At 34.4% G+C, this 230,686-nt stretch carries 206 protein-coding genes, 3 tRNA genes and 2 pseudogenes (1 of these 211 cut by a window edge); 85 read left to right on the top strand and 126 right to left on the bottom strand.

What is annotated here, in order from left to right; all coding sequences use genetic code 11:
* Both ACFX5D_RS09230 and ACFX5D_RS09235 read right to left on the bottom strand, forming a co-directional pair.
* A partial coding sequence (locus tag ACFX5D_RS09230) for an IS256 family transposase (RefSeq protein WP_379857914.1) occupies positions 1–642 on the bottom strand: 642 nt, incomplete at its 3' end.
* Positions 643–773: 131 nt separating this feature from the next.
* Entirely contained in the window at positions 774–1,379 is a 606-nt protein-coding gene (locus ACFX5D_RS09235; protein WP_379857915.1) for a thioredoxin family protein, read from the bottom strand.
* 104 nt (positions 1,380–1,483) lie between these two features.
* Between ACFX5D_RS09235 and ACFX5D_RS09240 the strand changes: the two genes are divergently transcribed.
* The 3 genes from ACFX5D_RS09240 to frr all read left to right on the top strand — a co-directional run bounded on the left by ACFX5D_RS09240 (position 1,484) and on the right by frr (position 3,668).
* Positions 1,484–2,263: a patatin-like phospholipase family protein gene (locus tag ACFX5D_RS09240; RefSeq protein ID WP_379857916.1), complete on the top strand. Its 780-nt coding sequence runs from the start codon at positions 1,484–1,486 to the stop codon at positions 2,261–2,263.
* 68 nt (positions 2,264–2,331) lie between these two features.
* Complete coding sequence (pyrH, locus tag ACFX5D_RS09245) at positions 2,332–3,039, top strand: UMP kinase (protein WP_379857917.1); 708 nt, start codon at positions 2,332–2,334, stop codon at positions 3,037–3,039.
* 65 nt (positions 3,040–3,104) lie between these two features.
* A complete protein-coding gene (gene frr, locus ACFX5D_RS09250; protein WP_379857918.1) occupies positions 3,105–3,668 on the top strand; it encodes a ribosome recycling factor in 564 nt (187 codons plus the stop codon).
* A gap of 81 nt (positions 3,669–3,749) precedes the next feature.
* Here the strand turns inward: frr and ACFX5D_RS09255 are convergent, their stop codons facing one another.
* Positions 3,750–4,079, bottom strand: a complete 330-nt coding sequence (locus tag ACFX5D_RS09255) for a DMT family transporter (RefSeq protein WP_379857919.1) — start codon at positions 4,077–4,079, stop codon at positions 3,750–3,752.
* A 2-nt stretch (positions 4,080–4,081) separates the two neighbouring features.
* On the bottom strand, positions 4,082–6,352 hold the full coding sequence (locus tag ACFX5D_RS09260) for a cation:proton antiporter (protein WP_379857920.1): 2,271 nt from the start codon (positions 6,350–6,352) through the stop codon (positions 4,082–4,084).
* A gap of 195 nt (positions 6,353–6,547) precedes the next feature.
* Here ACFX5D_RS09260 and ACFX5D_RS09265 point away from each other — a divergent pair, with 195 nt between their 5' ends.
* The 3 genes from ACFX5D_RS09265 to rpoN all read left to right on the top strand — a co-directional run bounded on the left by ACFX5D_RS09265 (position 6,548) and on the right by rpoN (position 12,338).
* Positions 6,548–8,914 carry an efflux RND transporter permease subunit gene (locus ACFX5D_RS09265; RefSeq protein ID WP_379857921.1) on the top strand — a complete coding sequence of 789 codons (2,367 nt, stop codon included), beginning with the start codon at positions 6,548–6,550 and terminating at the stop codon, positions 8,912–8,914.
* Between the two features lie 437 nt (positions 8,915–9,351).
* On the top strand, positions 9,352–10,788 hold the full coding sequence (asnS, locus tag ACFX5D_RS09270) for an asparagine--tRNA ligase (RefSeq protein WP_379857922.1): 1,437 nt from the start codon (positions 9,352–9,354) through the stop codon (positions 10,786–10,788).
* Positions 10,789–10,871: 83 nt separating this feature from the next.
* A complete protein-coding gene (rpoN, locus tag ACFX5D_RS09275) occupies positions 10,872–12,338 on the top strand; it encodes an RNA polymerase factor sigma-54 (RefSeq protein WP_379857923.1) in 1,467 nt (488 codons plus the stop codon).
* Between the two features lie 1,602 nt (positions 12,339–13,940).
* Here rpoN and ACFX5D_RS09280 read toward each other — a convergent pair.
* On the bottom strand, positions 13,941–14,531 hold the full coding sequence (locus ACFX5D_RS09280) for a thymidine kinase (protein ID WP_379853983.1): 591 nt from the start codon (positions 14,529–14,531) through the stop codon (positions 13,941–13,943).
* A gap of 246 nt (positions 14,532–14,777) precedes the next feature.
* Between ACFX5D_RS09280 and ACFX5D_RS09285 the strand changes: the two genes are divergently transcribed.
* The 6 genes from ACFX5D_RS09285 (at position 14,778) to ACFX5D_RS09310 (ending at position 20,747) form a co-directional block, all read left to right on the top strand.
* Positions 14,778–15,839, top strand: coding sequence for a hypothetical protein (locus tag ACFX5D_RS09285; RefSeq protein WP_379857924.1), 1,062 nt, complete (start codon positions 14,778–14,780; stop codon positions 15,837–15,839).
* A 77-nt stretch (positions 15,840–15,916) separates the two neighbouring features.
* Entirely contained in the window at positions 15,917–16,630 is a 714-nt protein-coding gene (gene rsmI / locus ACFX5D_RS09290) for a 16S rRNA (cytidine(1402)-2'-O)-methyltransferase (protein ID WP_379857925.1), read from the top strand.
* A gap of 7 nt (positions 16,631–16,637) precedes the next feature.
* On the top strand, positions 16,638–16,982 hold the full coding sequence (locus ACFX5D_RS09295; protein ID WP_379857926.1) for a HopJ type III effector protein: 345 nt from the start codon (positions 16,638–16,640) through the stop codon (positions 16,980–16,982).
* 95 nt (positions 16,983–17,077) lie between these two features.
* A complete protein-coding gene (gene recJ, locus ACFX5D_RS09300; RefSeq protein ID WP_379857927.1) occupies positions 17,078–18,766 on the top strand; it encodes a single-stranded-DNA-specific exonuclease RecJ in 1,689 nt (562 codons plus the stop codon).
* A gap of 13 nt (positions 18,767–18,779) precedes the next feature.
* A complete protein-coding gene (locus tag ACFX5D_RS09305) occupies positions 18,780–20,051 on the top strand; it encodes an MFS transporter (RefSeq protein WP_379857928.1) in 1,272 nt (423 codons plus the stop codon).
* 339 nt (positions 20,052–20,390) lie between these two features.
* Positions 20,391–20,747, top strand: coding sequence for a hypothetical protein (locus tag ACFX5D_RS09310; RefSeq protein ID WP_379857929.1), 357 nt, complete (start codon positions 20,391–20,393; stop codon positions 20,745–20,747).
* On the opposite strand, the gene ACFX5D_RS09315 is transcribed toward ACFX5D_RS09310, so the two are convergent.
* The 4 genes from ACFX5D_RS09315 to ACFX5D_RS09330 are packed head-to-tail and all read right to left on the bottom strand — an operon-like array spanning position 20,744 to position 22,953.
* Entirely contained in the window at positions 20,744–21,502 is a 759-nt protein-coding gene (locus ACFX5D_RS09315) for a UDP-2,3-diacylglucosamine diphosphatase (RefSeq protein ID WP_379857930.1), read from the bottom strand. The two genes, ACFX5D_RS09310 and ACFX5D_RS09315, sit on opposite strands and share 4 nt — an antisense overlap.
* 4 nt (positions 21,503–21,506) lie before the next feature.
* Positions 21,507–21,971, bottom strand: a complete 465-nt coding sequence (locus ACFX5D_RS09320) for a 6-pyruvoyl trahydropterin synthase family protein (protein ID WP_379857931.1) — start codon at positions 21,969–21,971, stop codon at positions 21,507–21,509.
* A gap of 34 nt (positions 21,972–22,005) precedes the next feature.
* Positions 22,006–22,179 carry a hypothetical protein gene (locus tag ACFX5D_RS09325; RefSeq protein ID WP_379857932.1) on the bottom strand — a complete coding sequence of 58 codons (174 nt, stop codon included), beginning with the start codon at positions 22,177–22,179 and terminating at the stop codon, positions 22,006–22,008.
* A 6-nt stretch (positions 22,180–22,185) separates the two neighbouring features.
* On the bottom strand, positions 22,186–22,953 hold the full coding sequence (locus ACFX5D_RS09330; protein ID WP_379857933.1) for an enoyl-CoA hydratase/isomerase family protein: 768 nt from the start codon (positions 22,951–22,953) through the stop codon (positions 22,186–22,188).
* A gap of 126 nt (positions 22,954–23,079) precedes the next feature.
* Here ACFX5D_RS09330 and ACFX5D_RS09335 point away from each other — a divergent pair.
* Positions 23,080–23,153, top strand: a tRNA-Ala gene (locus ACFX5D_RS09335).
* An 85-nt stretch (positions 23,154–23,238) separates the two neighbouring features.
* Here the strand turns inward: ACFX5D_RS09335 and mtgA are convergent.
* Positions 23,239–23,979 (bottom strand): monofunctional biosynthetic peptidoglycan transglycosylase, encoded by a 741-nt coding sequence (mtgA, locus tag ACFX5D_RS09340; protein WP_379858138.1) that lies wholly within the window; start codon positions 23,977–23,979, stop codon positions 23,239–23,241.
* The gene (locus tag ACFX5D_RS09345; RefSeq protein WP_379857934.1) at positions 23,979–25,091 is read right to left on the bottom strand and encodes an NAD(P)/FAD-dependent oxidoreductase; all 1,113 of its coding nucleotides are present in this window, start codon (positions 25,089–25,091) and stop codon (positions 23,979–23,981) included. The genes mtgA and ACFX5D_RS09345 overlap by 1 nt, the downstream gene beginning before the upstream one ends.
* Before the next feature lie 257 nt (positions 25,092–25,348).
* On the opposite strand from ACFX5D_RS09345, the gene ACFX5D_RS09350 reads away from it, so the two are divergent.
* Positions 25,349–27,250, top strand: a complete 1,902-nt coding sequence (locus ACFX5D_RS09350) for a S9 family peptidase (RefSeq protein ID WP_379857935.1) — start codon at positions 25,349–25,351, stop codon at positions 27,248–27,250.
* 67 nt (positions 27,251–27,317) lie between these two features.
* On the opposite strand, the gene accC is transcribed toward ACFX5D_RS09350, so the two are convergent.
* From accC to pdxA, 6 genes are all read right to left on the bottom strand, one after another.
* Positions 27,318–28,664 (bottom strand): acetyl-CoA carboxylase biotin carboxylase subunit, encoded by a 1,347-nt coding sequence (gene accC, locus ACFX5D_RS09355; RefSeq protein ID WP_073209026.1) that lies wholly within the window; start codon positions 28,662–28,664, stop codon positions 27,318–27,320.
* A gap of 93 nt (positions 28,665–28,757) precedes the next feature.
* Positions 28,758–29,240: an acetyl-CoA carboxylase biotin carboxyl carrier protein gene (gene accB / locus ACFX5D_RS09360; RefSeq protein WP_379857936.1), complete on the bottom strand. Its 483-nt coding sequence runs from the start codon at positions 29,238–29,240 to the stop codon at positions 28,758–28,760.
* Positions 29,241–29,263: 23 nt separating this feature from the next.
* Positions 29,264–30,262, bottom strand: a complete 999-nt coding sequence (locus ACFX5D_RS09365; RefSeq protein ID WP_379857937.1) for a beta-ketoacyl-ACP synthase III — start codon at positions 30,260–30,262, stop codon at positions 29,264–29,266.
* Positions 30,263–30,435: 173 nt separating this feature from the next.
* Positions 30,436–30,630, bottom strand: coding sequence for a 50S ribosomal protein L32 (gene rpmF / locus ACFX5D_RS09370; RefSeq protein WP_007137315.1), 195 nt, complete (start codon positions 30,628–30,630; stop codon positions 30,436–30,438).
* Between the two features lie 9 nt (positions 30,631–30,639).
* Positions 30,640–31,194, bottom strand: coding sequence for a YceD family protein (locus ACFX5D_RS09375; RefSeq protein ID WP_379857938.1), 555 nt, complete (start codon positions 31,192–31,194; stop codon positions 30,640–30,642).
* Positions 31,195–31,278: 84 nt separating this feature from the next.
* Positions 31,279–32,328, bottom strand: coding sequence for a 4-hydroxythreonine-4-phosphate dehydrogenase PdxA (gene pdxA, locus ACFX5D_RS09380; RefSeq protein ID WP_379857939.1), 1,050 nt, complete (start codon positions 32,326–32,328; stop codon positions 31,279–31,281).
* Between the two features lie 58 nt (positions 32,329–32,386).
* Here pdxA and ACFX5D_RS09385 point away from each other — a divergent pair, with 58 nt between their 5' ends.
* A complete protein-coding gene (locus ACFX5D_RS09385) occupies positions 32,387–32,974 on the top strand; it encodes a riboflavin synthase (RefSeq protein WP_379857940.1) in 588 nt (195 codons plus the stop codon).
* Between the two features lie 32 nt (positions 32,975–33,006).
* Here ACFX5D_RS09385 and ACFX5D_RS09390 read toward each other — a convergent pair whose 3' ends face one another.
* From ACFX5D_RS09390 to mce, 3 genes are all read right to left on the bottom strand, one after another.
* Entirely contained in the window at positions 33,007–33,231 is a 225-nt protein-coding gene (locus ACFX5D_RS09390; protein WP_379857941.1) for a hypothetical protein, read from the bottom strand.
* Between the two features lie 235 nt (positions 33,232–33,466).
* A tRNA-Ile gene (locus tag ACFX5D_RS09395) sits at positions 33,467–33,540 on the bottom strand.
* Between the two features lie 137 nt (positions 33,541–33,677).
* On the bottom strand, positions 33,678–34,079 hold the full coding sequence (gene mce / locus ACFX5D_RS09400; RefSeq protein WP_379857942.1) for a methylmalonyl-CoA epimerase: 402 nt from the start codon (positions 34,077–34,079) through the stop codon (positions 33,678–33,680).
* 178 nt (positions 34,080–34,257) lie between these two features.
* Between mce and ACFX5D_RS09405 the strand changes: the two genes are divergently transcribed.
* A complete protein-coding gene (locus ACFX5D_RS09405) occupies positions 34,258–35,907 on the top strand; it encodes an Ig-like domain-containing domain (protein WP_379857943.1) in 1,650 nt (549 codons plus the stop codon).
* Positions 35,908–35,993: 86 nt separating this feature from the next.
* On the opposite strand, the gene ACFX5D_RS09410 is transcribed toward ACFX5D_RS09405, so the two are convergent.
* The 4 genes from ACFX5D_RS09410 to ACFX5D_RS09425 all read right to left on the bottom strand — a co-directional run bounded on the left by ACFX5D_RS09410 (position 35,994) and on the right by ACFX5D_RS09425 (position 40,350).
* A complete protein-coding gene (locus ACFX5D_RS09410) occupies positions 35,994–36,755 on the bottom strand; it encodes an amidohydrolase (protein WP_379857944.1) in 762 nt (253 codons plus the stop codon).
* Positions 36,756–36,836: 81 nt separating this feature from the next.
* Positions 36,837–37,583, bottom strand: a complete 747-nt coding sequence (locus ACFX5D_RS09415; protein WP_379857945.1) for a succinate dehydrogenase/fumarate reductase iron-sulfur subunit — start codon at positions 37,581–37,583, stop codon at positions 36,837–36,839.
* Positions 37,584–37,671: 88 nt separating this feature from the next.
* Positions 37,672–39,672 (bottom strand): fumarate reductase/succinate dehydrogenase flavoprotein subunit, encoded by a 2,001-nt coding sequence (locus ACFX5D_RS09420; RefSeq protein ID WP_379857946.1) that lies wholly within the window; start codon positions 39,670–39,672, stop codon positions 37,672–37,674.
* 12 nt (positions 39,673–39,684) lie between these two features.
* Positions 39,685–40,350: a succinate dehydrogenase cytochrome b subunit gene (locus ACFX5D_RS09425; protein ID WP_379857947.1), complete on the bottom strand. Its 666-nt coding sequence runs from the start codon at positions 40,348–40,350 to the stop codon at positions 39,685–39,687.
* Positions 40,351–40,707: 357 nt separating this feature from the next.
* On the opposite strand from ACFX5D_RS09425, the gene ACFX5D_RS09430 reads away from it, so the two are divergent.
* Positions 40,708–42,069 (top strand): hydroxymethylglutaryl-CoA synthase family protein, encoded by a 1,362-nt coding sequence (locus ACFX5D_RS09430; protein WP_379857948.1) that lies wholly within the window; start codon positions 40,708–40,710, stop codon positions 42,067–42,069.
* A gap of 75 nt (positions 42,070–42,144) precedes the next feature.
* Here the strand turns inward: ACFX5D_RS09430 and ACFX5D_RS09435 are convergent, their stop codons facing one another.
* Positions 42,145–43,626 (bottom strand): helix-turn-helix domain-containing protein, encoded by a 1,482-nt coding sequence (locus tag ACFX5D_RS09435; protein WP_379857949.1) that lies wholly within the window; start codon positions 43,624–43,626, stop codon positions 42,145–42,147.
* Positions 43,627–43,745: 119 nt separating this feature from the next.
* Between ACFX5D_RS09435 and aceB the strand changes: the two genes are divergently transcribed.
* From aceB to ACFX5D_RS09455, 4 genes and pseudogenes are all read left to right on the top strand, one after another.
* A complete protein-coding gene (aceB, locus tag ACFX5D_RS09440; protein WP_379857950.1) occupies positions 43,746–45,347 on the top strand; it encodes a malate synthase A in 1,602 nt (533 codons plus the stop codon).
* A 35-nt stretch (positions 45,348–45,382) separates the two neighbouring features.
* Positions 45,383–46,663: an isocitrate lyase gene (aceA, locus tag ACFX5D_RS09445; protein ID WP_379857951.1), complete on the top strand. Its 1,281-nt coding sequence runs from the start codon at positions 45,383–45,385 to the stop codon at positions 46,661–46,663.
* Between the two features lie 244 nt (positions 46,664–46,907).
* Positions 46,908–48,200 carry an aminopeptidase P family protein gene (locus ACFX5D_RS09450; protein WP_379857952.1) on the top strand — a complete coding sequence of 431 codons (1,293 nt, stop codon included), beginning with the start codon at positions 46,908–46,910 and terminating at the stop codon, positions 48,198–48,200.
* Positions 48,201–48,474: 274 nt separating this feature from the next.
* Positions 48,475–49,273, top strand: a pseudogene (locus ACFX5D_RS09455) (TIGR00266 family protein).
* Positions 49,274–49,350: 77 nt separating this feature from the next.
* Here the strand turns inward: ACFX5D_RS09455 and ACFX5D_RS09460 are convergent.
* Positions 49,351–50,355, bottom strand: a complete 1,005-nt coding sequence (locus tag ACFX5D_RS09460) for an ApeA N-terminal domain 1-containing protein (protein ID WP_379858139.1) — start codon at positions 50,353–50,355, stop codon at positions 49,351–49,353.
* A 357-nt stretch (positions 50,356–50,712) separates the two neighbouring features.
* Between ACFX5D_RS09460 and ACFX5D_RS09465 the strand changes: the two genes are divergently transcribed.
* The gene (locus ACFX5D_RS09465; RefSeq protein ID WP_379857953.1) at positions 50,713–51,495 is read left to right on the top strand and encodes an alpha/beta fold hydrolase; all 783 of its coding nucleotides are present in this window, start codon (positions 50,713–50,715) and stop codon (positions 51,493–51,495) included.
* On the opposite strand, the gene ACFX5D_RS09470 is transcribed toward ACFX5D_RS09465, so the two are convergent.
* From ACFX5D_RS09470 to ACFX5D_RS09485, 4 genes are all read right to left on the bottom strand, one after another.
* Positions 51,492–54,257 (bottom strand): PD-(D/E)XK nuclease family protein, encoded by a 2,766-nt coding sequence (locus tag ACFX5D_RS09470; RefSeq protein WP_379857954.1) that lies wholly within the window; start codon positions 54,255–54,257, stop codon positions 51,492–51,494. The genes ACFX5D_RS09465 and ACFX5D_RS09470 overlap by 4 nt on opposite strands.
* Before the next feature lie 64 nt (positions 54,258–54,321).
* Positions 54,322–55,755 (bottom strand): OmpA family protein, encoded by a 1,434-nt coding sequence (locus tag ACFX5D_RS09475; protein WP_379857955.1) that lies wholly within the window; start codon positions 55,753–55,755, stop codon positions 54,322–54,324.
* Positions 55,756–55,890: 135 nt separating this feature from the next.
* Positions 55,891–57,084 (bottom strand): glycine C-acetyltransferase, encoded by a 1,194-nt coding sequence (gene kbl, locus ACFX5D_RS09480; RefSeq protein ID WP_379857956.1) that lies wholly within the window; start codon positions 57,082–57,084, stop codon positions 55,891–55,893.
* Positions 57,085–57,151: 67 nt separating this feature from the next.
* Positions 57,152–60,301, bottom strand: a complete 3,150-nt coding sequence (locus tag ACFX5D_RS09485) for a UvrD-helicase domain-containing protein (protein WP_379857957.1) — start codon at positions 60,299–60,301, stop codon at positions 57,152–57,154.
* A gap of 235 nt (positions 60,302–60,536) precedes the next feature.
* On the opposite strand from ACFX5D_RS09485, the gene rbfA reads away from it, so the two are divergent.
* Both rbfA and ACFX5D_RS09495 read left to right on the top strand, forming a co-directional pair.
* Positions 60,537–60,929 carry a 30S ribosome-binding factor RbfA gene (gene rbfA, locus ACFX5D_RS09490; RefSeq protein WP_379854259.1) on the top strand — a complete coding sequence of 131 codons (393 nt, stop codon included), beginning with the start codon at positions 60,537–60,539 and terminating at the stop codon, positions 60,927–60,929.
* A gap of 3 nt (positions 60,930–60,932) precedes the next feature.
* Entirely contained in the window at positions 60,933–62,132 is a 1,200-nt protein-coding gene (locus ACFX5D_RS09495) for an ABC transporter permease (protein WP_379857958.1), read from the top strand.
* A 49-nt stretch (positions 62,133–62,181) separates the two neighbouring features.
* On the opposite strand, the gene dusB is transcribed toward ACFX5D_RS09495, so the two are convergent.
* Genes dusB through ACFX5D_RS09510 form a run of 3 tightly spaced genes read right to left on the bottom strand, consistent with a single transcriptional unit; the run spans position 62,182 to position 65,239 of the window.
* Positions 62,182–63,174, bottom strand: a complete 993-nt coding sequence (gene dusB, locus ACFX5D_RS09500; RefSeq protein ID WP_379857959.1) for a tRNA dihydrouridine synthase DusB — start codon at positions 63,172–63,174, stop codon at positions 62,182–62,184.
* 39 nt (positions 63,175–63,213) lie between these two features.
* Positions 63,214–63,981 (bottom strand): TIGR03915 family putative DNA repair protein, encoded by a 768-nt coding sequence (locus ACFX5D_RS09505; RefSeq protein ID WP_379857960.1) that lies wholly within the window; start codon positions 63,979–63,981, stop codon positions 63,214–63,216.
* The gene (locus tag ACFX5D_RS09510; RefSeq protein WP_379857961.1) at positions 63,959–65,239 is read right to left on the bottom strand and encodes a putative DNA modification/repair radical SAM protein; all 1,281 of its coding nucleotides are present in this window, start codon (positions 65,237–65,239) and stop codon (positions 63,959–63,961) included. Before ACFX5D_RS09510 ends, ACFX5D_RS09505 begins: the two co-directional genes overlap by 23 nt.
* Positions 65,240–65,481: 242 nt before the next feature.
* Between ACFX5D_RS09510 and lepA the strand changes: the two genes are divergently transcribed.
* The gene (lepA, locus tag ACFX5D_RS09515; RefSeq protein WP_379857962.1) at positions 65,482–67,278 is read left to right on the top strand and encodes a translation elongation factor 4; all 1,797 of its coding nucleotides are present in this window, start codon (positions 65,482–65,484) and stop codon (positions 67,276–67,278) included.
* A gap of 57 nt (positions 67,279–67,335) precedes the next feature.
* On the opposite strand, the gene ACFX5D_RS09520 is transcribed toward lepA, so the two are convergent.
* Positions 67,336–68,268, bottom strand: coding sequence for a 1-phosphofructokinase family hexose kinase (locus ACFX5D_RS09520; protein WP_379857963.1), 933 nt, complete (start codon positions 68,266–68,268; stop codon positions 67,336–67,338).
* A gap of 108 nt (positions 68,269–68,376) precedes the next feature.
* Between ACFX5D_RS09520 and thiL the strand changes: the two genes are divergently transcribed.
* Positions 68,377–69,426, top strand: a complete 1,050-nt coding sequence (gene thiL, locus ACFX5D_RS09525) for a thiamine-phosphate kinase (RefSeq protein ID WP_379857964.1) — start codon at positions 68,377–68,379, stop codon at positions 69,424–69,426.
* Positions 69,427–69,490: 64 nt separating this feature from the next.
* Here thiL and ACFX5D_RS09530 read toward each other — a convergent pair whose 3' ends face one another.
* The 4 genes from ACFX5D_RS09530 to ACFX5D_RS09545 form a co-directional block, all read right to left on the bottom strand.
* Entirely contained in the window at positions 69,491–70,186 is a 696-nt protein-coding gene (locus ACFX5D_RS09530) for a response regulator (RefSeq protein ID WP_379857965.1), read from the bottom strand.
* A 2-nt stretch (positions 70,187–70,188) separates the two neighbouring features.
* A complete protein-coding gene (locus tag ACFX5D_RS09535; RefSeq protein WP_379857966.1) occupies positions 70,189–72,243 on the bottom strand; it encodes a tetratricopeptide repeat-containing sensor histidine kinase in 2,055 nt (684 codons plus the stop codon).
* Positions 72,244–72,352: 109 nt separating this feature from the next.
* Positions 72,353–72,598 carry a 3-oxoacyl-ACP reductase gene (locus ACFX5D_RS09540; protein WP_379857967.1) on the bottom strand — a complete coding sequence of 82 codons (246 nt, stop codon included), beginning with the start codon at positions 72,596–72,598 and terminating at the stop codon, positions 72,353–72,355.
* 176 nt (positions 72,599–72,774) lie between these two features.
* On the bottom strand, positions 72,775–73,587 hold the full coding sequence (locus ACFX5D_RS09545) for a LytR/AlgR family response regulator transcription factor (protein ID WP_379857968.1): 813 nt from the start codon (positions 73,585–73,587) through the stop codon (positions 72,775–72,777).
* 466 nt (positions 73,588–74,053) lie between these two features.
* Here ACFX5D_RS09545 and ACFX5D_RS09550 point away from each other — a divergent pair, with 466 nt between their 5' ends.
* On the top strand, positions 74,054–74,584 hold the full coding sequence (locus tag ACFX5D_RS09550; protein ID WP_379857969.1) for a DUF3575 domain-containing protein: 531 nt from the start codon (positions 74,054–74,056) through the stop codon (positions 74,582–74,584).
* A 52-nt stretch (positions 74,585–74,636) separates the two neighbouring features.
* Here ACFX5D_RS09550 and ACFX5D_RS09555 read toward each other — a convergent pair whose 3' ends face one another.
* Entirely contained in the window at positions 74,637–76,178 is a 1,542-nt protein-coding gene (locus ACFX5D_RS09555) for a glycine--tRNA ligase (RefSeq protein WP_379857971.1), read from the bottom strand.
* A 97-nt stretch (positions 76,179–76,275) separates the two neighbouring features.
* Between ACFX5D_RS09555 and ACFX5D_RS09560 the strand changes: the two genes are divergently transcribed.
* Complete coding sequence (locus tag ACFX5D_RS09560) at positions 76,276–76,959, top strand: ComF family protein (protein ID WP_379857972.1); 684 nt, start codon at positions 76,276–76,278, stop codon at positions 76,957–76,959.
* Positions 76,960–77,385: 426 nt separating this feature from the next.
* The gene (locus tag ACFX5D_RS09565; RefSeq protein WP_103998720.1) at positions 77,386–77,994 is read left to right on the top strand and encodes a superoxide dismutase; all 609 of its coding nucleotides are present in this window, start codon (positions 77,386–77,388) and stop codon (positions 77,992–77,994) included.
* 314 nt (positions 77,995–78,308) lie between these two features.
* On the opposite strand, the gene ACFX5D_RS09570 is transcribed toward ACFX5D_RS09565, so the two are convergent.
* From ACFX5D_RS09570 to ACFX5D_RS09585, 4 genes are all read right to left on the bottom strand, one after another.
* On the bottom strand, positions 78,309–80,207 hold the full coding sequence (locus ACFX5D_RS09570; RefSeq protein ID WP_379857973.1) for an amidophosphoribosyltransferase: 1,899 nt from the start codon (positions 80,205–80,207) through the stop codon (positions 78,309–78,311).
* Positions 80,208–80,340: 133 nt separating this feature from the next.
* Positions 80,341–81,264 (bottom strand): PfkB family carbohydrate kinase, encoded by a 924-nt coding sequence (locus ACFX5D_RS09575; protein ID WP_379857974.1) that lies wholly within the window; start codon positions 81,262–81,264, stop codon positions 80,341–80,343.
* Between the two features lie 143 nt (positions 81,265–81,407).
* Complete coding sequence (locus tag ACFX5D_RS09580; protein WP_379857975.1) at positions 81,408–81,923, bottom strand: ankyrin repeat domain-containing protein; 516 nt, start codon at positions 81,921–81,923, stop codon at positions 81,408–81,410.
* Positions 81,924–81,978: 55 nt separating this feature from the next.
* Positions 81,979–83,502 (bottom strand): catalase, encoded by a 1,524-nt coding sequence (locus tag ACFX5D_RS09585; RefSeq protein ID WP_379857976.1) that lies wholly within the window; start codon positions 83,500–83,502, stop codon positions 81,979–81,981.
* 98 nt (positions 83,503–83,600) lie between these two features.
* On the opposite strand from ACFX5D_RS09585, the gene ACFX5D_RS09590 reads away from it, so the two are divergent.
* The gene (locus ACFX5D_RS09590) at positions 83,601–84,539 is read left to right on the top strand and encodes a hydrogen peroxide-inducible genes activator (protein ID WP_379857977.1); all 939 of its coding nucleotides are present in this window, start codon (positions 83,601–83,603) and stop codon (positions 84,537–84,539) included.
* Between the two features lie 3 nt (positions 84,540–84,542).
* Here the strand turns inward: ACFX5D_RS09590 and rnhA are convergent, their stop codons facing one another.
* Both rnhA and purN read right to left on the bottom strand, forming a co-directional pair.
* On the bottom strand, positions 84,543–85,013 hold the full coding sequence (rnhA, locus tag ACFX5D_RS09595) for a ribonuclease HI (protein ID WP_379857978.1): 471 nt from the start codon (positions 85,011–85,013) through the stop codon (positions 84,543–84,545).
* A 65-nt stretch (positions 85,014–85,078) separates the two neighbouring features.
* Positions 85,079–85,651: a phosphoribosylglycinamide formyltransferase gene (purN, locus tag ACFX5D_RS09600; protein WP_379857979.1), complete on the bottom strand. Its 573-nt coding sequence runs from the start codon at positions 85,649–85,651 to the stop codon at positions 85,079–85,081.
* A 175-nt stretch (positions 85,652–85,826) separates the two neighbouring features.
* Here purN and ACFX5D_RS09605 point away from each other — a divergent pair, with 175 nt between their 5' ends.
* From ACFX5D_RS09605 to ACFX5D_RS09630, 6 genes are all read left to right on the top strand, one after another.
* Complete coding sequence (locus ACFX5D_RS09605) at positions 85,827–86,063, top strand: acyl carrier protein (RefSeq protein WP_007137004.1); 237 nt, start codon at positions 85,827–85,829, stop codon at positions 86,061–86,063.
* Between the two features lie 180 nt (positions 86,064–86,243).
* Entirely contained in the window at positions 86,244–87,497 is a 1,254-nt protein-coding gene (gene fabF / locus ACFX5D_RS09610) for a beta-ketoacyl-ACP synthase II (RefSeq protein WP_379857980.1), read from the top strand.
* A 4-nt stretch (positions 87,498–87,501) separates the two neighbouring features.
* The gene (locus tag ACFX5D_RS09615; RefSeq protein ID WP_379857981.1) at positions 87,502–88,242 is read left to right on the top strand and encodes a ribonuclease III family protein; all 741 of its coding nucleotides are present in this window, start codon (positions 87,502–87,504) and stop codon (positions 88,240–88,242) included.
* 113 nt (positions 88,243–88,355) lie between these two features.
* On the top strand, positions 88,356–88,844 hold the full coding sequence (locus ACFX5D_RS09620; protein ID WP_379857982.1) for an IPExxxVDY family protein: 489 nt from the start codon (positions 88,356–88,358) through the stop codon (positions 88,842–88,844).
* Between the two features lie 5 nt (positions 88,845–88,849).
* Positions 88,850–90,280 carry a pyruvate kinase gene (pyk, locus tag ACFX5D_RS09625; protein ID WP_379857983.1) on the top strand — a complete coding sequence of 477 codons (1,431 nt, stop codon included), beginning with the start codon at positions 88,850–88,852 and terminating at the stop codon, positions 90,278–90,280.
* Positions 90,281–90,455: 175 nt separating this feature from the next.
* Positions 90,456–91,226, top strand: a complete 771-nt coding sequence (locus tag ACFX5D_RS09630) for a Bax inhibitor-1/YccA family protein (RefSeq protein ID WP_379857984.1) — start codon at positions 90,456–90,458, stop codon at positions 91,224–91,226.
* A gap of 55 nt (positions 91,227–91,281) precedes the next feature.
* Here the strand turns inward: ACFX5D_RS09630 and ACFX5D_RS09635 are convergent, their stop codons facing one another.
* The 3 genes from ACFX5D_RS09635 to ACFX5D_RS09645 all read right to left on the bottom strand — a co-directional run bounded on the left by ACFX5D_RS09635 (position 91,282) and on the right by ACFX5D_RS09645 (position 95,116).
* Positions 91,282–91,800 (bottom strand): PAS domain-containing protein, encoded by a 519-nt coding sequence (locus tag ACFX5D_RS09635; protein ID WP_379857985.1) that lies wholly within the window; start codon positions 91,798–91,800, stop codon positions 91,282–91,284.
* 97 nt (positions 91,801–91,897) lie between these two features.
* The gene (gene dinB / locus ACFX5D_RS09640; protein ID WP_379857986.1) at positions 91,898–92,980 is read right to left on the bottom strand and encodes a DNA polymerase IV; all 1,083 of its coding nucleotides are present in this window, start codon (positions 92,978–92,980) and stop codon (positions 91,898–91,900) included.
* 54 nt (positions 92,981–93,034) lie between these two features.
* Positions 93,035–95,116, bottom strand: coding sequence for a recombinase (locus ACFX5D_RS09645; protein WP_379857987.1), 2,082 nt, complete (start codon positions 95,114–95,116; stop codon positions 93,035–93,037).
* 306 nt (positions 95,117–95,422) lie between these two features.
* On the opposite strand from ACFX5D_RS09645, the gene ACFX5D_RS09650 reads away from it, so the two are divergent.
* Positions 95,423–95,890, top strand: coding sequence for a CYTH domain-containing protein (locus ACFX5D_RS09650; protein WP_379857988.1), 468 nt, complete (start codon positions 95,423–95,425; stop codon positions 95,888–95,890).
* A 1-nt stretch (position 95,891) separates the two neighbouring features.
* Here ACFX5D_RS09650 and ACFX5D_RS09655 read toward each other — a convergent pair whose 3' ends face one another.
* The 13 genes from ACFX5D_RS09655 to uvrC form a co-directional block, all read right to left on the bottom strand.
* On the bottom strand, positions 95,892–96,374 hold the full coding sequence (locus tag ACFX5D_RS09655; protein WP_379857989.1) for a septal ring lytic transglycosylase RlpA family protein: 483 nt from the start codon (positions 96,372–96,374) through the stop codon (positions 95,892–95,894).
* Positions 96,375–96,455: 81 nt separating this feature from the next.
* Positions 96,456–96,878 (bottom strand): hypothetical protein, encoded by a 423-nt coding sequence (locus ACFX5D_RS09660; RefSeq protein WP_379857990.1) that lies wholly within the window; start codon positions 96,876–96,878, stop codon positions 96,456–96,458.
* A 94-nt stretch (positions 96,879–96,972) separates the two neighbouring features.
* On the bottom strand, positions 96,973–100,320 hold the full coding sequence (locus tag ACFX5D_RS09665; RefSeq protein ID WP_379857991.1) for a TonB-dependent receptor: 3,348 nt from the start codon (positions 100,318–100,320) through the stop codon (positions 96,973–96,975).
* A gap of 320 nt (positions 100,321–100,640) precedes the next feature.
* The gene (pgi, locus tag ACFX5D_RS09670) at positions 100,641–102,284 is read right to left on the bottom strand and encodes a glucose-6-phosphate isomerase (RefSeq protein WP_379857992.1); all 1,644 of its coding nucleotides are present in this window, start codon (positions 102,282–102,284) and stop codon (positions 100,641–100,643) included.
* 173 nt (positions 102,285–102,457) lie between these two features.
* Complete coding sequence (locus tag ACFX5D_RS09675) at positions 102,458–103,678, bottom strand: M23 family metallopeptidase (protein WP_379857993.1); 1,221 nt, start codon at positions 103,676–103,678, stop codon at positions 102,458–102,460.
* Positions 103,679–103,703: 25 nt separating this feature from the next.
* Positions 103,704–104,639: a tryptophan 2,3-dioxygenase family protein gene (locus ACFX5D_RS09680; protein ID WP_379857994.1), complete on the bottom strand. Its 936-nt coding sequence runs from the start codon at positions 104,637–104,639 to the stop codon at positions 103,704–103,706.
* On the bottom strand, positions 104,639–105,409 hold the full coding sequence (locus ACFX5D_RS09685) for a DUF3108 domain-containing protein (RefSeq protein WP_379857995.1): 771 nt from the start codon (positions 105,407–105,409) through the stop codon (positions 104,639–104,641). The genes ACFX5D_RS09680 and ACFX5D_RS09685 overlap by 1 nt, the downstream gene beginning before the upstream one ends.
* Before the next feature lie 293 nt (positions 105,410–105,702).
* Positions 105,703–106,863: a 4-hydroxyphenylpyruvate dioxygenase gene (hppD, locus tag ACFX5D_RS09690; protein ID WP_379857996.1), complete on the bottom strand. Its 1,161-nt coding sequence runs from the start codon at positions 106,861–106,863 to the stop codon at positions 105,703–105,705.
* Positions 106,864–106,953: 90 nt separating this feature from the next.
* Complete coding sequence (locus ACFX5D_RS09695; protein ID WP_379857997.1) at positions 106,954–107,136, bottom strand: four helix bundle protein; 183 nt, start codon at positions 107,134–107,136, stop codon at positions 106,954–106,956.
* Between the two features lies 1 nt (position 107,137).
* Entirely contained in the window at positions 107,138–107,236 is a 99-nt protein-coding gene (locus ACFX5D_RS09700; RefSeq protein ID WP_379857998.1) for a four helix bundle protein, read from the bottom strand.
* Positions 107,237–107,404: 168 nt separating this feature from the next.
* The gene (locus tag ACFX5D_RS09705) at positions 107,405–108,562 is read right to left on the bottom strand and encodes a homogentisate 1,2-dioxygenase (RefSeq protein ID WP_379857999.1); all 1,158 of its coding nucleotides are present in this window, start codon (positions 108,560–108,562) and stop codon (positions 107,405–107,407) included.
* 218 nt (positions 108,563–108,780) lie between these two features.
* Positions 108,781–110,946, bottom strand: coding sequence for a patatin-like phospholipase family protein (locus ACFX5D_RS09710; protein ID WP_379858000.1), 2,166 nt, complete (start codon positions 110,944–110,946; stop codon positions 108,781–108,783).
* Positions 110,947–111,021: 75 nt separating this feature from the next.
* Positions 111,022–112,821: an excinuclease ABC subunit UvrC gene (gene uvrC / locus ACFX5D_RS09715; RefSeq protein ID WP_379858001.1), complete on the bottom strand. Its 1,800-nt coding sequence runs from the start codon at positions 112,819–112,821 to the stop codon at positions 111,022–111,024.
* A gap of 127 nt (positions 112,822–112,948) precedes the next feature.
* On the opposite strand from uvrC, the gene ACFX5D_RS09720 reads away from it, so the two are divergent.
* From ACFX5D_RS09720 to ACFX5D_RS09735, 4 genes are all read left to right on the top strand, one after another.
* Positions 112,949–113,935, top strand: a complete 987-nt coding sequence (locus tag ACFX5D_RS09720) for a succinylglutamate desuccinylase/aspartoacylase family protein (protein ID WP_379858002.1) — start codon at positions 112,949–112,951, stop codon at positions 113,933–113,935.
* 115 nt (positions 113,936–114,050) lie between these two features.
* A complete protein-coding gene (locus ACFX5D_RS09725; protein WP_379858003.1) occupies positions 114,051–115,337 on the top strand; it encodes a pyridoxal phosphate-dependent decarboxylase family protein in 1,287 nt (428 codons plus the stop codon).
* Positions 115,282–115,845, top strand: a complete 564-nt coding sequence (locus ACFX5D_RS09730) for a 5-formyltetrahydrofolate cyclo-ligase (protein WP_379858004.1) — start codon at positions 115,282–115,284, stop codon at positions 115,843–115,845. The genes ACFX5D_RS09725 and ACFX5D_RS09730 overlap by 56 nt, the downstream gene beginning before the upstream one ends.
* 38 nt (positions 115,846–115,883) lie before the next feature.
* Positions 115,884–116,084 (top strand): hypothetical protein, encoded by a 201-nt coding sequence (locus tag ACFX5D_RS09735; protein ID WP_379858005.1) that lies wholly within the window; start codon positions 115,884–115,886, stop codon positions 116,082–116,084.
* A gap of 60 nt (positions 116,085–116,144) precedes the next feature.
* Here ACFX5D_RS09735 and ACFX5D_RS09740 read toward each other — a convergent pair whose 3' ends face one another.
* The 9 genes from ACFX5D_RS09740 to gdhA form a co-directional block, all read right to left on the bottom strand.
* Positions 116,145–116,744 (bottom strand): lipoprotein signal peptidase, encoded by a 600-nt coding sequence (locus ACFX5D_RS09740; RefSeq protein WP_379858006.1) that lies wholly within the window; start codon positions 116,742–116,744, stop codon positions 116,145–116,147.
* A gap of 85 nt (positions 116,745–116,829) precedes the next feature.
* Positions 116,830–117,210, bottom strand: coding sequence for a TraR/DksA family transcriptional regulator (locus ACFX5D_RS09745; protein WP_073209154.1), 381 nt, complete (start codon positions 117,208–117,210; stop codon positions 116,830–116,832).
* A 7-nt stretch (positions 117,211–117,217) separates the two neighbouring features.
* Positions 117,218–120,676, bottom strand: a complete 3,459-nt coding sequence (gene ileS, locus ACFX5D_RS09750; RefSeq protein ID WP_379858007.1) for an isoleucine--tRNA ligase — start codon at positions 120,674–120,676, stop codon at positions 117,218–117,220.
* 557 nt (positions 120,677–121,233) lie between these two features.
* Positions 121,234–121,773 (bottom strand): stage II sporulation protein M, encoded by a 540-nt coding sequence (locus ACFX5D_RS09755; protein ID WP_379858008.1) that lies wholly within the window; start codon positions 121,771–121,773, stop codon positions 121,234–121,236.
* A gap of 1 nt (position 121,774) precedes the next feature.
* Entirely contained in the window at positions 121,775–122,524 is a 750-nt protein-coding gene (locus ACFX5D_RS09760) for a hypothetical protein (RefSeq protein ID WP_379858009.1), read from the bottom strand.
* Positions 122,525–122,586: 62 nt separating this feature from the next.
* Positions 122,587–122,769 carry a hypothetical protein gene (locus ACFX5D_RS09765; protein ID WP_379858010.1) on the bottom strand — a complete coding sequence of 61 codons (183 nt, stop codon included), beginning with the start codon at positions 122,767–122,769 and terminating at the stop codon, positions 122,587–122,589.
* Between the two features lie 441 nt (positions 122,770–123,210).
* A complete protein-coding gene (recO, locus tag ACFX5D_RS09770; protein WP_379858012.1) occupies positions 123,211–123,924 on the bottom strand; it encodes a DNA repair protein RecO in 714 nt (237 codons plus the stop codon).
* 53 nt (positions 123,925–123,977) lie between these two features.
* Positions 123,978–126,266, bottom strand: a complete 2,289-nt coding sequence (gene porZ, locus ACFX5D_RS09775; RefSeq protein ID WP_379858013.1) for a type IX secretion system anionic LPS delivery protein PorZ — start codon at positions 126,264–126,266, stop codon at positions 123,978–123,980.
* A 125-nt stretch (positions 126,267–126,391) separates the two neighbouring features.
* Entirely contained in the window at positions 126,392–127,735 is a 1,344-nt protein-coding gene (gene gdhA / locus ACFX5D_RS09780) for an NADP-specific glutamate dehydrogenase (protein WP_379858015.1), read from the bottom strand.
* A 277-nt stretch (positions 127,736–128,012) separates the two neighbouring features.
* Here gdhA and ACFX5D_RS09785 point away from each other — a divergent pair, with 277 nt between their 5' ends.
* Entirely contained in the window at positions 128,013–128,816 is an 804-nt protein-coding gene (locus ACFX5D_RS09785; protein WP_379858016.1) for a THC0290_0291 family protein, read from the top strand.
* Between the two features lie 113 nt (positions 128,817–128,929).
* Here the strand turns inward: ACFX5D_RS09785 and ACFX5D_RS09790 are convergent, their stop codons facing one another.
* Positions 128,930–130,075 (bottom strand): cystathionine gamma-synthase, encoded by a 1,146-nt coding sequence (locus tag ACFX5D_RS09790; RefSeq protein WP_379858017.1) that lies wholly within the window; start codon positions 130,073–130,075, stop codon positions 128,930–128,932.
* A 191-nt stretch (positions 130,076–130,266) separates the two neighbouring features.
* On the opposite strand from ACFX5D_RS09790, the gene ACFX5D_RS09795 reads away from it, so the two are divergent.
* Positions 130,267–131,010 carry a DUF3298 and DUF4163 domain-containing protein gene (locus tag ACFX5D_RS09795; RefSeq protein ID WP_379858018.1) on the top strand — a complete coding sequence of 248 codons (744 nt, stop codon included), beginning with the start codon at positions 130,267–130,269 and terminating at the stop codon, positions 131,008–131,010.
* Positions 131,011–131,179: 169 nt separating this feature from the next.
* On the opposite strand, the gene ACFX5D_RS09800 is transcribed toward ACFX5D_RS09795, so the two are convergent.
* Positions 131,180–131,638 carry a DinB family protein gene (locus ACFX5D_RS09800; RefSeq protein ID WP_379858019.1) on the bottom strand — a complete coding sequence of 153 codons (459 nt, stop codon included), beginning with the start codon at positions 131,636–131,638 and terminating at the stop codon, positions 131,180–131,182.
* Positions 131,639–131,714: 76 nt separating this feature from the next.
* Between ACFX5D_RS09800 and ACFX5D_RS09805 the strand changes: the two genes are divergently transcribed.
* The 5 genes from ACFX5D_RS09805 to nadD all read left to right on the top strand — a co-directional run bounded on the left by ACFX5D_RS09805 (position 131,715) and on the right by nadD (position 135,283).
* Positions 131,715–132,065: an arsenate reductase family protein gene (locus ACFX5D_RS09805; protein WP_073209176.1), complete on the top strand. Its 351-nt coding sequence runs from the start codon at positions 131,715–131,717 to the stop codon at positions 132,063–132,065.
* Entirely contained in the window at positions 132,065–132,952 is an 888-nt protein-coding gene (locus tag ACFX5D_RS09810) for a DMT family transporter (protein ID WP_379858020.1), read from the top strand. Before ACFX5D_RS09805 ends, ACFX5D_RS09810 begins: the two co-directional genes overlap by 1 nt.
* A gap of 140 nt (positions 132,953–133,092) precedes the next feature.
* Positions 133,093–133,953 (top strand): YicC/YloC family endoribonuclease, encoded by an 861-nt coding sequence (locus ACFX5D_RS09815; protein ID WP_379858021.1) that lies wholly within the window; start codon positions 133,093–133,095, stop codon positions 133,951–133,953.
* Positions 133,954–134,037: 84 nt separating this feature from the next.
* Positions 134,038–134,613, top strand: a complete 576-nt coding sequence (gene gmk, locus ACFX5D_RS09820; RefSeq protein WP_379858022.1) for a guanylate kinase — start codon at positions 134,038–134,040, stop codon at positions 134,611–134,613.
* An 88-nt stretch (positions 134,614–134,701) separates the two neighbouring features.
* The gene (gene nadD / locus ACFX5D_RS09825) at positions 134,702–135,283 is read left to right on the top strand and encodes a nicotinate (nicotinamide) nucleotide adenylyltransferase (RefSeq protein WP_379858023.1); all 582 of its coding nucleotides are present in this window, start codon (positions 134,702–134,704) and stop codon (positions 135,281–135,283) included.
* Here the strand turns inward: nadD and ACFX5D_RS09830 are convergent, their stop codons facing one another.
* Together ACFX5D_RS09830 and ACFX5D_RS09835 are read right to left on the bottom strand one after the other, a co-directional pair.
* Positions 135,284–135,526 carry a hypothetical protein gene (locus ACFX5D_RS09830; protein WP_379858024.1) on the bottom strand — a complete coding sequence of 81 codons (243 nt, stop codon included), beginning with the start codon at positions 135,524–135,526 and terminating at the stop codon, positions 135,284–135,286.
* A gap of 116 nt (positions 135,527–135,642) precedes the next feature.
* The gene (locus ACFX5D_RS09835) at positions 135,643–136,179 is read right to left on the bottom strand and encodes a LysR family transcriptional regulator (protein ID WP_379858025.1); all 537 of its coding nucleotides are present in this window, start codon (positions 136,177–136,179) and stop codon (positions 135,643–135,645) included.
* An 86-nt stretch (positions 136,180–136,265) separates the two neighbouring features.
* On the opposite strand from ACFX5D_RS09835, the gene ACFX5D_RS09840 reads away from it, so the two are divergent.
* The 3 genes from ACFX5D_RS09840 (at position 136,266) to ACFX5D_RS09850 (ending at position 139,518) form a co-directional block, all read left to right on the top strand.
* Positions 136,266–137,030 carry a type 1 glutamine amidotransferase domain-containing protein gene (locus ACFX5D_RS09840; protein ID WP_379858026.1) on the top strand — a complete coding sequence of 255 codons (765 nt, stop codon included), beginning with the start codon at positions 136,266–136,268 and terminating at the stop codon, positions 137,028–137,030.
* Between the two features lie 4 nt (positions 137,031–137,034).
* Positions 137,035–138,198, top strand: coding sequence for an iron-containing alcohol dehydrogenase (locus tag ACFX5D_RS09845; RefSeq protein WP_379858027.1), 1,164 nt, complete (start codon positions 137,035–137,037; stop codon positions 138,196–138,198).
* A 324-nt stretch (positions 138,199–138,522) separates the two neighbouring features.
* Entirely contained in the window at positions 138,523–139,518 is a 996-nt protein-coding gene (locus ACFX5D_RS09850) for an NAD(P)H-dependent glycerol-3-phosphate dehydrogenase (RefSeq protein WP_379858140.1), read from the top strand.
* Between the two features lie 112 nt (positions 139,519–139,630).
* Here ACFX5D_RS09850 and ACFX5D_RS09855 read toward each other — a convergent pair whose 3' ends face one another.
* The 3 genes from ACFX5D_RS09855 to ACFX5D_RS09865 all read right to left on the bottom strand — a co-directional run bounded on the left by ACFX5D_RS09855 (position 139,631) and on the right by ACFX5D_RS09865 (position 141,611).
* On the bottom strand, positions 139,631–140,038 hold the full coding sequence (locus tag ACFX5D_RS09855) for a hypothetical protein (protein WP_379858028.1): 408 nt from the start codon (positions 140,036–140,038) through the stop codon (positions 139,631–139,633).
* A gap of 95 nt (positions 140,039–140,133) precedes the next feature.
* Positions 140,134–141,153, bottom strand: a complete 1,020-nt coding sequence (pheS, locus tag ACFX5D_RS09860) for a phenylalanine--tRNA ligase subunit alpha (protein ID WP_379858029.1) — start codon at positions 141,151–141,153, stop codon at positions 140,134–140,136.
* Positions 141,154–141,254: 101 nt separating this feature from the next.
* The gene (locus ACFX5D_RS09865; RefSeq protein WP_379858030.1) at positions 141,255–141,611 is read right to left on the bottom strand and encodes a hypothetical protein; all 357 of its coding nucleotides are present in this window, start codon (positions 141,609–141,611) and stop codon (positions 141,255–141,257) included.
* Between the two features lie 151 nt (positions 141,612–141,762).
* Between ACFX5D_RS09865 and ACFX5D_RS09870 the strand changes: the two genes are divergently transcribed.
* Positions 141,763–142,266, top strand: a complete 504-nt coding sequence (locus ACFX5D_RS09870; protein ID WP_379858031.1) for a CvpA family protein — start codon at positions 141,763–141,765, stop codon at positions 142,264–142,266.
* Between the two features lie 40 nt (positions 142,267–142,306).
* Here the strand turns inward: ACFX5D_RS09870 and ACFX5D_RS09875 are convergent, their stop codons facing one another.
* The 8 genes from ACFX5D_RS09875 to ACFX5D_RS09910 form a co-directional block, all read right to left on the bottom strand.
* Positions 142,307–143,050, bottom strand: a complete 744-nt coding sequence (locus tag ACFX5D_RS09875; protein WP_379858032.1) for a tetratricopeptide repeat protein — start codon at positions 143,048–143,050, stop codon at positions 142,307–142,309.
* 79 nt (positions 143,051–143,129) lie between these two features.
* On the bottom strand, positions 143,130–144,875 hold the full coding sequence (locus ACFX5D_RS09880; RefSeq protein WP_379858033.1) for a BatD family protein: 1,746 nt from the start codon (positions 144,873–144,875) through the stop codon (positions 143,130–143,132).
* 21 nt (positions 144,876–144,896) lie between these two features.
* The gene (locus tag ACFX5D_RS09885; RefSeq protein ID WP_379858034.1) at positions 144,897–145,628 is read right to left on the bottom strand and encodes a tetratricopeptide repeat protein; all 732 of its coding nucleotides are present in this window, start codon (positions 145,626–145,628) and stop codon (positions 144,897–144,899) included.
* Positions 145,629–145,706: 78 nt separating this feature from the next.
* Entirely contained in the window at positions 145,707–146,741 is a 1,035-nt protein-coding gene (locus ACFX5D_RS09890; RefSeq protein ID WP_379858035.1) for a vWA domain-containing protein, read from the bottom strand.
* Positions 146,742–146,781: 40 nt separating this feature from the next.
* Positions 146,782–147,783, bottom strand: coding sequence for a vWA domain-containing protein (locus tag ACFX5D_RS09895; RefSeq protein WP_379858036.1), 1,002 nt, complete (start codon positions 147,781–147,783; stop codon positions 146,782–146,784).
* On the bottom strand, positions 147,783–149,414 hold the full coding sequence (locus tag ACFX5D_RS09900) for a hypothetical protein (protein WP_379858037.1): 1,632 nt from the start codon (positions 149,412–149,414) through the stop codon (positions 147,783–147,785). The genes ACFX5D_RS09895 and ACFX5D_RS09900 overlap by 1 nt, the downstream gene beginning before the upstream one ends.
* A gap of 57 nt (positions 149,415–149,471) precedes the next feature.
* The gene (locus ACFX5D_RS09905; RefSeq protein WP_379858038.1) at positions 149,472–150,335 is read right to left on the bottom strand and encodes a DUF58 domain-containing protein; all 864 of its coding nucleotides are present in this window, start codon (positions 150,333–150,335) and stop codon (positions 149,472–149,474) included.
* Positions 150,336–150,407: 72 nt separating this feature from the next.
* On the bottom strand, positions 150,408–151,412 hold the full coding sequence (locus ACFX5D_RS09910; RefSeq protein ID WP_379858039.1) for an AAA family ATPase: 1,005 nt from the start codon (positions 151,410–151,412) through the stop codon (positions 150,408–150,410).
* Positions 151,413–151,624: 212 nt separating this feature from the next.
* Between ACFX5D_RS09910 and ACFX5D_RS09915 the strand changes: the two genes are divergently transcribed.
* The 5 genes from ACFX5D_RS09915 (at position 151,625) to ACFX5D_RS09935 (ending at position 156,090) form a co-directional block, all read left to right on the top strand.
* On the top strand, positions 151,625–152,497 hold the full coding sequence (locus ACFX5D_RS09915) for an aldo/keto reductase (RefSeq protein ID WP_379858040.1): 873 nt from the start codon (positions 151,625–151,627) through the stop codon (positions 152,495–152,497).
* 177 nt (positions 152,498–152,674) lie between these two features.
* Positions 152,675–153,430, top strand: a complete 756-nt coding sequence (locus ACFX5D_RS09920; RefSeq protein ID WP_379858041.1) for an SDR family NAD(P)-dependent oxidoreductase — start codon at positions 152,675–152,677, stop codon at positions 153,428–153,430.
* 68 nt (positions 153,431–153,498) lie between these two features.
* Positions 153,499–154,638 (top strand): ATP-binding protein, encoded by a 1,140-nt coding sequence (locus tag ACFX5D_RS09925; protein WP_379858042.1) that lies wholly within the window; start codon positions 153,499–153,501, stop codon positions 154,636–154,638.
* 186 nt (positions 154,639–154,824) lie between these two features.
* The gene (locus ACFX5D_RS09930) at positions 154,825–155,550 is read left to right on the top strand and encodes a metallophosphoesterase (protein ID WP_379858043.1); all 726 of its coding nucleotides are present in this window, start codon (positions 154,825–154,827) and stop codon (positions 155,548–155,550) included.
* Positions 155,551–155,868: 318 nt separating this feature from the next.
* The gene (locus ACFX5D_RS09935; RefSeq protein WP_379858141.1) at positions 155,869–156,090 is read left to right on the top strand and encodes a DUF6646 family protein; all 222 of its coding nucleotides are present in this window, start codon (positions 155,869–155,871) and stop codon (positions 156,088–156,090) included.
* Positions 156,091–156,192: 102 nt separating this feature from the next.
* Here the strand turns inward: ACFX5D_RS09935 and amaB are convergent, their stop codons facing one another.
* The 3 genes from amaB to ACFX5D_RS09950 all read right to left on the bottom strand — a co-directional run bounded on the left by amaB (position 156,193) and on the right by ACFX5D_RS09950 (position 159,781).
* Complete coding sequence (amaB, locus tag ACFX5D_RS09940; protein ID WP_379858044.1) at positions 156,193–157,746, bottom strand: L-piperidine-6-carboxylate dehydrogenase; 1,554 nt, start codon at positions 157,744–157,746, stop codon at positions 156,193–156,195.
* Between the two features lie 312 nt (positions 157,747–158,058).
* Positions 158,059–158,598, bottom strand: a complete 540-nt coding sequence (locus tag ACFX5D_RS09945) for a 3-hydroxyanthranilate 3,4-dioxygenase (RefSeq protein ID WP_379858045.1) — start codon at positions 158,596–158,598, stop codon at positions 158,059–158,061.
* 73 nt (positions 158,599–158,671) lie between these two features.
* Positions 158,672–159,781 (bottom strand): endonuclease/exonuclease/phosphatase family protein, encoded by a 1,110-nt coding sequence (locus tag ACFX5D_RS09950; RefSeq protein ID WP_379858046.1) that lies wholly within the window; start codon positions 159,779–159,781, stop codon positions 158,672–158,674.
* A 280-nt stretch (positions 159,782–160,061) separates the two neighbouring features.
* Between ACFX5D_RS09950 and ACFX5D_RS09955 the strand changes: the two genes are divergently transcribed.
* The 3 genes from ACFX5D_RS09955 to ACFX5D_RS09965 all read left to right on the top strand — a co-directional run bounded on the left by ACFX5D_RS09955 (position 160,062) and on the right by ACFX5D_RS09965 (position 162,165).
* On the top strand, positions 160,062–160,964 hold the full coding sequence (locus ACFX5D_RS09955) for a S66 peptidase family protein (RefSeq protein ID WP_379858047.1): 903 nt from the start codon (positions 160,062–160,064) through the stop codon (positions 160,962–160,964).
* Between the two features lie 65 nt (positions 160,965–161,029).
* Positions 161,030–161,389, top strand: coding sequence for a YraN family protein (locus ACFX5D_RS09960; RefSeq protein WP_379848757.1), 360 nt, complete (start codon positions 161,030–161,032; stop codon positions 161,387–161,389).
* A gap of 119 nt (positions 161,390–161,508) precedes the next feature.
* Entirely contained in the window at positions 161,509–162,165 is a 657-nt protein-coding gene (locus ACFX5D_RS09965) for an aspartate kinase (protein WP_073209221.1), read from the top strand.
* Positions 162,166–162,251: 86 nt separating this feature from the next.
* Here the strand turns inward: ACFX5D_RS09965 and mfd are convergent, their stop codons facing one another.
* Together mfd and ACFX5D_RS09975 are read right to left on the bottom strand one after the other, a co-directional pair.
* Positions 162,252–165,572 carry a transcription-repair coupling factor gene (gene mfd / locus ACFX5D_RS09970; RefSeq protein WP_379858142.1) on the bottom strand — a complete coding sequence of 1,107 codons (3,321 nt, stop codon included), beginning with the start codon at positions 165,570–165,572 and terminating at the stop codon, positions 162,252–162,254.
* A 37-nt stretch (positions 165,573–165,609) separates the two neighbouring features.
* Entirely contained in the window at positions 165,610–166,212 is a 603-nt protein-coding gene (locus ACFX5D_RS09975) for a hypothetical protein (protein ID WP_379858048.1), read from the bottom strand.
* Positions 166,213–166,515: 303 nt separating this feature from the next.
* Between ACFX5D_RS09975 and ACFX5D_RS09980 the strand changes: the two genes are divergently transcribed.
* A complete protein-coding gene (locus tag ACFX5D_RS09980) occupies positions 166,516–167,454 on the top strand; it encodes an L-threonine 3-dehydrogenase (protein ID WP_379858049.1) in 939 nt (312 codons plus the stop codon).
* A 232-nt stretch (positions 167,455–167,686) separates the two neighbouring features.
* Here ACFX5D_RS09980 and ACFX5D_RS09985 read toward each other — a convergent pair whose 3' ends face one another.
* Positions 167,687–168,751, bottom strand: a complete 1,065-nt coding sequence (locus ACFX5D_RS09985) for a hypothetical protein (protein WP_379858050.1) — start codon at positions 168,749–168,751, stop codon at positions 167,687–167,689.
* A gap of 614 nt (positions 168,752–169,365) precedes the next feature.
* On the opposite strand from ACFX5D_RS09985, the gene ACFX5D_RS09990 reads away from it, so the two are divergent.
* Complete coding sequence (locus ACFX5D_RS09990) at positions 169,366–170,610, top strand: DUF418 domain-containing protein (protein WP_379858051.1); 1,245 nt, start codon at positions 169,366–169,368, stop codon at positions 170,608–170,610.
* Positions 170,611–170,836: 226 nt separating this feature from the next.
* Here the strand turns inward: ACFX5D_RS09990 and ACFX5D_RS09995 are convergent, their stop codons facing one another.
* The 4 genes and pseudogenes from ACFX5D_RS09995 to ACFX5D_RS10010 all read right to left on the bottom strand — a co-directional run bounded on the left by ACFX5D_RS09995 (position 170,837) and on the right by ACFX5D_RS10010 (position 177,129).
* Complete coding sequence (locus ACFX5D_RS09995; protein WP_379858143.1) at positions 170,837–172,711, bottom strand: M1 family metallopeptidase; 1,875 nt, start codon at positions 172,709–172,711, stop codon at positions 170,837–170,839.
* 62 nt (positions 172,712–172,773) lie between these two features.
* The gene (locus ACFX5D_RS10000; protein ID WP_379858052.1) at positions 172,774–174,387 is read right to left on the bottom strand and encodes a S8 family peptidase; all 1,614 of its coding nucleotides are present in this window, start codon (positions 174,385–174,387) and stop codon (positions 172,774–172,776) included.
* A 181-nt stretch (positions 174,388–174,568) separates the two neighbouring features.
* Positions 174,569–176,194, bottom strand: a pseudogene (locus ACFX5D_RS10005) (S8 family peptidase).
* Between the two features lie 77 nt (positions 176,195–176,271).
* Positions 176,272–177,129 (bottom strand): MBL fold metallo-hydrolase, encoded by an 858-nt coding sequence (locus ACFX5D_RS10010; protein ID WP_379858053.1) that lies wholly within the window; start codon positions 177,127–177,129, stop codon positions 176,272–176,274.
* 158 nt (positions 177,130–177,287) lie between these two features.
* Between ACFX5D_RS10010 and ACFX5D_RS10015 the strand changes: the two genes are divergently transcribed.
* The 8 genes from ACFX5D_RS10015 to sufD all read left to right on the top strand — a co-directional run bounded on the left by ACFX5D_RS10015 (position 177,288) and on the right by sufD (position 182,204).
* Complete coding sequence (locus tag ACFX5D_RS10015) at positions 177,288–177,617, top strand: HesB/IscA family protein (RefSeq protein ID WP_379858054.1); 330 nt, start codon at positions 177,288–177,290, stop codon at positions 177,615–177,617.
* An 18-nt stretch (positions 177,618–177,635) separates the two neighbouring features.
* Positions 177,636–179,084, top strand: a complete 1,449-nt coding sequence (gene sufB, locus ACFX5D_RS10020) for a Fe-S cluster assembly protein SufB (RefSeq protein WP_379858055.1) — start codon at positions 177,636–177,638, stop codon at positions 179,082–179,084.
* Between the two features lie 20 nt (positions 179,085–179,104).
* On the top strand, positions 179,105–179,308 hold the full coding sequence (locus ACFX5D_RS10025; protein WP_379858056.1) for a DUF2683 family protein: 204 nt from the start codon (positions 179,105–179,107) through the stop codon (positions 179,306–179,308).
* Positions 179,299–179,571, top strand: a complete 273-nt coding sequence (locus tag ACFX5D_RS10030; protein WP_379858057.1) for a Txe/YoeB family addiction module toxin — start codon at positions 179,299–179,301, stop codon at positions 179,569–179,571. The genes ACFX5D_RS10025 and ACFX5D_RS10030 overlap by 10 nt, the downstream gene beginning before the upstream one ends.
* A 12-nt stretch (positions 179,572–179,583) precedes the next feature.
* Positions 179,584–180,336 carry a Fe-S cluster assembly ATPase SufC gene (sufC, locus tag ACFX5D_RS10035; protein WP_379858058.1) on the top strand — a complete coding sequence of 251 codons (753 nt, stop codon included), beginning with the start codon at positions 179,584–179,586 and terminating at the stop codon, positions 180,334–180,336.
* A gap of 123 nt (positions 180,337–180,459) precedes the next feature.
* Positions 180,460–180,642: a four helix bundle protein gene (locus ACFX5D_RS10040; RefSeq protein WP_379858144.1), complete on the top strand. Its 183-nt coding sequence runs from the start codon at positions 180,460–180,462 to the stop codon at positions 180,640–180,642.
* On the top strand, positions 180,591–180,755 hold the full coding sequence (locus ACFX5D_RS10045; RefSeq protein WP_379858145.1) for a four helix bundle protein: 165 nt from the start codon (positions 180,591–180,593) through the stop codon (positions 180,753–180,755). The genes ACFX5D_RS10040 and ACFX5D_RS10045 overlap by 52 nt, the downstream gene beginning before the upstream one ends.
* Before the next feature lie 132 nt (positions 180,756–180,887).
* Positions 180,888–182,204: a Fe-S cluster assembly protein SufD gene (sufD, locus tag ACFX5D_RS10050; protein WP_379858059.1), complete on the top strand. Its 1,317-nt coding sequence runs from the start codon at positions 180,888–180,890 to the stop codon at positions 182,202–182,204.
* A gap of 68 nt (positions 182,205–182,272) precedes the next feature.
* On the opposite strand, the gene ACFX5D_RS10055 is transcribed toward sufD, so the two are convergent.
* Positions 182,273–183,649 (bottom strand): serine hydrolase domain-containing protein, encoded by a 1,377-nt coding sequence (locus ACFX5D_RS10055; protein ID WP_379858060.1) that lies wholly within the window; start codon positions 183,647–183,649, stop codon positions 182,273–182,275.
* Positions 183,650–184,064: 415 nt separating this feature from the next.
* Here ACFX5D_RS10055 and ACFX5D_RS10060 point away from each other — a divergent pair, with 415 nt between their 5' ends.
* The 6 genes from ACFX5D_RS10060 to ACFX5D_RS10085 all read left to right on the top strand — a co-directional run bounded on the left by ACFX5D_RS10060 (position 184,065) and on the right by ACFX5D_RS10085 (position 188,088).
* The gene (locus ACFX5D_RS10060; protein ID WP_379858061.1) at positions 184,065–185,279 is read left to right on the top strand and encodes an aminotransferase class V-fold PLP-dependent enzyme; all 1,215 of its coding nucleotides are present in this window, start codon (positions 184,065–184,067) and stop codon (positions 185,277–185,279) included.
* Between the two features lie 18 nt (positions 185,280–185,297).
* Positions 185,298–185,732, top strand: coding sequence for a hypothetical protein (locus tag ACFX5D_RS10065; RefSeq protein WP_379858062.1), 435 nt, complete (start codon positions 185,298–185,300; stop codon positions 185,730–185,732).
* A gap of 23 nt (positions 185,733–185,755) precedes the next feature.
* Positions 185,756–186,175 carry a SufE family protein gene (locus ACFX5D_RS10070; RefSeq protein ID WP_379858063.1) on the top strand — a complete coding sequence of 140 codons (420 nt, stop codon included), beginning with the start codon at positions 185,756–185,758 and terminating at the stop codon, positions 186,173–186,175.
* Between the two features lie 109 nt (positions 186,176–186,284).
* Positions 186,285–186,611 (top strand): SUF system Fe-S cluster assembly protein, encoded by a 327-nt coding sequence (locus ACFX5D_RS10075; protein ID WP_379858064.1) that lies wholly within the window; start codon positions 186,285–186,287, stop codon positions 186,609–186,611.
* Between the two features lie 80 nt (positions 186,612–186,691).
* Positions 186,692–187,201 carry a DUF2480 family protein gene (locus tag ACFX5D_RS10080; RefSeq protein WP_379858065.1) on the top strand — a complete coding sequence of 170 codons (510 nt, stop codon included), beginning with the start codon at positions 186,692–186,694 and terminating at the stop codon, positions 187,199–187,201.
* 41 nt (positions 187,202–187,242) lie between these two features.
* Entirely contained in the window at positions 187,243–188,088 is an 846-nt protein-coding gene (locus tag ACFX5D_RS10085; RefSeq protein WP_379858066.1) for a DUF3078 domain-containing protein, read from the top strand.
* 342 nt (positions 188,089–188,430) lie between these two features.
* Here ACFX5D_RS10085 and ACFX5D_RS10090 read toward each other — a convergent pair whose 3' ends face one another.
* From ACFX5D_RS10090 to hflX, 4 genes are all read right to left on the bottom strand, one after another.
* Positions 188,431–188,673, bottom strand: a complete 243-nt coding sequence (locus tag ACFX5D_RS10090; RefSeq protein ID WP_379858067.1) for a hypothetical protein — start codon at positions 188,671–188,673, stop codon at positions 188,431–188,433.
* Between the two features lie 355 nt (positions 188,674–189,028).
* The gene (locus tag ACFX5D_RS10095; RefSeq protein WP_379858068.1) at positions 189,029–189,535 is read right to left on the bottom strand and encodes a hypothetical protein; all 507 of its coding nucleotides are present in this window, start codon (positions 189,533–189,535) and stop codon (positions 189,029–189,031) included.
* A gap of 642 nt (positions 189,536–190,177) precedes the next feature.
* The gene (locus ACFX5D_RS10100; RefSeq protein WP_379858069.1) at positions 190,178–190,471 is read right to left on the bottom strand and encodes a Bor family protein; all 294 of its coding nucleotides are present in this window, start codon (positions 190,469–190,471) and stop codon (positions 190,178–190,180) included.
* A 489-nt stretch (positions 190,472–190,960) separates the two neighbouring features.
* On the bottom strand, positions 190,961–192,211 hold the full coding sequence (gene hflX, locus ACFX5D_RS10105; RefSeq protein ID WP_379858070.1) for a GTPase HflX: 1,251 nt from the start codon (positions 192,209–192,211) through the stop codon (positions 190,961–190,963).
* Positions 192,212–192,672: 461 nt separating this feature from the next.
* Between hflX and ACFX5D_RS10110 the strand changes: the two genes are divergently transcribed.
* Both ACFX5D_RS10110 and ACFX5D_RS10115 read left to right on the top strand, forming a co-directional pair.
* Complete coding sequence (locus ACFX5D_RS10110; protein ID WP_379858071.1) at positions 192,673–194,319, top strand: DUF6377 domain-containing protein; 1,647 nt, start codon at positions 192,673–192,675, stop codon at positions 194,317–194,319.
* A 305-nt stretch (positions 194,320–194,624) separates the two neighbouring features.
* Positions 194,625–196,742, top strand: coding sequence for a glycoside hydrolase family 97 protein (locus tag ACFX5D_RS10115; protein WP_379858072.1), 2,118 nt, complete (start codon positions 194,625–194,627; stop codon positions 196,740–196,742).
* 66 nt (positions 196,743–196,808) lie between these two features.
* Here ACFX5D_RS10115 and ACFX5D_RS10120 read toward each other — a convergent pair whose 3' ends face one another.
* The 6 genes from ACFX5D_RS10120 to ACFX5D_RS10145 all read right to left on the bottom strand — a co-directional run bounded on the left by ACFX5D_RS10120 (position 196,809) and on the right by ACFX5D_RS10145 (position 205,720).
* Entirely contained in the window at positions 196,809–197,270 is a 462-nt protein-coding gene (locus tag ACFX5D_RS10120) for an FKBP-type peptidyl-prolyl cis-trans isomerase (protein WP_379858073.1), read from the bottom strand.
* Positions 197,271–197,330: 60 nt separating this feature from the next.
* Positions 197,331–198,686 (bottom strand): DUF5689 domain-containing protein, encoded by a 1,356-nt coding sequence (locus ACFX5D_RS10125; RefSeq protein ID WP_379858074.1) that lies wholly within the window; start codon positions 198,684–198,686, stop codon positions 197,331–197,333.
* Positions 198,687–198,778: 92 nt separating this feature from the next.
* A complete protein-coding gene (locus ACFX5D_RS10130) occupies positions 198,779–201,616 on the bottom strand; it encodes a carboxypeptidase-like regulatory domain-containing protein (RefSeq protein WP_379858075.1) in 2,838 nt (945 codons plus the stop codon).
* A 324-nt stretch (positions 201,617–201,940) separates the two neighbouring features.
* Complete coding sequence (locus tag ACFX5D_RS10135) at positions 201,941–203,152, bottom strand: MFS transporter (protein ID WP_379858076.1); 1,212 nt, start codon at positions 203,150–203,152, stop codon at positions 201,941–201,943.
* A 340-nt stretch (positions 203,153–203,492) separates the two neighbouring features.
* Positions 203,493–204,533, bottom strand: coding sequence for a Gfo/Idh/MocA family oxidoreductase (locus ACFX5D_RS10140; RefSeq protein ID WP_379858077.1), 1,041 nt, complete (start codon positions 204,531–204,533; stop codon positions 203,493–203,495).
* Positions 204,534–204,649: 116 nt separating this feature from the next.
* Complete coding sequence (locus ACFX5D_RS10145) at positions 204,650–205,720, bottom strand: NADH:flavin oxidoreductase/NADH oxidase (protein WP_379858078.1); 1,071 nt, start codon at positions 205,718–205,720, stop codon at positions 204,650–204,652.
* 189 nt (positions 205,721–205,909) lie between these two features.
* On the opposite strand from ACFX5D_RS10145, the gene rseP reads away from it, so the two are divergent.
* Complete coding sequence (rseP, locus tag ACFX5D_RS10150) at positions 205,910–207,253, top strand: RIP metalloprotease RseP (RefSeq protein ID WP_379858079.1); 1,344 nt, start codon at positions 205,910–205,912, stop codon at positions 207,251–207,253.
* Positions 207,254–207,391: 138 nt separating this feature from the next.
* Positions 207,392–207,465, top strand: a tRNA-Asn gene (locus ACFX5D_RS10155).
* A gap of 340 nt (positions 207,466–207,805) precedes the next feature.
* On the opposite strand, the gene ACFX5D_RS10160 is transcribed toward ACFX5D_RS10155, so the two are convergent.
* Positions 207,806–208,204 (bottom strand): NUDIX hydrolase, encoded by a 399-nt coding sequence (locus tag ACFX5D_RS10160; RefSeq protein WP_379858080.1) that lies wholly within the window; start codon positions 208,202–208,204, stop codon positions 207,806–207,808.
* 379 nt (positions 208,205–208,583) lie between these two features.
* Between ACFX5D_RS10160 and ACFX5D_RS10165 the strand changes: the two genes are divergently transcribed.
* The 3 genes from ACFX5D_RS10165 (at position 208,584) to ACFX5D_RS10175 (ending at position 211,123) form a co-directional block, all read left to right on the top strand.
* A complete protein-coding gene (locus tag ACFX5D_RS10165) occupies positions 208,584–208,973 on the top strand; it encodes a Dabb family protein (protein ID WP_379858081.1) in 390 nt (129 codons plus the stop codon).
* A 579-nt stretch (positions 208,974–209,552) separates the two neighbouring features.
* A complete protein-coding gene (locus tag ACFX5D_RS10170; protein ID WP_379858082.1) occupies positions 209,553–210,677 on the top strand; it encodes a PQQ-dependent sugar dehydrogenase in 1,125 nt (374 codons plus the stop codon).
* A gap of 2 nt (positions 210,678–210,679) precedes the next feature.
* Positions 210,680–211,123 (top strand): c-type cytochrome, encoded by a 444-nt coding sequence (locus tag ACFX5D_RS10175; protein ID WP_379858083.1) that lies wholly within the window; start codon positions 210,680–210,682, stop codon positions 211,121–211,123.
* A gap of 22 nt (positions 211,124–211,145) precedes the next feature.
* Here ACFX5D_RS10175 and ACFX5D_RS10180 read toward each other — a convergent pair whose 3' ends face one another.
* Complete coding sequence (locus ACFX5D_RS10180; RefSeq protein WP_379858084.1) at positions 211,146–213,101, bottom strand: TonB-dependent receptor family protein; 1,956 nt, start codon at positions 213,099–213,101, stop codon at positions 211,146–211,148.
* A 1,221-nt stretch (positions 213,102–214,322) separates the two neighbouring features.
* Between ACFX5D_RS10180 and ACFX5D_RS10185 the strand changes: the two genes are divergently transcribed.
* Both ACFX5D_RS10185 and ACFX5D_RS10190 read left to right on the top strand, forming a co-directional pair.
* Positions 214,323–215,348, top strand: a complete 1,026-nt coding sequence (locus ACFX5D_RS10185) for a hypothetical protein (RefSeq protein WP_379858085.1) — start codon at positions 214,323–214,325, stop codon at positions 215,346–215,348.
* A 24-nt stretch (positions 215,349–215,372) separates the two neighbouring features.
* Entirely contained in the window at positions 215,373–216,215 is an 843-nt protein-coding gene (locus ACFX5D_RS10190) for a polysaccharide deacetylase family protein (protein WP_379858086.1), read from the top strand.
* Between the two features lie 256 nt (positions 216,216–216,471).
* On the opposite strand, the gene ACFX5D_RS10195 is transcribed toward ACFX5D_RS10190, so the two are convergent.
* From ACFX5D_RS10195 to porW, 18 genes are all read right to left on the bottom strand, one after another.
* Positions 216,472–217,725, bottom strand: a complete 1,254-nt coding sequence (locus ACFX5D_RS10195; RefSeq protein WP_379858087.1) for a murein hydrolase activator EnvC family protein — start codon at positions 217,723–217,725, stop codon at positions 216,472–216,474.
* A 24-nt stretch (positions 217,726–217,749) separates the two neighbouring features.
* Positions 217,750–218,520 carry a lipoprotein insertase outer membrane protein LolB1 gene (gene lolB1 / locus ACFX5D_RS10200; RefSeq protein WP_379858088.1) on the bottom strand — a complete coding sequence of 257 codons (771 nt, stop codon included), beginning with the start codon at positions 218,518–218,520 and terminating at the stop codon, positions 217,750–217,752.
* Entirely contained in the window at positions 218,520–219,869 is a 1,350-nt protein-coding gene (locus tag ACFX5D_RS10205) for a tetratricopeptide repeat protein (protein WP_379858089.1), read from the bottom strand. Before ACFX5D_RS10205 ends, lolB1 begins: the two co-directional genes overlap by 1 nt.
* Before the next feature lie 40 nt (positions 219,870–219,909).
* The gene (locus ACFX5D_RS10210; protein WP_379858090.1) at positions 219,910–220,920 is read right to left on the bottom strand and encodes a sugar phosphate nucleotidyltransferase; all 1,011 of its coding nucleotides are present in this window, start codon (positions 220,918–220,920) and stop codon (positions 219,910–219,912) included.
* A 92-nt stretch (positions 220,921–221,012) separates the two neighbouring features.
* A complete protein-coding gene (dut, locus tag ACFX5D_RS10215) occupies positions 221,013–221,447 on the bottom strand; it encodes a dUTP diphosphatase (protein ID WP_379858091.1) in 435 nt (144 codons plus the stop codon).
* A 163-nt stretch (positions 221,448–221,610) separates the two neighbouring features.
* Positions 221,611–223,077: a lipopolysaccharide biosynthesis protein gene (locus tag ACFX5D_RS10220; protein ID WP_379858092.1), complete on the bottom strand. Its 1,467-nt coding sequence runs from the start codon at positions 223,075–223,077 to the stop codon at positions 221,611–221,613.
* Between the two features lie 44 nt (positions 223,078–223,121).
* Complete coding sequence (locus ACFX5D_RS10225) at positions 223,122–223,619, bottom strand: hypothetical protein (protein WP_379858093.1); 498 nt, start codon at positions 223,617–223,619, stop codon at positions 223,122–223,124.
* 11 nt (positions 223,620–223,630) lie between these two features.
* Positions 223,631–224,074, bottom strand: coding sequence for a GNAT family N-acetyltransferase (locus ACFX5D_RS10230; RefSeq protein ID WP_379858094.1), 444 nt, complete (start codon positions 224,072–224,074; stop codon positions 223,631–223,633).
* 188 nt (positions 224,075–224,262) lie between these two features.
* Positions 224,263–225,123 (bottom strand): ATP synthase F1 subunit gamma, encoded by an 861-nt coding sequence (atpG, locus tag ACFX5D_RS10235; RefSeq protein WP_379858095.1) that lies wholly within the window; start codon positions 225,121–225,123, stop codon positions 224,263–224,265.
* A gap of 73 nt (positions 225,124–225,196) precedes the next feature.
* Positions 225,197–226,771, bottom strand: a complete 1,575-nt coding sequence (gene atpA, locus ACFX5D_RS10240; protein WP_379858096.1) for a F0F1 ATP synthase subunit alpha — start codon at positions 226,769–226,771, stop codon at positions 225,197–225,199.
* Positions 226,772–226,809: 38 nt separating this feature from the next.
* Complete coding sequence (atpH, locus tag ACFX5D_RS10245; protein WP_379858097.1) at positions 226,810–227,343, bottom strand: ATP synthase F1 subunit delta; 534 nt, start codon at positions 227,341–227,343, stop codon at positions 226,810–226,812.
* Positions 227,344–227,345: 2 nt separating this feature from the next.
* Positions 227,346–227,846, bottom strand: coding sequence for a F0F1 ATP synthase subunit B (locus ACFX5D_RS10250; RefSeq protein ID WP_379858098.1), 501 nt, complete (start codon positions 227,844–227,846; stop codon positions 227,346–227,348).
* Positions 227,847–227,972: 126 nt separating this feature from the next.
* Positions 227,973–228,164 (bottom strand): ATP synthase F0 subunit C, encoded by a 192-nt coding sequence (gene atpE / locus ACFX5D_RS10255; protein ID WP_007136870.1) that lies wholly within the window; start codon positions 228,162–228,164, stop codon positions 227,973–227,975.
* A gap of 33 nt (positions 228,165–228,197) precedes the next feature.
* Entirely contained in the window at positions 228,198–229,352 is a 1,155-nt protein-coding gene (gene atpB / locus ACFX5D_RS10260; protein ID WP_379858099.1) for a F0F1 ATP synthase subunit A, read from the bottom strand.
* Between the two features lie 122 nt (positions 229,353–229,474).
* Positions 229,475–229,867, bottom strand: coding sequence for a hypothetical protein (locus ACFX5D_RS10265; protein ID WP_379858100.1), 393 nt, complete (start codon positions 229,865–229,867; stop codon positions 229,475–229,477).
* A 113-nt stretch (positions 229,868–229,980) separates the two neighbouring features.
* Complete coding sequence (locus ACFX5D_RS10270) at positions 229,981–230,208, bottom strand: AtpZ/AtpI family protein (RefSeq protein ID WP_379858101.1); 228 nt, start codon at positions 230,206–230,208, stop codon at positions 229,981–229,983.
* Positions 230,174–230,584, bottom strand: a complete 411-nt coding sequence (locus ACFX5D_RS10275; RefSeq protein WP_379858102.1) for a bactofilin family protein — start codon at positions 230,582–230,584, stop codon at positions 230,174–230,176. Before ACFX5D_RS10275 ends, ACFX5D_RS10270 begins: the two co-directional genes overlap by 35 nt.
* Before the next feature lie 2 nt (positions 230,585–230,586).
* Positions 230,587–230,686: the 3' portion of a type IX secretion system periplasmic lipoprotein PorW/SprE gene (porW, locus tag ACFX5D_RS10280; RefSeq protein WP_379858103.1), read on the bottom strand. Its footprint extends 2,525 nt past the window's final position; 100 of the gene's 2,625 nt are visible here — the last part of the coding sequence; its start codon lies off the right edge, out of view — the gene reads right to left on this strand; its stop codon occupies positions 230,587–230,589.

Raw genomic sequence — 230,686 nt, forward strand, 5'->3', positions numbered from 1 at the left:
GGTTAAAACTCCAAGCCAAAAACTAGCACTTTCATTCTTGCCTAACCACATTCCGAGCACTTCTTTCTTGCCGTCTCTATTAAGTCCAACGGCTAAATAAATGGTTTTATTGACAACTTTTGAGTTTTCTCTAACTTTAAAAACGATACCATCCATCCAAACGATTAGATAAACTGGTTCTAATGGTCTGTTCTGCCAAGCAATAATATCACTTGAAACACTGTCTGTAATTCGAGATATGGTACTGGTGGAAACATCAAAATTATAAACTTCTCTTATTTGTTCTTCGATGTCACTATTGCTCATTCCTTTGGCGTAGAGCGATACAATTACATTCTCTAAACCATCTAGCATATTTTGCCTTTTGGGAACAATTATTGGATTAAACGATGCATCACGATCTCTTGGAACTTGAATTTCTGATTCTCCAAAAGAAGTTTTAACTTTTTTGGATGAAAAACCATTACGAGCATTGGTTTTCACTGATTTATCGTGCTTATCATAACCTAAATGAGCATCTAATTCGCCTTCGAGCATCTTTTCAATGCCTCTTTTTTGTAGTTGGGCTAAAAAGCCATACAGTTCTTCTCCTGTTTTGAACTGCTTTAAAAAATCATCGGATAATAATTCTTCTTTTCTCATATTAAAGTGTGTTTATAAATATACGTTAAAAAGTTATTTCCGAAAATTTTTGAGCTTTTGAATTAGCTCAAATTTTCAGAATAACTTTTTAACTTACACACTTTATGAGACGGTACCCTTTTTAAGTCTAATTAGCGTTCCAAATCAAGCATCAAATTAATCAATTCTTCCTGAGTACTCATTCCTTTATCGTGCAAATACCATAATTGCAACTCATTTTTTGCAGTTTCATCAATAGCACCAAATTCCTTTTTATAGTTTGTGATTAACTCAGCTGCTCCTTTTGGTCTTGAACCCCAGCTTCCGATCACATCTCCCGTTGCTTTATCAATTACTATTACTATTGGAATCGATTTTGCTTTTTTAGTTAAAAATAGATTCATCAAATCTTCATTCTCATCTCTCAAAACGACTTTTAATTCTATTTTCCCAGATTCTTCACCCATTTTATGAATAATAGGCAATATTTGAGCGGCATCACCGCACCATCCTTCCGAAAGAACTAACCAAATGTATTCTCCTTTCAGAGACTTCAATTGAAGATTGTTTTCATCCGTTATTTTCATCGTTTTATCCAAACGATTCATGCGGGTTTCGTTTAACTTGCTATAAAGTGTCAGGTTATCTGATTGCTCACTACCGGTAGATTTACCCTCCAATAATAAATCAGAAACTAGTTTTCTATATTCAGCATAAGAATGGCTATTAAATAATGCTTTAGCTACAGAAGTTTTCATATTGAATAGTTTATTTATACAAAGTTACCATAAAAACGGGGTTTAAATATGACATATATCACCTTCAATTCGACAAAAAGAGTAATTTTATAATAAATATTAATATGGATTTAAAAACAAAATCGATAGGGTTAGTACTTTCCGGCGGCGGATCAAAAGGGATTGCCCACGCTGGAGTCATTAAATTTTTGGAAGAAAAAAAAATTCATCCCTCTAGAATAGCCGGTACAAGTGCCGGATCCATTGTTGGCGCCATGTATGCCTGGGGTAAAACACCCGCCGAAATTCTTGAGTTTTTTAAGTCTATTTATCTTTTTCACTGGAAACACATAACTTTCAAAAAAGCGGGTTTAATTGATTCGGAGTCCTTCAAAAGCTATTTTCATTCTATTTTTAATGATGCAGTGCTAGGTGATCTAAAAATCCCGATTCAGATTACAGCAACAGATATGATTAGAGGAAAACTAAAAGTTTTTGGCCCCGAAACAAAAATAACCGATGCCATTTTAGCATCATCAGCATTTCCGGGAATTTTGTCCCCTTATGAAATTCATCAAAAAATCTATAGCGATGGTGGTATATTAAACCATTTCCCAACTGATATTTTACAAGGTCAATGTGAAACCGTAATTGGGGTTTATGTTAGTCCAATTCAAAAAATTGAAGCTAAAGATTTAAGTTCTATAAAAGCAGTAACTACCAGAGCTTTTGATATTCTTTCGGCAAATTCAAATATGCATAAATTTAATATTTGCGATTGGGTCATAGAACCAAAGGATTTGTGTCTTTACAGTACTTTTGAAACTAATAAAGTCAAGATGGATGCCATATTCAACATTGGTTATGAAGCCGCAAAAAAATCCTACGAAAAACTAAATTTATAAAATTTAAGCAACACTTTTTTTAAAAAACAGAATATGTCTATATTTGCACCAATCAACGCAACACAAAAATGAAATACAAAAGAATTCTTCTAAAACTAAGTGGGGAAGCTTTAATGGGCGACTTGCAATACGGAATTGACCCAAAAAGACTAGCTGAATATGCAGATGAAATAAAGCAAATCCACGAAAAAGGTATAGAAATAGCCATTGTAATAGGCGGTGGAAATATTTTTAGAGGAGTAGCCGGAGCGAGCGCAGGAATGGATAGAGTGCAAGGAGATTACATGGGAATGCTGGCTACTGTCATTAACGGAATGGCTTTACAAGGCGCATTAGAAGATAAAGGTATGAAAACCCGTTTGCAAACCGCCTTAAAAATGGAATCAATTGCGGAACCCTATATTAAAAGAAGAGCCGTTCGCCATCTTGAAAAAGGCAGAATTGTAATTTTTGGAGCAGGAACAGGAAACCCCTATTTCACGACGGATACTGCCGCAGTTTTACGCGGTGTCGAAATTGATGCTGATGTAATCTTAAAAGGAACGCGTGTCGACGGAGTTTACGATTGTGATCCAGAGAAAAATGAATCAGCTGTAAAATTTGATTTCATCTCATTTGATGATGTCCTTAAAAAAGGATTAAATGTTATGGATACCACTGCATTCACATTAAGCCAGGAAAATAAACTACCAATTGTAGTTTTTGACATGAACAAATTAGGGAATCTATTGAAAATCTGCGAAGGAAAAAACATAGGAACCGTAGTAAATATATAAATTAGATTGTTAGACTTTAAGATTGTCCGAAAGTCTAAAAATCTAATAATCCAAAGATTTAAATTATGACTGAAGAAATTGAATTTATATTAGATAGCACCAAAGAATCAATGATAGGTTCTATTGCGCATTTAGAAAAAGAATTTTTGAACATTCGCGCAGGAAAAGCATCTCCAGCCATGCTAGGAAGTGTTTTTGTTGATTATTACGGATCGGCGACACCACTTTCTCAAGTATCAAAAATTAGTGTTCCTGATGCCAGAACGATTACGTTACAACCTTTTGAAAAAAACATGTTGCATCCTATCGAGAAAGCGATTATGATTGCCAATATCGGTTTTAATCCAATGAATAATGGCGATGTAATTATCATAAGCGTTCCTGCATTAACGGAGGAAAGAAGACGCGATCTTGCTAAACAAGCTAAAGTGGAATCCGAAGATGCTAAAGTTGGTATTAGAAATGCTCGTAAAGATGCTAATACCGAAATTAAAAAATTAGAAAAAGAAGGAACATCCGAAGACATTTGTAAAAGCGCCGAGGAAGAAGTTCAAAACTTAACTAATAGTTACATCAAAAAAATAGATGAACTTCTTGTTCAAAAAGAATCTGAAATCATGAAGATTTAAGTTGCTATAAATCCATAAAAAATCCGTCTCGTTACTTAAAAACAAGACGGATTTTTTTATTTCTAAATTGAAAAAGCCCTTTTAATGACTCGACACGAATTTCAATCCAATAATTGAGGCAATTAAAGTCGTGATAAAGAAAACCCTCCAAAAATCAGCCGGTTCTTTAAAAATAAAAATTCCTACTAAAACAGTTCCCACCGCTCCTATTCCAGTCCAAACCGCGTAAGCAGTTCCTATGGGCAAGGTTTGTGTTGCTTTATAAAGCAATACCATGCTGATGGTCAAACAAACTAAAAAACCACCCATCCATATTGTCGCAGTAACGCCTGAACTTTCTTTGGCTTTGCCTAAACAAGTTGCAAAACCCACTTCAAAAAGACCGCCAATAATCAATAAAATCCAGTTCATTTTTAATGTTTTATAATCAAAACCGATGGAACTTCACTTAACCAGTCACTTCTCGAATCTACTAAAACTTTCCAACTTTCGAGACTGATTAGCATTAAATTCTGTTTGTCTAAAAATTCTTTTTTGACACTCTCGTCCTGTATTAAACCTATATTATTAGGGTATTTTTGTTGTAAAGAATTTATAGCACTCTCCATAACAAAATTTGTGTCGACATGTCCGTTTACATCCAAAATCATTATTTTAGAATCGTTATTGTAAATTAATTTTTGTGCATAATCAATCAGGAATGAATCTTCCGGGCTAAAAATGGGAATAAAAACTTGGTTTACATTTTGCAATTCTTTATCAATCAAAATCCCTAAAGGCATTTTAGTTTTGGCTATAATCTGTCTTGTTCTTTCGTCGAATGGCGAATTCTCAAAAAGTCCTTCTTTTCCGGTAAACTTATCAATCAATCGATCGGGATTAATAATTCTTGTGGTAAACCCAATTACTTTACCAAGAATAGTACCTTCAAAAATTGATTTCCCTAAACCTACCAGCAATAAGTCATAATCTCCTTGATTGGCTATATCAGCAATCTCCGTTTCTATGTCCATGGTAACTTTAAAAATAGTCGTGATATCCTGATTCAATAATTGTGATTCTTCAACAACAGGATAAAAACTATTTTTTTCTTTGTCTTCCATATTAAATTGATGCATTTCATCACTCAACGATAAATGCATGGCAGTAATGCTTGACGAATCTTTTTGTTTTTTTATTAAACTATGCGCCAATCTCAAAAGTGACCTTCCCTTCTCGTTGTTTCCAAACGAAAGTAAGATTCTGTACTTGTTGTGATTCAGCATTACTTCTAAATCATTTACATCCTTAGTCTTAAAAATATAGTTTATCAAGTCCAAAGCCGGACCCGTCATAAAAGTGGTGACTAAAGCCATAATAACCATCATCGTGAAAACTTCGGGTGTTAAAACTTTAAGCTCTAATCCAATATTTAATACAATAAGTTCCATTAGCCCTCTGGTATTCATCAAAGCACCAATGGTCAAACTATCACGCCAGTTCTGGCCTACAAATTTGGCTGCCAAAGCGCTTCCTAAAAACTTACCAACTACCGCAACCAGAATAATAAAACCGGTTACTTTCCATAAATAAGGATCATTAATGAGGCCAATTTCAGTTTTTAAACCAGTGAACACAAAAAACAAGGGCAGTAAAAGTATCACCGACACGTCTTCTACTTTATCGATAAATATGGTTCGGAACTTAGGAACATCCGGCATAATAGCACCCGCCATAAAAGCTCCAAACAGTGCATGAATCCCGATAACTTCAGTGGCATAAGACGAAAGTATAAGCACCAGAAAAAAGATTGCCACCACAGGTTTTATAATACTGTCTTTTGAACCGTACAAATCCCCAATTCTCTTCAAAAAGGGTTTTACAATAAACAGCATGGCAACAACATAAATTAATGCCAACGAAATAATGTATAATGAACTAACGAAAGTTCCCGCTTTTACAATCGCAATTACCACAGCAAGGATACACCAAGCGGTAATATCGTCGGCGGCGGCACATGTAATGACAATAGCGCCCAATCTAGTTTTATGAATACCTCTTTCCTGAACTATTCGTGCCAAAACAGGAAAAGCGGTTATACTCATGGCGATTCCCATAAACAGACTAAAAGAAAGGAATTTTACACCCTCGGGAGCAAATCTATTGTAAACAAAATACGCTAACCCAATACCCAGAGCAAAAGGGATAACAATACTGGCATGACTTATAACTACAGCTTCGTTAGCCTTATTCTTCAGTACTTTTAAATCGAGCTCCATACCTATTACAAACATAAACAGTATCAATCCTATCTGACTCAAAAATTTTAAATTCCCTAAAGATTCCACAGGAAATAAAGCGGCTGAAAAATCAGGGAAATACATCCCCAACAGGGAGGGTCCCAAGACAATCCCTGCAATAATTTCTCCTATAACGGAGGGCTGTCCTATTTTTTTAAAAACCCAGCCAAAAAAACGCGCTACCAGAATTATCGTCACAATTTGTGCTAGCAAAATCGCTAATGGATCTTGAAAATTATGTTGCATAGAAGCTACAAAATCATTCCACGAACCATTCTCAACCCCAGAAACTGCAATTTTTTTACTCACTTCTAAGTGCTTTCCTTTTTTAATAATCCAATAGATTAAAGCGGTGAAACCTCCAGTTACGCCAAAATAAAATAATAGATTTTTATAATTTTTCATATATGTATTTAAATAGATATTCTCTTCTTTATAAAGCAAAGGTGAGAAAACCAAATGTATAATTTATATCCCACAATATTATGGTATTGTAAAATAAAAAATACTCCTTTTTTCCTGCCAATAGTCCCAAAAACATCTTTTAATCTTTATAATTCATGTCAGTTTGATTACATTTGCACCCATTTTAATTCATATATGAAAAAGAAAATAAACGTAGGATTTTGGGAAGCAATCGCTCGAATTGTACTTAAAAACAGAATAGTAATACTAGGATTTATACTTGCAATAACCGTTTTTCTGGCACTGCAATGGAAAAACCTGGGTATGACGTATACTGAAGCCAATCTACTTCCTAAAAAACACGTTGTAAATCAACAATACGAAGGTTTTTTAAACAAGTTTGGCGAAGAGGGCAATTTGATTGTTATAGGTTTCAAGGACCAAGCCTTTTTTACTCCTAAAGCTTTTGCTGCTTGGAATGAATTGATGACTGGTTTAAAAAGTTCCAAAGAAGTGGAACTGGTTGTTTCTTTAAATGATTTAAAAAAATTAGAGAAAAATGAAACCGAAGAAAGATTTGAGTTAGTCCCTCTTATCGATCAAAAGCAGACTGTAAATCTAGCTTATTTACAAAAAATAAAAAACGAACTATTTAATAACCTGCCATTTTACGAAGGATTATTATTTAATAAACAATCAGGAAGCATTCGCTCAGCGATTTATTTAAATAAGAAAATTGTCAATACTGCTGCTCGAAAAACCTTCATCATTGAAAACCTTGTTCCAAAAATCGAGAAATTTGAGAAAACTACCGGAATCGATCTTCGCGTTTCGGGAATGCCTTACATCAGAACCATAAATGCCGAGAATATGAAAGGTGAGATTGGACTGTTTATTGGCGCAGCTTTATTTATCACTTCTCTAATTTTCTTTCTATTCTTCCGCTCGTTTAGAGCGACATTTATATCCATTTGTATTTTACTTTTTGGAGTAATGTGGTCTTTTGGAACGCTTGGTTTATTCCATTATAAAATCACCATTTTAACCGCTATAATTCCTCCACTGATTATTGTAATTGGCATTACAAACTGCATTTTCCTTATAAATAAATACCAGCAGGAAATAAAAATTCATCATAATCAAGCCAAAGCTTTGCAACGTGTGATTTCTAAAATCGGAGTTTCTACGCTGATGACGAACTTAACAACAGCTGCAGGTTTTGCAACTTTTATGATTACTGGAAATGATTTGCTTTTCGAATTTGGACTAGTTACTTCCATAAACGTCATCTCAGTTTACCTACTTACCTTAGCCGTTGTGCCCATTTTTTACAGTTTCATGCCTTTACCAAAAGAAAAACACCTGTATCACTTGAGTAAAACCTACATTTCAACGTTATTGGATTGGGTGGAGAATATTGTAAAATACAAACGAAAAACCATCTATATCATTTATGCTATGCTATTGGTTTTTAGCGTAATTGGAGTTTCCCAAATGAAAGTCTCGGGAAGTTTAATTGGTGAAATGCCAAAAAGCGCTTCCTTTTTTAAAGACATTGTCTTTTTTGAAAAAGAATTCAACGGCGTAATGCCACTGGAGATTATGATTAACACCAAACGCAAAAAAGGGGTTATGAAATTATCCACTATGAAAAAAATGGACGAATTGCAAAAGACCATTTCTGAGATTCCAGAATTGTCAAAACCTATTTCCATTGTGAATTTAGTTAAATATTCCAAGCAAGCCTATTACAACGGCAATCCGGAATATTACGAGTTACCTACCTCGCAAGAGCAGGCATTCATCCTTTCGTATGCTAAAAACGCCACCAAAAATAGTAAAGAAAACTTGATGAAAAGCTATGTTGATTCTACAGGACAGTACGCCCGAATCACTACTTTCATGAAAGACATTGGAACGAAAGAAATGGCAAAAGTAGAAAGTAAACTGCATCAAAAAATTGACGAAATTTTTCCAAAAGACCGTTATGAAGTAGTACTTACCGGAAAAGCTTTGGTTTTCCAAAAAGGAACTTCCTACCTAATAGACAACCTTATTGAGTCGCTTATTTTTGCTATTTTATTGATTGCAGGATTAATGACATACTTATTTAGATCGGGAAAAATGGTACTTGCATCAGTAATCACCAATATCTTACCGCTTTGCATCACTTCCGGATTGATGGGTTATTTTGGGATTCCGTTGAAACCTTCAACCATTTTGGTTTTTAGTATTGCTTTTGGGATTTCGGTGGATAATGCCATTCAGTTTATGGCAAAATACCGTCTGGACTTATTGCAAAACAAAGGAAAGGTCAAAAAATCAGTATTCAGTGCATTACGAGAAACGGGAATCAGTACGTTCTATACTTCGGTGGTATTGATTCTTGGATTTGCGACTTTTACGCTTTCCAGCTTTAGCGGAACCATTGCGCTTGGCGGCTTAATTTCCTGTACTTTATTGTTCGCTATGTTTGCTAATTTATTGGTTTTACCCGCATTAGTATTGACATTTGAGAAAAAAAGAGCTAAAAAAGAAGATCTTATTGAAGATCTTAATTAAGTTTTTCCGGAGCTAATTCCCGCTATTCATTTCAATCTTTTTCAATCCTGTCAGGGTTTAAAACCCTGACAGGATTGAAAAAGGATTTCCATTACTATCGGGGCTAGGGAATTGTGGTGAAAAGAACACATGTATTCAAAAAAACTGACCCACAAAATTTTCTAACAAAGGCAACCGAATCAACGTGATGAGATTCCTCCTTCGTCGGAATGAATATAGGAATGAAAAAATAAATCCAAAAATTCTAAATGTTTCCATTCGCGTAGCCCCGATAGCAGCGGCATCCTTTTACTTTTTTCCTTTAAAAAGTAAAAGATATAGCGAATAGCGGGAAATAGCTCCTCACTTCGACACGCTCAGTGCGACAATTACAAACAAATGATTTATATTTGCATTTCATTCATAAGACAATTTTTAATATCAATTATATAATTAAAATGAGACATACAAAAGTTAAAGACTTACTAAACAGTACCACGATACTTCATGAAGTAAATGCAAAAGGATGGGTGAGAACTTTTAGAAACAATCAATTTATTGCCTTAAACGATGGTTCGACCATTGATAATATACAATGTGTTGTCGATTTTGAGAACACACCTGACGAAACTTTAAAGAGAATTACAACTGGAGCAGCAATATCTGTAACCGGAACTTTGGTAGAAAGTAAAGGTGCAGGACAAAAATTTGAGATTCAGGTGGCAAAACTGGAAATTTTGGGAGATTCGGATGCAGAGAAATTCCCGATACAGCCTAAAAATAAACCGAGCTTGGATTTCTTACGTGAAAATGCGCATTTAAGAGTCCGTACCAATATGTTTGGAGCCATCATGAGAGTACGTTCGGTATTGTCGTATGCGGTTCACAGTTATTTTCAGGAGAAAGGTTTTGTCTATGTGAATACACCAATCATCACCGGATCGGATGCTGAAGGTGCTGGTGAAATGTTTAAAGTTACCGCTTTGCCATTTGACGGAACGCCAAGAACCGAAGACGGAAAAGTAAATTACAAGGAAGATTTCTTCGGAAAAGAAACGAACCTAACGGTTTCGGGACAACTGGAAGGAGAAACTTTTGCCATGGCTTTGGGTCAAATTTATACTTTTGGACCAACATTTAGAGCCGAAAACTCGAATACTTCGCGTCACCTTGCGGAATTTTGGATGATTGAGCCGGAAGTGGCGTTCAATGATTTGAATGACAACATGGATCTAGCCGAAGATTTTATTCAGTATGTAATCAAATATACTTTAGAAAAATGTCCGGAGGACTTAAAATTCCTGGAAGGAAGATTATTGGATGAAGAGAAATCAAAACCAGTTGCCGAGAGAAGCGAAATGCCGCTTTTGGAAAAATTAAACTTTGTTTTGGAAAACAATTTCAAACGTGTTTCATACACGGAAGCAATTGATATTTTAAGAGATTGTACGCCAAATAAAAAGAAAAAATTCAACTATATCATCAACGAGTGGGGCGCTGATTTACAGTCAGAACACGAGCGTTACTTGGTGGAAAAACACTTTAAATGTCCGGTAATCTTGTTTGATTATCCGGCAAATATCAAAGCATTTTACATGCGTTTGAACGAGGACGGAAAAACAGTTCGCGCCATGGATATCCTTTTCCCTGGAATTGGAGAAATCGTAGGTGGTTCTCAAAGAGAAGAACGTTTTGACGTTTTGGTTGAAAAAATGAAAGCATTAGGAATTGACGAAGAAGAATTATGGTGGTATCTTGACACCCGAAGATTTGGATCAGCTGTTCACTCCGGTTTTGGACTTGGATTTGAAAGATTGGTGCTGTTTGTAACTGGAATGACAAATATTCGTGACGTAATTCCTTTTCCTAGAACGCCTATGAATGCGGAGTTCTAAAAATTTGTTTCCGGTTTAAAGTTTAAAGTTGTCGATAGTTCTACAACGGTGAACGGTAAACGGTAAACTTTTAAACAATAAAAATGCTAAAGCAATTCTTAAATTTAAAATTATCCCAGAAATTATCTCCTCAACAAATACAGTTGATGAAGTTAATTCAATTGCCAACGCAAGCTTTCGAACAACGTTTATTGGAAGAAATGAACGAAAATCCAGCACTGGAAGCTGGAAAAGAAGAAGATGAATATGAAAAGGACGAGTTCGATAACGAAGAGTATGACGATTATGACGATGCGGAATCGGAAAGAATTGACGCCGAAGACATCAATATTGACGAATATTTAAGCAACGACGAAACACCGGATTATAAAACGCAGGCCAACAATTACAGTGACGATGACGATGACCGCGAAACGCCTTTTGCTGCTCCTGTAAGTTTTCACCAAGACTTAATCAATCAGTTGAATACGTTCATTCTGAATGATGAAGAGCGTGAAATTGCTGAATTTCTGGTAGGAAGTATTGATGATATGGGTTACATCCGTCGCAGCGTTCCTGATATGGTGGACGATATGGCGTTTACTCAAGGTATATATACCGATGAGAAAATGGTGGAGAAAATGTTGCAGGTTATTCATGAATTAGAACCTTCGGGAGTGGGAGCTCGAGATTTACAGGAATGTTTATTGTTGCAATTGAAGCATAAAACACCTACGGAATATGTAGAATTAGCCACTGATATCATCGAAAATCAGTTTGATGCGTTTACCAAAAAACATTACGATAAGCTAATTCAAAAATATAATGTTTCTAATGAGCAACTTAAAAAAGCAATTCACGAAATAGAAAAACTGAATCCAAAACCAGGTGGATCTTTTACTGGAAACAACAAAGTTACTGAAAATGTGGTTCCTGATTTTGCGATTAGAATTGTAGATGGTGAACTGGAACTGACCTTAAACGGACGAAATGCTCCTTCCCTGCACGTATCCAAAGATTATCAGGAAATGATGCAAACTTACAAGAGTTCTAGAGATAAATCAGCACAGCAAAAAGATGCGGTGCAGTTTATCAAGCAAAAACTGGATTCGGCTAAATGGTTTATCGATGCGATACGCCAACGCCAGGAAACGCTTTTTGTAACCATGAATGCGATTATGCATTATCAGGAAGAATTTTTCCTCGACGGTGATGAAACCAAGTTGAAACCGATGATACTAAAAGACATTGCTGACATGGTAGGTCTAGACATTTCGACGATTTCACGCGTGGCCAACAGCAAATATGTGGAAACGCCATATGGAACCAAACTGATCAAAGAATTCTTTTCGGAATCGATGAAAAATGATCAGGGCGAAGATGTTTCTACACTTGAAATCAAGAAAATCCTTCAGAATACGATTGAAGAAGAAGACAAGAAAAAACCACTTCCGGACGATCAACTGGCTGAAATTCTTAAAGAAAAAGGCTATCCAATCGCCAGAAGAACAATTGCAAAATACAGAGAACAACTTGATATTCCGGTAGCGAGAATGAGGAAGAAAATGTAAATTGGAATTTAAAAATACTAAAAAGGGGGAAGCTGTTCAAAAAAAACAACTTCCTCCTTTTTTATGGAATATATTACTGATTTATAAAATGATAAATATCACTAAAAGTGCGTATTGTGGGTAGGTTAAAAAAATCCGAAATTGCACTTAAATCTTTAAGAAGATATAAATAAAGGGAATGTAAAAAAGCCAAGTATACATTCCCATTTGGTTGATTGGTAATAGCTAAATACATTTTGCGATACGTATAATTGTATAAATTTATTAATATCAAAAAATTTAAGACGACATCAGACTAAAACTTCACGCATCGCAACGTAAAAGCTAAAAAAAAAGAAGTAAGTACCCGATGTTAAACTAAATCAAGTATCATTGGTCGGAATAGCAGAAACAGCGACCTAAAGAAACCTGAAAGTAGGCAAATTTAAATTATAGATATGTTAAAAAAATCATGTTATTCAGTTTATTATTTACATAGTTAATTTCTTGTACAAATGACAATCAAGTAGAATTTGAGGAAAACACGACTGCTAAAGAAATTAGTCCAAAAAAAATAAGCTTAAAAGTATTTAATAGTGAAAAATATTCCAAGCTAAAAGTAATCAATTTCGAAACAAAAGAGATAGGCGTTATTTACATCTTAAATGATAAAACTGCAAAAGCAGTGGGAGGCTTTTTTTACTCTGGAGGAGATTGTGCAACTTACGGAACGTGGTATACAGATGATCAATCTGGAGATTCAATTTTTGTGTCTGCAAGTGCTCAAAAACAATTCTTAATGACTGTGTATGGTTTAAGTAACGTAGCTAAAACTAAAAGTTAAAAAAAATGAAACCATTTTTGTTGTTCATTCAGTTAATATTGTTAGTAGGATGCTCTGAAAAAAAATATCATAGATAAATCAAATTTAAACACCTTAATTTTAGGTGCTTATTCAGCAGGAGCTGAAGAACAAAATTTAATTAAATCTTTGTTAAAGGAAGGAGAATACAACAACATTAAAATTGAGTTAGATGGAATTGAGTACAGTACATCTCATTTTAAGCCAATAACTTAAACTATTAAAGGAGAATATAATATTGGAATTAAAAAAAATGAAAATAAAAAAATTATTAAAATTATCAGAAAAAAATGACAATAAAAAAAATTATCTTATTTCAAAAATCACTCAATTGTGAAGTAATGGCTTTAAGTTTACATTGAAACTGTTACCTCATTTTTTATACTTTAATAATCCCTTCAGTTTGCAAGTGAGTTGCACTAGAATTAAATCTCATACCACAACTAACAGTTGAACACTTAACGTAAACCGAACTTGCAGAACTTCTTGATAAAAAAGAGAATGTAGTTCCAAAATCGAGAATAACGGAAGTAATCCCACGCTAAAAACCTTGCATGATATTGTAGAAAAAGAATTTGGTGGAAAAGTAAAAATTCAAATTGAACTATAACCATTTTACTAAAAAATTAAAAAAACCTTTCTGAGTTCTAAACTTAGAAAGGTTTTTTTAATTTTCATAACTTTATATTTCAAATCCAGTTTCGACTCCCACTCCTTTGGATTGCTTCACTCTTAGTAATGACTGAGTTGGGAAGAAGATTTCACTTCTCCTGATCTTTCCGCATCGCATGATAATAGGCGGCACGGCTCAACGGTTCGTATTCTTCGATTTCGCCCAACATAACGAGTTTGTCATTGTCGGTTTTACGGAAACTGTAATTGGCAAGATTTCCAGTTCGAGTACACACGGCATGCACTTTGGTCACATATTCGGCAGTGGCCATTAATGCAGGCATTGGACCAAAAGGATTTCCTTTGAAATCCATATCCAATCCGGCAACAATTACTCGGATTCCTTGGTTTGCCAAATCGTTACAAATTTTAACGATTTCGTCATCAAAAAACTGTGCTTCGTCAATTCCCACCACATCACAACCTTGCGCCAAAATAGCAATATTTGCGGCAGCGGGAACAGGCGTAGAACGAATTTCATTGGCATCATGAGACACTACCATATTGTCGTGATAGCGCGTATCAATTTCCGGTTTGAAAATTTCAACTTTTTGCTTGGCAAATTGCGCTCTTTTTAAACGACGGATGAGTTCTTCGGTTTTACCCGAAAACATAGAGCCGCAAATGACTTCGATCCAACCAAATTGTTCTTTATGATTTACTGTATTTTCGAGAAACATTTTGTATTTTTCTGACTTAAAAAATGAATAGTTTTTATTACTTTGTAACAGATAAAATCGAGTTGAAAATTTTATACTTTTACGTCGTTTCAAAAGTATAACATTTTTATTAAATCGAAGATTCACTAACACTTATTTGCAAAATAATAATATTGTGAGTAGAAGTTACTTCTTCCTTAGGTCAAATAAAACTCTGGAAGAAATTTATTAAAAAACACCCGCCAAAAACATTATAATTTCAAAGTCATGAAAAAAAAATTGGAAGCCGATTTAATCAGCATTGCACACAGAATATTACAGCTAAAAAATAAATCTGATATCAATAAATTATATTTGGAAACACAGAAATTATACGAAAAACTTTCTGTCTTGCGATTTGTAGAAGAGCATTTTGGTGACGCAAAACCTACTATTGGCGCTACTGATATTGAAAAACAAATAGAACAGGCTTACGCCAAAGAGGAATTGACAGAACCCGAACCAATCAAAATAATTGATGAAGTAAAGGAAGAAGCTACAGTTGAAACCCCTTTGAAACAAAACACAGAGACTAGCATATTGCAACCTGCAACAAATATAGTTGTTGCTGAAGTAATTTCGGAAGAAGAAGTTATTGAAACTACGGATGCAACTGAACATGAAACGAGCATTGAAGAAGAAGAAACTATTAAAGTTCCTTTGGAAGAAACAATCTCTAATGAAGAAATAACCGCGGAAGAAGAAAAAGAAGAAAAAGAAGAAAAACCTATTGTTGAGGAAGAAATAGTTGCGACGGAAAAAGAAATTTTAGAACCTGAAACAACACCATTCATACCAGCTTTTGAATTATTCCAAGAAGAGGAGGTAGAAACGGGAATGGAGATACCAAAGAAAATGGAACCAGTACAAATTTCTTTCGAAGATTTATTGGGCGGAAATTACCGTGACACACAGTTCGTAAAAGTGCAACAAATTGAAAATATTCCTACTGCAGTAGTAATCGAAACTCCAAAAGAAATCTTTACGGAAAAAGAAAAAGTAATGCCTGTCAAAGAAGACACTGTTGAACCAAAAACAGTTTCGTTGAACGAAAAATTAGCTAAAGGAATCAATATCGATTTGAATGATCGAATTGCCTTTATAAAACACCTTTTTGGAAACAGCAGCGAAGATTACAACCGCGTTTTAAATCAATTAATCACGTTTGATACGTTCTACGAAACTAGAGATTTCATTCAAGAAATGGTAAAGCCGGACTACAACAACTGGGAAGGAAAACAGGATTATGAGGAACGCTTTATGGATATTATAGAGAAAAAATTCTTGTAACTTTCCTTGAATTTTTCTGAATATACATTTGAACAAATACAGATTTTTCACAAAATTTGTATTTAATTATTTTATCTATGTCAAAATTATACATCGTTCCTACGCCAATTGGCAATCTCGAAGACATGACTTTTCGAGCCATACGAATTCTTAAGGAAGTCGATTTGATTCTTGCCGAAGACACTCGGACGAGCGGTAAATTACTAAAGCATTTCGAAATTGGCACACACATGTACAGCCATCACATGCACAACGAACACAAAACCGTCGAAAATTTAATTTCGAGATTGAAATCCGGCGAAAATATCGCTTTGATTTCAGATGCAGGAACACCTGCCATATCTGATCCTGGGTTTCTATTGACCCGTGCTTGTGTTGAAAACGGAGTTGAAGTAGAATGTTTGCCTGGCGCAACAGCATTTGTACCTGCATTAGTAAACAGCGGTTTACCCAATGATAAATTTGTTTTCGAAGGTTTTTTACCGGATAAAAAAGGGAAACAAACTCGTTATTTGGCATTAGCCGAAGAAACCCGAACGATGATTTTATATGTTTCGCCGCATAAATTACTAAAAACTTTAACGGAGTTTATTACTTATTTTGGAGAAGACAGACCAGTTTGTGTTTGTAGAGAATTATCAAAATTACATGAAGAAAATATCCGAGGAACGGTACGAGAAGTAATGACTCATTTTGAAAAAACAGCCCCAAGAGGAGAAATTGTTGTGGTTGTAGGCGGAAGACCAGTAACAAAAGAACCTAAAAAATCTAAATTCTCACCTGAAGAATAATATAAATATGAGTACAACATCTTTCTTAGAAAAATTAAAACAATCTCCAGAAGCCATCACCTTTGCAGAAACCATCGCGGTTATTGAAGCAAACTATGATTTCACACCAACGGCATTTGAAAACGGGCTGCAACATAATGCCGCTGGAGAAAATTCGGGTTCTTGTAAATTATTGGCTTTCGCCGAAATTCAAAATCTAACCCAAGCAGAAACATTATCTTGTTTTGGAGCGTATTACTACGAAGATGTTTTAAAAAATCCAAACGGAACCGATCATCAAAATATTCGTAATTTCATAAAAACCGGTTGGGATGGGATTGCATTTTACGGAAGTACTTTAGTATTAAAATAAAATACCTGAGCTAATAATTCGAAAATTAAAATGTCAGACATAAATTAGCGAATAGTACATTTCCGAATTCATAAAATCTAAAATCCTAAACTGATATGCGTTGGACTCTAAAACCAAAACCTTCCGAAGATACCGTTCAACATTTGACGAAAGTTTTGAATGTAGAAGATTTTGTAGCTACTTTATTAGTGCAGCGCGGTATTGAAAGTTTTGAGGATGCCAAACGTTTTTTTCGCCCGAGTTTAGATGATTTACATGATCCATACTTGATGAAAGATATGGAAAAAGCAGTGGAACGGATAGAAAAAGCGATAGCCAATCAAGAAAACATTCTCGTTTTTGGTGATTATGATGTCGATGGAACAACAGCGGTTTCATTAGTTTCTTCGTATTTGAGAACCTATTATTCAAATGTGGCGACTTATATTCCGGATCGTTATGACGAAGGGTACGGGATTTCTTTTAAAGGAATTGACTTTGCCGATGACAATGAGTTTTCTCTTATCATCGCTTTAGATTGCGGTATAAAATCCATCGATCACGTGGCTTACGCCAAAGAGAGAAACATTGATTTCATCATTTGTGACCACCACAGACCCGGTCAATTTTTACCCGAAGCAGTTGCCGTTCTCGATCCAAAACGAGACGATTGTAATTATCCTTACGATGAATTGTGCGGTTGCGGAATTGGTTTTAAATTGATTCAGGCTTTAGGCCAAAATAGAAATCAGACGATTGATGATTTAATTCCCTATTTAGATTTAGTGGCGGCCGCGATTGCCGCCGACATCGTTCCAATGACCGGTGAAAACAGGGTTTTGGCTTATTTCGGTTTACAAGTAATCAACTCCGAACCAAGACCAGGAATCAAAGCGTTAATCCATCAAGTAAAAAAACAAACGTTAGATATTACCGATGTAGTTTTTATCATCGCACCAAGAATTAATGCTGCCGGCAGAATAAAACATGGGAATCATGCGGTGGAATTATTAACCGAATTTGATTTTGAGCAAGCGCAACAATTTGCTTCCGAAATTGAAAAGTACAATTCAGATCGGAAAGAATTAGACAAACAAATCACTAAAGAAGCGCTCTCGCAGATTGAAGACAACCAAGAAAAAGAGCGGTTTACTTCCGTTGTTTTTCAAGAAGATTGGCACAAAGGCGTAATAGGAATTGTAGCTTCGAGATTGATAGAAACCTATTATCGTCCAACACTTGTTTTTACTAAAAGTGGCGATAAATACGCAGCTTCGGCACGTTCTGTAAAAGGATTTGATGTCTATAATGCACTCGAAGCCTGTTCTGAACATTTAGAGCAATTTGGCGGTCACATGTATGCTGCCGGAATGACTTTGAAGGAAGAAAACTACCAGCGGTTCAAAGATGCTTTTGAAAAAGAGGTCGAAAAAACCATTCATCCCGATATGCTGACTCCAGAAATATCAGTAGATGCCCAAATTAATTTTGCCGATATTACTCCAAAATTAACACGGATTCTAAAACAATTCGAGCCTTTTGGACCACAAAATATGACACCCATTTTCCTGACCAAAAACGTAAAAGATACCGGTTACGGAAAACCGATGGGGCAAGAAGAAGAACATTTAAGACTTTTTGTAAAACAAAATAACTCTGAAGGTATTGCTGCCATTGGTTTTGGCTTAGGTGATAAATTCGATTTGACTACTAACCAAAAAACATTTGATGCCGTGTACTGCATTGATGAAAATGAATGGAACGGAAAAGTAAGTTTACAATTACGATTGAGAGACATTAAATAATTAGGTTACTGAAATGAAGAAAGCACACGATCCTTACGCAGCCTTGCGTTATAAAGAATTCAACACCTTTTTATTATTGCGTTTTGCGATGGTTTTTGCCTGGTCTATGCAATTTATTGTTATTGAATGGCAAGTGTACAGTTTGACCAAAAATCCACTTTCATTAGGAATCATTGGATTAATGGAAGTAATCCCTGCCATTGCAATGGCTTTATTTGCAGGACATATTGTAGATCAAAAGGAAAAAAAAGGACTTCTTTTCAAATGTATTTTAGGGTTTTCTGTAATCAGTTTCGGCTTGTTTTTATTAACATGGCCGCCAATTGTTAGCGGATATTCTACAAAATCGATTTTGTACGGTATCTATTTTATGGTTTTTCTGGGAGGAATTGTACGTTCCTTTCTTGGTCCAACCATATTTTCGCTTTTATCCTTAATTGTTCCTAAAAAAGTATATCCAAATGCTGCTACATGGAGCAGTTCGGTTTGGCAAATAGGTTCGGTTTTAGGACCTGCGGTAGCGGGATTTTCTATTACTTTGATTGGCGTTCATTGGTCGATGTGTTCTGTTTTTGCCTGTTCTGTATTTTCATTAATCGCTTTATCTCAAATATCTACTAAGCCTATTTTGAATCCTAAAATAGGAGAACCCATTACGGATAGTTTGAAAGAAGGTGTGAAGTTTGTTTTCCAAAATAAAACCATTTTGGGTGCATTATCATTGGATATGGTGGCGGTTCTTTTTGGTGGAGCCGTTGCGCTGTTACCCATTTTCGCACAAGATATTTTGAAAGTTGGCCCTGAAGGTTTTGGAGTGTTGAGAGCGGCTCCAGCGGTTGGTTCTTTTTTAATACTGATTGTTTCAGCGTATGTTCCTATGAATAAAAATGCAGGAATGAAACTATTATCCGCCATTTTTGCCTTTGGACTTTGTATAATTGTTTTTGGACTTTCTACTATTTTTTGGTTATCTGTATTGGCATTATTTTTTAGTGGAGTTGTCGATGGAATTTCGGTGGTGATACGTCAGACTATTTTGCAATTGAAAACACCGGATCATATGCGAGGCCGAGTTTCGGCAGTGAATTCAATATTTGTAGGTTCTTCCAATGAGCTGGGTGCTTTTGAAAGTGGACTAACCGCAAAACTAATGGGCACGGTAACTTCCGTTGTTTTTGGCGGAAGCATGACGCTACTAATTGTACTTGGAACAGGAATATTCTCGCCAGGCTTTAGAAAACTGGACTTGCAAAAGGATATTGAAGAGCATGAAAAGGGAGAATAATTAGCTACCGTCTGGACACAAATATTAGAAAGAATATTTAAACACAAATTTCATTAATTTACACGAATTAATTGGTGTAAATTAATGAAATTTGCTTTTTTTTTTACATATTGACCTATAAAGTCAATGAAAATCGGCTTAATCTGTGTCTTCTATTTTCTTATTTGCACTGGTAGCCAAACGGTAGGAATAATTAGTGTTTTGTTCTTAAAAAATACAAACCACATAAATTGTTGGTAAATAATCCGAATTACGTACCGACTTTTTTGTGACTTTTTTATATTTTTTAATTTAGAATAAATCTAAATAATTATTATATTTGTTCCAAAGAATTTTTGAATGAAAGAAATAAAGCAAATATATTACAATGATTCAGGAACTTCTTTCTACTGGAGAAAAGAGGATGGATTGGTAATGGATAAAGTGCAATTGATTTTTAGAGAAACGGGGTTTTATTTTACCAAACAGGAACTTTATCTATTTAAGAATTGCATTGAAGATAGTTATATCCAAAACAAATGTTGCGAAGATTGTGAACTAAAAAATCAATGCCACAAATTCTTATTAAAAACACCTTGTTCCCAAATCGATTTAGCCGTTTCCATGGAAGAATTAAATGCCGTAAAAGATTTGGTAGAGGGCACTTTGTTTAAAATAACTTTGGATGATTATTTGTATGGGGAGGGAATGAATTAATTACTATATTTTTTGATTTCGAAAGTTTCACCATCAAAAACACCATAGGTAAAATACGTAATCCAGTCTCCCAGATTCACATATTCGGCATTTTCTCCAACGGTTACTTTCATAGGCAAGTGACGGTGGCCAAAAATAAGGTAATTGTAGTGTTTAGTTTCCAATTTTCTTTTGGAATAGAGAATCAGCCATTCGTTGTCTTCGCCAAGAAAAGTGACATCTTCATCGCCAGAAATCAGTTTGTTTTTTACCGAAAGGTATTGCGCCAATTTCACGCCAATATCTGGATGAAGCCATCTGAACAGCAATTTTGAAAATGGATTTGTAAATACTTTTTTCATTCGTTTATAACCCATGTCGCCAGGACCTTTTCCGTCACCGTGGCCAATAAGGAATGTTTTATCTCCAAAAGTATATTCTTGATTGTCGTGATACACCGGAATATTCAATTCTTTCTGAAAATAGTCTTCCATCCATAAATCGTGATTTCCTACGAAGAAATAAATAGGAATTCCGCTGTCTCTAATTTCGGCGAGCTTCCCCAGAACTCGAACAAACCCTTTTGGGACTACTGTTTTGTATTCGAACCAAAAATCAAATAAATCGCCTAATAAAAAAATAGCTTCTGCATCTTTTTTTACCTCATCAAGCCAAGCCACAAATTTTTTTTCTCTTGGAAAACTCAATTCAGGAGTCGGGGCTCCAAAATGTTGATCAGAGGCGAAATATATTTTTTTGTTGTTCGTTAATTGCATCAAGTTAAAGTATGAATTTGAAATTATCACTTGCATACCATTCGGCAAAAGATGAATCTGTTTCTTGCAGTTTCAAGGAAAAAAGTTTAATTCCTTCTGGCAGTCTTCCAATGATTCTTTGAGAAAAATCGACAACCATATTCTCGCTTGTCGGCTGATAATTTACCAAAATAACATGATGACCGCGGCTTATTAATTCGTTTGCTAACTCAATGTGAGGTGTCGTTTCATTAAAAACCGTTGCATGGTCAAATTGATCCACAATTTCCTCTTTAACAATTTTTTTCAAATCTGTAAAATCGATTACCATTCCAAACTTGACATTATTTCTATCCGTGATTGGGGTCCCGATTACGGTTACTGATAATTTATAACTGTGCCCATGAACATTTTTACATTTCCCATCATAGCCATATAACGCATGGCCGGTTTCGAAACTAAATTGTTTTGTAATTCTTATATTGCTCATCAGATTTTATTTTGATTGCAAATTTAGTGAATAATTAACCGTTTTTGTCTCTTTTTTTTGCAGTGGAATACATCCAATACGCCAATCCGATTAAAATTACAAAGGGCACAAAAGACCCGATTATTACGCCGGTCTGATAACTGCTATCAGTTGCGTTTTTTAATTTTTCTGCAATATTTACCTGTTGAACAAGTGTTATGATTGTCATTTTACTTTATTTTTTAAATTGTGTTAATGCTTTTTTCGAATACTCTGAAAGCACTAATTTACCGGTGATTGTGGCACGTTCTAACAATAACGTTCCCCAATGATCAGTTCCTTCCCATAGCACTTTTTTCATCTCGATTAAAGCTTCCGGATTGTAACTGGCTAATTTGGAGCAGAATTTTTCTAATGCAACATCAAGATCATCTGTGTTTTCAAAAGTATCGGCATACAATCCTTTGTCTTTTGCCCAATCTGCAGATTTCCATTCGTGAGCTGCCAAAGTCATTTCGGTCAATGCCGTTTTTCCAATTTTTCTTGAAACAGATGGTTCTATAACAAACGGACCGATACCAATCGCCAATTCCGATAATTTTACAGAAGCATCATTCGTAGCAAATACATAATCACAAGCCGAAACAATTCCTACACCACCACCTACTGTTTTACCGTGAACACGACCTACAATTAATTTCTTACAACTTCGCATGGCATTGATTATATGCGCAAATCCGGAAAAAAATTTTATTCCTTCTTCCAGATTTGAAACCGCCAAGAGTTCATCAAATGAAGCACCTGCACAAAAAGCACCGACACCTTCACTTCGCATAATAATAAGGGAAACATCCGAATTATCGCTTAAACTATTGATCGCATTTGTTACCCTATCCAATAATTCCCGTGGAAAGGAATTGCTGGCAGGATGCCCAAATGAAACGGTTGCGATATTATTTTTAATTGTTGTGAAGAGGGAACCTATTGGATTTTCTGATATCATAGTGGAGATTTTGATGTAAAGTTAAAAAAAAGTAAACGAGGATTTTACTTTTTTTCAAATAGAGCGGATTTGTATTTTGAAATTTGCTTTATGGAAAATTTAAATGTTATATTTGCCAAGTAGTTTGGGGGATTAGCTCATTTGGCTAGAGTGCTTGCCTGGCAGGCAAGAGGTGACCGGTTCGAATCCGGTATTCTCCACAAACAAAAACCGTAAATCCTTTTAATTAAGTATTTACGGTTTTTTGTTTTTTACAATATTAAGAAAGATTGGAACGAAACTGATTTAATATTCCAGTTTTCCCACATGTCGCATGATACGGGCAATTTTAGTTTTTCTATTATTGATATAAGATGAAGAACTTGTAGCCGAATATTTTCTTGGATTTGGTAATATAGCTGCAATTCCTGCTGCTTGTTGTGGCGTTAAACTTGAAACATCTTTTCTATACCAGTGTTGCGCTGCAGCTTCGGCACCATAAACCCCATCGCCCATTTCGATACTATTCAAATAGACTTCCATGATACGTTTTTTCCCCCAAATGGTTTCAATTAAAACGGTGAAATAAGCTTCCAGTCCTTTTCTTAAATAGCTTCGACCTTGCCATAGAAATACATTTTTGGCAGTTTGTTGTGATATCGTACTGCCACCTTTTATCCTACGTCCTCTTTCATTGCTTTTGTACGCTTTTTGCATCGCTGTAAAATCAAAACCATTGTGTTTGAGAAAAGTACCGTCTTCACTGGCAATTACAGCCTTTTGTAGATTAATTGAAATATTTTCAAGAGGTTCCCAATCGTGACTGAAATAAAGTTCTTTCCCTGCAGCTTTATTCTCAATGGCCCGAATAACCATCAACGGAGTAAACGGCACAGGCAAAAATTTAAAAAGAACGACGAAGAAAATGGAAAGCCCAATGAACCATAATAAAATTTTGAATAGAAATCTGCTTACTTTACTCATAAAAGGAGTTGTGTCTTTTTTTACTGCTTGTTTTGATTTTTTGAGTGTTATTTTCGTCGCCATCATACTAAATCTGCTAATTCTGTTCCTATTAAACTTCCTATTGCCACTCCCATTCCTCCTAACCGTACCCCGCAATATACATTTTCAGTCAATTGGGAAACAATAGGATTCTTGCTGTTGCCAATACCCATTATCCCGCTCCAACGATGGGCTACTTCAAATTTTTGGTTTGGCAAAATTACTTCTTTTAATAGTTGTTCCAATCTATTTTGAACAATTTCTGTTTGCCCAAATTCGGTTGTAGTTTCCGTATCAAAATCAAGATTTCTGCCACCTCCCAATAAAATTCGATTCCCAATATTTCTAAAATAATAATAACCTCTATCCAAGTGGAAAGTACCTTTGATATCTAAATTTTCTATCGGTTCCGTAATTAGAACTTGAGCCCTTGCCGGCTTTACTGCTCCATTAGTTAATGCATTTGCAAAACCGTTGGTCGCGAATAATAATTTTTTTGTGATGAAACTAAAATCCCCAAGCGCTACCTCAACTCTATTTCCCTTATCCAAATACGAAGTTACCGTTTGCTGATTTAAAATCAAAATATTCTCCGAGACCGCTTCTTTAATCAAAGCCTGCATCATATTCCCGGTGTCAATCTGTGCTTCAAATGGATTAAAAATAAGGTATTCATGAATGCCACCGAATCCGAAACGATCAACTTCTTTAGCAAAAACATCGGATTTAAACATCGGTTTTAGGATTTCATTTATAAATGACAGTTTTACAACACATTCGGAATAAGCGCTTTCATTGTCTGCTAAAAACAACTCATAACCACCGTGAGGTTTAAAATCTATCGCCGCATCACCAAGCCTTTTCCTTAATAATTGTAAACCACTCCAGCGTTTTTTGACAAGATTAACAACTTCCTCTTCCGAATGGGATTTTAAATCATCTATGATTTCTGACAAACTTCCAAAACAGGCGAAGCCAGCATTTTTTGTACTGGCGCCATGTGGCAACATTCCCTTCTCTAAAACCAGAATTTTGCCGTCAGGGAATTTTTCGCGCAAGCGTAATGCAGCATGGAGTCCCACAATACCACTTCCTACTATAGTGTAATCTACATTTGTAAACCAATTTTTTAATTCCCAATAGCTTAAATCCATCTCGCAATATTTTTTATAAAAATAATATTTTTTTGGATTTATTTTGAATTTATTTCAGAAGCTAATCCCGCTATGTGTCGTAATCTTTTAATTCTTTCAAGAAATAAAACAAAAGGATTTCCGTTACAAATAAAATGTACTGAACTCCAATAAAATAAATGTACAGTAAAGTAATCAGGGTGAAATAGCCACCGTGAAAGCGCCGAACATCGAAATAAATTAGCTATTTTTATAGTTCGAAAAAATTAATTATTCATATGAAAAAAGCACTGCTTATACCCCTAATAATGATGAGTCTGAATGCTATGGCACAAAATGTAATGACCCCGGAATTACTTTGGAAATTAGGACGAGTAACTGCATTAGGCCTTTCGAAAGACGGAAAAAATGTAGTTTACAAAGTTTCTACTCCTTCTATTGAAGAAAATAAATCAAATTCTAAATTTTACATTCTACCTGTTAACGGAGGAAATCCGACGGAAGTAAAAGATACGAAAGAAGTATTAAAAGACAAAAATATATCTCGGGATGGAAAGTATATTGTTTACAATGAAGAAGTGAAAATCGATAAAGTTCTTGGAAAAGATTATTATCCTGAATTGGAAAAATCTCAAGTTCAAATCTACAACGGGCTCGATTATCGCCATTGGGATACCTGGAACGAAGGTAAATTCAACCATGTTTTTTACAAAGAAAACAAAGAAGGTGCTGTAGGGATTGATATTCTTAAAGGCGAGAGTTTTGATAGCCCACAAAAACCTTTTGGAGGTGACGAAGATTATATTTGGTCGCCTGACAGCAAAAGTATTCTTTACGTAAGCAAGAAAAAAGAAGGTACACAGTATGCTATTTCAACAAATACCAATATTTTCGAGTACAACTTGGAAACTGGAAAAACCATAAACAGAACCGAAGATAATCTTGGTTACGACATGGCACACCAATTTTCACCAACCGGAAATTTAACATGGTTACAAATGAAACGTGACGGTTATGAAGCCGATAAAAATGACCTTGTAGTGAACTTCAACGGAATGAAGTTGAACCTAACTACTAGTTGGGATGGCACCGTTGATCATTTTATGTGGAGTAAAGATGGTAAAAAGATCTATTTTGTTGCGCCAATCGATGGAACGAAACAATTATTCGAAGTAAATTTTCCAGGTTTGACTAAAATCACGATTAATGTCCATCAAATTACTAACGGCGATTTCGACGTAAATGATTTAGTTGGATTTTCTGAAGACAACATTATTGTAACCAGAACCGACATGAATCATGCCGCTGAAATTTTTTCTTATAATCTAAAGAAAAATAGTTGGAAACAATTATCAAATGTAAATACGACAACTTATAAATCCTTGGCGTTAAGCAAAACCGAAAGAAGATATATTACGACAACCGACGGTAAAAAAATGCTGGTTTGGGTAATTCTTCCACCAAATTTTGATGCTTCAAAAAAATATCCAACGCTTTTATATTGCCAAGGCGGGCCACAATCTCCGTTAACCCAAAGCTATTCTTTTCGTTGGAATTTCCAGTTAATGGCCGCAAATGGTTATGTTATTGTAGCACCAAACCGTCGCGGAATGCAAGGTCATGGCGTAGCTTGGAACGAACAAATAAGTAAAGACTGGGGTGGACAAGTCATCAATGATTACCTATCTGCGATTGATGATGTCGCTAAAGAAAACTATGTAGACAAAACAAGATTAGGATGCGTAGGCGCTAGTTATGGTGGTTACTCCGTATTTTATTTAGCAGGGATTCACAACAATAGATTCAAAACTTTCATTGCTCATGATGGCGTTTACAATACGCAAAGTATGTTTGGGACTACGGAAGAAGTATTCTTCAACAACTGGGATTTTGGCGGTGCGTATTGGGAAAAAGATAATGCAGTTGCCCAAAAAACCTATACGACTTTTAATCCGATGACTATGGTCGAAAAATGGAATACACCTATCTTAATCATACAAGGAGGAAAAGATTTTCGTGTGCCAATAGGACAAGGACAAGAAGCTTTTCAGGCGGCACAACTAAGAGGAATAAAAAGTAGATTTTTATATTTCCCTGAAGAAAACCATTGGGTACTAAAACCACAAAATGCCCAAGTGTGGCAAAAAGAGTTCTACAAATGGTTGAACGAAACATTGTAAATTTACAAATGGTTTGGAAACAAAAAACCTCACTTTTCAGTGAGGTTTTCTTATAAATAATTTTTATTTATTCTGGATCATTCATTTTGAAGGTGTCCATAAAAGCAGTTGTATAATTACCTGCTATATATCGAGGATCATCCATCAACTGTCTGTGGAATGGAATAGTTGTTTTTATCCCTTCAATTACAAACTCGTCTAAGGCTCTTCTCATTTTTGAAATTGCTTCTTCTCTTGATTGTGCCGTTGTAATTAACTTAGCAATCATAGAATCATAATTTGGCGGAATAGTATACCCTGAATACACATGAGTATCTAAACGAACACCGTGTCCTCCTGGCATATGAAGTGTCGTAATTTTCCCTGGAGAAGGACGGAAATCATTGTAAGGATCTTCCGCATTAATTCTACATTCTATGGCATGCAATTGTGGTAAATAGTTTTTACCTGAAATAGGTATTCCTGCTGCGACCATAATTTGTTCCCTAATCAAGTCATAATCGATAACTTGCTCCGTAATAGGATGTTCCACTTGAATACGTGTATTCATTTCCATGAAGTAAAAATTACGATTTTTATCAACCAAAAATTCTACGGTTCCAGCACCTTCATATTTGATATATTCAGCAGCTTTAACAGCAGCCTCTCCCATTTTTTGACGTAATTCGTCAGTCATGAATGGAGAAGGAGTTTCTTCAGTTAATTTCTGATGACGTCTTTGAACAGAACAATCTCTTTCAGAAAGGTGGCACGCTTTTCCATAAGAATCACCAACAACCTGAATTTCAATATGACGAGGTTCTTCGATTAATTTTTCCAGATACATCCCATCATTCCCAAAAGCGGCAGCCGATTCCTGACGGGCATCTTCCCAAGCTTTCAATAGATCTTCTTCTTTCCAAACAGCTCGCATTCCTTTTCCACCACCACCAGCAGTGGCTTTCAACATTACTGGAAAACCAAAATCTCTTGACAGCTGTAAAGCCTGCTCATATGATTCTAAAATTCCTACTGAACCTGGAACACAAGGAACACCAGCTTCAATCATGGTCGATTTTGCGGAAGCTTTATCCCCCATTCTATCAATCATTTCAGGAGATGCTCCAATGAATTTGATACCATGTTCCTGACAAATTTTAGAAAACTTTGAATTTTCAGAAAGGAAACCGTAACCTGGATGTATTGCATCTGCATTGGTAATTTCGGCAGCTGCAATAATATTTGACATTTTTAAATAAGACAAGTTACTTGGAGGCGGTCCTATACAAACTGCTTCGTCTGCAAACTTTACATGAAGACTTTCAGCATCGGCAGTAGAATAAACAGCTACTGTTTTGATACCCATTTCCTTGCATGTTCTAATTACGCGAAGCGCAATTTCTCCCCTATTTGCAATTAATATTTTTTTAAACATCTTTTTTTAAATTAAAAATTAAAAATTACGAATTAAGAATTAGAAAGCTACTTTTATGAGATTTTTAATTCTTAATTTTTAATTCTTAATTGATTATGATGGATCTACTAAGAATAAAGGTTGGTCAAATTCTACTGGCGACATATCATCAACCAATATTTTTACAATTTTACCAGACACTTCAGATTCAATTTCATTAAACAATTTCATAGCTTCAATAACACAAAGCACATCTCCTTTAGCTATGGTTTTACCCACTTCAACAAACATTGGTTTGTCTGGCGATGGTCTTCTATAGAAAGTTCCAATAATTGGAGATTTTATAGTGATGTAATGAGAATTTTCTACCACTGGAGCAACTTCTGCAACTGGAGCAGTGGCAACAATTTGTTGCGGTGCTACTGCTTGTTGAAGCGGAGTATGATTTGGCATTTGTTGTACATACGTAGTCTCGGTTACATTTCCTTCTAAAGTTGTTCTAATAGTGATTTTAACATCATCCATTTCCAATTTAACTTCTGCAACACCTGAATTAGCCACAAACTTGATTAAATTTTGAATTTCTTTTAAATCCATAATTGTTTATTTTTAGTTTAAATTTATTTTTTGTCGTAAGCCCATTTTAGATAAATGGATCCCCAAGTAAATCCTCCTCCAAAAGCTGCTAAAATAATTGTATCTCCCTTTTTGAATAAATGTTCAAAATCGCTGAGTACTAATGGCAAAGTTGCAGAAGTGGTGTTCCCGTATTTTTCAATATTCATTAAAACTTTTGAGTCATCCAAATTCATTCTATTTGCCGTAGCGTCAATGATACGTTTATTAGCTTGATGAGGAACTAGCCAATCTACATCTTCATTAGTAAGATTATTTTTTTTCAAAATAATCTCACTCGCATCGGCCATATTAGTAACCGCATATTTAAAAACCGTTTTACCGTCTTGAATAATATTGTGTCTGTTCTCGGTTATGGTTTCAAAAGAGGTAGGATGAAGAGATCCTCCAGCATCAATTTTCAAAAAATCACGTCCCACTCCATCACTCCTTAAGTACTCATCTTGCAGTCCTAATCCTTCGTAATTAGGTTCAAATAATACTGCACCAGCACCATCCCCAAAAATAATACAGGTAGACCTATCCGTATAATCAACTATTGAAGACATCTTATCTGCTCCAATTAAAAGTACTTTTTTATAACGTCCTGATTCTATGTAAGCCGCAGCAGTAGACATTCCGAATAAAAAGCTGGAACATGCCGCTTGTAGATCATATGCAAATGCATTAGTTGCGCCTATTTGTGTTGCCACATATACTCCGGTTGCTGCTACAGGCATATCAGGTGTTGCAGTTGCCATTATCACTAAATCTATTTCTAAAGGATCTATATTTGCCCTAGCTAATAAATCTTGTGCTGCTTTTATAGCAAGATAGGAAGTTCCTTTATCTTTATCTTTAAGAATTCTTCTTTCTTTTATTCCTGTACGAGAAGTAATCCACTCGTCATTTGTGTCAACCATTGTTTCTAGCACTTTGTTTGAAAGGACAAAGTCTGGCACATAGGCTCCAACAGCGGTAATTGCGGCCGTAATTGTATTCATTGTATTCAATTATTTCTTATCAAATGTTGCCACTTGAAAATTTTTTAAAAGACTTGAAAATTACAAAAAAAAAATTCATTTGCATTGATTTGTAACCTCTTATTTAACGAAAATTATAAACAACAAAAAAACTCTCACATCGTGAGAGTTCTAATATCATTTACAAAAACATATTAAGCAACAGCTACAGATTTATCTATAACAACTTGCCCTCTGTAATACATTTTTCCTTCATGCCAGTAAGCTCTGTGATACAAGTGTGCTTCCCCAGTTATTGGGCAAGTAGCGATTTGTGCTACAGTAGCTTTGTAATGTGTTCTTCTCTTATCTCTTCTTGTTTTGGAGATTTTTCTCTTAGGATGTGCCATTTTACTATATTATTTATCCGTTAATAGTTGCTTTAATTTGTCCCAACGCGGGTCAATATTTTCTTCTTTTTGTATTTCTTTTTTATGCTCTTTTTTCTGTTCTTTTATTGTCAATTCCTTCAGTTTTGTCAAGGCTTCCGTATTTAAACTTCCATCTTTCACTCCTGGATGAACCCGTCTTAGAGGAACTGAGAGCACTACCATTTCATAAATAGACTGAGAAACATCTATTTCAAATTCGCCAAACGGTAAAATGAGCAAATCTTCATTGTCATTATTATAGGTTTCACCAAAACGAACTATCAATTTCATCTTGCCTTTTATTGGCAAATCAAAATCTTCGCTGGTAAGATCACAAGGCACATATACAGTACCCGAGTGCTTGAAACTTAACTCCAGCATGTTGCTTTTCTTCTCTAAAACTACATTAACTTTGATATTTGAATTTTGAAATTCATCATACTCAAAGATTTCAAAGAACGCATTATTAATTTGAAATTCAAATTGGTGTTTGCCTAGCTTTAATCCTACGAAAGGAATTAAATATTCTTTTGTCTTGCTCATTTCAACAACAATTTACCCTAAACTTCGGGAGTGCAAAGATATAAAATTATTGCAAATCTAATAATCTTATTCACCTTTTTTTGTTTATAACTGTTTTTCTTTTGTTTTTAGCGGATTCTCACTGATTTCCTTATATTGATTTCTAGCATTATAAATATCAATAGCCAGATAAACTGCTTCTTTAAATGAATTATAATCTGCTATGCCTTTTCCTGCAATATCATAGGCTGTCCCATGATCAGGAGACGTTCTAATTTTATTTAATCCAGCAGTATAATTCACTCCTTTACCAAAAGACAATGTTTTAAAGGGGATTAATCCTTGATCATGATACGCAGCAATAATTGCATCATATTTTTCATATTGGCTACTACCAAAAAAACCATCTGCAGCAAAAGGACCGAATACCAATGTTCCCTTTTCAAATAATTTTTTCAATGCTGGCTTGATCACCAAATCATCTTCTTTACCAATTACTCCGCCATCACCGCAGTGTGGATTCAAACCTAAAACGGCAATTTTAGGTTTATTTATACTAAAATCTTGAATTAACGATTGCCTTACTGTTTCAATTTTCTTAATAATCAACTCTTCGGTTAGTTTTGATGCCACTTCGCTTACGGGAATGTGGTCGGTCAACAGTCCGACTCTTAAATTATCCTGAACCATTAACATCAGCGCATTCCCCTCTAGCTCTTGATCTAAATAATCGGTATGGCCCGGAAACTTAAATGTTTCCGACTGGATGTTATATTTATTTATAGGCGCAGTGACTAACACATCAACAACACCTTCTTTTAAAGCATTAGTAGCCGCAACAAATGATTTTATAGCATATTGCCCAATTTTTTCATCGTTTGTTCCTGGATTCAAATCAACTCCTTCTTTCCAAAGATTAAAAACATTAATTTTCCCTGTAACAATTTGATCCAATTTATCAATTCCATGCAGCATTGAAGTTGATTCAAAACTCTTTTTTACAAATGACATTATTTTCACATTCGCAAAAATAACCGGCGTACAAAGCTCTAACATTCGTGAATCTTCGAATGTTTTTAAAACAACTTCGCTTCCAATACCGTTTAAATCTCCAATTGAAATCCCAACGATTATATTTTCTGCTTTTTTCATCATGATCTAACGTTATTTATTGCTAATTTTGAAGTGCAAATTTAGTAAAATAAAACAAGAAATGTTTACAGGAATAATAGAAACCCTTGGCGTAATCCAAGAAATAAAAAAAGAGAAAGACAATATTCACATTACAATAGACTCTTCTATAACAAGCGAACTTAAAATTGACCAGAGTGTTGCCCATAATGGAATCTGTCTGACTGTCGTAGCTCTAAAAGACACCCTTTACACCGTAACTGCTATTGACGAAACAATTAAAAAAACGAATTTATCGTCTTGGAAAACAGGAGACAGTATGAATCTTGAAAGAGCTATGAAACTTGGAGACCGACTTGACGGTCATATCGTACAAGGTCATGTCGATCAAATAGGAATTTGCATAGTAGCGCAAGAAACTAACGGAAGTTGGCTTTATACCTTTGAATACGATGAAAAACTAAACAATATCACAATCGAAAAAGGCTCAATCACTGTAAACGGTGTTAGCCTAACGGTCGTAAACTCAAAGAAGAATCAATTTAGCGTGGCCATTATTCCATACACTCATGAACATACTAATTTTAAATCATTTGAAGTTGGCACAAAAATAAATCTTGAATTTGATGTAATAGGCAAGTATGTCTCCCGATTATATCTAAATAAATAACAAAACAATCTTATAAAAACAAAAGCTCCAATTTAAATTGGAGCTTTTGTTTTTAAACGATGACTGTAAATGATATAAAATCCAAAAAGCAATGCAATTATTAGTAGTACAGAAATATTTTCATCGATAGAAAGCCCTGGTGGTGGAGGTGGCTTGCGCTTACCTGCAATACCCGGAGTAGGAGGGCCGCCATTACCTGCAATAGCACACAAGGTCCCAAGCAGGAAAGCAATTAAAAGATAAAATTTGTTTGGCAAAATATTCATAATTTCCAAAAATAGTAAATCAATCGTTTAAAAAAAGTAATTTCAACTATTTATTATCAATCTCTGTTGTCAATCCTTATTAAATCAACCAAAACAGCAAACAAAAACTCATTTTTTTACAAAAATCACTTCTTACAATACAAAGATATGAATTTTAATGAATTCTTATTTTAATACACCCCAAAAAACAAATCCCCTCAAAATATATATTTTGAGGGGATTATCGTGGTCCCACCTGGGCTCGAACCAGGGACCACCTGATTATGAGTCAGGTGCTCTAACCAGCTGAGCTATAGGACCGGTTTAGAGTTTGCAATATTACTACTATTTTTCGTTTGCTCCAAATATTTTTTGCTTAGATTTTCAATTACCCCCAATATTTAGAACCATCTGACAGAAAACCATTGATTATTAGATTTCTAAACTTTACGATTGAATTATTTAATTTCTTGACACAACTCAATCAAAACTCCATTTGTACTTTTAGGATGTAAAAAGACAACTAATTTATTGTCGGCTCCCTTTTTTGGTACTTCATTCAAAACAACAAAACCCTCACATTTCAGACGTTCTATTTCCGATACGATATCCTCCACGTCAAAAGCAATATGATGTATTCCTTCCCCTTTTTTTTCTATAAATTTAGCTATAGGACTATCCGGATTAGTAGCCGCCAGAAGTTCTACTTTATTCGGCCCAACAGCAAAGAAAGAAGTACTCACCCCTTCACTTTCGACGTCTTCAAATTTATAAGCGGGAGCACCCAATAGCTTTTCAAAAATTAAATTTGAAACTTCTAAATTTTTAACCGCAATTCCTATGTGTTCAATTTTTTTCATTTCTTATTTATTATCTAAAATTACAAACTTTACATCGAGGTAAATTTACACATTAAAAGACAAAAAGAAAATATAGAAACTTAAAAGTAAGCCTAGTCAAATACCTGTAATAAAACAGTAAAAAGTTTCAATTCCATTAATTATAATTGTTATTTTGTAATTCTAATCCAAATTTGATATGTTGAAAAACAATTTAAGATATATTTCCCTGCTATTGCTTTTAATAATGATAGGATGCGCAAAAAGAGGAACCATAACCGGAGGTTCAAAAGATACGCTTGCGCCCGTTTTAAAAATGAGTTTTCCTAAGAATTTCAGCATCAACTTTAAAGGAAATGAAATAAAATTGGTCTTCGACGAAAATATCATATTAAAGAATTTAAACAAACAATTGATCATTTCTCCGCCAATGAAACAGGAGCCTTTGATTTTACCAACTACTGCCAGTAAGTTTATTACCATTCAAATAAAAGATACCCTTAAGCCCAATACCACATACAGTTTCAACTTTGGTCAAAGTATCTCTGACAATAATGAAGGAAATCCTTACAACCAGTTCAAATATGTATTCTCAACTGGCGACCACATCGATTCACTTTCTCTCAATGGAAAAGTGAAGGATGCATATAACAAAGAAACAGAATCATTTGTATCTATAATGCTTTACGAGATAAATAACACTTTTAAAGACTCTGTAATTTACTCTGATAACCCTAGATACATCATCAACACACTTGATAGCTTGAAAACTTTTAAATTAGATAATTTAAAAGCAGGTAAATATCTTCTTGTGGCTATGAAAGATTACAACAACAACAACAAATTCAACCCAAAAAACGACAAAATTGGGTTTAACAAACAATATATAACTATACCAAATGACACGGTTTACGAACTGGAAGTATTCAAAGAAGTTTTACCATTTAAAGCTTACAAGCCAAGTCAAGTATCCGGCAACAGATTAATCATCGGTTATGAAGGAAAAGCAAATTCAGTAAATGAAAGACCTAAAATAATCTTAAAAAACAAAAATGACGTACTTCCTTCTATCGTTACTCGGTTGCCAAAGAAGGATTCGCTGCAAATATGGTTTAAACCTTTAAAGACCGATTCATTAGCTGTAACGGTTAACAGGGACAAGTACCTAGAGCATTTTACAATTAAAATTAAAGAACAGAAAAAAGACACTTTAAACATTATTGCTATGCAAAATGGCGTTTTAAATTTTAGAGATCGTTTGGCTTTCGAAACCGCTACACCATTAGTCAAATTTGATAATACAAAAATTAAATTAGTCAATAAAGCGGGAACAGCAGTTCCTTTCACTTCTGAATACGACGAATTTAATCAAAAATTATACTTCGACTTCAAGAAGGAACCTTCTGAAGAATATGCTTTTACAATTAATCCTGGTGCATTAACTGATTTTTTCGAAAAATCAAATGACACCTTGACATATAAGGCTATAACTAAAACTACTGCAGAGTATGGGAATCTTAGCATTTCTTTACAAAATGTAAAACAATTTCCCGTCATTATTGAATTGACAAATCAAAAAGGAGAGCTTTTAGCCGCTGAATACGCAGAAAAAAACGCCACAATAGACTTTAATTTAATTGAACCCGCTTTATATTCTCTGCGAGCCATTTATGATGTGAATAAAAATAAGGAATGGGATACAGGAAATTATTTAGAAAAACGCCAAGCCGAAGAAGTTATTTATTTCTCAAAAGAAATTGACGTTCGTGCAAATTGGGATGTAAACCAGATTTTTGATTTAAGTGTTCCATATAGTCCCGAACCGAAAAAGAAAGTGGTGAAGAAGTAGGGATTTAAGAATGATAATTAACGTTTTTGATTTCAGATTTCTTCATCCGCTGGAATCAAAAATCGATAATCCTAAATATTTTATTCTTATATTTTAAAATCATCTCTATCATTAAGGAATCCTAATTTTTGTCTTGTCAACATCATTTTCAGTTTATCTAATTCAACCGGAAAAATAACTTCAGACTCATTCGGTTCAAGTAAATATTCCCCAAGATAATCGACAACTTGCGAATGTCCCGTATACTGATATCCATTATCGTCCTCGCCTATTCTATTAACACCAATAGCATAACTCATGTTTTCTATAGCACGCGCTTTGAGTAACGTATCCCAAGCATTTATTCTTGTTTTTGGCCAACTTGCAACATAAATTAGCAAATCATAATCTTCCGAATTTCGAGAAAATACAGGAAATCGCAAATCATAACATACTTGGAGGCAAATTTTCCAATTTAAATAATTGACGATAACTTTTTGCGTTCCACTGGTGTAGACTTTGTTTTCCCCAGCCAAAGTAAATAAATGTTTTTTATCATAAAACTGAATTTCTCCTGATGGAAAAACAAATAACATCCTATTATAGAAATTACTTTTTTCTTTAATAACAATACTTCCCGTAATGGCGCTTTTTTTAGCTTTTGCCAATACTTTAAGCCACCCTACCGTTTCCCCTTGCATAGTTTCCGCTACGAGCTCTGGATTCATTGTAAAACCCGATGTAAACATTTCAGGTAGCACAATCAATTCTGTACTTCCGAAAATTGAATTAATTTTGGCTTCGAAATAGTTTCGGTTTTCTTTTGGACTTTCCCAGACTAAAGGCGATTGGATAAGCGTTACTTTCATTTTAAATCATTTTTATAAAGATAAAAAAAAACGCATTCAACTTTTACATTGAATGCGTTTTTTAATTTCACATATTAAGTCTTATCCTTTCAAGCTTGCTGACAAATATTCTCTGTTCATACGAGCAATATTTTCAAGAGAAATTCCTTTTGGACATTCTACTTCACAAGCTCCAGTATTAGTACAGTTTCCAAAACCTTCAGCATCCATTTGGCTCACCATATTCAATACACGGTCAGTAGCTTCAATTCTTCCTTGTGGCAACAACGCATATTGAGATACTTTTGCAGCGACAAAAAGCATCGCCGATGAGTTTTTACAACTCGCCACACAAGCTCCACAACCAATACAAGTAGCCGCATCAAAAGCATTATCCGCATCTTCCTTATTAATAGGGATCGTATTAGCATCAATAGTATTTCCTGAGGTGTTTACGGATATAAATCCTCCCGCATGTTGAATCCTGTCAAAAGAACTTCTGTCAACCACTAAATCTTTAATTACTGGAAAAGCTTTGGCTCTAAACGGCTCAATAAAAATGGTATCACCATCCTTGAACATTCTCATGTGCAATTGACAAGTGGTAACACCTCGGTCTGGTCCGTGCGCTTCCCCATTGATATATAAAGAACACATCCCGCAAATTCCTTCGCGACAATCGTGATCAAATGCAACTGGCTCATCCCCTTTCATGATCAATTCGTCATTCAAAATGTCAAGCATTTCAAGAAATGACATATCTGGCTCAATATGATCTATAGGATACTCAACTATTTTACCTTCTGCAGCGGCATTTTTCTGACGCCATATTTTTAATGTAAGTTTCATATTTTTAGTTTGAAAGTCATAAAGTCGAAAGTCGAAAGTCGATTGACATTGAGCCACTTGACTTTAAAACGTTAGACATTAGACTAAATTATTTATAACTTCTTTGAACTAATTTCACGTTATCAAATACCAACGGCTCTTTGTGTAAAATTGCTTCGCTTGGTTTCCCAGTGTATTCCCATGCTGCTACGTAAGCAAAATTCTCATCGTCACGCTGGGCTTCTCCTTCTTCTGTTTGGTATTCTTCACGGAAATGTCCTCCACAAGATTCATTACGATGTAACGCATCTTTAGCAAATAATTCCCCCAATTCAAGGAAATCGGCAACACGAGTTGCTTTCTCCAATTCTTGATTCAAACCATTCGCATCACCAGGAACTTTTACTTCTTTGTAAAACTCTTCGCGCAAAGCAGCAATTTCTACAATTGCTTCGTTTAATCCTTTTTCATTACGAGCCATTCCCACTTTGTCCCACATAATTTTCCCTAATTTCTTATGAAAATAGTCAACAGAATGTGTTCCTTTATTGTTCATGAATCTTTCGATTTGATCTTTTACCGCTTTTTCAGCAGCAACAAATTCAGGTAAATCTGTAGATATGGCACCCATTTTAATATCTGGAGCTAGATAATCTCCAATAGTATATGGCAATACGAAATACCCATCTGCTAAACCTTGCATCAAAGCCGAAGCCCCAAGTCTGTTGGCTCCATGATCTGAGAAGTTCGATTCCCCAATGGAAAAACAACCCGGAATTGTAGTTTGCAAGTTATAATCAACCCAAGTACCTCCCATTGTATAATGTACCGCAGGGTAAATCATCATTGGAGCAGTGTAAGGATCTTCATCTACAATTTTATAATACATTTGGAACAAGTTCCCGTATTTACTTTTTACAAGTTCAGTACCTAATTTAGTTACTAATTTAGTATCATTAGTATCCAATCCTTTTACATACGCTTGCTCATTTCCGTACCGTTGAATAGCTGCCGCAAAATCCAAATAAACTGCTTCACCTGTTTTGTTTACTCCAAAACCTGCATCACATCTTTCTTTGGCAGCACGGGAAGCTACATCACGAGGCACTAAGTTACCAAAAGCCGGATACCTTCTTTCTAAGAAATAATCTCTTTCACTTTCTGATAAATCGGTTGCTTTTTTCTTTCCTTCTCGAATCGCTTGCGCATCTTCTAATTTTGCAGGAACCCAAATACGTCCATCATTTCGCAATGATTCTGACATTAATGTCAATTTTGATTGGTGATCTCCTGAAACCGGAATACAAGTAGGATGAATTTGTGTATAACAAGGATTGGCGAAGAAAGCCCCTTTTTTGTGGATTTTCCAAGCAGCAGTAGCGTTACTTCCCATTGCATTGGTAGAAAGGAAAAACACATTTCCATACCCACCAGAAGCAATAACAACCGCATGAGCCGAGTGTCTTTCTATTTCACCGGTAACTAAGTTACGAGCGATAATTCCTCTTGCTTTTCCGTTTACGATTACTAAATCCAGCATTTCGTGACGGTGATGCATTTTTACTTTACCACGACCTATCTGGCGATTCATTGCTGAGTAAGCGCCCAAAAGTAATTGTTGACCTGTTTGCCCTTGTGCATAAAAAGTACGAGAAACCAAAGTTCCTCCAAAAGAACGGTTATCTAATAACCCTCCATATTCACGAGCCAATGGAACGCCTTGTGCCACACATTGGTCAATAATATTACCGGAAACTTCCGCCAAACGGTGTACGTTAGCCTCGCGAGCACGATAATCACCACCTTTTACGGTGTCGTAAAACAATCTGTGAACTGAATCACCGTCTCCTTTATAATTTTTTGCAGCGTTGATTCCTCCTTGTGCAGCAATGGAGTGCGCACGACGGGGTGAATCTTGAAAACAAAATGCTTTTACGTTATATCCTAATTCTGCTAATGTTGCAGCAGCAGAACCTCCAGCAAGACCTGTACCCACTATAATTATATCTAAATTACGTTTGTTAGCAGGGTTTACTAAATTAATATGATCTTTATAATTTGTCCATTTGTCCGCAATTGGACCGGTAGGAATTTTTGAATCTAATGCCATTATAATTTAATATTAATGATTAAAATGATGAAATAATGCAATGAAAATGAAACCAAAAGGAACTACAATTGCAAAAGCATATCCTAATGTATGCAAAGATTTTGAATATTTATTATTAAAACCTACTGACTGAAAGGAAGAATTGAAACCATGCCACAAGTGCAAAGACAACAATAAAAAAGACAAACTGTACAATCCTGTTCTAACGGGGCTTTCAAATTTTTCTGCTAATTCATGAAAATATCTTGTTTCATTCAATGGATTAGATTCTACATATTTATATACCATTTCAGGAACCCAAAAATCGTAAAAATGCAAAGCTAAAAAGGCTAGAACAACTGACCCAGTAACTATCATATTTCTGGAAGCCCACGAAGAATTAGCAGCTCCGTTATTTTTCGCATACCCAATTGGCCTGGCTTTTCTGTTTTTAAAATCCAAAACAAAACCCATGATGAAGTGAAAAACTACCCCAACAATTAATATAGGCTGAATTACATATTGAACTAAAGGATTATTTCCCATAAAATGAGAAATCGAGTTGAATGTATCGGCACTAAAGACCGATGTCATATTGATAAAAAAATGCTGTGCTAGAAACAACATCAAAAAAAGTCCTGAAAGTGCCATAGCTACTTTTTTTGCTATTGACGATTTCAATAATGCAGATTTTGCCATAAGATTTATATAATTTGTTTTGAAAAATTCTACAAAAATAAAGCAATTAGACAGTAACTACAACCTTTTCGCTGTTATTTATAATGAATTTAAAGTGTTTTACACAAAACACCAAGAAATCTCTAAAAATCAAACAAAATTCAAAAAATGGTTAAACAAAAAAGAAAGAAATCTTAAATAAGAGGTAGCGGTAAATATCAAAAATCACGCTACAAAAAGACTAAAATTACCGATTCAATAATTTTAATTATTGTTTATTTACAAATTAATAAAAACATCTCCTCCTTTGAATTTATATCCGTAAAACGATTGCATCAAGACAATGCGTTTTTAACTTTACAAGTTAAAAACTGAATAATGAAAACAGGAATTGACTCCATCTCTTTTGATGTTGCTAAAATACATTTACCTATTAAAACATTGGCAAAAGCCAGACATATTGAACCTGAAAAATTAGAAAAAGGGTTGGGCTTAATAAAAATGACATTACCGGATACACATCAAGATACGGTTGTTTTTGCCGCAAACGCTTTGACCAAACTGATTCAAGAAAACAATCTTAATCTTAGTGAAATTGCAAGAATTTATGTTGGAACCGAAAGTTCGATTGATAGTTCAAAACCGATAAGTTCTTTTCTAATCGCATTGATGGAACAAAAATTTGGGGAAAACATTTTATCAGAATGTGATGTGGTTGATTTTACATTTGCTTGCATTGGTGGTGTTGACGCCTTGCAAAACTGCTTGGATTTTATTCAATTAAACCCTACCAAGAAAGCAATTGTTGTCACAACTGATTTTGCTAAATACGATTTAAACTCTACCGGTGAATATACCCAAGGTGCCGGCGCAGTAGCAATGTTAATTGTTTCAGACCCCAGAATTATTGCATTTGACAACAATTGGGCAACAAGTACAAAAGGGGTTTTTGACTTTTTTAAACCGTACCGCACTATTTCAAAAAAAGCAATTACAGGAAATTCAACTAACGAGCCTTGGTTTGACAACCTTGAAGACGAAATAGAAATCCACAAAGACCAACCGGTTTTTGATGGACAATATTCCAACCAATGTTATATGGATCGCACCAGAAATGCTTATTTTTCATTAAAAAAATTAAAAAACACAAACGAAACAATCTACAAATCATGGAAAAGCATCATTATGCATTTGCCTTACGCGTTTCAAGGACGTCGCATGCTATTTGAGATTTACGCTTTGGATGCCGAAAATAAAATCATCACTGGAGATGAAGACGCAACCGAATATCAAAATAAATTGAAAGGAATCAGTAAATCCGAAGACTACCAAAATTTTGTACATAATAAATTGATGCCTGCCGAACTCGCTTCTTCATTAATCGGTAATTTATACACCGGCTCCATTTTTATGGGACTGCTATCGACTTTGGCTCATTTTTATGATACTGCAAAAGAAATAAGCGATAGTAAATTTGGGTTTCTTGCTTACGGAAGCGGCTCTAAATCGAAAGTTTTTGAAGGAACGATCCAACCAGATTGGAGAACGGCAATAGCTGGTATTAAACTATTTGAAACATTAGATGAAAGTTTTGAAATTGATTTTCTAACATACGAAAAACTGCATAAAAAAGAACAAAAACAAAGCATTCAGCTCCCTAAAAAAGAATGGGTTTTAGACCGAATAGAGAATGAAATTCCTAATCTATTAGGAGCTCGTTACTACAAATGGATAGACTAATTTTTCAAGCGAGTAAAAAAAGCACCGAGAATTCTTAATCGAACTTTAGGTGCTTTTCGTCGATAAAATACACGTCTAACTAAATTTAGCCATATACTGCTGTACAATTAAATCTGTATTTTCATTTCGAATTTTCTGCTGCAATTGAATTGGAGGAGAAGCTCTTTCCAGACAATTTTTAACGGCGCAAGTCTCGCAAGTTACACCTACAATTTGTTTTTGGATGGATTTATTATCGATGAATTTGAATTTTTTCTTTACACTTGGCGTAATTAATATTCCCACAGAAATACTCCTTAAACAATCTTTTTTGAATGGATCCAATGTTGCTGACGAGAAAACCAAATACTCATTACTGCTATTATCGTAACGAGAAATTTGCGCATCAAAAAAGTGATTCTTGTTTTGTTTCATAGCATTCTCTATCGTCTTGATCGACACCCATCTTCGACAGTAATGCTCATTCATTTCGTTGGCGTGCGGCTCTTGTTGATTTGTAATGTGTAATTCTTTCTTTATTTGATAGGTGTCTGCGCCAATTTTATGCGACAATCGCAAGAAGAAGAGATTCTTTAACTGAAAATCCTTAGGTAAAATATTAGTCAGCCTTTGATAAAAAGATTCGGGCGAAACATTGAATTTTCCCATCAATTGAATCATCTCTTGTGGCTTTGGATCTGTTTTTAACAGAAACAAATTCAATTCATCAATCAGTTGTTGTCTGGGTATAAGCAATGCTCCGGCAAAATACGAAGCATAGAAATTATTAAGAACCTGATCAAAATTATCAAATTTTATCCAACTAAAAGTGAACAACCTTTCTGTAATTTCCAGGTAATTATAAGCGATTTCTTTGGCCAAAATAAATGCTTTTTGCGGCTCATCAATATCCAACGAAAGTAACAAAGTTCTACTTTTAGGAACAAATATCGACCTTAAATCACCTAATTCTTCTTGCTCCGAAAAAACAATTTCTTGAATAGTATAACCATATTCCTCTATTAAGATGGCAGACAATTCCTCAATAGAAATTTCAGCATCAACCTTAATATGAAATGCTTTAGAGAATTGCAATACTTTCAATTCTAAATCTTCAAAATAATTATTATGGGCTTCTTGATACGAACGCAATGCTGCCAAGAAAAAACTTTCGCGTGTTAAATTATAGTGTTGGGCAATTTCAATAATAGTACTTATAAAGGCATTTACCTTTGCAGGAGCATTAGCAATGATGTCGATAAGATCATTTTCCTGAATTCCGAAAATATCCAAAGGAATCTCTTTTAAAATACCCGATTTTAAAATTTCCCCAATAGGTGCCAAATTATTATCCAGTTTTAAAGAAACCATATGATCATAAGAAACATCCAGCTTTTCCGAAAGGAGAATAATCTTATCTGTTTTTGGATATTTTTTTCCTTTCTCTATTTCGTTTAAGTACGATTTTGAAAGGTCTGTAATTTTAGCCAAACCAAATAAAGATAAGTTCTTATTGGTACGGGCCTGCTTGAGTTTCAACCCAAAAATCAACTTTATATAATCCTTTTCTATATTCATAAAATCAAAGATACGCTAAAAAACAAAAACGACAAAAAAATATTTTTTTAATTTTTAGCGTACGTTCGCTTGTTTTGTAAAAAACTTTTTGTACTATTGTCATGTAAAACGAATTAGCCATGATACACCAAAACGAAACAACCGAAAGATTACTTCAGTTATTAACTGAAACGAATCACCATTATCCAGAAATATTGACGGATGAGGCCATCGATTTTTTAACTGACTTACATCAAAAATTTAATAACAAAAGACTTGCGTTATTGGAAGACCGAAAAAACCAACAGGTCTTATTTGATAATGGAGCTCTACCAACCTTTCCAGTTGAGACAAAGAGCATCAGAGAAAGCAATTGGCAAGCCGGAAAAACGCCAAAAGACTTATTAGACAGAAGAGTGGAAATAACCGGTCCCGTTGACAGAAAAATGGTCATCAATGCACTTAATTCGGGAGCAAAAACTTTCATGGCCGATTTCGAAGACAGCACTTCACCAACCTGGAGTAATTTGATGAGCGGGCAACAAAACTTGAAAGATGCAGTAAACAAGACTATCACTTTAGAAGACACTAAAAAAATTAAAAAATACAGTTTAAATGAAAAAACGGCTGTATTAATAGTTCGCCCAAGAGGATTGCATTTGACGGAAAAAAATATTTTGATTGATGGCGAGCAAGCCTCAGGATCTCTTATTGATTTTGGATTGTATGCGTTCCATAATTACAAACAGCTTATCGAAGATGGATCCGCCCCCTATTTTTACATCCCAAAATTGGAACATTATTTAGAAGCAAGATGGTGGAATGAAGTTTTCGAATTTACACAGGAATATTTGGGGGTTCCAAACGGAACATTCAAAACAACGGTTTTAATCGAAACCATAACGGCCAGTTTTCAATTGGACGAAATCATTTTTGAACTAAAGGATCACATTGTTGGTCTTAATTGCGGAAGATGGGATTACATTTTTTCTTACATCAAAAAATTAAGAAATAATCTAGCTTTTATTGTTCCAAATAGAGATCAAGTAACAATGACGTCTCCATTTATGAGCGCATACTCGCAGTTGGTTATTCAAAGATGCCACAAACGTAATATTCATGCAATAGGAGGAATGGCCGCTCAAATTCCGATAAAAAACGACGATGAAGCAAATGCAATTGCTTTCAATAAAGTAATCACCGACAAAGAACGTGAGGTAAAAAACGGACACGACGGAACTTGGGTTGCGCATCCGGATTTGGTTTCATTAGCCATGAAAGTTTTCGACAAATACATGCCAACAGCAAACCAAATTCATGTAAAAAGAGAAGACGTACATGTAACCGAGAAAGATTTATTAGAAATTCCAAAAGGAACAATCACCGAAGAAGGAGTTCGAAAAAATATCAGCATTTCTGTTTTGTATATCGCATCCTGGTTAAACGGACAAGGTGCCGCAGCTTTACACCATTTAATGGAAGACGCTGCAACTGCCGAAATATCAAGATCACAATTGTGGCAGTGGCTTAAAAACGAAGTGGTTTTAGACAATCAAAAAGTATTAAACGAAAAATACTACCATCGAATGGCAATGGAAGAATTTGAAAAAATCAGAAAAAGTGTTGGAGACGAAAATCATGAAAAGCAAAAATACAGATTGGCAGAGCAACTATTAGACATCTTAGTAGTAAACGATAATTTCATCGAATTTTTGACCATCTTAGGGTACAAATACATTTAAAAAACTATTAACAAACAACCATAAAAACGCAGAAAATGAAAACAACAGAAACAAGAATTCAGGAATTAGTTGCAGATTGGATTACAAACCCAAGATGGAAAGGAGTTGAACGCCCATACACAGCGGAAGAAGTAGTAAAACTGCAAGGGTCTTACATCATAGAACACAGCGTCGCAAAAATTGGAGCTAACAACCTATGGAATAAACTTAATTCTCAAGATTTTGTAGCTGGACTTGGTGCACTAACAGGCAATCAAGCAATTCAAGAAGTTGAAGCAGGTCTTGACGCAATCTATTTAAGCGGATGGCAAGTTGCCGCTGACGCAAATGTTGCAGGCGAAATGTACCCTGACCAATCTTTATATCCTGCAAACAGCGTTCCATTGGTAGTAAAACGAATCAATAATGCACTTTTACGCGCCGATCAGATACAAGTTGTAAACGGAACGACTGATAAAAAACAATATTTAGTTCCTATAGTTGCTGATGCCGAAGCTGGTTTTGGTGGCAATCTAAATGCTTTCGAATTAATGAAATCAATGATCGAAGCAGGCGCTGCCGGAGTTCACTTTGAAGATCAATTAAGTTCTGCAAAAAAATGCGGACACTTAGGGGGAAAAGTATTGGTTCCTACTCAAGAAGCGATTAACAAACTGATCGCAGCAAGATTAGCAGCTGACGTTATGGGAACTCCAACTTTAATCGTGGCCCGCACTGATGCTGATGCTGCCAATTTATTGACAAGCGACATCGATCCTAGAGATGCCAAATTCATTACAGGTGAGAAAACAGGAGAAGGATTTTTCTATGTAAATTGTGGAGTTGAACAAGGAATTGACAGAGGATTGAGCTACGCACCTTATGCTGATTTAATTTGGATGGAAACCAGCAACCCTGATTTGGCTTACGCCAAACAATTTGCAGATGCGATTCACAAAGAATTTCCAGGCAAAATGTTAGCGTATAACTGCTCGCCTTCATTCAACTGGGCTGCAAAATTATCCGTAGCTGAGATGGAAACCTTCAGAGAAGACCTTGCTGCAATGGGATACAAATTTCAATTCATCACATTAGCTGGATTTCATGCGCTAAACACCAGTATGTTCGAATTATCAAAAGCGTACAAAGAAAGAGGAATGGCCGGTTATTCTGAATTACAGGAAAGAGAATTTGCCTTGCAAAAACACGGTTTCAAAGCCGTAAAACATCAAGGTTTCGTAGGAACATCTTACTTTGATGCCGTTCAAAATACGGTTACCACAGGAAAATCTTCTACAATAGCCATGAAAGATTCTACTGAAGTAGCGCAGTTTTAAGAAAACAAAGTAATTAAGAACACAAAATGTATTTGGTCTGAAAAACAAATTTCAACCTACTACGTTTTGTGTTTTTTTACGAATTTTGCCAAATTCGTAACTAAAATGATTTAAACTTACTATTTTTGAGTAATCAAAAGTTTAAACACAATTGTTATGAAATAAGCATAAAGAGAAATGGCGTAAATACCAATAGTACCTCTATGCGAATTACATTTGACAAAAAAAATATAAAATTCAACAAATGAAATACCATCAAATCGACCGTGACTTATTTATAAAAAATCGTGCTAAATTCACAGCTCAAATGAAGCCAAAAAGTGTAGCAGTATTTAATTCCAACGATATTTACCCCGTTTCTGCTGACAGTACTTTGCCTTTTGCACAACACCGAGATATTTTTTATTTAAGCGGAGTCGATCAGGAAGAAAGTATTTTGTTACTTTTTCCTGATGCGCCTTACGAACACCAAAGAGAGATGTTATTCCTGAAAGAAACCAGCGAACACATTGCCATTTGGGAAGGTGAAAAACTGACTAAAGAACGTGCTCTAGAAGTTTCTGGAATCCGAACTGTATATTGGTTACCCGAATTTGAAAAAATTCTGTTCGAAATGATGACGCACTCTGATACAATTTATATCAATACGAATGAGCATTATCGTGCAAAAGTGGAAACTGAAACCCGCGAAGCCCGTTTTGTAAAATGGTGGAAAGAGAAATATCCAGCTCATGCGGTCGCAAAAAGCAATCCGATATTGCAACGTCTTCGTTCTGTAAAGGAAAGCGAAGAATTGGATTTAATCCAAAAAGCATGTAACATTACTGAACTTGGTTTTAGACGATTATTGCCTTTCGTGAAACCCAACGTCACCGAATATGAAATTGAAGCCGAATTGATTCACGAATTTGTTCGCAACCGTTCCAAAGGATTTGCTTACACACCTATTATCGCTTCAGGAAACAATGCCAATGTCTTGCATTATATCGAAAACAACCAACAATGTAAAGCCGGTGATTTGATTTTACTAGATGTGGCAGCTGAATATGCTAATTATTCCAGCGATATGACGCGTACCATTCCAGTTTCGGGAAAATTTACCGGCAGACAAAAAGACGTTTACAATGCTGTTTTGCGTGTAAAAAATGAAGCGACCAAAATGCTTGCTCCGGGAACGCTTTGGAAACAATACCATATCGAAGTAGGGAAAATCATGACTTCTGAGTTGCTAGGTTTAGGATTAATCGATAAAGCCGATGTGCAAAACGAAAACCCAGACTGGCCAGCCTATAAAAAATATTTCATGCATGGAACCTCTCACCACATGGGATTGGACACGCACGATTACGGAATTCTAACGGAACCTATGCAAGCTAATATGGTTTTCACGGTAGAACCGGGAATTTACATTCCTGCTGAAGGTTTCGGAATCCGTCTGGAAGACAACATCATCGTTCAGGAAAGTGGCGAACCCTTCAACATGATGCGCAACATCCCAATTGAAGTGGACGAAATCGAAGAATTAATGAACAGTTAATTCCTTAAATACATACAACTAAATCGGTTTACAGCAATGTGAACCGATTTTTTTTTGGGCGCAACCCAGCTTCCGTAAACTCCAGCTGCGTCGGGCTATCCGCTAGAAGTCCTCGTGCCGCAAAAGCGCGGCACTATGGGCTTTCCGCTGCTATCCCTTGCGCGCTTCAACGAGAAAATCTATAACTGAACAACATCAATTCCAAAATTCATCTTAAAGCTCTAACTTCATAATCAAGCTTCCGACTTATTTAAAAACTTAAATTACAGAAATCATGCAAGTACACGAAATAGATTACCACATATATGGCGAGGAAATGCAATATGTAGAAATAGAATTAGATCCACAGGAAATCGTAATTGCCAAAGCCGGAAGCTTTGTGATGATGGACAACAATATCCAAATGGAAACCATTTTTGGAGTGGTTCAAAACAACAATCTGGATTGTTTGGCAAACTTCTGAATGCCGGAAAAAGAGTTCTTACAGGTGAAAGTCTGTTTATGACAGCGTTCATCAATCAAAACAATACTAAAAGCAACGTTTCCTTTGCCGCTCCCTATCCAGGAAAAATAATTCCAATAGACTTGACCCAATTTGGTGGAAAATTCATTTGCCAGAAAGGTTCCTTTCTTTGTGCCGCCAAAGGCGTTTCTATAGGAATTGAATTCTCTAAAAGACTAGGACGCAAACTTTTTAGCGGCGAAGGTTTCATCATGCAAAAAATTGAAGGCGACGGTCTGGCGTTTGTACATATCGGAGGAAAATTGGCCAAAAAGAATTAGCAGCTGGCGAAATTCTAAAAGTGGATACTGGCTGTATTGTAGGTTTCACCAAAGATGTCGATTATAACATTGAATTCATTGGCGGTATCAAGAATTCTATTTTTGGTGGAGAAGGATTATTTTACGCCACACTTCGCGGTCTGGGAACGGTTTACGTACAATCCTTACCTTTCAGCAGACTTGCCGATAGAATTATTGCATCCGCACCAAAAGCTGGCGGAAATAGTCGCGACGAAGGACGTTTATTGGGCGGATTAGGAAGTTTGCTTGATGGAGATAGACGATTTTAAATTTAAATAACCCTACAAGGTTCAAAAGCTTTGTATGTGTTAATTTACTTGTAAATCAATATTTTAAAAAATTTGATTTATAATATATTTTTGTCTAATATCCGATTTGTTGATTGCATTAAAACATAAACTGATGTTGCTTTATTTATAATATCTTTTATATTTTCACTTGAAAAGCCGAGTTGTTTTGATAATTCAACTCCAATTACAAAATCTATCAGAAAAGATATATAAAGCAAGTCAAATTTTGAAAAAATATTTACTTGTGTCTTATTTCCGTGTACATAATAGTCACGAGTTCTTATAACCTTCTTTACAAAACTTTTATACAACTCTTCTTCAATGATCATTATTTCAATAAATATATATTTTAAATCATTAAAATACTTTTCAACTGTTGGGTTCTTATGATTAGCTCCAAATCTTTTATTAAAAGCTTCAAATGAAGCTAGGGAATTTGTAAATCTTCTACTATGGCTTACTTTTATAGATAATATATTTCCTAAAATAATATCGCTACAAAACTGAATATCTTCATTTAAATACCATTCTTGCAAAATTTTATTTAAGTCTTTTTTTATATCGATATAATCGAAACTAATATAATCACTATTATTTTCATTAACGAAATCTTTATTATAATATAAAGAAAACCATTCGCCACAGCTTAAACATTTTATTCTAAATGCTTTAAAATGATTTGATTTGCCATAGAAAAGAATTAAAAATTTTTGAAACGTTTTATATATATCGATCATTTCTATCACGCTTAATTTATTTTGCGAGCTAAATGAAACATATCCAACATTGATAATATTTAGAGAATTTAAATTAGATGTATGTCTGATTGTTTTTATAATTTCAATTTCTAAAAATTTTTCTTTTATAATTATTTTATGCCTAACGTCATCCTCCTTTTCTAACTTCTTGTTTTCGTTATCATACCAATGAAAACTTCTTATCCATTCATTAAAAGCTGAGTTATCAATTTTAAATTCCTTTATTTTTAGATTATATGGATCTATTTTGTGATGTGATGAAACAAAAACATATTCAGGAGAATATTTCTTAAAACTTATTATTCCAACAGAGCTTTATATAATCGAGTTATTGACAAAAGTTAAATATCCAAGATTATTAAAAACACCATAAATAAGTTCTTTTTTGTATTCTGGATATTTGCTAGAAAGATTTGTCTCCAAATAAACAACCCCATCTAAAAACTTTAAAACACAAAAATATTTTATATTGTCATACTCTGGTATCCAAATTTCACCGTAATATTTTCGTTCATCAAACATAATCGTACAAATCTATAAATTGCTCTTCTCAAATATACTATTTTTAATACAAGCGCATTCATGAATTACTTACATGACCTTATATTTCTTAAATGGTTAAATAAATAAAATGCTACTTTTGTAGACTAAATTTCCATTTTGAAACAAATACTCTTTAAAAACACCAACATCTCCTATTCCGATACCGGGAAAGGCATCGCTATTGTCTTGCTTCATGGCTTCTTGGAAAACAAAGGCATGTGGGATTTTTATATTTCGGAGTTTGCTAAAAAAAATCGCGTTATCACGATTGATTTATTGGGACATGGCGAAACGGAATGTTTGAGTTACGTGCAAACGATGGAAGATAATGCCGATGCTGTTCACGCAGTTTTATCGGAATTGCGCATCCGTAAGGCCATTTTTGTTGGACATTCTATGGGCGGTTATGTCGCTCTGGCTTTCGCAGAATTGTATCCTGAAAAGATAAAAGGATTAATTTTATTGAATTCAACTGCAAAAGCAGATAGCGAAGAACGAAAAATAAATCGCGATCGCGCTATTAAAGCGGTGAAACAATCTTTTATAAATTTTGTATCGTTGTCCATTGCTAACTTATTTAGCGAAGACAACAGAGAAAGACTTTCATCAGAAATAGAAAGTGTAAAAATCAAAGCTTTAAAAACACCCCTTCAAGGAATTGTAGCTTCATTGGAAGGAATGAAAATCAGAAAAGACCGAGAAGTTTTATTGCACCTTACTCCCTATCCTAAACTGCTAATTTTAGGAGAAAAAGATCCTGTTTTAAATTACTCAGAAACCAAAGGACAAACAGAAAACACCGAAGTTAAACTCGTTACTTTTCCAGACGGACACATGAGTCACATTGAAAACCAAGAAGAATTATTAAACGTGTTATTGTTGTTTTTTAAAAGAATTTAAATTATTTTCTCCTTAAAAGGAATCTTTACATCTAAAATCTCCATCAACAAAACGACTATTTGTTCTAAATAATTGGATAAAACTTCCTCGTTGATAATTGAATTCATTTCTTTTTCTTCTTTGAAAGCAAATGGAAGAAATCCTCCTTTTAGATTCTTAAAGGAAATAATCCCTGCTTCTATCGGCTTTCCTTTCGCCTCCTCCTCATACATATACGCATAGGACAAAACCTGTATAATTTTATCGCTTTTGATGTCTTCTGTTAAACCTTTCCAGGTTTTAAGAATAACATTTGCTTTATCAACTTTACCCGTCTTATAATCGATAATTCGAATCGTTCCGTTTCGTTCTTCAATTCTATCAACATTTCCTTTTATTAATACCGGAAAAGGCAAGCTAGGGTGATTTAATGATCTCTCGAAAGTTTTTTCTAAAGCCAAGATTTTAATTGCATCCCCATTTTTAATACTTTCTAATTCCACTTTTAAGAAATTCGAAACATTGCGTTTCGCTACTTCAAAAGCCAAAAGATTGCGCCCTTTTTTAATTTCGCCTTCTTTGTAAACTAATTTGAATTGTTTCAACACCTCAACATCAATTTGCTTGAAACAGTTTAATATATCACTTCCCGAAATAAATTTACCAATAAAAGGTTCATATAAAACCTTTAAAGTTTCATGAATAATGGTTCCTAAAGTATTCAAAGCTATGTTTTCTTCGACTTCTTCGACTTCGCTGATGCGCAATATCTTTTGGAAATAAAACTGAATCGGATTCCTGATATAACTCGTCAACGCTGATGGAGAAAACCCTTTTTCTGCAATTTCTTTCAATCGCACCATCACACTTTCTGACTTTGGAATTACCATTGGCTGATATGCCGTTTCGGGTAAAACAGCATTATAAATTTCGTGCGTTAACGTATGATTTTTTTGCTTTTCTACTTCCAGTTGGGTAATGAATCGACTTTTCTCACCCGCGTCTAATCCTTCACTTTCGGTATTATAAAGCAAATAAATGTTTTTGGCCCGTTGTAACAAATGATAAAAATGATACGTATAAATCGCATCTTTCTCTTTGAAAGTTGGTAAACCCAATTCGCGTTTTACATCATACGGGATAAACGAATTCTGGGATTTCCCGGCAGGAAATTTTCCTTCATTCATTGAAGTAACGATTACGGTATCAAAATCCAATACGCGACTTTCCAATACACCCATAATTTGCAAACCATTCAAAGGTTCTCCTTCAAAAGAAACCTCAGCCAAATCAATTACTTGTTTATAAATCGCGTAAAGTGTTTCAATTTCATCTATGTGCTTGTGTTGCGAATAGTAATTAATCAGTTTATTAATTGTTTTAAAAATAGCAAAGACAAAAGCTTTGGTTATTTTCTCCTCTTCGCTATCATTACTAAGATTGTTTTTAATTGTCTGCAGTAAATTAGTAATAGATTCTAAAACTGCAATCGAACCATTTTCCCATTTTTTAAATAGTACCAAAAACAAATCACTCACATCCAAATTGAGTTCAAGCAGCTTTTTATGAGTAATAAATGTATAATTATTTTTATTAATTGTATTGACTAATACGCTGGTTTTCGCATAAGGCTCTACTAAAGGATGCGTCAAAATATCCAGTACATCCTTATAATACAAAACATAATCTTTTGCATTTCTGGACAAAGCATTTGTATGCATCTTGAATAATTTAGCAATCAAAATCTGAGCTGGATTATTTTTACTCGAATAGCCCATTGTTATATTCAAGGCTCCTACACTTGATGGCAAAGAATACAAAAGTGGAACCAATAAATTTTCCTCGCCGAGAACAACCGCCACTTTATCTAATGGCGCGTCTGGATTATTATTGATAATATTTTTTATTACACTCCCTGTAATTTTGGCTTGACCAATAGATTTTGGCGTACCTATAACATGAATATTTTTTGTTTGCGAAAAATCATTTACAATCCATTCAAAAGGATTGGTTTTGTAATGTTTCCAACTTTCTTTAAAACGTCTTACAAACAATCCTGCATCATGATATGGATCATTGAGAAAAGTTTGATCTACATCCCAATATATCTTGGCAAGATCAGAAGCGATTAGATGTTGAATAATTTTTTCTTCAGCGGCATTCAACGCATTGAATCCTGCAAAAACAAACTGTTTGTCTGAAATTGAATTTGAAAAATGATTTAAATTATTTACTGCTTCGCGATAAATTAAACCTTGATAACCAATTCCTTTATTTAATAAATGACTGTAAAGTGATTGATAATAATTAGGGAGTAATTTCCAAAAATCAATATATTTCTCCAGCAATGCCGTTTTATTTTCAACTTCGATTCCCCATTTTTTTATGTCTTCTATATCTTTCAGATAAGACAAAACGTAGGAAGGATCAAGTAAATACCGGTCGATTTCATTAAAATCCTGCAACAATGTTTTTGCCCAATTTGCAAAAAGCTCAAACGACTGTTGATTTGATTTTTCAGTTATAGACAAATAAACTTCATAAAACTCAAACAACAATTCGATTGGATCTATGGATCGAATACCTGAAATATCCTGAATAAAATCTTCAACACTAATAATTTCAGGTGAAAGTATGTTAATTGAAACTTTATTCTTTAAAGCTTCTATCAAAAATATTTTGGCTCGTTTGTTTGGCAAAACAACTATTACATCTGAAAGTTTATCAGCATAATTTTCAATTAAAACGGCGGCTATTTTATCTAAAAAAGAAGTATTTGTCATTTTATAAAAATAAAAAAAACGCCCCGATAAATCGAGGCGTTTTCTATAAATATTTTAGAAAAATTTATTCTTTGATTAAAGAAATTTCAGTTCTTCTATTGTGTGCTTTTCCTTTAGCAGTTTTATTAGTATCAATTGGTTTAGTTTCACCAAAACCTGTAGATTTTAATCTATCAGCAGCAATACCATTCTCAATTAAGTAATTTTTAACTGCAGCAGCTCTGTTTTCAGATAATGTTTGGTTCATTTCGTTAGAACCATCGCTATCAGTATGACCTTCAACTAAGAATCTTGAATACGGATATTCTTTTAAGATTGCAGTAATTGATTGTAAAGTTGGGTAAGTTTGTTTTTTGAATGTAGATTTTCCAGAATCAAACAAGATTGTTCTACTGTACTCATTTAATTTCATCATAACTTCTTCAGAAACTTCAGGACAACCTTGATTTGCAACTGTACCTTTAACATCGATACATTTATCATCTTTGTCTAAAACACCATCTCCGTCAGTATCTGGCCAAGGACAACCTGCGTTTTCTTTAGGACCTGCAACTGTAGGACATTTGTCATCTTTGTCAGCAACACCATCTCCATCAGCATCTGGACAACCATTCAATGCAGCTAAACCAGCAACTTCTGGACAAGCATCATCTTTGTCAGCTATACCATCTCCGTCAGTATCAGGACAACCTTTTAATGCAGCTAAACCAGCAACATCAGGACAAGCATCTTCACTATCTTGAATACCATCTCCATCAGTGTCAGGACATCCGTTGAATTGTTTTAAACCAGCAACTTCTGGACAAGCATCATCTTTGTCATAAATTCCATCACCGTCTGTGTCTTTACCACCAAATTTGAAAGTAAGTCCAGCAGTATGTTGGAAATGTGATGGAGCATCAGGTTTTCCAGCAGCATCTTCTCTATCACCAAATGATTTTTTGTATGCTGTAGCAAAAGATAAACCTATGTTATCAGTAAACCAAAAAGTTAAACCAGCACCTGGGTTAACAGTTCCGTAGCTACTGTCTCCAAAGAACGTATATCCACCACCAACAGACAGGGAAGGATCAATTACTTTAGATTTAAGTAAATTCATAAAACTATATCTAATAGCTCCATCAATACCATAATACATTAAGTCACCAGGGTTAGTTATGATGTAACCACGAGAATCATGACCAACAGCATTTGGAGCAAATTGAACATATTTAGTAATTTTGTTTACAGAACCTTGAACTCCAAAAGTGAAACCATCTCCTACATATCTTGATACAGAAAGATATGATACTGAAGGAAGAATGTTCCAGTTGTCTTTTACAGCAAATGGTTGAGAAAAATGACGATCTGCCCAATTTTTTCCGCCACCAGCACTTGTTCTGGTGTCAACAGCATTAACTCCAAAAGAGATTGCCCATGGATTGTTACTGTCTTGTGCGTGAGAGCTTAATCCCATCACCACCATTACAGCAAATAAAAGTTTGTTAAGATGTTTCATACTTATTTTTTTTTAATTAAATAATTAGTTAATTACAAACAAAAGTAATGCGTAATTTTATAAATACAAAATGAAATGTTAAAATAAACCTACAAATTAGGTCAAAAGTGGAAATTATATAACTTCAAATGAAAATTATATAACTTTTAGCATCTTACCCACTTCAATAAAAGCATTAATTGCTTTATCTAAGTGATCTTTAGTGTGAGCCGCTGATAATTGGACTCTAATTCTAGCCTTATCTTTTGGAACCACCGGAAAAAAGAAGCCAATTACGTAAATTCCTTTTTTCAACAGCTCGTTTGCCATATTCTGTGACAATTTGGCATCATATAACATTACCGGAACGATCGCTGAATCGCCATCAATGATATCAAAACCGGCTTTTTTCATTCCTTCTTTAAAATAATTAGTATTCCACTCTAATTTATCCCGTAAAACAGTGTCCCTTTCTAATATTTCAAAGACTTTTATGGAAGCTCCAACAATGGCAGGAGCCAAAGAATTTGAAAATAAATAAGGTCTGGATCGTTGACGCAGTATTTCAATAATTTCTTTTTTTGCTGTCGTATAACCACCCATGGCGCCTCCAAGTGCTTTTCCTAAAGTTCCTGTAATGATATCTGCACGACCCATCACCCCTTTTGCCTCGAGCGTTCCTTTTCCAGTTGCGCCAATAAATCCGGCAGCGTGACATTCGTCAACCATAACCATAGCATCATATTTATCAGCTAAATCACAAATTTTATCCAGAGGCGCTACTACTCCGTCCATAGAGAAAACACCGTCCGTAACAATCAATTTAAAACGACTTCCATCTTCCGTAGCTTTTATCAGTTGTTGTTCCAAATCTTCCATATTGCTATTTTCATAGCGATAGCGTGCCGCTTTACACAAACGAACCCCATCGATAATAGAAGCATGATTTAAACTATCCGAGATAATGCAGTCTTGTTCTCCTAAAAGTGGCTCAAAAACCCCACCATTAGCATCAAAAGCAGCTGCATAAAGAATAGTATCTTCGGTTCCGTAAAATTCAGAAATCTTTTTTTCCAATGTCTTGTGGATATCCTGAGTTCCACAAATAAAACGCACGGATGACATTCCGAAGCCATGCGTATCCAAGGCATCTTTTGCAGCTTGTACAACCTCAGGGTGTGATGACAATCCAAGATAATTATTGGCACAAAAATTTAAAACTGTTTCTCCTGTTGAAATCGTGATTTCGGCTCCTTGTGGTGAAGTGATTATTCTTTCTGATTTAAAAATCCCGTTATCTACAATAGTTTTAAGTTCTGATTGCAGGTGTTGTTGTATTTTTCCGTACATGATATTTTTAAAGTTTAATATTTAAAGCCTTGTCTGATGCTATAAAAGCCTAAGTTTATAAATTAGATTACAAATGTACTACATCGATTGCTGAACCTATATACACAAGCGCTTTTTTTACCACTTTATACCCCATTAATTCTATTGCATGTTGATAATTTTCCAATTGTAATTGGTATTTTGGATTGTGAGTTCCTGTTTTATAATCCAACAAAAACACTTCTTTATCTTTGTTAATGGCCATTCGGTCAGGCTTAATGGCTTTCCCTTGCTTTTGGATTATCGTTTGTTCGTTTAAAACCTCATTTTCTTCAGAAAAATAAGTTGAAAGTTCACTATGATTAACAATTTCCTGAATACTATTGTAAACCGTTTCTTTTTGTCCAAAAGTAATTAATCCACTCTCGATAGATTTTGTAATCGCTAAATCCACATCGGCTTTTGTTTTTACGAAAGATAAAATCTCATGAACTAAATTACCGTACTCTATCGCTTCCTGCTGATACGTTCCCCACATAAGAGCTTCGCGTTGTGCAATTTTTATGTTTTTGGGATTGAGAATTTCTGTCACCACGGGAATCGTTTTAGAAGTATCGACATGCTTCTTTTCATCTGATAATTTGGTTGAATTCCCAAATTCATATTCCAATTTACTTTCGTCAAATTCTCCTTTACTCATCAAATAATTTATAAAAAAAGCACACGTGTTATTTTTTGGAATTTCTTCTTTTCGGGACAAATTCATATTGGAAATAACATATAATTGTTCTTCGGCACGAGTTAAAGCCACATACAAAACGTTGATATTATCCAACACTTCTTCCTGCTTTTTTAGGTTATAAACCAATGATGCTTCCTCGCCAAATCCTTTTACCGCACTACTATTATCAATTAAAACTTTAGGCAAACCTATAGTTTCCTCTTCGGCGTTGAGCCATAGTTTATCTTTGGGCTTTCTATTGTAATCTTCTTCAGCAAAAGGAAAAATAACCACCGGAAATTCCAAACCTTTCGATTTATGAATGGTCATAATCCGAACGGCATTATTTCCTTCTGGCGAAGGAATACTGAATTTCTCGGCATTTTTATCCCAAAAATTTATAAAATCAGAAATTCCTGCTTGGTTTCGAATGTCTCGTTCCAAAACAATATCCAGAAAATATTGGACGTAGGCGTTGCTTACTTTTGGATTTAGGAATTTTGAAATAATAACCTCGACAGCCTCATACAATGATTTTTTTCTAATATTTTGGAACGAAAGTGAGATATCGAAACTCTTCAGCCAATTTTCGAAGTCGGTTTCTTGAAATAAAGCCATTCCTTGCGCAATGAAATCATGAACTGGCATTTTATCCTGAATATGCTCTCCAATATAATGCAAGAAATAAGCCTTCGCTTCCAAATCGGCGTTGTTTTTTAAGTATTTTAATAAATGAATTATTAAACGAACTTCAGTGGCGTTTTGTATCATCAAGGTTTCTGATGACAAAAGCGGAATTTTTTGTTCTGTCAAATAATTAGCAATCGCAATTCCCTGGCTTCTTTTTCTGGTCAGAATCACGATATCCTTGTATTCAAAACCTTTCTTAATTACTTTTTGAATCATGTTTAATGTCGCTAAAACATATAATTCGGTTTTATCCAAGGCTTCTTCTTCGTCTTCTGAAGTTTCCACTTTTGGAATAAACGAAATATTTACATAACCGCCCTTTTTATCATTTGTCTTTTGATGACTGTGATTTTCGTATAAATCTTTATAATCTAAATGTTCAAATTCATTTGATAATAATTGAAAAAGATCATTATTGAATTCAATTACCTGAGAATAACTTCTATAATTTTTATCTAAATGTTCCAGAACTTTCTCTGGATTATTGAACGGATTTTGGTCTTTGCTTAAGTCGATAAATTGCTCCGCTTTTCCGCCACGCCATCTGTAAATAGATTGTTTTGGATCTCCTACAATCATCAAAGTTCCTTTTTCGCCATCAATTTCACTGGAAGTCGCATTATCAATAAGCGGAATTAAATTCTGCCATTGCATTTCGGACGTATCCTGAAATTCGTCAATAAAAAAATGACGATAGCGCTCTCCCAATCTTTCATATATAAAAGGCGCTGGCTGGTTTTGAATTTCCCTATGAATAATTGCATTAAATTCTGAAATGGAAAGTACATTTTGCTCGCTTTGAATTTTTGCTAATTCATTGCTCACCGTATTCAGTAATGATAGTGGCGTAATATTTTTTAGAAAAGCTTTGTAAAAATCTCTTTTTTCGAAAGTTTTATAAATACGATCCAAAATCTGCAATAAATCCGGGATTATGTTTTCAATAATCGCTCTGTCTTTTGCCGTTTTATTGATTTTTATATCATCAAACTCGTGATAGGTTTTGTTTTTTGGATTGAATTTTCCTTCTTGAATACTCAACAAATGTTTTGGAAAATGCCCCGCCGAAAATGATTTAGTATCAATTCCGTTTTTATCTATTAATGACAATGCTTCTTCAGCAAAAACAACGCTTTCTTTTTCTAAAACTTTGCAGGCTTCGGATAATTTGTTTTTTATTTCAACAAATTCAGCGATGGATTTATCTTGAAAATGCGTGATTTCGTTTCTGTTATTTTCATTAAGAACTAAACGACCAGTATCGAGGATCTCGCGTGAAATATCCCAAGATTTATCATCGTCGGTTTTCTCCATCGTGAAATCTATTAACAGTTTTGTTAATGTTTCATCTTCTCCGGCTTGGGCAATAATGGCATCAACGGCTTCAATCAATAAATTTTCAGTGTCCAAAGTGACTTCAAAAGTCATGGGTAAATTCAAATCGTGTGCAAAAGCCCGAATCACTTTATGCGTAAATTTATCAATGGTAGAAATATCGAAAGCAGCATAATTGTGAATGATATGCTTGATGATTTGTTGCGATTTAATTTTGATTTCAATAATGGAAAGTTCCGTGTCTACAGCCAAATCCTGCATTAAATCCTGTGCTTTTGAACTTGGTTCGTCTTTGGCAAATTCAGATAAACTGCCTACGATTCGGCTTTTCATTTCGTGTACCGCTTTGTTGGTAAACGTAATGGCGAGAATGTTGCGATAAGCATCATTTTTTTTGGCAACAAGGATGATTTTTAGGTATTCTTTGACAAGCGCATAAGTTTTTCCGGAACCTGCTGATGCATCGTATATGGAGAAGGAAGGTCTTTGCATTTAAATTTTTGATTTCTGATTTACGATTTTGGATTTAGAAGTAGCGTTATAATTCCCCAAATCCCCTAGCCCTGATGGAAACGACATCCTTTCTTGCTGTCCCGAAGCTTCGGGGTGGCAGGAAAGATATAGTGAACAGCAGGAAATAGCTCCTAAAAATACAACTATTGCTAGGTTGTTTTTAAAAATTGTCCCGAAACTTCGGGATAAAATTTAAAAGTAGTATTTTTGCAGCATGGAAACAAATAGACAGAAAAAAATAGGTGGGGTGATCCAAAAAGATTTGGTTGATATTCTGCAAGGTGAAGTGAGAAAAAACGGACTGGCTAATTTAATCATTTCGGTATCCAAGGTTACGGTAACTACAGACTTATCAGTAGCGACAGTGCATTTAAGCGTTTTCCCTCAGGATAAAGCCAAAGAAATTTTAGAGGCGGTAAAGTCCAATGCTAAAACAATAAAACATGATTTATCACAAAGAGTTCGTTTACAATTAAGAAAAGTTCCAAATTTGGTTTTCTTTATTGACGACTCTTTAGATTACATTGAAAAAATTGATAATGCCTTAGCGAATAGAGATAATCCTATAGAAAACAGAGACCTTCTGGACAAACGCAGATTCCAATAAAACTTGAATTTCCCTCTTTACATAGCCGAACGCTATATTCGTAGCAACAGTAAAAACAATGCGATCAACATCATCAATCGAATTGCCAGCATGGGAATTATTGTTGGCGCGATGGCTTTGTTTGTGGTTTTATCTGTTTTTAGCGGGCTGAAAGTTTTTAGTCTTTCGTTTACCAATGACATTGATCCCGATTTAAAAATAAGCAGTACTTTAGGGAAATCATTTCTTGTTTCTCCTGATCAGGAAAGCCAAATCAAGAAAATTGACGGTCTTGCTTCATATACCAAAATAATTGAAGAACGGGTCTTATTTACTTTTGATGGGAAACAAGAAGTTACCTATCTCAAAGGTGTTGATGCTAATTTCAGCAAAGTTAACGCTATTAAAAAAAAGCTTTTTAACGGTCAATGGTTGAAACCAAATACGTATCAAGTGGTCGTTGGTTATGGCATTGCCCAGAAGTTTTCGATGGGTTTACTTGATTTTAATAATCAACTGGAAGTAATGGTGCCAAAGGCTGGTAAAGGCAGTATTGAAAATGAAGAACAAGCCTTTAACAAAACAGATATCATTCCTGTAGGGATTTATGCCATCAGCGAAGATTTAGATTCGAAATATGTTTTTGCCGATTTAGGTTTAGCACAAGAATTATTGGAATATAAAACCAATCAGGTTTCAGGAATTGAAATCAAAACGAAAACTGGTGCTGCTGACAGTTCCATCATCAAGCAACTTCAAACCATTTTCAACAATAAAATCACCGTAAAAAATAGGGCTCAACTTAACGAGTCGCTCTACAAAATGTTGAATACCGAAAATATTGCGGTTTATTTAATATTTACATTGGTAATCGTCGTAGCCCTTTTTAACTTGATTGGCGCTTTGATTATGATGATTTTAGACAAAAAAGGGAATCTAAAAACCCTTTTTAATTTGGGAACCGAAATCAAAGATTTGCGAAAAATATTTCTGCTTCAAGGTACTTTATTGAGTGTTTTTGGCGGAATTATCGGGTTGGTTTTAGGGATTGTAATTGTGTTGCTGCAACAACATTTTCAACTGGTTATGATCACACCTACACTGGCGTATCCCGTGATTTTCTCTCTCGAAAATGTATTGATTGTTATGGGAACAATTGTTGCCTTAGGCTTTATTGCTTCGCTGATTGCGAGTAGCCGCGTGAGCAAGAAGCTGTTGGAATAAAACCTAAACTAACTCTTTTAGGATTTTAAACCCTAAAAAGGTTGAACGACTAAACAACCTCATAACCCGCATACGCTTCTTCGATTTCATTCAAAGCGGCGAACAATTCTTCAGGTCGGTCTAAGGTTACCAATTGTTGTTTGAATGGTTTAAAAGAATGGATTCCTTTGAAATAATTGGTATAATGTGGTCTTGTTTCCACAATTCCCAATCGTTCGCCTTTCCATTCCATGGCCCAAGTGAGGTGATTTCGAACTGCTTCGACTCTATCAATAACGGTAGGTTTAGCTAAATGTTCTCCAGTTTTAAAGTAATGTTTGATTTCGTCAAAAATCCAAGGATAACCAATCGCAGCACGACCAATCATGATGCCATCAATCCCGTATTCGTTTTTGTACTGTAATGCTTTTTCGGGTGAATCAATGTCGCCATTACCAAAAATAGGCATGGTAATTCTTGGATTATTTTTTACACGGGCAATATGCGACCAGTCAGAATGGCCTTTGTACATTTGCGCACGAGTTCTGGCGTGGATGCTTAAAGCGGCAACACCAATGTCTTGCAGACGCTCCGCAACTTCATCAATATTAATAGAATTATCGTCCCAACCCAAACGCGTTTTTACAGTTACTGGCAAATGCGTGCTGGCAATAACGGCTTTAGTCAGACGAATCATCAAATCTACATCTTTGAGAACTCCGGCTCCTGCACCTTTACAAACCACTTTTTTGACGGGGCAACCAAAATTGATATCTATTAAATCCGGGTTTACAGTAGACACAATCTTTGAGGACATTGCCATCGCTTCCTCGTCACCACCAAAAATCTGGATTCCAACAGGACGCTCGTAATCAAAAATATCTAATTTCATTCGGCTTTTGATCGCGTCACGAATCAATCCTTCGGAAGAAATAAATTCGGAGTACATCATATCGGCACCATGCATTTTACACAATCTACGAAACGGCGGATCGCTGACATCTTCCATAGGTGCAAGAAGTAACGGGAAATCTGGTAATTCTATGTTGCCAATTTTTATCAAGGTAATTTTTTTTGCAAAAATACGGAAATGTTTGTAAGTCTAAAACATTTTCTTTTCGGTTAGGTATTTCCAATAGCGTTTTGGAACATGCTGTACGTGTAGCTTGGTGTTTTTTCGTTCTTTTATATTAGTATGGTCAAAATATTCCCACCACAGTTTCTGATAATTGATTTCTGTGTCCGAAAAAACTTGATTGTTTTTATCATCTAATGATTTAATATCTAAATCCATCATCACAATTTCGGCGTCTTTTAAATCGTAATAGACACCATATTTACGTCGTAAATCATATATAATCCACTTCTGATCTTGGTACCGGTTTTTAAAATGCTTAATAATCAATGTTAAAACATCAAAATCAGGATCAATTTTGGCAAAATAAATACCGTCTTTCAATTGTTCGAACCTAATAAAGGCTTCCATTCGGTGCTTTTCGCGCCCCACATTTTTGGTTAGTTGAGAAATTTGCAATACACTTTCATTTGCAAAATCCTTCATAATATTTATGGTAGGATTTTGAACCGCATAATTTATCATATCAAAAATCACATCTTCAACACCTATTTTTTCCGACAGAAAAGCGTAAATGATACAGCGAACACCATCACTTCCAATTTGTGCGTTGAGCTTTTTAATAACCCGATCGGATTTAGAAATATCGGTACTAATTTCTATTTTTTCAGCAAATAAATTGTGCTGTAAATCGTCTTTTTTACTGATTTTTGGGTTTGAATATTTGAATTCATAGATTTCAAAAACTGCAGTTAATAAACCCTCAAAAGTATTATCGTAGGAAAGTTGTGTCATTGAGTAATGATAATTGATTATCAAACGGTTTCTCAAATTTTGATTTCATATCACTGAGAATAATTTCCTTTAAATTCAAAGCGTTCAAAAATTTTAAATGGGTATTTTCGTTGCTTACGGATATGAAATATTTTGCTCGGTTAATCGATACACCTATTTTTTTTAAATGTTCCATGGAAAGATTTTGGAATCGTCTGGCATGAACAATTTTATGTGCCGATTTTACTCCTATACCCGGAACACGAAGAATCATTTCAAGCTGAGCATTTTGAATAATTACTGGAAACTGCGTGATGTTCCGAAGAGCCCATCCCATTTTTGGATCAACTTCTAAATCGAGAAATGGGTTATTTTTTTCCAGAATTTCATTGGCTTTAAACCCGTAAAAACGCATCAGCCAATCGGCTTGATACAATCTGTTTTCACGTACCAACGGAACTTGAGCACCGATGGCTGGCAATCGTGCATCATTGGAAACTGGCACATAACCAGAATAATAGACACGTTTTAAATTAAAATTATTATAAAAATGATCGGCAACCTGAATGATTTGAAAATCGTTTTCTTGAGTTGCCCCAACAATTACTTGTGTGCTTTGTCCAGCTGGTGCAAATTTAGGTGTGCTTTTGAATTTTTTCTTTTCTTCCTTGTATTGAATCAATTCGTTTTTTACAAAACGCATCGGCTTAATCATGTCTTGATGATTTTTATCTGGCGCCAATAATTTCAATCCAGATTCAGTAGGAATTTCTAAATTCATACTCAACCTATCTGCGTATAATCCGGCTTCTCGCATTATTTCATCAGAAGCTCCAGGAATACTTTTAAGGTGAATGTACCCATTGAAATTATGTTCTAACCTTAATTTTTTGGCTACTCGAACTAAACGTTCCATCGTATAATCGGCATTTTTAAAAATTCCTGAACTTAAAAAAAGACCTTCAATATAATTTCTTCTGTAAAAATTGATGGTCAAATCAACCACTTCTTCTACGGTAAAAGCGGCTCGCTGAATGTCATTACTTTTTCGAGTGACACAATACGCGCAATCATAAATACAAAAATTGGTAAGTAATATTTTTAGCAAGGAAACACATCGTCCATCTTCGGTGTAGGTATGACAAATTCCAGAAGCCGATGAATCGCCGAGTCCTTTATTGATGTTTTTTCGGTTCCCGCCACTTGAGGAACAGGATACATCATATTTTGCTGCGTCTGCCAGAATTTCTAATTTTTCTTTGATTTTATCGTAATCCACTATACCGTTTCCTTTCTTTTATTCAAACAAAAGTAAGGTTAATAATAATTGTAAAACAGCTATTTAACATTTTTGTGTTCTAGTGAAAACCTTCTTTTGGACGGCAAAATATTTAAAGAAATTGTGAAAAGTTTGCTTTATATTTGCAAACTCAAAGTAGGGCATAGAAAGCCTTGGACAGATAGAAAAAAGAAGATGATATGTTATGCATTTCATGTTTTCAAAAAACAATACCATAAAATATGAAACATATACGTAATTTTTGCATTATTGCACATATTGATCACGGAAAAAGTACGCTCGCTGACCGATTATTAGGTGCCACACAAACCGTTACTGCTCGTGAGGAAAAGGCGCAATTGCTAGACAATATGGACTTGGAGCGCGAACGTGGGATTACCATAAAAAGTCACGCGATTCAAATGGAATACACGTACAAAGGACAAGAATATATCTTGAATTTGATTGATACTCCAGGACACGTAGATTTTTCGTACGAAGTTTCACGATCAATTGCAGCTTGTGAAGGCGCACTTTTGATTGTAGATGCAGCGCAAAGTATTCAGGCACAAACGATTTCGAATTTATATTTGGCTTTGGAGAATGACTTGGAAATTATTCCGGTTTTGAACAAAGTGGATTTACCAAGTGCTAATCCTGAGGAAGTAAGTGACGACATTATTGATTTACTTGGCTGTAAATTGGAAGATATTATTCACGCTTCGGGTAAAACTGGTTTTGGTGTCGAAAATATATTGGCAGCGATTATCGAAAAAATTCCTCCTCCATCAGGAAATATTGACGAGCCTTTACAGGCGTTAATTTTTGACTCGCATTACAATCCGTTTAGAGGAATTGAAGTTATTTTCCGTGTAAAAAACGGTCAAATTAAAAAAGGTCAGAAGATAAAATTCATGGCTACCGGAAACGAATATTTTGCAGATGAAATTGGGACTTTAAAACTGAATCAAGTTCCAAAACAAGTAATTTCAGCAGGTGATGTTGGCTATTTAATTTCTGGAATTAAAGAAGCGAAAGAAGTGAAAGTAGGAGATACGTTGACGGATGCAAAAACACCAACAACAAATATTATCAAAGGGTTTGAAAATGTAAAACCAATGGTTTTTGCGGGAATTTATCCTGTGGATACTGAAGATTATGAAGAGTTGAGAAACTCTATGGAAAAACTGCAGTTGAACGATGCCTCGTTGGTGTTTTTACCGGAGAGTTCAGCAGCTTTAGGATTTGGTTTCCGTTGCGGATTCTTAGGAATGTTGCACATGGAGATTATCCAAGAGCGTTTGGAAAGAGAGTTTAACATGACTGTAATTACTACCGTTCCCAACGTTTCGTATTTGGCTTATACCAAAAAAGATCCTACTACACCACTTATCGTAAATAATCCTTCAGACTTACCGGAGCCTTCTCGTTTAGACCATGTTGAAGAACCTTTTATAAAAGCAACTATTATTACCAAATCCGATTACGTTGGAAATGTGATGAGTTTGTGTATCGAAAAACGTGGATTAATCACCAATCAAACATACTTGACGACGGAACGGGTTGAATTGACTTTTGACATGCCATTAGCAGAGATTGTATTTGACTTTTACGACCGTTTGAAAACCGTTTCTAAAGGATATGCCTCGTTTGATTATACGCCAATTGGGATGCGAACTTCTAATTTGGTTAAAGTGGATATTTTATTAAACGCCACCATTGTGGATGCTTTATCATCCTTGATGCATGCAGACAATGCATATCACATTGGTAAAAAAATGTGTGAAAAACTGAAAGAATTAATCCCACGTCAGCAATTTGATATTCCTGTTCAAGCGGCCATTGGGGTAAAAGTGATTTCTCGTGAAACAATAAAAGCGTTGCGTAAAGACGTTACCGCCAAATGTTATGGTGGAGATATATCCCGTAAACGTAAATTATTGGAAAAACAGAAAAAAGGTAAAAAACGAATGAGATTGGTTGGAAATGTTGAAATTCCACAAGAAGCTTTTATGGCTGTTTTGAAGTTGAATGATTAGATTTCTAAGTATTAAGGTATAAACCTGATGATATAACAATTATCAGGTTTTCTATTTTTATTTATTCTTCAACCATTCAAACAATCGGTTGGCATCTTCGAATTTAAACAATTGAGTTCCTTCATTCATCGTTGCTGCCGAGCCACAAGCCACTCCCCACCGAATAACTTCTTTCAGGCTTTTGTTTTGCGAAAGTGCCCAAACCATTCCGCCCACCATGCTGTCTCCGGCACCTACAGTACTTTTTTTGGCTACATTGGGAGCTGGGGCAAACTCATAAGAATCTTTTGTAACCAGCACTGCACCTTGTGGACCAAGAGAAACGACTACTATTTCAGCGCCGCCTTTAGCAATGATTTGTTTGGCGGCTTCGTTTACTTCTTCCAGCTCCAATCGTTCTACGCCAATCAGTTTTGCGAGTTCGCCAACATTAGGTTTTATCATATAAACACCAATTTCTAATGCTTTTTTTAATGCTTCACCTGAGGTGTCCACAATTAATTTAGCAGCTGATTTTTTGGCGATTTCTGCAATTTTCGAATAAAAATCAACGGACAAACCTTCATTAAAACTGCCGCTGGCAACTAAGAATTTTGGCTTTAAAGCTGCTATGGTTTCTAATATTCTTTTGCTTTCTTCTTCGGAAATTTTTCCACCTGTAAATCCAAAACGGTATTGAGAATTAGTATTATCATCCACGGCTACAAAACTTTCTCTGGTCCAACTCTCAACGGCAATACTTTCAAAGGCAATTCCTTCCTTAGCGACCAATTCTTCAAGCATTTTACCTGTAGGACCCCCAGAAGTAAAGACAGCAAAAGAAGTTCCGCCTAGACGGGAGATTGCCTTAGATACATTGATTCCTCCTCCACCAGCATCAAACTGCGGTTCATCACATCGTATTTTCTGTTCTGGTATTAGGCCTTTAAAGTGAGTACTTTTGTCCAAAGCAGGATTAACTGTTATCGTAAAGATTTCAAATGATTTCATTTTTTATGAATTTAATAACTTAAAGGTGCGAAAAAAAATGGCAAAAATAGATGTAATTCAAGGCGAAAATTTCTTTGTATATTTGCAACCTCAAAACAATAAAAAATAATGATCGAAGATAAAACCCCACAACGTACAAGTATCGCCCAATTAGGAGAATTTGGACTGATTGACCATTTGACAAAAAACTTTGAAATCAATCAGCCTTCAACTCTAAAAGGGATTGGCGACGACGCTGCAGTTTTAGATTTCAAAGATAAAAAGGTAGTTATCTCTACTGATTTGTTGATTGAAGGCGTGCATTTTGATTTGGCTTATATGCCCTTAAAACATTTAGGGTACAAAGCAGTGGTCGTTAATATCTCTGACATCTGTGCCATGAATGCTAAAGCAACTCAAATTACCGTTTCTGTTGCAGTTTCCAATCGTTTCCCATTAGAAGCATTAGACGAATTATTTGCAGGAATTACGCATGCGGCCAACGAATACAAAGTAGACGTTATTGGTGGTGATACTACCTCATCACAAAAAGGATTAATACTTAGCATCACTGCTATTGGTGAAGCAGACGAAGAGGAAATCGTTTATAGAAACGGCGCAAAACAAACGGATTTATTAGTTGTAACAGGTGATCTTGGTGCTGCATATATGGGTTTACAGGTTTTAGAAAGAGAAAAGCAAGTTTTTCAGGTTAATCCGAATTCACAACCTGATTTAGACGCTTATACGTATCTTATAGAACGTCAATTAAAACCAGAAGCCCGAAAAGATGTGCGCACTTTGTTGCATGCCTTAGAGATAAAACCAACTTCAATGATTGATATTTCGGATGGATTATCCTCGGAAATTATGCATTTATGCAAGCAGTCTAAAGTGGGATGTAATTTATATGAAGACAAATTACCTATCGACCCTCAGTTTATAAATGTTTGCGAAGAATTCAATATCGATAGCACCACCGTTGCAATAAATGGAGGTGAAGATTATGAATTGCTTTTCACTATTGCTATGGAGGATTTTGAAAAAATAAAAGGAAATCCAAATTTCACGATCATTGGACACATGACACAAGAAAGTGAAGGGATTCACTTAGTAACTCGAGCCAATACAAGAATTGCTTTAAAAGCTCGTGGTTGGGATGCAATCCGAGAAGAATAAATTTTTTTATTAAACAAAAAAGACACTTATTCAGTGTCTTTTTTGTTTAATAATTTTTTAAATGTTAAAAAAGTAATCCTCTATTTTTAGCTTCTCGAACTAATTCAAGATCGCTTCCTTCTTCTACCTTCAATAATTCTTTCAAATTTATTTTCCTTCGTTCAATTGCACCTAACGATATTGGGATGTACTGCGGTATGTCATTCAACTTTGTCCCTTTCGATAAATGAAACAAAATTTGTTTGTCAAATTGGTCAATTTCTATAGTATCTTCTTCAGACAAGCTCAACATTTTCAAAACTGATTCACTATAATATGTTTTGCCTTTTATTACCTTATCAAAAGCAAAAATCAATTCATCAAATGTCAAATCATTTTTTATAACCAAACCACTTGGGTTAATTGTTTTGATGATGGTCTTTATTTTTAGTAATTCGGTATACATGGTAAGTAAAATAATTTTACAGCTAGGCATATATTCCGAAATCAATTTTGCTAAATCCTCGCCATTATAAATCCCTTTTTCTTCGTAAGGAGGCATACTAATGTCTAAAAAAGCAATATCAAAAACAGTAGTATCGGGGTCGGTAATTATATTATATGCCGATTCGCAATCTTTTGCTTGGCTAATCAAAAACTCAAAGTCTTTAGGATTGTACCTTGTAATCGCATTTTTGTATCCCTCAATAATAAAAGGATGATCATCAACGATTAGTATATTGTTTTTTATTGTAGTCTTTAGATTTGAGACGATTGTCATTTCTATGTGAGTATTTGTTTGTTTTCAAAAGGAACTGCAATCGTTATGATTGTCCCATTTCCATTTTTTGATTGTATATCAACAGTTCCATTGCATTCTGTGGTTCGGGATTGTATATTTTGCAAACCTATCCCTTTTTTTGATTTTTTTACATCAAATCCCTTCCCGTCATCAGTTATGGTTAAAAATAAATCCCCATCCCTTTTTTTGATTTCTATTTTAATACTATTCGCTTCAGCATACTTATTAATATTTTGAAGTGATTCTTGGATAATCCGATACAAATTTATTTTAACGGAATTGCTAATTAATTCCCATTTGATCGTTCTGTCAATCGTTGCTAATAATTTTGGCTTGAATGTCTTTTTTTGATCTTCGAGCAAATTATCTACAATGGCAACGAAGTTATTAATTAATTCTGATTTTTCTCTATTCAAATCATGCGAAATTTCACGAATATCTTGTTCTATATTTTTTAATTCAGACAAATAACTAATTCGCTGTTTAATGGCTGGCTCATCATTGAATTTATTCAAGCCATCTAGATTCATCCGTACGCCAAACATTCTCCCCAAAACCCCATCATGCAATTCTTGCGCAACTCTTTTTTTCTCTTGCACCCTACTGGTTTCAATGGTGCTTTGCTGCGAAATCATAAGATTATATATTTCTTCATTAACCTTTTGTTGTTCCTGTTTGAAGAGTAATTCTCTGTTTTTAGTTTTTTGAGCTTTTAGGATATATATAAATAATCCCAAGACAGCAAAGGCGCTAAACCCAAATAATAAATTCCTGTTTTTAGTTTCCAGATCAGTGTTCTCGTCTTTTATCTGATCCGTTTCATATTCTATACGAGAGAACTTGTCTCCCATTTTACGCTCTTCTTTTTGTAAGCTTTCATTTATCCGAATGTATTCCTTGGTATAAAAGGATGCTTTTTCCGGCTCAATAATGGCCAACTGTTTCAAAGCAACTAAAATATCTCTTGAATTTTTAGTATTTCGAGCTAATAAAAGTGCTTCTTTGGAATACTGGAAAGCTTTGACTCTATTTTTTTTTGAAAAAAAATATTCTGACAAATGAATTTTATTGATAAATATTCCAGAATTCAGTTTTAAACTATCTCTCAGCTTCAACGACTGGTAAAATAGTTGCGGCAAGCCATCCGTTTCTTTTAATTTGAATTTTGCATAAGCCAAATTATCCAACAACATCGCATAAATGGATGGTTTTTGAATAGCTAGTTTTTTTTGTTCCAATCCTTTTTGAAAATACCTTTTTGCGAGCAAATAATTTTGAGTATTGAGATAAAGAAATCCGATATTATTATAAGAAGTGGCTCTAGACTGGAATTCCTTAGGTATTATTTCATCATCACTAATTAATAATGCTTTATTGTGATATGTAATTGCATTTTCATCCTCACCAAGTTCACTATATATGATCCCCAAAAGATTATATGCATCATATAAAATATTATTGGCTTGCTTCTCATTTTTAATTATTCGCAATACGATGAAAACCGCTTTTTCACTCCCTAAAAAATCCCCCGCCATATACTGTAGGGTAGCTTTATTAATCAGTGTTTTACCTACATTAAAATTATCTCCCAATTTAACATACATCTTTTCCGCTTTATAATAAAACAAAAAAGCACTGTCTGAAACCGATTGAGATACATAATAATCTCCCAAATAGGTATAGGCTTTTATTATATTTATAGTATCCTTAGCATTTTCTGACTTGTCTAAAACAAGGTGAACTGTTTTATTAAAGTCTTTCCAATCGTTTATGTTATAATACCGATTGGCAACTTTAAAGATATTTATTCGGTTGAGTGAATCATTTTCCTGATTTACAACTATATCAAACGCTTTACGAGTAAATGCTTGCCTTTTTTCTCGAGCTAGACTGAAATCATTTGCCAATGAAAAATAGGTTGAAAGGCTATCTTGAGATGAATTAACAAGAATGCCCCCTTCATTTTTTTTGATACATGCAAAAAAAAGAAACAACAGAAACAATAATAATAGAGGTATGTAATATTTATTTTTCAATAGTTGCTAATTAGATTTATCAAAAATAGCAAAATATACCTATTAACATAAAAAAAAGCTATCAAAAATTGATAGCCCTAATATTATTAGAAAAGTTTACTTAAAATTATTAGTCCACTTTCACATTACCTTGTGATGTCCCAGTTCCTCCAACAATATCTACTTTCACATTGCCTTGTGAAGTCCCAGTTCCTCCAACAATATCTACTTTCACATTGCCTTGTGAAGTCCCAGTTCCTCCAACGATATTAATATTAGTATCAGACTTTGTAGTAGTATTTGATTCTTGTGTAGTAAATGATGTTAATACCATTACTAAAGAGAATAAACCGATTGTTAAGATTGCTTTTTTCATAATAGGGGATTTTTATGTTTTTATTTGATTTTACGTTAATTACCATTCTTTTAGCAAGAATTTCTTTCGTAAAACTACATAAGGAACTTTAATTTTTCCTACAAAAAAAGGAGCATATGGTAGAATATGGCCATCTGATAGTAAATGACATTCAAATTAGGGTAAATGACTATTTTTTAAATTTCAAGATAATTCCCGTTAGAGAAATCAGAGATAATCTGGTCTACATTTGTCTTATAGGATTTAGAAAAAGGTAGTTTAACTGTAGTGTTTTTAATATAACATACTGTATTTCCGGTATGAATTCTGGAAATATAATTGCGATTTACGATATAACTGTTGTGAATTCTAATAAAAGGAAAGGATAAAATTCCTTCAAAATGCTTCAATGTTTTGAACGCAGTGATCATTTCACCATTATTAAGATGTATATCTGTTGAATTATTATCTGCCTGAAGATAACAAATATCTTTGGCATCAATATATCTATAGTCACCATAGGATTTTATACATAATATCAGTGGTTTTTCCTCAACTATAGGCAGCTGTTGTGTATTAGAAACCGGTTTTTCATCAAGGATAATTGTTTGCTCTTTTGGTGGCTGAAATGAAGCATGGGATTTATTCAATTTCGAAATCAATTTTACCAAATCAATATTTACCAAAGGCTTCAACAAGTAATCCGTCACTTCATATTGTATTGCGTCAAAAGCTAAATCCTTACTTGTAGTTGTTACAATGATTTTCGGCACTACATTCAAGAACCTATATAATTCATTGATAAGCGCTAATGATAAGTTGCTTTCTTTATTAATTGGATCAATTTCGAGAAAAATTAAATCCGGCTTACATTCTAATATGAGATTTAAACCATCATTATAATTGTTTGCTGCTGCCACAAAAACGAGCTCCGAAAAACCATCTGCAACGGCTTTCGTATTCAAAAAACTTTCCTGATTATCGTCAATAATAATGTACGAATAATTCATCAATTGTTTTTCCTGCTATGGTTAGGCATTTTATCAGTGGTCCAAAGTAAATTACACTTCAAATTATCAAATTATTATGAGTAGTTTAGTTACACTAATTAAACTAAAAAAGAAATTTTCCACTTCAAGATTCTTGTTAACATTCTAAAAATAAACATTTAACCATTTTTCAATAGATCTTGTTAATATGTTTTAAACAAATGTTAATACATTAAGATGAACTGCAAATAAATCCGATAAAGTACATGATTCTATTTCAGAAAGAAACTCGAAATTAAATTCATCGCAATCATTCCTTAAAAAACATTTCGGGGCCCAACAAGAAACTCTCCGCTTAGGAATACTTAAGATGAAAACAAGAGTAAAGTATTTGAGAGGCATTTTATCTCAACGACCAACATTAAATTAAATGTGAAAAGTATCATTTTTACCAATTTATCTTACTTTTATACAAAAAACTAATTCTATGAAAAAACTATTTATTATAATGTGCTTATCTTCTTTTTTATCCGGTTTTGCTCAAGAGAAAGAAACAACCGATTTCAAAAGAAATGAGATTAAAGGAAATGCGCTATTTTTAGTATTAGGAGCTGCTGAAATTACTTACGAAAGATTAATAAATGAAGATTCTGGATTAGGCGTTTCATTATTTTTTGTTAAAGAGGAAGATTTTGACACACAATTTAGTTTAACACCATACTACCGATCTTATTTTGGCAAAAAAATAGCAGCTGGTTTTTTTGTAGAAGGGTTCGGAATGATTAATTCGGGAAATGCTGGACGTTATTCAGAATACGATTCCGTAAATCAAAACTATTATACTGTAGAAGGAAAAAATTTCACAGATGTTGCTCTGGGTTTTGGTTTAGGTGCAAAATGGGTACAAAAGAGAGGATTTGTTTTTGAAATAAACGCAGGTATTGGCAGGAATTTATTCAACAGCAATAGCCCTGAAGTTGTAGGTCGGGGTGGAATAACACTTGGCTATCGATTTTAAACAAAAAATGCTTCTCGATCGAGAAGCATTTTTTTATAAACACAATGTTTGATTACATTTTCATCAACCAGTTTTTAATCGAAACTTCATTTTCTATAATTGCTTTCAAGTCGGCAATGTTAACACGATCCTGTTTCATTGTATCTCTGTGACGAATGGTTACCGTTTCGTCCTCAATAGTTTGATGATCTACAGTAATACAAAATGGAGTTCCAAGAGCATCTTGTCTTCTATAACGTCGTCCTACAGCATCTTTTTCATCATATGCTACATTGAAATCCCATCTTAAATCGTCAACAATTTTATGTGCGATATCTGGCAATCCATCTTTTTTAACTAACGGCAAAACCGCCGCTTTGGTAGGAGCCAGAACTGAAGGTAATTTCAGCACTGTTCTCGTAGAACCATCTTCTAATGTTTCTTCTTTTAAAGAAGTTGCAAATACTGCCAAGAACATTCTGTCTAATCCTACTGAAGTTTCTACTACATAAGGAACATAATTCTGATTCAATTCGGCATCAAAATATTGTAATTTTCTACCAGAGAACTGTTCGTGTGCCTTCAAATCAAAATCAGTACGCGAGTGAATTCCTTCTAATTCTTTGAATCCAAAAGGAAAATTAAACTCAATATCAGCAGCTGCATTAGCATAGTGTGCCAATTTTTCATGATCGTGAAAACGGTAATTTTCTTTACCAAGTCCTAATGACAAATGCCAATTCAGTCTAGCTGTTTTCCAATGTTCGTACCATCTGATTTCATCGCCTGGACGTACAAAAAATTGCATTTCCATTTGTTCAAATTCCCGCATACGGAAAATAAACTGTCTTGCTACAATCTCATTTCTAAACGCTTTCCCGGTTTGTGCAATTCCAAAAGGAACTTTCATTCTTCCTGATTTTTGTACATTCAGGAAATTTACAAAAATACCTTGAGCGGTTTCTGGACGTAAGTACAAATCCATCGCAGTATCAGCTGAAGCACCTAATTTTGTACCAAACATCAAGTTAAATTGACGCACTTCGGTCCAGTTTCTAGAACCCGTTTCCGGATCGGCAATTTCTAATTCTTCGATTAATGCTTTCACATCTTCAAGATCTTCGTTACCAAGCGAACGCGCCATTCTTTCCAGAATTTCTCTTTCTTTGGCTTTGTATTCAATTACTCGAGCATTTGTAGTTACAAATTCCTGCTCGTTGAAAGCATCACCAAAACGAGCTCTTGCTTTTTCGATTTCTTTGATTGCTTTCTGATTCAGCTTTTCGGCATAATCTTCAATCAAAACATCGGCTCTATATCTTCTTTTCGAATCTTTGTTGTCAATTAATGGATCGTTGAAGGCATCTACGTGACCTGAAGCTTTCCAAGTGGTTGGATGCATCAATATAGACGCGTCAAGACCTACGATGTTATCGTTCATTTGAACCATCGCTTTCCACCAATATTCGCGTATATTCTTCTTTAATTCTACTCCATTTTGTGCATAATCATAGACTGCACTTAAACCATCGTAAATTTCGCTTGACGGAAAAATAAATCCGTATTCTTTTGCGTGCGAAATTACATTCTTAAATAAATCTTCTTGTTTTGCCATAATAGTGCAAAAATATAAAAAGTGAACTTAAAAAAAAGAAAATTGTTAAAGATTGAAGCAATGATTTGTCTATTTTTATAAATAAATCATTGATTACATGTTTGAAAGCATTATAAATCTCTTTTTTCCAAAAGTCTGTTCCGGTTGCAGCTCCTTTTTATTATCCAATGAAAATGTGATTTGTACCGTTTGCAGGCACAATATTCCCTTGACGAATCATCACTTGAATCCAGAGAATGACGCCTTCAAAAAGTTTTATGGAAGAATTCCTGTAATTCATACTTCGGCTTTGTTTTATTTTCATAAAAAAGGGATTGTACAAGAACTCATCCATAATCTGAAATACAAAGGACATGAGGAAATAGGAACTGTTTTGGGCGAATGGTATGCCGAAGATTTAAAGAATATAAAGTTATTACAATCTGTTGATGAAATTATTCCGGTTCCATTGCATCCAAAAAAATTAAAAGAAAGAGGATACAATCAAGTAACGGCTTTTGGGACTGCACTTTCTGCTAGTTTAAATTTAGATTATAATGATTCCCTACTAATTAGAAATGTATATTCAAAAACACAATCTAAGAAAAGCCTTTTGGGAAGAACGGAAGGAATTGAAACTATTTTTGATGTTTCTTTTACGGAAAAAAAACACAATAAACATTTCCTTTTAATCGATGATGTTATTACAACCGGAGCAACCTTAGAAGCTTGTTCTCGTGCATTATTGAAAATTCCAGGGGCTAAAATCAGTATAATTTGCATGGCGATGGCACAATCTTAAAATAGCTTTTTTAATCTTCATATTGACATCAAAAAAGTAATTTAAACTTCTACTATATTTTAAAAATGAAATAGCATTGTGGAAAATAGTGTTTTTTTTAGCGCTGATTACTTCACCTAACTTTCATTTCCACAGGAGTTCAATGAACTTTGCTTGCAACGAAAATCCTTTTTATTCGCCTTTTCGGCGAATAAAAAGATTGCTTCACTATACTTTTATTTTAATTGGTGTTCAGTGAATTTCATTTGCAGTGGAAAGCAGGAAATTGCTCCTAAAAACGAGCCTGTTACAATTACATAACAAATTAAAAAGGGCACACTATCAGTTAATTTAATGAAATTATAACTAAATAGAATTTCCGATTATAAAGTTAAATGTATAAATTTGAATAAAATATTATTATAAATTAATTTAAACAATCATATTATGGCATTTGAATTACCACAATTACCTTATGCGTATGACGCATTAGAACCTTATATTGATGCACGCACGATGGAAATTCATCATACAAAACATCATAACGCTTACATTACCAATGTTAATGCAGCGATTGCCGGAACAGATTTAGAAGGTAAAACGATTGAAAATATCTTGATTAATCTTGACATGAAAAACATGGTGGTTCGTAACAATGGTGGTGGATTTTACAACCACAATTTGTATTGGACTGTAATGACTCCGAACGGTGGTGGTCTTCCGACCGGTGATTTATTGGCAGCAATTGAAGCTGCTTTTGGAACTTTTGAAGAGTTTAAAGCAAAATTCAGTAAAGCTGGTGTTACACAATTTGGTTCTGGTTGGGCTTGGTTATGTGTTCATAAAGGGGGAAAACTAGACGTATGCGGCACTCCAAACCAAGACAATCCATTAATGCCTGGTGTAGGTTGCGGAGGAACTCCAATTTTAGGAATGGACGTTTGGGAACATGCTTATTATTTGCATTACCAAAACAGAAGACCTGATTATATTGAAGCGTTTTTCAATGTAATTAACTGGACGGAAGTTTCAAGAAGATATGCTTTAGAAAAATAATTTTTTATTAGATGAAAGAGACAATATAAAAGATTTAGTAGAATATTTCTATAAATCTTGCCTCTTCTTTGTTTTCTCTTGTAAAAAAGCGCCGATTTCAAATTTTGAAATCGGCGCTTTTATTTATGTCATTTTTTGACTTTATTTCAATAAAAAAGGTGGAATTGCTTCCACCCTTTTTGCCCCAAATCTACCATAAACATAACCTACTAATGTTATATGGTGGAGTAAATTTATAGTAGTTATATGTTCTAAGCAAATAAATTAGATGAATAACAAATAAAAACGTTTAATTACTGAATTACAGTCATTTATCAGTAAGCTCTGGCATCTTTTCCTTCGTAAAAGTTCATAAACGCACGATTCACCACTCGATTACCTCCCGGTGTTGGATAGTCACCCGTAAAATACCAGTCCCCTAAGTTTTTTGGGCAAGCAATATGCAAATCTTCTACCGTTTGGAATATTATTTTTACTTCAGCATTTATTTCAGGAGAACTTAACATTTCAGCAATTTTGTTTGAAACTTCTTGCGGTTGAAAAGGCTCATAAATTGCGGTTACATAATTGACAATATCACTGTCTATATAATTTTCCTGAGCTTTACATTTTAAATACACTTCATCAACAATGTGATACAAGTTTCTTTCTTTTAACAATTCTAATGCCGCCTTAAATGCTACTAAACCTTCTAGTTTAGCCATATCAATTCCATAACAATCCGGATATCTAATTTGAGGAGCTGATGAAACGATTACAATTCGTTTTGGATTCAAACGATCCATCATTTTGATGATACTCATTTTAAGGGTAGTTCCACGAACGATACTATCATCAATAATCACCAAATTGTCTGTTGGTTTGATAACGCCATACGTTACATCATAAACGTGGGCAACCAAGTCATCCCGGCTGCTGTCCTCCGTAATAAATGTTCTTAGTTTTGCATCTTTAATCGCTACTTTCTCTGTACGGATTTTTACCGAAAGTAATTCTTGTAAGGAATCCTTAGTTAATGTATTTCTGTTTTCTAAAATGTAATTGTTCTTTCTTTGATTTAAAAAATCCTGAGCCGCTTCAACCAATCCGTAGAATGATGTTTCAGCAGTATTAGGAATATAAGAGAAAACCGTATTATCCGTATCTTCATCAATAGCTTCCAAAACAGCAGGCAAAATCAATTTTCCTAATTTTTTTCTTTCTTGATAAATTTCAGCATCGCTTCCTCTCGAGAAATAAATACGTTCAAAAGAACATGCTTTTTTAACTGTTGGAGGAAGAATCTCTTCCATTGAAACAGTTCCGTTTTTCTTAATTATTAATGCCGTTCCAGGTTCTATTTCTTGTACTTTTTCGAAAGGTACATTGAAAACGGTTTGTATAACCGGTCTTTCAGAAGCAACAACAACAACTTCGTCATCCTGATAAAAATAAGCCGGACGTATCCCTGCAGGATCTCTAAACACAAATGAATCACCGTGTCCTAAAAGCCCCGCCATAGCATAACCTCCATCTAAATTTTTAGAAGAACGTCTCAAAATTTTAGCAATATCTAAGCGCTCTGCAATTACAGGAGAAGCTTCTCTTTTAGACAAACCTTCTTCCTTACAATCTTGATACAACTGCATCACTTCTTTGTCTAGAAAATGACCGATTTTTTCCATAACCGTAACCGTATCTGCCATTTCCTTTGGATGCTGGCCCAGTTCTACTAAATTTTGAAAAAGTTCTTTTACATTGGTCATATTGAAATTTCCGGCCAATATCAAATTTCGATGCATCCAATTGCTTTGACGCAAAAAGGGATGAACGCTTTCGATGCTATTTTTCCCAAAAGTTCCGTAACGCACATGACCCAAAAATAACTCCCCTAAGTACGGAATATTCTCTTTTTGAAGCGCAACATCATCCGCATATTCAGGATGAGCTGCCATTTCTTCATTTATTCTTTCATTTATTTGTTTAAATACATCTTGAATGGGTTGCGAATGATTGGATCGCACGCGACTTATATAGCGCTCCCCAGGTTCAACATCCATTTTAATACTTGCAAAACCAGCTCCGTCTTGTCCGCGATTGTGTTGCTTTTCCATAAGGAGATACATTTTTTGTATTCCGTAGAAAGCCGTTCCGTATTTCTCTTTGTAAAATTCAAGCGGTTTGAGTAGTCTAACTAGTGCTATTCCACATTCGTGTTGTAAAGCGTCGCTCATTGTGTTGTTGTTTGTTGTTGTGTTATTCTAAAATTGAATTTGACTAATTTATGTGTGTGACAATAATCAAACCAGAAGGTATCCCTTATATTTTTTTTAACAAAAAAAACCCCGTTTCCGAGGTTTTCATGCATTATAATTCTATGTCAAACTGTGTCAATGATTTGAATTGTTGCAATCTAGACACAACTTCCTTTTTATCTAAAGTAACCATCCTTTCTGTTCCAAATTTCTCCACACTAAAGGAAGCTAAATTAGAACCGTATATTACCGCATTTTTCATATTCTCAAAAGAAATGTTTTCACTCTGTGTTAAATATCCTGCAAAACCTCCTGCAAAAGTATCGCCTGCTCCTGTTGGATCAAAAACTTCTTCTAAAGGTAGTGCTGGCGCAAAGAAAACTTCTTTATTATGAAACAAAAGTGCTCCGTGCTCTCCTTTTTTAATTACTACGTATTTAGGCCCCATCTTCTGGATCTTAGCAGCCGCTTTCACTAAAGAATATTCTCCCGAAAGTTGTCTTGCTTCTTCATCATTGATTGTAATTACGTCAACACGCTTCATCACATCCAATAATTCTGGTAAAGCACAATCCATCCAAAAATTCATAGTGTCGAGCACTACCAACTTTGGTTTCGTTTCCATTTGGTCAATTACACTACTTTGTACCAATGGATGCAAATTTCCTAACATCACTATATCGGCATTTTTAAAATCCTGAGGAACCTTTGGTTGAAAATCACCCAAAACATTAAGTTCCGTTGCCAATGTATCTCTTGAATTCAAATCATTATGGTAAAGACCGCTCCAAAAAAACGTTTTCCCACCTTTAACCACTTCAAGTCCCGAAATGTCAATATTTCTGGCTGTTAATAAATCTAAATATTTTTGTGGAAAATCATCGCCAACTACAGAAACTATGGCTGATTGTAAATTAAAAAAAGAAGCCGAAATTCCTATATAAGGCGCCGCTCCACCTAAAATTTTATCAGTCTTGCCAAAAGGCGTTTCTATGGCATCAAAAGCAACACTTCCAACAATTAATAATTTATTCATTTTATGAGTTTCGAATTAAGGCGCAAAGATAGTTTATAAGTTGTAAAATTGCAACGGGTCTCAGTCGTAAAGTTTTGCTAATTTAAATCTTAAATAATAAAAAATCTCGTTTTTTACAATCTACAGATTTAATCAAAATGTCTTTATTTTAACAAGGAAATAATAGCCTCATTTTCTTGATTCACTGCATAGTCCAATGCCGTTTTTCCAAAAACATCCTTTTGTTGCGTATTAATTTTATATTTCAACAAAATTTCCGCACATTTTACCTGTCCAAAAGTTGCAGCAAAAAATAACGCATTGGCATTATTATAATTTATCAAGTCTGGACTTGCTTGGTGTATCAATAATAATTCTGCTAAGGAAGAATACCCTTTGAAACAAGCGCCCATCAAAGCGGAATTACCCGAAGAATCCTGAATATCTAAATTCGCTTTTTGCGAAATCAAATACACTGCAACCTCATAATTATTATTGTAAACGGACAGAATAAGCAAACTGTAACCGGAGGAATTTAATACGTTTATATCATTCCCTTCCTTTATAAACTTTTCAATCGTTTTTAAATCATTCGTTCTTGCCGCTTCAAAAACAGCTGTGTTTTGTGCATTCAAAATACCAGAAATTAAAATCAATAGAGTGAAAATTATTTTTTTCATATTTTTAAATAATAAATAAAGGAGCGTTAAAAACGCTCCTTTATTAAATCCTGCTTTATTGCATCATCAAAGATTCTAATTCTTTACGATCCATTTTAAGCTCTTTTGCTAATCGCATTCCGTATTCTCTATCCGCTTGGTAAAAATGGGCAATCATTTTAGCAACAATTACTTTATTTTTCACCTGTTTCAATGCTCCAGATAAATTATAAATTAATGCATCTTGATCTTTCTTAGAAAAAGAACGGTACAAATCGCCCGCTTGAGCAAAATCATTTGGTTTCGAAATTTTTGACTGTGCTGTTGTTACGTTTGCAAATTCTGATTTTGAATATTTGAATTTTGCATCATCCTTTACCTCCGGCTTATTTGTTGAAGGCTGATAATTCACATCACCTGTTTGAGGGCGCAACGACATATATCCATTTTCATTGTAGGTATTTACTCCGTTTTTAGGCATGTTTACTGGAATTTGTTGAAAATTACCTCCTAAACGATGGCGTTGTGTATCAGAATAAGAAAACAATCTCCCTTGTAATAATTTATCTTCCGAAGGCTCAATTCCCGGAACTAAAATTGCAGGAGAAAAAGCGGCTTGCTCTATTTGCTGAAAATAATTGGAAGGATTTTGATTCAAAGTCATCGTCCCTACTTTTATCAATTTAGCAATTTTTTCAGGCCAAATTTTAGTAGGATCAACGGCATTAAAATCTAAAGCCAAAAAATCTTCTTTTTTCAACATTTGAACATACAAATCCCATTTTGGGAAATTCCCTTTTTCTATTTCATTACGCAAATCCAAAGTAGCATGTTCAATTTGTGTGGATTGAATTGCATTGGCTTCTGATTGCGATAAATTACGCACTTCTTGTTGCGGAACCCATTTGTATTTTACATAGGTAACTTCGCCTTTCGTATTTACCCATTTGTAAGCATGTACTCCATTACCTTCCATTTGGCGAAAATTCGCTGGAATTCCATAATCAGAAAATACCCACGTTAACATGTGCGTTGATTCTGGCACATTTGAAAAGAAATCAAATACTCGATTCGGATCTGATGCGCCATTTGTTATTGGAGAAGGTTTAAATGCATGAACCATATCCGGAAACTTCATCGCATCACGGATGAAGAAAACTGGCAAGTTGTTTCCTACTAAATCATAATTTCCTTGTTCTGTATAAAATTTAACTGCAAAACCTCGAGGATCACGATACGTTTCAGGAGAACCGGCTTGATGCGTTACCGTTGAAAAGCGAACCAATAAAGGTGTTTTTTTACCCGCTTTGTTTAAAAAATCTGCCATGGTAACATCCGAAAAATCAGAGGCTGCAACAAATTCTCCAAAAGCACCAGTTCCGCGAGCATGAACCACTCTTTCCGGGATACGTTCACGGTCAAAGGCAGCTAATTTTTCAATCAAATGTATATCTTCCAGCAGGACTTGTCCATCTTGCCCTATTGTTTTTGAATTTTGATTGTCTCCTACTGGAGCTCCAGAATTTGTTGTTAATGTTTGACCAAATGTTAGCTGAGTTATCAACATTGCTATTGATAAGACTAATGCTTTTTGTTTCATAAGACTATTTTATTTATTTATTAATGCAAAAATATCGACAAAAAACATATTGACATAACTGAAAGTTTATATCTTTGTCATTGACAACATCTATATACATGAATATCCAACAATTAGAATATATAATCGCCGTAGATCGATTAAAAAACTTTACAAAAGCTGCTGAGTATTGCAATGTCACACAAGCAACATTAAGCACGATGGTCAAAAAATTAGAGCAAGAGCTTGAAATAATTATTTTTGACCGAAAGAAAAATCCAACGGAGACTACCGAAATTGGGATGGAAACTGTTGAAAATGCAAAAAAAGTAGTTCTTCACAGCCAGCTTTTAAAAGACAATGCCAAAAAGACTAATGGGAAAATTGAGGGGAAGATTAGAATTGGAATCATCCCGACAATAGCAAACTCTTTACTGCCAAAAATCATAAAACCTATTTTAGAAAACTTCCCTGACTTAAAATTAGAAATTTCAGAACAAACAACTAAATCTATTACAAAACAGCTGAAAGAAGGGCAACTTGACATGGGAATTGTTGCTACCCCATTAAATGACACCGAAATTGAAGATATCGTTTTATTTTATGAAACTTTAATGGTGTATGGTGATATTGATCCGGTACAAAACTACATTTTACCCGATGAAATTAGAAATCATAAAATCTGGCTTTTGGAAGAAGGTCATTGCCTTAGAGAACAATTTATTAAATTATGCTCTTTAAAGAAAAAAGAAAAAATGGTTGAAAATTTAAAATTGGAAGCAAGTTCGTTTGATACTTTATTGAATATGATTGACGAATTTGGCGGATTAACTTTAATTCCTGAATTATATTACAATACCCTTTCCTGCGAAAGAAAAAAACAAGTCAGTTTTTTTAATACACCCATTCCGGTTCGCGAAATGAGCATTATTTATCATCGCCCTTATGCAAAAATTAGAACAATTGAAGCGCTCGCCAACATTATCCACAGTACAATAAATAAAGATTTGATCTCAAATAAATACAAAAAAAACGAATTAGCAATTACTCAAATATAAAAATTACTCACTCTTACTTTCATAAAAAGCATCTATCGAAAGTTGCTTTTGCATCGAAGCCATAACTGCCAACTGGTCACATCTTTCATTCTGAACATGATTATTATGTCCTTTTATCCATTTGAAATTGACTTTATGTTTTCTATAAATAATCAGAAAACGTTTCCACAAATCAGAATTTTTCCTATCAACAAACCCTTTTTTTTCCCAACCTAAAACCCACTTTTTCTCAACGGAATCAACCACATATTTAGAATCTGAAATCACTAAAACTCGGGTATTTAAATTTTTAAGCTTTTCTAACCCTACAATTACAGCTAATAATTCCATTCTATTGTTGGTCGTTAGACGAAAACCTTCGTAGAATTCCTTCTTATAAGGCTTGCCTACCCATTCCATAACAACACCATAACCACCGGGACCCGGATTTCCTTTGGCGGCACCATCAGTATATATATGTACGTCGTGTTCCATTTTAGATTTTTAGACTTGAACCCTATTTAGATTGTTAAATTTTTTCTTGTGCTATCGTAACTATTCTAAAAAGTCAACTTTTCTAACAATCTCTCAATAACTTGTGGAAAATGCTCTCGTTCTAATTCATGTATTTTATTAGCCACTTCCTCAGCAGTTTCATTGCCAGCCAAGATTATAATTTTTTGAAAAAGAATATTTCCCTCATCATAATTTTCATTGACAAAATGAATCGTAATACCCGTTTCTTTTTCTTTGTTTTCGACTATTGTTCTGTGAATATTCATCCCATACATTCCTTTACCACCATATTTAGGCAATAATGCCGGATGTATATTTATTATTTTATCCGGGTAAGCTTCAATGATATCCTGTGGGAATTTTAATAAAAAACCAGCTAAAACTATGAGATCAGGACGGAATGCATTTAATTTTTGCAGTATTTTACTTTCAATTAAGTCGAATTTCGAAAAAACCACGACTGGAACTTGATGGTTTTGGGCCCTTTCAATTACTTTGGCATCTGGACGATTTGTGAAAACGGCAACGACCGTTCCATTTTTTGTTTCAGCAAAATATTTTATAATATTTTCAGCATTAGTCCCCGATCCCGAAGCAAAAATGACAATTTTTTTCATAATTCAACTCATTTATATTATGCAAAAAAAGGAATAAAAAATGAAATTAAATAACATTCAGAAAGCTTTGTCAAATATATTTTATAAATTAGTTGTCACATTTATTAACTTATTAGTTGTTTTAAAATAAAGTTTTTTATTTTTGCCAACAAATTAAATTCTAAAATTAAAGATTATGTCAGACATTGCATCAAGAGTAAAAGCGATTATCGTAGACAAATTAGGTGTTGACGAAAACGAAGTTGTAACAGAAGCAAGCTTCACTAATGATTTAGGAGCTGACTCATTAGACACTGTTGAGCTTATTATGGAATTCGAAAAAGAATTTGACATTCAAATTCCAGACGATCAAGCAGAAAACATCGCTACTGTAGGTCAAGCAATCTCTTACATAGAGGAAGCTAAAAAATAATAAAGTACACACCCGTTTGCAATCTTGTATACGGGTGTTATTATTTTTTTTAAAATTAAATTCGCGATTGAAATTCAATCAAAAAAGATATTTATTGTAATACCCATGGCTCTTTTGTAATAATAATACAGTGAAGAAAGCGTGGGTTTTATTTGTTTAAAGATAACAAAATAAAAAATTATGGTATTAAGAAGAGTTGTTGTTACAGGTTTAGGTGCGCTTACTCCTATTGGAAATAACATTCAAGAATATTGGAATGGGCTTATAAACGGTGTTAGCGGTGCTGCACCAATAACTTATTTTGACGCTTCAAAGTTTAAAACTCAATTTGCATGCGAATTGAAAAATTTTAACGCTGAAGATTTCTTAGATAGAAAAGAAGCTAGAAAAATGGACCGCTACGCACAATATGCCATGGTTTCATCTGATGAAGCGGTACTTGATGCTGGTTTTAATTTCGAAAAATTAGACAAAGACAGAGTTGGAGTTATTTGGGGATCGGGAATAGGTGGATTAGAAACGTTTCAAATTGAAATGTTGAACTTTGCCGCTGGCGATGGAACACCAAAATTTAATCCTTTCTTTATACCAAAAATGATTTCCGATATTGCCGGTGGCCATATTTCTATAAAATACGGATTCAGAGGTCCAAATTTTACAACTGTTTCAGCTTGTGCTTCTTCTACAAATGCTATTATCGACGCTTTCAATTATATCAGATTAGGTCATGCTGATGCAATGGTAACCGGTGGCTCTGAGGCTGCAGTGACAATAGCGGGTATGGGCGGTTTCAATGCAATGCATGCTTTATCTACCCGAAATGACGACCCTAAAACTGCTTCCAGACCAATGGACAAAGACCGAGATGGCTTTATTTTAGGTGAAGGAGCTGGCGCATTGGTACTTGAAGAGTATGAGCACGCCATCGCACGTGGAGCCAAAATTTATTGTGAAATAGGCGGTGGCGGAATGTCTGCTGATGCTTACCACATTACCGCTCCGCATCCGGAAGGACTGGGCGCTAAAAATGTTATGTTAAACTGTTTGAGAGACGCAGGTCTTCAAGCAACTGATGTAGATGGTGTAAATATGCACGGAACTTCCACACCACTTGGCGACCTTGCAGAATCTAAGGCTATATTGCATGTTTTTGGTGAACATGCTTATACAATGAATTTAAATTCGACTAAATCCATGACTGGTCATTTACTTGGAGCAGCTGGAGCAGTAGAAACAATTTCTTCCATTCTTTCGTTGAAACACGGAATAGTACCGCCTACAATCAATCATTTTACTGACGATGAAAATATCGATTCAAAATTAAACTTCACCTTTAACAAAGCGCAGAAGAGAGATATGGATGTTGTCATGAGTAATACTTTTGGTTTTGGAGGTCATAATGCTTGTGTATTAGTAAAAAAATTAGAGATCTAATTATATGCGCATAATTAGAAAAATATTTTCAAAATCCCGTTCTCTAGAAGACGGGATTTTTTTTGATTCTATCCAGAAAATCCTAGGTTTTGCTCCTATAAATTTAGATTATTATAAAAAGGCATTCACCCACCGTTCCTCTAATCGCTTGGATGTTTTAGGAAATCCAATCAATTACGAACGGTTAGAATTCTTAGGCGATGCCATGCTAAGCTCCGTAATCGCTGCCCACCTATTCAGCAAAGCTCCTGCCGGTGACGAAGGTTACTTAACCAAAATGCGCTCCAAAATTGTAAGCAGAGAACACCTTAACGAATTAGGAAAAGATCTAAATTTAGTCCAGTACATAGAAAGCAAAGTGCCTTTACAGCATTTTGGTGAAAACATACACGGAAACATATTTGAATCATTAGTCGGAGCAATCTACCTAGACCAGGGCTATGTTTATTGCGAAAAATTTATTCAAAAAAGAGTTATCGTTCCTTATGTTGATATTGCCAGATTGGAAGGAAAAGTGATCAGCTACAAAAGTTTAGTTATAGAATGGTGTCAAAAAGAGAAAAAAATATTTCATTTTGATATTTTTGAGGACAATGCAATTGACGGACAACGTTTGTTTGGGGTTAAACTCAGCATTGATGATAAAGTAATTGCGAAAGCCAGAGCCACTTCTAAAAAGAAAGCAGAAGAAAAAGCTTCTCAACGTGCCTATTTTGCATTTCAAGAAAAAATGGATAGAAAATAATATCAATTTTCTTAAAACTATAACGTTTTCGTTTATAAATTAACGCAAACATCTCATTTGAAGAAGATAAAACTTCAATAGAAATACTATATTTACATCATATTTTGCACAAAATGGGCATTCATAAATTGGATCTTGGCGAATTTGACGAAATAGATTATTATCTTATTGCTATTCACACTTCATTAGAAGACTATCGTCTGGCTTATTTTATTAATCAAAGTCTTCCGATTAATCTAAGTAAAAACGAAACCGAAATTCAAATTAATATAAAGGAAGGAGAGACTAATTTCTCAAGATTTTATTACTATGATATTGAAAATGTAATATCTTGGAATTTGATTCAAAATAAAAGTGAGGTCATCCAACAGAAAGAAGGAAATAATCAAAATTTATTTTCAAATATAATCATGGAAGTGGCAACAAAAGTTTTTTTACTTCCGGAGTTTAAAAAAGTTGATTATTTCCTAAAAATTGAAAATACTGACAATATCATAAACGTATCTAAAATACAAACAATACTAAACAAAATTGATAGTATCTCAGCCATTTATACGGTTGAAACGAATCAAATAAAATCAAAAAACAATTTAATTTTTTAATACAAATGCTTACAAACAAAAAAACGAAAATTGTAGCCACACTTGGGCCTGCATGTAGTACAAGAGAAATCATAAAAGACATGATTGACGCAGGTGTAAATGTTTTTAGAGTGAATTTTTCACATGCTGACTACGAAGATGTAAAAGAAAAAATAAATCTGATACGCGGTCTAAATGAAGAGTTTGGTTACACAACTGCAATCCTTGGTGATTTACAAGGTCCAAAACTTCGCGTAGGGGTTATGGAAGAAGGAGTTGTAGTGCGTGATGGCGACCTAATTACCTTTACTACTGCCGAAGACATTCTTGGTACAGCCAAAAAAGTATTTATGAAATACCAAAACTTTCCAAATGATGTAAATCCGGGGGAAAGGATTTTACTTGATGATGGTAAACTAATTTTTGAAATTGTTGAGACTGATAAAAAATCAGAGGTTATTGCTAGAGTAATTCAAGGTGGTGAATTGAAATCTAAAAAAGGAGTTAATCTTCCTAACACAAAAATATCTTTACCTGCAATGACAGAGAAAGATATTGCAGACGCTATTTTTGCCATTGGGCAGAACGTAGATTGGATTGCATTATCATTTGTAAAAACACCTAGAGATTTACAAGACTTACAAGAATTAATTGCCGAACATTCAGAATATAAAATTCCAATTATTGCCAAAATCGAAATGCCGGAAGCATTAGAAAATATTGACAAAATTGTTGCTTACTGCGATGCTTTGATGGTTGCACGTGGAGATTTGGGAGTTGAACTTCCTGCACATGAAGTCCCTTTAGTTCAAAAAGAATTAATTCGTAGAGCTAAAACAGCTCGTATTCCGGTTATTGTTGCTACGCAAATGATGGAAACAATGATCACCTCTCTTACACCAACACGTGCGGAGGTAAATGACGTTGCGAACTCCGTTATGGATGGTGCAGATGCCGTAATGCTATCTGGCGAAACCGCTACAGGGAACTATCCAGTTCAGGTAATCCAAAAAATGACTCAAATCATAGAAGCCGTTGAAGATTCTCCATTAATTCACGTTCCACAAGATACGCCACAGATAAAAACGAAACGTTTCATTACAAAAACCATTTGTCATCATGCTGCAACGATGGCTAATGTAATCAAAGCAAAAGCGATTTGTACTTTGACGAACAGTGGCTATACCGCATTTCAAATCTCAGCTTGGAGACCAAATGCACATATTTTAGTTTTTACATCTAATAAAAGAATCCTTACACAATTGAATTTATTATGGGGTGTAAAATCTTTCTTTTATGAAAAAACAGTAAGTACGGATGACACTGTAACGGACATAAACGAAATTGTGAAACAAAAAGGTTTTGTACAAAAAGGAGATTTTCTAATCAATTTAGCAGCAATGCCTATAAAAGAGAAAGGAATGGTAAATACTTTGAGAGTTTCTGAAATAGAATAGATTTAAGCTCTTTGAATTCTTATAAAAACCGTCTTGTTAAATAACGAGACGGTTTTTTTTTGAATTAATTTTTTATAATAATTTGCCCTCATTTTTCTTCAAAAAAAATTAAGAATAATTAAACATTCTTCTGTAAAATAAAATTTATATTTGATGCATAAAAATCTTATCAACTATGAGTTTCAATTCGAAAAATCCATTTTTAAATAATAAATCTTTTTCATCAGCAGTATCAAGAAAAGACGAAGTTCACAACGCCACATTAATTGATAACAATCAAGAGATGACTTTGGCAGGAACAATCAACAAAAGTATCATCCTATTTTTACTTCTTACTGCCTCCGCAATGGTGATTTGGTGGATGGCTTTTAATGGCCTGAATCCAATAGTTCCCGCAATAGGTGGAGCTATTGTAGGTCTTGTTTTGGTTCTTATATCTGCTTTCAAGCCAGAATATTCCCCTTATTTGGCTCCCGGTTACGCCTTGTTTGAAGGATTATTCATTGGCGGAATTTCAGCAATTTTCGAGGCTATGTATCCCGGAATTGTTATACAGGCAGTTGGAGCAACTTTTGTAACTTTCATGATTTGCCTTGGATTATATAAATATAAAATTGTAAAAGTAACAGAGCAGTTCAAATCAGTTGTTGTAGCTGCGACACTTGCCATTGCGACTTACTACCTAATATCTTGGTTATTTTCTATGTTTTCCAGCTATGTACCCGTTCATTATGGTAATTCAATGATGAGTATTGGTATCAGTGTTTTTGTGATTGTAATCGCAGCTTTAAATTTGTTTTTAGATTTTGACCGTATTGAAAAAGGAACGGAACAAAAAATGCCAAAATACATGGAATGGTATGGTGCAATGGGCTTGATGATAACCTTAGTATGGTTATATATTGAGTTTTTAAGATTACTATCAAAACTGAACAGCAAAAACTAATTGTAACACCATTATCAAAATACTAAAAAAACCTTTCTCTCCAGAAAGGTTTTTTTTATGCTGCTTTCTCAAAAGCGATATAATGGCTGAGTTGTCCTTTCAAATTAAAAACAGGATATCCTTTAATCAGACAAGCGTATATTTCTCCATTCTTTTTATAGTTTAACACCGTTTTCTCGAAAGGCTGCTGTGACTGAATTGCAGTATTTATCTCATTTGATACAATTGTATCGGTGACTTGACCTTGAAACATTTTCGGGCTTTTACCCAAAACTTCTGCTTGTAAGTAGCCATTCATTTTGATCATGTTGTGTGAAGCAAAAACAATAGTTAATTTGGAATCTGTAACGATTATTACTTCTTCTTTTATTGGAGAAGAAATATCCCAATCCGGCGAAAGTTTCCACCTATTTTGGTACGCCATTTTTTTGAGGTTTTTTAAGTCGAGAAACGATTGTTTTACTTCTTTTAAAAACTCATAATGAAAATCTACACAAACAATAGGAAGCGATTTAATCCGCAAATCATTGTGATAGTTTACAATAGCTCCTTCATATTGATTTAAATTGCTCATAACTTTTTTGATTACATTAGTCAAATATAATTTTATTTCTAAAAATAAAATAGTAAATATTTAATTTTAACCATTGTTGAACGATTCTTTTATCAAATTAGAAAGCAAATTTTAACTGCACTCCGAGGATTTTTTTTTCTTCGGTATTCAAATTACTCAAAGAAATTCCCAATAATCGTACAGAATCTTTCATTCGTTCTTGAAACAATAGTTCTTTGACGATTTCTAAAATTAATCTTTTATCCGAAATAAAACAGGGCACCGTTTTACTACGAGTTTGTTGCGTAAAATCGCTAAACTTTATTTTTAACGTGACCGTTTTACCAGCGATATTGTATTTCTTCAGTCTTTTCTCCAGAGAAATAGCAATACTTTCCAATTTTTCCATCATAAATATTTCTGACGAAAGATTATTATAAAAAGTGTGCTCGGCTGCAACTGATTTAGAAATCCGATCTGATTTTACCTCACTATTATGAATCCCCCGCACCACATCAAAGTAAAAATTTCCCGATTTCCCAAAATGTTTCTCCAAAAAATCCAATTTTTTACTTTTTAAATCTACACCGGTAAAAATCCCTAACTGATACATTTTTTCGGTAGTAACTTTCCCTACTCCATAAAATTTCCTAATGGGCAATTCCTCCAAAAAAGGAATAACTTCATCTGAATTAACTGTCTTTTGACCGTTAGGTTTATTATAATCACTGGCTATTTTTGCTACAAACTTATTAATTGATATTCCTGCCGAAGCAGTTAACCCTGTTTCATTAAGTATCCGCAATCTTATTTCTTGTGCCAATAAAGAAGCACTTGGATTCCCTTTCTTGTTTTTAGTAACGTCTAAATAGGCTTCGTCAAGAGACAGCGGCTCCACCAAATCCGTATATTCATAAAAAATCTTCCTAATTTTATTTGAAATTTCCCTATACCTGTCAAATCGCGGTTGGACAAAAATAAGTTCCGGGCAGTACTTTTTTGCCAATGCACCACTTATAGCACTGCGAACGCCAAATTTTCTGGCTTCGTAACTTGCCGCAGCTACCACCCCTCTATTTTCAGAACCACCAACAGCGACAGGTTTGCCTCTCAATAAAGGATTATCCATTTGCTCTACTGAAGCATAGAAAGCATCCATATCGATGTGTATGATTTTCCTATTTGGATTTAAAGCTTGCATAGTATAACAATTATTGCTGTAGTCCTACGGCATTATTTACAAATTACATAAAAATTATTCCTTTTTCTCTGTATTTAAGTAGTTTTCAACCGTTACTGATTTAATTTTCTTTTCTGTCGGAAAAAAGAAACTGATTGGCCTTGCTTTAAAATGTTTCCAAATAGAAGCGGTAACGAATTTTAACTCGAATACAGAAATAGCTCTTGAACGGAATGCTAAACCCAAAGAAAGACTGAAACTTACCATAAAATTGACCAATCCAATAATACCAATTCCAAAAATTCCCCAAAATAGCATTGAATTACTGACAGCGTAATTTGCTCCATACAATCCTAAAGCCAAATTCCCGCTAGCAAAAGTAATATGTCTAATATCCAGATTTAGCCCTAAAAATAAGCCAATTGAACCAATACTACCCATAAAAATACCAAACCAGAAATTAGATATAATCCCTGCCCATCTTTTTTCGTACAGCTTTGCCAGTTTCAGCGTGCGTAATTTCCCAAAACTTCGCTTTAACCCAGGATGTTCCGCTATTCGAAAATAAACCTGATTGTGTTTATCTCTGTTGGCTACACTTCCAGAAATGATTCCGGACAAAAATAAAAATACACCAGCAACAGCAGAATGAAGAATAGCTAAGGAATGAGCAGGACTTAGGTCAATGAGTAAATTCTCCCATTTAGTCGCTGCAATATTATAATCAAAAGTATAATCTATTAACCATATTCCAAGTAATGAAATAGGAAAAGCCATAATCACATTCCCCACAAAAGCGATAAACTGAGAGCGAAAAACACGTGCAAAAAGAATCGCAAAGGCTTGATATTTTTCAGAATCTTTTCCTTGTTTTACTTCGCCTTCTTCCAATGCTTTTATTAAAGCAGCAGCAGTCATGGCGGGCTGCTTAGTTGCCAAAGTAAATCCCAACAGATAAATAACAATAAATCCAAAAGCATAGTTCATACTATAAATAAAGGCATGCCCAAAAAAACTTGCATCCACTTTAGAAAGCAGTATTTTAATTATACACATTATGCCCACAATAAATCCTCCGCCCAATGCTGTTCGAAACATTTTAAAATATTCGCCTCGCGTTTCTGTAATGTAATGTTCTCCTGTTTTAGCTGTATGTTGCGTTATTTCATAAGAAATCAACTGTGTGCTTTCTCCAATAAATTTCCTAACATTATTTTTATAACAATTGTATCTTATTAATTGCAAAGCCAAAGCAATTCCGTTCGCTTTGATATCCTGCTGTTTACCGACTATTAAAAATGGAATTAAATGTTTTAATCTATCTAATTGTTGTCTAATTTTTAACAAATTCTGATTTACTCTCAGCGAAATTCCATATTTAGAACTATTATGAAATGCCTTATCAACAAAAGCCTCGCACTGTTTATGTAGTACCAGTACCTGTGCATAGGACAAATCATCCGGTTTTATATAATGCAAATCAAAATTTCTAATTTTATCCCCAATCTGAAGTAATTCTTTTTCAAAAGCGCCAAACGGACTTTCAAAATCATCAAACTCCGGCACCATCTTAAGTACATCGGTTTCCATAGCACGTCCACTAATTCGTTGTGTTATTAAAGACATAGCAATCAACAGCTCTGACAAATTTGTATGAGCAGCTGCGGTTTCATAAATTGATTTAAATTCTAAAAGGGTATACAATTCACCTAATTGATTGGATTGTAATCTATTAATCCAAAGCGCGTCATTTTGATTATAAAACACTTGGTTCAGAACATATTCTAAAGTGTTTTTTTGTGGCTGATAGGGCAAAAATTTAGAGAAAATCCTTTTTTTTACTTCAAAAATAAAATCAACATCTTGCAGTATAGCAGCATCAGAAAGGATCTTATTAAATTTTTTACCTTTTAAAATTTCTTTTATATAAATAGAAAACTGCGTACGGCAAGAATCATTTTCTTTTAAAAAAGAAATAATTTCCTGTAAGTCGACTGTTTGTAATTTCTTGATTTTTAACGGCCGAATGAGTTCAACTAAGGTTACTAGGACCTCTAAATCATCCTCTCTATTACGCCAAGATTGACTGTCATCAAAACAAGAAGTTAACAATTCCGAGAAAGTAGGTTTGGGTTTCGTTTTGAAAAATAATTTCATTTTAGTAGTCTCCTTTTTTGTAAAAGTACAATTTGGTCTATTAACTTTCATTAACTTCATCATAAAAAGCAGTTCTTGAAGTTAAAATAAGGAATTATAAAAATCAGTAAGACGAAAGTAATTGCAGATTTAATAGGGACATGATTATTAATCATCCGGAGAATAGTTATATCTTTGAAATATAATATTAGCCCATGCTGCAATGGAAATCTCGGATTAAATTATTTTTTATTTGAATCCAAATTATTAGCCCTGAAATGAAAAATAGAACAATTTAAAATATTAAAATAACTTTAAAGCATGAAAATGATAGAAATAGAGAAGAAATTCCTGGTTTTAAACGATTCATTTAAGGTTGCGGCTTTTAATAAAAATCGTATTACGCAAGGCTATTTGAGCTCAGTCCCTGAACGCACGGTAAGAGTGCGCATTAAAGGAGACAAAGGCTATTTAACCATAAAAGGCTTGTCTAACGATGCCGGCATGTCTCGTTTTGAATGGGAAAAAGAAATTCCTGTTAATGAAGCCAAAAAACTACTGCTTTTGTGTGAAGAAGGAGTTATTGACAAAACGCGCTTTGAAATAAAAATAGACAATCATATTTTTGAAGTCGACGAATTTTATGCAGAAAACGAAGGCTTAATTATCGCCGAAATCGAACTTAATTTTGAAACTGAAACCTTCAATAAACCAAATTGGTTAGGAGAAGAAGTCACAAAAGACAAACGTTATTACAATTCTTATCTAAGTAATCATCCCTACAAAAAATGGTAATTTAATTATTCAAAACTGCAATTGTAACTTTCATTCCTCCATCGTCTTTACGTGAAGCAATATCTTTAAAAGCTCTTTTTGATAAATCAATTTCTCTTGACTTTACAAACGGACCTCTATCTGTGATTTCTACAATAACTGATTTACCATTAGCTTCGTTAGTCACTTTTACTTTTGTTCCGAAAGGCAATTTTTTATGGGCTGCAGTATATTTATTATTATCGAATTTCCTGCCGCTTGTTGTTCTTTTTCCGTTAAATTTATCCGCATAATACGAAGCATGAGCCTCTGTCTTATAGATTTTAAATTTGCCGTTTTCTAGTACTAAAGTATCTGAAATAATTTCCTGACGTCCAAACACCATTTTACTTTTCTTAATAGTATCCTTTTGAACAGAAGCTTTTTGTTTATTTAAACCGCTGCTTTGACTGCTGACTAAACCTATAATTGCTAGTAAAAAAAATAATGTAATTAATTTTCTCATTTATTCTTATTTTAGTTAACCCTATTTGCAAAAACCATACCTAGATAAAAAAAGCTCTATTTCTAGAGCTTTAACAGATTTTTAAAACCACATATACCATGGGATTCTACTCAAAATAAGAAGCAGTCCTAAACCGTAAAAAATAGAAAAAGTTTTAAATTTTGATTCACTTGTCACCAACTTTTTATGCTTAGACCATCCAATTGTGATTAAAGCAATCCCAACAATATTGATTAAAGGGTGTTCTAACGAAGTTAGCCGTAATGCCTTATCTGACATTTGCCCAAAAGATGCAAAACCTAAAGGAGAAACAAAATATAAAATCAAGCCTATCAATAATTGTATATGTATCCCTATTAATCCAAACAAAGCAATTTTTCTATCTTTTGCAGTAAATTCTTTTTTGGAAAACATTCCAATAAGGGAATTAACCACTGCAACAACTAATACTAAAAGTGCTAAATAAGCCCAACCAGAATGAAATTTTTGAATAAATTCGTACATATAACTTGTTTTTGTTTTAACAAATATAAGAAAAAAAGGCATAAAAAAACCACGCTTTAAAGCGTGGTTTTAATTTTAAATATTTCTTTTGATATTATTTACCAAAAATATATCTAAGTGTTAATTGTGCTTGCCAAACATCGAAAGTTGAAGCATTTTTTTGGAAGGTATCTTTAATTAAAGTTTTTGTTCCTGCAACATCTGTTTGAGTTGTTAATTGGTAAAAAGGCACATTTGCAGTTGTAGTTACGTAGCTCAAAACATTTGAATTTGTAACTCTTTGTGTAACACCCCAATCTTTATTTAACATATTGGTAAAGTTTAAGATATCAGCTCTGAATTGGAAAGCATTCTTTTTTCCAGATATTTTCAAGAAAAAATCCTGAGTAACTGATAAATCTAATCTATGCAACATAGGGATGACAGCTCCATTTCTCTGAGCATACTGGCCTCGTCTTGTAGAAAGATATTTATCTTGATAAATGTATGAATCAAAAGCTTGTTGTTGTTGTGCTTCAGTATATACTGTTACTACATTTGCTCCATTTACTACATTTGTAACTGATAATGGTTGAAAACGAATTTGATTCGCATTATTTGGTACAAATAATAAATCATTTCCATTTACTCTATCACCATTCATATCGCCATTATAAGCATAAGAAATCCCTCCTGATTGTTCTCCAATGTAACCTAGGTTAATCGAAGTAGCAGCTCCAAGTTTATCACCGTACTCAATTTTATATCCTAATATACCAACAATTCTATGCGGCGTATTATTACTAGATAAAGATAAAGGTAAGTCATTATTCCCGTTTACTGATCTAGCACCAGTCCAAGAACCAGAGGCAATAGAACCTGCTGATAATAAATCATTAGCACTTGAATGCGTGTACGCTACTGAACCCCAAAGACCTCTTTTGTATGGATACTCTAATTTAAATGTTGTAGAGTAAAAATATCCTTTATTCGTATTTGTTAATACAACTGCGCTTGAAACATTGTCATTAATTCTAACTCCATTGTCATTACGAGCATATCTTGGTCTAGTATCAGGACCACTGAAGTTTCCAAGTGGAGTTTCAAAATTTGCATTGTAGTAATGGATCGCATTAATGTTTGATTGGAAAATACCTTCTATAGTTCCTACAAAACCTAAAGGAAGTTTTTGATCAACTGCTATATTTGTTTTCCAAACTTGTGGAAACTTAAATTTTTTGTCTGTAAACGCTAATTCAAATGTAGAAGGAAGCGTAGGTGTAGCAGGAATGAAATAATTGTTTGGATTTGGTGTAAAACCGTATCCACCTGCAGCAATCGCAGCACCACTAACATCAACAAAACCGGTAAGAACGCCGTTATTACCAATCGCATTAGATAAGAAAACCGATGGCGCTCTTCCTGTAAATACACCACTACCTCCACGAACCTGTGTTGTAGCATCTCCAGTTACATCTAAATTAAAACCGATTCTAGGTTCAAACAAATACTGAGTATTTGGCATATCACCAGTATTGAATTTTTCTCCGTTAGCAAAAGTCATTGCTGTAACTTTAGGATTCTCAAGTGCTGTATCAGAAAACCAAACAGCTGAAGCACGAAGTCCTAAAGTAACTCTAAGTTGATCCGAAACTTTAATTTCATCTTGAGTATACAAGTCAAATTTATTTGACTTCAAAATTTGCAAAGGCTCTTCAGCACCAGCCAAAGCTGAATATCTAAACTGAACACGATCAATACCGGAAACAATTGTAGATGGCGCACCACCATTAAGAGCTGATTGTTCAGCCGCTTTATAAAATTGATCCAACGAATTAAAAACATAGACTCCATTAGAACCAGAGAAAAACAAATTACTTGATTTAAAGTGCTCAAAGTTAGCACCAAATAATAAAGAGTGTTTACCTATTGTTTTAGTTAAATTGTCAGTAAAGTGTAAAGTCGAATACGATAATTTATTCCCTTGAGTAAAAGGATCTAAACCTGCAGAAATCAGATTAGATGTTCCTGCTGTAACAACTCCAGTAATAGGATTAACTGATCCGTTTTTTATATCAATGGTAGGAAACAAACCTCCACCTTGTAAGGCTCTATCTTCAATTTGTTTGTCATAACCGCCGATAAAATTATTGTACCATGAATTACTTAATTTACTGTTCAATTCAACGACTATCGATCTCGTATTATCTTGAATAACATAACCGCTATTTTGAAAAGACATTGCAAGTGCACTAGTTCTTCTATTACCAAATCCTAAAGAGGCAGAGTTTGAAGTTAACTCATCTGATGAAGAGTTATGAAACACGTAACGAGCCGTAAGTTTATGATTGTCGTTGATATTCCAATCTAATCTTGTAAGGAATTTTTTCGAAACTTTTGCTGCATCATAGTTTTCCCAAGGACCTGTTGTATAATTAAATTTGTCTTTCAAAAAAGTTGAAAGTGTTTGCATTTGAGCAAATGTAGGCGCAGAAACTTGAGCACTTGGCTGTGGTGAACCTGTAGAGGTCCAAGTTGTAGCCGGGCTTGTATTTTCTATTGTCTCAAAATTTCCAAAAAAGAATAATTTGTCTTTAATGATTGGAGCTCCAATTCTAGCTCCCCAAATTTTTTCATTAAATTTACCAGGCACTATTACAGTATTTCCTGCTTTAGTCCCTATAAAATCCTTCTTGTTACTTCTAAATGAATTATAAACTGAACCTTCAATTTCATTTGTTCCACTTTTTGTAACTGCATTTATTCCAGAACCTAGAAAACCTGATTGACGTACATCATAAGGAGCAATATTAACTTGTAACTGTTCAATTGCATCTAAAGAAATCGCAGTAGAACCCGTTCTTCCTCCAGCTTGTGAATCATTTCCAAGACCGAAACCATTATTAAATACAGATCCATCAATCGTAAAGTTGTTTAATCTTGAATCTTGACCTCCAAAACTACCATTAGCTCCTGCATTTGCATTGTACTTAGTGATTGCATTAATCGATCTTGCACCTGTAACAGGAACAGCTGTTAATTCTCTATTTGAAAATTGTTGTGACGCTCCGGTTCTTCCTTTATTGAAAGTTCCTTTTGATTTTGTAGAAACAACTACCACTTCTTTTAAAGCATTAGATTCCTCATCTACAACAATATTCACTATTATATTATTTCCTAAAGGTGCATTGATCTCTGTAATCTCTGTTGTTTTGTAACCAACATAAGTAACTTTTACAGTGTAAGGACCTCCTGGTCTGATTCCTTGAACGGCATATCCTCCGTTAGAACCAGTAGTTGAAAAATATTTTGTTCCTGTAGGCGTATGAACAACCTGCACTGAAGCGCCTGGTAAAGTTTCGCCAGTGCTCGATTTAACAGTCCCGGACATTGCAGAACTAGTAACCTGCGCATGACCAACAACTGATAAAAAAATAATCAAAATAAAAATAATTCTTCTCATTTCTGCTTTTTTGTTTAGTTTATTAATTATTGGCAAAAATATAACATTTTTACTTTGAAAAGTTAATATAACGTTAAGAAAGCATGTTTTAAATATTGCTATATTACTATTAAATACATTAATTACATAAATAGTTAAAAATATACACTTACGTAAAGTATGTTTTAATTCTATTGATAATTTCACAAAAAAATAACATTCAAAAAAAACAAAATTCCAAAATTTAATTAATCAAAAAACTATCATCTAGACACTTATAAAGAGAAAACCCCAATTTCATATAATAAAATTGAGGTTTTTCAATAAATTGTTCTGATAATCTATTTATTCTTCAAAAAATGATTCAATAAAAATGCAGTGGAACTATCGTGATTTTTTACTTCTTTTGTATTAATTCCTTCTAAAATAGAATTTGCTAATTGTTTTCCAAGTTCAACTCCCCATTGATCAAAACTAAAAATATTCCAAATAATTCCTTGCGCAAAGATTTTATGTTCGTATAATGCGATTAAAGAACCTAAGGTTTTTGGCGTCAATTTTTGTATTAATATAGTATTCGTGGGTTTGTTTCCCGTAAAAACTTTAAAAGGCAAAAGAAATTTTGCTTTATCAGCTGATAGCTCTTGCTTATCAAATTCTGCTTGAACCTGCTCTTTTGATTTTCCTTGCATTAACGCTTCAGTTTGCGCAAAAAAGTTAGACATCAATTTATCATGATGCTCTTCATTTCCATATAATGGTTTTACATATCCAATAAAATCAGTCGGAATCAACTTAGTTCCCTGATGAATTAATTGAAAAAAGGCATGCTGAGAATTAGTTCCCGGCTCACCCCAGATAATAGTTCCCGTTTGATAGTTTACCGGAGTACCGTCTCTACCCACGCTTTTTCCATTGCTTTCCATTGTTCCTTGCTGTAAGTAAGGCGCTAATTTTTGTAAATATTGAGTGTATGGAATCAACGCTTCGCTTTCGGCTCCAAAAAAGTTATTGTACCAAATACTTAATAAAGCCAAAATGACTGGCGCATTTTGATCGAAATCAGCCGATTTGAAATGTTCATCCATTTCATTTGCACCACTCAATAATTCGTCAAAATTTTCAAATCCTACCGCTAAGCTAATTGTAAGACCAACCGCACTCCACAAAGAAAAACGTCCGCCAACCCAATCCCACATAGGAAATACATTGTTCGGATTTATTCCAAATTCAGTTACTTTTTCAATATTGGTAGAAACCGCTACAAAATGTTTAGCAATATCTTCTTGTTTTGCTAATTCTAAAAACCATTTTCTGATCGTTTCTGAATTAGTCAATGTTTCTTGTGTTGTAAATGTTTTAGAAACAATAACAAAAAGAGTCGTCTCTGGATTTAATTTTTTGATAATTTCATTTACATGATCCCCATCAACATTCGATACGAAATGTACGTTTAAATGGTTTTTATAAAATTGCAATGCTTCAACTGCCATAGCTGGACCTAAGTCTGATCCACCAATACCTATGTTTACAATATCCGTAAAAGATTTCCCCGTAAATCCGGTTCTTTTACCAGAAGTAACTTCATTTGTAAATGCTTTTATTTTATTTTTTACATCATAAATTTCAGGAACTACATTTATACCTTCAACATTTACAACAGCTGATTCTTTGGCTCTTAAAGCCGTATGAAGCACAGCTCTATTTTCTGTTTGGTTGATAATCTCTCCATCAAAATAATCTTTGATCGCGCTTTTAAGTCCAACTTCATCTGCCAATTCCAGCAACAATGCAATCGTTTCCTGAGTTATGATGTTTTTTGAATAATCAATTAAAAAATCATTCCATTTCAAATTGAATTTTTCTGTTCTTGAGGTATCGGATAGAAACATTTCATGCATCGAAGCTTTTCGCATTTCTTCATAATGCAATTCAAGTTTCTTCCAAGCTATTGTTTCTGTAGGGTTTATCTTATTTAATGCCATTTCTATTTGGATTGTAGTTCTATTTAGTTTTTGGCAAAAATACTGAAATTAGTTTTAATGAAAAATGCGTTTACAATTATATAACAATATATTATAAAAACGCTGAATACATAAAGTCTGTATTGCAATCCAAGATTTTTCATAAAATACTGTAATCAATAGATTTAACTAAACTACAAGTTAGATGCACTATCTAATTCCCATTTTAGGGGAGCAATCGTCTTTAAAAAACGACTTTTATCCCTGCCACTCATAGGTTCGCCATTAGGTAATTTAAGTCGTAAAGCATCAACCTGAACCCCATTTTTCCAAAATCGATAACACACATGCGGACCTGTTGCTAAGCCGGTACTTCCGACGCGACCTATGACTTGTCCTTGATTGACATGTTGACCACGACGCACCAAAATTCTCGACATGTGCAAATATTGGGTTGAATAGGTTCCATTGTGTTTTACTTTAACAAAATTTCCGTTACCGGCAGTAAAACCCGTTTGTTCAACAGTCCCAGCGGCAGTGGCTGTAATCGGTGTTCCGTATGGAGCAGCATAATCTGTTCCTTTATGCGCTTTCCACGTATGTTGCACAGGATGAAATCGATTAGAAGAAAATCGGGATGATATTCTGCTGAATTTTATTGGTGTTTTGAGAAAGAAATTTTTAAGCGTTTTTCCCTCCTCATCATAATATTCGATTTTACCCGATGAAGGATTTTGGGCATAAGGGAAGGCATAAATAATTTTTCCTTTATATTCAAAAAATGCTGCCTCAAGATCTTCTACACCGTCATAAACAGTGTCGTTTATAAATCGCTCTTTGAAAGTAATTCCAAATCGGTCCCCTTTTTTTAGTTTAAAAAAATCTATTGACCACGAATAAATTTTCGATATTTTACTCGCTAAGGAACCTTCGACTTTAGCATTTTCCAAAGTTTCTGACAATGAACCTTTCAACAAGCCACCAATTGTTCTACTCTTAAAAGTTAGAGGATAGGTTTTTTCATAAGCAACTATAGTTGTATCTCGTAAATCAACAACATAATAGTGTAATGCATCTGGCTGGTAAATAAAAACCTGTAATTTGTTGGTTTTATTTTTGGATCTAAGCAAAGTATAAGGCTTGTTTAATCTAATAGTTCTTACATCAAATGAGTCCTTTACTTTTTTAACAATTTCGAATACCTCTCTATTGCCAATATTTTGCTTTTGTATAATTGTACCAAAAGTATCTCCCTTTTTTATAGTGTCTTTTATAACATTAAAATCAGAATATTTAAATCCAAATTCAACTTTTTTGAACACTGGTCTTATAATTTCATCCTCAAATGTAATCTCGGATTTCTTGCACGATATTAATGAAAATAAAACTATGATACTAATTAATACTTTCTTCAAACTATAATTCATTTTGTACTTTAAATTATTTTTCTTCTCCCCAATTCGCCAACTCAACAGCTGACCATAATTCAGGGAAAAATATTCTTCGTTGGTATTTTGGATGCATGTATTTTTTCCAGTCGCTTCCACCAGTTGCTTCTCCGCTTCCTTTCCCACTTTGATCAATATATTTCTTTGCCGTATTAAGGTGTTGCATCACCCAAGTAATATTTACGGTGTGATCATAATGACGCATCGCTTTAATTAATTCTGGGTTTCTTTGATCTATAGCCGGAAGTTGCTTAAATTTTTGCCAAATATTTACGGTGTTGTATTCTTGCATGTGGCCTAAGAACATTTTTTTGTATTTTTTTTCAAACTCCTCCAACAAAAATGATTTTTTGCCAGTTTGGTAATCTTTACCGGCAGCTTGCCAATACAAATGTTCAAATGCAAATTCAAAAGGAGTGCCCCTGTCAATCGTATCTCTAAAACGGTGATCTATCAGATTTATTAAATCTGTCGAAGAAAATTCTATTAAACGATATTGTGCACTTTGAAAACCACTTGCCGGTGTAAGAGTATTTCTAAATTTCATGTATTGCTCGACATCCATTCCGTCCCCCATAATACTGAAAGAAGTAGTCAGCATATCAAAATATCGACTAATTCTCATTAACCTTTCGGTAAAAAAATCGGTTTCAATGTTTTTTGCGTATGAAATTTGGTTCATTTCCCAAAGTATCATTTTAAAGATCAGTTCGTTTACCTGATGATACATGATGAAAACCATTTCGTCCGGAAGAGTTGTTCTTTGAGTTTGAAGATTTAATAATGCATCTGTTTGGATATAATCCCAATAAGTGATTGGTTTGGACCAAAGTAATCCTTCAAGTTGCGTCTCCGTTTTTTGGTTTATTGCTTGGTATTTAAGTTCAATTTCTTTTAAAATTTCTTCCGTATTATTATTACTAGTCATTATTTTTTTATTTTAAACGGACTCTTCAATCCTTTAAATGCATCCAAATCTGCTTTGATCGATCCTACAGCCAGACTTGCTTTAATTCGCAATGGTAATTTATTATCGTCGTCTGAAACCCAAACCGTTAGACTTTCCTGCTCCTTAAAAACGCGTCCGGACTGAACCAAAGGTCTAAAAATCATAGCTGGAACAGCGCCAAATTTAGTTGTAATATCCTCACGTCCAATAAATTTTAACTTAAACTTTGTAGTTTCATCATCAAAAAACATATCAATTGCTATTGACTCCCCCACCTTTAATTTATCAATACCTTGGTAATTTCTTAAATAATAAAAAGCCGACAATATATCCTGCGTGTTTTTTGGAATCATAAGCGTTTTTTCCTCTTTGTGCTTATAATCCTTAACAAGAACTCTGTTTGTAATTTGATTAAAAAATCCTTCTTGATTTTTAGTGTAGCCTCCTTCGTTTATATTTCTTACAAATTGATGCGGGTTTCCGGTTTCTTTATCAATGTAGCTTTCATATAAATCATCTACTTTGAAAAAAAATCGGGACATTCCGGTCGTATACCCTTTCCCGATTACATGAAATGATTTTTTGCTGTTTACAGTCGCGTCCTTAACTTCTAAAGTTGCGTAACCTGCATTCACTATACCGTAATGGATTCTGAATTTAAACCATTCACCCACATCGTACGCATCTTCCTTCTTAGAATCAAAACTTACAGCTGTAACAAATATTAGGAGTAGTAGTATTTTTCTCATTGCTTTTTTCGTCAGATTATTGACCGTAACTGCAAATTTTGTTCCAAATATATTAAAACAAAAAAACTCAGTCAAATAATGACTGAGTTTTTATGCTATTAACTAACCAAAAAACTATAAATTATGAAATTTATATCAATTTCGGAAGGAAACCACCCCTTCCTGTTTTGCGAGTGCAAAGGTAATTAACAAACCCAGTTTTTTTTACTAAAAAATACACTTTAACACAAATTACTCAAAAATACAGGTACTTCGTCGGTTAAAATTTCACATTATATAAAAAAATTATGTTTCTATAGTGTTCCTCGTAATGCCTGTTCTCTTTCAATTGATTCAAAAAGCGCTTTAAAATTACCCGCACCAAAACCTTTGGCTCCCATGCGCTGAATAATTTCGAAAAATAACGTTGGTCGATCTTGTACGGGTTTTGTAAAAATTTGTAATAGGTACCCTTCTTCATCGGCGTCGACCATTATCGCAAGTTTCTCTATTTCATTCAAATCTTCTTTCATCATTTTCATATGCTCTCCCAAACGTTCCGGAATAGCCTCGTAATAAGTATGCGGGGGAGCGGATAAGAATTCGATTCCTCTTGCTTTCAATTGCGATACGGTTTTAATAATATCATCCGTTGCGATGGCGATATGCTGAATTCCTGGTCCACCATAAAAATCTAAATATTCTTCTATTTGCGATTTTTTCTTTCCTTCAGCGGGTTCGTTGATTGGAAATTTGATTCTTCCGTTTCCATTCGACATTACTTTACTCATCAAGGCCGAATATTCGGTATTAATTTGTTTGTCATCAAAAGAAAGAAAATTCACAAATCCCATTACCTCTTCATAGAACTTAACCCAAGTGTTCATTTCGTTCCAGCCTACATTACCCACCATATGGTCAATGTATTTTAACCCTGTTGGTTCCGGATTGTAATCTGATTTCCATTCCTTATATCCAGGCAAGAAAACACCGTTGTAATTTTTGCGTTCTACAAAAATATGAACGGTTTCTCCGTAGGTATAAATTCCGGAGCGCACTACTTCTCCAAATTCATCTTTCTCGACTGTTGGCTCCATAAAAGAGCGGGCGCCGCGTTTCATGGTTTCTTCGTAAGCACTAGTAGCATCTTCTACCCACAACGCAGCTACTTTTACTCCGTCTCCATGCTTTCTTAAATGTTCATGTATAGGAGAATCTTGTGTTAATGGCGTGGTTAATACGATTCGAATCTTATCTTGTTTTAGCACATAAGACGTTCTGTCTCTTACCCCGGTTTCTAATCCTGCATAAGCCAATGATTGGTAACCAAAAGCAGTTTTGTAATAATGCGCTGATTGTTTTGCATTTCCCACGTAGAATTCTACATAATCGGTTCCTAATAAAGGAAGAAAATCTTGTGCTCCTTCAAATATTTTTTCTAGTCCGTATTCTACTGATTTTACTTCTTTTGACATGATATATAATTTAGAAAATTTGTCAATGAGAAAATTAGAAAATGCAAGTGACAAATAAATCATCAATTGAAACATTTTCTAATTTTCTCATTATTTTAGTTTTGATGTTGAAATTATTTTATTTAGTATTCTTAGAATTTCTGACAAATCATTTAATAATTCTTTACAATCTGGGTATGATTTGTGGGCATCACAAAGAAATAACCAATATTCAGTTTCATCAGCTTCTTTTACTGCAATTTTTAATTTATGAATAAAGTTTGCTTTCAGCATTTTAAGCTTCTTTTGAATTAGCGCCAACTGAAGTCCCACTTTTCAACAATTGATTTCCAATTACAAATTTTTTTTTCTTGTAAATCTTCTGTATAATCAATTATTTTTAGTGCGAAACTGAAAGTTTTAACCAAAAGCGCATTGTCTTTGTATTTTTCGTTGAAAGTCATGTTTTTAAATTAGATAATTTGTTAATGTGAGAATTAGATAATTATTCATCGTTAAGTAATTTTCTTATTATCTAAATTATTGCATTATCTAATTAGTTTTACTCTACCCAGGATTTATAATATTGTCCATCGTCCAATCCCATAGCTTCTTCAGTCACCATTAATGGACGAAATGTATCTACCATTACCGCTAATTCATGTGTTTCAGTATGACCAATACTACGTTCCATAGCGCCTGGCGCAGGTCCGTGAGGAATTCCTTTGGGATGCAACGTGATATGACCTTGCTCAATATTATTACGCGACATGAAATCGCCATCTACATAATACAAAACCTCATCACTGTCTATATTACTGTGATTATAAGGTGCAGGAATGGCTTTTGGATGGTAATCGTACAGCCTTGGAACGAAAGAACAAACCACAAAAGTCGAAGTTTCGAAAGTTTGGTGTACTGGTGGCGGCTGATGAACGCGGCCTGTTATAGGTTCGAAATTGTGAATGCTAAATCCATAAGGAAAATTATAACCGTCCCAACCCACAACGTCAAAAGGATGCGTGGCATAAATTATTTCGTGCATCATTCCCTCTTTTTTGAGTTTGATCAGGAAATCGCCTTTTTCGTCATGCGTTTCTAACTCTGTTGGCAAAATAAAATCACGCTCGCAAAATGGCGAATGTTCTAAATGTTGGCCTGAATCATTTTTATACCTTTTTGGCGTATAAAATGGAGCGAAAGATTCGACGTAGAAAAGTCTATTGTCTGATGTTTCAAAATCAATTTGATAAATTATTCCACGAGGAATAATAAGGTAATCCCCGTATTTAAAAGGAATATTTCCCATCATGGTGCGCAATTTTCCTTTTCCTTTGTGAATGAAAATCATTTCATCAGCATCGGCATTTTTATAAAAATAATTACGCAAAGACTGTCTTGGCGCAGCTAATCCTATAGTACAGTCTTTGTTAACAAGCATCGATTTGCGACTGTCTAGAAAATCATCTTCGGGTTTTAACTCAAAACCTTTTAATAATAACGATTTGATGTTTTTTCCAATGGCGATTTTTGGTTCAACCGAATACGATTTTGTAATTTCTTTTATTTGAGTTGGTCTATGAACATGGTAAAGCAAAGAAGAATTACCATGAAAACCCTCTGTTCCAAATAGTTGCTCGTAATACAAACCTCCATTTGGTTTTTCGAATTGCGTGTGTCTTTTTTGAGGAAAATTTCCCAATTTATGGTATAAAGGCATGATTTTTTAAATTAGATAATTATACAATGAAATAATAAAGTATTTAGTTAATGATAGAATTAGATTGATTCGAGAGAATCTCTAACTTAAATTTCTGTTATCTAATTGCTTTCTTATTCAGGATTTCTCTTAATAAGAAATTACAGATATCCTAATAAACCGGTCCAAATTGTTTTCATAATAACAAATGTCGGAATTATTATTGAAATAAATTACAATTAAAACATAAACCCAACACTAAACCATGTATATCCTTTTCCCGTTTCAGGCGACCAGGAATGTTTAATTTCTATAGGTCCAATTATCGTTTCTAATCCATATCCTACTGCGTAGCCTGTGTATTTGGGTATTGAAATCCAGTCTACCGTTTCAAAAAGCTTGTCCCCAATGTTAGCGACATTTACCGAAAAATTAAAATGATTGTTTTTATAAAACTCATAATCTATGGTTCCTGTGGATTTAATATAGCTATTTCCCGCAATACTTAAGAAATCATATCCATAAAAATGCCGGAAATTATTTATCATATTGTAACCATATCCTCCTAAAATAAAATCAAAAAAAGCAATACTTTCAGGACCAATAGCAAAACCAGCTTCCGTTTGAAATTTAACTGTAGTATTTTTGAAAAGGGTTGCTGCTATTCCAAAATCACCTTTTGCAATAGAAAAAGGCTTAAAATTCCCGGTATAATTTGACGAAAATAAGTAGGATTGGATGTCACCTGAAAAATACCACCCTTTTCTAGGGAAATATTTGTTGTCAAAAGAATCATATTTCATGTATCCAAAAATACTGGCATAGGTACTCTTGTCAATTAAAGGATTTATATTTGATAAAGTTTCAGAATTTATTTTCAAAAATTTATATTCGATTCCACCTCCTATTAAAAACTTTTGCACAAACAAGGATTGAAAATAGACCTGATTTGTAACATCTGAAAAATCGACATTTATAGAGCTGATTCCCAACGGAGATAAATCTATACTGCTGATATCACTGGTAACATTTCTGTTGAACTGATTAAATTGTGATTTAAAACCTAAACTTAAATTAAATCCATTTTCAATATAATAATCAAAATTATATCTAAAGTTATCCCCCAAAACTAAATCTAAAGATGCAATATCATTTTTAAATAACGTTTTTTTACGGCTCAGGTTTATTAATACGGCACTTTTAAATAATCCGTCATAATGCAATCCAAATTTCAAATAGGATTTTGTAGCATTCTCTTTTAAACTAAGATTCAACTCATCCCCATTCTTGTTGGGGTCTAAACTATATGATATTGTACTGAAGTTCTGCGTGGCATTAATGTTATTTATTCCCATTAGCAAACCCTTATAATCCGTTTTGACACCTGGCTTAAATCTTAATTTCCCTATGACATACGCTTTTGTATAATTATCCAACTCATTACAATTGATATCGTTAATTTGTAAACTGTCGGATTCAATTTTTAATTTCGGCTTCTTATATGGATTTGACTCATCAACAAGCATCTTTATCTTTTCGTAAACAGAGAATGTTGCGTCTTCACCTGTTCTAATAATATCTTTCCCTTTATCAAAAGAGATCACTCCGAATCCCTTAATATCTGGTTTTACGTAAATATCCGTTTCTTTTATATTTTGCTTCATTCGTTCTATTGAATGAAGGTTTGTAATTTGAACTAAAATTCTTGTTGCGTTTTTAAGCTGCGTCCTGTCTAGTAAATCATCTTGAACATCTACACCAATTATAATATCAGCCCCCAATTCCTTTACGTGCTCAATTGGATAATTATTGGAAACCCCTCCATCAACTAGTAATTTTCCATCAATTTCAACCGGAGAAAACAGAGATGGAAATGCGGAACTAGCCATCATTGCTTGTGCCAAATTACCTTTATTTAAGAGCACCTCACGTCCTGTTTCTATATCAGTAGCAATACATAAAAAAGGAATTGGAAGCTGACTGAAGTCTCTCACATGCCTAACGTGCTTTGTCAGTCTGCTCATTAAATTATAATTGTACATCCCCTTTGATAACGCTTCCGGGATTCCAATTTTAAATTTATTAAATGGCAACACCAATGCATATAATTCATCATTACGCTTTTCATAGAAATTTTTTGATGTCCTTGGAATGAAATCGTTTAATAATTCATCGAAATTTGTTGCCTGAAAAATAGAATCAATCTGACTTGCATTGTATCCCGAAGCATACAATCCTCCGACAACCGCTCCCATACTGGTACCGCCTATATAATCAATCTTGATTCCTGATTCTTCTAAAACTTTCAAAACACCAATATGTGCAAATCCTTTGGCGCCACCGCCACTCAGAACCAAACCGACTTTAGGTCTTTTTTGCTCTTGTGAAAACAAAGTGAGACTCATAGAAAAAAAAATGAAAAATAGAGCAATCTTCTTCATAAGCAGCAATTTGGTATTATAAGAATTGGGTAATGTTAATTAATCATTTGTTGCCTTGTAAAATTCGACAATTTTTTTGGCTTTTGATATACCTATAACGTCAGAAATTTCTTTTTCTGCAGCCAACTTTAATCTTTTAACACTCTTAAAATGTTGAATTAGTGCGAGCATTGTTTTTTCTCCAATGCCAGGAATGCTTTCTATCGAAGAATTTAGTGCCGCTTTACTCCTTTTATCTCTATGATGTGTAATCCCAAAACGATGCGCCTCATTACGCAATTGCTGGATTACTTTCAGGGTTTCTGATTTTTTATCCAAATACAAAGGGATGGAATCACCGGGATAAAACAACTCTTCCAATCTTTTTGCAATACCAATTATGGCAATCTTTCCTCTCAAACCCAATTCATCGATACTTTTCAACGCTGATGACAATTGTCCTTTTCCACCGTCAATAATAATTAAATTCGGAAGCGGTTCATTTTCATCCAGCAATCGTTTGTATCTTCTATAAACCACTTCGGTCATCGAAGCAAAATCATCCGGCCCATCGACTGTTTTAATATTAAAATGGCGATAGTCTTTCTTACTTGGTTTTCCATCCTTAAAAACCACACAAGCCGCCACAGGATTCGTTCCTTGAATATTCGAGTTATCAAAACATTCAATATGTCGTGGCTCCACTGGCAATCGCAAGTCTTTTTGCATTTGAACCATAATCCTTTTCGTATGGCGATCCGGATCTACAATTTGAAGTTGTTTCAATTGTTCAATTCGGTAAAATTTAGCATTACGAATCGATAAATCCAGAATTTGCTTTTTATCTCCCAATTGCGGAACGGTGATTTTTATGTTTTCTCCCAAATCAACGTGAAACGGAACAATTACCTCTCTGGACAACAAATGAAAACGCTCTCTCAATTCTATAATAGCCAATTCTAATAATTCTTCATCGGTTTCATCCAGTTTTTTTTTGATTTCCATCGTGTGCGAACGAATAATCGAACCATGAGAAATTTGGAGAAAATTCACATAGGCGGCACTTTCATCTGAAACTATCGAAAACACATCGATATTGGTGATTTTTGGATTTACAATCGTAGAGCGTGATTGGTAATTTTCCAGTATTTCTATTTTTTCTTTGATTTTTTGAGCTTCTTCAAAATGCATGTCAGCGGCAAGATTCGTCATGACCCGTTTGAAATCTTTCATACTTTCCTTGAAATTTCCTTTTAAGATTTCGCGAATAGCATCAACTTGCTTTTGATAATTTTCTAAAGTTTCAAAACCTTCACAAGGCCCCATGCAATTACCAATATGATATTCGAGACAAACTTTGAATTTCCCGCTTTCGATATTGCTTTTACTTAAATCATAATTGCAGGTTCTAAGCGGATACAATTCTTTGATCAGTTCCAGAATAGTGCTCACCGTTTTAAAACTCGTATAAGGTCCAAAATATTCCGACCCGTCTTTGACCATCCGTCTGGTGGCAAAAATGCGCGAAAAAGGTTCTTTCTTAATACACAACCAAGGGTAGCTTTTATCATCGCGCAACAACACATTGTATCGTGGCTGCAAGGTTTTTATAAGGTTATTTTCCAATAAAAGTGCATCCGTTTCTGTAGGAACAACAATGTGTTTTATGGTTACAATCTTCTTTACTAGCACATTAGTTTTGGCTGTATCATGAATTTTATTAAAATAAGAAGACACCCTTTTTTTTAAATTTTTGGCTTTGCCAACATACAAAATTTTCCCTTCCTTGTCGTAATATTGATAAACACCAGGACTATCAGGCAAGGTTTGGATTTGAAGGGTTAAAGTTGCTAAATTCATGTAACAAAGTTAATCTCAAAAATCACGAAATACAAATCAATACTCTTGAAATCTTTCTGTTGATAGTTTTACCAGAATTTTAGTTTCTAATTCGTTATTATCCTTATTTTTATGGTTTCAAGAACTTATGATAAAAAATAATTCCGCACCAATAATAATTTTTGGCGAAAGCATTATCCCAGGCGAAAGCAAAACCATCAATGTGGAAATCGCCCGATTGCATACCACAACAAAATTAAATATCCCCGTAATTGTTCGTCGTTCTAAAATTGACGGACCGGTTGTACTGTTTTCAGCAGGAATTCATGGTGACGAAATTAATGGTGTAGAAATCGTTCGGCAACTTATCAGTAAAAAAATAAACAAACCAAAAAAAGGAACTATCATCTGTATTCCTATTATAAACGTATATGGATTTGTCAATAAGTCAAGAGAATTTCCTGATGGACGAGATTTAAACAGAGTGTTTCCAGGAAGTAAAACCGGTTCTTTAGCCAGCAGATTTGCTTTTCATATTTTGACTGAAATCATGCCGGTTGTAAATTACGCCGTAGATTTTCATGCCGGTGGAGCCAGCCGATTCAATGCTCCACAAATTCGTCTCGCACAACATAATGAAGAATTAAAAATATTGGCGGATATTTTCAACGCTCCATTTACTTTATATTCAAAAAATATTGCGGGTTCCTTTAGGAGCGCAAGTGAAAAATTAGATGTGAAAATGCTTCTTTTTGAAGGTGGAAAATCCCTAGACATCAATAATCATATCGCCGATGAAGGCGTAAATGGAGTGAAACGATTGCTTTCCCATCTTGACATGTTAGATCCAAAACACAATGTAATGCAGCAAAAAATGCCAACTATCTATATTGAAAAATCCGGTTGGGTCAGAGCCAAATGTTCCGGCTTACTGCACGACTACAACACCATTGGAACCTTTTTGAAAAAAGGTTCCGTCCTGGCAACCATAACGGATCCTTATGGAAAATTTGAACGAAAAGTAAAAGCCCCAAATGATGGTTACGTAATAAATGCTAATCTTTCGCCTATTGTATATGAAGGCGATGCTATTTATCACATGTCGAATACTGCTGAAAATGGAGAAGAACAATAGTTCTTTTGGGTAAATATTTATTTTAATAATCAACACTATTTCAGGGAAACCAAAACCTAACAATTATCATGTTTTTTATCGTTTTATACCAATACTTTTAGTCAAAACTATTGGTATGCAATTCTGGAAAAAATTACCCCAAAATGAAAGACAAGAACGCATTCAAAAAGCGTTGAACGAAAACGTGAATTTTGCCCATGATGCTTCTTTGGGTTATCCTGCATCTAAATTAGATGGAAAAGTATTCAATAGTGATGCGCCTTTCCTAAAAGACGCTCCTACTCTTCAAACGTATGTTGCCAATCCCAACCATATTGGATGCCATACCCTTGGCACCTCCGAAAAAGCATTCAAAGGAACTCAGGAAATGGAACGTGAAGTATTAAATGTTCTTGCTGTGGATATTTTTAAAGCGCAACCCAGTTCTTTTGATGGTTACATTGCTCCCGGCGGAACAGAGGCAAACATTCAAGCTATATGGATGTATCGCAATTATTTTATGTGTAAACAGAATGCAAAACCTGCTGAAATAGCAATTATTGCTTCAGAAGATACGCATTATTCCATTCCCAAAGCGGCAAATTTATTGATGCTTGATTGGTTAAAAATCCCTGTTGATTTCAAAACCCGTGTCATAGATATTTTTTCTCTCGAAAATATCATTATAAATGCAAAAGAACGAGGTAAAAAATATTTCATCATAATTTCAAATATGGGAACTACCATGTTTGGCGCCGTAGACAATCCAGACGATTATATCCAGATACTAGAAAAACATCAGCTGACATATAAACTGCACATTGATGGAGCCTATGGCGGATTTGTTTATCCTTTTAGCAATAACAATTGCAACATCAATTTTGAGAATACAAAAATAAGCTCTATAACCATTGACGCACACAAAATGCTTCAGGCCCCATACGGAACCGGGGTGTTTATCTGCCGAAAAGGTTTAATCGAAAACGTATTAACCAAAGAAGCCGAATATGTTGAAGGAATGGATTTGACGCTTTGCGGAAGCCGCTCGGGGGCAAATGCCATAGCAGTCTGGATGATATTATTTACCTATGGTCCTTTTGGGTGGTGCGAAAAAATACGCGTTTTACAAATGCGAACCGAGTGGCTATGTGCACAGTTAGACGAATTAAATCTGACTTATTTCAGGGAATCGTATATGAACATTGTAACAATTCCGTCAGAACACATCACTAAAATATTGGAAGAAAAATACGATTTGGTTCCCCAAAAACACGGTAATGGCAATCAATGGTATAAAATTGTGATTATGGACCACGTTGAAGTAGATCATTTGATTACTTTTATAGCCGATTTAAAAGCTACTATTCATGCTAAAAAAGGAATTACGACAAAAATACAAAACATTACGGAAACAACTCTCTGAAAATGAATTGGAGGAAATGAGTTTGGCCATTGCCAATAAACTACTGAAACTTCCTATTTGGGAGAAAAGCTATTTTCATATTTTCTTGCCCATAACTGAACATCTGGAAGTAAATACCGAATTTATTCTGCATCTGCTTTCCGGTAAAGACAAGGAAATCATTATTTCTAAAAGCAATTTTGAAAGTAGAAAAATGACCCATTTCTTACTTACGGACAATACCAAAATTAAAAAAAACGAATACAACATACCGGAACCACTTGATGGAATTGAAGTTCCTCCCAATAAAATTGAGGTTGTTTTTGTTCCGCTTTTAGCTTTCGACAAAAAAGGAAATCGCGTGGGGTACGGCAAAGGATTCTATGACCATTTTTTGTCTGAATGCAAACCGGTAACCATTAAAATTGGACTATCTTTTTTTGAAGCCGAAGAATCAATTACAGATATCTTCGAAAGTGACATACAATTGGATTTCTGCGTTACGCCAAATTCAATTTATTCTTTTTAATTTTTAATCCGTACTTTCGCAGTAGATAAAGCTAAACTATGAAAATATTTAAAAATTCTGGATTCGCAGTAACTGTTCTAGTTGCTGTATTTACAATTTCATTATCAAATTGTTCCATTCAGACAAGAACGGGCACTAACAGATCTTCTTATAAGGCCAAAAAACTTCCACCAGGACAAGCAAAAAAAATATATGGTGGAAAAAGCGCTAAACGCTACGCCCCAGGACAAAACAAATAAAAAAAAGACCTGTTTCAAATTATGAAATAGGTCTTTTTTATTTTTATCAAAAAGTTGAATCTATTTATGATGAAATGCTTTTTTATTGAAAAATATCAAAATTCCGACACCTGTTGAAATCGCCATATCGGCAATATTGAAAATAGCATTAAAAAAAGTAAAATTTCTTCCGCCCCATATTGGCACCCAAGAAGGTAAGTCTCCCTGCCAAAAAGGAAAATAAAACATATCGACTACTTTACCGTGAAACCATGTTCCATATGGTCTGTCTGTAAACAAAGTGGCCAATTGCTGGTGACTGTCATCAAATATAACTCCGTAAAAAACAGAATCAATTATATTTCCAAAAGCTCCTGCAAGGATCAATGCAATAGCCACAATTAAGTAATTAGAGCTGTGTTTTCTTTCCACAGAATCCCACAACCAATAACCAATTCCACCTACGGCTACTAATCTAAAAAGCGTCAGAAATAATTTTCCATAAGGTCCCGGAATTACAGTTCCCCAAGCCATTCCTTCATTTTCAATGAAAAGAATTTTAAACCATTTGAATACTTCAACTTCTTCTCCTAAAATAAAATTAGTTTTGATGTATATTTTTGAAACTTGATCGACAAGTAATATAATAAAAATAAGGAGATACGCTTTTCGTAATGACATTTTATAAATTTTAATGGCGTAAAAATAACAATTTAATCAAAAAAAACGCTCCTTTAGGAGCGTTAAATATTACACAACAACTGGTTTATCTTTGCAAATTTTTTGCTTCGATACTCATTGTAGCGTGAGGAACGATTTTTAATCTTTCTTTCCCAATTAATTTGCCGGTAACTTTACATACACCGTATGTTTTATTTTCTACACGAAATAGCGCATTCTTTAAGTCACGAATAAACTTCTCCTGACGAATCGCCAGTTGCGAGTTTGCTTCTTTAGACATCGTTTCGCTTCCTTCTTCGAATGCTTTAAATGTTGGAGACGTATCATCAGTACCATTATTCAAATCATTCATATACGCACTTTTGATCAAATCTAGATCTGCTTGTGCTTTCTGTATTTTGTTAAGTATTATCTCTTTAAACTCTGCTAAATCTGCGTCAGAGTATCTTGTAGCTTCATCTACCATTTTTAAGTTATTTTGAAATTAATAGCATTGTTTTTATTTCATCAAATTCAATTTCCGTACCGTTTGCTATTTCGTCCACAAAAACCAGCTCACTAGTTAATGTTTCCGATTTAATATAGTCTACATTTTTAAGAATCGCTTGTTCCAAAAGTCCATTTTTTTTCAATTGAACCTTAATTTTATCAGTAACTTCAAATCCTAAATCTTTACGGATATTCTGAATTCTGTTTACCAATTCTCTTGCAATCCCCTCTTGTTTCAACTCCTCAGAAATTGTAATATCAAGCGCAACCGTTATTCCGTTAGCATTGGCAACCAGCCAACCTTCAATATCTTGTGATGTTATTTCTACATCTTCTAAAGTTAAAATTACGTCATTTCCTGCAATAACAATATTCAGACTTCCTTCTTTATCCAATTTACTGATTTGCTCTTTTGAAAACCCTTGTATTTCCTTAGAAATCAAGCCCATATCCTTTCCAAAACGGGGTCCGAGTGCCTTAAAATTAGGCTTGATTTGTTTCACCAAAACACCGGAAGCATCATCCAAAAGTACGATTTCTTTTACATTTACTTCTGCTTTTATAAGGTCGGAAACGGCCTCAATTTCAGCTCTTTGATTCTCGTCAAGTACTGGTATCATTACCTTTTGCAACGGTTGGCGCACCTTTATCATTTCCTTCTTTCGGAGTGATAAAACCAACGATGAAATGGTTTGTGCTTTCTGCATTTTGCTCTCTAACATTTTATTAACATAGTTTTCAACCGAAATTGGAAACTCCGCCAAATGTACACTGTCATATTTTTCCGACTGTGTTGCTAACGTTAAATCTCTATAAAGTTTGTCCATAAAGAACGGAGCAATAGGTGCACCCAGCTTACTTATGGTTAACAAACAGGTATATAAGGTCTGATAAGCCGCGATTTTGTCTTGTGCATATTCCCCTTTCCAGAAGCGTCTCCTGCACAAACGAACGTACCAGTTACTTAAGTTTTCTTGTACAAATTCGGAAATTGCACGAGCCGCTTTCGTTGGTTCATAATCCGCATAAAAACCATCCACTTCTTTTATCAAAGTGTGCAATTCTGACATGATCCATTGATCAATTTCCGGTCTTTCTTTTAACGGAATTTCTGCTTCTTCAAATTTGAAACCATCAATATTGGCATACAAACTAAAAAATGAGTACGTGTTGTATAATGTTCCAAAGAATTTTCTGCGAACCTCAGCGATTCCTTCTAAGTCAAATTTCAAGTTGTCCCAAGGATTCGCATTCGCTATCATGTACCAACGCGTTGCATCTGGACCGTATTCTTTTAATGTTTCGAATGGATCTGCGGCATTTCCTAAACGTTTAGACATTTTTTGTCCGTTTTTGTCTAAAACCAATCCGTTAGAAACCACATTTTTATACGCTACTTTATCAAAAACTAAGGTTCCAATGGCATGCAAGGTATAAAACCAACCGCGTGTTTGATCCACTCCTTCGGCAATGAAATCCGCTGGAAAATCTTTATTCTCGTCAATTTTATCTTTGTTTTCAAAAGGATAATGCCATTGTGCATAAGGCATCGAACCTGAATCAAACCAAACATCAATCAAGTCAGCTTCTCGCGTCATCGGTTTTCCAGAGGCAGAAACTAAAGTAATTTCGTCAACTACATTTTTATGCAAATCCACTAAATCGTAATTTTCTTCTGCCATATTTCCTATTTCAAACCCTTTGAAAGGGTTTTGATTTTGAAAACCAGCTGCTATTGATTTTTCGATTTCGTTGTATAATTCTTCAACAGAACCGATTAAGATTTCTTCTTGTTTGTCCTCCGTTCTCCAGATTGGCAATGGAATTCCCCAGAATCTGGATCGTGACAAATTCCAGTCATTGGCGTTTTTTAACCAATTTCCAAAACGTCCTTCTCCGGTTGCTTTTGGCTTCCAGTTGATGGTTTCGTTCAAGTCAAACATTCTGTCTTTAACTTCAGAGATTTTAATAAACCATGAATCCAAAGGATAATATAAAATAGGTTTGTCCGTTCTCCAGCAATGTGGATAACTGTGAAGATATTTTTCTACCTTAAATGCTCTGTTTTCTTCTTTTAATCGAATGGCGATTTCAACATCTACTGAACGCTCTGGCGCTTCACCGTCGTTATAATATTCGTTTTTTACATATTTACCAGCATATTCCCCCACATGTGAAGTAAATTTTCCTTGTAAATCCACTAAAGGAACCGGAGTTCCATTTACGTCCAGAACTAACATTGGAGGAATCTCTGGCGTAGCTTCTTTCGCTACCTTGGCATCATCAGCACCAAAAGTAGGCGATGTGTGCACAATTCCTGTTCCATCTTCGGTAGTTACAAAATCTCCTGAAATTACTCTAAAAGCATTTTCAGCATTCTGATACGGAAGCACTAATGGCATTAATTGTTCGTACCGAATGTCAACTAAATCAGCCCCCTTGCATTCCGCCAAAACCTGATACGGAATTTTCTTATCGCCTTCCTTGAAGTTTTCAAAATCCGCAGGATCAGCACTTTCGAAGAAGCCTTTCCCAAATTGTTTTCCAACTAAATTCTTAGCCAAAATCAATGTTGCCGGACGAAACGTATATTGATTGAATGTTTTTACTAAAGCATATTCAATTCTCGGACCTACAGTCAAAGCGGTATTACTTGGCAAAGTCCAAGGTGTAGTAGTCCAAGCCAAGATAAAGATTTCCTCTAAATCCAAAGCTTCTAACTTGTAATGCCGTAAATTATTAGAACTTATATAATCGTAAAACTTAGAGAACAACAATTCCTTGTGCGCATCGATCACCTTAAATTGCGCCACAACAGTCGTATCTGTTACATCTCTATAACTTCCCGGTTGGTTTACTTCGTGTGAACTCAACCCGGTTCCTGCTTTTGGAGAATACGGCTGGATGGTGTAGCCTTTGTACATCAAATCCTTGTTGTAGATTTGTTTCAAAATCCACCAAACCGTTTCCATATATTTGGATTTATAGGTCACATACGGATCTTCCATATCAACCCAATATCCCATTTTTTCGGTCAAATCATTCCATACGTCTGTATAACGCATCACGGTTTTTTTACACGCTTCGTTGTATTCTTCGATGGAAATGGTTTTTCCAATATCTTCTTTGGTAATTCCTAATTCTTTTTCAGTACCTAATTCCACAGGCAAACCGTGGGTGTCCCAGCCTGCTTTACGCTTTACTTGAAACCCTTTTTGAGTTTTATATCTGCAAAAAATATCTTTAATGGCGCGTGCCATTACGTGGTGAATTCCCGGTAATCCATTTGCCGAAGGCGGCCCTTCAAAAAACACGAATGGTGGGTTTCCTTCACGAGTGGTTACGCTTTTCTCGAATATGTTTTCCTTCTTCCAAAAATCCAGAACTTCTGACGCTACAGTTGGTAAGTCAAGTCCTTTGTATTCAGTAAATTTTGTGCTCATTTTATCCTTTTCTAAATCAAGGTGCGAAAGTAATAAATTAAAGTCGAAAGTCGAAAGTCGAAAGTCGAAAGTTACGTACTGAGGCAAAATCACAGTGTAGAATTTTGATGGTATTTACACTAAAATTACTCGTTTCCCTCTAATTCAAAGAAATTATTAACTGGTTTGCCAAACAACTTTGATAATTTAAGAGCCAAAACTGAATCTCGACTGCGCTCGATTAGACAAAAAATAATGCAAGTTTAAGGTGGCTCACTGTCAGTTAGGGCGCAGTTTATAACTAATTCGCCATCTCGAATCCGCTCGATTGGACAAAGTTGCTAATTTTTGTGGGCACGGATTGCAAATCCGCGCTATCGGGTGCTATTCTTTTTTGCAGTATTATTTATTAGTACTAATTTTTTTTTCAATTACATATTCTCTTATCAAAAATATAACGGGTGTGTTTAAAAAGGTAAACATAATCCCTAATGGAAAGCCCCATAATTTTGTTACTGCTAAATCAGCTGTACAGAAAAATCCAAATATAATAATGAATGATAAAAATTTTTTGATTTTCATAATAATTTAAAAATTAAAGGTGATATAAAAATTTCAACAAAACAACCAAAAATAACTAAGCAGTAACCGTAAAGTGATAATTTTATTTTACTTCTAATTGATTTTACGAATGCTTCTTCATTTATATGATTATTAAAAAATGATAATAAAAGTAAAGATATTTTAAAACTTATTAAAAACGAGCAAATAATCCATAATATTTCTATAGTAATATGTGGACCGATTAAAAGGAATGATTTGAAAAATCCAATTTGTGAAATAGTCATTTTTGCAGAATACCCCCAAGCATAACTATTGTAGCATATTAGCATTATTGATGATATATTGAAAAATAGTGAACCTAAAATTATCAAAAAGTAGAATGTACTATTTTGAACAAGTATTTTTACAAACAAATCAAAATTTGTTAAATAATTTCCTTGGTTAAATAATTCAATTTGTTTAAAAGTTGATGAATAGTAACCGAGTTGAAGAAAAAGCGTTATTAAAATTAATATTGCAATTGCAATATATTTAGATTTTATGTTTAGGTTCATACTATAATATTAATTCAAATATATATTTGAAGGTGAGTAATAAACAGCTTGGTAAAAAACAAATGAATAACGAAGTCGTAGGCTTAAAATGTTCATTTGCAGAAATTCCGCATGCAATAATTGATAATACAAAAAATTCTGAAACTTTTCCACTTATAGAGTAAACTAAAGAATTTTTCACCAAGTCGTTAAAGTTTTCAATTGAAATGTTTTGTGGCAAACTTATAAGATTATATAGCAATGTAAAAACAGAAAGTAATAAAAAGCCGATGTAAGCAATTCCAACGATTTTTAAATATGTATTAAATAATAATTTGGAACCAATAATATTTGACAATGTATAAATAAGAACAGATTGAAAAAACCATCCTCCAAATTGAGTGATTCCTAATGATGTGTAACTGATTATTTTTAAAAAATTATTTGTATTTTGATCGATTTCAAGCCTATTAACAATTAAATACGCATTTACTAGTCCAAAGACAATTGTAAAAACTAATATAAGTATAACATATATGTTAATGTTTTTTAAATTTATATGTTTTACAATTAAATAGGGATTGATTGAGTTTAGCGATAAATTTTTATTATGAAGTTTTGGTGTTTTAGTGTCGTAGAATGCACCAATAACACAAATTGAAAATAATTGACTACAAATTGAAAAAATATTTAAATATTCATTCCCGCATAAATAGATAGTTATAGTGAATGATACTGCCGATATGATTAAAAAGTAAATGAAATTTTTCATTAATTAAATATTATATTTTTAGATTTTAAAAAGGGTCTTAAAAATTTTAAGACCCTCTGAAATTAAGCAGCTACAACAATTCCAACTACTAATTGAACACCGCAAAGCGCGCCTAACGCCCACCCAATGTTTACAGCGGCTCCAAGTACAATTGCACCATCTACACTAGTGTTCTCTACACCATGATTTGCTGCAATTGCCCAAGCATCAGAATGTTGCGTAGCAACTTCTGACAATAGTGGCATTGTTACTACCGCAACACTAAACAAAATCAAACTGATTTTTTATTTTAACGACATTTTCATAAAAATTAATTTATATTTTTCTATACGTTTGTAAGGGTAGTATAGAAGTAGACCCTTTTCATTAATTATTTCAATACTTTGTACTGTAAAATTTTTAAATTCTCCTCATTTTTTACAGTTTCCACCAACTCACAAATACACGCCACTCTATTGCGCATTTACACCCAAAACAAGGTGCTTTATCTTGCAAACAGCAGCATTTATTTCAGCTAATATACATACAATTAGTACAAAATAAGCTACAAGTCTATTGTTTTTGTACAATTTATCTTGAGGTTTTGCGTGAAGGATGGAAGCGGCATCCTTTTATGGAGTTTACGGAATAAAAGATACAGCGGACAGCCTGACCCGGAGTTTTTACGCAAGGGCACGCCCAAGAATTTAGGAGAAAACCTCTTTTAAAACATCCAGTGATTTTGGTTTTTTAAAACCATCCAAGTGAAAACTGTAGTAATCGATAAGTATTCTCAAAACGATTTGTCTTTCAATGACGTGGAATATTTTTTGATTGGTATCGAATTTTAAATCAATCAGTTTTTTGAACAAATTACTTTCATGTTCCGTGAGTGAACTGATAGCATGAAAGGGTGTGAAAACGCCTTCGTTCATTTCGAAAAAAGGCATATCCATATCAGAAATATCAGGATAAAAACCCAAATATTTTGTAGTTTCCAATAATAAAATCAGATGAAAATTGGCAATTTCGTCATGATTATCGAGCCAATGCAAAGCGGTTTCCAGAAAAGTAAACAGATGCTCGTTAGTTTCTTCTTCGTGAATCGAATGATGCAGCATTTCGGAAATAAACATTACAATCGTGCTTTTATAAATATCCGAATGTATCGAATGAAAAGGAGCCTCAATTTTTATTTCTTTAAAATTTTCTAACGTGCCTTTGTTTTTATGAACAGCTTCTATTTCAAGAATGGTCATCGGTTGAAAATAAGCAATCTTTTGATTGGATTTTCGGCTCGAAAAAGCATCCCGAACAAAATAGGATTTCAAACCATGAGAAAGTGTAAAGCACTTTACAATCAAGCTTTTCTCTTGGAATTTTAAAGACGAAATGACGATAGCTTTGGTTTTAACTAACACAAATTTAATTTAAAGATTGAAAAATTAAAGATTGAAAAATTCATTCTTTTAAATTACCTGATTATCATTACTTTTTTGACTTTGGTTTCTACTCCGTCTTGCGCCGAAATAAATATCATGTACACCCCTGAGGCCACTTTGTATTTTCCAAAAGCAGTTGTATCCCACTCTGTTGTTCCTCCTTCTGATATCTTTTCGAAAACAAGATTTCCTTCAATATCCGTGATTTTTATATTAGCTTTGTCAAGTAATCCGGCAATTTTGATGGTTCCTTCATATTCTGGCCGTACCGGATTTGGATACACAAATACATTGTTTAGATCATTACTCGCTGCTGTCGCAACACCTTTGAATGAAACTAAACCTTTTGCAGTAGCAATAAAAACTTCTCCTGTTGTACTATTAATATCAATGTCATTTATAACATTACTAGGCAAAGGCGAATTGCTGGTCGTAAAATGATATTTGGTTTCCTGACCGTTTGGCGAGACTAAAAACACACCGGAATCGGCGGTTCCAATCCATTTATTATTGGCTCCGTCAACAACAATATCAGTAATAAATTGTTCATAAAGTAATTCTTGCGCCAGATTATCTTCTAAAATAATTATGGGATTACTAGTTAATTTATCATCGGATAAGAAACTACCAACATTAGGCAAAATTCGCAAACCTTTTGTGGTTCCTATCCAAAGTTGGTTTCTGGTGTCAATTGCAACAATCCTTGCATCCGAAATAGGCAAATTACCCATATCAGGGCCCACTGTTATTTTTTTGAATTTATTGATACTTTCGTTAAAACCGACAACGCCATCTCTGTTCGTAGTAAGCCATTTAGTTCCATTTTTATCGATTGCCATTTTTCCAAAACTATTGTCAATCGCTGAATTCAGAATATTATCCATAGCGTAACTTTGCCATTGACCGCTGGATTTCAAAACCTTTAGTCCATTTTTTATTCTGCTGTTGGTAACCCAAAGATTTCCCGATTTATCAAATGCTGCTCCATTTATCCTAACATCAATATAATTTGGTCCAAGAAAGGTCAATGATTCAAGACCGCTATTGGTTTGGTTGTACAAAATTTTGGGTTCATCATTTACAATTTTTAGTAACCCTGAGAAAAAAGAACTGGCATACACTTCATTTTCATTTGCGGGATTAACCGTAATTCTGGTTAATGATTTTGTTCCTAAAACTTTTTCGTAAGGGATATTTAACCATCCCTTCTTGCTAAATTTACTCACACCGTAACTATCTAAATCATACGGATTGTAATCCACAGTATAATCGCCATAGACGGTCCAAAGCGCATCCGAAGTTGTTTGAAGCGCAAATATATTATTCCGTAAAGGCCCCATAGGAGTACTGTTATCAAAAACTGAAGTTGAAGAAAGAGAAGTCGTAATCATTCCGTCTTCTCTGGTTCCAATAAAAATGATGTTACCAATAATTGTTGCGCAAGTAAAACTGGGATTGCTTTCGGTAATTTGGTTGGTATTTATTTGGCGAATGAGCGTCATTTCTTTGTTGTAAATATAAATGTTATTTACAGTTGTTACTATCAAATAATTAGCCGTAGCTCTTATATCTAATAAAGGTTGCGCTAGAGCTGTATATCCTATAAAAGTATTCGCGTTAGCATCATATTTATGAATATCCCCTGCAGCGTTCACCGCAAATAAATCGGTACCAAAAGTTGTTATACCCGACCAACTCCCTGCGGCAATCAACTCCCATTGTTTATAATCCACTAAGTTTTTATTGGAAATAGCAGCTCTTCGTATTCCTGTATTTGAAGCGGCGTATATAAATCCATTGTAGTTTGTAGTTTGTGATATGCTTATTTCTGCACCATTTGCACCAATAAAATAAGTGTCACCAAACTGCAAAGTGGCCAAGTTGAACTGAACAATTCCAAAATCACAAGAGACATAAACAATCCCTTTAAATTCTAAGAAATGATTGATTTTTTTTGTGTTTGGAGGAAGTGTTTTATTAATAATGTCAACTACATTCAGCATGCTCCCATCAGCTTCATTTATGACTATCATCAAACCATTTTCATACCCAACCAATGTTTTATTGAAGGTCTCACTATAATATAACGATGAAATTGTTTGCCCGGAAAGCCCGTCAATGGTATTGGTAGTTTTAATTTGGCTTGTCGCAGTATTTTTAGAAAATAATGCGTTTTCAGAAGCAGCATAAATTGTGGTGGAAGATTCAGAAAGATCTGTGATTTCATTATAAGAAAAATAGCCTTGCCACAAGAAATTGCTTTGGGCAAAACCCAACTGTACTGTAATTAACACTACAAAATGTAAAAGCCTATTTTTCATTATTTGCCTAAATATTGGTATACAAATATAGAACAAACAAAAGTATTAGAATTTTGTTACACAAAAAAAATGCCTTCCATCCTTACTATAGGTAGAAGGCATTTTAAATTATAATAAAAACTGATTTACACTACTCCTTGAGCTAGCATAGCATCAGCTACTTTTACAAATCCTGCAATGTTTGCTCCTTTTACGTAGTCAACATATCCAGTTGCATCAGAACCATATTTCACACAAGAAGCGTGAATATTCAACATAATTCCTTTCAATCTTTCGTCTACTTCTTCAGAACTCCAGCTCAATCTTAAGGAGTTTTGAGACATTTCTAAACCTGAAGTTGCAACTCCACCAGCATTAGATGCTTTTCCTGGAGCAAATAATAATTTTGCTTTTTGAAAAACAATTACTGCATCAGGCACAGTTGGCATGTTTGCTCCTTCAGCAACACAGATACATCCGTGAGCTACTAAAGCTTTTGCCTCCTCTTCATTCAATTCGTTTTGAGTAGCACATGGTAATGCAATATCACATTTCACATCCCATGGACGTTTCCCTGCAACATATTTTGCATTTGGATATTTAGTTACATAATCACTGATCCTACCTCTTAACTCATTTTTAATCACCATTATATGCGCTAGTTTTTCAGCATCAATTCCATCAGCATCATAAATATATCCTGCAGAATCTGACATTGTAACTACTTTTCCACCTAATTGAGTTGCTTTTTCAGTAGCATATTGCGCCACATTTCCTGAACCGGAAACTACAACAGTTTTTCCTGTAAAGCTATCTCCTTTTGTAGCTAACATGCTTTGAGCAAAATATACCGCTCCGTAACCTGTTGCTTCTGGTCTGATTAATGAACCGCCAAAAGAAATTCCTTTTCCAGTTAAAACACCTGTAAATTCATTTCTGATTCTTTTGTATTGACCAAACATATAGCCTACTTCTCTTCCACCAACACCAATGTCTCCAGCAGGCACATCTGTTTCAGCACCAATGTGTTTACACAGTTCAGTCATGAAACTTTGGCAAAAACGCATTACTTCATTATCTGATTTTCCTTTTGGATCAAAATCAGCTCCACCTTTTCCCCCACCCATTGGTAATGTGGTCAAACTATTCTTGAAAGTTTGTTCGAAAGCTAAAAACTTCAAAATACTTAAATTCACGGAGGGGTGAAAACGAAGCCCTCCTTTATATGGACCAATAGCCGAATTCATCTGAATACGATACCCTCTATTTACTTGAGTTTCACCTTTATCATCAATCCAAGTTACACGAAACATAATGATACGATCTGACTCGACCATTCTTTCCAAAAGCATTTTGTTTTGGTATTTTTTATTTTCTTCTATAAAAGGAATTACAGTTTCAGCAACTTCTAAAACTGCCTGCATAAATTCCGGCTCGTTCGGATTCTTTTTAGCAACCGATTCGATAAAAGTAGTAATACTTTGTGACATGATTAATAGATTATTAACGTTTAAGAAAACGTTTTCGTTAGTGATTACAAATATACATCTTCTAGGAATATCGCCCTCTTTTTTTTTGTTTTATCAATAGAATTATCTTTTTATTAAGCAAATACAAAGAAATCCTCTTCTTAACCGTCATTTATCCCGAAATCGTTCTATTTTTCGTAATCAAATAAGAATATGTTCACTTATTTTAAATTTTTATTTTTTTAATTAATGAGTGATGTTTTTATATATTTGTGAAGATTTGAAAATTTAACTTATAATGATCAAACGCAAACTACTAACTTTATTTATCCTGTTGAGTTTTTCACATCATTCAAATGCACAGTTTGGATTTTCTCATGAAATAGGAGTTATTGCTGGGCCCATAGCCTTTCAATCTGACTATGGGGAGCGCCACGATTTAAAAACCAATTCTGGAAATACTGGAATAGGAATTGGTATTATTCATTATTTAAATTTTTCTTACAAAGCTGATTGTAATTGTTATACTCCTGAAACTTATTTCAATGATCATTTCAAATTAAGAAGCGAGCTTTCTTATAACAAAACAGAATTGAAACATTTTGGAGAATGGGTTGAACCAAATAAAACTTCACTTGGAGCAGATCAGCTAAGAGCAATGAGAGGAAATACTGCCATCACCAATGTAGGAATGCAATTAGAATATTTCCCTTTAAGCATTCGCGATTTCACCGCCTCAATTGGAAAGATAGGCCCTTTTGTAAGTCTTGGAGCTCAATTCAGTTATTACAATGCCAAAGCATACTCAACCATGGGACCTTTAGGAACACCTTTGACTACTTTCCCTAAATATTTAACGCCAACCGATGGCCGCCCTTACGGTTTTTCTACTGAAGGAGGCTCTGTATGGTCAGTGGTTTCAAGTGTAGGAACCCGTTATAAATTAAGCCCTCTAAGGGATTTGATGGTCGATTTAAGATTTCAGTATTTTTTCTCTAATTGGGTGGATGGTTTAAATCCTAATCCGGCTATTTACAAAGAGAATAAAGCAAACGACTGGTTAGTTTGGTTTAATTTTGGTTACATTTATTATTTACAATAGGAGAAATCCAATCTTATTAAAAAGAATAATCCCCCATCTCTGAAAAATTTCACAGTCGAGGGTTTTTTATTACCTCCAAAATATCGCTAAAGTAGAGAGAACTAATTTATAAATTACGCTAAAGATTGTTTTAAATCTTCAATTAAATCTTCGGCATCTTCAATCCCTACACTCAATCGAACAAGGTCATCTGTAATTCCAATTTCTTTTCGTTTATCTTCTGGAATCGATGCGTGCGTCATTAAAGCGGGGTGATTCGCTAATGATTCTACTCCGCCTAAAGATTCTGCTAAAGTGAATACTTTTAATTTTTCAAGAAAGTCAATTGCATCCTCTTTTTTACCGGAAACGAAAGTAAAGGAAACCATTCCTCCAAAACCACTCATCTGCTTTTTCGCAATTTCATGATAGGGATGACTTACTAATCCTGGATAGTACACTCTTTTAATCTTTGGATGATTGTCTAGAAATTCAACCACTTTTTCTCCATTTTCGCAATGTCTCTGCACGCGTAAATGCAATGTTTTAATGCCTCTCAGCACTAAGAAACTATCCATTGGTCCTAGTGTAGCTCCCGTTGCAAATTGTTGAAAATGCAATTGTTCTCCCAGTGCTTCGTCTTTTACAATCAAAGCCCCTGCAATAACATCAGAATGTCCGCCAAGATATTTCGTCGCAGAATGCATCACAATATCAGCTCCTAAGTCTAAAGGTTTTTGCAAATATGGAGTAGCAAAGGTGTTATCTACCGCAAAAAGAATTTTCTTTGCTTTGGTGATTTTAGCAATTTCTTGAATATCCGCCAATTTCATTAGCGGGTTTGTTGGTGTTTCTACCCAAACTAATTTTGTTTTTTCACTGATTAATGAAGTGAATTTCTCCATATCATTCATATCAACAAAATGAAATTTTATTCCCGAATCTTTATAAATACGGGTAAACATTCTATAGGTGCCACCATATAAATCATCCATTGCAATGATTTCATCACCAGATTTAAAAGAACGTAAAAGACAATCTGTAGCTGCTAATCCAGATGAAAAAGCTAAACCTCTTGTTCCGTTTTCAATACTTGCCAATGCATTTTCCAATGCCGTTCTGGTAGGATTTGCGGCTCTACTATATTCATAATCTGGATTTACTGGTTTGCCGGGACTGGTTTGCACAAATGTTGAAGTCTGGTAAACCGGAGGCATAACGGCTCCTGTACTTGGATCATGGTGTTGACCACCGTGAATGGCTTTAGTATTGAATTTCATAAGTAGATACTATTTATTTTTTAATTGGATATGGAATTTGCATATCTTCATCCGGGTTTAAATCCAGATTATGTAGTGCTCCTCTCATCTGTTTTAATTTTAAAGTGCGAAATTGTTTCACAAATTTACCCTTTAATTCATTCTATCCAAGCCACAAGTTGATACCTTTGTATTTAATTAACAATTTTGAGATGAAACATATTATAATTTTTGCCGTATTGCTTTTTTCAATGAACCGTTGCTCTAAAGAATTAGTTTTTGAAGACCAATCCTTTCAAAAAAAAACGACATTGCCATGCAAAAAAAATTGTCCTCATATCAATGTACGAATTCCCATTGCGAAAGACGTCCCGGTTGTAGCTGACAGCATCAATAAAAAAGTGTTTTCTGTTTTGAAAGAGATTATTTATTTTGGAGAAAAACCATATACATCCGCCAATTACAATGGTTTATTATCCTCATTTATTGGCTCCTACGAAAAACTGCAAAAAGAATATCCAAGAGACGTTTTTGGCTGGGAAGCTGAAATTGAAGGCAGCATAAAATACCAATCAGATAGTATATTGAATATAGAGATCAAGCATTATACCTATACTGGTGGCGCTCACGGATATCAAGGTTTACGTTCCTTAATTTTTGATCCGGAAACCGGAAAATCAATTCCAAACAATAAATTATTTAAAGACAGAAATGCTTTCAAGGCTTTTGCCGAAAAAAAATTCAGAGTCAAATATAAAATCCCTGAAAACCAGCCCATAAACGCAACGGGATATCAATTTGAAGAGGAAAAATTTGAACTTCCGCAAAACATTTTTTACACAGACAAAGGCCTGCTTTTATATTACAACCCTTACGAAGCGGCCTCTTATTCTGATGGACCTAAGGAATTATTGTTATCATACAAAGAAGTGAACGAATATTTGTCCATTAAATAGAAAAATGGTCTTTAAAAATCAAAACTTTTTTAAAGACCAAATAGTGTTTTTTAGGGATTGCCTAAACCCGATAATAATGAAAACTCTTTTACTTTTTTTCTTTAGAAAGTAAAAAATTGTAACGAATCGCGGGACACGAGTAAAGCGAACTGATGAAGTAAAATAGCTTCTAAATAAATTTTCTAATACCCATCATAATCCCAATGTGAAGCCCTTCGTGGAAATTACTGAAAGACATTGCATCCTCAGCATTTCTTAAAACATGATCGCCAGTTGAAGTTGTATATTCCATATAGTCTTTGAAAATTTTATTGTCATAATCAACTTTAGTTTGATTGATGCTTTCAAACAACAACGATTTGATTTCGTCTACTTCGGCTTGCGTAGCAATGTGTTCCGGCTTGGTTCCCTTTTTGTATTTCTCAACTAAATCATCAGAAATCATCATAGGCAAACCAGAAAGCTTATACACCAATAGTTGTTGCGACACGATTATATGACCGATATTCCAAATCAAATTATTGCTGAATCCTTCCGGAATCGTGTTGAGTTGATCAAGAGTATATCCTGATAGAAATTTTGAAACCATATTTCTGCTTGTAGTGCTAACGTCGAATAATTGATTCATTTTTTTATTTTTTTGATAAAAATAATCATTTTCCGTGTCAAATGAATTTTCTTTGCATAAAGAAATCGCTATTTACATGGACATAATATACTACCTCGCTTCTTGCGACACCTGCAGAAAAATAATAAAATCATTACCTAAAGAACATGATTTTAAATTTCATGATATCAAACAAGATCCAATTACTGTTGCCGAAATAGAAAAAATGCGTGAGCTTTCCGGCAGTTACGAGGCGCTTTTCAGCAAAAAAGCGCAATTGTACAAATCAATGGATTTAAAGAATAAATCATTAACCGAAGACGATTACAAAAAATACATTTTGGAACATTACACGTTTTTGAGTCGTCCCGTTTTTATCATCAAGGATAAAATTTACATCGGCAATACCCAGCAAAATATGTTGCAGGTAATGAAAGCGTTGGTATAATGTCCAAAAGAAATCTTGCACTAATTGGTGCCACAATTGTCTCCATAATTTACGGTGTCACGTTTACCATTGCCAAAGATGTCATGCCTTTCTACATTGACGCCTATGGTTTCATCTTGTTGCGCGTGGGCGGTTCCGTGATTTTATTTTGGCTGGCATGGCTTTTTATGCCAAAAGAAAAAATCGCGCGCAATGATTTCCCTAGAATTATTGCTGCCGCATTCTTTGGTGTGGCTTTTAATATGCTTACTTTTTTCAAAGGATTGAGCCTTACTTCTCCTATTAGTGCTGCTGTAATCATGGTTTCGACGCCTATGATTGTCCTGACACTTTCGGCCATTATCATAAAAGAACGCATGCAAAAACGAATGGTTTTGGGAATTATTCTTGGCTTAATAGGAACTGCTTTTCTTATTCTTTACGGAAAATCTATTGGCAGTGCGACAAATGCCGGTTTGGGAAATTTCCTGGTTTTGGTCAACGCCATTTCCTATGGATTTTACCTGATTATCGTCAAGAAGTTAATGGATAAATACAATGCGTTTACCTTTGTAAAATGGATTTATTTATTCGGTTTTATTATGGTTTTGCCTTTTGGCTGGAGTCAATTTAAAACTGTGAACTGGGCTTTGGTTCCAATGGATATTTGCTGGAAAATAGGGTTTGTCGTGGTTTTTTCGACTTTCTTGACGTATTTGTTGAATTTGCTTTCGATGAAAGAATTAAAACCAACAACTGTTGCCGTTTTTATTTATTTACAACCTGTATTCGCTACTATTTTCGCAATTGGCTTAGGAAAAGACGAATTGAGTCTGGTCAAAATAGTTTCGGCTATTTTGATATTTGTTGGTGTTTATTTGGTGACGCAAAAAAAGAGTGTTCAGTAATAAGTATTCAGTTGTTAATTTAGAACCTTCTAATTTCAATCCATTTATAAGTCCAAACCTATTTATAAAAAAAGCACTGCACACTAAAAAATGACCACTGACCACTTTTTTATTATCTTTGACCTCTTTTAGAAAATTATATGATACAATCAATGACGGGTTTCGGTAAAGCCACTTTGCAATTACCAACCAAAAAAATCACGGTAGAAGTAAAATCCTTAAACAGTAAAGGTTTGGATTTGAATGTGAGAATGCCTTCGCTGTACCGAGAAATGGAATTGGGTTTACGCAACCAAATTGCACTTAAGCTGGAAAGAGGAAAAGTAGATTTTTCTATTTTTATCGAAAGTACCGCGGAACAAACTTCTACGAAAGTGAATGTGCCGATTGTAAAAGCATACATCAACCAATTGAGAGAAGTGTATGCCGATGCTGATGAAACGGAACTGATGAAAATGGCTATTCGCATGCCGGATACCATGAAAATAGAACGTGATGAAATCGATGAAAACGACTGGGTACAAATCCAAACCGTTATCGAAGAAGCGTTACAAAACATCTTGACCTTTAGAAGAGATGAAGGAATGTCGCTGGAAAAAGAATTTCAATTGCGAATTGGCAATATTCGTCAGTATATGACTGAAGCTTTGGTACTTGATCCAGAACGCGTTCAAGCTATAAAAGACCGTTTGCAAACTGCAATTGCCGAATTAAAAGTAAATGTTGATGAAAATCGTTTCGAGCAGGAATTGATTTATTATTTAGAGAAATTAGACATCACCGAGGAAAAAGTGCGTTTGACGAATCACTTGGATTACTTCTTGGAAACCATCAACGGAACGGAAGCTAACGGTAGAAAATTAGGTTTTATTACCCAAGAAATGGGACGTGAAATTAACACTATGGGATCTAAATCCAATCACGCACAAATGCAAAAATTAGTCGTTCAGATGAAAGACGAATTGGAAAAAATCAAAGAACAGGTTCTAAACGTGTTATAAAAAACAGTAAGTAAAGTCGCAATTGATCGCGACTTTTTGCATAAAAATTAGAAGTGATTTCTCACGTCTAAAAAAACAATAACAATGAACACAGGAGGAAAATTAATAGTTTTTTCGGCACCTTCGGGATCTGGAAAGACGACCATCGTTAGACATTTATTATCAAAAGAAGATCTGAATCTGGAATTTTCTATTTCGGCAGCTTCTCGTGAGCCAAGGGGGGAAGAAGTAACTGGAAAAGATTATTATTTCATGTCTACCGAGGAATTTAAAAAACACATCAAAAACGAAGATTTTCTGGAATGGGAAGAAGTGTATCGCGATAATTTTTACGGAACGCTAAAAAGTGAAGTGGAACGCATCTGGGCCAAAGGAAAAAATGTAATTTTTGATATTGACGTTTCTGGCGGTTTACGAATTAAACATAAATTCCCAAAAGAAACCTTGGCTGTTTTTGTAAAACCACCAAGTATCGATGAATTGAAAATCCGTTTAAAAAAACGTTCTACCGAAAGTGAGGACAAAATCAATATGCGTATTGCCAAAGCCTCTGTTGAATTGGCAACAGCGCCTCAGTTTGATGTTGTTATTAAAAACTACGATTTAGACATTGCTTTGGAAGAAGCCTATCAATTGGTAAAGAATTTTGTGAAGGATTAAAAGATTGAAAAATTAAAGAATTGAAAAATTCTAAAGCATTATATCTAATCTTTAAAATCATTTAATTTTAAATCTTTAAATTAAATTAATGAAAATAGGATTGTATTTCGGAACATTTAATCCCATTCATATTGGGCATCTCATTATTGCCAATCACATGGCGGAGCATGCGGATTTAGACCAGGTATGGATGGTGGTTACGCCACATAATCCTTTGAAGAAAAAAAGCACTTTGCTTGATGATTACCACCGTTTACAAATGGTGCATCTTGCCACTGAGGATTTCCCCAAAATCAAACCTTCGGATATTGAATTTAAGTTGTCGCAGCCCAATTATACGGTGAACACTTTGGTTCATCTACAAGAAAAATATCCAAATTACGAATTTTCCTTGATTATGGGAGAAGACAATCTCAAGTCTTTACACAAATGGAAAAATCACGAAGTGATTCTTGAAAATTATGAAATTTACGTTTACCCACGAATTTCTTTGGAAGCCGAAAATGAAACTTTCAAGAATCACCCAAAAATCCACATGATTGATGCTCCAGTTGTAGAAATAGCGGCTACATTTATCCGGGATAATATTAAGAAAGGCAAAAATGTACAACCTTTGCTACCCAATAAAGTTTGGGAATACATTGACCATAATAACTTCTATAAAAAGTAATTACCCCAAAACGTTTTTCAATTCCAATTCAATTTTCTCAAAAATAGCACTCAAATTGTCATTTTTACCAGACAACAGAAAAACATCTGTACTAGGCATTTGTTCGCTATTCCATAACAATTGTATCTTTTTTTCCTGAATCAAATTCTTTGCGTTTATGTTCCATACAACAGCAATTCCGCTATTTTTAGAAAGCATCGCTATCATTTCATATTCAGAAGGAATAATGTAGTTAGGAACCATGGACGGTCTTTTTTTATTAAAAACATGCAACCAAAATAATTTGATATGTGGAATTTGGGCATTATGACTGAACCATTTTTGGTCATTTAACCAATGTTCAATTACTGAGTGATCCTTTATTTTATATTGGTTTTTAATTCGGAAGCATCTATAGTATTTGAACCCACAATCACTTGTTTAATTTCTCCAACCTTTTTTTGAATCGTGTCAAACGTATCGTATTTTTTGGTGACAATAGCAAAATCCAGCTTTTTAGAATCAACCAATTCAAAAAGCGTGTCATTTTCATGAAAGCTAAAATCGATAAAATCAAATTTTGAAATCAAACAACTTCCCAGACAGCTCATCAAATGTTTCGAAATTCCAATTGCTATTAGTCGGTTCGCATTGAATGCTTTGGCACGAAAACCATTCTCTACATTTTCCAATCGATCTAAAGCCTCAATGATTAGATTATTAAGTAACTTAGCATATTCCGTTGGCTCTACACCTTTTGACTTTCGATTAAAAAGTTTGTAACCTACATGCGCTTCCAACATTAATATTTGCTGACTTACAGCAGGTTGACTAATAAACAACTCTTTGGCAGCTAAAGAAAAATTTCCGTTTTTATAAACCGATTTAAAGGTTCTGTACCATTCCAGATTTACCATGATATAAATATATTTATCACAAACATAATTTAAATTATTTTTACTAATAACATAATCGGACTATATTTGTACATAGTAAATTAGAAATGAAAAAAATAACATTATTTACCATTATAGCATTAACCGCAACTTGCATCTCTGCAACAGCACAAAATAAAAAAGGTATGAAAAAAGTATTATTTGTTGTTACCAGTCACGATAAATTAGGTAACACGGGAGAGAAAACAGGATTTTGGACAGAAGAATTAGCCGCACCTTATTACGAATTATTAGATAAAGGTGTAATCATTGACATTGCCACACCACTAGGTGGGCAGCCACCAATTGATCCAAAAAGTGAAGATCCATCTGCTGCAACGGAGGATACTAAAAGATTTGATGCCGATACGGAACTATTAGCTAAACTAAAAAACACACATAAATTAGCGGATGTAAAAGAGGCTGATTATGATGCCGTTTTTTATCCAGGAGGTCATGGTCCGTTATGGGATTTAGCCATAGATAAAAACTCAAGCACATTAATTGAAGCATTTTACACCAATAACAAACCAGTTGCTTTTGTTTGTCATTCACCAGCAGTATTGAAAAACGTAAAAGTGAATGGAGAATTTTTAGTTAAAGGTAAAAATGTAACCGGATTTTCTAATACAGAAGAAGCTGCTGTTGGCTTAACTGATGTAGTCCCTTTTTTACTGGAAGACGCTTTGCAAGCGAATGGCGCGACATATTCAAAAGTAGGCGACTGGCAGCCTTATGCAGTTGAAGATGGTTTATTGATTACAGGTCAAAACCCAGCTTCCTCTAAATTAGTTGCAGAAAAATTATTAAACCAATTGAATTCAAAAAAATAAAAACATGTTAAATTTCGAATTATACAATCCTACACATTTAATTTTTGGAAAAGGACAAATTGAAAAATTACCAACTTTAGTACCACAAGGAGCAAAAATCCTTTTAGCGTATGGTGGCGGAAGTATTTTCAAAAATGGCATTCACGAGCAAGCAATCAACAATCTAAAAGGGTTTGATATTGTTGAATTTGGCGGAATAGAACCGAATCCGCGTTTTGAAACATTAATGAAAGCCGTTGCGATTATTAAGGAACAAAACATCGATTTTATTCTTGCTGTAGGGGGCGGATCGGTAATTGACGGAGTGAAATTTATATCGGCAGCCGTACATTTTGAAGGAAATCCAATTGATATTCTTAAAAAGAGAATCATGTTTACAGAAGGTGCAAAAGTAGTTCCTTTTGGAACCATTTTAACTTTACCCGCAACGGGAACCGAAATGAATTCGGGTGCTGTAATTACGATTGAAGCTACTCAGGAAAAATTAGATTTTGGTGGTTCTGCCATGTATCCAAAATTCTCTATTTGTGATCCAACCGTAATCGCTTCTTTACCAAAAAGACAAATACAAAATGGTGTTGTAGACGCTTACATTCACGTTTTAGAGCAATATCTTACCTACCCGCATGACGGATATCTTCAAGACCGAATTGCAGAAAGTATCCTGCAAACTTTAATACAAGTTGGTCCCGAAGTTGTTGAAAGACCTACGGATTATGCCTTGGCTTCTAACTTTATGTGGAGTTGTACAATGGCATTGAACGGATTAATTCAAAAAGGAGTTCCCTCTGATTGGGCCACACACATGATAGGGCATGAATTAACCGCTTTATACGAAATTGATCATGCCAGAACTTTGGCAGTTGTAGGTCCAAATTTATTCCGAGTAATGTTTGAAACTAAAAAAGGAAAATTAGCCCAATACGGGAAACGTATTTTTAATTTAACCGGAAGTGAAGATGAGATTGCTAATGAAGCCATCAATAAAACGGTTGAATTTTATCATACTATGGGAATGCAAACCAAATTATCCGATTATACCAATAAGTTTGATCATACAGCTGATTTTATTGTCAATCGCTTTGAAGAAAGAGGTTGGGTAGCATTGGGAGAAAAACAAAACATTACTTTAGAAAAATTGAAGGCAATTGTTGAAATGAGTTATTAATTTAATCGGCAAAAGGCTAATTTACTAGCCCGAATCCAAAATTAAAAAAAGGCGTTCTCATACTTGTTATAGGAGCGCCTTTTAAAATACTAAACAAAACTAACTAATTCAATTCTCATTATATTTATTAAACAACCGATTTATAATCAGTTATAACGCAAATAGCATATACATATTGTGTTAAATAATAAAAATAAAATAAATAACTGTAATTGTTCATAATTCTCTATTCTAAAAACTTCCGAAAATAGCGGTTTCTTGTTTCGATTTTATTTGTTTAATTAATAGATTTTTAAGTACTTTTGATTAAATTTAATGAAAAAGATGGCCGAAAGTATAAAATTCGCAGTGATTGGTGGTGGAAGTTGGGCGACAGCTATTGCAAAAATGTTATGTGTAAATCTTTCTGAGATTTCTTGGTACATGCGTAATGACGCTGCTATTGAACACATTAAAACCTACAAACACAATCCAAATTACTTAAGTTCGGTTGAATTTGACACTAAAAAACTTAAGCTTACCAATGATATAAATGAGGCTGTAGCGTACGCAGATTATATTATTTTTGCAATTCCATCTGCGTTCCTAGATGCTGAATTGGAAAAACTGACTGTTTCCCTGGAGGACAAAATCATTTTTTCAGCAATTAAAGGAATTGTGCCCGAAACGAGTTTGATTGTGGGCGAACATTTTCATATAAAATATGATATTCCTTATTATAATATTGGTGTAATTACAGGACCTTGCCATGCAGAAGAAGTAGCGATGGAACGGTTGTCTTATCTAACTATTGCTTGTGGTGATGAAGAAAAAGCAAAAGTTGTAGCTAAAAAATTATCCGGAAACTACATAAAAACTAAAATCACCGATGACATTATAGGAACTGAATATGCAGCCATGCTAAAGAATATTTACGCTATTGCAGCAGGAATGGCGCATGGACTGGGTTATGGAGATAACTTTCAGTCAGTTTTGATGAGTAATGGGATTCGGGAGATGAAAAAATTCATCAAGAAAGTCCACAAAATGAAACGTAACATCAATGATTCCGCTTATTTAGGAGATTTATTGGTAACCGGTTATTCTGTATTTTCCAGAAATAGAATGTTTGGGAACATGATTGGCAAAGGCTACACCGTGAAAGCGGCGATGATGGAAATGAGCATGGTTGCCGAAGGATATTATGCCGTAAAAAGTGCTTATAAGCTAAATCAGGGTTATGGTGCAAAAACGCCAATTATAGATGCCGTTTACAACATTCTTTATGACGGACAAGATGCGAAGACTGTATTCAAAAAACTAACAGACAAACTGGATTAACATATTTAAATCATACATATCCAATAACAAAAAAAAAACATAAAAAAGGCACTAATCTAAATAAAGATAGTGCCTTTGTTTTATAATAATTTCGATTTAAAATCGAATAAATCTACCTCACAATAACTCCGTCAATAAATAAAATCGGCACTTCTTCTACGAAGTCCTCACTGATGGAATGTGATTTGAAAATGAATTTTTTATCGTACAATTTGTCTCCAATGAAGAAAGTCAACATGAATTCATTGTTGAGTGCCAAGACACTTTTTTCTATCATTTCGATTTTCATTACGGAAACGGAAGGTACTGATACAAAAGCGTGACGTAAAAGTGATGTTTTTTTCATTTCACCATCGATAGTACCAAAAGCTTTTGAAACTACCATGACACTTTCGATGAGAAAATCACTGTCATTTACCAAATAGGCATACCATACTTTTTCCATGAAATCGTCGCTCCATTCTTGAACAGCGGCTAGGAAAACATTTTCTACTTCTGGAATGATGATGTCTTTTTTCATAAGTTAGTCTTAATGTCTAAGGTCATAAAGTCATAAAGTCGAGTGAAAAACTATAACAGGTATTTCTTTCGACTTTACGACTTTATAACTTTTGACTAAATTGAGGATTTGAATTGCTCTAAGAAACGAACGTCATTCTCATAGAACATGCGGATATCGCCAATCTGATATAACAACATCGCAATTCTTTCGATTCCCATCCCGAAGGCAAAACCGTTATATTCGTCTGGATTGATGCCACAGTTTTTCAAAACATTTGGATCTACCATTCCGCAACCCATGATTTCTAACCAACCGGTTCCTTTGGTGATTCTGTAATCGGTTTCTGTTTTTAGACCCCAATAAATATCGACCTCCGCGCTTGGTTCCGTGAATGGAAAATATGACGGACGCAAACGGATTTTTGATTTCCCGAACATCTCTTTGGTGAAATATAAAAGCGTTTGCTTTAAATCAGCAAAAGAAACGTCTTTATCGATGTATAATCCTTCCACTTGGTGAAAAATACAGTGAGAACGGGACGAAACAGCCTCGTTACGAAATACTCTTCCCGGAGAAATTGTTCTAATCGGCGGTTTATTGTTTTCCATGTAACGCACCTGTACCGATGACGTATGGGTACGCAACAAAATATCAGGATTGGTTTGTATGAAAAATGTGTCTTGCATATCACGTGCCGGGTGATATTCCGGAAGGTTCAACGCAGTAAAATTATGCCAGTCGTCTTCGATTTCTGGTCCTTCAGAAACATTGAAACCAATGTTTGAAAAGATATCTATAATTTGGTTTTTTACCAATGAAATAGGATGACGGGAACCAATAATCATAGGCTCAGCTGAACGAGTCAAATCACCGTAAAATCCTTTACTTTCTTCTTTACTTTCTAAAGACTCCTGTATGGCTTTTACTTTTTCTTCGGCAGAAGTTTTCAACAGATTAATTACCTGTCCAAATTCCTTTTTCTGGTCGTTAGGAACATTCTTGAACTCCGCAAAAAGCTCTTTCAAAAGTCCTTTACTTCCTAAGAATTTAATTCTAAATGTTTCTAATTCTGCTGCATTTTGCGTTGAAAAAGCTTGTGCTTGGCCGATATATTCTTTTATCTTATCTATCATTTTCATTCCATAATTGAGAGTGCAAATTTAGGGAAAAGTTTTCAGTTTTCAGTCTCAGTTTTCAGTAGATTCGTTCTGAAAACTGAGACTGAGACTGCAAACTACGAAATTACTTCTCTTTCGAGGAAATAATTAACAATTGCTTCTTTCATCAAAACTGATTGCTCACCAGCTTTTAGTGGTGGCAATTCTTCTTTTACTTTATAGTGTGGCCAACCTTCCTCGTCAAAAAATTCGAATTCATAGAATCCATAAGGCTCCAATAATCTGCAAATTGCGATGTGCATCAGGTTAAGTTTCTCGTCTTTTTTAAATTCTTTATGCACTTTCCCGAGTTCTTGCACGCCGACTAAGTAAATAATGGCGTCTAAATCTAAATCTTCTCCTTGAGAAAATTGATCGGAAAGTATGGTTACAAGCTGTTCCCAGCGTTCTTTAAGTTGTGTGTCTCTTGACATATTGATTGCTAATAGTAGATTAAGGATTTTAATTGTAGATTTTCGAAAATTGTAATCGAATTATTTTTTTGTAAAGATAAGAATTTGAAAATTGGCAATTGATAATCAACAATTCTTTTATATTTGTTCTTTTTATTAATATTGAATTATTATGGGACTTTTGGATATTATTTTGGGTGTTATATTGGCATTTGCTTTCTATAAAGGAATTAAAAACGGACTTTTCATCGAATTAGCATCATTGATTTCACTAATCGTTGGCATTTACGTTGCAATAAAATTCTCTTCATTTATGAAGGGCGTGCTCTCCGGATTTGTTCATTGGAATCCCAATACGATTCAGGTTGTTGCTTTTGTCCTTACTTTTATGTTAGTCGTGATTGGAATATCGATATTTGCAAAAATCCTTACACAAGTAAATGATTTGGCTTTCCTAGGATGGCTCAACAAATTGGGAGGTGGATTGTTTCGAGTACTGAAAACAGTTTTGATAGTGAGTATCGTTTTTACTGTTTTCGAAAAAATAAACTACCATAATTTTTTAGCCAAGAAAGAAACCTTAGATAATTCCTTGTTTTATAATCCGATTCAAAAAACAGCCGGTTACATTTTCCCGTCAATTAAGAATTGGTATCAGGAATGGAAGAAGAATTAAGCATTATTTAATCACAGTAGGCAGTTTTCAGATACCTGAACTACTTCACTTCCTGAATAGCGCTACTCTCCATCCAGCCTTCAGTACCGTCTGTTAACTGTACTTTTTTCCAATTGTCTACTTTTTCCTGCACATAGACTTTTGTCCCTTCATGCAGCACAATAACCGCAGCACTCGCCCTTTGTGGCTCAGCTCTTACGTCGGTCATTTCAGCAAAAACAATGGCTGGCTTTTCATTATCAAAATGGCTCTTTTCAAAAATACCTGATGAAACGCTGATAAGAATTAGAAAGATAAGTACAAACATTCCAAAAAAGAAAATCCTTTTTGACACCGTAGTTTCTGAAAAATAATAGCCAATAAAAAACAATAAAAAAGAAGTAGCCAATAGTACTGAAATCCATCCCCAAGTGTTATAATGGTAGATTCCTGTGAAATCGCGAAGTAACTTTCCAAAACCTACTTTTGGTACTACTTTGATTTCATCGATAGTTCTTTTTTGAGCAAATTTTAAGTTGTTTGCGCTTTCGCTATCCTTTGGATTAAGTACCAATGCTTTTTCATAATTATAAATTGATGGCGCCACTTTATTCAATTTATAATAGCTATTCCCAAGATTAAAATACAATTCTGCTGAATGCTTATTCTCTTTCAATACATTTTCATACGCTTCCACCGCCTGTTCGTATTTCCCATTTTTATACAATTCATTTCCCTTTTCAAAACCGCTTTGGGCATAGAAAACTTGGGTTGTCAACAATACTATATACAGTATATTTTTCATTTTAATTTTATAAGTTTTCGATTAGCCATTCTCGCAAATCTACGTGAGATTGCTTCGTTCCTCACAATGACATCGATAGTTAAAAGATCTGTTTTTCTAAGTCTGAAATAATCAAAACGGCTTTATCAAAATCCTGCTGTATAGCAACACTTGACGATGGCGCATATCTTGCCACTTCACAGTTTTCAGTTAGCGCAATAAAATCATTTACTGCTTCCGAATTAGCATTTTTAGACAACAAAAGCTCCTGAATATTATCTTTACTCATTTCTGATGTTTCAATATGTAATTTGGCTTTCAGGAAATTATGCATCGCTTTTTCCAGCGCGATGTAAAACAATTCCTTATTATTGATTTGTTTTTTAGCTTCAGATAAATATTTCTTGGCCAATTTATTATTCATTTTTATCCTTTTCCCGGTAACATCTCCGTCAATTGCTTCCTTCTTCTTTTTAATTAATACAATCACAGGAAGTATTAAAAATGGTAAAAACACTAGCCCTAAATATAAATCAGACGCAAAAAAATCTTCCTTATCGATAGTCAAAAGCTTTGTTTTTAACTTAATATACTTGAATTGTTCAACATTCAATATTTTATTTTTATCTGAAGAATTCGCTGTTGCGGCAGCAGTTGGTCCGTCGAGAATGTTAATCATTATTTCCGGAGAACTTAGTGTTTTATATTTTCCTGAGCCCAGATCAAAATAAGAAAAACGCAATGGCTTTATGGGATAATTCCCTTTAAACTGGGGAATAATAGTATAATTGTCTGAAATTTTACCAACCATTCCTGTAAGCGGTGTATCTACTTGTTCCTTATGGACAGCCTCATACATTTCCAGTGCATTGGGCACAATTGGTTTTGGTAAGCTGAATAATTTCATATTCCCTTTTCCAGTTACACTAACTACGAGATCGAGGCTCTCACCATTTTTTAAATCCTTTTTTGAAGGCGTTACTTTAAAATCAAAATTTCCAACAGCACCGGAGAAATCTTCTGGTTTTCCCAACTCGGGAAGTGCTTTGACAGTAATTATTTTTGATCCTGCCGAAACTCTTTTACTGCCTTCTTTTACTACAACCTGCCCATACATATTTCTTTGATTAGTAGGCAACTGCACATCAATGTCTAACGACAAAGGTTCAATTGCTAACTTCCCCGATTTTTGAGGATACAATACAGTTTTTCTCAGCACTACATAGCGGTATTTTTCGCCCTTAAACATGCCTTCCTGCGCAACCAATTGTTTTATATCAATATTTTGACTCCAGAAATCATTGTATTTAGGTTTGTTTAATTCTCGCCAATTGGTAATCCCAATATTATAACTAAAATACAATTTATAAACTACCGTAATGGGTTCATTAATGTACGGATTTGTTTTGGAAACATCGGCTACAAGATAGAGGTTATCATCCGCAGAAATCTGAGTATCATTCGGATCTCTTGGTTGCTCTGTTGCCGCAGTAACGTTTATTTTAACAGGCGATGTTTTATAAACTTGTCCATTGTATTCAATGGCTGCCTGCTTGATTGTTAAAACTCCTTTTTTATTTGGCAGAAGAAAATAAGAATACACTTTCTCAAAAGAACTCCTTCCGTTTACCCAGGATTGACTCACTTGCTGGCTTGGTCCGGCAATAATTCTAAAACCGTCAAAAGAAGGTTGGCTAAAATTATCCCCATCCACATTCATCATAAAATCGATACGAAGTCTTTCGTTTAGGCCTAGCGTGGTTTTACTTACTTTCGCTTCAAATTGTACTTGAGCGCTAAGTGAGCTACACACCATTAAAATAATCGCTACTGTAAATCTTTTCATTGTCAAATTATCTTAATTGAATTACCAATCCTTCTCGGTTTTTATTGGTTTTCCTTTTACTTTTTGGGCATTTACTTTATCTTGAACTTTCTTCTCTTCCTTATTTACTGCGTCCAAAAGATTTTCTAACCGTTCTTTAGACATTCCTCCTGGCATTGGTTTTGGCTCACCATTTTCATTTGGTTTCGGATCTTTTTTGTCTTTGTCCTTGTCTCCTTTATCGTCTTTCTTCTCTTTGTCTTTATCTTTTTTATCGTCCTTCTTGTCTTTATCTTTCTTGTCGTCCTTCTTATCTTTCTTATCGTCTTTCTTGTCATCCTTTGGAGGATTTTCTTTTAGCATTTTTTTAGCTAACGCATAATTATAACGTGTTTCTTCATCCGAAGGATTGTTTCGCAGTGCATTTTTATAGGCTTCCACTGCTTGGGTATAATCCTTTTCTTTCATGAAAACATTTCCTAAATTATGATATGCTTGGTGTTTTTCAGGTCTTGATTTGGCAAATTTTAATGCTTTGGCGTAAGCAAATTTTGCTTCTGATACCTGGTTTTGCTTATAAATAGCATTTCCTAAATTGTAGGTCGCAACAGTTTTATTCGGAAATTTCGAATTAGAAATTCTATAATCCGCTTCTGCATCAACAAAATTATTTTCGGCATATTCCGCGTTTGCTTTAGGCAAAATTTTATCCTTTTGTTGTGCGTTTGCAACAAAAGTAATAAGCAATAAAAGATGTAAGATTAAGTTCTTCATTTTATTTTTTAAATGTAAAAGTCAAATATTTTTTTATTCCAATAATGGAAAATGTTCCAATACTTTACTCTTTATATTTTATTTATTCTCGTTAAATAAATTCAATTTGTTTACCCAACTTGTTTTTCTTTCCAAAAGAAAAATATCCACGAATAACAAAATAAAAGCAAACCCTAAAAACCATTGAAATTGTGATTGAAAATCAGCCATTTCTGTAGCTTCAAATTCTGTTTTTTGAATTTTATCCAAAGTATTCTTAATATATTCCAGTACTTCCTTGGTATTATTACCATTTACGTAACCTCCTTTTGTTGCTTTTGCGATGGCGATCAAACCAGCCTGATTCAATTTAGTTATCACAACCTGATTGTTGTTGTCTCTCTGAAAGCTTTCCACTATCCCATTTTTTTTCAATGGAATTGTACCTCCTTTTTCAGTTCCAATACCTACTGTAATAATTTTCATTCCCAACTTATTTGCCTCTTCCGCTGCTGATTCCGCTCCTTCAGAATGATCTTCCCCGTCCGAAATCAAAATCAGCAGCTTGCTGGTTTTGCTTTTATCGTCAAAATAAGTCGAAGATAATTTTATAGCCTCATCGAGCGATGTTCCTTGTGAAGAAACCATTTCGGTATTCATACTTTGCAAAAACATTTTGGCAACGCTGTAATCTGTTGTGATAGGCAATACGGGGAAAGCACTTCCGGCATAAGCCACAATTCCTATTCTATCACTTCCTAATTGGTTGATTATCTGGGAAACGATCTGCTTACTTTTTTCCAATCTGTTAGGCGCAACATCCTCAGCCAGCATACTTTTGGAGACATCCATAGCAAAAACGATATCAATTCCTTCTCGTTTTACGGTTTCCATTTTAGTTCCTATTTTTGGATTCACTAATCCAAAAATAATTCCAACTAGCGCCAGTAGCAGCAATACTAACTTCAAAACAGGTTTAAAAACAGAACTTTCAGGGCTTAATTTTTTAACCAATTCCAAATCTCCAAATTCGCGTTGTTTTCTTCGTTTCCAATATAAATTAATTAGAAAAACCAACACCACAATGGGCAGTATAAACAGTAAGTATAAATATTTTTTTTCGTCTAATTCCATTTTTTATCTTTTAGTCACAGTTTTTAGTTTGCAACTCTCATTATATAAAGCCCCTAAAAACTGTTTTTCTTAATCCTATTTCAAGCAATAACAAAGAAAAGGCAAACCATGCAAATGGTCTAAATTTTTCATCATAATCATAAAATTTTAGCTCTTCAATTTCTGTAGTTTCTAACTTGTTTATTGTTTCATAAATTTCAGCCAACTTGCTATTACTGGTTGCTCTAAAATATTTCCCTCCTGTATTGATTGCAATCTTTTTCATCATTTGCTCGTCAATTTCCACTTTCATCATTTGAAAAAGAAATTGTCCATTTGGTGCAACTGCGTACGGAAACATTGCCATTCCGTTTGTTCCTATTCCTATGGTATATACCTTTATTCCGTATTGTTTGGCGATATCCGATGCCGTGTCTGGCTCAATAAAACCCGCATTATTTACCCCATCAGTCATTAAAATAATCACTTTACTTTTTGCTTTACTGCTTTTTAATCTGTTTACTGCAGTCGCCAATCCCATTCCTATTCCTGTTCCATCCACTAAAACATTATCGTATTTTATGCTTCTAATAGCATCTAGAACAACGGCTTTATCACTGGTTACCGGAGTTTTAGTATATGCTTCTGATGCATAAACTACTAGCCCAATTCTGTCGTTTGGTCTTTCTTCAACAAAATCTGCGGCTAATCTTTTGAGTGCTTGCATTCGATCCGGTTTCAAATCCCTTGCAAGCATACTTCCTGAAACGTCTATCGCCATAACAATATCAATTCCTTTCGTGGTTTTTGTTTTATTGCTTACATCAACCGTTCTTGGTCTGGCCATCGCGACGATTAAGGAAGATAAGGCCACTACGCGAAACACATTCAAAATTGGCTTCAGCTTTACTAATAAAGAATTGGAATTCTTAAATCCTTGAATAGAACTAATCTTTAGCGTTGCCGATTGCTGGTTTTTTTTCCAAAATAACCAAACAACAGCAACTGGAATCAGAAGAAACAACCAAAAAAATTCTGGGTTTAAAAAAGTTATCTTATCCATTATTTACTTAATTGTTTTAATTCAACTGAGCTCAAAACTCGTTCTGATATTTGATTTGCATAACCATCGCCTTCTTCATGAAAAAATATAATTTGCTGTAATCCTCCTTCTTGGCTAAACAACAACGTTTCATAATATAACTTTGCACTGCTTTGAGTAGCACTGTTTATTTTCGAAAATGTTCCGTATGCTTTGAGTCCTTTAATTCCTTCTTTTGTTTCAAAATCTTCTTGTTTGACAATCATGTTTTGAGCTCCTTGAGATTCTAACGATTGCAAAGCACCATCCATCGATTTTGCCAAATCAATTTCACCTTCTTTTTTGTATTTTAAGGTAGAAATCATAATGTAGAAATTGTCATGAATATTTCCATAAGCAAAAGATTGCATTTCTTTAATCAAAGCCATCCCATCTTTAGGCAATGTCTTGGTCAAATCTACCCTCTTCAGCACTTTAGGCGTTTCTATAATAATTCCCGGATTTCCGTACTCACTTTTTATCCACTCCCCTTCCAGTAATTCTTTTGTAGGATTTCCAATAATATTGTCTTTTACATAATCAAATCCCTTGAGAACGATAAAAAAAGTGGTTATAGCTACTACTATAAAAGCAACCGATGAAACCGTAATGACGATACGTTTCTTTTTCTTTTTTCGCAATTGAATTTGTATCTGCTTTTGCCTTTGTGCTTCATTTAGCAAAGTATCTTCTTCTACAGGAACTTCAATAGGAATAGAACTGTCTAACGTTAAAATTGCTTTTTGAATCTTATTGCGATCTTCGGTGATTTCAAAATCCAACGGTTTTGATTTAGCAAATTTTACCAAATCGGCTTGTTTCAACACCCGTTCCAGATTTTCGATTGTTTCCTGCGAAACCGTCATTTTCTTTTTGACAGAAGCCGCTTTAAGTCCTTGAATCAATTCAGAAGTCGTGCTCTCCATGGCGGGAATTTCAATTGCTTCCTCGATATAATTTCTGGCAATATCCGTCAATTCGCTATAATAGGCTTTGACTTCTCCTTTTTGCCAAAGTTCTTTCTTTTCCAGATTATTCAGCAAACTGGTCGCTTTCTCAATTGGCGTTTTGAAAATTTCTTCCTCTATTTTTTTCTTTTGATGTTTTTTTAAATACCAATAAATCAATGCTCCAATTCCAATAATTAATGCTACAATCAGCAGGTATTTCCACCAATTTCCTATTGAATTGTCCGCAGGAGCGATGTCTTTGATATCGAACATTTTTTGTTTTAAAGTATCGACTTTCACATTCGCAACTTCAACCAAAAGCGAATCCGTCATAAACGGTTCACTGTCGATAAAAATCTTTATGCTCGGAATAACATATCTACCGGAATCAAATTGGGTTAAACCATATTTTTTTATTAATTCATAACGGCCGTCCGTTTTAACAGTATCAATAGGATACGATTGAATTACTTCCAGGGCTCCAAAGTTTTTTAATTTTGGAAAAACCACTTTAGACGAACTGTCAACAGTCGTCTTTATGGATAATTTAAATTCGGCACCAATTTTATTTTTAATTGTGTCAATACTTGTAACCACTTGTTTTTGCTGTGCAAAAACAAAGCTTGTAGCCAGTAAAAAAAGTAGGTAAAGTCTAATTTTCATTTTTTATCTAGTTAACCCTATCAGGGTTTTAAACCCTGATAGGGTTACGTTTTGTTTTTATCTCGATTTAAAATAGCTTAATAATTTAGTGACATAACTTTCGTCAACTCTAGTATTTACAACACCCGAACCTGATTTACTGAATGTTTCCTTAAAATAGTTCACTTTTTCCTGATACAGTTTTTCATAATTCATTCGCACTGATTTAGAACCTGTGTTCACCACTTGTATTTCACCGGTTTCGGCATCGAGCATCGAAACCATTCCTAAATCTGGCATTTTTTCTTCTCGAATGTCATAGACGCGAATACCCGTTATATCGTGTTTCTTGGAAGCAATTTTTAAAGTTTGTTCGTACTCTTCTGACATGAAATCAGAAATCATAAATACGATGGCTTTCTTTTTTTGTGTTCCTGATAAAAACTTCAAGGCTTGAGCAACATCTGTTTTTTGACTTTTTGGCTGAAATTCAATCAATTCTCGAATGATACGCAACACATGTGATCTTCCTTTTTTAGGCGGAATATATAATTCGATTTCATCTGAAAACAAAATCAGTCCTATTTTATCATTATTCTGAGTAGCTGAAAATGCCATCGTCGCTGCGATCTCCGTAACAATGTTTTTCTTGAATTGGTTTTTAGAACCAAAACTTTCCGAGCCTGAAATATCCACCATTAACATCATGGTCAATTCACGCTCTTCTTCAAAAACTTTTACATGGGCTTCGTTATATCTTGCGGTCACATTCCAGTCAATAGCACGAATATCATCACCGTACTGATATTGCCGCACTTCGCTGAATGTCATTCCGCGTCCTTTGAAAGAGGTATGATATTCCCCTGAAAAGATATGATCGCTCAATCTTCGGGTTTTAATTTCTATTTTCCGTACTTTTTTTAAAAGCTCTTTTGTATCCATAAGTTCAGTGTTCAGTGTTTAGTGTTCAGTGTTCAGTTACTGAAAACTGAATTCTGTTTACTGCATACTGTTTTAAGGTACTTCGATCTCGTTTATGATTTTGTTTATAATATCAACTGAAGTAATATTTTCTGCTTCCGCTTCATACGTAATTCCAATTCTGTGACGCAATACATCATGTACCACAGCACGAACATCTTCCGGAATTACATACCCACGACGTTTGATAAAAGCGTAACATTTTGCGGCATTCGCTAAATTGATACTTCCACGTGGTGAGGCTCCAAAACTGATTAACGGCTTCAAGTCGGCTAATTTATATTTCTCCGGGTAACGAGTCGCAAAAACAATATCAAGAATATATTTCTCGATTTTTTCATCCATATACACTTCGCGAACTGCTTCTTGCGCTCGCAAAATTTGTTCTACTGAAACTACAGGATTTACTTTTTCATAACTTCCTTTTAGATTTTGACGAATTACTAGACGTTCATCTTCCATTTTTGGATAGTCAATAACCGTTTTCAACATAAAACGATCGACTTGTGCTTCAGGCAATTGGTATGTTCCTTCTTGTTCAATTGGATTTTGGGTTGCCAAAACTAAAAAGGGTCGGTCTAGTTTAAAAGTTGTGTCACCAATAGTAACTTGCTTTTCCTGCATCGCTTCTAAAAGTGCTGATTGTACCTTGGCTGGTGCACGATTAATCTCATCCGCCAAAACGAAATTGGCAAAAATTGGTCCTTTTTTTATCGAAAATTCATTTTGTTTAATGTTGTAAATCATAGTACCCACAACATCGGCAGGCAATAAATCTGGTGTAAACTGTATTCTACTGAAAGATCCATGAACAGCTTGCGAAAGCGTATTTATAGCCAATGTTTTTGCTAATCCGGGTACTCCTTCTAACAAAATATGCCCTTGGCCTAAAAGTCCGATTAATAAACGCTCTACCATGTGCTTTTGACCCACAATAACTTTGTTCATTTCCATGGTGAGAAGGTCTATAAAAGCACTTTCTCTTTCAATTTTTTCATTGATTGCTCTAATGTCTAAAGTCGCTGTATTTTCTTCCATTTTCCTATTTTTAAAACCTTGAATTTAATGCCGTCGTTTTGATGGTGCAAATTGAATTTTTTTTTAGAAGTAAGATGTTAAAAAATGGTTAAAACTTCGATCAACACCTTAATTTTAAGGACGAATTATGATAGAATTTACCTATTTTTAAGAACTTTGAAAAATATACTTTGAAATCGAAGATTTAAGAATTTCAATTAAAAATAAAAACCATGAGCAAAACAAAATTATCACCTATTATGGCCGGTGTCATGAATTGGGGAATTTGGGATAAAAATCTCAATACCAAAGAAATGGAAAACATGATTAATATCTGTTTAGAAAACAAAATCACTACCTTCGATCATGCCGATATATATGGTGATTATACCACCGAATCTGATTTTGGAAAAGCTTTTGCTTCCAGCAAAATAGCCAGAGAAAAAATGCAGCTGATTTCTAAATGCGGTATTCAAATGGTTACGGAAAACCGTGAAAACACCATTAAACATTACGAATATTCAAAAAATTATATTATTTGGTCCGTTGAAAACTCCCTGAAGAACTTACAGACAGATTATTTGGATGTTTTTTTATTGCACAGACCAAGTCCTTTGATGCAAGCAGATGAAATTGCCGAAGCAGTTTTAAAATTAAAATCCGAGGGGAAAATTATTGATTTTGGTCTCTCTAACTTTACTGCTACTCAAACAGAATTAATTCGTCAAAAAACAGCCATTAGCTACAATCAGGTGCAATTTTCGGCAACCAATTTCCAACCTATGCTTGATGGAAGTTTTGATTACATGCAAATGCACAATATTAGGCCCATGTCATGGAATCCGTTAGGATCTGTTTTCAGAGAAGATATTCCACAGACGCACCGACTAAAAAAGTTATTGGCAACATTGGTATCCAAATATCATTTGGGTTCTGACACCATTTTACTCTCTTGGGTTCTGAAACATCCTGCTAAAGTTATTCCTATCGCCGGAACAGTAAATGTAGCCAGAATACAATCGTTGATGAAAGCAGTCGAATTAGAACTGGAAAACGAAGATTGGTTTGCCATTTGGTCAGAAAGCATCGGAAAAAATGTACCTTAACAATAGTATTTAGAACTGGTTTAGTCCACAGATTTAAGATTTAGACAATAGAAAATAAGTTTATTAATTGTATTGCTCTAAATCTTTTTAATCTGTGGCAAAATTAAAAGAAGTAAATCCATTTTATTTTGATGTTTTAACCGGACATTAATTTAAAATATAACACAAATAAAATTGATGTATAAAATAGCCTTAGTTACTGGCGCAACCAGTGGAATTGGTAAAGCGACAGCACAAATATTAGCTAAAAACAATTATAAAATTATTCTTTGCGGACGCCGTGAAGACCGATTGGCAGAACTAAAAAAAGAATTATCTGAATTTACGGAAGTTTGTACTTTGTCCTTTGATGTTCGCGATAAAAAGGCCGTTTTTGAAAGTATCAATTCATTGCCTGAAGCATTTTCTAAAATTGACGTTTTGATTAATAATGCCGGAAATGCTCATGGTTTAGACTCGATACAAAATGGAGATTTAGACGATTGGGATGCGATGATTGATATCAATGTAAAAGGACTTTTATATGTTTCGAAAGCAATAATTCCAAAAATGATTGAACAAAAATCGGGTCATATTATTAACATTGGTTCCATTGCCGGAAAAGAAGTCTATCCAAACGGAAACGTATATTGTGCTTCAAAACATGCTGTCGATGCCCTAAACCAAGCTATGAGAATGGACCTGAATCCATTTGGAATTCGGGTGGGCGCCATTAATCCAGGAATGGTGGAAACGGAATTTAGTGCCGTTCGTTTCAAAGGCGACACTGAGAGAGCTGCCAATGCCTATAAAGGTTTTAAAGCCTTACAACCAGAAGACATCGCTGATATCATTCACTTTGTAGTGTCGCGACCGTATCATGTAAATATTGCTGATTTGATTGTATATCCCACCGCGCAGGCATCGGCGACTATTTTAAAAAGAGATCTTTAAATTGATTTTTAGATTGTCTAAATAATCTAAAAACCCAACCGTCTAAGAAGTCTAAAAATCTAATAGTAATGATCAACAAACGTATTCTTATCAAAAATCTTCTCGCTCACAATGATGAGAGCAGTTTTTATGATAAAAAACGTCAGTTGAATTTGCATACCCGAGAAGGAAAAGCCAAGTTTCTGAAACATATTTGTGCCTTGTCAAATTCGAATCCAGCGAATAATTCCTATATTGTTGTCGGGGTAGAAGATCAAGACAATGCCATTGTAGGCGACGATTTTTTTGACGACAGTCGGATTCAGAATCTAGTGAATGCATTTCTGGAAAATCCTCCCACAATTCAATACGAAAATGTGCCTTTCCCAAACCTGCCTAAAGACAAAGTCATAGGACTCGTAACGATAAAACCCAAAAGTAAAACCTCTTATTTCAAAAAAGGAATCCATACTATTTCTGCCAAATCCGTTTTTATGCGACGAGGCAGCAATACAATGCCGGTAGAAGGAGAGATCGAAAAGAATTACCAAAACACGGAAACCGTTATTGGCATCGAAAACAATTCCAGAAACAGCATCGAATATACGCTTGATAGCGTTATTGATTTTATGAATTTCCGGCACAAAGACATGGCACCGAAATACAAAGTGTTCAAGGAATTGTTCGTGATTTGCTGGGCGGGAATTGCGAAAAAATACCGTGACAAAACCTATTTGTCCCGTGTTGACATTGAATTGATAAACGAGCAAATCAAGCTATTTTATTCGGCTCAGGACGTGGTCGAAATTATTTATAACGAAGATACTTTCACGATTATTGAATATGTTCCTTTGGGTTTGAATGACAAAACAAGCTATTATCCTTTAGAGAAACAAACCATTCATTTTCATGATAATGGTTATTACAAAATTGAGAGAGAAATGCTTTTTCAGCCACCGGAATTCAACAAAAAAATGTTATTCCATATTTACAATTCTAATATTGCTTTGCTGAAAAAACTTCAAAAAGAACTTTCATTATCCGAGCGGGAACAGAAAGATTTAGAGAACTTACCTTCAACATTTATGATTTGTTACCTCAACGGTTTTGAAGATGCCAGACAAAAACTAATTGATGCCAAACCGCTTTTGAAGCCGTTCAACCCAATCTATTTGTCGTTTAAAGAAGCGTTGCGAATTTTAAGAAAGATGAAATATGATGTGCAATAATTCTTCCTTTTTAATACGCTTGTGAATAGCTTCATTTAGATACAACTTCTTATTGCAATTTAAGTCGACTGCATTTTGACAAAATTTAACAATTACTTTTTTTGAATAGCCAGGACATTGAAATAAATACAACACAATACTTATTTTCTGCTATTTTTGTAAAAGAACAAATTGAGACTACCAGAAATGAGAACACTCGTAATAGGAGATATACACGGTGGTTTACACGCATTACACCAAATAATGGAAAGAGCAGCCGTTACCAAAAAAGACAACTTGATTTTTTTGGGAGATTATGTAGATGGCTGGAGCCAATCCCCTCAAGTCATTGATTTTTTGATTAAATTAAATAAAACACATAATTGCGTTTTCATTCGAGGGAATCATGATGAACTTTTGCGCACCTGGCTTGATGAAAGCAAAGACAATTTGTTATGGTACAAACATGGAGGCGAAGCTACTGTTCTTGCTTATGCTAATGTAAGCGCGACAACCAAACTAAAACATATTGAATTCCTGCATGCTTTAGAGGATTTTCATTTGGATGACGACAACCGTTTGTTTATCCATGCTGGTTTTACCAATATGAACGGAATTGACTTTGAATATTTTCCAAAACTTTTTTATTGGGACAGAACCCTCTGGGAAACTGCTTTGGCTTTAGATAAAAGCATGAAAATTGATGATTTGCTATATCCCAAACGATTTACATTATACAAAGAGATTTATATAGGTCACACTCCAGTTACCAGAATTGCCAAAACTACTCCGGTTCAAATGGCTTGCGTTTGGAATATGGATACGGGCGCTGCTTTTAAAGGACCATTAACGATAATGGATGTGGAAACAAAAGAATTCTGGCAGAGTGAACCTTTGCCATCTTTATACCCCAATGAAAAAGGTAGGAATTAATTTATTTAAAAAAATTTTGCCTAAAGCTATAAAAGTTCAATAGTATGGAAAAGTTTATTCCATTGTCATTATTTTTGGCAGTTGGTTTCGTAAATTCCCAAGCTTTCAAAGGAAAAGGAGACGTTAAATTTGATGTTGGTGCACATATTCAAAATGGCGGGTGAAAGATTGGTATCTCTCCTGATTTTGGACTTGGAGAAAACATGTCCTATGGTTTTGCTGTTTCTTACCTATTATCTGCGAGTTCAGATGATTTAGAAACAAACCCGAATTTGGAGACGAATCGATCCTAAATTTAGATTCAATGGTAATTTAGGAATTTTTTTTCAACTTGATAAAAAAATGGACATTTATTCAGGTCTTGATTTAGGGTTAAGAAATTTTAGTGCACATGTAGGATTTCGTTATTTCTTCACAGAAGTTCTTGGTGTTTTCACAGAAGCTGGAATTCCTATTGCAAGTTATAAAACGAACTCGGTAGGTTTTGATAAACTAAATAACCAATTTGCGTTTAATGTTGGAGCTTCTTTCAATTTGTAACATTCGCTTAAATAGTCAGAACTATTCTCAATAGAATCTTTTACAACTAAAAAAAGGCAATTTAGAAATTTAAATTGCCTTTTTAATTATGCTTATTAGTATTTACAAATCAAATTTGATTCCTTGTGCCAATGGCAAACTCGTCGTATAATTGATTGTATTGGTTTGTCTTCTCATGTAGATTTTCCAAGCATCAGAACCGGATTCTCTTCCTCCTCCAGTTTCTTTTTCTCCACCAAAAGCACCACCAATCTCAGCTCCAGAAGTTCCAATGTTCACGTTTGCAATTCCACAGTCAGAACCTACAACAGATAAGAAATGTTCTGCTTCTCTTAAATTGTTAGTCATAATAGCTGAAGATAATCCTTGAGCCACTCCGTTTTGAACATCAACAGCATTTTCAACAGTACCTGAATATTTTATTAAATATAAAACAGGCGCAAAAGTTTCGTGTTGTACTATTTCGAATGAGTTATCCGCTTCCGCAATAGCAGGTTTTACATAACAACCACTTTCGTACCCTTCACCATAAAGAACGCCACCTTCAACAAGGATTTTTCCACCTTCGGCAATGACTTTTGTCAACGCATTATTATACATATCAACAGCATGAGTATCAATTAGCGGTCCAACATGGTTATTTTCGTCCAATGGATTTCCAATACGTAATTGTCCGTAAGCGGATACAACTGCATCTTTTACTTTATCATAAATACTTTCGTGAATAATCAAACGACGCGTTGAAGTACAACGTTGTCCTGCTGTTCCTACGGCACCAAAAACGGCTCCGATAACAGTCATTTTAATATCAGCATCCGGAGTCACAATGATTGCATTGTTTCCGCCTAATTCCAATAACGATCTTCCCAAACGTCCTGCAACTGCTTGCGCAACTATTTTCCCCATACGAGTTGATCCTGTAGCAGAAATCAATGGTACACGTCTATCGTTAGTCAACATTTCTCCTACTTTATAATCACCGTTGATTAGACAAGAAATTCCTTCTGGAAGATTATTTTCTTTGATTACTTCGGCAATTATGTTTTGACAGGCAATTCCACAAAGTGGTGTTTTTTCAGAAGGTTTCCAAACGCAAACATCTCCACAAATCCAAGCTAATGCTGTATTCCACGCCCAAACTGCCACTGGAAAGTTGAATGCTGAAATAATTCCAACAATTCCCAACGGGTGATATTGCTCATACATTCTATGTCCTGGACGTTCTGAATGCATCGTTAATCCATGTAATTGACGGGAAAGGCCTACTGCAAAATCACAGATATCAATCATTTCCTGAACTTCTCCGTATCCTTCCTGCAAAGATTTTCCCATTTCGTAGGAAACCAATTTGCCTAAAGCTTCTTTGTTTTTACGTAATTTATCTCCAAACTGACGCACGATTTCACCACGTTGTGGTGCTGGCATCAATCTGAATGTTTTAAAAGCTTCGGTAGCGGTTTGCATTACCTTTTCGTAATCGGCAGGAGTAGTTGTTTTTACTGATGCGATTAATTGTCCGTCCACTGGCGAATGACTTTCAAGAATTTCTCCGTTTGAAAAATGGTTTACACCTGTTGAAGTTCCTTCGTTTATGGCTTTTACACCTAATTGCGCCAATGCTTCTTTCATTCCAAATTGATCTGTCATTGTTATCATTGTAACTTTTTTAATGAAATTTGTTATATTTTTTTGTAAAGATATTATATAAACCTTAAAAAATAACTATTGAATACAATTTTTTATTTTTTGCAGGATTTCATAAACATCTCTGCAGGGTAACCAAAAGTTTTTTAGTACATCTCCTGTTTGATCCTCGATGGAAGCGGAAAGCCCAGAGTCATGTTGGCTTACATTTAATATAGCTACAAAGCGACCAAAGGAAGCTCTTGCAGCTATATTAAATGTTTACTTTTTCGTGAGTTCCGAAGTCACGGGATTGTAACGTAAAGCAGGAATAGCTCCTAAATATTATTTTTTGGTTACAAATTTAGGATCAGCTTCCATTACGGTTCCGCAATTTTCGCAACTTCGTAATTTCTCTGAATTGTAAAAATGTTCAAAATGAGGCAGAAAATCTTTTTCGATATCATGAAGTTCAAAATAAACTTCGTGTAATTTATAGTTGCATTTATCGCAAAACCACAATAAACCGTCCGTATAACCTTGTCCGGCACGTTTTCGCTCGATTACCAAACCTATTGAACCTTGTGAACGAACCGGAGAATGTGGCACTTTAGCGGGATGAAGGTACATGTCCCCAGCGTGAAGGTACATTTCTTTTCGCTGGCCATCTTCTTGTACAATTACTTTTATAGAACCTTCGAGTTGGTAAAACAATTCTTCGGTTTCGTTATAATGATAGTCTTTTCGGGCATTAGGACCGGCAACAATCATGACGATATAATCCCCTGATTCTGTATATAAATTTTTGTTTCCTACCGGTGGTTTAAGAAGATGACGGTTTTCGTCTACCCATTTATTTAGGTTGAAAGGTTTTGCTATTGCCATGTTTTATAATTTTAAATGTAAAGTTATGAAATAAAAAATAGGTAGAGATATACCGTAGTGCATCTCAACAGAATCATTTTTTTTCTTTGATTAAATAAATATAGACTGGAAAATGATCACTGAATCCTATTTCAGTCGATGAATGCCTCAAAGGATATCCTTTGTATTGTCCGCTGGTTTGAATTAAAAAAGCTTTGTTATAAATTCCAGCTTTCCAATAAGAAAAGGAAGATTTATCCAATTTTAACAGCGATTCTGAAACCATTATTTGATCAAAAATATCCCAAGCATCCCGAAAAGCAATTGTCCCCATGCCTTTTTTGGCCATCTCTTCAAATGGATTGTATATTCCTAGTGGAAGTACCTCTCCCTTTTTTGCTTTTGCGCCAAGCCCTATTTTAACACTCCTATTATACGGACCGTCATTTAGGTCTCCCAGAATAATCACTTTTGCATTTGGATTAATTCTTTGAATAGAATCGATAATTTTCCTGTTTAAAGCTCCAGCAGCTTCTCTAAAAGGACTAGTTTTTTTTTCTCCGCCAGAACGGGACGGCCAGTGATTAACAATGATATTGATTTCTTCTCCATCCAAAAAACCGGTTACCAAAAGCTGATCTCTGGTGTAAATGCGATGGCTTTGAGAGCTTACTTGCAAAACATCATCTGTTTTCTCATCCGATTCTATTTTTGTAACTTCCTTTGATTTGGTGTCATTCCTATATACATACAAAGGAATATTAGAAAAACTTGTAGGTCGAAACTGTTTCTTTTGATACAACAAAGCCACGTCTATTCCTCTTTTATCAGGGGAGTCAAAATGTATGATTCCGTAGTCTTTGTTAATCAATTTGCGTTGTTTGATTAAATCTTCCAGAACACCCCTGTTTTCTATTTCGGAACCGCCTATAAATGTAGGAGAATCCGAATTTTCAGAAGATCCAATTTCAGATAATACTCTTGCTAAGTTTTCAAGTTTATGATGGTACTTTTTGGATGTCCAACGCTGCAATCCTGTGGGTGTCCATTCATCATCATTAGTAACTGGATCATTTATAGTGTCAAATAAATTTTCAAAATTATAAAATGCCACGGTATGAATAATATAATTTTTTTGCTGTGCAGTTGAAGTTGCATCGGAGAAGAATAAAATTAACAGAAGAATCAAAGATGTTATTCTCATAATTTTTAATTGTGCTATTTGAAATTATTCGCTCGTTTTAGGTCGGCTATCTGTAAAAATACTTCATTTTAAGATGGAAGTCTTAATTATTTTCTAATTGCTTATCTTTGTTTTAGTAATTAATAGACTTCTATTTCTTAGAATTTGATATATTTATAAAAAATAAATAAAAATGCATGTGACCCGATTTACTTTTATAAACAGCAATTTTGTTTTATATAAATTTCTATTTCTTGTTTTTATTTTACAAGCCTTCAACTGTCAAGCCAACAATACCCCAATGATAACACCACCCATTTTACAAAAAGGAGACACAATAGCCATTTTGGCAACAGCCAGAAAAAATGTAGATGACAATCTGAAACCCGCTGTAGACTTATTGCACAGTTGGGGTCTTGAAGTGATTATAGGTAATACAATTGGTTTAGACGATAATCAATTAGCGGGCACTGATGCACAGCGCGCTGCCGATTTCCAGCAACAATTGGACAATCCGAATATTAAAGCCATTTGGTGCGTCAAAGGAGGATATGGAACAGTGCGAATGATTGACTTATTGGATTTTACCAAATTCAAACAAAATCCAAAATGGATTATAGGTTTTAGCGACGTTACCGTTTTGCACAACCATTTGAGTACTTTGGGCTTTAAATCCATTCACGGAATTATGCCAATAAGCATTCCTCATGCATCTAAGGAAGCTATAGAATCTTTGCGGATTGCTATGTTTGGAGAAACACTATCGTATAAAGTTAGCCCATTCGCGATGAATAAATCAGGAAAAGCATCTGGCGAATTAGTAGGCGGTAATTTATCCATTTTATACAGTTTATTTGGATCAAAATCCGCTATTGATTGTACCGATAAAATTTTATTCATCGAAGATCTAGACGAATATTTATATCATATTGACCGCATGATGATGAACTTAAAACGCAATGGTTGTCTGGAAAGCATAAAAGGAATTATTGTGGGTTCGATGACAAAAATGAAAGACAATGATATTCCATGGGGAAAAAATGCTGTTGAAATCATAGATGATGTGACAAAAACATACAACATTCCCGTTTTGTATAATTTCCCTGCCGGTCATATTCAGGATAATAGAGCCTTAGTTTTAGGCAGCAAAGTAACGATGGATGTTAATGCTACTTTAAGCACTGTTGCTTTTGCAACTCCCTAATCTCAAAAAAGCTTTCTTGATTGCAGAAGTTTTCAAACTGCGATTGAACACTGAATACTATTCTTATGGCTGAACATAACGAACTTGGAAAAATTGGAGAAGAATTAGCCGTTGAATACCTGAAAAAAGATGGTTATACTATACTGGAAACCAACTGGACTTTTCAAAAAGCGGAAATCGATATCCTTGCCAAGAAAGAAAACACGCTTGCAGTTGTTGAAGTAAAAACCCGTTCGTCCCTCGAATTTGGTTTACCACAAGATTTTGTAAAACCAAAAAAAATTCAACTTTTACTAAAAGCAGTTAACGCCTATGTAAACGAACGAAATTTAGACATTGACGTCCGTTTTGACATCATTGCCATCCATAAAGAAGGTAAATCTTTTGTAATTGAGCACCTTATCGACGCTTTTTATCATTTTTAATGATAAATTTTTAATGTTGTATTTGTAACAAATTGTTTTTTTATTATATTTGCATTGGTTTTTAACACAACTATTTACTAACTACAACTATTTACCAAAAAAACTAAACCCGTACAACTATGAAAACTGTTTCTTCTATTGTAGAAAACTACATCAAAACTAAGCCTTTCTTACTTAATGCTTTATCACTTGGAATTATCAATCTGACTTCATTATCCAGAAATATAATGACCGAATTGGAAAGTGAATTTGGCAAAGAGGTTAAGCAAGGCGCGGTCGTTATGGCACTAAAAAGATTAACCGAAGAACTAGATTTTAGACTGAATCATAAAATCAATAAAGTAATAAAAAATATTGGAGAAATCACTGTTCGCTCCGCATTGACCGACTTTACTTTTGCAGCATCTGAAACTGTTTTAAATAAACAAGCTGATTTAATTACGGATATCAACTCTTTTCCAGATATTTTTTATACCTCATCACGAGGTGTTAACGAAACTAATATTGTGGTAAGCAATAGTGTAACTCATTTAGTTGACAAGCATTTTGCAACGGAGAAATTAATTCAAAAACTAGACAATCTTGCTTCAATAACAGTAAAATTACCAAAAGAAAACATCGTTGTTCCAGGCATTTATTATTTTATTTTTCAGCGATTGGCTTGGGAAGGAATTATAATTAATGAGGTGATTTCGACTTCAAATGAATTTACCATACTAGTAAGTGAAGACCAAGTGGATGTTGCTTTTAAAGTAATTAAAGACTTGAAGAATTAGAAAAGTCTATTTAGATAAAGAAAAGAGGGATTGATTTTCAGTAAATCAATCCCTCTTTTTGTATAATAAAACTGCTATTTCAATTTCTATTTCCCCAACATCTCCATTAATTCCAAAGCTGTTCTGGTATTTTTCACATTGTCAAAAGTCAACAGCAATCGCAAACCAGCTGGCGTTTGTTTTTCTTTCATTTTACAAATAGAACTGTGTTTTTGCACAAACTGCAAAACATCCTGAAAACGATTCGATTGGTAATAATCCGATTGTTGATCCGATACAAAATAGCCAATCATCTTACCCTGTTTCATCACTAGTTTCTCGATTCCAATACGAGTGGCAATCCATTTAATACGAATACTATTCATTAACGCATTGGCTCGTGGAGGCAAAGGACCAAAACGGTCAATCAATTTATTTTGAAAAACAATAAGCTCTTCTTCATTTTTCACTGCGCCTAATTCATTGTACAAACTTAAACGTTCCGATACATTATTGATATACTCATCAGAAAATAACAACTCAAAATCAGTGTCTATTTGTAGGTCTTTTACGTATTCTTTGGTTTCAATGTTATTTTCGGTTGGATATAACTCTTTAAATTCATTTTCTTTCAATTCATCGATGGCCTCATTCATGATTTTTTGATAGGTATCAAAACCAATTTCGTTGATAAAACCACTTTGTTCTCCTCCCAATAAATCTCCGGCACCACGAATCTCTAAATCTTTCATCGCAATATTAAAACCACTTCCCAATTCACTGAACTGTTCCAATGCCTGAATTCGTTTTCTAGCATCATCCGTCATGGCTGAATATGGCGGGCAAATAAAATAACAAAATGCTTTTTTATTGCTACGTCCTACGCGACCGCGCATTTGATGCAAATCAGACAAGCCGAAATTATTCGCATTATTGATAAAAATAGTGTTCGCGTTTGGAACATCTAGTCCGCTTTCGATAATTGTGGTGGCAACCAAAACATCAAATTCTCCGTTCATGAAAGCCAACATCAACTCTTCGAGTTTTCTTCCTTCCATTTGTCCGTGACCGATTCCCACTCTGGCATTTGGGACCAAACGCTGAATCATTCCGGCCACTTCCTTGATATTTTCTATGCGATTATTGATAAAGAAAACCTGACCGTTGCGCTGAATTTCATACGAAATTGCATCCCTAATCATCTCTTCACTAAAACCAACGACATTCGTCTCAATAGGATAGCGATTAGGTGGCGGTGTGGTTATTACGGATAAATCTCTCGCTGCCATTAAGGAAAACTGCAAGGTTCTCGGAATTGGCGTTGCAGTTAATGTCAGCGTATCCACATTGGCAGCAATGGTTTTGAGTTTGTCTTTTACGTTGACACCAAATTTTTGCTCCTCATCCACAATCAACAATCCAAGGTCTTTGAAAACAACATTTTTATTGACCAATTGGTGTGTTCCAATCACAATATCGAGTTTTCCTTCGGCCAATAATTTTAGCGTTTCCGCTTTTTGTTTGGCCGTCCTAAAACGATTTAAATACCCCACAGAAACTGGCATATCTTTCAATCGTTCCGTAAAAGTTCTGTAATGTTGGTACGCTAAAATTGTTGTAGGAACCAATATCGCAACTTGTTTGCTGTTGTCGACTGCTTTGAAAGCCGCACGTATAGCCACTTCGGTTTTACCAAAACCCACATCCCCACAAACCAACCGATCCATCGGGCGGTCACTTTCCATATCCGCTTTTACTTCTGCCGTTGATTTGGTTTGGTCCGGTGTATCTTCATAAATAAATGAACTTTCCAGTTCATTTTGTAAATAACTGTCGGGTGCAAACTGGAATCCTTTTTCCAATCTTCGCTTGGCATACAACTGAATCAAATTAAATGCAATATGTTTGACGCGTGCCTTGGTTTTTTGTTTTAAAATCTTCCAGGCATTCGAACCCAATTTGTAAATTTTGGGCGGCGTGCCGTCTTTTCCGTTGTATTTTGAAATTTTGTGCAGCGAATGAATGCTTACATATACAATATCATTATCGGCATAAACAAGTTTGATTGCTTCTTGAGTTTTACCTTCTACTTGTATTTTTTGTAATCCTCCAAATCGCCCGATTCCGTGGTCAATGTGCGTCACATAATCCCCAACGGATAAAGTAGTCAGTTCTTTTAAAGTGATGTTTTGCTTTTTTGAATAGCCACTTTTTATATTAAATTTATGGTAGCGTTCAAAAATTTGATGATCCGTGTAACAGGCTATTTGGTTTTCCGCGTCGATAAATCCTTGGTACAAAGGCAAAACAACGGTATGATATTGTTTCCTTATATTCTCAGAATTCGCTTCATCCAAGGTTTCAAAAATATCATGAAATCGCTTGGCTTGGGCTTCACTGGAACAAAACAAATAATTTTTATAACCATTGAAATGATTTTCATTCAGATTATTCAATAATAAATCAAACTGTTTGTTGAAAGACGGTTGTGGCTGAATGTGGTATTCGAATTTTTTGGTGGTTCTAAAAATAGGTTTTGAACTCAATTCCACAATCGAAAAATCCACGGCTCTTTTAATAAAAGCGGCTTGATTCAAGAATAATTGTTCCGGTGTCGAACGTTTTATTTCCTGCGATAATTTTTCAAAAGCTTCTTCGGCCTTCGCAAATTGTTTGTCTAATTGTGATAAAAGATATTCCGTGTTTTGAATAAAAATGACCGTTTTCTCCGAAATATAATCCAAGAAGCTTTCTCTATTTTCCTGAAAAAATTTATTTTCTACATTAGGAATTATCGTAATTTTCTTTTGCTGTAAAATCGACAATTGCGTCGCTACATCAAAACTTCGGATACTTTCGACTTCGTCGCCAAAAAACTCAATTCGATACGGATTATCATTCGAAAACGAAAAAACATCGACAATTCCTCCACGAACGGAAAATTCTCCCGGTTCCGTAATAAAATCAACTCTTTTGAATTCATATTCGAACAAAACTTCATTGATAAAATCGATAGAAATCTTGTCGCCAACAGCAACTTTCAACGTGTTTTTATCCAATTCTTTTCGGGTTACCACTTTCTCGAATAATGCTTCGGGATAGGTGACAATAACTGCCGGTTTTTTGCGGGAATTGATTCTGTTCAGGACTTCGGCGCGAAGTAAAACACTCGCATTATCGGTTTCTTCAATTTGGTACGGACGACGGTAGGAACCGGGATAAAACAAAACATCCTGGTCGCCAATCATTTGTTCCAAATCGTTCAAATAGTACGCGGCTTCTTCTTTATCATTAAAAACAATTAAAAAAGGAAGTTCTGCTTTCTTGAAAACAGAACGAATGACAAAAGAAATCGCAGATCCCAATAATCCATCAAGATGCATTTTTACTTGATTATTCTCTCGCAAACGAACAACAATCTGTTGCATTTTTGGAGAATCATCGTAGGTGTTATATAAAGCTTTTTTACTCAACGCGTGGTAGATTTGGATCGGTTGGTGTATTCGGAATTGCTCTGGAAGTATCCATCATTTTCATTAATTCCGATTCTCCTTCTTCGACAGGAATTTTACTTTTTTCTACAATTTTGTCCATTTGTCTTTGCAAGGAAACGAGCTCCGCATTGATTTCTGAAACCAAAACAATTACTTTTTGATCCGGAATTTTATCCAGATTAAGGAATAAATCCAACAATCTAACCTTGGTAATTAAAGTGGAAACCCTACTTTTTATCTGAGGTTTGTTGAACTGTGAAGGAATATTTTCATTTAAAGCCATTACTTTTTTCGACAATGCTTTTGATTTTTTTTGAAACGCTCCGATTGTTTTTTTAGGTTTAACGACTAATTCCGCAAAAAATATTCGCAATTCGTTCCAGCTGGCTACTGTAGCCTCAGACGTTGAATTAATAGGCGTGTCATAAAAAACCCAGCCTTTGTTTATATTTGAAAAAATGAGTTCGTTTTTTTTAGCCTGTTTTTCATTTTCTGCTAATCGTTTTTGATTGTCATTTTTGCACGCAGACAAAATGAAAATCAGAAAAAAGAAGCATGATAATTTATATTTCATAAGTGAATACATTAAAGGACAAAGTTACAAAGTAAATTCACAATAATGAATTACCAAATTAGGAATAACTTAGTAAACTACTGGAGATTTGCATCTCTCAAAAAAGCTTTGAATTTAATTTATATCTCATTTGCGCTTTTCAAATAACAATCTACTATTTCAGATGATTTTTTCATGTTTTAAATTATAAATATTAATAATTTAATTACGATTATGAATATCATTTTAAGAATTTGATACTATTTTTATCCAAAATTATGTTATTTACGAAAACGTTATCTTTGAATTTCTAAAACAGACAAAATGAGTACTAAAATATTGATTATAGGCGCTTGCGGACAAATTGGAACGGAGCTTACCCATAAACTAAGAAAGATATATGGAATCGATAATGTAATTGCTTCTGACATCCGAAAACTGAATATTGACGTGGTAAATTCAGGTCCTTTTGAAGTAGTGAATGCATTAGATTTTAATCAGATTGAGCATCTTGTCGAAGTTCATCAAATTGATGAAATTTATTTAATGGCCGCCTTATTATCGGCAACAGCCGAGAAAAACCCTGCTTTTGCCTGGGATTTGAATATGAATTCATTGTTTCACGTTTTGAATTTGGCGAAAGCCAAAAAAATAAAAAAGATATTCTGGCCTTCCAGCATTGCTGTTTTTGGCCCTACAACACCGAAAGAAAATACCCCACAATATACCATCATGGAACCTTCAACGGTTTACGGAATCAGTAAACAAGCTGGCGAAAGATGGTGCGAATATTACCATAATATATTTGGTGTAGATGTTCGCAGTGTACGTTATCCTGGATTAGTCAGCTGGTCATCGCCTCCGGGCGGCGGAACGACAGATTATGCGGTAGATATTTATTACAAGGCTTTAAGTGACGGAAAATACGAATGTTTTTTATCCTCAGAAACAAAAATGCCAATGATGTATATGGACGATGCCATTGCCGCAACGATACAAATTATGCAAGCGCCAGCCGAACAAATAAAAATTCGTTCTGCTTATAATCTCGCCGCAATGAGTTTTACTCCGACAGAAATTGCTGCTGAAATCAAAAAACACATTCCTGATTTTACTATTTCTTACGAACCTGACTTCCGTCAAAAAATAGCCGACAGCTGGCCAGCGAGCATCGATGATGCTGAAGCCAGAAAAGATTGGAACTGGAAACATAAATTTGATTTGGAAAGTATGACCGTGGATATGTTAGAGCATTTGAGTTAACTCCTTTAAAATACATCCGTAACTATGAATTTCATTAAAATCAATTGATAAAAAAACGTTTTGGTTGAACCAAAACGTTTTTTTATCAATTATTGTTTTAAGGACGATTTTTAAGGTATTTATATACTTTATAAAGTAAATAAATCACAAATAATAAAACAACAATATTTATAATTTGAAAAATAAATAAAGTAACGTCGTAATCTTTGAAAGTTGTTTCCATAATTTTATTTTAAGGTAGTCTTATTCCTGAGATGATATGTCCGTTTGTATTGTTAATTTTTATTTGAAATATAATTGGGCTTGAATAAACATTGCCAATACCCTGTGCAAACATAGTATAATTTAAAGTCCCATAGACATTTACTGTTGTTATATTTCCAACCGTACTTTGATTATATGTGTTTTGAGTCCATGAGTAACCTAAAGTTAAACCAAACGTGTCACTAGTAACATTTTGAATCGTAAATATGTTAGCTGCATTTTGATCAACCATAATTTTGACACCTGCCCATGGAAGAAAAAGAAATGTAGCTTTAGCCGTCACTGTATTTTGATTTGTAATAAATTCAAAATCCCAACCATCGGGAGTAGCGGAATTAATTTTTGCTTTAAATTCATCTTCACTCAGGGGAATTCCTTCAGAATTATGTTCATAACTTGGTGTTCTATAAACTATAGTGCTAGAATCTCCGTTAGAACCACAATCATATGGATAACTTGCGTAATAATAACTTGTACTAACTAAAGTGGAGGAATTTAAATAAGTGCCAATATATGAACCTGAAGTACTTGTCCAAACACTGAAATGGTCAATATATACTTCTTCTTTCACTAGAACCGTCATAACTTGATTACATTCAGGTAATCTACTAGTTATTTTATTTGGATTATAAAACAAATTAATTGCTTCATTCAAGGGTTTTAAATATTCCTTTTTTGACGGATTTTTACAATCTCCATCAAAAACAACAAGTTGGTCAATTTTCTCACCTCCTAATTCATAAATATTTAATGTTCCTGTAAAATTTTTTAATTTTTGTAAAGAATTAGTGAATAATTCACGATTTTTTTTTGAATAAACCTCAATTAGATAGGAATAAACTTTATTGTCTTTTTTAATTGCAATTAATTCATATTTTAATTCACTTTGAAATAGATTAGATTCAATTTTGCTGGGTTTATTTTCGCTAACTTCAATTTCAAAAATTTCAAAACCATCTTTTTCAATTTTTTTTACATCATGCCAATTTACAAATATATTCTCTGCAATGTTTTTGTTTTTGAATTGATTCAATTTCAAGTCATTTTTTAATTGATTTGCAATTGTGGCGATTGTATTGATTTGTAAATCCTCGTCTTTAGAACAGGAAACTATGAGTAGCAATAAGAAACACAAAAGAGCAGGGCGCGATAATCGTATACTCATAAGTATTTGATTTAAGTTACTTTTATAAATAAGTTTTTCAAAAAATATAGAAAATAAATTATTAATAAAATACCCACTTTTAGTGATATTTCAAAAAAATAAAAATAGCCGACAGCTGGCCAGCGAGCATCGATGATGCTGAAGCCAGAAAAGATTGGAACTGGAAACACAAATTTGATTTGGAAAGTATGACCGTGGATATGTTGGAGCATTTGAAATAGACTTTTGTATTTGACTTAAAATGTCTGATTTTAAAATTAAGGTGATGAACCCGATTTTAAAATCAGACATTTTTCGTTTATAGAATAGTACTTCTTAATGTTATTGCTATACTGATAAAAGTACAACCATTCACTTTAACCTCTTTCAAAAAGTCAATATTTGAGGCCTAATAAAACTAGAATTTAAAAAATTATTTATTGTTATTTTTCTTACTTTTGATTCGAATTCATAAAACTTAGACTTAAATCAAAAGTAATTATATGTCAAATTCCTTTCAGCCAATTGAAGAAAATAAGAGAACTGCTATTGTCGATATCCTAAGAGGCTGGGCGCTGTTAGGGGTTGTCCTTGGTAATTATTCAGATTTTTTCCATATTGGATTACCTACTTCTGCAAATGACAACAGTAGTTTATCTCCTATTCTTGGGGCTATAAATGAAATCTTTTTCTCTGCAAAATCGTGGACATTATTGACAATTTTGTTTGGCTATGGTTTTGCTGTTCTCATAAACAATGTGGCCAGTAAAGGCAAAAATCCTGTTTACTTCTTTTCTTGGAGAATGATTTTGCTTTTTATGTTTGCATTTATTGACTCTGCTTTTTGGTTGGGTGATATTTTGAAAGATTATGCCTTTTTGGGCCTTATACTACTGCTCTTTTATAAAAGTTCAGCAAAAACAATACTTATAATTTGCTCAATTCTTTTTTTAATGGTTCCATTTATTGCTGCCTTCATCAACAATATACATAGGGTTTATCCTGAAATTTCTACTAGTCCTGAGTTCCTAAAATTGTATCACTCTGGTAACTGGCTGGATTTTTTTAAATTTAATTTATTAGCTAGTTATTATGAACAAATGATTGTTCTGGGATATGCAGTTACAGCACATATCGTGATGTTTGCCTGTATGCTTTTAGGATTTTATGCTCAAAAAATTGATTTTTTTAATCGTTTACCCGAATTGAAAAAACAATTAAAGACCACGCTTTTTATAAGTCTGTTTTCTGCGCTGTCTTTAGGTGTTTTTTTAAAAATTGCAATGACAAACAAACTTACTTTTTTTGCCTATTTCAACCCTTTTTACTGGCTAATCCTAAGCACGATGCTTTTTATCGCAACTGGAATTTGCCTATTGTATTGCAACAATAAACTAAAAACAATTTTCAATTATTTCAGAGTTTCCGGAAAAATGACCTTAACGAATTATATGGCGCAAAATATACTTGCTGCATTTATTTTTTCGGGCATTGGTTTGAATATATCCAATAGTATGCCTTATTGGTTTTATTTTTCTTTAGCCATTTCAGTATTCATAATTCAGCTATTTATAAGCAAATGGTGGCTTTCTAAATACAACTATGGTCCTGTTGAATGGTTGTGGAGGGTGTTGAGTTACAGAAAAATGTTTCCGTTTAAAAAGACAGAAAAAAGCAACCTTCCTGTTGAAGCAATTTCAAATGACGATCTAAAAAAAGAAAACGCTTTAGAAACAGTAAAATATTAATTTTCTTAGCATCTATCAAAGTTTTGATATCCTTCAAAAAATAGCGAACAGCTGGCCCGCGAGTATCGATGATGCAGACGCCAGAAAAGATTGGAACTGGAAACATAAATTTGATTTGGAAAGTATGACGGTGGATATGTTAGAGCATTTGAAATAGTTTCCAAAAAAATAAGCACAAAAAAAGTCTAGTTTCACAACTAGACTTTTTTTTATGTTTAATCGCACCTTACTTTATTTCGTAAACGTTATTGGCTTGTTTCACATCGGCCATTAATCCACTTGGGTCAATGGTGATCTTCTTAATCGTTGTTTTAGGTTTAGAAATAGCAAATTCATACGTAGGATGCGCCCAAGCCCAATCATTCAGAACCGTTCTTTTTACAGCCAAATTAGGATTTTCTTTTTCGAAACTCATCATGCGCAACGGAACGTAAAAACTTTCTGTTGTTCCATCCGTATATTCAACAGTCAAATCGATTGGCATTGGCATTCTGCCTATTCTTTCTAGTGTAACAATCGTTTTATCCCCATTATCTTTTACATCTCTGATTCCGTAGTCTATCGTGTTTGCCGTTTCAGTCCAATCTAAAAGATACCAATCTAAATTTGCTCCAGAAACTCTTTCAGCCGTTCTTTTGATGTCATTTGGCGTAGGATGTTTGAACTTGAAATCGTGGTAATATCTCTTTATCGTTTTGGCTAAGTTATCCTGTCCAATCATGTACCCTAATTGCGATAAGAAAATACTTCCTTTTACGTAGGACGAAATACTATAAGGTCTGTTTTCATCGTAACGATCGCCATGTGTAGTTTGCGGTTGCTCTTTCCCGGATTCTACTAACTTATAATAGGCGGCATAATTCCCTTTAAAAGGATTTTCTTCCTTTTTAACTGCCATTTCGTTCAGCACAAAATCTTCTACATACGTAGTGAATCCTTCATCCATCCAAGGATGTTTTGATTCATTTGAAGCTAAAATATGTTGAAACCAAGAATGCCCTAACTCATGCGTTGCAGTTCCTAAAATTCCGTCCAAAGTTCCATTTCCTAGCATCAAAGTACACATGGCATATTCCATTCCGCCATCACCACCTTGAATAAAGGAGTATTGCTTGTACGGATAATCCCCGATTTTCTTATTGTAAAAATCCATCACATTAACCATCAAAGGCTCTAGCTTTTTCCAGTTTTCTGCAGTCTTTGGATTGTTTTTATACAAGAAATGCAAATCAACACTATTAGGTCCTTTTACCACATCATGCATGTAATTTTTATCGGCAGCCCAAGTAAAATCATGTACCATTGGCGCTATAAAATGCCAAGTCAATGTTTTCGTTTTCTTTGGATAAACCACCGTAACTCCTGGATCTTGATATCCTTTCCCAATTTCATTTTGGTTTTGCAAATAACCGGAACCACCTAAAGTATATTCCTTATCAATGGTAATATTAACGTCAAAATTTCCCCAAACACCATGAAATTCTCTCGCGATATAAGGATCCGCATGCCAGCCTTCGAAATCAAATTCGGCGATTTTTGGATACCATTGTGACATTGATAATTCAACTCCTTCTACATTGTTTCTTCCCGAACGACGGATTTGTACTGGAACCTGGCCGTCAAAATCTAAAGTGAAAGTAGTTTTTGAGTTGGGTAATATTGGCTTTGCCAGCGTAACTTCGAGAATCGTTCCTACCGCTTTTGCAGCAGCAACAACTCCATCTTGTTTGAAATTAGTGATATTCAAAAACCCAATTTCGTTAGGCTTCAAATTTTTGATTCGGCTTTCTTTTACGTCTTTGCCATCCACTTTTATTTTGTTGACCATTCTGGCGTCCGGATCTTTAATCGTCTGGATTCTGGCATCCATCTCACTTCCGGGTTGGAACGCATTTGGATACAAATGATAAAATACTTTTTTCAATGTATCGGTGGAATTATTGGTGTAGACCAATTCCTGCTTTCCTTTGTATTGGTAATTTTTGACGTTCATAGTCACGTCCATTTTATAATCAACATGTTGTTGCCAATACCCAGTGCTTTGGGCCGATGCAGCGCAAAAATTAAGTGTAAAAAAAGATAGTAAAAAAAGTTTTCTCATCATTTTTGTAATAAAAAATGGAAGAACAGCTGTCCTTCCACTGGATTAGTAAATTTATTATTTTAAATATTTTTAGATAATGCATCTGCAAGAATCAGCGCATTATAAGCATTGATCATTTTTCCTGATTTTGAAGTATCGGCTGCTGATTTTTTATCATTATTTTCTCCTAATTCTACTGATGCTGGCAATGGTGTTCCAGAATCCATAAGGATTTGTTTCACTTGCTTCGCTGATAATTTAGGATAATACGAACGAACCAATGCTGCAACTCCGGCCGCATTTGGTGACGCCATTGAAGTTCCCTGTTCGTATTTATATTTATTATTTGGAACCGAAGCGTATATTTCCATTCCCGGAGCATACACATCTACATTGATGGTGCCATAATTAGAAAATGGTGCCACTACAGTCGGTCCATAAACATTATTTAACGCTCCAACCGTAAGAACATTACTGGCAAACTCGATTTTGTTGTCTTCAGAATCATTTGGAAAATTGATGTTTTTTTCTAAATCAATATCATTCCCATCATTTCCTGATGCGTGTACGAATAAAACATCTTTCTTCTCCGCGTATTTTATAGCGTCAAAAACCCATTGCTTGTGTGGAGAATAGCTTTTCCCAAAACTTCCATTGATGACTTTTGCTCCGTTATCTACCGCATAACGAATCGCCAAAGCAATGTCTTTATCGTATTCGTCACCATTAGGAACAGCTCTTACGGCCATGATTTCAACATTGTTAGCAATTCCGTCACCGCCAATACTGTTATTTCTAACCTGAGCAATAATTCCTGCAACATGGGTTCCGTGCGAGGCTTCTTCCTTATCTGGCCCGTAAACTATATTGTTACCGTATTTCGTATCGTTTATATCATCCGGATTATCACCAACTGATTTTCTGCCATTAAATTCTTTATTTAAATTGTAATTTAATTGGTCGTAAATGTACTTTCTGTATTCTTCAATGTCAGCGGTGAATCTTGGGCCTGACTGCCCAATAACGCGAGTCATAATCATTTTACTTTTATTCAAAACTTCATCAGTAGTGACAATTGCTTTCAATTCTTCAAGTGTGTAGTCGTCTTTCTTTAAATACGTTTGAATTGTTTTATTGGTATTCAAAAGAAAATCTACTTGCTGTTTTCCTTCCAATGCTTCTTTGTACTTCTTTTCATAATCCGCTTTAGCATTTTTATACGTCACTGAACCATCATCTGCTTTTTTCAGAATACGGGTCATCTCTAAATTTTCAAATCCTGAATCACCAAGGAAATTCCAACCGTGAATATCATCGATAAAACCATTTTTATCATCGTCAATTCCGTTACCTGCAATTTCTTTGGCATTGGTCCAAATCACTGATTTTAAATCTTCATGATCAATATCAACCCCTGAATCCACAATTCCTACAATAACTTTCACTCCTTTTTTATTTTTTAACAATTCGGAATATGCTTTATCAACGCTCATTCCGGGAATCGTATCTTTCGCTAAATCTAAATGACTCCAGCGTTTTAAATCAACATCACTTATAGGGGCAACTTTCTTAATAATTAAAGGAGAACTTACTGTTATGGGCGCAGTGGTTTTAGAAACTTGTTTTTGAGCGCTACATGCCGCTAATGCAAAAAAAGCAATGGCAGAAAAATATATTGGTTTAATCGTATTCATTTATAAATTTTTAAATTAAATGTGGCGCCTAAATTATGTCTTTTTACAACAGAATACAGATGGATTAACACTCTGTTAAGATTTGACGAATGTAAAAAAATAAATGAAAGCGTTTTACAAATTGGTTAAAATATAAATGGAAGGAAAAAATTGCCCTTCCATTTATAAAAATTTGTAACAATTATTTCGACATTTTCTCTGCCATCAGTAAAGCATTGTAAGCATTTACTATTTTTCCTGATTTAGACAAAGTAGTAAAAGAACGTGTGTCAACAGGTTTTCCTCCAACAATCACATCTATTGTAATTGCTACACCTGAATCCATCAAAATATGTTTTACTTGTTTTGCAGATAATTTTGGATAATACGAACGAATTAATGCTGCAACGCCGGCAACATTTGGCGAAGCCATCGATGTACCTTGAAGGTATTTGTAAGTATCATTTGGTGTTGTAGCATAAATTTTTACTCCTGGTGCAAAAACGTCTACATTAACTTTTCCGATATTAGAAAATCGTGCAACGACTTTATTTCCGTATTCAAAGTTTAATGCTCCAATGGTAATTACATTATCAGCAAACTCCGTTTTTTTATCATCAGAATCGTTAGGAAAATTATTTTCAATATCGATATCTTTTGCGTCATTACCGGCTGCATGAACAATTAACACATCTTTTTTCTCAGCGTATTTGATAGCATCATAAACCCATTGTTTATGTGGTGAAAAGCTTTTTCCAAAACTTCCGTTGATTACTTTGGCACCATTATCAACTGCATAACGTATTCCAAGTGCTATATCTTTATCATACTCATCTCCGTCTGGTACAGCCCGAACAGTTAAGATTTCAACATTGTTCGCTATTCCGTCTCCACCTAATGTGTTATTTCTAGTTTGAGCGACAATTCCGGCAACGTGTGTTCCATGAAGAATTTCATTCTTGTCTGGTCCCATAACATTGTTGTTTCCGTATTTTGTGTCGGTTATATCTTCCGGATTATCACCCAAAACTTTTCTATAATCAGTTTTTAAGTTATCTCCGTTTAGAAGCGCATTAAAACCATCCAATTGTTTTTGTACGGCAACTTTCAGGTCAACAATAGGTAAATTATAAGAAAGCATTTGTTGCATCGCAGTTTTGCTTTTTTGCATTTCTGGCTCTTGTGAAACAATTGCTTTTACCTCATCAATTGTGTAAATTGGCTTTCCAAAATGTTTTACCAAAGTAGCATCACTTTCATTTAAGGTTGCAATCATTTGTTCCGTACGAGCTTTCCCTGTTGTAGCATCAGCAATTTTTTTATCATTTCACGCTTTTGCCGCTTGATACGTTACTTCGTCAACTAGATTCTTATTCTTAATGATTCTTTCGTATTCCAAATTCTCTTTGGTGATATCTCCAAGGAAGTTCCAACCGTGAATATCATCGATATATCCGTTTTTGTCATCATCAATTCCGTTTCCTGCAATTTCTTTTTTGTTGGTCCAAACCACTGATTTTAAATCTTGATGTTCGATATCTACTCCTGAATCTACAATTCCCACGATAACTTTTACCCCATTTTTATTTTTCAATAATTCGGCATACGCTTTATCTACACTCATTCCCGGAATGGTATCTTTTACGATATCTAAATGACTCCAACGTTTCATGTCGGTTTCATTTATGGGGGCAGCTTTTTTAACGTTTAAAGGTGCGCTGATGGCAATAAGTCCCGCATTAGAACTTGAAACTTGTTTTGAAACGCCGCATCCTGCCAGAACTAATAGTGCAAATGCAGACAAATAAATTGGTTTAATGCTATTCATTGATTGTTATATTAAATTTTAAATATTTGTCTAAAATAAATTATTTTGTTACAAAAATATTTAGGTTTAACACAATTTTAAAGAATGGCATCACAGGTAAATCGCTCTTTTAATCGAACGCCTTTTTCGGTTTTCTCTACGGTTATAATTTCGTTGTGAGCATCGTGTTCCAAAAACAAATAGTGATTATTATCAGCAGCTGCATTTAGAAATTTTGCTTTTTCTGGCATTGTCAATAAAGGTCTCGTATCATAACCCATTACATAGGGAATAGGAACGTGACCGGCTGTTGCCAATAAATCCGCGCAAAAAACAATGGTTTTATCCTGATATTGAATTTGAGGAATCATTTGCTTTTCGGTATGACCATCGGCAAAGAAAATACCAAAACCCAGTTCTGATTTTTCAAGAAAATCGCCTTCCGGTCTTTTGATAAAATGCAACTGGCCGCTTTCCTGCATCGGCAAAATATTCTCTGATAAAAAGGATGCTTTTTCCCTTGCATTTGGTTTTGTAGCCCACTCCCAGTGGCTGTCATTACTCCAGAACTTCGCGTTTTTAAATGCCGGTTCGTAGCCCGTTTTATCCTTGTTCCACTGTATGCTTCCGCCGCAATGATCAAAATGCAAATGCGTCAAAAAAACATCCGTAATATCATCGCGATGAAAGCCAAATTTAGCCAATGATTTATCCATAGAATGGGTTCCCCAAAGCGTGTAATACCCATAAAACTTTTCGGATTGCTTGTTTCCCATTCCGGTGTCAATCAAAATTAATTTATCACCATCTTCAATTAATAAACAACGCGCAGCAATATCAATTAAATTATTTTCATCTGCTGGATTGGTTTTATTCCAAATGGTTTTTGGCACAACACCAAACATAGCACCTCCATCAAGTTTAAAATTTCCGGTTTCAATAGAATATAGTTTCATTTTTTACTTTTTTTCAAGATATAACAAAATTAGGAAATAGAGTGAATCAAAATAGGTTTTTTCTATTTTATGATTAGTTATATAAATGTTATCAATTATGGAAAAAGGTTTTTATATAGTATCTTTGTTGTTAATTTAGACAAAATCAAAATAACGACATGATAAAAGTTTCTGATACTGCAAAAAAGAAAATCATCGATCTAATGAAAGATGATGGTTTTGATGCTGCAATCGATTATGTAAGAGTTGGTGTAAAAAGCGGCGGATGTTCTGGATTATCTTATGATTTAAAATTTGATAAAACAAAAAGCGAAGATGATAAAATATTCGTTGACAACGATATAACGATTGCTGTAGAAAAAAAATCTTTCCTTTATTTAGCTGGGACAATTTTAGAATTCTCAGGAGGAATTAATGGTAAAGGGTTTGTTTTTAATAATCCAAACGCGAATAGAACTTGTGGATGCGGAGAATCATTTTCTCTGTAAAATATTAAATAAAAAAATATGTCAAAATATACCGAAGACGACTTAAAAATCGAACTCGAAACTAAAGAATACGAATACGGATTTTACACCGAATTAGAATCAGAAACGTTTCCTATTGGTTTGAATGAAGGTATTGTTCGCGCTATTTCGCAAAAAAAAGGAGAACCGCAATGGATGACCGATTGGCGCCTTGAGGCTTTTAGTGCTTGGGAGCAAATGACGGAGCCTGACTGGGCTAATGTACATTACACCAAACCAGATTTTCAGGCTATTTCCTACTATTCAGCACCAAAAGCGGTAGACCCCAATAAAACATTGGACGATGTAGATCCTGAACTTTTAGAAATGTACAAAAAATTAGGTATCTCTGTCGATGAGCAAAAGATGATGAATAATGTAGCTATGGATATTGTAGTCGATTCGGTTTCTGTAGCGACTACATTCAAGAAAACATTAGGCGAAAAAGGAATTATTTTCATGAGTATTTCTGAAGCGATCAAAGAGCATCCAGAATTAGTTCGTAAATATTTAGGAACAGTTGTACCGCAAAAAGATAATTTTTATGCAGCTTTGAATTCGGCAGTTTTCTCTGATGGTTCTTTCTGTTATATTCCAAAAGGCGTGCGTTGCCCAATGGAACTTTCTACTTATTTTAGAATCAATCAAGCAGGAACAGGACAATTCGAAAGAACATTATTAATTGCTGACGAAGGTAGTTATGTAAGTTATCTTGAAGGTTGTACGGCACCAAGTCGTGATGAAAACCAATTGCACGCTGCTGTAGTGGAACTAATCGCATTAGACGATGCCGAAATAAAATATTCAACCGTACAAAACTGGTATCCTGGAAACAAAGAAGGTAAAGGTGGGGTTTTCAATTTTGTAACCAAAAGAGGAATTTGTGAAAAAAACGCAAAAATTTCTTGGACTCAAGTAGAAACCGGTTCTGCCATAACCTGGAAATATCCCTCCGTTATTTTAAAAGGAGATAATTCAACAGGAGAATTTTATTCGATTGCTGTAACCAATAATTTCCAACAAGCCGATACAGGAACAAAAATGATCCATTTAGGTAAGAACTCTAAATCGACCATTATTTCTAAAGGAATTTCTGCCGGAAAATCACAAAACAGTTACCGTGGTTTGGTTAAAATTGGACCAAATGCAGATAACGCCAGAAACTTTTCGCAATGTGATTCTTTATTAATGGGGAACAATTGTGGAGCACATACTTTTCCTTATATCGAAAGCAAAAATCCAACGGCAAAAATCGAACATGAGGCTACGACAAGTAAAATTGGTGAAGACCAGGTTTTCTATTGCAACCAACGTGGAATTCCAACTGAAAAAGCTATTGCTTTAATTGTAAACGGTTTTAGTAAAGATGTGCTGAATAAGTTACCAATGGAATTTGCAGTAGAAGCACAAAAATTATTAGAAATTTCATTAGAAGGTTCGGTGGGATAACCCTTTAAATCTAAATAGTTATGGATCTGGTTTTAAAAAATGTAAAGAAAAAAGATTTTCCAGTGCTTAAATCATTGGCAAAATCGCTTGGTTTTGAAATTGTAAAAGAAGAAAAACCATATAATCCCGAATTTGTAAAAGAAATTTTGGAAGCCGAACAAAGTATTAAAGACGGCAAAGGGATAAAAATGACGATGGAAGAAATACGTGCTTTGTGCAAATAGTATTTACTCCGAAAGCCAGAAAAGATCTGGATTTTTGGATTAAATCTGGAAACAAGAATGTTTTAAAAAAAATCGCCGATTTAATTGAAGACATTCAGCTACATCCTTTTGAAGGAATCGGAAAACCGGAGCAATTAAAACATCATTTGACTGGTCGATGGTCAAGAAGAATAAATCAAGAACATCGCATCATCTATAAAATTACAGAAGAAAATACAATTGAAATATTAGACATTTTATCATTAAAAGGTCATTACGAATAAACAAAGAAACAAATGTTATCAATAAAAAATTTACACGCCTCGATAGGTGACAAAGAAATATTAAAAGGAATCAATCTTGAAGTAAAAGCAGGAGAAATTCACGCAATAATGGGGCCAAACGGTGCTGGAAAAAGCACCCTTGCTTCCATCATTGCAGGAAATGAAAACTACGAAGTAACAGCAGGTGAGATCGCTTTAGATGGAGAAGATCTTTCTGAATTGGCACCCGAAGAAAGAGCGCATAAAGGAGTTTTTCTTTCGTTCCAATATCCAGTGGAAATTCCGGGAGTTTCAGTAACGAACTTCATGAGAACAGCCATCAACGAGACGCGTAAAGCAAACGGTCTGGAAGAAATGCCGGCTAAAGATATGCTAAAAGTGATTCGTGAAAAATCAGAGTTATTAGAAATCGACAGAAAATTTTTATCTCGTTCTCTAAACGAAGGTTTTTCTGGTGGGGAGAAAAAACGTAATGAAATTTTCCAAATGGCAATGTTGGAACCAAAATTAGCAATTCTTGATGAAACTGATTCTGGACTTGATATTGATGCGTTACGTATTGTTGCAAATGGGGTTAACAAACTAAAAAGCGACAAAAATGCAATTGTAGTGATTACACACTACCAAAGATTATTAGATTATATCGTTCCTGATTTCGTTCACGTGTTATACAACGGAAAAATTGTAAAATCCGGTGGAAAAGAATTAGCACACGAACTGGAAGAAAAAGGATACGACTGGATTAAACAAGAACAAGAAGCTTAATATTAAAATAGTCAAAAGTCTAAGGTCATAAAGTCAAAAGAAAAAAGTAATGGGAAATTTAGTTCTTTTGAAGAAATTAATTCTTGGCAAAAAGCAAGAGTTTTTAATAAAAGAATTTACCTAATTACTGAAAATACAAATTTCAAGAAAGACTTTGATTTCATTAGACAAATTAGACGAGCTTCAATCTCTATATCATCAAATATCGCTGAAGGGTTTGAGAGAAATACTGACAAAGAGTTTACTTACTTTTTATATGTTTTGCGAAAGCGTCAGCTGGAGAAGTTCGTTCTCAATTATATTTAGCATTTGATTTGGATTATATTACTAAAGAAGAATTTAAAAAACTTTTAGAATCAGTAACCGAAATATCAAAATTGTTAAGTGGTTTTATTAAATATCTGAGTCCAAAGTCATAATGTCTAAAGTCGTAATGAGGTTGCCTCAATATAACTTTAAATACTTTCAGATTAAAGACTCATAAATAACGTTAAGTTGACAATCCAAAGTCTTTCGACTTTCGACTTTCGACTTTAAGACTTAAATAAAAAATGGATTTAAAAGAAAAATTACTGTCGTCTTTCATGGCTTTTGAAGAGCGTATCGATGTTCTCTCTGAACTTCATGATGTGAGAACTTCAGCCATCAAAAACTTCGAAAATAAAGGTTTCCCAACCAAAAAAGACGAAGCTTGGAAATACACTTCGCTAAACGCTATCTTAAAAAATGACTTTACCGTTTTTTCAAAAGAAGAAAATGCAGTTGAATTCAACCACGTAAAAAAATATTTTTTACACGAAGTAGACACTTACAAAGTGGTGTTTATTGACGGTGTTTTCAGTTCGCATTTATCGTCAACAACACACGACGGAATTGATGTTTGTTTAATGTCATCAGCATTAAACAAACCAAAATACAAAATGATTATTGATACGTACTTTAATCAAATAGCAAGCAAAGACGAAAGTCTGACTTCGTTAAATACGGCTTTCGCCAATGAAGGAGCGTATATCCACATTCCAAAAAGTAAAGTGGCAGATAAACCTATTGAGATTATGTATTTCTCAACTGGAAACGAAGCAGCGCTTTTGGTTCAACCAAGAAACTTGGTGATTGTTGGCGAGAATTCTCATGTTCAAATCATTGAGCGTCATCAAAGTTTAACCGAAAATCCGGTGTTAACTAATTCCGTTACCGAAATCTACGCTCAAAAACGTGCAATCGTTGATTATTACAAAATTCAGAACGATACCCTTGAAGCAAATTTAATCGACAATACTTACGTTTCTCAGAAACAAGAAAGTCATGTTTCTGTTCATACGTTCTCTTTTGGAGGAAACTTAACGAGAAACAATTTGAATTTTTACCACTTTGGGGAACACTTGACAAGCACGTTGAACGGAATCACAATTATTGGTGAAAAGCAACACGTAGATCATTATACTCTAGTAAAACATTCGACTCCCAATTGCGAAAGTTTTCAGGACTACAAAGGAATTTATTCTGATCGTTCCACAGGCGTTTTCAACGGAAAAGTCTATGTGGAAAAAGAGGCACAAAAAACGAATGCATTCCAAAAAAGCAACAATATTTTACTGAGCGACAAAGCGACTATAAACGCAAAACCGCAATTGGAAATTTTTGCTGATGACGTAAAATGTTCTCACGGTTGCACTATTGGACAGTTGGACGAAACAGCAATGTTTTACATGCAAGCGCGTGGAATTCCTAAAAAAGAAGCCAAAGCGTTATTGATGTATGCATTCTCGAATGCCGTTATAGAAAGCATCAAAATACCGGAATTGAAACAACGAATCACCAAAATTATCGCTACGAAATTAGGTGTAAAAATAGGCTTTGATTTATAATCCACATTAAGAAGTTGCCATAGCAACCCTTTCAAAGTTTAAAACTTTGAAAGGGTTTTTTGATACCATTATTTCTTCAAACTCTCCACAATCCCTTTCAACATTTCATTAAAATCAAATTCAGGTTCTTCGGTCAATCCCATTCGGACAATCACTAAATCAAGTGACGGAATGATCGCTACCATCTGCCCTTGAAAACCGCTACAGTAATACATATCTTTTGGAATATCGGGAAAGTGCCCGCTGGCATTAAGCCAAAAATGTCCGCCATATCTTCCATTGGAAGTATTCGTTGGGGTTGCGGTATATTTTACCCAATTTTCATCCAAAATTTGTTCGCTATTCCAGTTGCCCTTGTGCAAATACAACAACCCAAATTTTGACCAATCGCGTGTTGTGGCCCAACCATACGAAGAACCCACATAAGTACCCGCCATGTCCGTTTCTACAATCATTGAGTTCATTCCTATTTTATCAATTAAAGCACTGTACCAGAAATCTAAATATTCCTGATGCGTTTTGAACTGCTTTCGTAAAATTCCGGAAAGTAAATTCGTCGTCCCTGAAGAATAATTCCAATGTGTATTTGGCTTGAATACTGCTGGTTTTTCCAGTTGTATGCGTGACATATCTTTGGCCTCAAAAAGCATTTTGGTAGCATCGCAAATTTTATCGTATTTCTCTTCCCATTCCAAACCGGAATTCATGTGAAGCAAATCATTTGTAGTAATCAACTTGCGTTCATCATTTTGCCATTCCTTAATCGGCGCGGGTTTATAAATATCGTATTTACCTTGTTTTTGAAGAATTCCAAAGATGGCGCTGGTAATACTTTTGGTCATCGACCAACCTAATATTTTACTATTTTTATCAAAACCGGCATCGTACTTTTCGGCAATGATTTTGTCTTTATAAATTACCAAAAGAGAACGTGTTCTTTTTTGGATTTGCTTCGCTGGTTCGCCTTTTAGGCTCGAGTCACCGTTTTTATCAAAAGCATTGTCGACAGCCGCATTCAATTTAGTATAATCAACGTTACTAAAAATGGTGTCTTTGGGTTGCTTATTTCCATACGGAAAAGGTAAATTATTGTTTAATTTTGTTCTTTTGGGCACCTCATACGGTTTTGTTACATCAAAATCATTGCTGATTAAAGTGGCACCCAAACCTTCGCGGTAAATTGCTTTTCGTTCTTTCAACCCGTAAACCGAAGCGACTGCAAATTTTCCCATGTCTTCAATTTTGTTTTTGGCCAAATCAATCATATTGATGTCATTGTCACCTTTCTCAACCATTTCCTGCGAACGATTATCAATAAAATGTCCCGAGGCAATACTTTTGGCTGAAAAGCCAGAAATTAAATCCAATTTTGGATAGTTCGTGAATCCAAAATAAAAGATTCCGATAAAAGAGGCCAAACCAACGAACTTATAGATTTTTTTCATATTGAATTAATTTGAAGCAATTTAATAAAAAAGAACCATATTTTTGAAACAGTATGGAAACCCGTAAAATGCTTTACCGTGAAAAAAAAGTTTACAAACCATTAAGAAATCGAGAATTACAGCTTACTTTTTCTTAATTTTTTAATGGTTAAATTTAGAAAGACCTGTTGTTTTACGAAATATCCCATTTAAACGAAGAAATTAAGTGTGGTAGTTGTCCTAGATATTTCTCAATACCCCGATAGTAATTCATTTTATTAACAACTGTTTGCCAAAATTTAATTCCAATTTCACTACTTTTGTATTTAGAAAAATTCTAAATAATGAAACGCCAATAGCAAATTGGATTATCAAAAAAATGTTAATTATTGGCGTTCTATCTGACCAATAAAAAACAATAAAAACAAGCAGACACATGTTAGACATTAATAAAATCAGAGCCGACTTCCCAATTCTTTCCCAGAAAGTAAACGGAAAACAGTTGGTTTATTTCGATAATGGAGCTACTTCGCAAAAACCACAAGTTGTGATTGATGCCATTTCACGATATTATCAGGAGATTAATGCGAATATTCATCGCGGCGTTCATACGCTAAGTCAATTGGCAACGGATGCTTATGAAACTTCCCGTGGAAAAATTCAAAATCATATTAATGCCAAATTCGCTCACGAAGTACTTTTCACTTCGGGAACAACGCATGGAATTAATTTAGTTACTAATGGATTTGCTTCGATTTTAAAACCAAGCGATGAAGTTTTAGTTTCTGCATTGGAACACCACAGCAATATTGTGCCTTGGCAAATGTTATGCGAGAAAACGGGAGCGACTTTACGCGTAATTCCAATGAACGAGGCAGGCGAATTAATTATGTCAGCGTATGACAAATTACTTTCAGATAAAACTAAAGTGGTAACCGTAAATCACATTTCGAATGCCCTTGGAACTGTCAATCCGATTAAATATATGATTGATAAAGCGCATGAAGTTGGCGCGGCGATTTTGATTGATGGAGCGCAAGCCGTTCCACATTTGAAACCAGATGTTCAGGAATTGGATTGTGATTTTTATGTTTTTTCGGGACACAAAATGTGTGGTCCAACGGGAACTGGGATTTTATACGGAAAAGAAGTATGGTTGAATAAATTACCTCCGTATCAAGGTGGGGGCGAAATGATTAAAGAAGTAACTTTCGAGAAAACAACTTATGCGGAACTGCCTCATAAATTTGAAGCCGGAACCCCAAATATAGCGGGAGGAATAGTTCTGGGAACTGCTGTTGATTATATGAATGAAGTTGGCTTTGAAAACATTCAACAGCAAGAGAAGCAATTATTAGAATATGGTACGAAACGACTATTAGAAATTGAAGGTTTGAAGATTTTTGGTACCGCCAAAGAAAAAACTTCCGTAATTTCGTTTAATATTGAAGGAATTCATCCCTATGATATTGGTACGATAATTGACAAACTAGGAATAGCCGTAAGAACGGGTCACCATTGCGCCCAACCCATTATGAATTTCTTTTGCATTCCGGGAACAATAAGAGCATCGTTTGCCTTTTATAACACCAAAGAAGAAATTGATATAATGGTTGAAGCTATTAAAAAAGCGCAACTCATGTTATCTTAAAATTAAAATCATCAATACATGAAAATCTTATCATTATTATTTCTGACTATTTTTCTGGGAAACGGTTGCAGTAGTGTCAAAGCGCAAGATATTGAAACCGCCGTTATTGAATACACGGCTAATACTAGAGGCTTCTATCAAAAGATAACGGTAAAAAATCAGGTGCTGACGGTTTCGAAAGACAGAAATGGAAACGACAAACCGGTCGCTACCAAAATATCAAATGCCGATTGGAATGAATTACTGAGTTGTCTTAAAACAGTGGAATTAGATAGTTTGGCAAAATTAAAAGCACCGACTCAAAAACGTTTTTATGATGGCGCGGCAATTGCCAACGTGAAAATCACTTATAAAGATAAAACGTATGAATCTGCTAGTTTTGATGATGGTTTCCCACCAAAAGAAATTAAGAAATTTGTAAAGAAAATAACGGCATTAGCTAAAAAAGAATAATACTGAAATAAATTCAGCACGGTATGAAAATTAAAGATATACAAGAAGAAATAGTTGATGAATTTTCGATGTTTGATGACTGGATGGAACGCTATGAATACATCATCGAATTAGGAAAAAACCTTCCTTTGATCAAAGAAGAATTCAAAACGGAAAACAATCTGATAAAGGGCTGCCAATCGAAAGTATGGTTGCAGGGCGAACAAAATAACGATACAATTGTTTTCACTGCTGATAGCGATGCCATTTTGACCAAAGGAATTATCGCTATATTAATTCGCACTTTTTCGAATCAAAGTGCCAAAGATATTTTGGATGCCGATATGGATTTTATTGACAAAATTGGTCTAAAAGAACATTTATCGCCTACACGCGCCAATGGATTGGTATCCATGATAAAAAACATAAAAATGTATGCTTTGGCATTCAACTCGCAGAATTAATTAAGAGCTTTAAACCATATAAGTAATTTAAGAAAATATAAAAGCTCTAATGATTAACAAATTTTGAAGTTCATTCGCAACTTTAAACCTTAAACTTTAAACTAAAATAATGGAAGAAACAATTATAGACACTGCCGAATTAGGAGAATCAATCGTAAAAATATTAAAGACTATTTACGATCCGGAGATTCCTGTAGATATTTACGAATTAGGACTGATTTATGACGTGATGGTCAATACCGATTATGAAGTAAAAATCCTGATGACACTTACCTCCCCAAACTGCCCTGTTGCGGAAAGTTTGCCAAGAGAAGTAGAAGAAAAAGTAAAATCATTGGAGAATGTAAAAGATGCTGAAGTAGAGATTACTTTTGATCCGCCTTGGAGCAAAGATTTAATGAGCGAAGAAGCAAAATTAGAACTGGGAATGCTTTAAATTAGTCTTAATGTCTAAAGTCATAAAGGCTCAAAGTAGTTGACCTTATGACTTTAGACATTCGACTTTAAGACATAAAAATGGAAATAATAAATAAAGTAGCGAATAGTGTTTTGGAAGTTTTTGATCTCGAAGATTATTATCCAAAAGGAATTCGCGCACAAATTGATATCTCACAATGGCTTTTAGAAGGGTTTTTATTAAAAGAAAAAGACTTTAGAGAGCACTTAAAAAATCACGACTGGTCACAATATCAAGAACAATATGTTGCCATTAATTGCAGTACCGATGCTATTGTTCCGGCTTGGGCTTCTATTTTGGTAGCGATTCAATTAGCACCATTTGCTAAAAAAATCATCAACGGAAATTTAGAAGATTTGGATGCTTCTCTTTACGAGGAATTATTGCCTAAAATTGATTATTCCGTTTATGAAAACAAGCCTGTAATTATAAAAGGATGTTCCAGAAAACCAGTTCCGATGCGTGCTTATGTATTGGCTGCTCATTATTTACAGCCCTTTGCCAAAAGCATCATGTACGGAGAGGCTTGTTCCGCCGTTCCTTTATACAAAGCACCTAAAAAAGAGTAACGTATCTTATTATTTCTTACTTTTAATTAAAAATAAAAGTCATGAAAAAAACTGTACTTTCATTCGTTTTTCTTTTGATTATTGTTTCTGTAAATGCACAGGAAACTTCAAATGACACTATAAAACTTTGGACAAAAAAAGGGAATATTTCTTTGCTTTTTAATCAGACTGCTTTCAACAGTAAATGGTTGGGTGGAGGAACGTCAAACCTTGCCGGGAATTTTGGTCTGAATTATGATTTCAATTATAAAAAAGACGATTTAATTTGGGACAATAAATTCATAGTTGCTTATGGATTAACCAAAGTAAAAGGTTCAAAAACCTCAAAAACAGACGACCGCTTAGAACTGAATTCTCTTTGGGGCAAAAAAGCCAAAGGAGATTGGTATTACTCCCTCTTTTTCAATTTCAAAACACAAATGGATGTTGGTAATGATAAAGATGGGAATAGCATTTCTCATTTCTTTTCGCCTGTTTATTTTCAGTTAGGCCCAGGAATGTTATGGAAAAAAAGCAATAACTTAAGTGTTAATTTTTCTCCAGCGACCGCAAAATTAATTATTGTTCATCCTCATTTTACTGATTTCGGTTCCTCTTTTGGCGTGTTGCAAGGCGACAGCTCCCGTTTTGAATTTGGCGCCAGTATTTCAGGTTATTATAAAATGAATATTATGGCAAATATTTCCATTGAAAACCGTTTGAATTTATATTCTAATTATGTAGACCAACCGCAAAACGTTGATATCGATTACCAAATGAACATTCTGATGAGAATCAACAAATACGTTTCTGCAAATTTAGCGTTACAGGGAATATATGATGACAATACAATCAAAGCGCTGCAAGTACGAGAAGTTTTTGGTTTAAGTGCTAATTACGGTTTCTAGAAAAATGCAATTTATGGTGTTATCACGTTATGAAATAGCCCTGTAATAAGTGTTTACATTACAAAAAACAGTATTGTCTTCTTCATAATTTCTATAACTCCTCTTCTTTTTCTACGTACTCTGGTGCTCGTTTGCAACGAGTACCTACTTACTTGCTTGAACAAAATAAAGCGTTTGCAACGCGGCTATTGCAAAAAGATTACCACAATGGCTCCACATTTACATTACAAAAAATAGTATTGTCTTTTTCATAATTTCTTTAACTACTGTTTACATAATCTCTTTCATGAAAAACGATTTCGCCTTCAACAGGATTATAATGTATGTAGTTTACACGTTGTTCTATTTTTCTACGGTATCCAATATAACCGGATGAAAATCATCTTGCCATACTTTATAATTTTTAGCCCTTCCAGTTTTTTGAGCTTCAAAACTAAATTTCCGTAACAGCCATTCTCGCCTACTCTCCGGATATTCTTTGATCACTTCTATCAATTTTTTAGATGTGAATTTTTTAAAATCACGAATAACATTTTGTAACTCCCCATCAAATGCTGTTACAATTAAATGAATATGACTAGTCATATATACATAAGTATAAACACTTAATCCTTTTTCCTTGATACAATAATTTAAGGATTCATCTAAAATAGCACAATAATTAGGTCGTACTAATTAATCTACCCAATCTACAGCTGTTATAGTAATAAAAGTAGGAACGGTACTATCGATAACTTTGTATTTCTCAGACATTTTTTTTAGAATATTGATTTTAAGAAAACCGTACTATAAGAAACAGCAGTATACTTTTTTTAAAGGTATTTCTTTTAGTCAACCGCGTCGCAAACGCTATAATTTGTCTTTCAATTTAAGTAGGTACTCGTTGCAAACGAGCACAAGAGAATGGGGAAAACGAACGCCATTTGGGTTGTTAGTATATTTAATCCTTAATTTCATTTGAAACACTTTCAATTAAATTTGCACAGTTTAAAACAAAATTATCATCCACTTCTATTAATGTATTAATTTCAGAAACGTCACCTTCGTCACAGAAATTTTCACCGTGCAATTTTATTTTAAATGGGAGGAATCGAAATTTTGATACTAAAGCGTCATAACTTCTTCCTTCACCATGCTTTAAAACATTGATAGCACATATAAAATCATCAAAACGATTGTGAAGTTCTAAATTTTGTTTCTCTTTAAGAATATTTTTGGCTCCTTCAAATCCATTTCTACATTGTAATTGGTCCTGTAATATTGCATCAAATATCGAAAACATTCCAATCGCAAATATTGTTTTTTGAAGTTGTATCATTTGAAGATTTTTTACATGAATTGTTGATCCACTTGTTTGGAATGCTTCAATAATTTTTGAGTTAGCTTCTTCTAATGTTGTCAATGTAAAAGATGTACTTCGGTATATTAAGTCCTCAAATGCGTGCATATTTTCGTTTCGCTTTTTGTTAATAACCCGTACGTTCTGTTACTACATCAGTTGGAAAATAGTTGTTTAAAGACACTGCTATTTTAGCGATTAGCATTGCAAACGCTCCATTTTATCTTTCAATTTACGTAGGTACTCGTCGCAGACGAGCACCAGATAACGTGGTCAAACGACCGCCAGTTGTGGGTGAACACAGAACATAGGCAAACGAGTGTCAATGGGACTTTTTGTGTTATTATATTATTAGTTCACTGTTGTGGGCACAGTTTGCAAAACTGCGCTAACGATTACTTCATATCAGCGCGGTCGGGTTCAACACTGGCTCCATTGTTCGTGCTACGCACGCAACGAAACCCTAGATGTTGTGGGCTGGTTATTTGCGTTGTCTTAATTTCTCTTTTCACTTATTTGTTTAAATGGATTTGTCTTGTAAACTACAAAACCGAAAATTAATAACAATAATATTTTTCCAATTAAGAATCCATTTCCATAATTGTTTAGTTTTTCGTAATGATAAACAAAAATGTTTGTTATGATGTAAATCAAATACAATATGGTAATTATCGATGCATAAAATATTGTTTTTCTCATTTTATTTTAAAGTTAGGCGATAATATTTTACTATTACCGCCTTAAGTTCTGTTATTTTGTTACAGTTGTTGTTGTTGGAGTATAAATACTGAAAGTGATTGCAGCAATTAAACCGTTTACAAAACTCTGTCTTGTAAATACTGTGTAATCTGTTGCTTCTCCAGCCATTTCTTTAGAGTCTGAAACTCCAACTGGTGCTAACCCACCAATTACATAATGATTCCATTTAGTAACTTGAGAGTTACCTTGTGCACCTTTACCAACTACGCTTGTGTATGAAAAACAAGACGTTAACATAATTGACATTGCGAAAGCAATTGACAAAACTTTGAATGTTCTTTTCATTCTAATCATTTTAAAAATTATTATTGTTTACTCACTTTGAGCTTTTTTTAGACATTATTTTACTTCGGTTTATATGCTTTTCCGATTTAAGAACTTAACAAGCAAGTTTTTCAAACTTCATTTCAAAGTTTTTTTAACCACAATGCTTGGTTTAACTAGCGTATATACACCCATAAATGGGTAGATTGTCGCCATTGGCTTCAGCTTTGTGTTTCAAATATAGTATTTTTTTTCTTACAAATAATCAAATAGATTTTTTGTTTATTTTAAACTTTTTTAATTTACATAGAGACTATTTTAGTTGTCGCTATCATTTATTGAATGAAGGATGGCAGCGGAAATCCTCCCGATTTTTCTTAGGAAGATTACAGCGTCCCGAACCCTCGGGATCCTGACGCAGCTGCAACGCAGAGAAAGCTGGGGCATGCCAAAAAAAAATCCCTTTTGAGATTTCAAAAGGGATTGGTATATTTTATGTTTCAGAGAAAATTATTTGGTTTCTTCCTCGTCTTTGTCTTCTTTCTCCACCGCATCTTTATAATCCGGGTACAAGAACTTATTGTAAGGGAAACGGGTGATATGAATGTGTCGTACCGCTTCATAAACGCGTTCTCTGAATTCCTCGAAATTTTCTTTTTGTGTTGCCGAAATAAATAACGCATTTTGTTCTCCAACCTTATTCATCCAAGTCGCTTTCCATTCTTCCAGTGTAAAATGTCTTGGCGTTTTTTCGGTCATTAAATCATCTTCGTCAATAGTCAGCGGTTTGTAAGCGTCTATTTTATTAAAAACCATAATGACTGGTTTGTCATTACATTTAATATCCAACAAGGTCTTATTTACTGACTCAATCTGATCTTCAAATTCCGGATGTGAAATATCAACTACGTGCAATAACAAATCGGCTTCACGAACTTCATCAAGCGTACTTTTAAAAGAATCTACCAATTGCGTCGGCAATTTTCGGATAAATCCTACGGTATCCGAAAGCAAGAAAGGTAAGTTTTTGATTACTACTTTTCGAACGGTGGTGTCCAAAGTGGCAAAAAGTTTGTTCTCAACAAAAACATCACTTTTACCAACAGCATTCATCAAGGTTGATTTCCCAACATTAGTATATCCTACTAGAGCCACACGAACCATAGCGCCACGATTGCCACGCTGTGTTCCCATTTGCTTGTCGATACTCTTTATTTTTTCTTTCAATAATGCAATTCTATCGCGAACAATACGCCTGTCGGTTTCAATCTCGGTTTCTCCTGGCCCACGCATTCCAATTCCTCCTTTTTGACGTTCAAGGTGGGTCCACATTCCGGAAAGTCTTGGTAGTAAATATTGACATTGTGCTAATTCTACTTGCGTTCTTGCATACGAAGTTTCGGCACGTTGCGCAAAAATGTCAAGGATAAGGTGTGTTCTGTCCAGGATTTTACATTCTTCAATTATTTTAGAAATATTTTTTTGCTGTGAAGGCGATAACTCATCATCAAATATTAAGGTAGAAATATCATTTTCTTTTACAAATTGATGAATCTCTTCAATTTTTCCAGTTCCCACAAAAGTCTTCGGATTTGGGCGCTCCATTTTTTGCGAAAAGCGTTTCACCACTTTGCCCCCAGCGGTAAAAGTCAAAAACTCTAATTCGTCAAGATATTCCCGTAGTTTCTCTTCACTTTGATTTTGAGTTACAATACCAACTATAGCTGTTTTTTCGAAATTTATTACTTCTTTTTCTAACATGTCTTTGTATTAGCTACAAATTTAATGATTTGTGAGGGACTTATGTAATTATGGGTTTATAAAAAAGTCAGAAGGTGTGAATAATGATAGTTTTTTGGTCGATCCGGAAATTATATTAAAGAAAAAAGCATTGTTAACCGCAAGTAGATGAAATAAGTTCGATAAAGCAAAATACTGATAAAAACAGATTTTCCACAACACTAATCTGCTGAATTTGCAAAACCTGCCTGAAAATTTTTAGCAGGCAGATTTTATAGTGCTGCAGTACTATTTCGAATTCTTAATACCAACCATTTGAAAAGAGTTAGATAGGATTACACAAATCACTATGAATTACTCTTTAATTTTAAAAAAATTAGTGTATTTCGTGGCTAAAAAACAACTCTCCTAGGTTTGCCTAGCATACTTTACGAATTAATTTGGATTTTTAATTATTTTTACATGAATTTAATCCCATTTGAATGAATCGATTTCTGACAATACTTATTGCATCGCTATTTCCCGTCTTTCTTTTTGGGCAAAATAATTTTGATTCCTTATTGGATGAGTTAGACAAGACGGTAACTGATTACCAATTGTATTCGAATAAAAAAGAGAATGAAATAAACAAACTAAAAGGACTGCTGCCATACACTGCTACTGATCTTCAAAAATATGCTATTTACGGAAAATTGTATTCAGAATATAAATTGTATCAGTCCGATTCAGCATTGATTTACGCCAGAAAGAGTTTTCAAATAGCAAAAAAATTAAAGGATGTCCGAAAGCTGAATGATGCCCAATTAAATCTGGCTTCAATAATGGGAACATTAGGAATGTATAAGGAAGCGACCGATATACTTAACACCATTGACATCAACACTTCACCCGACTTAAAAGGCTATTATTTTACTGTAAATAGTGTCGTTTATGGGTATATGTCTGATTATGCGGCTTCGCTTCAGGAAAAAGAAAAGTATGTTTTATTGACAAAAAAATACCGTGATTCCTCCTTAAATTTTTATCCAACGCAATCAAGCGCCTACATTATGGCGAAGTCCAGTACACTTCTTGAAGTGGGAAAACACAACGAAACGCTGCATTTATTACTAAATTATTTTCCGAATATTGCTTCTAATAGTCCGGACAAAGCGGTTATCGCCTATATTATTTCGCAGGCATATCGCGCAAAAAAAGATACTAGAAAGGAGCAAAAATGGTTGACCATTTCTGCTATTTCTGATTTGCAGTTGGCCAAAAAGGAATATATTTCGTTGCGTTCTTTGGCTTTTCTAATGTATGAAAACGGAGATATAGACCGCGCTTATAAATATATAAAACGTTCCCTCGAAGACGCCCTTTTTTGTAATGCCCGTTTACGAACGTATGAAATATCTAAGATGCTGCCCATCATCAACGAGGCGTATCAAAAACAAAATGAGACCAACCGGCTCCAATTAATGCTGTTTTTGATAAGCGCCAGTATCTTATCGGTGTTTTTGTTGGTGCTTCTTTTTTTACTTTTTAAGCAAATGAAGAAATTGTCCAAAGCGAAACAGGATTTAAGTTTAGCTAACGGCAAACTTTCGGAATTAAACACCGAATTAAATACATTTAATGAGAAATTGAATGAGACCAATTATACGCTGACCGAAGCCAATCTTTTGAAGGAAATATACATTGGGCGTTACATGGACCAGTGTTCCGATTACATCGGCAAATTAGACGAATACCGCCGAAAATTGAATGTTATGGTGACTACAGGAAAGATGAATGATCTTATCCGTGCCGTAAAATCGAAACAGTTTATCGAAAATGAACTCAAGGAATTTTATACCAATTTCGACAAAACGTTCTTGCAGTTGTTTCCTAATTTTATCGAAGAGTTTAAAGTTTTATTGGTTGATGATGAAGCAACACAATTGAAGGAAGGAGAACTGCTGAATACGGAACTAAGAATCTTTGCTCTGATCCGTTTGGGCATAAAGGATAGCGCAAAAATTTCAATATTCCTTCGGTATTCGGTATCCACAATTTACAATTACCGTTCACAACTCAAAAACAAAGCAGCGGGTCCCCGGGAGGAATTTGAAGCAAAAGTTATGCGAATAGGAACTAATTTAAAATAGAAAAAATCTATTTTAAGGGAGGTCTTCGGGATTAAAATAATCTGGAAGACCTATTTGTTATTGTAAATTCACCACTTTTTTTAAACAATAAATAAACATAACAAACTTTTAAACAGCACATTAGACGTTTAAAATAAAAATTTAATCTACTATTTTATAAAGATAAAAATATGTAGCTTGAAAAGCATTTACTTTTACTTTCTCGAAATCTGGAAAACTTTGCGTTTTGCAATAAATCGATTTCGTGAAAATCGCATTCTATTACCAAACCTGAAAAAATTATTTATTAAATTCTATTTTAAAAAATGAAACATTTCCTTTTTACAGCCCTTGTGTGGCTCGCTTTTTTTAACACTGCAAATGCACAGCAGTTAAAATCCCCAAATGGAAAATTTGTAATGGAGTTCTCCTTACAAAATGACGGAACTCCAACTTACAGTTTAAATTACAAAGGCAAAGCAGTTGTAAAATCAAGTAAATTAGGTCTTGAGCTAAAAAATGATAAAAAGTCATTGTTAAATGATTTTACTGTTATTGAAAGTAAGACAGCCACTTTTGATGAAAACTGGAAACCTGTATGGGGAGAAGTTGCTTCAATTCGCAATCATTATAACGAATTAGCAGTAACCTTAAATCAAAAAGAAACGGACAGACATATTGTTATTCGTTTTCGTTTGTTTGACGATGGTCTTGGATTCCGTTATGAATTCCCTTCGCAAAAAAACCTTACTTATTTTGTAATAAAAGAAGAAAGAACCCAATTTGCAATGACAGGAGATCATACTGCTTTTTGGATTCCGGGTGATTATGACACTCAAGAATATGATTATACTACCTCAAAATTGTCAGAAATCAGAGGTTTATCAGAAAAAGCAACTACCGCAAATGTTTCTCAAAAGTCTTTTTCTACAACTGGAGTTCAAACTTCGCTAATGCTAAAAACAGCGGATGGATTGTATATCAATTTACACGAAGCGGCATTAATCAATTATTCTTGCATGCATTTGAATTTGGATGATAAAAACATGATTTTTGAATCTTGGTTGACACCCGATGCGAAAGGCGATAAAGGATACATGCAAGCCCCAAATCATTCGCCTTGGCGCACCATCATTGTTAGTGATGATGCAAGAGAAATTCTGGCTTCAAAAATGACATTAAACTTGAATGAACCCTCTAAAATTGAAGATACTTCATGGATAAAACCTATTAAATATGTGGGTGTCTGGTGGGAAATGATTACCGGAAAAAGTTCTTGGGCATACACGGATGAGTTTCCTACGGTACAACTTGGCGTTTCTAATTTTTCAAAAGCAAAACCAAATGGAAAGCATGGTGCGAACAACGCCAATGTCAAAAAGTACATTGACTTTGCAGCTAAACACGGTTTTGATGCGGTTTTAGTCGAAGGCTGGAATGAAGGTTGGGAAGATTGGTTTGGACACTCCAAAGATTATGTTTTTGATTTCCTGACGCCGTATCCGGATTTTGATGTCAAAGACTTACACGAATACGCCAAATCAAAAGGCATTAAAATGATTATGCATCACGAGACTTCGGGTTCTGTGCGTAATTACGAACGCCACATGGATAAAGCGTATCAGTTTATGAAAGACAATGGGTATGATGCCGTAAAAAGTGGTTATGTTGGTTCTATTATTGAAAACGGTGGAAATCACTACAATCAATTTATGAATAACCACTTTCAATACGCAATAGAAAAAGCAGCCGATTATAAAATTATGGTAAATGCTCACGAGGCGGTTCGTCCAACTGGTATTTCCAGAACGTATCCCAATTTAATTGGTAATGAAGCCGCTAGAGGAACTGAATACCAGGCTTTTGGGGGTTCTAAACCAAATCACGTAACGGTATTGCCTTTTACCCGTTTAGTGGGTGGACCGATGGATTATACTCCGGGTATTTTCGAAATGGATTTAAACAAATTGAATCCGGATAATAATTCTCATGTGAACAGTACGATTGCGAATCAATTGGCATTGTACGTAACAATGTACAGCCCATTACAAATGGCAGCTGATACACCGGAAAATTACGATCGCTTTCCTGATGCTTTTCAGTTTATCAAAGATGTAGCAGTAGATTGGTCAGACAGCAAATACCTTGAAGCAGAACCAGGGCAATATGTGACTGTTGCGCGTAAAGCAAAAGTGACTAACAACTGGTTTATCGGTAATGTAAATGGCGATACTTCCCGTACCTCAACGGTCAAATTTGATTTCTTGGAAAAAGGAAAAAAATATGTAGCCACGATTTATGCAGATGCAAAAGATGCACATTATAAAACCAATCCGCAAGCGTATACCATTCGCAAAATGAATGTGACTAACAAATCAAAACTAGCACATTTAAGTGCTCCAGGCGGAGGTTATGCCATCAGTATAGTTGAAACCAAAAAATAATTAATTACAAAAGGCTGTCTTTTCAGACAGCCTTTTTATTTTGGTTTTATAAAGAAAAACAAATGCCTAATTCACGGAAATAAGTTTAACCTCAAAAACAAGTACGGAACCTGCAGGAATAGAACCACTATCATTGCTTTCATAACCTAAGTGAGCCGGAATTAAAAGAATACCACTTCCTCCCGCTTTAAAGTGAGGAATTCCCTCAGTCCAACCTTTTATCACTTGATTCAATCCAAATGAAATTCCTTCCGGTTTGCTTTGATCAAAAACATTTCCGTTAGTAAAATAACCTTTGTAAGCCACGGTTACATTAGACGTTGCGGTAGGTTGCGCTCCAGTACCGGCTTCGTTAACCACATAATACAATCCTGTATCACTTTTTTGAGCAGTTAATTTGTTTTTGGCAATATAATCAACAATTTCTTTTTCATTTTGAACGGCATAATCAACTGGTTTAGATGCTCCACCATCTGATAAGCAAGAAACAAATAGTATAGAAACTAATGCTAATAAAATAGATTTCATAATTTAATTTAAATGTTAAGGCTGCAAATATAGTAATTCAAGCAAAGCCTTTTATAAAAACTATTTATCTCCAAAAACCTGAACATCATCTACTTGAAAAGCGCCATCCAAAGCCAGGTTTTTCCCAGAACCTGAATATTTGAAAGCAATATTAATTTCACCTTTATAAGAAGATAAATCTAGTGCGCCACTACCGATAAATTGATACCAAGGCGTGGCTTGTTTGGGTAATTTTGCCAAAATCGGAATCCAATTCGCCGTAGCCACATTTAACCCGTCAAAATTAGTGGAAACATAAACTTCCAAAGAATTTAATGGGGAGTCCACATCTAAATGATGTTGGGCAGCTCTGAAAGTCAAAATTTCATTGGTATGTTTATCCATATCTATTTTTGGCGAAATCAGCCAAGCCACATTCGAAACTACCCTTGTGCCTGAAATATTAAATTCGGCATACCCGTTTCCGGAATATACTGTTCCCTTCCAGAAAAGCGCTCCCTTTTGAACACTATTTACCCAGCCCGGAAGATTTATATTTGATTTATCTATCACCGTTTCAAAATCTTGAGAGAAAAAAGGAGCTACTCTGTTTCCTGTCATAACAACATCTCTTTCAGAGCGTGGTAATATTTGGTAATCAGTTCCATACTTTGTTAAAATCCCTCTTACTTTTCCACTCCCGTCCGGAACTAAATTACTGGAAAAATCAGCGAAACTGCTGGTTCTAAAATACACCTGATTCCCTAATTTATCCATCAAACCCCAATTGGTTGCGCCGCCCACATTATTGGTTTCTTCAAAATAATGGCGACCAATAGCATCCGCCGTAAACTGAACATCCGATAATTCAATCAAAGTATTCAGATTAGAATCATTCAATAAATCTTCCATTGAAATTGTCTTTACAAGAACTTCCTCCTTTAGCGTTGTACAAGAAGCATTCAGCACTTTTTTATAGTCATTTTGAGAAAGTCGCCCCACTCCGCCTTCATTGTATGAATTGACAAAAATGCTGCCTATTCGCATCCCGCCAAATGAAATATCAGTGTATTGGTCTTTTAGTTTTACATATACTTTATTACCCAGTCTATAATCAATATACAAATTACTGGCATCCACAGGAACACTAAAACCTATGGCTGGCTTGGTGGCTGTTGCCAAAGTTTGCAAGGAAATCGATTTAAAAAAATTACCTGATTCATCGCTGGAAACGACATACGCTTCAATAATATCGTCATACTTATATTGATTTACAATTGCATTGGCGTTTTCCCGAACTTCAGCAACGGTTCGGTTTACGGTTAAATCCGTTTGCGTACAACTTAGTTTCGGAATTTCAACGGCATCGTTCCCACAACTTGCAAAAAGAATGGCGATTGCTATAGCAAAAAACAGGGAATTGAAAATTGGTTTCATAGATGACTATTGTTAAAAATGATTTGTCTAAAATTTGTTATTTGAATAAAATTATATTAATTGTTTGCGTTCATCTTGTAATGCCTTTTTATTTAAAAATTGATTGCAAGATTGACGAAATAGGATCTTCCATATCCGTAAAAATATTTATTTCCAAACGATGGTGTTCCGCTGGAAACATCCTGATTGCGTTGTCTGAAATTGGCATTTCTCGCTTGTTCGTAACCACCTGTTTTGTAAGTCGTACTAAGCACATTATTAATACTCGCAAAAAGACCGACATTCTTCCCATAGATTCTCCACGATTTCCCACCCGTAAGATTTAACAAAGTCGTGGGATCGAATTTTTCCTGCTGTAATAATTCCCTGGCTCTTTCTTCTGTAGCTTCAGGAAAGGGAAATCCACTTGCTGGGTTGGTGTAAAAATGATTCGTTCTTGCTATTGGAGAAACATCAATATAACTATTTGCTAAATAATTGATATTCGCTCCAATCCACCAAAATTTAGGATCTCGATATTCAATTCCCAATGAATACGCTTGTTGCGGCATTCCAGGTTGTTTGTAATTTTTTAATAGCGCCGTCCCAAAATCAAAAACAGGATTCGTATTTTCTATTGAAGCTTCGGCGTCATTGGTGACCGTTACGTCTGGATTACTATCATAAGTATATTTGCCGTAAGCAGCCGAAAAAGTAGTTTTTAGGGTTGGGTTTACCTGATATTCCAGACTAAGCTCCACGCCTAAATTCTTCTTGCTCAAATGCGTGAGTGTTTGACTCACAAATGCACTAGTATTTTTATACCCGGCACCATCATCAAAAATTCCTTCGGCGTAAAAGAAAGAAGTTTGCGTAGCATTTTTTATCAATGTGTAATAAGCCGTAATTCGTACTTTTAAAATGGGAGAACGAAAGAGGTAGCTCGCATCTAGACTGCTGATATTCTCACTTTCCAATCCATCTATGATTGAGTTATTCAATCTTGAATTAGGAAAAGTATTTCTGATTGTTGGGGCTTTTGTCAGATGCGCTCCATTAAAAACCAATAATTTTTTCCCTGATATTTTAAATGTAATTCCTCCTTTGAATCCAAAATTTTCAAACAGCACTTTTTCACTTTTACCAAGAGAATTGGTTCCGTAAATTCCATTTTTATACAAGCCTTCTCTTTGGTAATTGGTACTAGAAAAATTTTGTGAAAGATAAAATTCTACTCTGTTGTAGGAGAATTTGAATTGTGTAAACGCATCAAGTGTATTGGCCACATAATTATAGTTATAACCGTATTCGTCCCCAACAACAACTTGCCTACTGGGATTATTTAAATCCGACTGAGATTGGGCTCCAGTATAAAACCCATCAATATCATCCAAGTACAAACCTCCCAATAAATCCAAAAGTTTCTGGAAATTGTGTGATTTCAAATTTTTAAAAGACGCTCCTGCATTCAAGAAAACAGTCTCATTCAATTGCGTGTTGAATATAGAAGTCGCCACAATAGTTTTATCATCGGCGCGGTCTTCGTACAAAACATACTTGCTTTTTGCAGGTTCGTATCCTGAAATATGGCCGTTACTATCCATAATTGGATCTTGATTGGCTTGGTACATCGCATACCAATCGATTTGTTGATTGGCTAAAAACTGTTCTTTGCTTTTCTCCGCATTCTCTAAATCTGGTGTAAATACTCCTGAAAATTCCCCGTTGTCTGAATCGAAATGCGAACTGTAATAACTCGGCATTTTTCCATAATATGTTGGATCCGGACTATTGGCATTTTGGTAATCCAAGTTTGTGTTTCCTATTTTTCCAAATTGATACATTAAACTGGAGTTCAAATTAGTATAATCATTTATTTTAAAATAATGATTCAACATAACAATCGGTTCTTCGATGGTTTTCATTCTTGCATTTCTCTTTTTTCCGTCTTGGAAACCCCAATAGGAATTATATTTTTCGTTAGTTAATTTAGTGACTTCGGCAGTATTTGGAGAATTTTTTCCTCTTGAATTCGGCGTATAAAAAGCAGTGACATTCAAGGAATGATAATCGTTTACTTTTTTTTCGACACTTAAAAAAAGAGAATTAGCATCGTAATTTGTTCCTTCGAAATAGCCTTCAAACGCCAGACGTTTTCCTGCGGAAATAGCAAATGCCCAACCTTTATCATTCATTCCCGAAGCATAGGTTCCCATCATACGCCAACTGTAATTAGTATTCGTTCCGGAAAATGAAATACGGGTGCCGGGTCTGTAAATGGAAGCGCGTGTATTGATTTCCTGAGTACCTAAAATCCCTCCAAAAGTATAATCAGAAGGAGCAGTTCCTATGGAGAATTCCTGATTTCGTGTTGCGTCGTTAAGTCCGCCCCAATTACCCCATTGTGGTCTTCCGTCATACAATTTATTCATCACAACTCCATTAATTATCATTGTAGAATACTCACTGTCTAATCCGCGAATCCGGAATCGAGCCTGACCCCAATTGAAAGCGGCCGCTTGTTGAAAAGCATCTTTGGAGGATTGCAAAAGTCCTGACGTATTTTCGGAACCGCTATTGTCATCACTAAAATCACTTTCAGTAAGTGCAATTAAACTCCCCTGTTGTTCCATGGATTGATCTTCCTCTAAAGTTATTGTTCCCAGATCCACCATTTGTCCCTCAAGTATATCTACCGGATATAAAGCATCTTTAAAACCTTGGCTGTGAATCAGGATTAAAAAATTGCCAGCGGGGACTGAATAAAATCTGAAAGTCCCTTCCGGCTTTGTGAGTTCCGTCAAATTGGTGTTTTGAATAGAAACAACAACTGAAGCTATTGGGCTTTGCGTTTTAGCATCGATAATCTTACCTGAAATTCCTGTTTCCTGCTGCGCAAAAGCAAATTTCATCTGTATTATAAAGAAAAGCGTCAAGTAAAATTTATTCATAAATAGTCACTGGTTATATAAATATATTTGGAAGTTCTTTTTCAAAGAAAATAGTTTTTGACTTTTTGCGTTCAATAAAAACCACGACAATAGTGTTCCAAATAGGAAAAATAGGTCGAAAATTAACGGGAAATGATTTTTGGAAAAGTGTGGTATTTTAAAATTCTAAACAAAATCAAATAGTGGACTGTTTGGAATATAAGGTTAAAAATAAGAAAAAAACTATAAGTATGTTTATTTTAGTAAAATAATTCGCATAAAGAATCCGAATCGCTTAAAAACGATTCGGATTCTTTAAAATATATTCTAAAAAACAGGTTTAATTTATTGAATGGCCTTGATTCTGGAAACCATAAATGCAATCAAAACTCCAAAAACACCTATGAAAGCAAATGAAAATCGCAGACCAAATAATTCAGCAATATATCCAATTACAGGTGGTCCCATCAAAAAACCGAGAAAACTCACGCTCGACACTATTGTTAATGCCTCTCCGGGGGGAACTGTAGGGTTTTTGCCCGCAATACTGTAAATGGTAGGAACAATTGTGGAAACTCCAAGTCCTACAAACATGAATGCAATTGTAGACGGAATTAAATACGGGAAAAATACGGCCGTAAAAAGTCCCGCCGAAATAATAACTCCACTGATTTGCATCACCGGCTTTCTTCCAAATCTATGAATCAAACCATCCCCAAAAAATCGTCCTCCAGCCATCATAATCATAAACGATGTGTATCCCAAAATCACTAATGGCCCAGGTGCTTTGATAACATCTTTGAAATAAACGCCACTCCAATCAAACATCACGCCCTCGCTTGCCATGCAGCAAAAACCAATTATACCCAACCAAATTAAAGCACTATCTGGTTTTGAGAACAATTTTTTCTTTTCGGTTTTGATCGTTTCCTTGGCTTTTATCAAAAATTTATAATTGAAAACCATTAATAAAAGAACGATTCCGCCAACAATCATAAAATGAATTAGAGGGGTCAGATTTAATGCCAACATTCCTATTCCTACCAAAGCACCTATGAAACCAGCTAAACTCCACATCCCGTGAAATGAAGACATTATGGTTTTTTTAAAAAGCTCTTCGGTGTAAACGCCCTGTGTATTTACGGCAATATTGGCCAAGTTACCAAAGATTCCAAAGAATAATAACCCAAGGGAAAGCTGCCAAGAAGCGTTAGCTAAACCCAAATTTGTTAAACTAAAAACATAAAAAAGCAAGGAGAAAATAAGGATGCGGTGGCTTCCAAAACGGGTAACTAATTTCCCTGAAAAAGGCATAATAATCAATTGGCCCAGCGGAATAGCAAATAAAATAGTTCCTAATTCACCTGATCCTAAATCCAGTTGGGTTTTAATATCCGGAATTCTGCTGGCCCAAGTGGCAAAACACAATCCCATACCAAAATAAAACATGGATACAGCCCAACGAATTCTATTCAAATAAGAAAGTTTCGCGTTTTTATACGTTTTCTTGTATTTTGCCTTGGTTTTTAACCGAGATATAAAATTTAAATCAATCAAGTGAAGTCCGTTTTGAAATTAATTTTTCAAAATTACAAAAAGTAACCGTTCCTCGTGTCTAAACAAAATAATTGTCCATAATTACATCGTTATTGTTTATAAAAATTACAAATTCTGGTTAAAAAAGTAATCCCCGCGAATTCTCCAATTTTACGAGTATTACTATAAATATGACTAGCCGCTACTAATACCAAACGGCATTTTAAGAATAATATTTAGCTGTTTTATCATTTCGAACAGCGGCAGACCAATTAAGTAACCTATACTGAAAGGACATAATTAAACACAGCGGTACAAGTTGCGGATAGTCATAAAAAAATTAGTGAATTTGCGGTTAACTTTACAAATCAATCACTTTTTTTTGGGAACTGCTTTGAATCGCGGCTTCAATAATTTGCATAACATGAAGTCCATCTTGTGCTGTAACAGGTTCCGGCTGATTATTTGAAATGGAATTATAAACGCCATCAAAAAAGTCATAATAATTACCTTGAAGTGTTTCAACATTAGCAATAAAAACATCATTATTAACCGCTGTATGAATAAGCCCATCTTTACTCTTCGCTTCTGTTCCCCAATCCGCTAAATTTGGTTTTTTTCCAAGTTTTAAATCATCTTCCTGCACATCGCCACGCGATTTCAGGAAAGACCCTTTTTTGCCATGAATCACATAAGCAGGATTCGCTTCTCTGACAAAAAATCCCGCTTTTAAGCGGACTCTAAAATCAGAATAGTAAAGCAAAATATCAATGTAGTCATCAACTAAAGAATATTCTCTAGTAATGCGGATATCAGCAAAAACAGCGTTAGGTAAACCAAATAGACACAGCGCCTGATCAATTAAATGAGGGCCCAAATCTTTCAGGATTCCGGCGCCGGAATTAGCAGATTCTTTGTGTTGCTTCGGACTCAGAAACGGATTATAGCGGTCAAAATGAAATTCGGCTTCCACGATTTCGCCAAGCACTTCATCTGAAATAATTTTTTGAACGGTTTTAAAATCACTATCCCATCTCCTGTTTTGGAAAACGGCCAATTTCACTCCTCGTTCTTTTGCCAATGCCGCTAATTCTAGCGCTTGGGCAACGGTTGTGGTAAATGCTTTTTCGACTATGGCATGTTTTCCCGCAAGCAATACTTTTTTAGCATATTCATAATGGGTTTCCACTGGCGTATTAACAATGACCAGATCTACGTCATCCTCGAGCAGTGCCTCCATTGCGAAATAACTTTTAACCAACGGGTAATCCTCTCGTATTAGTTTTTTACTTCTTTCCCAGGAACCAGTCAGTTCAAATCCTGGGTGAAATTCTAAAAAAGGAGCATGGAATACTTTTCCGGACATACCGTAGGAAAGTAAAGCCGTTCTTATTTTTTGCATATTAGTGTTTTATAAAATACGAATTTATACCTTTATATCTTAAGCCTTATAGGAACTTATCTGTTTTCAAAGTTTAACCAGATAAGGAATATAAGTTCGTATAAGAATGGGTTTATTTAATTAATTTTAGCTCTTTCGTATTGTTTTGGCCATTGAATTTCTGCTTCTAAATCATGGGCAAATGTCAACCCTAAATTCGGATTTCTTAGCGATTCTCTGGCAAACAAAACCAAATCCGCCTTTCCTGAAGCAACGATTTCTTCTGCTTGACTGGCTTCGATGATTAAACCTACGGCGCCAGTTCTGATACCAACTTCCTTTTTGATTTGGTCTGCAAAAGGCACTTGATAATTTGAACCCAATTGAATTTGCTGATGCGATACCGCGCCACCCGAGGAAACATCTATTAAATCCACGCCTTTTTCCTTTAGTATTTTCGAAAGCTGTACTGATTCTTCAATATTCCATCCGCCTTCAGCCCAGTCTGCTGCTGATATTCTGATAAATAAAGGCAACTCTTTCGTCCACTCCGATTGTACGGCTTCCACAACTTCCAGAGTAAATCGGATTCGGTTCTCAAAACTTCCTCCATATTCATCGGTTCTAAAATTGGACAAAGGCGAAAGAAACTGATGTAATAAATAACCGTGTGCGGCATGAATTTCCAGTACTTGAAAACCCGCTTCCACCGCTCTTTTGGTCGCGGATGCAAAATCTGAAACTACTTTTTGAATTCCTAATTTATCAAGTGCTATTGGTGGTTTTTCATTTTCATGATACTCTACAGCACTTGGAGCCACGGTGTCCCATCCCCCTCGGCTTATATCAATTTTTCTTCCACCTTCCCATGGCGACGCAGCACTCGCTTTTCTTCCGGCATGCGCCAATTGAATTCCTGGAACGGCATTTTGACTGAGAATAAACTGGTTGATAATTTTCATCTTGTCCATCTGCTCGTCTTTCCAAAGCCCTAAATCTCCGGGAGAAATTCTGCCTTCTGGAGAAACTGAAGTGGCTTCCTGAATAATCAATCCCGCTCCACCGCTAGCGCGACTGCCTAAGTGCACGAGATGCCAATCATTGGCAAAACCATCTGTTGCTGAATATTGGCACATGGGGGAAATAACAATTCTATTTTTAAACGTAATACTTTTTATTTGAAGAGGAGAAAATAATTTTGAAGACATAAAGTAAATTTTAAAGTGAAGATAACGAGAAATATCGTTTGAAAAAAGTAAAGTTAAGGTACATAGACGAAAGTAAAAATTGAAATTCTATTAATTAACAAACATTTAAAACGCTATGGAACAATTATTGTAAATTAAACAAATAGAAAACCTTACTTTTGTACGTTGTAAAAGAACTAAAATTAAAAAATGGACATATTTATAAAGCTTTCTCAATTTTTATTGAGCTTATCATTACTTATTATACTTCACGAATTAGGACATTTTATTCCTGCTAAATTATTCAAAACCAGAGTCGAAAAATTTTACTTGTTTTTTGATGTTAAATATTCCCTTCTAAAAAAGAAAATTGGCGAAACCGAATACGGTATTGGTTGGTTGCCTCTAGGTGGCTATGTGAAAATATCTGGGATGATCGACGAAAGCATGGACAAAGAACAAATGGCTTTGCCTCCACAACCTTGGGAATTTCGTTCTAAACCGGCTTGGCAGCGTTTAATCATTATGCTTGGTGGCGTTACCGTGAATTTTATTTTAGCCTTCATTATTTATATCGGAATGGCATTTGCTTATGGCGATACTTATATTGCTAATTCAGATTTGAAAGACGGTCTTTTGATTGAGAATAAAGCCATGCAAAATGCAGGTTTCAAGACGGGAGATAAAATCTTGGCAGTAGATGGTGAAAAAATAGCCAAATTCGACAATGATATTAATGCAAAAATTGTGATGGGCAAACTGGCTCTTATCGAAAGAAATGGAATCCAACAAGAAATAAAAATGCCGAATGATTTTGTAGACCAGTTGTCAAAAGTTGAAAAAGCACCAATCGTAGGTATTAGAATACCATTTGTTATTGGAGCTGTTGACACACAATCTAAAAATACAACATTATTACCAAAGGATATTTTTCTTTCCCTTAACGGTGAAAAAACAAAATACCTTGATGAGGCAAAAATTGTTTTACAAAAAAACAAAAACAAAACAATTCCGGCTACCATTATCAGAAATCGAAAGGAAGAGCATATCAACGTTGTCGTTTCAAAAGAAGGAACGCTAGGAGTGCAATTAGGTGGATTAGGTTTGGATTCTCTGGAAAAATTAGGGTACTATAAAATCAGTAAACAAGAATTTAGTTTATTCGAGTCTATTCCGTTTGGAATTACAAAAGGTAAAAACCAATTAGTAGGATACGGAAAACAATTAAAAATGATTTTCAGTCCAAGTACGGGTGCTTACAAACAAGTGGGTGGTTTTAAAGCCATATTTGATATTTTTCCCAGTAATTGGAGTTGGGAAACTTTTTGGTCAATTACGGCAATCTTATCAATAATGCTCGGTGTAATGAACTTATTGCCTATCCCGGCACTTGATGGTGGACATGTAATGTTTTTATTATATGAAATCATCAGCGGCAAAAAACCAAGTGACAAATTCCTAGAGAATGCGCAAATGGTTGGTTTCGTATTACTTATAACACTGTTACTATTTGCTAACGGAAACGACATTTACAAGGCAATTGTAGGGAAGTAAAAAAAAATGAAAAAAGTTTTATTTTTGCTTGCAGAAATCAAATTAAGCCCTATCTTTGCACCGCTTTACAAGTGAAACAAACTGCACTAATAAGCACACAAAAACGTTCATTCATTACCAGAATAAAAATATACAGTTTCCTTCTTAGCTCAGTTGGTTAGAGCATCTGACTGTTAATCAGAGGGTCCTTGGTTCGAGCCCAAGAGAGGGAGCTTTTTAAAAAGACTTTACAGTGATGTAAGGTCTTTTTTGTTTTAAAGCTGTAATGAAAGCTAGACTTCCTAATGTTTTGTCAAAAACTGTGGATTTTGTCATTTCACAACTTAGACCCATTTTTTGATAAAAAAGGTATCCATTACGGTACACTATCCTTTTACCTATATAATTTTTCAAAAGTACTGTTGAGGTTTTTTTGATAATCCATCGTTTCCGTTAAACCAGTTTGTAAATGCAACCTGGTCAGGAGGGTCTCTCTAAGATGCCTTATGCTAAAATTATCAAATAAATACGGCTCTTGTGTAAAATTTGAAAGAAGGATTTCCACAACATAGCTTATTCAAACAGGTTTCTTTCTTTTAAAAAATCAAAAATTAACTTATCCACCTCTGATATTTTATCTTTATCGGAATAATTTAGCCATATCATTTCTTCGATTTCTGAATCTGCTTTTAGTAAACCGGTATAACTTGCGGAGTAACAAGTCATTTTAACAAACGTGTCTGCAGTATGCCCATGAGCTTGAGCTTGAAAAATCCCCATAAATTTTAGCGTATTAGGAATTAATTCTACATTAAGTTCTTCTTTAATTTCACGACATAACGCCTGCTCGTCCGCCTCATCATTTTCTCTTTTACCCCCTGGGATATAATATTTATTTTTACCAAAAGATTTTGTACATAGAATTTTATTATTTTTAATTTCAATCCAAGCTAGCTTATCAATTATTTTCATTTGTTGTGTTTTTAATATTATCTTGGTTTTAGTTTGCAAAGTAACTAAATATCCTCCTATTCACTTCTTTTACCACTGCCGTTTTATCAATGTAATTTTTTTCAATCGAATACTTGATGATTTTTGAGTCTTTTTTGTTTTAAAGCTGTAGTGACATCAGTACTTCAAGTTGTTCTTAAAAAATGGCGATCTATCTTCCGATTTACTATTATAGATTACCAATTGTTCTTATAGTCTTTATTACGGAACAATTGTGCGATTTTTAATAATACGCGGTGCAGGAAATGGAACATTCACGCTCAACTATTAGAAAAAAATAATGGAGCTATTTTTCTTTTTTGTTTTTTAAATTTCGATATTTACCTAAAAAAAAAAATTGATGATACGAAGAAGATTTATTGGTTCAGCAGCTTTATTTGGAATTGCAGGTATTATGGGATTTACAATGCGCCCAAAGAAAAAACCTTTACTGCACCATGTGTTTTTTTGGTTAAAAAACCCACAATCAGAGTCAGATAAACAACAATTGATTACTGGTTTAAAAACTTTAGCAGCAATTCCAACGATTCGTCAAATTAATGTTGGCGTTTTAGCTTCCACTGAGAAACGGGAAGTTGTAGACACCTCCTGGGACGTTTCAGAACTGATGTTTTTTGATGATGAAGCTGGGCAAAAAATATACCAGGAGCATCCACTTCATCAGATTTTTATAAAGAACTGTTCTCATTTATGGGAAAAGGTAGTTGTTTATGATTCGATAGATGTATAAAAGCGGAAGGAGTTGCGCTACTGCCAATTCAAGTGACAATACTATTTTACTGCGCGTTTCGCAATTTATTTCTTGAATTCTTTTATATATACAAACTGTTATTTTAATTCCACTTGATTAAATTGCTGTTATTTTTAAAAGAAAAAATTAAAACTACTTTTGAAAGATTACAAAAGAATAAGTCAAAACTATAATTTCATATACTGCATAAAGTAGATGAATCCCAAAGCCAAATCATTAGTAACTCAAAAGATCTAATTATACAAAATTCTTATTTATAGAGAAATGGATAATAAGAGCTTACCCTAAAACAGGCAGATTAGCCTTCCTTGCCACATAAAAAAGTATATCGACATAGACAATGAATATCTTTATGGCCCATTTAAGTAAAGGATTAAGTAATGATTTCTATCAATTAAATACAATTTGTTTTACAATCACAATTCCCTCCAACAGACTTAAAATTTTTTTGTGTTTGTTAATTAAAAGCAAATTAAAAATACTTCCTTATCTTTTTTATTCCTCTTTTAGTATCTTTCAAAAAGATTTTTACCCAATCGGAACAAAAAAATATTGCTTATGAAAAAAATCACACTAGTTTCTCTTTCGATTATATCATTTCTTTCATTTACTTGCGATGCGCAAGTCAAACCAAACGATATTGTCATTAAAGATGAGATAAAAACATATACTTTAGAAAGCGTAGCCTCAGATATTGCTATTCCTTGGGGAATGACTTGGTTACCAGACGGTGCCATGTTAGTTACTGAAAAAAGTGGTATTCTGTATCATATCAAAAACGGCACAAAAACCGAAATCAAAAATGTTCCCAAAGTGTATTCTCGAGGACAAGGTGGATTGTTAGATATCGTCCTGCATCCTGACTATGCTAAGAATGGTTGGATTTATATGACCTACGCTTCAGATGAGGGCGAAGGGTCCGGTGGTAACACTAAACTAATTCGAGCAAAATTATTAGACGGAAGTCTGACACAAATTGAATCGCTTTACAAAGCCACTCCAAATACTACAAAAGGACAGCATTTTGGTTCCCGAATTGTATTTGACAACGACGGCTATTTATATTTCTCGGTGGGAGAACGTGGGGAGCATTTCGTAAATCCGCAAGACATTACACGCGATGGTGGAAAAATATACCGATTAAATGATGACGGAAGCATCCCTAAAGACAATCCATTTGTAGGCCAGACCGGAGCCAAAGAAGCAATTTACACTTATGGGAATCGCAATCCGCAGGGAATGGCAAAAAATCCCGTAACGGGAGCCATTTGGGCACATGAACACGGGCCTCAAGGTGGAGATGAAATCAATATTATCAAGAAAGCGGCTAATTATGGATGGCCGGTGGTTACTTATGGCATCGATTACGATGGAACAACCATCAGTAAAGAAAACGAAAAACCAGGCATTGAAAAACCTATTTATTATTGGCTGCCTTCCATCGCTCCAAGCGGAATGACTTTTGTAACTAGTGACAAATATCCGGACTGGAAAGGACATTTGTTGGTTGGTTCTTTAAAATTTCAATATCTTGAATTGCTAAAGTTGAAAGGTAATGAAGTTATAGGCAGACAAAAAATCGCAACCGATATTGGTCGTGTGCGTAATGTGGCGCAAGGCCCGGATGGCTATATTTATATGGGCGTTGAAGGAAAAGGAATTATTAAAATCATACCGAATTAAATATGTTGACAACGAAAATATTTTTAGGATTTGGAGTGTTAGTATTAGGAAGCTTCTCTTTCGAAAAACCATTTCCCCCAGACAATTACAGTGACATCAATACCGAAACTCCGGTTGTTTCAAAACTTCAGTCACCCGGAAAAGAAATTTATGCTGATTTTTGCATGCAATGTCATGGTGCAAATGGTAAAGGAGATGGTAAGAACTTCCCGCCTCTTGCCGGTTCTGACTGGCTGAAAACCAAGAGAAATCAAAGTATCGCTGCCGTAAAATTTGGACAAAGTGGCGAAATTATTGTCAATAAAATCAAGTTCAATAGCAGCATGCCAGCCATGGGACTTACGGATCAGGAAGTCGCTGATGTGATGAATTACATCATGACATCCTGGAGTAATAAACAAACTAAAATCGTTACCGAGAAAGAAGTCGCGGCCATTAAAAAATAAAATTCAGACTCAGGATTTCGATCTAAAAAACATACGATACCGAAAAACCACCATAAAAATTAATGGGATTTCCCGGATAAAAATAACGCGGAGCAGCAGTACCAAAACCAACTGCATTAGGCAGAATGTTGGCTGCATATTTAGTGTCTAAAGCATTATTAATTCCAGCATTAAGCTCTATTTTTAAAATTTTAAGAATCGTAAAAACATACGTCGTTTTAATATCAAGCAACGAATACCGCTCACTGTATTTTGTATTGGAATCGTTTAACGGAATTTTTCCTATCGTCCGGAAAGAAGTGTTGACACTAAATCCGTTTTTAGTATTTAAATCCACTCCAAAATTGAATTGTTTTTCGGGAACTCCCGTAAGTTGGTTTCCCGAATAATTCGCATCACCATCCAAAAATTCTTTGAATTTAAAAGTATTGAACGCGCCTGAAAAATAAGGTTTGATTTGAAGTTGGGTCAGTTCTAGAATTTTGTAATTAACCAAGAATTCCAAACCCGTATGCGAACTGCTGCCCGCATTAATTCCTACAAATTGATCCTCAGCGGTGCGTCGTGCCACCAATAAATTTTCAATTTGTGTGGAATAAAAAGTTACCTCTGTATATACTTTATTTGTAAGCCAATTTCCTTTGAAACCCAATTCGTAATTCCAACCAATTTCCGGTTTTAAATTGGTGTTTATTTGACCTTCGGGAGTCAATGTTTCGGCAACCGAAGGAACAGAAAATCCTTTGCTGACGGACGTAAATATATTTTTCCCATTGCTTACTTTATACGACAAACCAACTCTTGGCGACCAAACATTTCCAAAAGTAAATGGCATTTTTTGACCGCCAGAATTATTTTCGAAAACATCTTTTAGCGAATATTTCGTTGTGTTTAATGCCAAACCGGTTTCCAGATGCAGTTTTTCTGAAATCCAAAGTTCCATCTGTAAAAAGTAGTTGGTGTAATTCCGATTTTGTTTGATGGCACTAAACTCCTTTCCTTGAATACTGCCTTGACCCGGTTGCGATAGGTACAAATTTTCAGAAAGAGAATACCCGTATTTTTCGGTTAATAATTCGGTGCCAAAACTCAATTCAAAGGGCAAAGAAAACAATCGGTTCTTATAATTTACATTAGAACGAAGACCTAGCGAAATTATTTTTTCGTCCAAAATATTAAACGGCCTGGGTTCATAAGCATCTTTATAATTAGAAAAAATACTGGTTTGAATGGACCATTTCTGCGAAAATTGATGATCGTATCCCAATCCAAGCATGAATTTATCATACGACTCAAAACCTTGTGCCGCTGCCCAAGTAGCGGCTGCCTTCTCCGGATTGTTTTTTAAATCCGTCTCATTAATAGAACTTGGAATAAAAGCTTTCAATTGGGTGAACGTTCCCAAAAATGACAAACTGCCATTGGAACTAACTTTTTGTTTGGCGTGTAAATTAAATGATTTTCTGTTATACGAACTATTGGCCCTAAATCCTACACTTTGTAAATCCGAATAGCTTATTAATACATTCCTTTTGGAATCACTGTATCCTGCCGAAAGTCGTTGCTGCAGCAGCCCAAAACTTCCAAAAGTGACCGTTGATTTCCCAAAAGATTCTAATAATGGTGTCTCCCTTGAAAACAACTGAATCACTCCACCCAAACCGGAACCAAAACTGGTAGAATTGGGCCCTTTAATAATTTCTATTTTTTCAATTGAAGCCAAATCAATATCATCAATCGTAGTTTCGCCTTCACCGGAAGTCAATGGGATTCCATCAAAATAGGCTTTTATTCTATTGGTTCCGTATTGAGATCGGGCGCCAATACCACGAATAGTGATCCTGTTGGTATTCAAAGTGCCTTGTTGCATCGTAACGCCAGAAATTTTGTTTAAAACCGGCGTCAGTATAACTCCATCACTTTTATTGATGTCTACGCTAGTAATCACAGAAACGGACGCTGCAACATTTTGAAGCATATTTTTGATAGGAGAACCCTTCAATGTAATTTCTGAAAGGGCGACTGTATCTTTTTTTATTTGACTAAAAATCGATGTAAGGTAAAATAGAAACAAAAAATGAATGAAAAATGAAAGTCTATAGTTTTCCAAGTTTTTTGATGAATTGATTTATAAAAAAGTTTCTAAATTTTTATAAAGTTACTGTTTTCTTTTATCTTATAAAAAGCTGAAAGTTTGGAATTTGGTTTGCAGATGCAATGTCTTTATTCCTTTACACTCCCAAAACAAAAAATACGGTATCACAATCTGTTTAAGACTAAAGATCGAGTACTATTTGCTTTCAATTAATTAGTGAAGGAAACTGTTTTACTAATCCCTAGTCGTATTTAATTTAAAAAAAAGCATCCTTTTACGGGAAACCGTAAAATAACTAATCTAGAGTGACTTATGTTTGCACTACCTAATGGCCTATAATTCAAAAAACTAATGTTCTAAACTTTGGAAACAGCATGCTGAAATAGGGAAGTTTCAATAGTGGTTTGATTTGTAATTTGTTCTTTATTGAAACACTTTGCTAATCGACTTCTAAGAAGTTTCCCTCCAAAGTTTGTTCTAAAAATATTGTATTGCTTTACGACTTCCTTGTTATAATGGGGTTTTGGTTAATCAGTGTTGTGAAGTGAAAAGAAGACTGTCGGTAACGATAGTCTTTTTTGTTTATCACTATTGGAAAAGGCAAAAAAGGAAATGTAACCTACAGAAAATAATAGAATTCTTAACAAAAAGAATTCGATTTGAGAAATATCACTAAAAGTGGGTATTGCATAAATAAAATATTACTCGTTTTTTTGTATAAATTATATACGGTAACAACTATAAACTTAAATATTATGATAAAAATTCTATACTTATTAATTGTTGGTATGGTTTGCTTTATATTCAAAATAATCCAATAAGAATCTTTTCTCACCGCAATAATTTTCAATAACTATTGTTTTAAGGAATGGTAAATAATTTACAAGGCTTCCAAAAAGGAGGCCTTTTCTAATTAACAAGGCTACTAGTATTAACCCGACCTGATTATTTATTAGACATAAAAAGTACGCTGTTAAAACCAGCACTTATAGCTTGACTAATCCGTGAATTATATAAAAATTATACCCCACTAATACTATTTTAATGGACGAGCCGTTCTTAAAATACTTTATATTTGCAATGAAAAATAAATAGACTTAATTTATGAAAAAGCCACTTTTTGCCTTCCTAATCCTTCCAATATTGTTTTTAGTATCCAGTTGCAATCGTGGAAAAGCTGCTGACATAGAAACTGGAAAAGAAAAAACTAAAATTGTTCAAACTGATTCCGTAAAAGAACCAATTATTCAAACCATTGACACTGTTGATTACAACAAAAGAATGGTGGCTTTGAGCAATAATGACACCACAGGAAGATGGCCGGTAAAGACACCTTATCCTTTGGCTGGAGCATTATTACCATACAATAGAATCATTGCTTATTATGGAAATCTATATTCGACAAGAATGGGGATTTTAGGAGAAATACCAAGAGCTCAAATGCTTAAGAAATTACAAGGTGAAGTGGCTAAATGGCAAGCTGCCGACCCTTCTGTAAAGGCAATCCCGGCCTTGCATTATATTGCTGTTACGGCCCAAGGTGCCCCGGGTAAAGACAACAAACACCGTATGAGAATGCCCTTCAAGCAAATCGATACCATTCTAAGTTGGGCAAAACCTATTAATGCTTTAGTGTTTGTAGATATTCAAGTGGGACACAGTAATGTAAAAGATGAAGTTACTAATCTGGTACAATACCTTTCAATGCCTAATGTTCATTTAGGAATTGATCCTGAATTTTCATTAAAAAACGGCGAGATTCCTGGATCAAAAATCGGGACTTTTACTGCTGATGACATCAATGATGCTATTGATATTTTGGCCAACCTTGTACGCAAAAACAAATTAACTCCAAAAGTGCTTATCGTACACCGTTTTACACAAGGTATGGTAACCAACTATAAAAAAATAAAAACAGTTCCCGAAGTTCAAGTAGTAATGGATATGGACGGTTTTGGTGACAAAGTGCTAAAAAAGGATTCTTACCGAAGCTATATTTATAAAGAACCTGTTCAGTTTACCGGATTTAAATTATTTTATAAAAATGATATTAGAAAAAATTGGGTGATGTATACCCCGGAAGAATTAGTGAAATTTACACCTAAACCTAGCTACATTCAATACCAATAATTTTTTTAAACAAACTTTCGATTTATGAAAAATAGTGCTTTTTTAGTTTTTGCAGGTCTTTTTTTATTGGTAGGTTGTCACTCTGAAACCGCTAAAACCAAAAATGAGGTTGTTTTATCTGCTGCACCAATTGTAAAAAAAATAGCTTCAAAAAAAACAATGGCTGACGCCGCGACCATTCTTTCCAAAAAAGAAGTGCCAGTTTTGTGCTATCATAATATTAAAGAATTGAAAGCAGGTGATGGTGAAATGACAAAAACGTATACGGTTTCACCAACCAATTTTGCGCAGCAAATGAAAGCCTTATCGGATGCCGGTTATCATAGTATTTTACCCAATCAATTGTATGACTATCTCGTATATGACGTACCGTTGCCTTCAAATCCTGTAATGATCACATTTGATGATACGCGGGGCGAGCAACTTAGCATTGGCGCTACAGTGATGAAAAAATACGGATTTAAAGGGGTGTTCTTTATAATGACCGTTTCTATTAATCGTCCGGGCTATTTGACTAAAGAGCAAATTAAAAGTTTATCTGATAGTGGAAATATTGTTGCAGCACATACTTGGGATCATCATATGGTGACTAAATATGCGGGTGACGACTGGAATACCCAATTAATAAAACCAAAAGCTAAACTTGAGGAAATCATTGGTAAACCGGTGACTTATTTTGCATATCCATTCGGTTTATGGAATAAAGCAGCGATTCCTGAGTTAAAAAAGAGCGGATACCAAATGGCTTATATTTTAGCGACAAAAAGAGATTCTGTTAATCCTTTGTACACTATAAGACGTATTATTGTTGCTGGCCAATGGTCTACCCCCAGTACAATGGAAGCGATAAAATCTTCTTTTCACTAACAGTTATGCTATAAAGAAGACACAAGTTGGTTTCATTCTAGCTTATAAAATAGAAACGCCCTATTCTTGTAATGAGAATAGGGCGTTTTTTATTCGTTTAACTTCTAAAATGAAACCTAGTAATCAATATTGAATATCCATTTAGTACAGGTAAAAAAAAATAGCATCTTTAATTGTATAATCCTGAAATACTGTTTTTTATTTAAAAATATAAAGGAAATGGATTCAATAAATCTACTTTCCTTTAATGATCTATTTACCTCGGTGACAACCAACTCTGCGGGTTGTTATAGGTCGTGTTTTGAAGGATTAAAAATTTGATAACCGTTTTGCCTGTTTCATTATTGGTTCTTACCCTTCCTAAACTTTGTTTGATGCTCACCTTATCTCCTTTGCTTACCGAAACCGAACTTAAATTTTGATAAACGGTAAAGAAATCTCCATGCTGAATCATTACGGCTTTATTTAATGGAGATAAAACAATAACACTTGTTACTTCGCCACCAAATACTGCTCTAGCATTAGAACCCTGCTCGGTCGTGATTTCTACACCACTGTTATGAATTGTCAACGTACTAAATACAGGATGAGGTTGATCTCCATAACCCAATGAAATAAATCCTTTTTCTACCGGGTAAGGCAATCTTCCTCTATTGGCTCTGAAATTATCTGCAATCAATTTGGATTCCGGTGTCAATTCAATTTTTGATGAAGATACGGCAACTTTAGAAACCGGAGCACTTGGATTCGCTTTGGCTCTTTCTAACGCTGCTTTCCTATTGGCAGCAGCAATGGCTTCACGAACTATTCTATTAATTTGTTTGTCGATCGAACGGGACTCTTGCTGTTTTTTTCTAATTTCCGACTGAATTTTATTCTTGTCTTTTTTAATAGTACTTACTAATCTTTCCTGCTCTTTTTTCTCTTTTTCCAAAGATGAACGCTCTTTTTCTTTTTCGACGATAAGTTTTTGTTTGGCCGTTTTTTGAACATTTAATCTACCGTTGTAATCCAGGAGTTGGTTTGATTTTGAACTTATTTCCTCTCCTTGCATTTTTCGATAATTGGTGTACTGCTTCATGTATTGCGCTCTTTTATAAGCCTGCAAAAAATTCTCTGAAGACAACAAGAACATGGCTCTACTCTCCTCAGAACGACTTTTATAGGATTTCACAATCATCTCCGCATAATCTGCTTTGAGGATTTCTAATTCTTTTTTAAGCTTATTGATTTTTACTTGGTTAACATACATGTCATTCCCCAAAAGCTTGGTTTGCTTTTCGGTAGTGGTTATTAATTTTTCTTTCAGCTTAATCTTATTGCTTTGAATTACAATTACATTGATCGCACTTTTTTCTTTTTTCTTTACGCTCTGCAAAAGTTTCTCGTTTTCGCGAATTTCTTTTTGGATTTGAGCTTTTCGTGCTTCTAATTTTTCTTGTTGTGATTCCTGGCTCCACAGCAGTGAAGTCGTACATATAAAAATTAGGCTAAGGAGAAATTTTGGCATACTAAAAAAATATTTTTTACAAATTTACTTAATTATAATTCTTTTATACCCATTCGGAACACTATAAGGAAAAGAAAGTTCTTCATTGAAGGATACCGTATTGTAATCTAAATTTATTTCGGCCTTCCCTTTTGTCTGTAATGTGTTTATTAAAACATTCGAAGGCAATGTAGCCTCGTTGTACACTTTATTGTCTGAATAGGCTACTTTTATCGTTCTATTTTGAGCGGTTTGTGTTATTTCCTGCCTTTTTACCAAAAATTTATCGGCATCAAAGAAAAACGATTTTTTCGTATTGTTATTCGAAATGTCGTCTAATCTGTAGGTTTGTTCCGCCAGTGACTCCGTATATTTTCCTTTATTTAGATCATCTATTGCATCTCCTAACAACATATTTTGGATTTTATTGAAATCTAAATCGGTTCCTAACCATTGACTCAAACCTCTAAAATCTCCTTCAAAATAACTGCCGTTGATTTTCTCGTAATAGCTCACTGATGTTGGGGTAATCAATGCTTTTGCCATTGTAATTCCCAAAAAACGTATGCTTACCAAAATCTGTTCGTCTTTCTTGATTTTTATTTCTGCCGTAACATTTTGGGTCTGCTTGTCATCTACATAGCGGGCATTCGATTTAATATATAATGTAGAAAAATTGTTTTTATTGTTGTAATGATTTTCTATAATTTTATTTGCCGTCAAATGGGTGGCTTTCACACTAGCCTCAGCCACAATTGCTTTGGATTTACAGGACATCATTAAAACGAGTATTGCTAGTATTGCTATTTTTTTCATTATTTTTTTTCTTTTAATAATTGATTCGCTTTGGAAAAATACATTTCTTTTTTGTTGTCATCTCCCAAACCATTGTATGCTTCACCAAGTTGGATATTGAAATTTATTTCCATTGTTTTGTCGTCTACCAAATAATCCAAACCCATTTCCAGTATATCCTTCGCTTTTTTAAATTGCTTTAATTGGTTATTTGCCAAACCCGAATAATAATAAAATTGAGGTTGCGATGGAAAAGACGCTATCATTGACATCGCTTTTTTACCTATCAATTCAAATTGTTTCACTTCAGTATACGCTTGAAGCAAAAGCAAATTAGTTTCAATATCTTCGGAATTTCCGTTTTTTAGCGCCCATTCATAAAATTTAATGGCGTTATCCCATTGTTTTTTATTATGATAAAACTTCCCTACTTCTTTGGCCACATTAATTTCTTTGTCCGAATCAAAATAAGCAATTGCTTTTTCTAAATCCGCCGAATACTGCGGGTTTTTATCGGTAAAAATCAAAAACTCATTCAGCATTCTGTGCTTTATTTTTAAATCTATTTTGGCACTTGCCAAAGAAATATTCATAGCATTTATTGCTTTTTGAGCCTCATTATTCTCCAAATAATTTTTGAATAGACTTACCTGTGCCCATTCCGATGTTGGGATCGCTTCCGCTAATTTTTTGGCAGTCTCAAATGCTTTTTCTTCTTCATTATTTCTAGAATATAAATTGATCAACGCGATATAATTCGACTCTTCTTTTGGATCTTTGTCGATTTGGGTTATCAAATTTGATATTTCCGTATTTTGATATTTTCCTTCAGACAAAATCTGTATTTTGTATAATTCCCGTCTTTCCGTTTTTCCAGAGGTCGCGTTCAATTCATTGATGAGATTCAACGCTTTGTCAAATTGATTTGTAGCCATGTAAAGTGACGTCAAATCTTCTTTATATTTGGTATCGAATGTGATCAATTTATTAATTACCACTATCGCTTGACTGAAATTCTTGGTTTCATAACTCACATCATACATGCCAACCCAGAACCACGCATTAGTTGGGTCAATTTGGGTGGCGCGTTCAAATGAACTGTAAGCATTTTTATAATCTTTTGATGCTAAATAATTTTTTCCCAATTCAAAATAGACTGTCGCATTGTTAGGTTGTAACTTCAAACATTTGTCTAAAGAAACAATCGCTTTATCATAGTTTTCAATTCCTTTTTGAAGCAAAGACTCATAAAAAGAATCTTCAAACTGATCTGCATCCTGTTTTATTTTTTCGGGTTCCGTTTGTGCCATTAACAAAGTGGAATTGCATTGCAAAACAAAAAGTATAAATAAAAATGAAAATTTTTTCATTAGTTTTTATTTTCTCCACTTTAGGAAGGTTGAGTGAAATCTATTCCAATACCGAGTAATCGCCGATGCTAATGCTGGTGAAATTACCATCAAAACTGGCGTGATTCCCTATCATAGCATTATCCAGATTGGCGTTTTTTATATGCGAATGGGTTTGCACCAAACTATTTTTTATGGTACTGTTAACAACATGACATCCATTTCCTAATGACACATTGGGTCCAACGGTTGCATTTATTATTACTACATCTTCTCCAATATAACATGGCGGAATGATAGTTGAATTTTCTAACATAACATCAAAGTCCACTAAATGCGTTCCATCATTATGTAAAAAACTTAACATTCTGGAATTTGTTTCTACCGTTACATTCTTATTTCCGCAATCCATCCATTCGTCGACTTTACCTGGAACAAATACCATGCCTTTTGCCATCATTTGTTTTATTCCATCATTTATTTGATATTCTCCACCGTGAATGATGTTATTATCCAATACTAATTGAAGTTCGTTTTTTAAGACGGAAACATCTTTAAAATAGTAAATTCCGATAACGGCAAGGTCTGAAACAAATGTCGCAGGTTTCTCCACCAGTTCGACAATTTCATTTGCTTCGTTTAAGTTGATTACACCAAAAGCTTCTGGATGATCTACTTGTTTTACCCAAATAACACTATCGGCATTTTGATCTAAATCGAAATCGGCGCGAATTAAAGTATCGGCGTAAGCTATAACAGCTGGTCCGCTCAAAGAATCTTTGGCACACATAATAGCATGACCGGTTCCTAAGGCTTCATTTTGGTAATAAATAGTTCCTTTGGCGCCTAATTTTTGCGCGATAGCAATTAGTTCTTCTTCTACTTTTTTACCAAAACTTTCATGAATTATAAAGGCTACCTCTTCAATTTCTTGATTCAGAACTCCTGCAATATCTTCTACTAGTCGATGAACAATTGGTTTTCCAGCGATAGGAATTAATGGTTTTGGAATGGTTAATGTATGTGGGCGAAGGCGAGATCCACGACCTGCCATTGGTACTATTATTTTCATATTCTTTATATTAAAAGATTGAAAGATTAAAAGATTGAAAAATTAGAATCAAAAATCTTTGAATTATTTACTGTTTAAATTATTAAATTAATTTATTTCACTCCTGTACTTCCAAAACCGCCTTCACCTCTGGCCGTTTCCGTTAATTCCTGAACTTCTACCCAGTCGGCACGTTCGTGTTTGGAAATAATAAGTTGCGCTATGCGTTCTCCATTTTCGACTACAAATGGTTGGTTGGATAAATTTACTAAAATTACGCCTATTTCCCCACGATAGTCGGCATCAATAGTTCCGGGAGAATTAAGGACGGTAATTCCGTTTTTGGCAGCCAGTCCGCTTCTTGGGCGCACTTGCGCTTCGTACCCTATAGGTAATTCAATAAAAAGGCCTGTTTTTACGATGGCTCTTTCCAATGGTTTCAGTATGATAGAATCCGTCAAATTGGCTCTTAAGTCCATTCCTGCCGAGGCTTTGGTTTCATAATTAGGCAAACTATGATTCGATTTATTGATGATGTTTATTGTCATGATTATTTATTTAGAAGGGACAAGTCGCGACTTGTCCGTACATAATGATTTGTTTTTTTAGCCCTGATAGCAGTGAAAATCCTTTCTAGTCCTGAACTTTTTCAGGACTAGAAAGATTGTAACGAATAGCAGGAAATAGCTCCTAAAATTCAATAGGATAAATTTAATTCTTTTTGGCGTTTAAAATCCGGGATAATGTTTCTTTTTCGTTGTAATATATAAAATACATGAATGCAAGTAATAACGCGATTCCAACATAATAATTTTCGCGGAAACCATAAAATGAAATCGCTGAAAACCCAATGGATAAACTGAGATATCCTCCTATTTTCTTAGCATCATACGGAATTGGATAGTATTTGTTTCCTAGATAATAGGAGATAACCATCATGCTTCCGTAGGCCGCAATGGTTGCGATTGCGGATCCATAATAACTCATGGTTGGAATAAGCAGGTAGTTGAGCACTAATGTCACTATTGCACCCACAATGGAGATATAAGCACCGATATACGTTTTGTCGATTAGTTTGTACCAGACCGAAAGGTTCGTGTAAATTCCCAGGAAAAAGTTAGCCAAAATAATCAGCGGAACGACTTTCATTGCTTTCCAATACGAAGGATCGCGGATCATGAGATATTTAAAAACATCTGCAAAAACAATTACCGACAATAAAATAAAAGAACCAAAGATAACAAAATATTTGGTGACCGTGGCATACGTTTGCGGCGCATTGGGTTCCGAAGAATGACTAAAGAAAAACGGTTCGATTCCTAGGGTGTAAGCGGTTCTATACAACACCATGAACAATCCTAATTTATAACAAGCCGAATAAACACCCACTTCGGTTTCCGCAATATTTGCAGGCAACCATCTTCCTAAAAGGATTTTGTCAAATTGTTCATTTATGGAAAAAGCAATTCCAGCGACCAATATGGGCAAGCCGTAACGCATCATCCGTTTCCAAAGCGCCAAATCAAATTTCCATTTTAATAAAAAGTAATCAGGCGACAAGACCATGAATGTTAAGAAACTGGCAATGATATTGGCTAGGAAAATATAACCTATTTGGAAATTATCTGCAAACAAAGACCCTAAAAAACTATCCGGTTGCGATTGAGCTATTTTGGGTAAATACACTAAAAAGAAAACGCTTAAGCTAAGATTGACAACAACATTTCCAATTTTTATTGCTGAGTAAACCATTGGTTTTTGGTACGCACGAAGTTTTGAAAACGGAACAATCACCAAGGCATCCAATACTAAGATCCAAATGGTATAGGTAATGTACTGCGTGTCTATTCCTGACCATTGAGAAAGTGTGTTTCGGTATAAAAGTCCTAGAAATAAAAAACAAATTGAGGTCCAAAAAACAGAAACCATAGTGGTTTCAATAACCACTTTTTTATCGGTTTCTTTATTATAGAACCTAAAAAAAGCAGTTTCCATTCCGTAAGCAAGAATGACATTAAAGAAAATCATCCAAGCAAAAATGATAGAAACTTTTCCATATTCTGCAGTTGGTAATAAACCCGTATATAGCGGGACCAGTAGAAAACTGAACATTCGCGGAATGACCGTCGCTAATCCATAAATAACAGTCTGTTTAAAAAGATTTTTGTATAAACTCAAAATATATGGGCTTGAAAATTATAATTTGTATGAAACAAAAATAACTATTTCTTTGGTTTAATCACACTTGGATACGCAATCATTGGCTTTTCTTTCAGGTTCTTTATTCTCAAAAAATAGCTTTTGCCGTTTCTTTTATATGCCAATAGTGCTTCGGTTGGTTTTAAATCAAATTTAGGCTTGGTAATAATCGGCGCTTGGTTCCCATATTCTTTGAGGCTGTCCTTATGCAAAATTAAATCTGGATTGGTATATTTTGGCGCTAAGTGAGCCACGAAAATAGATTTTGTTATCGGTTCAAAATCAGCTTTCTGATTTTGAAAATAGATTTTTACTAATTGGATATCTTGAGAAAGCGCAACTTCAAATTCAATATAAAAATCAGTTCCTCTTTCTCTAGGTTCTTTTCCGTCGATCCATTTCTGATAATAAACTGATTTAATCTTTTGCGGAAAGCTGGTTTTTATGTCTTCTTTTGGAGCACAGTGAACCAGACTGACTATAATTAACAAAAAGAACACAATTTGTAAAGAAGTCTTCATCTTTTCGCAATTTAACTTAATCCCTCTTCGTTTAATATTTTTAAGAAATGAAACCCTTTTGGAACGAAACCTTGGTTGTAATAAAAACGGTGTGCAGTATAATTTCCGGTAAAAGCGTCCAAAACAATCATCGTACAGCCCGTTTCTTTGGCCAGAGCATCCACATAATCCGTCATCATCTTACCCAAACCTTTAGAGCGATGTTCCGGATGCACAATAAAGTTGTCTATCTCGATATATTTTCCCGACCAAAGTTTTGTTCCCGACCAAAATCCTGAAACAGCAACGCACATTTCGTTTTCAAATACGGCAACCTGCTTGTAATTGTGTGGAATCATTTCAACCAAATAGGATTCGTATTTTTCTCGAGTGAATGTAGGATATAAAAATCGCATTACTTCAATATTAGCAAGCATTTCGTTTACTGTGGTGAGTTCTTTAAGTTGTATTTCCATGTGTGATTTCAAAAGGGTAAAATTAGCAAAAAAATAGTGGGATGGAAAAAGAAAAAACAGAGATTATTTCTTAACTTCTGTGATGGCTAGGTTAACATGTCCATATTGGTATAAAATAGAACTTCAAAACATTAAAAAAGGCGATTGAAACTAATTTCAATCGCCTTTACATATAAATCTAAATCGTATTATCCATTCAAAGCTTCAGCTCCACCAACAATCTCTAGGATCTCATTCGTAATAGAGGCCTGACGTGCTTTATTGTAAGTCAATTTCAATTGATTTCTCAATTCGGTTGCATTATCTGTTGCTTTGTGCATAGCGGTCATACGAGCACCATGTTCAGATGCAAACGAATCACGAATACCTTTGTACAATTGTGTTTTCAATGATTTCGGAATCAAAGTCAATACAATTTCTTCTTTAGAAGGTTCAAAAATATAATCTCCTGTTGAAACTGTCGTATCCGATTTAATAGATGCAAGTGGCAAAAACTGTTCCGTTTGTATAATTTGCGTCGCTGCATTTTTAAATTGATTGTAAATCAATTCGATTTTGTCATATTCGCCTGAAACAAATTTCTGAGTTAACATATCCGAAATTAAAGCCACATTATCAAAAGTCAAATTATCAAAAATAGCACTGTGATTGTCAACTACTGAAAGTGTTTTGCTTAAAACATCGTTTCCTTTTTTTCCTATGGCAAAAATATCAACTTGTTTACCTGCGTAAAATGCAGCACGGTTTTTAGCTTCTTTAATAGCATTCGTATTAAAAGCACCTGCTAAACCTCTGTTTGAAGTTACAACAACAAGTAACACTTTCTTCACTTCACGTTGTGTGGTAAACTCTCCTCCTATGTCACCATCAAGTGTAGCAGAAAGATTTTGCAATAACTCCGTTAATTTTTCGGCATAAGGGCGCATCGCAGTGATTGCATCTTGTGCTTTCTTTAGCTTTGCTGCAGAAACCATTTTCATCGCCGATGTAATTTGCATCGTAGATGAAACGGAAGTAATTCTATTACGGATTTCCTTTAAATTTGCCATTTTATTTATAGTGAATAGTGAATGGTGAATAGTGAGCAGATTTTACTACTCACTATTCACTACTCACTAATTATTAATATTTTGCTGATAATTCTTTTGCTACAGTTTCGATTACATCTGTAATTTCGTCTGTTAATTTTCCTGCTTTCAATGCGTCAAGAGTTGCTCTGTGTTTGTTGTTTAAGAATTCCAAGAAATCCTTCTCAAATTCTCTAACTTTGTTCACAGGAACATTTCTTAATAAGTTTTTAGAACCAGCGTAGATAATGGCAACTTGGTCTTCAACCGTATAAGGATCATTTAGACCTTGTTTTAAAATCTCAACGTTTCTTCTTCCCTTTTCAATTACATTTAAAGTAACAGCATCTAAATCAGAACCAAATTTAGCAAACGCTTCCAATTCACGGAATTGTGCTTGATCCAGTTTTAATGTACCAGCCACTTTTTTCATTGATTTAATTTGTGCATTTCCTCCAACACGAGATACCGAAATACCTACGTTAATTGCCGGACGAACCCCAGAGTTAAACAAATCTCCATCCAAGAAAATTTGACCATCAGTAATCGAAATTACGTTTGTTGGGATGTATGCAGAAACGTCACCAGCTTGAGTTTCGATAATTGGCAAAGCAGTAAGAGAACCACCACCTTTTACAATTGATTTTAATGAATCTGGCAAATCGTTCATGTTTTTAGCAATTCCATCATCTGCAATTACTTTACAAGCACGCTCTAATAATCTACTGTGAAGGTAGAAAACGTCTCCAGGATAGGCTTCACGTCCCGGTGGTCTTCTCAATAAAAGAGAAACCTCACGATACGCAACCGCTTGTTTAGATAAATCATCATAAACAATTAAAGCCGGACGACCTGAATCTCTAAAATATTCTCCAATTGCAGCACCTGCGAAGGGAGCATACACTTGCATTGGAGCTGGATCAGAAGCATTAGCAGCAACAATAATGGTATAAGCCATAGCGCCTTTTTCTTCTAACATTTTAGCAATTCCTGCTACAGTTGACGCTTTTTGCCCAATTGCAACATATATACAAAATACAGGTTTTCCTGCATCATAAAATTCTTTTTGATTTAAGATCGTATCGATACAAACCGTTGATTTACCAGTTTGACGGTCACCAATAACTAGCTCACGTTGTCCACGACCAACTGGAATCATAGCATCAACTGCTTTAATACCTGTTTGTAATGGTTCAGTAACTGGTTGACGGAAGATAACTCCAGGAGCTTTTCTTTCCAAAGGCATCTCGTATAAATCCCCACCGATTGGCCCTTTTCCATCAATTGGAAAACCAAGAGTGTTAACCACACGACCTACCATTTGTTCTCCTACTTTAAGAGAAGCAATACGTTGTGTTCTTTTTGCAGTTGAACCTTCTTTGATTCCTGTAGATGGTCCTAAAAGTACCACACCCACATTGTCTTCTTCAAGATTCAAAACAATAGCTTCTAATCCGTTGTCAAATTCAACTAACTCTCCGTATTGAACATTAGAAAGCCCGTAAACACGAGCAATACCATCTCCAACTTGAAGTACTGTTCCTACTTCTTCTAGTGTAGCACCAGATTCAAAACCTTCTACTTGCTTTCTTAATATTGCTGAAATTTCAGCAGGTTTAATTTCCGCCATCTTAATTTATAATTTAGACACTTAAATGTGTAATAAAACTAATTACTTAACTCTCTTTTTAATACTTGTAATCTGTTGGCAATTGAAGCGTTGTATTGCTTGTCACCTATTCTTAGAATAAATCCTCCAATGATTGAAGCATCTACTATATTTTCAATTGTAATTTTTTTATCTGAAAGGGTTGCGATTTTAGCTAAAACTTTAGCTTCTAATTCCGCATCCATAGGAATAGCTGTTGTAACTTTGGCTACTTCAACACCATTCATGATATCAGATAATTTACTGTATTCTATTGCAATCGCTTCAAGAATTTCGAATCTTTTGTTTTCAAATAACAAATGAAATAAACCTTGTGTAACTGCATCAATACCTGCAAAAACTTCCAAAAGCGCTTTCTCTTTAACTTCAACTTTCAAAGTTGGGTTTTGAATAAAAGTGCTTAATTCCAAGTTTCCGTTGATTGTTGAAGCAATCAATTTCATATCGTTATTCACAACTTCGGCAACACCTTTTGAGGTTGCTAAATCTAAAATTGCTGTTGCATAACGAATTGCTGCTCTTGTACTTGCCATAATTAGTTCAGTTTTACGTCACCTAACATTTTCTCAACTAATTTAGTTTGAGCTTCTTTGTTAGACAATTCGTCTTTCAATAATTTTTCTGCAATACTCAATGACAAAGTAGAAACTTGTAATTTCAATTCAGCCATAGCTGCATTTTTTTCACCTTCAATTGCCGCTTTTGCTTGCTCGATCATTTTAAGACCTTGAACTTGCGCTTCATTTTTAGCATCAGCAACCATTTTCTCTTTCATTTCACGAGCATCTTTAAGCATGTTGTCACGCTCTAATCTTGCTTCCTGTAAAATACGTTGATTGTCAGCTTGCAGGTTTTGCATTTCTTTTCTAGCGTTTTCAGCAGAAAGTAATGCATTTTTGATTCCTTCTTCTCTATCATTAACTGCATCAAGAATAGGTTTCCAAGCGAATTTTTTCAATAAGAATATTAATCCAAGAAATATTAATACTTGCCAAACGAACAAACCGAACTCAAACTGATTTATTAACTTATCCATTATATATAATTATAAATTTTAAATTATGATTTTTTAATTGCTCATAAAAAAGCAATTTGTAATGTTTTAATTTTAAAAACAATAGTTACGACCAACCGTTGCAACTATTGTTTTTTTTTGTTTTAATTAAGATGCGAATAACGCAGCGAAACCAATACCTTCAATAAGTGCAGCTGCGATAAGCATAGCTGTTTGGATTTTTCCAGAAGCTTCTGGTTGACGAGCAATAGCATCCATTGCTGAACCACCAATTCTACCAATACCTAAACCTGCTCCGATTACAATTAACCCTGCTCCTACAATAGTTGGAATTTGCATAATATATATATTAAAAATTAAACATTCAATTTATTAATGAGCTTCCTCATGATGATGTTCCTCTACCGCTGAACCAAAGTACAAAGCAGATAACATGGTAAAAATATAAGCTTGTAAAAAAGCTACTAATATTTCAAGAATAGAAAGTACAAAAGACAATCCAAACGATAAACTACTTCCTAACCAACTTTTAAAAATAAACATTAAACCAATAATACTCATTAATACAATATGTCCGGCAAAAATATTTGCGTACAAACGTATCATCAATGAAAAAGGTTTGATAAAAATTCCCAATAATTCAATAGGCGCTAAAACGATTCGCATTACTTTAGGCACACCTGGCATCCAAAAAATGTGTCCCCAGTAATTTTTATTAGCCGTAAGGTTAGTGATCAAAAATGTTAAGATAGCCAATGAAAAAGTAACGGTTAAATTCCCAGTTACATTGATTCCAAATGGCATTAAACCAAATATATTTAAGAATAAAACAAAGAAAAATATAGTCAGTAAATAACTCATGTATTTCTTATAATGCTTTTCGCCAATGTTTGGAATAGCAATTTCGTCACGGATATACAAGACAACCGGTTCAAATATTCTTCCAGCACCAGAAGCGATTCCCTTATTTTTAGCATACGATCTTGCCAGACCAGCAAATATCAAAAACATTAATAATGATGCAATCAATATCGAAAAAACTGTTTTTGTTATAGAAAAATCTATAGGACGAACATTCGTTGGAAAACCTGTTTTTTCATCTTCAGTTATTGTACCTGAAGCATCTGTTTTGTATATTTTACCGTCGTGATGATTTATTTTGTAGAAATTTCCGTTTGATTCTGCTACAGCTTCACCGTGTTCGAATTTAGCCGAGGAGAAAAATTGAATACCATTATCCCAAAGAATTACTGGTAATGAAAAACCGTAATGCTCTCCTTTTACTTCATCAGAAAGAAAAGTAAAGTCATGGGAATCTAAAACGTGATGACCTATAAATGCTTTGATTTTAGATTTCACATCTATTGGTTCGGCATGAGTTCCTTCCTGATGTTCTTCCGTTGCCTGATGAGCAACTTCGGTTTTAACTTTTACAGTATCCTGTTCCGGATTTGCAAAACTAATTAAAGGAATACACGCAACTAATGTCGCTATTATAAATCTAAGTGGTTTGTTTGAAATCACCATAACAGTTAAATATCTTAATTTATTACGTTTCTAAAATTTGGTGCAAATGTACATTTTTTATTAATATTCAAAAGCATATAAAAAATTTATTTTTCGGGCTTTCCGCTTATAAAACTCCTTGTTTATTGATTTTTGTTTAATATCCGTATGGTAAGTATAGTTTCAATTGCTAAAAAGAGAATAAACATCGCAAAAAAATTCTTTTTTTCGATACTGTTATTTTGGCTTGTGACTTGTAATACAGGCCTTAAAAACAAATAACAAACAATCATTTTAATACTCGTGCTCAGTAGAAACGACATTCCAACATTGTCAAAACTTTGTTCTTTTACTTTCAACAAAACAACAAGGACTATTAAAGACAAAACTGAAAATAATAAATAAAGCGTTTCTATCGAATAATGAAAAGCTGTTGACTCTATATCAAAAGTGTAAAAAATAATTTTATGTAGTACATAAGTTACTACTATCAACGATGCTAAATTTAAAAGCGGTTTATAATTTTTTAGTTTCATTGTTTTTGGTTTCTGCCGCAAAGGCAATAATGCGCAAAGTTATTTTAAATATAATTGACCACGAATACATCCTTTTTAATGTTGATCCGTGCTGATTATTGTTTTTTTAAAAATTATTGTGATTTATTAATTTCGTTAACTTGTCTTATCACATTATATAAGGCTAATGCGACTCCGACCAACACTAGAATCTTGTTGTAATACACTTTTGGACTGGGATGATTTTCGTCTAACCAGTTTCCTAGAAAGGAAAACAGAAAGATGATTGCCCCCATTTGAATTGGGATATTAATCAGGGCAAACCATTTACTGGTTTGTTTGTTTTTGGATTTGTTGTTCATCGTCTAGCATTAGATTCTTTATATTGGTTTTCATAGCGCATGAAGCACTAAAATCAGCACCGGGCTCTACTGCTAATTTCCCGCAGATGACTTCGCCATGAATTCTTGATTTTGACTTTACATTCAGGATTTCTTCAACTTGAATCTTACCATCAAATCTTCCTTCAATATCCGCATTTTTACATATAATATCACCGATAACACTTCCTACCGGTCCAATCACTATTTTGCCGCTGGATTGAAAATTACCAATTAATTCCCCATCCAATCTAAAATCAGCTTGAGAAATAATATCTCCTTTTATCGTAGTCCCTTCAACAATTCTGTTGGTTTTGCCTAGAAGGTCTGTATATGATTTTGGCTTTTTGTCAAACATGGTTATTGATTTTTAGGTGCTAAATACGCATCCAGATTCTTCTTAATCTGAATCACTTTGTAATTTTCATTAGAAACCACAATAGCAGGTTCATCGACTCTA

Source organism: Flavobacterium fructosi (assembly GCF_042787335.1).
Classification (GTDB): domain Bacteria; phylum Bacteroidota; class Bacteroidia; order Flavobacteriales; family Flavobacteriaceae; genus Flavobacterium; species Flavobacterium fructosi.

What these genes read in the sequence shown, in the direction of transcription:
- ACFX5D_RS09240 (WP_379857916.1), top strand. Translation starts at nt 1,484, where the DNA reads ATGGATTTAAAAACAAAATCGATAGGGTTAGTACTTTCCGGCGGCGGA.
- ACFX5D_RS09765 (WP_379858010.1), bottom strand. Translation starts at nt 122,769, where the DNA reads ATGCCACTATTGTCAGAAGTTGCTACGCAACATTCTGATGCTTGGGCA.
- ACFX5D_RS09875 (WP_379858032.1), bottom strand. Translation starts at nt 143,050, where the DNA reads ATGAAAAATATACTGTATATAGTATTGTTGACAACCCAAGTTTTCTAT.
- ACFX5D_RS10185 (WP_379858085.1), top strand. Translation starts at nt 214,323, where the DNA reads ATGAAAAAGCCACTTTTTGCCTTCCTAATCCTTCCAATATTGTTTTTA.
- asnS (WP_379857922.1), top strand. Translation starts at nt 9,352, where the DNA reads ATGAGACATACAAAAGTTAAAGACTTACTAAACAGTACCACGATACTT.
- ACFX5D_RS09910 (WP_379858039.1), bottom strand. Translation starts at nt 151,412, where the DNA reads ATGGAAGAAAATACAGCGACTTTAGACATTAGAGCAATCAATGAAAAA.
- ACFX5D_RS09310 (WP_379857929.1), top strand. Translation starts at nt 20,391, where the DNA reads ATGAAAGAAATAAAGCAAATATATTACAATGATTCAGGAACTTCTTTC.
- ACFX5D_RS09830 (WP_379858024.1), bottom strand. Translation starts at nt 135,526, where the DNA reads ATGGTTCCTAACTACATTATTCCTTCTGAATATGAAATGATAGCGATG.
- aceA (WP_379857951.1), top strand. Translation starts at nt 45,383, where the DNA reads ATGAAAACAACAGAAACAAGAATTCAGGAATTAGTTGCAGATTGGATT.
- ACFX5D_RS09865 (WP_379858030.1), bottom strand. Translation starts at nt 141,611, where the DNA reads ATGTCAAGAGACACACAACTTAAAGAACGCTGGGAACAGCTTGTAACC.
- ACFX5D_RS09835 (WP_379858025.1), bottom strand. Translation starts at nt 136,179, where the DNA reads ATGGTAAATCTGGAATGGTACAGAACCTTTAAATCGGTTTATAAAAAC.
- ACFX5D_RS09980 (WP_379858049.1), top strand. Translation starts at nt 166,516, where the DNA reads ATGAGTACTAAAATATTGATTATAGGCGCTTGCGGACAAATTGGAACG.
- atpE (WP_007136870.1), bottom strand. Translation starts at nt 228,164, where the DNA reads ATGCAAATTCCAACTATTGTAGGAGCAGGGTTAATTGTAATCGGAGCA.
- ACFX5D_RS10055 (WP_379858060.1), bottom strand. Translation starts at nt 183,649, where the DNA reads ATGAAAAAAATCTATAAGTTCGTTGGTTTGGCCTCTTTTATCGGAATC.
- pgi (WP_379857992.1), bottom strand. Translation starts at nt 102,284, where the DNA reads ATGGCATTAAATAAGATAAACCCTACAGAAACAATAGCTTGGAAGAAA.
- hppD (WP_379857996.1), bottom strand. Translation starts at nt 106,863, where the DNA reads ATGTCAAAAGAAGTAAAATCAGTAGAATACGGACTAGAAAAAATATTT.
- pyrH (WP_379857917.1), top strand. Translation starts at nt 2,332, where the DNA reads ATGAAATACAAAAGAATTCTTCTAAAACTAAGTGGGGAAGCTTTAATG.
- mtgA (WP_379858138.1), bottom strand. Translation starts at nt 23,979, where the DNA reads ATGGCGACGAAAATAACACTCAAAAAATCAAAACAAGCAGTAAAAAAA.
- ACFX5D_RS09920 (WP_379858041.1), top strand. Translation starts at nt 152,675, where the DNA reads ATGTATAAAATAGCCTTAGTTACTGGCGCAACCAGTGGAATTGGTAAA.
- ACFX5D_RS10000 (WP_379858052.1), bottom strand. Translation starts at nt 174,387, where the DNA reads ATGAATACGATTAAACCAATATATTTTTCTGCCATTGCTTTTTTTGCA.
- ACFX5D_RS10265 (WP_379858100.1), bottom strand. Translation starts at nt 229,867, where the DNA reads ATGAAACTAAAAAATTATAAACCGCTTTTAAATTTAGCATCGTTGATA.
- ACFX5D_RS10110 (WP_379858071.1), top strand. Translation starts at nt 192,673, where the DNA reads ATGAATCGATTTCTGACAATACTTATTGCATCGCTATTTCCCGTCTTT.
- rbfA (WP_379854259.1), top strand. Translation starts at nt 60,537, where the DNA reads ATGGAAACAAATAGACAGAAAAAAATAGGTGGGGTGATCCAAAAAGAT.
- ACFX5D_RS09725 (WP_379858003.1), top strand. Translation starts at nt 114,051, where the DNA reads ATGCAATTCTGGAAAAAATTACCCCAAAATGAAAGACAAGAACGCATT.
- ACFX5D_RS10130 (WP_379858075.1), bottom strand. Translation starts at nt 201,616, where the DNA reads ATGAATAAATTTTACTTGACGCTTTTCTTTATAATACAGATGAAATTT.
- ACFX5D_RS09900 (WP_379858037.1), bottom strand. Translation starts at nt 149,414, where the DNA reads ATGAAAATTAGACTTTACCTACTTTTTTTACTGGCTACAAGCTTTGTT.
- ACFX5D_RS09585 (WP_379857976.1), bottom strand. Translation starts at nt 83,502, where the DNA reads ATGAAACAAAAAGCATTAGTCTTATCAATAGCAATGTTGATAACTCAG.
- ACFX5D_RS09840 (WP_379858026.1), top strand. Translation starts at nt 136,266, where the DNA reads ATGAAAAAAATAACATTATTTACCATTATAGCATTAACCGCAACTTGC.
- sufC (WP_379858058.1), top strand. Translation starts at nt 179,584, where the DNA reads ATGTTATCAATAAAAAATTTACACGCCTCGATAGGTGACAAAGAAATA.
- kbl (WP_379857956.1), bottom strand. Translation starts at nt 57,084, where the DNA reads ATGTACGGAAAAATACAACAACACCTGCAATCAGAACTTAAAACTATT.
- ACFX5D_RS09330 (WP_379857933.1), bottom strand. Translation starts at nt 22,953, where the DNA reads ATGATATCAGAAAATCCAATAGGTTCCCTCTTCACAACAATTAAAAAT.
- gmk (WP_379858022.1), top strand. Translation starts at nt 134,038, where the DNA reads ATGAACACAGGAGGAAAATTAATAGTTTTTTCGGCACCTTCGGGATCT.
- ACFX5D_RS09415 (WP_379857945.1), bottom strand. Translation starts at nt 37,583, where the DNA reads ATGAAACTTACATTAAAAATATGGCGTCAGAAAAATGCCGCTGCAGAA.
- ACFX5D_RS10015 (WP_379858054.1), top strand. Translation starts at nt 177,288, where the DNA reads ATGATAAAAGTTTCTGATACTGCAAAAAAGAAAATCATCGATCTAATG.
- ACFX5D_RS09410 (WP_379857944.1), bottom strand. Translation starts at nt 36,755, where the DNA reads ATGAAAGTAACGCTTATCCAATCGCCTTTAGTCTGGGAAAGTCCAAAA.
- ACFX5D_RS09695 (WP_379857997.1), bottom strand. Translation starts at nt 107,136, where the DNA reads ATGCTGAAAGCAAACTTTATTCATAAATTAAAAATTGCAGTAAAAGAA.
- ACFX5D_RS09740 (WP_379858006.1), bottom strand. Translation starts at nt 116,744, where the DNA reads ATGTCATTACGAAAAGCGTATCTCCTTATTTTTATTATATTACTTGTC.
- ACFX5D_RS09990 (WP_379858051.1), top strand. Translation starts at nt 169,366, where the DNA reads ATGTCAAATTCCTTTCAGCCAATTGAAGAAAATAAGAGAACTGCTATT.
- ACFX5D_RS10125 (WP_379858074.1), bottom strand. Translation starts at nt 198,686, where the DNA reads ATGAAACCAATTTTCAATTCCCTGTTTTTTGCTATAGCAATCGCCATT.
- ACFX5D_RS09790 (WP_379858017.1), bottom strand. Translation starts at nt 130,075, where the DNA reads ATGAAATTCAATACTAAAGCCATTCACGGTGGTCAACACCATGATCCA.
- ACFX5D_RS09365 (WP_379857937.1), bottom strand. Translation starts at nt 30,262, where the DNA reads ATGAATACAATTACGGCCGCAATTACCGCTGTTGGAGCCTATGTGCCA.
- ACFX5D_RS09545 (WP_379857968.1), bottom strand. Translation starts at nt 73,587, where the DNA reads ATGAATTATTCGTACATTATTATTGACGATAATCAGGAAAGTTTTTTG.
- lepA (WP_379857962.1), top strand. Translation starts at nt 65,482, where the DNA reads ATGAAACATATACGTAATTTTTGCATTATTGCACATATTGATCACGGA.
- ACFX5D_RS10175 (WP_379858083.1), top strand. Translation starts at nt 210,680, where the DNA reads ATGTTGACAACGAAAATATTTTTAGGATTTGGAGTGTTAGTATTAGGA.
- ACFX5D_RS09305 (WP_379857928.1), top strand. Translation starts at nt 18,780, where the DNA reads ATGAAGAAAGCACACGATCCTTACGCAGCCTTGCGTTATAAAGAATTC.
- ACFX5D_RS09575 (WP_379857974.1), bottom strand. Translation starts at nt 81,264, where the DNA reads ATGAATAAATTATTAATTGTTGGAAGTGTTGCTTTTGATGCCATAGAA.
- ACFX5D_RS09620 (WP_379857982.1), top strand. Translation starts at nt 88,356, where the DNA reads ATGGGCATTCATAAATTGGATCTTGGCGAATTTGACGAAATAGATTAT.
- ACFX5D_RS09885 (WP_379858034.1), bottom strand. Translation starts at nt 145,628, where the DNA reads ATGAAGAACTTAATCTTACATCTTTTATTGCTTATTACTTTTGTTGCA.
- ACFX5D_RS10060 (WP_379858061.1), top strand. Translation starts at nt 184,065, where the DNA reads ATGTTAGACATTAATAAAATCAGAGCCGACTTCCCAATTCTTTCCCAG.
- ACFX5D_RS10160 (WP_379858080.1), bottom strand. Translation starts at nt 208,204, where the DNA reads ATGAAAATAATTGATAAGCTAGCTTGGATTGAAATTAAAAATAATAAA.
- atpB (WP_379858099.1), bottom strand. Translation starts at nt 229,352, where the DNA reads ATGGTGATTTCAAACAAACCACTTAGATTTATAATAGCGACATTAGTT.
- ACFX5D_RS10195 (WP_379858087.1), bottom strand. Translation starts at nt 217,725, where the DNA reads ATGCCAAAATTTCTCCTTAGCCTAATTTTTATATGTACGACTTCACTG.
- ACFX5D_RS09855 (WP_379858028.1), bottom strand. Translation starts at nt 140,038, where the DNA reads ATGAAAAAAGACATCATCATTCCAGAAGTAGAAAATGTTTTCCTAGCC.
- ACFX5D_RS10190 (WP_379858086.1), top strand. Translation starts at nt 215,373, where the DNA reads ATGAAAAATAGTGCTTTTTTAGTTTTTGCAGGTCTTTTTTTATTGGTA.
- ACFX5D_RS09435 (WP_379857949.1), bottom strand. Translation starts at nt 43,626, where the DNA reads ATGAATATAGAAAAGGATTATATAAAGTTGATTTTTGGGTTGAAACTC.
- ACFX5D_RS09325 (WP_379857932.1), bottom strand. Translation starts at nt 22,179, where the DNA reads ATGACAATCATAACACTTGTTCAACAGGTAAATATTGCAGAAAAATTA.
- ACFX5D_RS09735 (WP_379858005.1), top strand. Translation starts at nt 115,884, where the DNA reads ATGAAAATATTTAAAAATTCTGGATTCGCAGTAACTGTTCTAGTTGCT.
- ACFX5D_RS09265 (WP_379857921.1), top strand. Translation starts at nt 6,548, where the DNA reads ATGAAAAAGAAAATAAACGTAGGATTTTGGGAAGCAATCGCTCGAATT.
- frr (WP_379857918.1), top strand. Translation starts at nt 3,105, where the DNA reads ATGACTGAAGAAATTGAATTTATATTAGATAGCACCAAAGAATCAATG.
- ACFX5D_RS10095 (WP_379858068.1), bottom strand. Translation starts at nt 189,535, where the DNA reads ATGCACGCATTTGAGGACTTAATATACCGAAGTACATCTTTTACATTG.
- pyk (WP_379857983.1), top strand. Translation starts at nt 88,850, where the DNA reads ATGCTTACAAACAAAAAAACGAAAATTGTAGCCACACTTGGGCCTGCA.
- ACFX5D_RS09680 (WP_379857994.1), bottom strand. Translation starts at nt 104,639, where the DNA reads ATGACTAGTAATAATAATACGGAAGAAATTTTAAAAGAAATTGAACTT.
- ACFX5D_RS09565 (WP_103998720.1), top strand. Translation starts at nt 77,386, where the DNA reads ATGGCATTTGAATTACCACAATTACCTTATGCGTATGACGCATTAGAA.
- ACFX5D_RS10085 (WP_379858066.1), top strand. Translation starts at nt 187,243, where the DNA reads ATGAAAAAAACTGTACTTTCATTCGTTTTTCTTTTGATTATTGTTTCT.
- ACFX5D_RS09320 (WP_379857931.1), bottom strand. Translation starts at nt 21,971, where the DNA reads ATGAGCAATATAAGAATTACAAAACAATTTAGTTTCGAAACCGGCCAT.
- ACFX5D_RS09580 (WP_379857975.1), bottom strand. Translation starts at nt 81,923, where the DNA reads ATGAAAAAAATAATTTTCACTCTATTGATTTTAATTTCTGGTATTTTG.
- ACFX5D_RS09605 (WP_007137004.1), top strand. Translation starts at nt 85,827, where the DNA reads ATGTCAGACATTGCATCAAGAGTAAAAGCGATTATCGTAGACAAATTA.
- ACFX5D_RS09880 (WP_379858033.1), bottom strand. Translation starts at nt 144,875, where the DNA reads ATGAAAAGATTTACAGTAGCGATTATTTTAATGGTGTGTAGCTCACTT.
- ACFX5D_RS09420 (WP_379857946.1), bottom strand. Translation starts at nt 39,672, where the DNA reads ATGGCATTAGATTCAAAAATTCCTACCGGTCCAATTGCGGACAAATGG.
- ACFX5D_RS09965 (WP_073209221.1), top strand. Translation starts at nt 161,509, where the DNA reads ATGAAAACTGTTTCTTCTATTGTAGAAAACTACATCAAAACTAAGCCT.
- ACFX5D_RS09645 (WP_379857987.1), bottom strand. Translation starts at nt 95,116, where the DNA reads ATGAAATTATTTTTCAAAACGAAACCCAAACCTACTTTCTCGGAATTG.
- ACFX5D_RS09895 (WP_379858036.1), bottom strand. Translation starts at nt 147,783, where the DNA reads ATGGATAAGATAACTTTTTTAAACCCAGAATTTTTTTGGTTGTTTCTT.
- ACFX5D_RS09520 (WP_379857963.1), bottom strand. Translation starts at nt 68,268, where the DNA reads ATGAAATCATTTGAAATCTTTACGATAACAGTTAATCCTGCTTTGGAC.
- ACFX5D_RS09815 (WP_379858021.1), top strand. Translation starts at nt 133,093, where the DNA reads ATGATACAATCAATGACGGGTTTCGGTAAAGCCACTTTGCAATTACCA.
- ACFX5D_RS09470 (WP_379857954.1), bottom strand. Translation starts at nt 54,257, where the DNA reads ATGACAAATACTTCTTTTTTAGATAAAATAGCCGCCGTTTTAATTGAA.
- ACFX5D_RS09560 (WP_379857972.1), top strand. Translation starts at nt 76,276, where the DNA reads ATGTTTGAAAGCATTATAAATCTCTTTTTTCCAAAAGTCTGTTCCGGT.
- ACFX5D_RS09280 (WP_379853983.1), bottom strand. Translation starts at nt 14,531, where the DNA reads ATGTTTCTCGAAAATACAGTAAATCATAAAGAACAATTTGGTTGGATC.
- atpH (WP_379858097.1), bottom strand. Translation starts at nt 227,343, where the DNA reads ATGGCAAGTACAAGAGCAGCAATTCGTTATGCAACAGCAATTTTAGAT.
- ACFX5D_RS10270 (WP_379858101.1), bottom strand. Translation starts at nt 230,208, where the DNA reads ATGAACAACAAATCCAAAAACAAACAAACCAGTAAATGGTTTGCCCTG.
- fabF (WP_379857980.1), top strand. Translation starts at nt 86,244, where the DNA reads ATGGTATTAAGAAGAGTTGTTGTTACAGGTTTAGGTGCGCTTACTCCT.
- ACFX5D_RS09630 (WP_379857984.1), top strand. Translation starts at nt 90,456, where the DNA reads ATGAGTTTCAATTCGAAAAATCCATTTTTAAATAATAAATCTTTTTCA.
- ACFX5D_RS10170 (WP_379858082.1), top strand. Translation starts at nt 209,553, where the DNA reads ATGAAAAAAATCACACTAGTTTCTCTTTCGATTATATCATTTCTTTCA.
- ACFX5D_RS09315 (WP_379857930.1), bottom strand. Translation starts at nt 21,502, where the DNA reads ATGCAATTAACGAACAACAAAAAAATATATTTCGCCTCTGATCAACAT.
- ACFX5D_RS10075 (WP_379858064.1), top strand. Translation starts at nt 186,285, where the DNA reads ATGGAAGAAACAATTATAGACACTGCCGAATTAGGAGAATCAATCGTA.
- ACFX5D_RS09530 (WP_379857965.1), bottom strand. Translation starts at nt 70,186, where the DNA reads ATGACAATCGTCTCAAATCTAAAGACTACAATAAAAAACAATATACTA.
- ACFX5D_RS09925 (WP_379858042.1), top strand. Translation starts at nt 153,499, where the DNA reads ATGATCAACAAACGTATTCTTATCAAAAATCTTCTCGCTCACAATGAT.
- ACFX5D_RS10025 (WP_379858056.1), top strand. Translation starts at nt 179,105, where the DNA reads ATGGATCTGGTTTTAAAAAATGTAAAGAAAAAAGATTTTCCAGTGCTT.
- mce (WP_379857942.1), bottom strand. Translation starts at nt 34,079, where the DNA reads ATGAAAAAAATTGAACACATAGGAATTGCGGTTAAAAATTTAGAAGTT.
- ACFX5D_RS09955 (WP_379858047.1), top strand. Translation starts at nt 160,062, where the DNA reads ATGATAACACCACCCATTTTACAAAAAGGAGACACAATAGCCATTTTG.
- pdxA (WP_379857939.1), bottom strand. Translation starts at nt 32,328, where the DNA reads ATGATGAAAAAAGCAGAAAATATAATCGTTGGGATTTCAATTGGAGAT.
- ACFX5D_RS09745 (WP_073209154.1), bottom strand. Translation starts at nt 117,210, where the DNA reads ATGGTAGATGAAGCTACAAGATACTCTGACGCAGATTTAGCAGAGTTT.
- rsmI (WP_379857925.1), top strand. Translation starts at nt 15,917, where the DNA reads ATGTCAAAATTATACATCGTTCCTACGCCAATTGGCAATCTCGAAGAC.
- ACFX5D_RS09550 (WP_379857969.1), top strand. Translation starts at nt 74,054, where the DNA reads ATGAAAAAACTATTTATTATAATGTGCTTATCTTCTTTTTTATCCGGT.
- ACFX5D_RS09945 (WP_379858045.1), bottom strand. Translation starts at nt 158,598, where the DNA reads ATGGCAATAGCAAAACCTTTCAACCTAAATAAATGGGTAGACGAAAAC.
- hflX (WP_379858070.1), bottom strand. Translation starts at nt 192,211, where the DNA reads ATGTTAGAAAAAGAAGTAATAAATTTCGAAAAAACAGCTATAGTTGGT.
- ACFX5D_RS09805 (WP_073209176.1), top strand. Translation starts at nt 131,715, where the DNA reads ATGGACATAATATACTACCTCGCTTCTTGCGACACCTGCAGAAAAATA.
- gdhA (WP_379858015.1), bottom strand. Translation starts at nt 127,735, where the DNA reads ATGTCACAAAGTATTACTACTTTTATCGAATCGGTTGCTAAAAAGAAT.
- ACFX5D_RS10010 (WP_379858053.1), bottom strand. Translation starts at nt 177,129, where the DNA reads ATGAAACTATATTCTATTGAAACCGGAAATTTTAAACTTGATGGAGGT.
- ACFX5D_RS09375 (WP_379857938.1), bottom strand. Translation starts at nt 31,194, where the DNA reads ATGAGCAAGACAAAAGAATATTTAATTCCTTTCGTAGGATTAAAGCTA.
- ACFX5D_RS09810 (WP_379858020.1), top strand. Translation starts at nt 132,065, where the DNA reads ATGTCCAAAAGAAATCTTGCACTAATTGGTGCCACAATTGTCTCCATA.
- mfd (WP_379858142.1), bottom strand. Translation starts at nt 165,572, where the DNA reads ATGCAACAGATTGTTGTTCGTTTGCGAGAGAATAATCAAGTAAAAATG.
- ACFX5D_RS09235 (WP_379857915.1), bottom strand. Translation starts at nt 1,379, where the DNA reads ATGAAAACTTCTGTAGCTAAAGCATTATTTAATAGCCATTCTTATGCT.
- ACFX5D_RS09870 (WP_379858031.1), top strand. Translation starts at nt 141,763, where the DNA reads ATGGGACTTTTGGATATTATTTTGGGTGTTATATTGGCATTTGCTTTC.
- ACFX5D_RS09425 (WP_379857947.1), bottom strand. Translation starts at nt 40,350, where the DNA reads ATGGCAAAATCTGCATTATTGAAATCGTCAATAGCAAAAAAAGTAGCT.
- porZ (WP_379858013.1), bottom strand. Translation starts at nt 126,266, where the DNA reads ATGAAAAATAGGCTTTTACATTTTGTAGTGTTAATTACAGTACAGTTG.
- ACFX5D_RS09635 (WP_379857985.1), bottom strand. Translation starts at nt 91,800, where the DNA reads ATGAGCAATTTAAATCAATATGAAGGAGCTATTGTAAACTATCACAAT.
- nadD (WP_379858023.1), top strand. Translation starts at nt 134,702, where the DNA reads ATGAAAATAGGATTGTATTTCGGAACATTTAATCCCATTCATATTGGG.
- accB (WP_379857936.1), bottom strand. Translation starts at nt 29,240, where the DNA reads ATGGATTTAAAAGAAATTCAAAATTTAATCAAGTTTGTGGCTAATTCA.
- ACFX5D_RS10070 (WP_379858063.1), top strand. Translation starts at nt 185,756, where the DNA reads ATGAAAATTAAAGATATACAAGAAGAAATAGTTGATGAATTTTCGATG.
- ACFX5D_RS09950 (WP_379858046.1), bottom strand. Translation starts at nt 159,781, where the DNA reads ATGAGAATAACATCTTTGATTCTTCTGTTAATTTTATTCTTCTCCGAT.
- ACFX5D_RS09475 (WP_379857955.1), bottom strand. Translation starts at nt 55,755, where the DNA reads ATGAAACATCTTAACAAACTTTTATTTGCTGTAATGGTGGTGATGGGA.
- ACFX5D_RS09975 (WP_379858048.1), bottom strand. Translation starts at nt 166,212, where the DNA reads ATGAAATATAAATTATCATGCTTCTTTTTTCTGATTTTCATTTTGTCT.
- rnhA (WP_379857978.1), bottom strand. Translation starts at nt 85,013, where the DNA reads ATGGAACACGACGTACATATATATACTGATGGTGCCGCCAAAGGAAAT.
- ACFX5D_RS09285 (WP_379857924.1), top strand. Translation starts at nt 14,778, where the DNA reads ATGAAAAAAAAATTGGAAGCCGATTTAATCAGCATTGCACACAGAATA.
- ACFX5D_RS09260 (WP_379857920.1), bottom strand. Translation starts at nt 6,352, where the DNA reads ATGAAAAATTATAAAAATCTATTATTTTATTTTGGCGTAACTGGAGGT.
- ACFX5D_RS09405 (WP_379857943.1), top strand. Translation starts at nt 34,258, where the DNA reads ATGTTGAAAAACAATTTAAGATATATTTCCCTGCTATTGCTTTTAATA.
- ACFX5D_RS09915 (WP_379858040.1), top strand. Translation starts at nt 151,625, where the DNA reads ATGAGCAAAACAAAATTATCACCTATTATGGCCGGTGTCATGAATTGG.
- ACFX5D_RS10100 (WP_379858069.1), bottom strand. Translation starts at nt 190,471, where the DNA reads ATGAAAAGAACATTCAAAGTTTTGTCAATTGCTTTCGCAATGTCAATT.
- atpG (WP_379858095.1), bottom strand. Translation starts at nt 225,123, where the DNA reads ATGGCAAATTTAAAGGAAATCCGTAATAGAATTACTTCCGTTTCATCT.
- ACFX5D_RS10115 (WP_379858072.1), top strand. Translation starts at nt 194,625, where the DNA reads ATGAAACATTTCCTTTTTACAGCCCTTGTGTGGCTCGCTTTTTTTAAC.
- atpA (WP_379858096.1), bottom strand. Translation starts at nt 226,771, where the DNA reads ATGGCGGAAATTAAACCTGCTGAAATTTCAGCAATATTAAGAAAGCAA.
- recJ (WP_379857927.1), top strand. Translation starts at nt 17,078, where the DNA reads ATGCGTTGGACTCTAAAACCAAAACCTTCCGAAGATACCGTTCAACAT.
- ACFX5D_RS09650 (WP_379857988.1), top strand. Translation starts at nt 95,423, where the DNA reads ATGATAGAAATAGAGAAGAAATTCCTGGTTTTAAACGATTCATTTAAG.
- rpoN (WP_379857923.1), top strand. Translation starts at nt 10,872, where the DNA reads ATGCTAAAGCAATTCTTAAATTTAAAATTATCCCAGAAATTATCTCCT.
- ACFX5D_RS09255 (WP_379857919.1), bottom strand. Translation starts at nt 4,079, where the DNA reads ATGAACTGGATTTTATTGATTATTGGCGGTCTTTTTGAAGTGGGTTTT.
- ACFX5D_RS10210 (WP_379858090.1), bottom strand. Translation starts at nt 220,920, where the DNA reads ATGAAAATAATAGTACCAATGGCAGGTCGTGGATCTCGCCTTCGCCCA.
- ACFX5D_RS09450 (WP_379857952.1), top strand. Translation starts at nt 46,908, where the DNA reads ATGAAATACCATCAAATCGACCGTGACTTATTTATAAAAAATCGTGCT.
- ACFX5D_RS09295 (WP_379857926.1), top strand. Translation starts at nt 16,638, where the DNA reads ATGAGTACAACATCTTTCTTAGAAAAATTAAAACAATCTCCAGAAGCC.
- ACFX5D_RS09385 (WP_379857940.1), top strand. Translation starts at nt 32,387, where the DNA reads ATGTTTACAGGAATAATAGAAACCCTTGGCGTAATCCAAGAAATAAAA.
- ACFX5D_RS09590 (WP_379857977.1), top strand. Translation starts at nt 83,601, where the DNA reads ATGAATATCCAACAATTAGAATATATAATCGCCGTAGATCGATTAAAA.
- purN (WP_379857979.1), bottom strand. Translation starts at nt 85,651, where the DNA reads ATGAAAAAAATTGTCATTTTTGCTTCGGGATCGGGGACTAATGCTGAA.
- ACFX5D_RS10140 (WP_379858077.1), bottom strand. Translation starts at nt 204,533, where the DNA reads ATGCAAAAAATAAGAACGGCTTTACTTTCCTACGGTATGTCCGGAAAA.
- accC (WP_073209026.1), bottom strand. Translation starts at nt 28,664, where the DNA reads ATGTTTAAAAAAATATTAATTGCAAATAGGGGAGAAATTGCGCTTCGC.
- ACFX5D_RS10065 (WP_379858062.1), top strand. Translation starts at nt 185,298, where the DNA reads ATGAAAATCTTATCATTATTATTTCTGACTATTTTTCTGGGAAACGGT.
- ACFX5D_RS09995 (WP_379858143.1), bottom strand. Translation starts at nt 172,711, where the DNA reads ATGAGAAAACTTTTTTTACTATCTTTTTTTACACTTAATTTTTGCGCT.
- ACFX5D_RS09800 (WP_379858019.1), bottom strand. Translation starts at nt 131,638, where the DNA reads ATGAATCAATTATTCGACGTTAGCACTACAAGCAGAAATATGGTTTCA.
- ACFX5D_RS09540 (WP_379857967.1), bottom strand. Translation starts at nt 72,598, where the DNA reads ATGAAAAAAGCAATCTTAACAATCGGTTTATTCTCTTTAGTAATGGTA.
- ACFX5D_RS10205 (WP_379858089.1), bottom strand. Translation starts at nt 219,869, where the DNA reads ATGAAAAAATTTTCATTTTTATTTATACTTTTTGTTTTGCAATGCAAT.
- thiL (WP_379857964.1), top strand. Translation starts at nt 68,377, where the DNA reads ATGATCGAAGATAAAACCCCACAACGTACAAGTATCGCCCAATTAGGA.
- ileS (WP_379858007.1), bottom strand. Translation starts at nt 120,676, where the DNA reads ATGAGCACAAAATTTACTGAATACAAAGGACTTGACTTACCAACTGTA.
- ACFX5D_RS09755 (WP_379858008.1), bottom strand. Translation starts at nt 121,773, where the DNA reads ATGAACCTAAACATAAAATCTAAATATATTGCAATTGCAATATTAATT.
- ACFX5D_RS09430 (WP_379857948.1), top strand. Translation starts at nt 40,708, where the DNA reads ATGAAAACAGGAATTGACTCCATCTCTTTTGATGTTGCTAAAATACAT.
- ACFX5D_RS09795 (WP_379858018.1), top strand. Translation starts at nt 130,267, where the DNA reads ATGAAACATATTATAATTTTTGCCGTATTGCTTTTTTCAATGAACCGT.
- sufB (WP_379858055.1), top strand. Translation starts at nt 177,636, where the DNA reads ATGTCAAAATATACCGAAGACGACTTAAAAATCGAACTCGAAACTAAA.
- ACFX5D_RS09930 (WP_379858043.1), top strand. Translation starts at nt 154,825, where the DNA reads ATGAGAACACTCGTAATAGGAGATATACACGGTGGTTTACACGCATTA.
- rpmF (WP_007137315.1), bottom strand. Translation starts at nt 30,630, where the DNA reads ATGGCACATCCTAAGAGAAAAATCTCCAAAACAAGAAGAGATAAGAGA.
- ACFX5D_RS10250 (WP_379858098.1), bottom strand. Translation starts at nt 227,846, where the DNA reads ATGGATAAGTTAATAAATCAGTTTGAGTTCGGTTTGTTCGTTTGGCAA.
- ACFX5D_RS10145 (WP_379858078.1), bottom strand. Translation starts at nt 205,720, where the DNA reads ATGTCTTCAAAATTATTTTCTCCTCTTCAAATAAAAAGTATTACGTTT.
- amaB (WP_379858044.1), bottom strand. Translation starts at nt 157,746, where the DNA reads ATGATAACAATGACAGATCAATTTGGAATGAAAGAAGCATTGGCGCAA.
- ACFX5D_RS09905 (WP_379858038.1), bottom strand. Translation starts at nt 150,335, where the DNA reads ATGGATACAAAAGAGCTTTTAAAAAAAGTACGGAAAATAGAAATTAAA.
- ACFX5D_RS09960 (WP_379848757.1), top strand. Translation starts at nt 161,030, where the DNA reads ATGGCTGAACATAACGAACTTGGAAAAATTGGAGAAGAATTAGCCGTT.
- pheS (WP_379858029.1), bottom strand. Translation starts at nt 141,153, where the DNA reads ATGATAGATAAGATAAAAGAATATATCGGCCAAGCACAAGCTTTTTCA.
- ACFX5D_RS10225 (WP_379858093.1), bottom strand. Translation starts at nt 223,619, where the DNA reads ATGAAGACTTCTTTACAAATTGTGTTCTTTTTGTTAATTATAGTCAGT.
- aceB (WP_379857950.1), top strand. Translation starts at nt 43,746, where the DNA reads ATGATACACCAAAACGAAACAACCGAAAGATTACTTCAGTTATTAACT.
- ACFX5D_RS09555 (WP_379857971.1), bottom strand. Translation starts at nt 76,178, where the DNA reads ATGGCAAAACAAGAAGATTTATTTAAGAATGTAATTTCGCACGCAAAA.
- ACFX5D_RS09850 (WP_379858140.1), top strand. Translation starts at nt 138,523, where the DNA reads ATGGCCGAAAGTATAAAATTCGCAGTGATTGGTGGTGGAAGTTGGGCG.
- ACFX5D_RS09350 (WP_379857935.1), top strand. Translation starts at nt 25,349, where the DNA reads ATGAAAAAAGCACTGCTTATACCCCTAATAATGATGAGTCTGAATGCT.
- ACFX5D_RS09720 (WP_379858002.1), top strand. Translation starts at nt 112,949, where the DNA reads ATGATAAAAAATAATTCCGCACCAATAATAATTTTTGGCGAAAGCATT.
- ACFX5D_RS10230 (WP_379858094.1), bottom strand. Translation starts at nt 224,074, where the DNA reads ATGGAAATACAACTTAAAGAACTCACCACAGTAAACGAAATGCTTGCT.
- ACFX5D_RS10090 (WP_379858067.1), bottom strand. Translation starts at nt 188,673, where the DNA reads ATGACTAGTCATATTCATTTAATTGTAACAGCATTTGATGGGGAGTTA.
- ACFX5D_RS09505 (WP_379857960.1), bottom strand. Translation starts at nt 63,981, where the DNA reads ATGACACAACTTTCCTACGATAATACTTTTGAGGGTTTATTAACTGCA.
- ACFX5D_RS09615 (WP_379857981.1), top strand. Translation starts at nt 87,502, where the DNA reads ATGCGCATAATTAGAAAAATATTTTCAAAATCCCGTTCTCTAGAAGAC.
- ACFX5D_RS10180 (WP_379858084.1), bottom strand. Translation starts at nt 213,101, where the DNA reads ATGCTTCAAAATGTTGCAGCGTCCGTTTCTGTGATTACTAGCGTAGAC.
- lolB1 (WP_379858088.1), bottom strand. Translation starts at nt 218,520, where the DNA reads ATGAAAAAAATAGCAATACTAGCAATACTCGTTTTAATGATGTCCTGT.
- ACFX5D_RS09570 (WP_379857973.1), bottom strand. Translation starts at nt 80,207, where the DNA reads ATGAGCGACGCTTTACAACACGAATGTGGAATAGCACTAGTTAGACTA.
- ACFX5D_RS09345 (WP_379857934.1), bottom strand. Translation starts at nt 25,091, where the DNA reads ATGGATTTAAGCTATTGGGAATTAAAAAATTGGTTTACAAATGTAGAT.
- ACFX5D_RS09685 (WP_379857995.1), bottom strand. Translation starts at nt 105,409, where the DNA reads ATGAGAAAAATACTACTACTCCTAATATTTGTTACAGCTGTAAGTTTT.
- dinB (WP_379857986.1), bottom strand. Translation starts at nt 92,980, where the DNA reads ATGCAAGCTTTAAATCCAAATAGGAAAATCATACACATCGATATGGAT.
- uvrC (WP_379858001.1), bottom strand. Translation starts at nt 112,821, where the DNA reads ATGAATTTAGCAACTTTAACCCTTCAAATCCAAACCTTGCCTGATAGT.
- ACFX5D_RS09665 (WP_379857991.1), bottom strand. Translation starts at nt 100,320, where the DNA reads ATGAGAAGAATTATTTTTATTTTGATTATTTTTTTATCAGTTGTTGGT.
- ACFX5D_RS09730 (WP_379858004.1), top strand. Translation starts at nt 115,282, where the DNA reads ATGCTAAAAAAGGAATTACGACAAAAATACAAAACATTACGGAAACAA.
- ACFX5D_RS09485 (WP_379857957.1), bottom strand. Translation starts at nt 60,301, where the DNA reads ATGCAAAGACCTTCCTTCTCCATATACGATGCATCAGCAGGTTCCGGA.
- sufD (WP_379858059.1), top strand. Translation starts at nt 180,888, where the DNA reads ATGGATTTAAAAGAAAAATTACTGTCGTCTTTCATGGCTTTTGAAGAG.
- ACFX5D_RS09705 (WP_379857999.1), bottom strand. Translation starts at nt 108,562, where the DNA reads ATGCCTTTATACCATAAATTGGGAAATTTTCCTCAAAAAAGACACACG.
- ACFX5D_RS09660 (WP_379857990.1), bottom strand. Translation starts at nt 96,878, where the DNA reads ATGTACGAATTTATTCAAAAATTTCATTCTGGTTGGGCTTATTTAGCA.
- ACFX5D_RS10275 (WP_379858102.1), bottom strand. Translation starts at nt 230,584, where the DNA reads ATGTTTGACAAAAAGCCAAAATCATATACAGACCTTCTAGGCAAAACC.
- ACFX5D_RS09760 (WP_379858009.1), bottom strand. Translation starts at nt 122,524, where the DNA reads ATGAAAAATTTCATTTACTTTTTAATCATATCGGCAGTATCATTCACT.
- ACFX5D_RS10080 (WP_379858065.1), top strand. Translation starts at nt 186,692, where the DNA reads ATGGAAATAATAAATAAAGTAGCGAATAGTGTTTTGGAAGTTTTTGAT.
- ACFX5D_RS09655 (WP_379857989.1), bottom strand. Translation starts at nt 96,374, where the DNA reads ATGAGAAAATTAATTACATTATTTTTTTTACTAGCAATTATAGGTTTA.
- ACFX5D_RS09785 (WP_379858016.1), top strand. Translation starts at nt 128,013, where the DNA reads ATGATCAAACGCAAACTACTAACTTTATTTATCCTGTTGAGTTTTTCA.
- ACFX5D_RS09890 (WP_379858035.1), bottom strand. Translation starts at nt 146,741, where the DNA reads ATGGAATTAGACGAAAAAAAATATTTATACTTACTGTTTATACTGCCC.
- ACFX5D_RS10165 (WP_379858081.1), top strand. Translation starts at nt 208,584, where the DNA reads ATGATACGAAGAAGATTTATTGGTTCAGCAGCTTTATTTGGAATTGCA.
- ACFX5D_RS09845 (WP_379858027.1), top strand. Translation starts at nt 137,035, where the DNA reads ATGTTAAATTTCGAATTATACAATCCTACACATTTAATTTTTGGAAAA.
- ACFX5D_RS09710 (WP_379858000.1), bottom strand. Translation starts at nt 110,946, where the DNA reads ATGAGTCTCACTTTGTTTTCACAAGAGCAAAAAAGACCTAAAGTCGGT.
- rseP (WP_379858079.1), top strand. Translation starts at nt 205,910, where the DNA reads ATGGACATATTTATAAAGCTTTCTCAATTTTTATTGAGCTTATCATTA.
- ACFX5D_RS10120 (WP_379858073.1), bottom strand. Translation starts at nt 197,270, where the DNA reads ATGAAATCTATTTTATTAGCATTAGTTTCTATACTATTTGTTTCTTGC.
- dut (WP_379858091.1), bottom strand. Translation starts at nt 221,447, where the DNA reads ATGACAATAAACATCATCAATAAATCGAATCATAGTTTGCCTAATTAT.